General features: G+C 54.1%; 202 protein-coding genes, 4 tRNA genes and 1 other RNA gene (2 of these 207 only partly in view). 117 read left to right on the forward strand and 90 right to left on the reverse strand.

The features are described from left to right. The 5 genes from LVJ83_RS00250 to LVJ83_RS00270 all read right to left on the reverse strand — a co-directional run. On the reverse strand, window positions 1-16 hold the start of the coding sequence (locus LVJ83_RS00250) for a zinc ribbon domain-containing protein YjdM (protein WP_244785209.1). 314 nt of this gene lie to the left of the window's left edge; 16 of the gene's 330 nt are visible here — the first part of the coding sequence; its start codon is at window positions 14-16; the stop codon falls past the left edge of the window. 319 nt (window positions 17-335) lie between these two features. Then, window positions 336-1,421, reverse strand: a complete 1,086-nt coding sequence (locus tag LVJ83_RS00255) for an AOC03_06830 family ribosome hibernation factor (RefSeq protein WP_244785210.1) — start codon at window positions 1,419-1,421, stop codon at window positions 336-338. Between the two features lie 300 nt (window positions 1,422-1,721). Continuing rightward, a complete protein-coding gene (locus LVJ83_RS00260) occupies window positions 1,722-2,048 on the reverse strand; it encodes an FKBP-type peptidyl-prolyl cis-trans isomerase (protein ID WP_244785211.1) in 327 nt (108 codons plus the stop codon). A gap of 243 nt (window positions 2,049-2,291) precedes the next feature. After that, window positions 2,292-3,074 (reverse strand): 4,5-DOPA-extradiol-dioxygenase, encoded by a 783-nt coding sequence (gene ygiD / locus LVJ83_RS00265; protein WP_244785212.1) that lies wholly within the window; start codon window positions 3,072-3,074, stop codon window positions 2,292-2,294. Window positions 3,075-3,382: 308 nt separating this feature from the next. After that, window positions 3,383-3,616 carry a DUF2061 domain-containing protein gene (locus LVJ83_RS00270; protein ID WP_244785213.1) on the reverse strand — a complete coding sequence of 78 codons (234 nt, stop codon included), beginning with the start codon at window positions 3,614-3,616 and terminating at the stop codon, window positions 3,383-3,385. 238 nt (window positions 3,617-3,854) lie between these two features. On the opposite strand from LVJ83_RS00270, the gene LVJ83_RS00275 reads away from it, so the two are divergent. Continuing rightward, a complete protein-coding gene (locus LVJ83_RS00275; protein ID WP_244785214.1) occupies window positions 3,855-4,808 on the forward strand; it encodes a D-2-hydroxyacid dehydrogenase in 954 nt (317 codons plus the stop codon). A gap of 149 nt (window positions 4,809-4,957) precedes the next feature. On the opposite strand, the gene gnd is transcribed toward LVJ83_RS00275, so the two are convergent. Further along, window positions 4,958-6,406 carry a decarboxylating NADP(+)-dependent phosphogluconate dehydrogenase gene (gene gnd, locus LVJ83_RS00280; protein WP_244785215.1) on the reverse strand — a complete coding sequence of 483 codons (1,449 nt, stop codon included), beginning with the start codon at window positions 6,404-6,406 and terminating at the stop codon, window positions 4,958-4,960. 483 nt (window positions 6,407-6,889) lie between these two features. On the opposite strand from gnd, the gene ggt reads away from it, so the two are divergent. Continuing rightward, window positions 6,890-8,647: a gamma-glutamyltransferase gene (ggt, locus tag LVJ83_RS00285; protein WP_244785216.1), complete on the forward strand. Its 1,758-nt coding sequence runs from the start codon at window positions 6,890-6,892 to the stop codon at window positions 8,645-8,647. A 546-nt stretch (window positions 8,648-9,193) separates the two neighbouring features. Continuing rightward, the gene (locus LVJ83_RS00290; RefSeq protein ID WP_244785217.1) at window positions 9,194-9,466 is read left to right on the forward strand and encodes a PH domain-containing protein; all 273 of its coding nucleotides are present in this window, start codon (window positions 9,194-9,196) and stop codon (window positions 9,464-9,466) included. Between the two features lie 62 nt (window positions 9,467-9,528). Here the strand turns inward: LVJ83_RS00290 and LVJ83_RS00295 are convergent, their stop codons facing one another. Together LVJ83_RS00295 and lpxC are read right to left on the reverse strand one after the other, a co-directional pair. Continuing rightward, entirely contained in the window at window positions 9,529-9,774 is a 246-nt protein-coding gene (locus tag LVJ83_RS00295; protein WP_244785218.1) for a hypothetical protein, read from the reverse strand. A gap of 202 nt (window positions 9,775-9,976) precedes the next feature. Beyond that, window positions 9,977-10,894, reverse strand: a complete 918-nt coding sequence (lpxC, locus tag LVJ83_RS00300; RefSeq protein WP_244785219.1) for a UDP-3-O-acyl-N-acetylglucosamine deacetylase — start codon at window positions 10,892-10,894, stop codon at window positions 9,977-9,979. A gap of 579 nt (window positions 10,895-11,473) precedes the next feature. Here lpxC and gap point away from each other — a divergent pair. Continuing rightward, window positions 11,474-12,478, forward strand: coding sequence for a type I glyceraldehyde-3-phosphate dehydrogenase (gene gap, locus LVJ83_RS00305; protein ID WP_244785220.1), 1,005 nt, complete (start codon window positions 11,474-11,476; stop codon window positions 12,476-12,478). Between the two features lie 327 nt (window positions 12,479-12,805). Here the strand turns inward: gap and tsaA are convergent, their stop codons facing one another. After that, window positions 12,806-13,495, reverse strand: coding sequence for a tRNA (N6-threonylcarbamoyladenosine(37)-N6)-methyltransferase TrmO (gene tsaA, locus LVJ83_RS00310; protein ID WP_244785221.1), 690 nt, complete (start codon window positions 13,493-13,495; stop codon window positions 12,806-12,808). A gap of 118 nt (window positions 13,496-13,613) precedes the next feature. On the opposite strand from tsaA, the gene LVJ83_RS00315 reads away from it, so the two are divergent. From LVJ83_RS00315 to LVJ83_RS00340, 6 genes are all read left to right on the forward strand, one after another. Further along, window positions 13,614-14,255, forward strand: coding sequence for a nicotinamidase (locus tag LVJ83_RS00315; RefSeq protein ID WP_244785222.1), 642 nt, complete (start codon window positions 13,614-13,616; stop codon window positions 14,253-14,255). A 58-nt stretch (window positions 14,256-14,313) separates the two neighbouring features. Then, window positions 14,314-15,288 carry a lipopolysaccharide heptosyltransferase I gene (waaC, locus tag LVJ83_RS00320; protein ID WP_244785223.1) on the forward strand — a complete coding sequence of 325 codons (975 nt, stop codon included), beginning with the start codon at window positions 14,314-14,316 and terminating at the stop codon, window positions 15,286-15,288. 292 nt (window positions 15,289-15,580) lie between these two features. Beyond that, window positions 15,581-16,327 (forward strand): electron transfer flavoprotein subunit beta/FixA family protein, encoded by a 747-nt coding sequence (locus LVJ83_RS00325; RefSeq protein WP_244785224.1) that lies wholly within the window; start codon window positions 15,581-15,583, stop codon window positions 16,325-16,327. Between the two features lie 10 nt (window positions 16,328-16,337). Then, complete coding sequence (locus tag LVJ83_RS00330; RefSeq protein ID WP_244785225.1) at window positions 16,338-17,273, forward strand: electron transfer flavoprotein subunit alpha/FixB family protein; 936 nt, start codon at window positions 16,338-16,340, stop codon at window positions 17,271-17,273. A gap of 143 nt (window positions 17,274-17,416) precedes the next feature. Beyond that, the gene (locus tag LVJ83_RS00335; protein WP_244785226.1) at window positions 17,417-18,460 is read left to right on the forward strand and encodes a threonine aldolase family protein; all 1,044 of its coding nucleotides are present in this window, start codon (window positions 17,417-17,419) and stop codon (window positions 18,458-18,460) included. Then, window positions 18,457-19,080 carry an IMPACT family protein gene (locus LVJ83_RS00340; protein WP_244785227.1) on the forward strand — a complete coding sequence of 208 codons (624 nt, stop codon included), beginning with the start codon at window positions 18,457-18,459 and terminating at the stop codon, window positions 19,078-19,080. Before LVJ83_RS00335 ends, LVJ83_RS00340 begins: the two co-directional genes overlap by 4 nt. A gap of 422 nt (window positions 19,081-19,502) precedes the next feature. On the opposite strand, the gene LVJ83_RS00345 is transcribed toward LVJ83_RS00340, so the two are convergent. Beyond that, a complete protein-coding gene (locus tag LVJ83_RS00345; RefSeq protein ID WP_244785228.1) occupies window positions 19,503-21,902 on the reverse strand; it encodes a TonB-dependent receptor in 2,400 nt (799 codons plus the stop codon). Window positions 21,903-22,441: 539 nt separating this feature from the next. On the opposite strand from LVJ83_RS00345, the gene purD reads away from it, so the two are divergent. From purD to LVJ83_RS00360, 3 genes are all read left to right on the forward strand, one after another. Continuing rightward, window positions 22,442-23,713 (forward strand): phosphoribosylamine--glycine ligase, encoded by a 1,272-nt coding sequence (gene purD / locus LVJ83_RS00350; RefSeq protein ID WP_244785229.1) that lies wholly within the window; start codon window positions 22,442-22,444, stop codon window positions 23,711-23,713. Between the two features lie 322 nt (window positions 23,714-24,035). Continuing rightward, window positions 24,036-24,109, forward strand: a tRNA-Gly gene (locus LVJ83_RS00355). Window positions 24,110-24,150: 41 nt separating this feature from the next. Then, the gene (locus tag LVJ83_RS00360) at window positions 24,151-24,714 is read left to right on the forward strand and encodes an L-threonylcarbamoyladenylate synthase (protein ID WP_244787804.1); all 564 of its coding nucleotides are present in this window, start codon (window positions 24,151-24,153) and stop codon (window positions 24,712-24,714) included. Window positions 24,715-24,716: 2 nt separating this feature from the next. On the opposite strand, the gene LVJ83_RS00365 is transcribed toward LVJ83_RS00360, so the two are convergent. Continuing rightward, a complete protein-coding gene (locus LVJ83_RS00365) occupies window positions 24,717-24,905 on the reverse strand; it encodes a hypothetical protein (RefSeq protein ID WP_244785230.1) in 189 nt (62 codons plus the stop codon). A gap of 419 nt (window positions 24,906-25,324) precedes the next feature. Here LVJ83_RS00365 and LVJ83_RS00370 point away from each other — a divergent pair, with 419 nt between their 5' ends. The 4 genes from LVJ83_RS00370 to LVJ83_RS00385 all read left to right on the forward strand — a co-directional run bounded on the left by LVJ83_RS00370 (window position 25,325) and on the right by LVJ83_RS00385 (window position 28,313). Then, window positions 25,325-26,425, forward strand: coding sequence for an FAD-dependent oxidoreductase (locus LVJ83_RS00370; RefSeq protein ID WP_244785231.1), 1,101 nt, complete (start codon window positions 25,325-25,327; stop codon window positions 26,423-26,425). A gap of 60 nt (window positions 26,426-26,485) precedes the next feature. Further along, window positions 26,486-26,680 (forward strand): sulfur carrier protein ThiS, encoded by a 195-nt coding sequence (thiS, locus tag LVJ83_RS00375; RefSeq protein ID WP_244785232.1) that lies wholly within the window; start codon window positions 26,486-26,488, stop codon window positions 26,678-26,680. A gap of 23 nt (window positions 26,681-26,703) precedes the next feature. Further along, window positions 26,704-27,165: an acyl-CoA thioester hydrolase YciA gene (gene yciA / locus LVJ83_RS00380; protein WP_244785233.1), complete on the forward strand. Its 462-nt coding sequence runs from the start codon at window positions 26,704-26,706 to the stop codon at window positions 27,163-27,165. 353 nt (window positions 27,166-27,518) lie between these two features. Continuing rightward, window positions 27,519-28,313, forward strand: a complete 795-nt coding sequence (locus tag LVJ83_RS00385) for a thiazole synthase (protein WP_244785234.1) — start codon at window positions 27,519-27,521, stop codon at window positions 28,311-28,313. Between the two features lie 65 nt (window positions 28,314-28,378). Here LVJ83_RS00385 and trpC read toward each other — a convergent pair whose 3' ends face one another. Both trpC and LVJ83_RS00395 read right to left on the reverse strand, forming a co-directional pair. Further along, the gene (trpC, locus tag LVJ83_RS00390) at window positions 28,379-29,161 is read right to left on the reverse strand and encodes an indole-3-glycerol phosphate synthase TrpC (RefSeq protein WP_244785235.1); all 783 of its coding nucleotides are present in this window, start codon (window positions 29,159-29,161) and stop codon (window positions 28,379-28,381) included. Window positions 29,162-29,355: 194 nt separating this feature from the next. Next, window positions 29,356-29,964 carry a trimeric intracellular cation channel family protein gene (locus LVJ83_RS00395; protein ID WP_244785236.1) on the reverse strand — a complete coding sequence of 203 codons (609 nt, stop codon included), beginning with the start codon at window positions 29,962-29,964 and terminating at the stop codon, window positions 29,356-29,358. 440 nt (window positions 29,965-30,404) lie between these two features. Between LVJ83_RS00395 and LVJ83_RS00400 the strand changes: the two genes are divergently transcribed. Both LVJ83_RS00400 and rnpB read left to right on the forward strand, forming a co-directional pair. Next, window positions 30,405-32,687, forward strand: coding sequence for an FdhF/YdeP family oxidoreductase (locus LVJ83_RS00400; protein ID WP_244785237.1), 2,283 nt, complete (start codon window positions 30,405-30,407; stop codon window positions 32,685-32,687). Between the two features lie 343 nt (window positions 32,688-33,030). Beyond that, window positions 33,031-33,399: RNase P RNA component class A (rnpB, locus tag LVJ83_RS00405), an RNA gene on the forward strand. A gap of 538 nt (window positions 33,400-33,937) precedes the next feature. Here the strand turns inward: rnpB and LVJ83_RS00410 are convergent. After that, entirely contained in the window at window positions 33,938-34,201 is a 264-nt protein-coding gene (locus LVJ83_RS00410) for a hypothetical protein (protein WP_244785238.1), read from the reverse strand. Between LVJ83_RS00410 and LVJ83_RS00415 the strand changes: the two genes are divergently transcribed. From LVJ83_RS00415 to LVJ83_RS00430, 4 genes are all read left to right on the forward strand, one after another. Next, the gene (locus LVJ83_RS00415) at window positions 34,200-35,738 is read left to right on the forward strand and encodes an ABC transporter permease (RefSeq protein ID WP_244785239.1); all 1,539 of its coding nucleotides are present in this window, start codon (window positions 34,200-34,202) and stop codon (window positions 35,736-35,738) included. The genes LVJ83_RS00410 and LVJ83_RS00415 overlap by 2 nt on opposite strands. A gap of 93 nt (window positions 35,739-35,831) precedes the next feature. Further along, a complete protein-coding gene (locus LVJ83_RS00420) occupies window positions 35,832-36,776 on the forward strand; it encodes an ABC transporter ATP-binding protein (RefSeq protein ID WP_244785240.1) in 945 nt (314 codons plus the stop codon). A gap of 282 nt (window positions 36,777-37,058) precedes the next feature. Next, a complete protein-coding gene (locus LVJ83_RS00425) occupies window positions 37,059-37,631 on the forward strand; it encodes a TMEM165/GDT1 family protein (RefSeq protein ID WP_244785241.1) in 573 nt (190 codons plus the stop codon). Between the two features lie 10 nt (window positions 37,632-37,641). Beyond that, window positions 37,642-38,286: a TIGR01621 family pseudouridine synthase gene (locus tag LVJ83_RS00430; RefSeq protein ID WP_244785242.1), complete on the forward strand. Its 645-nt coding sequence runs from the start codon at window positions 37,642-37,644 to the stop codon at window positions 38,284-38,286. Between the two features lie 553 nt (window positions 38,287-38,839). Here LVJ83_RS00430 and LVJ83_RS00435 read toward each other — a convergent pair. The 3 genes from LVJ83_RS00435 to LVJ83_RS00445 all read right to left on the reverse strand — a co-directional run bounded on the left by LVJ83_RS00435 (window position 38,840) and on the right by LVJ83_RS00445 (window position 41,869). After that, window positions 38,840-39,433, reverse strand: a complete 594-nt coding sequence (locus tag LVJ83_RS00435) for a hypothetical protein (protein WP_244785243.1) — start codon at window positions 39,431-39,433, stop codon at window positions 38,840-38,842. Between the two features lie 427 nt (window positions 39,434-39,860). Next, a complete protein-coding gene (gene waaA, locus LVJ83_RS00440) occupies window positions 39,861-41,114 on the reverse strand; it encodes a lipid IV(A) 3-deoxy-D-manno-octulosonic acid transferase (RefSeq protein ID WP_244785244.1) in 1,254 nt (417 codons plus the stop codon). Between the two features lie 215 nt (window positions 41,115-41,329). Beyond that, complete coding sequence (locus tag LVJ83_RS00445; protein ID WP_244785245.1) at window positions 41,330-41,869, reverse strand: Spy/CpxP family protein refolding chaperone; 540 nt, start codon at window positions 41,867-41,869, stop codon at window positions 41,330-41,332. Between the two features lie 198 nt (window positions 41,870-42,067). Between LVJ83_RS00445 and LVJ83_RS00450 the strand changes: the two genes are divergently transcribed. Beyond that, a complete protein-coding gene (locus tag LVJ83_RS00450; protein ID WP_244785246.1) occupies window positions 42,068-43,912 on the forward strand; it encodes a glycine betaine ABC transporter substrate-binding protein in 1,845 nt (614 codons plus the stop codon). 170 nt (window positions 43,913-44,082) lie between these two features. Continuing rightward, window positions 44,083-44,913, forward strand: coding sequence for a betaine/proline/choline family ABC transporter ATP-binding protein (locus tag LVJ83_RS00455; protein WP_244785247.1), 831 nt, complete (start codon window positions 44,083-44,085; stop codon window positions 44,911-44,913). A 171-nt stretch (window positions 44,914-45,084) separates the two neighbouring features. On the opposite strand, the gene efeB is transcribed toward LVJ83_RS00455, so the two are convergent. The 5 genes from efeB to LVJ83_RS00480 form a co-directional block, all read right to left on the reverse strand. Beyond that, a complete protein-coding gene (gene efeB / locus LVJ83_RS00460) occupies window positions 45,085-46,347 on the reverse strand; it encodes an iron uptake transporter deferrochelatase/peroxidase subunit (RefSeq protein WP_244785248.1) in 1,263 nt (420 codons plus the stop codon). 364 nt (window positions 46,348-46,711) lie between these two features. Continuing rightward, complete coding sequence (gene efeO, locus LVJ83_RS00465) at window positions 46,712-47,875, reverse strand: iron uptake system protein EfeO (RefSeq protein WP_244785249.1); 1,164 nt, start codon at window positions 47,873-47,875, stop codon at window positions 46,712-46,714. Window positions 47,876-47,905: 30 nt separating this feature from the next. Continuing rightward, a complete protein-coding gene (efeU, locus tag LVJ83_RS00470; RefSeq protein ID WP_244785250.1) occupies window positions 47,906-48,724 on the reverse strand; it encodes an iron uptake transporter permease EfeU in 819 nt (272 codons plus the stop codon). A 490-nt stretch (window positions 48,725-49,214) separates the two neighbouring features. Next, on the reverse strand, window positions 49,215-50,216 hold the full coding sequence (locus LVJ83_RS00475) for an adenosine deaminase (RefSeq protein WP_244785251.1): 1,002 nt from the start codon (window positions 50,214-50,216) through the stop codon (window positions 49,215-49,217). Window positions 50,217-50,560: 344 nt separating this feature from the next. After that, window positions 50,561-51,292 (reverse strand): dienelactone hydrolase family protein, encoded by a 732-nt coding sequence (locus LVJ83_RS00480; RefSeq protein WP_244785252.1) that lies wholly within the window; start codon window positions 51,290-51,292, stop codon window positions 50,561-50,563. A 171-nt stretch (window positions 51,293-51,463) separates the two neighbouring features. On the opposite strand from LVJ83_RS00480, the gene LVJ83_RS00485 reads away from it, so the two are divergent. After that, window positions 51,464-51,763, forward strand: a complete 300-nt coding sequence (locus LVJ83_RS00485; RefSeq protein ID WP_244785253.1) for a hypothetical protein — start codon at window positions 51,464-51,466, stop codon at window positions 51,761-51,763. Between the two features lie 31 nt (window positions 51,764-51,794). On the opposite strand, the gene murA is transcribed toward LVJ83_RS00485, so the two are convergent. Both murA and LVJ83_RS00495 read right to left on the reverse strand, forming a co-directional pair. Beyond that, window positions 51,795-53,045, reverse strand: coding sequence for a UDP-N-acetylglucosamine 1-carboxyvinyltransferase (gene murA, locus LVJ83_RS00490; protein WP_244785254.1), 1,251 nt, complete (start codon window positions 53,043-53,045; stop codon window positions 51,795-51,797). Between the two features lie 213 nt (window positions 53,046-53,258). After that, window positions 53,259-53,507: a BolA family protein gene (locus LVJ83_RS00495; RefSeq protein ID WP_244785255.1), complete on the reverse strand. Its 249-nt coding sequence runs from the start codon at window positions 53,505-53,507 to the stop codon at window positions 53,259-53,261. A 326-nt stretch (window positions 53,508-53,833) separates the two neighbouring features. Here LVJ83_RS00495 and ftsE point away from each other — a divergent pair, with 326 nt between their 5' ends. From ftsE to metG, 4 genes are all read left to right on the forward strand, one after another. Further along, window positions 53,834-54,487 (forward strand): cell division ATP-binding protein FtsE, encoded by a 654-nt coding sequence (ftsE, locus tag LVJ83_RS00500; RefSeq protein WP_244787572.1) that lies wholly within the window; start codon window positions 53,834-53,836, stop codon window positions 54,485-54,487. After that, window positions 54,484-55,398, forward strand: a complete 915-nt coding sequence (gene ftsX, locus LVJ83_RS00505) for a permease-like cell division protein FtsX (protein WP_244785256.1) — start codon at window positions 54,484-54,486, stop codon at window positions 55,396-55,398. The genes ftsE and ftsX overlap by 4 nt, the downstream gene beginning before the upstream one ends. Window positions 55,399-55,692: 294 nt before the next feature. Then, window positions 55,693-56,166 carry a CinA family protein gene (locus LVJ83_RS00510; RefSeq protein ID WP_244785257.1) on the forward strand — a complete coding sequence of 158 codons (474 nt, stop codon included), beginning with the start codon at window positions 55,693-55,695 and terminating at the stop codon, window positions 56,164-56,166. A gap of 238 nt (window positions 56,167-56,404) precedes the next feature. Continuing rightward, window positions 56,405-58,483, forward strand: coding sequence for a methionine--tRNA ligase (gene metG, locus LVJ83_RS00515; protein ID WP_244785258.1), 2,079 nt, complete (start codon window positions 56,405-56,407; stop codon window positions 58,481-58,483). Window positions 58,484-58,532: 49 nt separating this feature from the next. Here metG and LVJ83_RS00520 read toward each other — a convergent pair whose 3' ends face one another. The 6 genes from LVJ83_RS00520 to mutS form a co-directional block, all read right to left on the reverse strand. Next, window positions 58,533-59,372: a type II restriction endonuclease gene (locus LVJ83_RS00520; RefSeq protein ID WP_244785259.1), complete on the reverse strand. Its 840-nt coding sequence runs from the start codon at window positions 59,370-59,372 to the stop codon at window positions 58,533-58,535. Window positions 59,373-59,387: 15 nt separating this feature from the next. Beyond that, window positions 59,388-59,936 carry a hypothetical protein gene (locus LVJ83_RS00525; protein ID WP_244785260.1) on the reverse strand — a complete coding sequence of 183 codons (549 nt, stop codon included), beginning with the start codon at window positions 59,934-59,936 and terminating at the stop codon, window positions 59,388-59,390. Beyond that, window positions 59,929-60,744, reverse strand: a complete 816-nt coding sequence (locus LVJ83_RS00530; RefSeq protein ID WP_244785261.1) for a DNA-methyltransferase — start codon at window positions 60,742-60,744, stop codon at window positions 59,929-59,931. The genes LVJ83_RS00525 and LVJ83_RS00530 overlap by 8 nt, the downstream gene beginning before the upstream one ends. Further along, complete coding sequence (locus LVJ83_RS00535) at window positions 60,734-61,546, reverse strand: Dam family site-specific DNA-(adenine-N6)-methyltransferase (protein WP_244785263.1); 813 nt, start codon at window positions 61,544-61,546, stop codon at window positions 60,734-60,736. The genes LVJ83_RS00530 and LVJ83_RS00535 overlap by 11 nt, the downstream gene beginning before the upstream one ends. Beyond that, window positions 61,546-61,821: a hypothetical protein gene (locus LVJ83_RS00540; RefSeq protein ID WP_244785265.1), complete on the reverse strand. Its 276-nt coding sequence runs from the start codon at window positions 61,819-61,821 to the stop codon at window positions 61,546-61,548. The genes LVJ83_RS00535 and LVJ83_RS00540 overlap by 1 nt, the downstream gene beginning before the upstream one ends. 71 nt (window positions 61,822-61,892) lie before the next feature. Then, window positions 61,893-64,475: a DNA mismatch repair protein MutS gene (gene mutS, locus LVJ83_RS00545; protein ID WP_244785267.1), complete on the reverse strand. Its 2,583-nt coding sequence runs from the start codon at window positions 64,473-64,475 to the stop codon at window positions 61,893-61,895. A 237-nt stretch (window positions 64,476-64,712) separates the two neighbouring features. On the opposite strand from mutS, the gene mltA reads away from it, so the two are divergent. From mltA to LVJ83_RS00560, 3 genes are all read left to right on the forward strand, one after another. Then, on the forward strand, window positions 64,713-66,044 hold the full coding sequence (gene mltA / locus LVJ83_RS00550) for a murein transglycosylase A (RefSeq protein WP_244787574.1): 1,332 nt from the start codon (window positions 64,713-64,715) through the stop codon (window positions 66,042-66,044). A gap of 205 nt (window positions 66,045-66,249) precedes the next feature. Next, on the forward strand, window positions 66,250-67,077 hold the full coding sequence (locus tag LVJ83_RS00555) for a YecA family protein (RefSeq protein ID WP_244785269.1): 828 nt from the start codon (window positions 66,250-66,252) through the stop codon (window positions 67,075-67,077). Window positions 67,078-67,217: 140 nt separating this feature from the next. After that, window positions 67,218-67,619 (forward strand): hypothetical protein, encoded by a 402-nt coding sequence (locus LVJ83_RS00560; protein ID WP_244785271.1) that lies wholly within the window; start codon window positions 67,218-67,220, stop codon window positions 67,617-67,619. Between the two features lie 146 nt (window positions 67,620-67,765). Here the strand turns inward: LVJ83_RS00560 and dinG are convergent, their stop codons facing one another. From dinG to LVJ83_RS00575, 3 genes are all read right to left on the reverse strand, one after another. Beyond that, window positions 67,766-69,895 carry an ATP-dependent DNA helicase DinG gene (gene dinG, locus LVJ83_RS00565; RefSeq protein WP_244785273.1) on the reverse strand — a complete coding sequence of 710 codons (2,130 nt, stop codon included), beginning with the start codon at window positions 69,893-69,895 and terminating at the stop codon, window positions 67,766-67,768. Window positions 69,896-70,005: 110 nt separating this feature from the next. Further along, entirely contained in the window at window positions 70,006-70,185 is a 180-nt protein-coding gene (locus tag LVJ83_RS00570) for a hypothetical protein (RefSeq protein ID WP_244785275.1), read from the reverse strand. A gap of 31 nt (window positions 70,186-70,216) precedes the next feature. Further along, window positions 70,217-70,645, reverse strand: coding sequence for an EamA family transporter (locus LVJ83_RS00575; RefSeq protein ID WP_244785277.1), 429 nt, complete (start codon window positions 70,643-70,645; stop codon window positions 70,217-70,219). A 140-nt stretch (window positions 70,646-70,785) separates the two neighbouring features. On the opposite strand from LVJ83_RS00575, the gene LVJ83_RS00580 reads away from it, so the two are divergent. The 8 genes from LVJ83_RS00580 to LVJ83_RS00615 all read left to right on the forward strand — a co-directional run bounded on the left by LVJ83_RS00580 (window position 70,786) and on the right by LVJ83_RS00615 (window position 79,518). After that, entirely contained in the window at window positions 70,786-72,462 is a 1,677-nt protein-coding gene (locus LVJ83_RS00580; protein WP_244785279.1) for a formate--tetrahydrofolate ligase, read from the forward strand. Window positions 72,463-72,925: 463 nt separating this feature from the next. Continuing rightward, window positions 72,926-74,356, forward strand: a complete 1,431-nt coding sequence (locus LVJ83_RS00585) for a circularly permuted type 2 ATP-grasp protein (protein WP_244785281.1) — start codon at window positions 72,926-72,928, stop codon at window positions 74,354-74,356. Next, window positions 74,353-74,958 carry an alpha-E domain-containing protein gene (locus tag LVJ83_RS00590; protein ID WP_244785283.1) on the forward strand — a complete coding sequence of 202 codons (606 nt, stop codon included), beginning with the start codon at window positions 74,353-74,355 and terminating at the stop codon, window positions 74,956-74,958. Before LVJ83_RS00585 ends, LVJ83_RS00590 begins: the two co-directional genes overlap by 4 nt. Further along, a complete protein-coding gene (locus LVJ83_RS00595; protein ID WP_244785285.1) occupies window positions 74,955-75,743 on the forward strand; it encodes a transglutaminase family protein in 789 nt (262 codons plus the stop codon). The genes LVJ83_RS00590 and LVJ83_RS00595 overlap by 4 nt, the downstream gene beginning before the upstream one ends. 228 nt (window positions 75,744-75,971) lie before the next feature. Continuing rightward, on the forward strand, window positions 75,972-76,706 hold the full coding sequence (locus LVJ83_RS00600; protein WP_244785287.1) for a proteasome-type protease: 735 nt from the start codon (window positions 75,972-75,974) through the stop codon (window positions 76,704-76,706). Between the two features lie 123 nt (window positions 76,707-76,829). Beyond that, window positions 76,830-77,378 carry an oligoribonuclease gene (gene orn, locus LVJ83_RS00605; RefSeq protein ID WP_244785290.1) on the forward strand — a complete coding sequence of 183 codons (549 nt, stop codon included), beginning with the start codon at window positions 76,830-76,832 and terminating at the stop codon, window positions 77,376-77,378. 207 nt (window positions 77,379-77,585) lie between these two features. Then, window positions 77,586-78,452 carry a ribosome small subunit-dependent GTPase A gene (gene rsgA, locus LVJ83_RS00610; RefSeq protein ID WP_244785292.1) on the forward strand — a complete coding sequence of 289 codons (867 nt, stop codon included), beginning with the start codon at window positions 77,586-77,588 and terminating at the stop codon, window positions 78,450-78,452. Between the two features lie 334 nt (window positions 78,453-78,786). After that, the gene (locus LVJ83_RS00615) at window positions 78,787-79,518 is read left to right on the forward strand and encodes a LytR/AlgR family response regulator transcription factor (protein WP_244785294.1); all 732 of its coding nucleotides are present in this window, start codon (window positions 78,787-78,789) and stop codon (window positions 79,516-79,518) included. Window positions 79,519-80,154: 636 nt separating this feature from the next. Here the strand turns inward: LVJ83_RS00615 and ftsY are convergent. Beyond that, on the reverse strand, window positions 80,155-81,495 hold the full coding sequence (ftsY, locus tag LVJ83_RS00620) for a signal recognition particle-docking protein FtsY (RefSeq protein WP_244785296.1): 1,341 nt from the start codon (window positions 81,493-81,495) through the stop codon (window positions 80,155-80,157). A gap of 168 nt (window positions 81,496-81,663) precedes the next feature. Here ftsY and LVJ83_RS00625 point away from each other — a divergent pair, with 168 nt between their 5' ends. Both LVJ83_RS00625 and LVJ83_RS00630 read left to right on the forward strand, forming a co-directional pair. Continuing rightward, entirely contained in the window at window positions 81,664-83,007 is a 1,344-nt protein-coding gene (locus tag LVJ83_RS00625) for a M16 family metallopeptidase (RefSeq protein ID WP_244785298.1), read from the forward strand. Between the two features lie 240 nt (window positions 83,008-83,247). Beyond that, entirely contained in the window at window positions 83,248-84,555 is a 1,308-nt protein-coding gene (locus tag LVJ83_RS00630) for a M16 family metallopeptidase (protein ID WP_244785300.1), read from the forward strand. A 343-nt stretch (window positions 84,556-84,898) separates the two neighbouring features. Here LVJ83_RS00630 and LVJ83_RS00635 read toward each other — a convergent pair whose 3' ends face one another. The 5 genes from LVJ83_RS00635 to hrpA all read right to left on the reverse strand — a co-directional run bounded on the left by LVJ83_RS00635 (window position 84,899) and on the right by hrpA (window position 93,986). Beyond that, on the reverse strand, window positions 84,899-85,654 hold the full coding sequence (locus tag LVJ83_RS00635) for an ABC transporter permease (protein WP_244785302.1): 756 nt from the start codon (window positions 85,652-85,654) through the stop codon (window positions 84,899-84,901). 330 nt (window positions 85,655-85,984) lie between these two features. Beyond that, a complete protein-coding gene (locus LVJ83_RS00640) occupies window positions 85,985-86,881 on the reverse strand; it encodes an ABC transporter ATP-binding protein (protein ID WP_244785304.1) in 897 nt (298 codons plus the stop codon). 40 nt (window positions 86,882-86,921) lie between these two features. Beyond that, on the reverse strand, window positions 86,922-89,081 hold the full coding sequence (gene yccS, locus LVJ83_RS00645) for a YccS family putative transporter (protein WP_244785306.1): 2,160 nt from the start codon (window positions 89,079-89,081) through the stop codon (window positions 86,922-86,924). Between the two features lie 416 nt (window positions 89,082-89,497). Continuing rightward, window positions 89,498-89,737: a hypothetical protein gene (locus tag LVJ83_RS00650; RefSeq protein WP_244785308.1), complete on the reverse strand. Its 240-nt coding sequence runs from the start codon at window positions 89,735-89,737 to the stop codon at window positions 89,498-89,500. 61 nt (window positions 89,738-89,798) lie between these two features. Then, window positions 89,799-93,986, reverse strand: a complete 4,188-nt coding sequence (gene hrpA / locus LVJ83_RS00655) for an ATP-dependent RNA helicase HrpA (RefSeq protein ID WP_244785310.1) — start codon at window positions 93,984-93,986, stop codon at window positions 89,799-89,801. A 409-nt stretch (window positions 93,987-94,395) separates the two neighbouring features. Here hrpA and LVJ83_RS00660 point away from each other — a divergent pair, with 409 nt between their 5' ends. Together LVJ83_RS00660 and LVJ83_RS00665 are read left to right on the forward strand one after the other, a co-directional pair. Beyond that, a complete protein-coding gene (locus LVJ83_RS00660; RefSeq protein ID WP_244785312.1) occupies window positions 94,396-95,589 on the forward strand; it encodes a calcium-binding protein in 1,194 nt (397 codons plus the stop codon). A gap of 122 nt (window positions 95,590-95,711) precedes the next feature. After that, a tRNA-Met gene (locus tag LVJ83_RS00665) sits at window positions 95,712-95,788 on the forward strand. Window positions 95,789-96,147: 359 nt separating this feature from the next. On the opposite strand, the gene LVJ83_RS00670 is transcribed toward LVJ83_RS00665, so the two are convergent. From LVJ83_RS00670 to LVJ83_RS00710, 9 genes are all read right to left on the reverse strand, one after another. Then, a complete protein-coding gene (locus tag LVJ83_RS00670; RefSeq protein WP_244785314.1) occupies window positions 96,148-96,615 on the reverse strand; it encodes a hypothetical protein in 468 nt (155 codons plus the stop codon). Between the two features lie 541 nt (window positions 96,616-97,156). Further along, window positions 97,157-98,716, reverse strand: coding sequence for a hypothetical protein (locus tag LVJ83_RS00675; RefSeq protein WP_244785316.1), 1,560 nt, complete (start codon window positions 98,714-98,716; stop codon window positions 97,157-97,159). A gap of 83 nt (window positions 98,717-98,799) precedes the next feature. Next, window positions 98,800-99,084, reverse strand: coding sequence for a hypothetical protein (locus tag LVJ83_RS00680; protein WP_244785318.1), 285 nt, complete (start codon window positions 99,082-99,084; stop codon window positions 98,800-98,802). 339 nt (window positions 99,085-99,423) lie between these two features. Then, the gene (locus LVJ83_RS00685) at window positions 99,424-100,158 is read right to left on the reverse strand and encodes a hypothetical protein (RefSeq protein ID WP_244785320.1); all 735 of its coding nucleotides are present in this window, start codon (window positions 100,156-100,158) and stop codon (window positions 99,424-99,426) included. A gap of 268 nt (window positions 100,159-100,426) precedes the next feature. After that, on the reverse strand, window positions 100,427-101,896 hold the full coding sequence (locus tag LVJ83_RS00690) for a DASS family sodium-coupled anion symporter (protein WP_244785322.1): 1,470 nt from the start codon (window positions 101,894-101,896) through the stop codon (window positions 100,427-100,429). A 191-nt stretch (window positions 101,897-102,087) separates the two neighbouring features. Then, window positions 102,088-102,711 (reverse strand): superoxide dismutase [Mn], encoded by a 624-nt coding sequence (sodA, locus tag LVJ83_RS00695; RefSeq protein ID WP_244785324.1) that lies wholly within the window; start codon window positions 102,709-102,711, stop codon window positions 102,088-102,090. 182 nt (window positions 102,712-102,893) lie between these two features. Beyond that, window positions 102,894-103,691 (reverse strand): sulfite exporter TauE/SafE family protein, encoded by a 798-nt coding sequence (locus tag LVJ83_RS00700; RefSeq protein WP_244785326.1) that lies wholly within the window; start codon window positions 103,689-103,691, stop codon window positions 102,894-102,896. A 27-nt stretch (window positions 103,692-103,718) separates the two neighbouring features. After that, window positions 103,719-104,147, reverse strand: coding sequence for a TauD/TfdA family dioxygenase (locus LVJ83_RS00705; RefSeq protein ID WP_244785328.1), 429 nt, complete (start codon window positions 104,145-104,147; stop codon window positions 103,719-103,721). Window positions 104,148-104,181: 34 nt separating this feature from the next. Then, window positions 104,182-104,634: a hypothetical protein gene (locus LVJ83_RS00710; RefSeq protein ID WP_244785330.1), complete on the reverse strand. Its 453-nt coding sequence runs from the start codon at window positions 104,632-104,634 to the stop codon at window positions 104,182-104,184. Window positions 104,635-104,905: 271 nt separating this feature from the next. Here LVJ83_RS00710 and LVJ83_RS00715 point away from each other — a divergent pair, with 271 nt between their 5' ends. The 6 genes from LVJ83_RS00715 (at window position 104,906) to lysS (ending at window position 113,157) form a co-directional block, all read left to right on the forward strand. Then, the gene (locus tag LVJ83_RS00715; RefSeq protein ID WP_244785332.1) at window positions 104,906-107,089 is read left to right on the forward strand and encodes a UvrD-helicase domain-containing protein; all 2,184 of its coding nucleotides are present in this window, start codon (window positions 104,906-104,908) and stop codon (window positions 107,087-107,089) included. A gap of 15 nt (window positions 107,090-107,104) precedes the next feature. Continuing rightward, window positions 107,105-108,001 (forward strand): DUF3800 domain-containing protein, encoded by an 897-nt coding sequence (locus LVJ83_RS00720; RefSeq protein ID WP_244785334.1) that lies wholly within the window; start codon window positions 107,105-107,107, stop codon window positions 107,999-108,001. Window positions 108,002-108,099: 98 nt separating this feature from the next. Beyond that, window positions 108,100-108,951 (forward strand): mechanosensitive ion channel family protein, encoded by an 852-nt coding sequence (locus LVJ83_RS00725; RefSeq protein WP_244785337.1) that lies wholly within the window; start codon window positions 108,100-108,102, stop codon window positions 108,949-108,951. A gap of 144 nt (window positions 108,952-109,095) precedes the next feature. Beyond that, window positions 109,096-111,141 (forward strand): M3 family metallopeptidase, encoded by a 2,046-nt coding sequence (locus tag LVJ83_RS00730; protein ID WP_244785339.1) that lies wholly within the window; start codon window positions 109,096-109,098, stop codon window positions 111,139-111,141. 103 nt (window positions 111,142-111,244) lie between these two features. Then, window positions 111,245-111,320 (forward strand) — tRNA-Lys (locus LVJ83_RS00735). Window positions 111,321-111,645: 325 nt separating this feature from the next. Beyond that, the gene (lysS, locus tag LVJ83_RS00740) at window positions 111,646-113,157 is read left to right on the forward strand and encodes a lysine--tRNA ligase (RefSeq protein WP_244785341.1); all 1,512 of its coding nucleotides are present in this window, start codon (window positions 111,646-111,648) and stop codon (window positions 113,155-113,157) included. A gap of 318 nt (window positions 113,158-113,475) precedes the next feature. Here lysS and LVJ83_RS00745 read toward each other — a convergent pair whose 3' ends face one another. Both LVJ83_RS00745 and LVJ83_RS00750 read right to left on the reverse strand, forming a co-directional pair. Beyond that, entirely contained in the window at window positions 113,476-114,894 is a 1,419-nt protein-coding gene (locus LVJ83_RS00745) for an alanine/glycine:cation symporter family protein (RefSeq protein WP_244785343.1), read from the reverse strand. Between the two features lie 364 nt (window positions 114,895-115,258). Further along, window positions 115,259-115,558, reverse strand: a complete 300-nt coding sequence (locus LVJ83_RS00750; RefSeq protein WP_244785345.1) for a hypothetical protein — start codon at window positions 115,556-115,558, stop codon at window positions 115,259-115,261. A gap of 169 nt (window positions 115,559-115,727) precedes the next feature. On the opposite strand from LVJ83_RS00750, the gene LVJ83_RS00755 reads away from it, so the two are divergent. After that, window positions 115,728-115,803: transfer RNA gene (locus LVJ83_RS00755), tRNA-Lys, on the forward strand. Window positions 115,804-115,984: 181 nt separating this feature from the next. On the opposite strand, the gene pgi is transcribed toward LVJ83_RS00755, so the two are convergent. Both pgi and sstT read right to left on the reverse strand, forming a co-directional pair. Beyond that, the gene (pgi, locus tag LVJ83_RS00760) at window positions 115,985-117,622 is read right to left on the reverse strand and encodes a glucose-6-phosphate isomerase (RefSeq protein ID WP_244785347.1); all 1,638 of its coding nucleotides are present in this window, start codon (window positions 117,620-117,622) and stop codon (window positions 115,985-115,987) included. A 295-nt stretch (window positions 117,623-117,917) separates the two neighbouring features. Beyond that, window positions 117,918-119,147, reverse strand: coding sequence for a serine/threonine transporter SstT (gene sstT, locus LVJ83_RS00765; RefSeq protein ID WP_244785349.1), 1,230 nt, complete (start codon window positions 119,145-119,147; stop codon window positions 117,918-117,920). A gap of 443 nt (window positions 119,148-119,590) precedes the next feature. Here sstT and LVJ83_RS00770 point away from each other — a divergent pair, with 443 nt between their 5' ends. Together LVJ83_RS00770 and LVJ83_RS00775 are read left to right on the forward strand one after the other, a co-directional pair. Further along, window positions 119,591-121,435, forward strand: a complete 1,845-nt coding sequence (locus tag LVJ83_RS00770; RefSeq protein WP_244785351.1) for an autotransporter assembly complex protein TamA — start codon at window positions 119,591-119,593, stop codon at window positions 121,433-121,435. Window positions 121,436-121,437: 2 nt separating this feature from the next. Beyond that, entirely contained in the window at window positions 121,438-125,325 is a 3,888-nt protein-coding gene (locus LVJ83_RS00775) for a translocation/assembly module TamB domain-containing protein (protein ID WP_425316024.1), read from the forward strand. A gap of 109 nt (window positions 125,326-125,434) precedes the next feature. Here LVJ83_RS00775 and LVJ83_RS00780 read toward each other — a convergent pair whose 3' ends face one another. The 9 genes from LVJ83_RS00780 to LVJ83_RS00820 form a co-directional block, all read right to left on the reverse strand. Then, window positions 125,435-125,974 carry an IS630 family transposase gene (locus LVJ83_RS00780; RefSeq protein ID WP_244785354.1) on the reverse strand — a complete coding sequence of 180 codons (540 nt, stop codon included), beginning with the start codon at window positions 125,972-125,974 and terminating at the stop codon, window positions 125,435-125,437. Continuing rightward, window positions 125,955-126,272, reverse strand: coding sequence for an IS630 transposase-related protein (locus tag LVJ83_RS00785; protein WP_244785356.1), 318 nt, complete (start codon window positions 126,270-126,272; stop codon window positions 125,955-125,957). Before LVJ83_RS00785 ends, LVJ83_RS00780 begins: the two co-directional genes overlap by 20 nt. A 201-nt stretch (window positions 126,273-126,473) precedes the next feature. After that, the gene (locus LVJ83_RS00790) at window positions 126,474-127,187 is read right to left on the reverse strand and encodes a lipoyl protein ligase domain-containing protein (protein ID WP_244785358.1); all 714 of its coding nucleotides are present in this window, start codon (window positions 127,185-127,187) and stop codon (window positions 126,474-126,476) included. Between the two features lie 199 nt (window positions 127,188-127,386). Then, window positions 127,387-127,704, reverse strand: coding sequence for a biotin/lipoyl-containing protein (locus LVJ83_RS00795; RefSeq protein ID WP_244785360.1), 318 nt, complete (start codon window positions 127,702-127,704; stop codon window positions 127,387-127,389). Window positions 127,705-127,728: 24 nt separating this feature from the next. Then, on the reverse strand, window positions 127,729-128,730 hold the full coding sequence (locus LVJ83_RS00800) for an alpha-ketoacid dehydrogenase subunit beta (protein ID WP_244785362.1): 1,002 nt from the start codon (window positions 128,728-128,730) through the stop codon (window positions 127,729-127,731). A gap of 39 nt (window positions 128,731-128,769) precedes the next feature. Next, window positions 128,770-129,747, reverse strand: coding sequence for a thiamine pyrophosphate-dependent dehydrogenase E1 component subunit alpha (locus tag LVJ83_RS00805; protein WP_244785365.1), 978 nt, complete (start codon window positions 129,745-129,747; stop codon window positions 128,770-128,772). Then, complete coding sequence (locus LVJ83_RS00810) at window positions 129,744-130,823, reverse strand: ATP-NAD kinase family protein (protein WP_244785367.1); 1,080 nt, start codon at window positions 130,821-130,823, stop codon at window positions 129,744-129,746. The genes LVJ83_RS00805 and LVJ83_RS00810 overlap by 4 nt, the downstream gene beginning before the upstream one ends. Window positions 130,824-131,226: 403 nt before the next feature. Beyond that, on the reverse strand, window positions 131,227-133,143 hold the full coding sequence (locus LVJ83_RS00815) for a sigma-54-dependent Fis family transcriptional regulator (RefSeq protein ID WP_244785370.1): 1,917 nt from the start codon (window positions 133,141-133,143) through the stop codon (window positions 131,227-131,229). A gap of 730 nt (window positions 133,144-133,873) precedes the next feature. Next, window positions 133,874-135,130 (reverse strand): BaiN/RdsA family NAD(P)/FAD-dependent oxidoreductase, encoded by a 1,257-nt coding sequence (locus LVJ83_RS00820; protein ID WP_244785372.1) that lies wholly within the window; start codon window positions 135,128-135,130, stop codon window positions 133,874-133,876. A 165-nt stretch (window positions 135,131-135,295) separates the two neighbouring features. On the opposite strand from LVJ83_RS00820, the gene LVJ83_RS00825 reads away from it, so the two are divergent. The 15 genes from LVJ83_RS00825 to LVJ83_RS00895 all read left to right on the forward strand — a co-directional run bounded on the left by LVJ83_RS00825 (window position 135,296) and on the right by LVJ83_RS00895 (window position 148,305). After that, window positions 135,296-136,156, forward strand: coding sequence for a ParB/RepB/Spo0J family partition protein (locus LVJ83_RS00825; RefSeq protein WP_244785374.1), 861 nt, complete (start codon window positions 135,296-135,298; stop codon window positions 136,154-136,156). Between the two features lie 369 nt (window positions 136,157-136,525). Further along, window positions 136,526-136,879, forward strand: a complete 354-nt coding sequence (locus LVJ83_RS00830; RefSeq protein WP_244785376.1) for an ATP synthase subunit I — start codon at window positions 136,526-136,528, stop codon at window positions 136,877-136,879. Further along, complete coding sequence (atpB, locus tag LVJ83_RS00835; protein WP_244785378.1) at window positions 136,869-137,735, forward strand: F0F1 ATP synthase subunit A; 867 nt, start codon at window positions 136,869-136,871, stop codon at window positions 137,733-137,735. The genes LVJ83_RS00830 and atpB overlap by 11 nt, the downstream gene beginning before the upstream one ends. A 73-nt stretch (window positions 137,736-137,808) precedes the next feature. After that, the gene (gene atpE, locus LVJ83_RS00840; protein ID WP_009175074.1) at window positions 137,809-138,045 is read left to right on the forward strand and encodes a F0F1 ATP synthase subunit C; all 237 of its coding nucleotides are present in this window, start codon (window positions 137,809-137,811) and stop codon (window positions 138,043-138,045) included. A 57-nt stretch (window positions 138,046-138,102) separates the two neighbouring features. After that, window positions 138,103-138,573 (forward strand): F0F1 ATP synthase subunit B, encoded by a 471-nt coding sequence (locus LVJ83_RS00845; RefSeq protein ID WP_244785380.1) that lies wholly within the window; start codon window positions 138,103-138,105, stop codon window positions 138,571-138,573. 4 nt (window positions 138,574-138,577) lie between these two features. Continuing rightward, a complete protein-coding gene (locus LVJ83_RS00850; protein WP_244785382.1) occupies window positions 138,578-139,111 on the forward strand; it encodes a F0F1 ATP synthase subunit delta in 534 nt (177 codons plus the stop codon). 10 nt (window positions 139,112-139,121) lie between these two features. Next, complete coding sequence (gene atpA / locus LVJ83_RS00855; RefSeq protein WP_244785384.1) at window positions 139,122-140,669, forward strand: F0F1 ATP synthase subunit alpha; 1,548 nt, start codon at window positions 139,122-139,124, stop codon at window positions 140,667-140,669. Between the two features lie 24 nt (window positions 140,670-140,693). Beyond that, window positions 140,694-141,569, forward strand: coding sequence for a F0F1 ATP synthase subunit gamma (atpG, locus tag LVJ83_RS00860; protein ID WP_244785386.1), 876 nt, complete (start codon window positions 140,694-140,696; stop codon window positions 141,567-141,569). 36 nt (window positions 141,570-141,605) lie between these two features. Next, window positions 141,606-143,003: a F0F1 ATP synthase subunit beta gene (gene atpD / locus LVJ83_RS00865; RefSeq protein WP_244785388.1), complete on the forward strand. Its 1,398-nt coding sequence runs from the start codon at window positions 141,606-141,608 to the stop codon at window positions 143,001-143,003. Window positions 143,004-143,013: 10 nt separating this feature from the next. Next, window positions 143,014-143,439, forward strand: a complete 426-nt coding sequence (locus tag LVJ83_RS00870; RefSeq protein WP_244785390.1) for a F0F1 ATP synthase subunit epsilon — start codon at window positions 143,014-143,016, stop codon at window positions 143,437-143,439. Between the two features lie 37 nt (window positions 143,440-143,476). Continuing rightward, window positions 143,477-144,340 (forward strand): hypothetical protein, encoded by an 864-nt coding sequence (locus tag LVJ83_RS00875; protein ID WP_244785392.1) that lies wholly within the window; start codon window positions 143,477-143,479, stop codon window positions 144,338-144,340. Window positions 144,341-144,415: 75 nt separating this feature from the next. Then, entirely contained in the window at window positions 144,416-145,762 is a 1,347-nt protein-coding gene (locus LVJ83_RS00880) for a Na+/H+ antiporter family protein (protein WP_244785394.1), read from the forward strand. A gap of 1 nt (window position 145,763) precedes the next feature. After that, entirely contained in the window at window positions 145,764-145,982 is a 219-nt protein-coding gene (locus LVJ83_RS00885) for a SlyX family protein (RefSeq protein WP_244785396.1), read from the forward strand. A 913-nt stretch (window positions 145,983-146,895) separates the two neighbouring features. Further along, window positions 146,896-147,990 (forward strand): acyltransferase family protein, encoded by a 1,095-nt coding sequence (locus LVJ83_RS00890; RefSeq protein ID WP_244785398.1) that lies wholly within the window; start codon window positions 146,896-146,898, stop codon window positions 147,988-147,990. A gap of 156 nt (window positions 147,991-148,146) precedes the next feature. After that, window positions 148,147-148,305 carry a DUF1328 domain-containing protein gene (locus tag LVJ83_RS00895; RefSeq protein ID WP_244785400.1) on the forward strand — a complete coding sequence of 53 codons (159 nt, stop codon included), beginning with the start codon at window positions 148,147-148,149 and terminating at the stop codon, window positions 148,303-148,305. A gap of 260 nt (window positions 148,306-148,565) precedes the next feature. Here the strand turns inward: LVJ83_RS00895 and lysA are convergent, their stop codons facing one another. Then, window positions 148,566-149,792, reverse strand: a complete 1,227-nt coding sequence (gene lysA, locus LVJ83_RS00900) for a diaminopimelate decarboxylase (protein ID WP_244785402.1) — start codon at window positions 149,790-149,792, stop codon at window positions 148,566-148,568. Then, window positions 149,792-149,956, reverse strand: a complete 165-nt coding sequence (gene lptM / locus LVJ83_RS00905; protein ID WP_244785404.1) for an LPS translocon maturation chaperone LptM — start codon at window positions 149,954-149,956, stop codon at window positions 149,792-149,794. Before lptM ends, lysA begins: the two co-directional genes overlap by 1 nt. Before the next feature lie 75 nt (window positions 149,957-150,031). Between lptM and cyaY the strand changes: the two genes are divergently transcribed. Further along, window positions 150,032-150,361: an iron donor protein CyaY gene (cyaY, locus tag LVJ83_RS00910; protein WP_244785406.1), complete on the forward strand. Its 330-nt coding sequence runs from the start codon at window positions 150,032-150,034 to the stop codon at window positions 150,359-150,361. Between the two features lie 238 nt (window positions 150,362-150,599). Here cyaY and LVJ83_RS00915 read toward each other — a convergent pair whose 3' ends face one another. From LVJ83_RS00915 to urtA, 16 genes are all read right to left on the reverse strand, one after another. Next, entirely contained in the window at window positions 150,600-150,863 is a 264-nt protein-coding gene (locus LVJ83_RS00915) for an acyl-CoA-binding protein (protein WP_244785408.1), read from the reverse strand. Between the two features lie 106 nt (window positions 150,864-150,969). Beyond that, window positions 150,970-151,767 (reverse strand): urease accessory protein UreD, encoded by a 798-nt coding sequence (locus LVJ83_RS00920; protein WP_244785410.1) that lies wholly within the window; start codon window positions 151,765-151,767, stop codon window positions 150,970-150,972. 54 nt (window positions 151,768-151,821) lie between these two features. Continuing rightward, a complete protein-coding gene (gene ureG / locus LVJ83_RS00925) occupies window positions 151,822-152,457 on the reverse strand; it encodes an urease accessory protein UreG (RefSeq protein ID WP_244785412.1) in 636 nt (211 codons plus the stop codon). Between the two features lie 9 nt (window positions 152,458-152,466). Further along, the gene (locus tag LVJ83_RS00930; RefSeq protein WP_244785414.1) at window positions 152,467-152,748 is read right to left on the reverse strand and encodes a chorismate mutase; all 282 of its coding nucleotides are present in this window, start codon (window positions 152,746-152,748) and stop codon (window positions 152,467-152,469) included. A 15-nt stretch (window positions 152,749-152,763) separates the two neighbouring features. Further along, on the reverse strand, window positions 152,764-153,324 hold the full coding sequence (locus LVJ83_RS00935) for a HupE/UreJ family protein (protein WP_244785416.1): 561 nt from the start codon (window positions 153,322-153,324) through the stop codon (window positions 152,764-152,766). A gap of 159 nt (window positions 153,325-153,483) precedes the next feature. Next, window positions 153,484-154,194 (reverse strand): urease accessory protein UreF, encoded by a 711-nt coding sequence (locus LVJ83_RS00940; protein ID WP_244785418.1) that lies wholly within the window; start codon window positions 154,192-154,194, stop codon window positions 153,484-153,486. Beyond that, window positions 154,175-154,693 (reverse strand): urease accessory protein UreE, encoded by a 519-nt coding sequence (ureE, locus tag LVJ83_RS00945; protein ID WP_244785420.1) that lies wholly within the window; start codon window positions 154,691-154,693, stop codon window positions 154,175-154,177. Before ureE ends, LVJ83_RS00940 begins: the two co-directional genes overlap by 20 nt. An 85-nt stretch (window positions 154,694-154,778) precedes the next feature. Next, the gene (locus LVJ83_RS00950) at window positions 154,779-156,050 is read right to left on the reverse strand and encodes a C4-dicarboxylate transporter DctA (RefSeq protein ID WP_244785422.1); all 1,272 of its coding nucleotides are present in this window, start codon (window positions 156,048-156,050) and stop codon (window positions 154,779-154,781) included. A 387-nt stretch (window positions 156,051-156,437) separates the two neighbouring features. After that, window positions 156,438-158,489: an urease subunit alpha gene (ureC, locus tag LVJ83_RS00955; protein ID WP_244785423.1), complete on the reverse strand. Its 2,052-nt coding sequence runs from the start codon at window positions 158,487-158,489 to the stop codon at window positions 156,438-156,440. Between the two features lie 114 nt (window positions 158,490-158,603). Next, on the reverse strand, window positions 158,604-159,299 hold the full coding sequence (locus tag LVJ83_RS00960; protein ID WP_244785425.1) for a glutamine amidotransferase: 696 nt from the start codon (window positions 159,297-159,299) through the stop codon (window positions 158,604-158,606). 149 nt (window positions 159,300-159,448) lie between these two features. Further along, a complete protein-coding gene (ureA, locus tag LVJ83_RS00965) occupies window positions 159,449-159,751 on the reverse strand; it encodes an urease subunit gamma (protein ID WP_244785428.1) in 303 nt (100 codons plus the stop codon). Between the two features lie 233 nt (window positions 159,752-159,984). Then, entirely contained in the window at window positions 159,985-160,692 is a 708-nt protein-coding gene (gene urtE, locus LVJ83_RS00970; protein ID WP_244785430.1) for an urea ABC transporter ATP-binding subunit UrtE, read from the reverse strand. Between the two features lie 248 nt (window positions 160,693-160,940). Then, window positions 160,941-161,738 carry an urea ABC transporter ATP-binding protein UrtD gene (urtD, locus tag LVJ83_RS00975; RefSeq protein WP_244785432.1) on the reverse strand — a complete coding sequence of 266 codons (798 nt, stop codon included), beginning with the start codon at window positions 161,736-161,738 and terminating at the stop codon, window positions 160,941-160,943. Next, window positions 161,735-162,892, reverse strand: a complete 1,158-nt coding sequence (gene urtC / locus LVJ83_RS00980) for an urea ABC transporter permease subunit UrtC (protein WP_244785434.1) — start codon at window positions 162,890-162,892, stop codon at window positions 161,735-161,737. Before urtC ends, urtD begins: the two co-directional genes overlap by 4 nt. Then, on the reverse strand, window positions 162,889-164,553 hold the full coding sequence (gene urtB, locus LVJ83_RS00985) for an urea ABC transporter permease subunit UrtB (protein WP_244785436.1): 1,665 nt from the start codon (window positions 164,551-164,553) through the stop codon (window positions 162,889-162,891). The genes urtC and urtB overlap by 4 nt, the downstream gene beginning before the upstream one ends. A 413-nt stretch (window positions 164,554-164,966) precedes the next feature. Next, window positions 164,967-166,307, reverse strand: a complete 1,341-nt coding sequence (urtA, locus tag LVJ83_RS00990; RefSeq protein ID WP_244785438.1) for an urea ABC transporter substrate-binding protein — start codon at window positions 166,305-166,307, stop codon at window positions 164,967-164,969. A gap of 362 nt (window positions 166,308-166,669) precedes the next feature. On the opposite strand from urtA, the gene LVJ83_RS00995 reads away from it, so the two are divergent. The 3 genes from LVJ83_RS00995 (at window position 166,670) to LVJ83_RS01005 (ending at window position 171,246) form a co-directional block, all read left to right on the forward strand. Then, complete coding sequence (locus tag LVJ83_RS00995; RefSeq protein WP_244785440.1) at window positions 166,670-167,713, forward strand: metallophosphoesterase; 1,044 nt, start codon at window positions 166,670-166,672, stop codon at window positions 167,711-167,713. A 528-nt stretch (window positions 167,714-168,241) separates the two neighbouring features. Further along, window positions 168,242-169,849 (forward strand): GMC oxidoreductase, encoded by a 1,608-nt coding sequence (locus LVJ83_RS01000; RefSeq protein WP_244785441.1) that lies wholly within the window; start codon window positions 168,242-168,244, stop codon window positions 169,847-169,849. Continuing rightward, window positions 169,846-171,246 carry a coniferyl aldehyde dehydrogenase gene (locus tag LVJ83_RS01005; protein WP_244785443.1) on the forward strand — a complete coding sequence of 467 codons (1,401 nt, stop codon included), beginning with the start codon at window positions 169,846-169,848 and terminating at the stop codon, window positions 171,244-171,246. The genes LVJ83_RS01000 and LVJ83_RS01005 overlap by 4 nt, the downstream gene beginning before the upstream one ends. 70 nt (window positions 171,247-171,316) lie before the next feature. On the opposite strand, the gene LVJ83_RS01010 is transcribed toward LVJ83_RS01005, so the two are convergent. Next, entirely contained in the window at window positions 171,317-172,564 is a 1,248-nt protein-coding gene (locus LVJ83_RS01010; RefSeq protein ID WP_244785445.1) for a M48 family metallopeptidase, read from the reverse strand. Window positions 172,565-172,929: 365 nt separating this feature from the next. Here LVJ83_RS01010 and truC point away from each other — a divergent pair, with 365 nt between their 5' ends. Further along, the gene (gene truC, locus LVJ83_RS01015; RefSeq protein WP_244787576.1) at window positions 172,930-173,655 is read left to right on the forward strand and encodes a tRNA pseudouridine(65) synthase TruC; all 726 of its coding nucleotides are present in this window, start codon (window positions 172,930-172,932) and stop codon (window positions 173,653-173,655) included. Between the two features lie 94 nt (window positions 173,656-173,749). On the opposite strand, the gene LVJ83_RS01020 is transcribed toward truC, so the two are convergent. Beyond that, entirely contained in the window at window positions 173,750-174,412 is a 663-nt protein-coding gene (locus tag LVJ83_RS01020; RefSeq protein WP_425316011.1) for an alpha-ketoglutarate-dependent dioxygenase AlkB family protein, read from the reverse strand. A 407-nt stretch (window positions 174,413-174,819) separates the two neighbouring features. On the opposite strand from LVJ83_RS01020, the gene LVJ83_RS01025 reads away from it, so the two are divergent. The 8 genes from LVJ83_RS01025 (at window position 174,820) to LVJ83_RS01060 (ending at window position 184,394) form a co-directional block, all read left to right on the forward strand. After that, window positions 174,820-176,697 carry a ribonuclease catalytic domain-containing protein gene (locus LVJ83_RS01025; protein ID WP_244785447.1) on the forward strand — a complete coding sequence of 626 codons (1,878 nt, stop codon included), beginning with the start codon at window positions 174,820-174,822 and terminating at the stop codon, window positions 176,695-176,697. 110 nt (window positions 176,698-176,807) lie between these two features. Next, a complete protein-coding gene (locus tag LVJ83_RS01030) occupies window positions 176,808-177,509 on the forward strand; it encodes a glutathione S-transferase (protein WP_244785448.1) in 702 nt (233 codons plus the stop codon). 183 nt (window positions 177,510-177,692) lie between these two features. Beyond that, a complete protein-coding gene (locus LVJ83_RS01035; protein ID WP_244785450.1) occupies window positions 177,693-178,481 on the forward strand; it encodes a class I SAM-dependent methyltransferase in 789 nt (262 codons plus the stop codon). 271 nt (window positions 178,482-178,752) lie between these two features. Further along, window positions 178,753-179,643, forward strand: coding sequence for a patatin-like phospholipase family protein (locus LVJ83_RS01040; protein WP_244787580.1), 891 nt, complete (start codon window positions 178,753-178,755; stop codon window positions 179,641-179,643). 120 nt (window positions 179,644-179,763) lie between these two features. Further along, a complete protein-coding gene (gene prfB, locus LVJ83_RS01045) occupies window positions 179,764-180,867 on the forward strand; it encodes a peptide chain release factor 2 (RefSeq protein ID WP_244785453.1) in 1,104 nt (367 codons plus the stop codon). Between the two features lie 98 nt (window positions 180,868-180,965). Further along, window positions 180,966-181,508 (forward strand): hypothetical protein, encoded by a 543-nt coding sequence (locus LVJ83_RS01050; RefSeq protein ID WP_244785455.1) that lies wholly within the window; start codon window positions 180,966-180,968, stop codon window positions 181,506-181,508. 147 nt (window positions 181,509-181,655) lie between these two features. Continuing rightward, window positions 181,656-183,026, forward strand: a complete 1,371-nt coding sequence (gene purB, locus LVJ83_RS01055) for an adenylosuccinate lyase (RefSeq protein ID WP_244785457.1) — start codon at window positions 181,656-181,658, stop codon at window positions 183,024-183,026. A 441-nt stretch (window positions 183,027-183,467) separates the two neighbouring features. Next, window positions 183,468-184,394, forward strand: a complete 927-nt coding sequence (locus LVJ83_RS01060; RefSeq protein WP_244785460.1) for a homocysteine S-methyltransferase family protein — start codon at window positions 183,468-183,470, stop codon at window positions 184,392-184,394. 1,049 nt (window positions 184,395-185,443) lie between these two features. Here LVJ83_RS01060 and bioH read toward each other — a convergent pair. Further along, on the reverse strand, window positions 185,444-186,187 hold the full coding sequence (gene bioH, locus LVJ83_RS01065) for a pimeloyl-ACP methyl ester esterase BioH (RefSeq protein WP_244785462.1): 744 nt from the start codon (window positions 186,185-186,187) through the stop codon (window positions 185,444-185,446). Between bioH and LVJ83_RS01070 the strand changes: the two genes are divergently transcribed. The 23 genes from LVJ83_RS01070 to phoR all read left to right on the forward strand — a co-directional run bounded on the left by LVJ83_RS01070 (window position 186,186) and on the right by phoR (window position 210,584). Then, window positions 186,186-186,905, forward strand: a complete 720-nt coding sequence (locus LVJ83_RS01070; RefSeq protein ID WP_244785465.1) for a ComF family protein — start codon at window positions 186,186-186,188, stop codon at window positions 186,903-186,905. The genes bioH and LVJ83_RS01070 overlap by 2 nt on opposite strands. Before the next feature lie 51 nt (window positions 186,906-186,956). Further along, a complete protein-coding gene (locus LVJ83_RS01075; RefSeq protein WP_244785467.1) occupies window positions 186,957-187,421 on the forward strand; it encodes a tRNA (cytidine(34)-2'-O)-methyltransferase in 465 nt (154 codons plus the stop codon). A 146-nt stretch (window positions 187,422-187,567) separates the two neighbouring features. Beyond that, window positions 187,568-188,287 (forward strand): septal ring lytic transglycosylase RlpA family protein, encoded by a 720-nt coding sequence (locus LVJ83_RS01080; protein WP_425316025.1) that lies wholly within the window; start codon window positions 187,568-187,570, stop codon window positions 188,285-188,287. A 181-nt stretch (window positions 188,288-188,468) separates the two neighbouring features. Continuing rightward, entirely contained in the window at window positions 188,469-189,050 is a 582-nt protein-coding gene (ruvA, locus tag LVJ83_RS01085; RefSeq protein WP_244785471.1) for a Holliday junction branch migration protein RuvA, read from the forward strand. A gap of 294 nt (window positions 189,051-189,344) precedes the next feature. Next, the gene (locus tag LVJ83_RS01090) at window positions 189,345-191,192 is read left to right on the forward strand and encodes an ABC transporter ATP-binding protein (RefSeq protein WP_244785473.1); all 1,848 of its coding nucleotides are present in this window, start codon (window positions 189,345-189,347) and stop codon (window positions 191,190-191,192) included. Between the two features lie 444 nt (window positions 191,193-191,636). Next, on the forward strand, window positions 191,637-191,993 hold the full coding sequence (locus tag LVJ83_RS01095; protein WP_244785476.1) for an NADH-quinone oxidoreductase subunit A: 357 nt from the start codon (window positions 191,637-191,639) through the stop codon (window positions 191,991-191,993). After that, window positions 191,984-192,463 carry a NuoB/complex I 20 kDa subunit family protein gene (locus LVJ83_RS01100; RefSeq protein ID WP_244785478.1) on the forward strand — a complete coding sequence of 160 codons (480 nt, stop codon included), beginning with the start codon at window positions 191,984-191,986 and terminating at the stop codon, window positions 192,461-192,463. Before LVJ83_RS01095 ends, LVJ83_RS01100 begins: the two co-directional genes overlap by 10 nt. A gap of 9 nt (window positions 192,464-192,472) precedes the next feature. Further along, entirely contained in the window at window positions 192,473-193,066 is a 594-nt protein-coding gene (locus LVJ83_RS01105) for an NADH-quinone oxidoreductase subunit C (protein WP_244785479.1), read from the forward strand. Then, on the forward strand, window positions 193,056-194,312 hold the full coding sequence (nuoD, locus tag LVJ83_RS01110; RefSeq protein WP_244785482.1) for an NADH dehydrogenase (quinone) subunit D: 1,257 nt from the start codon (window positions 193,056-193,058) through the stop codon (window positions 194,310-194,312). Before LVJ83_RS01105 ends, nuoD begins: the two co-directional genes overlap by 11 nt. Then, window positions 194,312-194,785: an NADH-quinone oxidoreductase subunit NuoE gene (gene nuoE, locus LVJ83_RS01115; RefSeq protein ID WP_244785484.1), complete on the forward strand. Its 474-nt coding sequence runs from the start codon at window positions 194,312-194,314 to the stop codon at window positions 194,783-194,785. The genes nuoD and nuoE overlap by 1 nt, the downstream gene beginning before the upstream one ends. Further along, window positions 194,785-196,080, forward strand: coding sequence for an NADH-quinone oxidoreductase subunit NuoF (nuoF, locus tag LVJ83_RS01120; protein ID WP_244785486.1), 1,296 nt, complete (start codon window positions 194,785-194,787; stop codon window positions 196,078-196,080). Before nuoE ends, nuoF begins: the two co-directional genes overlap by 1 nt. An 85-nt stretch (window positions 196,081-196,165) precedes the next feature. Beyond that, window positions 196,166-198,424 carry an NADH-quinone oxidoreductase subunit NuoG gene (gene nuoG, locus LVJ83_RS01125; protein ID WP_244785488.1) on the forward strand — a complete coding sequence of 753 codons (2,259 nt, stop codon included), beginning with the start codon at window positions 196,166-196,168 and terminating at the stop codon, window positions 198,422-198,424. A gap of 2 nt (window positions 198,425-198,426) precedes the next feature. After that, window positions 198,427-199,476 (forward strand): NADH-quinone oxidoreductase subunit NuoH, encoded by a 1,050-nt coding sequence (nuoH, locus tag LVJ83_RS01130; RefSeq protein ID WP_244785490.1) that lies wholly within the window; start codon window positions 198,427-198,429, stop codon window positions 199,474-199,476. Window positions 199,477-199,491: 15 nt separating this feature from the next. Then, a complete protein-coding gene (gene nuoI, locus LVJ83_RS01135) occupies window positions 199,492-199,971 on the forward strand; it encodes an NADH-quinone oxidoreductase subunit NuoI (protein ID WP_244785492.1) in 480 nt (159 codons plus the stop codon). 11 nt (window positions 199,972-199,982) lie between these two features. Next, complete coding sequence (locus LVJ83_RS01140) at window positions 199,983-200,645, forward strand: NADH-quinone oxidoreductase subunit J (RefSeq protein WP_244785494.1); 663 nt, start codon at window positions 199,983-199,985, stop codon at window positions 200,643-200,645. Then, window positions 200,642-200,947, forward strand: coding sequence for an NADH-quinone oxidoreductase subunit NuoK (gene nuoK, locus LVJ83_RS01145; protein ID WP_244785496.1), 306 nt, complete (start codon window positions 200,642-200,644; stop codon window positions 200,945-200,947). The genes LVJ83_RS01140 and nuoK overlap by 4 nt, the downstream gene beginning before the upstream one ends. Window positions 200,948-200,964: 17 nt before the next feature. Further along, window positions 200,965-202,992, forward strand: a complete 2,028-nt coding sequence (gene nuoL / locus LVJ83_RS01150) for an NADH-quinone oxidoreductase subunit L (protein ID WP_244785498.1) — start codon at window positions 200,965-200,967, stop codon at window positions 202,990-202,992. Between the two features lie 37 nt (window positions 202,993-203,029). Then, window positions 203,030-204,526 carry an NADH-quinone oxidoreductase subunit M gene (locus LVJ83_RS01155; protein WP_244785500.1) on the forward strand — a complete coding sequence of 499 codons (1,497 nt, stop codon included), beginning with the start codon at window positions 203,030-203,032 and terminating at the stop codon, window positions 204,524-204,526. A 9-nt stretch (window positions 204,527-204,535) separates the two neighbouring features. Further along, on the forward strand, window positions 204,536-205,978 hold the full coding sequence (gene nuoN / locus LVJ83_RS01160) for an NADH-quinone oxidoreductase subunit NuoN (protein ID WP_244785502.1): 1,443 nt from the start codon (window positions 204,536-204,538) through the stop codon (window positions 205,976-205,978). 262 nt (window positions 205,979-206,240) lie between these two features. After that, window positions 206,241-206,540, forward strand: a complete 300-nt coding sequence (locus LVJ83_RS01165; RefSeq protein ID WP_244785504.1) for a DUF2818 family protein — start codon at window positions 206,241-206,243, stop codon at window positions 206,538-206,540. A 111-nt stretch (window positions 206,541-206,651) separates the two neighbouring features. Continuing rightward, window positions 206,652-207,782: a glutamate 5-kinase gene (proB, locus tag LVJ83_RS01170; protein WP_244785506.1), complete on the forward strand. Its 1,131-nt coding sequence runs from the start codon at window positions 206,652-206,654 to the stop codon at window positions 207,780-207,782. 769 nt (window positions 207,783-208,551) lie between these two features. Next, complete coding sequence (gene phoB, locus LVJ83_RS01175; RefSeq protein WP_244785508.1) at window positions 208,552-209,250, forward strand: phosphate regulon transcriptional regulator PhoB; 699 nt, start codon at window positions 208,552-208,554, stop codon at window positions 209,248-209,250. A gap of 2 nt (window positions 209,251-209,252) precedes the next feature. Beyond that, window positions 209,253-210,584, forward strand: a complete 1,332-nt coding sequence (gene phoR, locus LVJ83_RS01180; protein ID WP_244785510.1) for a phosphate regulon sensor histidine kinase PhoR — start codon at window positions 209,253-209,255, stop codon at window positions 210,582-210,584. Between the two features lie 542 nt (window positions 210,585-211,126). On the opposite strand, the gene LVJ83_RS01185 is transcribed toward phoR, so the two are convergent. After that, complete coding sequence (locus LVJ83_RS01185) at window positions 211,127-211,330, reverse strand: glycine zipper 2TM domain-containing protein (RefSeq protein ID WP_244785512.1); 204 nt, start codon at window positions 211,328-211,330, stop codon at window positions 211,127-211,129. A gap of 125 nt (window positions 211,331-211,455) precedes the next feature. Here LVJ83_RS01185 and LVJ83_RS01190 point away from each other — a divergent pair, with 125 nt between their 5' ends. The 3 genes from LVJ83_RS01190 to LVJ83_RS01200 all read left to right on the forward strand — a co-directional run bounded on the left by LVJ83_RS01190 (window position 211,456) and on the right by LVJ83_RS01200 (window position 214,402). Continuing rightward, window positions 211,456-211,902: a CopD family copper resistance protein gene (locus LVJ83_RS01190; protein ID WP_244785514.1), complete on the forward strand. Its 447-nt coding sequence runs from the start codon at window positions 211,456-211,458 to the stop codon at window positions 211,900-211,902. 304 nt (window positions 211,903-212,206) lie between these two features. Further along, on the forward strand, window positions 212,207-213,049 hold the full coding sequence (locus tag LVJ83_RS01195) for a helix-turn-helix transcriptional regulator (RefSeq protein WP_244785516.1): 843 nt from the start codon (window positions 212,207-212,209) through the stop codon (window positions 213,047-213,049). A gap of 342 nt (window positions 213,050-213,391) precedes the next feature. Then, window positions 213,392-214,402, forward strand: coding sequence for a TerC family protein (locus tag LVJ83_RS01200; RefSeq protein ID WP_244785518.1), 1,011 nt, complete (start codon window positions 213,392-213,394; stop codon window positions 214,400-214,402). Window positions 214,403-214,542: 140 nt separating this feature from the next. Here LVJ83_RS01200 and LVJ83_RS01205 read toward each other — a convergent pair whose 3' ends face one another. Genes LVJ83_RS01205 through minC form a run of 4 tightly spaced genes read right to left on the reverse strand, consistent with a single transcriptional unit; the run spans window position 214,543 to window position 217,305 of the window. Continuing rightward, on the reverse strand, window positions 214,543-215,475 hold the full coding sequence (locus tag LVJ83_RS01205) for a hydrogen peroxide-inducible genes activator (protein WP_244785520.1): 933 nt from the start codon (window positions 215,473-215,475) through the stop codon (window positions 214,543-214,545). A 3-nt stretch (window positions 215,476-215,478) separates the two neighbouring features. Next, window positions 215,479-215,739: a cell division topological specificity factor MinE gene (gene minE, locus LVJ83_RS01210; RefSeq protein ID WP_244785522.1), complete on the reverse strand. Its 261-nt coding sequence runs from the start codon at window positions 215,737-215,739 to the stop codon at window positions 215,479-215,481. A gap of 3 nt (window positions 215,740-215,742) precedes the next feature. Further along, on the reverse strand, window positions 215,743-216,555 hold the full coding sequence (minD, locus tag LVJ83_RS01215; protein ID WP_244785524.1) for a septum site-determining protein MinD: 813 nt from the start codon (window positions 216,553-216,555) through the stop codon (window positions 215,743-215,745). 27 nt (window positions 216,556-216,582) lie between these two features. After that, window positions 216,583-217,305, reverse strand: coding sequence for a septum site-determining protein MinC (gene minC, locus LVJ83_RS01220; RefSeq protein WP_244785526.1), 723 nt, complete (start codon window positions 217,303-217,305; stop codon window positions 216,583-216,585). Between the two features lie 83 nt (window positions 217,306-217,388). Here minC and LVJ83_RS01225 point away from each other — a divergent pair, with 83 nt between their 5' ends. From LVJ83_RS01225 to LVJ83_RS01250, 6 genes are all read left to right on the forward strand, one after another. Continuing rightward, complete coding sequence (locus tag LVJ83_RS01225; RefSeq protein WP_244785528.1) at window positions 217,389-218,237, forward strand: Rossmann-like and DUF2520 domain-containing protein; 849 nt, start codon at window positions 217,389-217,391, stop codon at window positions 218,235-218,237. A 172-nt stretch (window positions 218,238-218,409) separates the two neighbouring features. Continuing rightward, complete coding sequence (locus tag LVJ83_RS01230; RefSeq protein WP_280515219.1) at window positions 218,410-219,885, forward strand: amino acid permease; 1,476 nt, start codon at window positions 218,410-218,412, stop codon at window positions 219,883-219,885. 475 nt (window positions 219,886-220,360) lie between these two features. Beyond that, window positions 220,361-221,281, forward strand: a complete 921-nt coding sequence (pyrB, locus tag LVJ83_RS01235; RefSeq protein ID WP_244785530.1) for an aspartate carbamoyltransferase — start codon at window positions 220,361-220,363, stop codon at window positions 221,279-221,281. 10 nt (window positions 221,282-221,291) lie between these two features. Beyond that, complete coding sequence (pyrI, locus tag LVJ83_RS01240; protein ID WP_244785532.1) at window positions 221,292-221,750, forward strand: aspartate carbamoyltransferase regulatory subunit; 459 nt, start codon at window positions 221,292-221,294, stop codon at window positions 221,748-221,750. Window positions 221,751-222,216: 466 nt separating this feature from the next. Continuing rightward, a complete protein-coding gene (locus LVJ83_RS01245; protein WP_244785534.1) occupies window positions 222,217-222,879 on the forward strand; it encodes a hypothetical protein in 663 nt (220 codons plus the stop codon). A 50-nt stretch (window positions 222,880-222,929) separates the two neighbouring features. Continuing rightward, window positions 222,930-223,355: a hypothetical protein gene (locus LVJ83_RS01250; protein WP_244785536.1), complete on the forward strand. Its 426-nt coding sequence runs from the start codon at window positions 222,930-222,932 to the stop codon at window positions 223,353-223,355. Window positions 223,356-223,442: 87 nt separating this feature from the next. Here the strand turns inward: LVJ83_RS01250 and LVJ83_RS01255 are convergent, their stop codons facing one another. From LVJ83_RS01255 to LVJ83_RS01265, 3 genes are all read right to left on the reverse strand, one after another. Continuing rightward, window positions 223,443-223,871, reverse strand: coding sequence for a hypothetical protein (locus tag LVJ83_RS01255; RefSeq protein ID WP_244785538.1), 429 nt, complete (start codon window positions 223,869-223,871; stop codon window positions 223,443-223,445). A gap of 78 nt (window positions 223,872-223,949) precedes the next feature. Beyond that, window positions 223,950-225,065 (reverse strand): 2Fe-2S iron-sulfur cluster-binding protein, encoded by a 1,116-nt coding sequence (locus LVJ83_RS13555; protein WP_280515230.1) that lies wholly within the window; start codon window positions 225,063-225,065, stop codon window positions 223,950-223,952. A 241-nt stretch (window positions 225,066-225,306) separates the two neighbouring features. Next, window positions 225,307-225,810, reverse strand: coding sequence for a hypothetical protein (locus LVJ83_RS01265; protein ID WP_244785540.1), 504 nt, complete (start codon window positions 225,808-225,810; stop codon window positions 225,307-225,309). 232 nt (window positions 225,811-226,042) lie between these two features. On the opposite strand from LVJ83_RS01265, the gene LVJ83_RS01270 reads away from it, so the two are divergent. The 3 genes from LVJ83_RS01270 to LVJ83_RS01280 form a co-directional block, all read left to right on the forward strand. Beyond that, window positions 226,043-226,684 (forward strand): TetR/AcrR family transcriptional regulator, encoded by a 642-nt coding sequence (locus LVJ83_RS01270; protein WP_244785542.1) that lies wholly within the window; start codon window positions 226,043-226,045, stop codon window positions 226,682-226,684. Window positions 226,685-226,835: 151 nt separating this feature from the next. Continuing rightward, the gene (locus tag LVJ83_RS01275) at window positions 226,836-229,271 is read left to right on the forward strand and encodes an acyl-CoA dehydrogenase (RefSeq protein WP_244785544.1); all 2,436 of its coding nucleotides are present in this window, start codon (window positions 226,836-226,838) and stop codon (window positions 229,269-229,271) included. Between the two features lie 278 nt (window positions 229,272-229,549). Next, window positions 229,550-230,686, forward strand: partial view of an OmpP1/FadL family transporter gene (locus tag LVJ83_RS01280; protein WP_244785547.1) — the 5' portion only. Its footprint extends 558 nt past the window's final position; 1,137 of the gene's 1,695 nt are visible here — the first part of the coding sequence; its start codon is at window positions 229,550-229,552; its stop codon lies beyond the right edge, outside the window.

Consider the following 230,686-nt stretch of genomic DNA (forward strand, 5'->3'; position numbering starts at 1 on the left):
AGGCGGGCAGGTTCATGGTGGTTATCCTTTTTTTGCATGGGTATTATTAGGTAGGAAGGCGGCGGATAAAGGTGTGCTAATGTATCGTTATATGAGGGGATTTTTGCTCCTGGAAATGCAGATGCCGGGCAAAAAACACAGCAAGAGGCATCTTGCGAGGCTTGTTAACGCAGCAGGTGTGCTTTTAGCGCAAAAAAGATGATGATATATGATACATCAGAAAACCCTAGGGTAATTTATCCGAAAGGGCTTATTATAACGGATAAACATGCAAATAGAGAGGCCGTCTGAAAACGCTTTCAGACGGCCTCTCTATCTCATATCATTAATCATGATTAATAGCGGGTAATCACGGCCATTCCGCGCATGGGGTTGATGGTTTTCAGGCTGCCGTTATCAACAAATTTCACTTGGCCGCCGGTGGCCAGGGTTTTTTCGATGATTTCGTCAACGATGTCTTGATAGCCGTTGCCGCCTGCCGATTCGGCCAGCAGCTCGGTAATTTCCCGGCCGTCGGTGCTCACTTCGGCGGGAATATGCAAATCTTCTTCCACCACCAACACTTCGGCACGGCCGTCGGTAACGGCTTGCCAGATTTCGTTGAGTCCGCCGACAAACAGATTATTGCTTTTGGCGTTTTCCAGCTCGGCAATCACTTTTTGACGCGCCTGAGCCAGTGCATCTTTGATTTGCGGCCAAATGCGTTGTGCCAGCTCGCGGGTGCCGTCGCTGTTGTGGCCGCTGTTGATATACAGCATCACTTGGCTGCTGTTGCGCGCGCCTTCTTTAAAATGGCCGATGTTGCGGTCGACGCCGACCACCACAATGGGGGCGGGAATCTGTTTTTGCGCTTCGGTCAGCGCTTCGCCGACTTCGCGCATCTGATCGGTAATCATTTGGTCGCGCACGTGGCTGATGTCTTGGTTAACAGCGGCTTCGGGTATTTCTTCTTCAAGGGTAAAGGGAAAACCGTAGGCTTCCACTTCATCAAGCGCGTCTTTATGGCCGACAAACAGGCGGGTGCCGTTTTCGCTCAACACGGTAAGCAGATAAAGCGGGCTGCGGTTGAGGGCATAAACCAAATCGCGGGTGAGAAAATGATCGGCAATGGTTACACGCTCGGGCAGGCAGAAAGGCAGATGGAAAAGCTCGGTATAATCGGCGCTGGCAAAAATGACCAAGCCGTCAAGATTATAGCGGTGGCTCACGCTGTCGGCCAGGCGGTTGATGCCGGCAGCAACGGCGGCGGCTTCGCGTTTGCCGTAATCCTGCTCCAAGCGGTTTACAGCTTCATTCACCAAATTTTTCAGGCGGATGGCATCTTTTTCATTGTCGGGATACGTGCGGTTGGTGGGTAGCGTGATGGTGACGCTGGGGGTGGCGTGCATGCTTTGAATATTTTTAATGATGGCTAAATTCATGTTTCTCCCTCTATGTGTATTTTAATCGGGTGCAACTGCCCAAAGCTGTCAAGCATTAACGTAAGGGCTTGTTGTTATTTAGATTTACATGCACAGCCGGCTTTCTTCAAGCCCTTTTAATCTTTTTAACAATAAAACAGGCCGTCTGAAAGCGGGGGCAAAGCCGGTTAACCGGTGCTTTGCCTGCTTTCAGACGGCCTGTGGACAACTATAGGGAAAAGTGTTTGAAAAGCTTGTGTATTAACCATTTAAACTTATGTTTTATCATAAGTTTTTACACACCTGCCCATAAGTGGATAATTATTCGTATACTTTCAGCAGCTCCACTTCGAAAATCAGTGTGGCATTGGGCGGAATCACGCCGCCGGCGCCGTGCGCGCCATAGCCCATTTCCGGCGGAATGGTCAGCTTGCGCTTGCCACCTTCTTTCATGCCGCCGAAGCCTTCGTCCCAGCCTTGAATCACTTGGCCGGCGCCCAATACGATGGTGAGCGGTTGGCGGCGGTCGAGGCTGGAATCGAATTTGCTGCCGTCTTGCAGCCAGCCGGTGTAGTGCACGGTGATTTCTTTGCCTTTCACAGCTTCTTTGCCGTGGCCGGTTTCGATATCTTCAATAATCAGGTTCATATTTTTACTCAAGCGTCGGGGTTTTTGCGGGCACCTGCTGCCGGGTATGTTTGCCGGCAGCAGGCAGATGGGGCGGCGCGCAGCCGCTAGGGTATCTTGACCATTCGGAATTATTTTGAATGGTTAGGACACCCTAGCGACATTTTATGTGCAAATTCAAATCAAGTGCAACGGTTTTGCTGCAATCCATTTACCTATTACCCGGTAAAACCAACGCAACCGGGTTATTTTGATGAATGGGTATTATCCGACTTGCACACAAGTCATATCCAATGAGCCGCCGACAAAGCCGGTATTGAAGATATCGAGCGCATCATCGTTTTCCTGCAAGGCCAAAATATACAGCAGCGGCAGATAATGCTCTGCGGTCGGGATGGCTTTTTGCACGTCGCCGCCCAACGCCCGATAGTTTGCCAGCGCATCTAAATCGCCCGACTTGACCAGCGCCAGCAAAATTTCCTGCGCCCGCACCGCCCAATCGTAAGCAAATGGTTCATCGGCGCGCTGCCTGTCCATCAAACGCAGATTGTGGATTAAATTGCCGCTGCCTAAAATCAAAATGCCTTGTTTGCGCAACGGTTTGAGCTGTTTGGCCAGCTCGATGTGCTGCTGCATGCTCAAATTTGCATCAAGGCTCAGCTGCACCACCGGGATATCGGCTTGCGGATACATATGCTTCAACACCGCCCAGGTGCCGTGATCCAAACCCCGTTTGTTGTCTGCCGCAACAGCCGGCTGGCTGATTTGTTGCTGCACTTGCTCTGCCAACTGCCTGCTGCCCTTGGCCGGGTAGCGTACTTGGTAAAGGGCTTTCGGAAAGCCGTAAAAATCATAAATCAGCTCATGTGCGTCTGCCGTTGTTTCTGTCACGCCGTCTGAAACCCAATGTGCGGAAACCACCAAAACTGCTTCCGGCTTCGGCATCTGCTGCGCCGCGCGCCGCCATTGCGGGGTAAACGGGTTGTCTTCAAGCGCCAGCATCGGCGAACCGTGCCCGATAAAAATCGCCGGCATTTTGTTGCTCATCATCATTCCTTATTGATTGCAATAATGTAGATGTCGGGCAGTATATAAATAAACCAATGAGAAATAAATAATGATTTTATTGATAGATACTTTCCTAAAAAGAAAACCTAACCGTGTGTACGATAAAGTTTTTCTTTTCACAGAGCTGGCGATTAGTGTTGCTGTAGCAGATTTTGCCTCGAAAGCATATTGGTAATCACAGCCGGAGCACGGCTGTTTTTGAAAACAGCCGTGCCGGTTTGCGCATCCGCCCTTTCCAAGCTGCTGAAAATGGGGCAAGATGGCTGCAATAGGCAGGTTAATCAGATTCAGTTGCCCACGCATTGATGCAGCGGAAATTTGCCTTTTTTACGGCGCGCCATAATGCCTTTTTTGCGCTCGTAGCGGTTCCAGGCTTTTTCATGAAAATAAAACACCACCGTGTTGGCCATCGGCTCAATCAATGCCACTGCACTGGAAATACCGATGCTGCCGGTTAACAGATAAGCCACGCTGAAGGCCACGCTGAAATGCAAAATGGCGAAAGTGATGGTTTTTAACATAATGTGCTTCCTTTTTGGTTTGGAGGCCGTCTGAAACCCTTCATTCAAAAAGTAACCTTACCGCACCGGCTCGCTGCCTTGTTTGCTTACTTTTTTGAATGGGTATGAAACGGCAAGACAAACTGCTGTTGTTTCGATAAGCAAATAATAATGATTATCATATGAAAAGTACAGTTGATTATTTTTATTTACATTTAAAATTTTTCTATCAGATATTTTATTTCAATAAGAAAGGATGATGATGAGCCTGAATATTGCTGTATTAGAGCGTGAAACCTTGGCAGATCGGCCGTTTGGCTTTGATTTTGAACATAAATTGCGCGAATTCAGCAGCACTGAATCGGCTAATACCGCTGCCTGTATTGCCGGTGCCGATGTGCTGATCAGCAACAAAGTTCCGATTACCGCCGAGCACATCGCCGCTAATCCTCAGCTCAAACTGATTGCCGTTGCCGCTACCGGAGTCAACAATATCGACCTTGAAGCCGCCCGCAGCGCCGGGGTAACCGTATGTAATATCCGCGCTTACGGCAACGAATCGGTAGCCGAACATGCTTTTATGCTGATGATTGCACTGATGCGCAACCTGCCCGCTTATCAGCGCGATGTTGCCGCCGGTTTGTGGGAGCAATCGCCGTTTTTCTGCCATTTCGGCGCGCCGATGCGTGATTTGAACCGCAAAACGCTGGCCATCTTCGGCCGCGGCGGCATCGGCAATACGCTGGCGGGTTACGCTCGGGCCTTTGGTATGAATGTGATTTTCGGCGAACACAAACATGCCGACCGCGTGCGCGAAGGTTATGTTGCTTTTGATGAAGCCATCCGCAACGCCGATGTGGTGTCGCTGCATTGCCCACTCAACGAACAAACCGCCGATATGATTGATGAAGCCGAATTGCAGCAGATGAAGCCCGGCGCCATTCTGATTAACTGCGGCCGCGGCGGCCTGGTCAATGAAACCGCGCTGGTGGCGGCTTTGAAATATGGCGGGCTCGGCGGCGCCGGCTTTGATGTGCTCACCGAAGAGCCGCCGCGCAACGGCAATCCGCTGCTCAAAGCGCGGTTGCCCAATCTGATTGTTACCCCGCACATGGCTTGGGGCAGCCAGGAAGCGCAAAACCGGCTGTTTGATATTTTGGTGGATAACATCAATTGCTTTGTTGCGGGTAAGCCGCAAAACGTAGTGGCATAATGCAGATAAAGGTAATCATCCGCTCAATCCGGCAAGCTCGGATTTGTGGATAATATTGTGGATAAGATAAGGCCGTCTGAAACAAAATATTTCAGACGGCCTTATCTTTAAAACCAAACCGATTAATCGATGCGGTTTGCCGACATTAATCAAACATCATAAGTGGTGGATGCGGTATCGCCGCCTTTGCCGGTCCAGTTGGTGTGGAAAAACTCGCCGCGCGGTTTGTCGGTGCGCTCATAAGTGTGGGCGCCGAAATAATCGCGCTGGGCTTGCAGCAGGTTGGCAGGCAGGCGTTCGGTGGTATAACCGTCGAGGAAGGTTAATGCCGAAGCCATGCAGGGCATGGGGATGCCGGCTTCGATGGATTTGGCCACCACTTTGCGCCAGGCGCTCATGCAGTTTTCTAAAATATTGCGGAAATAGTTGTCGGCACCGAGGAACACCAAATCGGGATCGGCTTCATAAGCATCGCGGATATTGCCTAAGAAAGCGCTGCGGATGATGCAGCCTTCGCGCCACAGCAAGGCGGTGTTGCCGTAATTGAGCGCCCAATCGTTCACTTCGCTGGCTTCGCGGATCAGCATAAAGCCTTGTGCGTAAGAAATGATTTTTGAGGCCAACAAGGCTTCGCGCAGGGCTTCCACCCATTCGGTTTTGCTGCCTTCAACCGGTGTGACGCGGCTTTCAAACAATTTGGCGGCGGCAACGCGCTGATCTTTAAATGCGGATACGCAACGGGCAAACACGGCTTCGGAAATCAGTGTCAGCGGAATGCCGAGGTCGAGCGCGTTGATGCCGGTCCATTTGCCGGTGCCTTTCTGACCGGCGGTATCGAGAATTTTTTCAACCAGCGGTGCGCCGTTTTCATCTTTAAAGCCCAGGATATCGGCGGTAATCTGAATCAGGTAACTGTCGAGCTCGGTGGTGTTCCAGAGTTTGAAAATTTCGTGCATTTCGTCATGGTTCAAGCCCAGGCCGTCTTTCATAAACTGGTAGGCTTCGCAAATCAGCTGCATATCGCCGTATTCGATGCCGTTGTGCACCATTTTCACAAAATGGCCGGCACCTTCGCGGCCGACCCAGTCGCAACACGGCTCGCCTTGCGGTGTTTTGGCGGCGATGGCCTGCAAAATCGGTTTCACATGCGGCCAGGCTTCTTCGTTGCCGCCGGGCATAATTGAGGGGCCGTGGCGGGCGCCTTCTTCACCGCCGGATACGCCTGCGCCGACAAAACGAATGCCTTTTTCGGCCAGCTCGCGGGTGCGGCGGGTGGAATCGGGATAATTGGCATTGCCGCCGTCGATGATGATGTCGCCTTTATCTAAAAGCGGCACCAGTTTTTCAATGAATTCGTCAACCACCGCACCGGCACGCACCATCAGCATGATTTTGCGCGGGCTTTCAAGTTTGCTGACCAATTCTTCTAAAGAATGGGCGCCGATAACATTGCTGCCTTTGGCCGGGCCGTTGAGAAAATCATCCACTTTTGAAGTGGTGCGGTTGAAAGCGACGACTTTGAAACCTTTGTCGTTCATGTTGAGAATCAGGTTCTGACCCATTACGGCCAAACCGATAACGCCGATGTCGCCTTTCATCAGGGTTCCTTCTGTTTGTGATGTTTATAGCCTTTTACTTTAACCGATTGATGGGCAATAAACAATGTTGGCTTTTCTTGTGTGTTGTTATTTAAAGAAAAATCTTTAGTGCCCAGATTTTGCTTTTCAAACCCGCGAAAATTTGGCCGTGTATGATTATTATGATTAATTTATTTAATTTAAAGATATAGATAATGAAAGCCGGTTTTTATTGTGGATAAATCAGATTCACTTTATTTTTCAAAAGAATAGGCCGTCTGAAAGTGTGGGGGAAACCATTGCTCCGATAGGTGGATAATTGTGGATAAACTTTCTGCTTTAGGAAAATCTGTGGATAAAGCTATGCCTATACACAGCTTTCAGACGGCCTTATGCCCATTCGGCAAAATTATCCGCCTGTTGCATTTTTAAACGGTATCGATGATGCTTGAAGCCGTCTGAAAAAATCACGTATAGTGTGGCATTGTTTAAAGGAGCATCATCATGCAGATCAAACCGGCTTTATATGCGGTGTTGGGCGCGTTGGCTTTGGCGGCTTGCGCATCAGCACCCCAGCAACCAACCACCGGCGGCGCGGGCGATTTGGCGCCTGAGCAAGGCAGCGGCCGTGTCGAGCAAAATCTGGTACACGCCAAAAACTTTATGGCCGCATCGGCCAACCCGCTGGCCACCGAAGCGGGCTATCAGATACTCAAACGCGGCGGCAGCGCCATTGATGCGATGATTGCGATGCAGACCACGTTGAGCCTGGTTGAGCCGCAGTCTTCCGGTTTGGGCGGCGGTGCATTTTTGGTGTATTGGGACAACTCAGCCAAAAAACTGACTACTTTTGATGCCCGCGAAACCGCGCCGCAAGGGGCAACGCCGCAGTTGTTTATGGGTACCGACGGTCAGCCCTTGAAATTTATGACGGCCGTGGTGGGCGGCCGCTCGGTGGGCACGCCGGGTGTGCCCAAACTGATGGAAGATGTGCACAAACGTTACGGTAAACTGGCGTGGAACAGTTTGTTTGATTACCCGGTCAAGCTGGCGGAAGACGGCTTTGAAGTGTCGCCGCGCATGGCTGCATCGATTGAACAAAACCGGCAATATTTAAGCCGCTATACTGCCACGGCGGCATATTTTCTGCCCGGCGGCGAGCCGTTGGCGGCAGGCACTTTGTTGAAAAATCCGGCATTTGCCCAAAGCGTGCGCCTGCTGGCCAAAGAAGGCAGCGCACCGTTTTACAGCGGCACACCGGCACGCAATATGGTAAGCGCTGTGGCGGCGGCGGCCGATAATCCGGGCAGCCTGAGCCTGGCCGATTTTCAAAAATACCGCGTGGTGGAGCGCGCCCCGGTGTGCAAACCTTACCGTGAATACGAAATCTGCGGCATGGGTGCGCCTTCTTCGGGCGGCATTGCGCTGGGGCAGATTTTCGGTATTCTGCAAAACCACGATATGAAAGCTTCCGGCGCCGATAAGCTGCAAAGCTGGCGCTGGCTGGGTGATGCTTCGCGGGTGGCTTTTGCCGACCGTGATTATTATGTCGGCGACCCCGATTTTGTAGACGTGCCCGTGCGCCCGATGCTGGATCCGGCTTATCTGAAACAACGTGCCGATGAAATCAATGCTGCCGATAAAGCGCTGGAAACTGTTAACCGCGGCGATTTCAACCGCCGCTACAGCCGTGGCACCCCCATCGAGCTGCCGTCGACCAGTCATTTGGTGATTGTGGATAAAGAGGGCAATGTGGTGTCGATGACCACATCTATCGAAAATGCTTTCGGTTCCACCCTGATGGCCAACGGCTACCTGCTCAACAACGAGCTTACCGATTTTGCTTTCAACCCGGCCGACAGCACCGGCAAAGTGGTGGCAAACAGCGTTGCACCCGGCAAACGCCCGCGCTCTTCTATGGCGCCGACCATTGTGTTGAAAGACGGTAAACCTTATCTGGCCGTGGGCTCGCCCGGCGGCAGCCGCATCATCGGCTATGTGGCTAAAACGCTGGTGGCGCATATCGATTGGGGCATGGATATTCAAGAGGCCATCGATTTGCCCAATATGCTCAACCGCGGCAGCGCTTATGAAGTGGAAGAACACACCGCCGCTGCCGATATGGCGCCGGGCTTGGGGCAGCTGGGCTATAAAGTGCAAATCCGCGATTTGAATTCGGGTGTGCAGGGGATTGTGATTCAGCAAAACGGTTTGCAGGGCGGCGCCGACCCGCGGCGGGAAGGGAAAGTGATGGGGGATTGAATTAAATCCTTCACTGCAATACAGATTAAGGCCGTCTGAAGAAAATTTTTCAGACGGCTTTTTTTATGCTTATCTGTATGCTTTTTTAGCCCATTCACAAAAGTAAGCCAACAAGGCGGCGAGCCGAAGACAGTACAGTGAGTATGGGGCTGGTTGACTTGGTGCTTCAGCACCTTAGCGAAAGCAGTCCTCTTCGAGCTCAGGCGAGCCACCGCCGTTAGGTTATTTTTGTGAATGGATTACATTGTTTCCGGGGTTTTCTGCCGGCTGTTGTGCTTCAACAATTGCTCAAATCTGCTTAAAAATATCATTTTTTGACGTTTATTTACCTACAGAGTATTATAATTTACAATTTGTTTGTATATTGATTGTTTTAAAGGTGATGCTGATGGCAAGCTATATTGAAAATAATTTGGGCAGAGATGAAGAGATTGTGTATAGAGCGCAGGTTTCATAGCTGTCGCAATATCGGAATTTTATTTTAGGTGTTTTTGCCTGATTTATTTTATCGGAATTATTTTCTTTATTGCGGCTGTTTTGAATGTAATGACCACGGAGCTTGCGCTGACCAATAAAAAAGTGATTGCCAAATTCGGCTTTATCCGCCGTTCTACGATAGAGCTGAATCTGGATAAAGTCGAGAGTATTTCTGTGGAACAGGGCTTTATCGGACGGATATTCAATTTCGGCTCAATTGTGGTTCGCGGCACCGGCGGCAGCCAGGCACCGATTCCTTATATTGCACAGCCTTTGGAATTTCGCCGGCAGGTTAACGCACTTTTGGATAAAAAAGCAGATTTTAAAAAAATAACAGCTTGATTTTCAATATAAAAGGCCGTCTGAAACGAATCGGTTTCAGACGGCCTTTTATTATGGGAGTATCAGCGCGATTCGCTGCGGCGCAACGGACGATAGCTGTTGTCTGCTTGAGCTTGATTGTTGACGGCGGCAAATTTCACGCTGTCGTCGCTTTTGGCATTGTGGCGGTGCGGTTGCGGCACTTCGCGCACGACATTGCTCAAATCGCCGTGGGGATGATAGCCGTAGGGATAATTTTCAGTTGGCGCACCGGCTAAAGCGGCGGTGGCGGTCAGGCTTAATACGGCAGTCAGAATAATGTTTTTCATGATGATTTCCTTTAAATTGATGGTTTCTTGTGGGATGACGTTGCTTTGTCAATCAATGAGCGTATTGTATTTATTTTATATTGGTTGATAAATATCAGTTTTATTGAAACACTATTTACTATTTGGAAATATTAAAATCCATAAATAAAGGCCGTCTGAAACCGATTTGTTTCAGACGGCCTTTTGCCAATCTTTGTTTTATTCACGCCGCATCAGGCAGGCCGTGAAATGCAGCGGGCAAGTCTTCATCATTCGGAAACTCCACCCATTCGTAAGCACTTGGGTCAGCCAACACCGCGCGCAATAAAGCATTGTTGACGGCGTGGCCGGATTTGTAGCCCTCAAATGCACCGATAATCGGATGGCCGACAATATACAAATCACCGATGGCATCGAGGATTTTATGGCGCACAAATTCATCGGGATAACGCAACCCTTCGGGATTGAGTACGTCGGTGTCGTCAATCACAATCGCATTGGAGAGGTTGCCGCCGAGACCGAGGTTGTGGGCGCGCATCAGCTCCACTTCCTGCATAAAGCCGAAAGTGCGGGCGCGGGCGATTTCGTCTACATAAGATTTACCGGCAAAGTCGATTTCAAATGTGGGGTTGCTGCGGTTGAATACGGGGTGGTCGAATTCGATGGTGAGGGTAACTTTGAAGCCGTTATAGGGGGTGAAACGCACCCATTTGCCGGTTTCTTGAATTTCCACCGGTTTCAAAATTTTCAGAAAACGTTTTTGCACTTTTTGATCGACAATGCCGGCATCTTGCAGCAGATAGATAAACGGCAGGCTGGAGCCGTCCATAATCGGGATTTCAGGCGCATTGAGCTCGATTAAGGCATTATCGATGCCGTAAGCCGCCAATGCCGACATAATATGCTCAATGGTGCCCACGCGCACACCGTGTTCGGTTACCACAGTAGACGAAAGGCGGGTGTCGTTGATCAGATACGGCGTGAGCGCAATCATTTCGCCTTGTTCGCCGGCTAAATCAGTGCGGCGGAATGAAATGCCGCTGTTTTCGGGGGCAGGATGTAGGGTAAGCGCCACCCGTTCGCCGGAGTGCAGGCCGACACCGGTCACGCTCACCGATTTGGCTAAGGTTCTTTGCAGCATGGGTTTATCCTTATTCGGTATTTTGCTTGATAATACGATAAAACTGAATGACCAACATAATATTTTTAATAGTATTTACTTATGCAAAGCATTGGTGCCTGCATTTTATCGGGTTTTCGCTGATGTATAACTTCAGGCTGCGCCGGTGGATAAGTTGAGATTATCCACAACACAGATGCGGATTTTGCTTTTTATACATTTTATCCTGGTTTGGAACGGGGTTTATCCCTAAACTTTCATCTAAAGTAGCTTTTTGTTTTTTCATGTAAAAACAGCTTTATCCACAAGACACTGCCGCCTTCATCTAATATCATCTTTTTAATATTTAAATCTATATTTATAAAAGCGCACTAAATCATACCGTTCAGACGGCCTGTAAAACAGTACTTCATTCATTTGAAAAAATCAGTCGGTAAAAGAAAATGACACGCTTCAAATCATTGTTTGAAAACCGGGACAGCTTAATTTAAATCAGATTTTGTATCATTACATTCAAGTAGTTCTAGGTAGTAATTTTATTTCATGGTAAAACGCATTTATAAATTTACCACCTTATTCAGATTTCTTTAGGAGCAAAATATGAGCATTAAAGTTGCGATTAACGGTTTCGGCCGCATCGGCCGCTTGGCATTGCGCCAAATCGTGAAAACAGAAGGCATCGAAGTGGTGGCGGTAAACGACCTCACACCGGCCGATATGCTGCTGCACCTGTTTAAATACGACACCACCCAAGGCCGTTTTCAAGGCACTGCCGAGCTGAAAGACGATGCGATTGTGGTTAACGGCAAAGAAATCAAAGTGTTTGCCAATGCCAACCCGGAAGAGCTGCCTTGGGGCGAGTTGGGCGTTGATGTGGTGTTGGAATGCACCGGCTTCTTTACGACGCAAGAAAAAGCTGAGAAACACATCAAAGCCGGTGCACGCAAAGTGGTGATTTCAGCACCGGGCGGCGATGTGAAAACCGTGGTATTCAACGTGAACCAAGATATTCTCGACGGCAGCGAAACCGTGATTTCCGCCGCATCCTGCACCACCAACTGCCTGGCGCCGATGGCTGCCGTATTGCAAAAAGAATTCGGTGTGGTAGAAGGCCTGATGACCACCATCCACGCCTACACCGGCGACCAAAACACGCTTGATGCGCCGCACCGCAAAGGCGATTTCCGCCGCGCTCGTGCCGCTGCGCAAAATATCGTGCCCAACAGCACCGGCGCCGCCAAAGCCATCGGCTTGGTGATTCCTGAATTGAACGGCAAACTCGACGGCTCTGCCCAACGCGTGCCCGTGGCGACCGGTTCTTTAACCGAATTGGTAACCGTGTTGGAAAAAACCGTCAGCAAAGAAGAAATCAATGCAGCCATGAAAGCCGCAGCCAACGAATCTTACGGCTATACCGAAGAGCCGCTGGTTTCTTCCGACATTATCGGCATGGAATTCGGCTCATTATTTGACGCCACCCAAACCCGCGTGATGACCGTTGGCGACAAACAGCTGGTGAAAACTGTGGCTTGGTACGACAATGAAATGTCTTATACCTGCCAATTGGTGCGCACCTTGCAATACTTCGCCACTTTAATTAAATAAATCAAAGATTTACGATTTACAAAACGCTTCATAAACACATAATATAATAAATAAGGCCGTCTGAAAGATTCTTTCAGACGGCCTTTTATTGCAAGCAGCTTAAACCGGTTGCACCAAGCTTTCATCATAAAAACCGGGTATTGTTATTGATGCTGTTCAAACTGGCAAGGCTGCCGTAGAAAGGCAGAAGTGTCAGCAAGATACTGTTTTTAGTATACTTTTTTTGAAGTTGAGAAAAAACCTTTGATGCCGTCTGAAAAAGTTCAGACGGCATCAAAGGTTTGCACTTATATCACTTCTTTCTTTATTTCACTATAGTGATGATTTTTATGAACAGATTCGAGTTTGCGGATAAACCGCCACCACTGTAGCGGTGTGGCCTGCAATCTGAAATTTGACTTCATAACCGGCCACACTCATCACATACACGCGTTCGGGAATGTCTTGATAAGCCGGGCGCGGGTCTTGGGCGATGGATTGGCCGATTAGCGCGCGGATGTCTGTGGATAATTGTTCTGCACCGCAATCGGCCTGCCATGCCACGTTTAATTCATCGGGTTTGCCGCTGACAAAACCGCTGGCGGCTTCGGGCTTGGCTTCGACAAATGGGATATACGGTTTGATGTCGACCACCGGTGTACCGTCGAGTAAATCAGCGCCGCTGCAAATCAGGCAGATGGTTTTGCCGGTTTCGATGCGTTCCAGTTTCAACAGCGATAAGCCCAAATGGTTGGGGCGATGCGGACTGCGGGTGGCGAACACGCCCATTTTTTGTTTGCCGCCCAAGCGCGGCGGGCGCACCAGCGGCGACCAGCCCTCATCGAGCACGCCGTGAAAGATAAAGCTGATCCACACGTAATCAAAAGCATCCAAGCCGCGCACGCTGTCGGCTGTGAATTCGTGGTTGAGCTCAATGCGCACTTCGGCTGCCGGCACCAGACCCGGTTGGCGGGCCACGCCGAATTTTTGCGGATAAGGGGAATGCACGGTGGCAATGGTTTCGATAAGGTGTTGCATAAGGCCGTCTGAAAGAAATAATCGGAATGAAAAACAAGGGTGAAATTGTAGCATTGAATGCCCCTGTTTCAGACGGCCTTTGTTATAATCAAAGGTTAGAAATATAGGAAACCCACGCATGATTGTGTCGATTGATGTAGATGCTCAAAAAACTTTTTCGCCGCTGTGTCCTGATGAATTGCCTGTTGAAGAAGGCGATACGATTGCCGCTGAATTAAATGCGCAGGCCGCATTGGCCGATTTGCGTGTGATGAGCAAAGATGCGCACAGCCCGGCGGCCAAGTGGTTGGTAGACAGCCCCGATAAGATGTTGCAGCCCACCGGGCTGGCGAATGCCGATGTGACATGGGTATCGCATGCGATGGTGGGCACTAAAGGCTTTGAGCTGCTTGATGGCCTGCCCGCTGCGTGGGAATATGATTATTGTATCTGGAAAGGTGTGGATCCTGAATTTCACCCGTATGGCGCATGTTTTCATGATATTGAAGAAAAATTGAGCACGGGTTTGCTGGAATGGTTGCACAGTAAAGATGCCAAAACCATTATTGTAGGCGGCTTGGCAACGGATTATTGTGTGAAAACCACGGTGTTGCAGCTTCTAAAAGGCGGCCGTTGGCAGGTGATTGTCAATGCCGCCGCTTGCCGCGGTATTGCGCCCGATACGGTAGAAACGGCCTGGAATGAAATGATGGATGGTGGTGCCGTGGTGCTGGAAAATGCAGAATCTATTGCTAATTATATTAAAATCAATAAGTTATGAATGTTTCACGTGAAACATCAGGCGCTTGTTTATCATTATCGGCAAACGGAAGCATGTGATGAAAATTTTGCTTGTACGCCTTTCTAGTATGGGTGATTTGATCCACACCTTGCCGGCAGTAGATGATTTGTCGCGCATGCGCCCGGACATCGAGCTGCATTGGCTTTGTGAGGCAGGGTTTGCCGATATTGCCCGTTTGCACCCGTTTGTGAAACGAGTGCATCTTATGCATGGCCGAAAATGGCGGAAGCAATTGACGCAAACGGCCACATGGCGTGAAATAGGCCGTCTGAAAAGCGATTTGCAACAACAGAATTTTGATAATGTGCTCGACAGCCAGGGGCTGATAAAAAGTGCATTGTTTGCCAAAGCAGCCAATGCACCGGTGCAGGGTTTGGATTTTTACAGCGCCCGCGAACGGTGGGCGGCGCTGCTGTATAACAAAGTTTACCCCGTGCCTAAAGGCAGAAATGCGGTTTGGCGTAACCGCGCATTGTTTGCACAGGCATTCACTTATCGGATGCCGTCTGAACAGCGCTTTGGTTTGTCGGTGCCGCCGGCCGGCCGGTTGGAAAATTTGCCGCCGCACTATTATGTTGCCTTGCATGCAACCAGCCGCGACAGCAAATTGTGGCCATTGGATTATTGGCTGGATTTGCTGCAAAAGTTGCATCAGCGCGAGCATGCGCCGGTGTATTTGCCATGGGGCAGTTTGCAGGAAAGAGAACGTGCTGAAAGCATAGCGGCCAAACTGCCGTTTGCACGGGTGTGTGAAAAAATGAATCTGCTCCAAGCGGCTTATTTGCTGGCTCATGCAACCGGTGTGGCCGGTGTCGATACCGGTTTGCTGCATTTGGCCAATGCGCTTGATGTGCCGGTGGTGGGTATTTATACCGATACCGATCCGGCCAAAACAGGCGTGCAGATTTCGGCATGGTCGCAAAATTTGGGCAATGCAGGTCAGATTCCGCTGCCTGAAAGGGTTTATGAAGCTTTATCGGATTGTATTGCTGCCAAAGATGAGGCCGTCTGAATAATTTCCACAAAAATCAGCTGACGGTGCCGGCTTGCCCGCCGTGAATGGTTTTTTTGCTTGCTGCTTTTTTGCTTGCTTTGATAAATAAGTATGAATCAAAATCCGTAAAGGTTTGAATAAGCTTTATTTTTATCGGGTATAATTTAAAGCTGATAGGGCTGGTGAATGTGATTTTATAAAACAGCTTGTGTTTTATATATGTTTTATTTATGCAGCAACAGCCGTCTTGTCAGATATTGAGTTAACAGGTCATTAATTGCCGGCATGGTTTCCGGCTCAAGGAGAACGCATGAAAGCACTGGTCGCCGTAAAACGCGTGGTGGATTACAATGTTAAAGTCCGGGTTAAAGCCGATGGTTCGGATGTGGATATCGGCAATGTTAAAATGTCGATGAATCCGTTTGACGAAATTGCTGTGGAAGAAGCCGTGCGCTTGAAAGAAGCGGGCAAAATCAGCGAGATTGTGGCGGTATCACTGGGCGAGAAAAAATGCGAGGAAACTTTGCGCACAGCACTCGCTATGGGTGCCGACCGGGCTATTCATGTAGAAACCGATGCCAAGCTGGAGCCGTTGGCGGTGGCCAAATTGCTGAAGGCAGTGGCCGATAAAGAACAGCCGCAGCTGCTTTTGTTGGGCAAACAGGCGATTGATGACGATGCCAATCAAACCGCACAAATGCTGGCTGCTTTGCTGAATGCAGCGCAAGGCACGTTTGCCGCCAAAGTGGTGTTGGCAGATAATGAAGTGTTGGTAACCCGTGAGATTGACGGCGGTTCGGAAACCGTGGCATTAACACTGCCTGCTGTGATCAGCGCCGATTTGCGCTTGAATGAGCCGCGGTTTGTCAAACTGCCCAATATTATGGCGGCCAAGAAAAAACCGTTGGAAAAAGTATCACCAACAGATTTGGGCGTGGATATTACGCCACGTGTCAAAGTATTGAAAATGGCCGAACCTAAAACGCGTCAGGCCGGTGTGAAAGTAGCCGGTGTGGCCGAATTGGTTGAGAAATTAAATCAGGCTCGAGTGATTTGAGGAATATGATATGAGCGTATTGATTATTGCAGAACATAACAATCAGCAATTGAATCCGGCTACATTACATGCGGTTGAAGCAGCATCCAAGCTGGGTGAAGTGCATCTGCTGGTGGCAGGTAGCGGTATTTCGGCGGTTGTGGAAGCCGCCGGGCAAGTGAGTGGCGTAGCGAAAGTATGGTCGGCCGATGCGGCTTATTATGGCGAAGGTTTGGCAGAAGAAATCGCACCGCTGGTGGTTAAGCTTGCCGAGCATTACACCCATATCGGGGCCACTGCTACCGCATTCGGCAAAAACCTGCTGCCGCGCGTGGCTGCATTGTTGGATGTGCCGCAAATCTCTGATTTAACAGAAATTATAGATGCACAAACTTTTGTGCGCCCGATTTATGCGGGCAATGCATTTGAAACTGTGCAAAGCGATTCGGCCAAATTGGTGCTAACATTCCGCTCAACTGCATTTACAGCCGCTGCTGCCGAAGGTGGCCATGCCACAGTAGAAAATGTTGAGGCTGCGCCGGCACAAAATTTAAGCCGTTTTGTCGGCCGAGAGCTGACCCAATCAGACCGGCCGGAGCTTACACAAGCCAAGGTTGTGGTAACAGGCGGGCGTGCTTTGGGCAGCGCCGAGCAATTTGATGCGCTGCTGACACCGCTGGCGGATGTATTGGGCGCAGCTATTGGCGCTTCTCGTGCTGCGGTAGATGCCGAATATGCGCCGAATGATATTCAGGTCGGGCAAACCGGTAAAGTGGTGGCGCCCGAGCTGTATATCGCCGTGGGCGTTTCCGGCGCCATCCAGCATATCGCCGGCATGCAAGACAGCAAAGTGATTGTTGCCATCAATAAAGATGCAGATGCACCTATTTTCAATATTGCCGATTATGGTTTGGTGGGCGATTTATTTGAAATCGTGCCGCAGTTGACCGCTGCATTGAAACAGTAAACAGGTTTCACGTGAAACATTAAATTGTGCTTCATTATTATTGAATAAAAACTTTATACGCAAGCATTACGTATAAAGTTTTTATTATTTTTATTTCAGACGGCCTGAACATGATAAAGGCCGTCTGAAAACAGGAGCAAACCATGAACTCTTTACATAACCCTGAAATCATCTCATTTGCTTCAGATAATTATGCCGGCGCCCATCCTGAAATATTGGCGGCATTAACCGCAGCCAACGGCGGGCATGTGGCTGCTTACGGATATGACCCATATACCGAGCGATTACAGCAAGTGATGCGTCATCACTTCGGCGATCAAGCTGAATGCTGGCCGGTGTTTAACGGCACCGGCGCGAATGTTTTGGGCCTTCAGGCAATGTTGCCGCGGTGGGGCGCAGTGATTTGTGCAAACAGTGCTCATCTGAACACCGATGAAAACGGTGCGCCACAAATAACCGGTGGTTTGAAACTGTGGCTGGTAGACACGCCCGATGGCAAACTCACGCCTGATTTGATTGCAGAACAGGCTTGGGGATTCGGCAGCGAGCACCGCGCCCAACCATTGGTGGTTAGCATCAGCCAAACCACCGAATACGGCACATGTTACAGTGTAGATGAAATCCGCGCGATTGCCGATTATGCGCACAGCCTGGGCATGAAACTGCATATGGATGGTGCACGGATTGCCAATGCCGCTGCTTATTTGAACCTGCCGTTGCGGAGCATGACCACCGATGCCGGGGTAGATTTGCTTTCGTTCGGCGGCACCAAAAACGGTTTGCTGTTTGGCGAATGTTTGGTTGCTTTATCTGCTGATGCCGTAACAGGCATGGCGCATTTAAGGAAAATCAACTTGCAACTGGCCTCTAAAATGCGTTTTATTTCCGCCCAATTTATTGCATTGCTGGAAAACGATTTATGGTTGCACAGCGCCTGCCACAGTAACCGGATGGCGCTCAGGCTGAAAGAAGGTCTTGAAGGTATTGATGGCGTATCGGTGTGTTATCCGGTGCAATCCAATGCCGTATTTGCCTGCTTACCGCCGCATATATTGGAGCAGGCACGCCGGCATTTTGCTTTTTATGATTGGGATAATCACGGCATGGTGCGTTTGATGTGCAGTTTTGATACCCGTGCCGAAGATGTGGATAAGTTGACGGGCATCATGCGGAATGCAATTTTATGAGTGCGGCCACATACCTGACGTTGGCTGTTGAATCAGCGGCTGAATTTAAAGATAAAGGCAGTCGCTTTATCGCTTTTGCTTATCCGATAAAGTGTGCTGAAGAAGTCAAAGCATTGGTGGAAGCATTACGCCAAAACCATCATAAAGCCCGGCATTGGTGTTATGCCTACCGTTTGGGCACAGACGGCCTGCAATTTCGTGCCAATGATGACGGCGAACCCTCCGGCAGTGCCGGACGGCCGATTTTAGGACAGATTGATTCGGCAGGGCTGACAGATGTATTGGTGGTGGTGGTGCGTTATTTCGGCGGCACTTTGTTGGGCGTGCCCGGATTGATTCATGCTTATAAAACGGCCACTGCTGCGGCTCTGCAACAGGCCGAAATAATTGAAAAAAATATTGAAAAAAGCGTGTGGCTGCGCTGTGAATACCCACATCTCAACGATGCCATCCGTATTGCCAAACAGCATCAGGCCATCATTATCCGGCAAGAATTGCAGCTTGATTGCCGCTTGCACATCCGAATTCCCTTGGCTTCATATGAGGCAGCAGTCAACGCTTGGCAACAGACACGTGTTATTGAGTTGTTAGCGGATGAAGCAATTATTGAGATGCAATAGCTTGATTTGTTGCTGTTAAAGGTTGTTTATATTTCCCGTGTTCAGTTTAAAGATAAGCCGGCAATGCCCATTTCTAAAAAATAATCTGACTGTTGGGATTTGCTTGGGCTCAAAGAAGATAGGCTTCATTGAGAAGCTGAAACGCTAAGCCAACCGGTTCTTGTATTATAGTGTTCAATTAAATCACCCTACTTTGTGTTTTGTTTTGCCTTTCGTGTGTACTGTCTTCGTCCCGTTGCCTCGTCAGATTATTTTTGTGAATGGATAGCACAACAGTCGCTCAATTTTAAACAGACATGTCAAAAGGCCGTCTGAAAATTTTTCAGACGGCCTTGATCATTATTTATTGCAGCTGTTGTTTTACATATGCTATCAGTTTTCGCTGCCCTTTCCTGCAACAAATACTGATTTGCTTCAATATTTTAAAAATCTACATTAATCCCGAAGCTGAAATTGCGCCCGATTTGCGGCACATAAGGCAGGAAAGAATTATGGATATAAACTTTTTGGTTGAGCAGGTTATTGGCATTCAGCGATAGTTGGTAGCCGCTTTTTCCCAGTTTGTTACGGTAGTTCAACCCCATGTCCAGCAAGTGATAACCTTTAGAAGCGCTTTCCAATTTGCCGGTTTTATTTTGCTTGAATATCCGGGTATAGGCCAGTGAGCCGTTCCATTTTTGATTAAAGGTGCTGTTGAAGCGTATGCCTAATCTTGCCGGCGGCATACGCGGGGCATTGCGGCCGGGTTGGGCGAGCATTTCTTTGCCGAGATAAGGGCGGACATCTTCTTGATAGTCTTCATCCCATACCGCTTCGCCATATAAATCTTTGCCAGGCAGTTTGGGCAGATCAAACAGTTTGCCGCGCACATAATCACCAAACAGGGTAGCCTGATGGTTGGGGGTGAAGCGATAGCTCAGCTGGCCTTCGATACCGTAAATTTTTGCCTGCGACTGTGTTTGGCGGCGCATAAACAAATTATTTTCGCGATACAGGTTTTCATTGTGGATATAGTTTTTGAAACGGCTGTAATAGGCGCTGATACCGTAATCCCAAGATTCGCTGCTGTGGCGCAAACCCAGCTCGATATTGTTTGATTGCTCTTTTTTCAGGTTTTTATTGCCGTATTCAAATGAATTGGTGGCCAAATGCTGACCGTGATAATACAACTCTGCCGGTGTGGGCAGGCGTTCGTTATGTGATGCGGTGAGCGACAAGCGGTAATCCGGATGAAAATCCCAATGCAATGCGCCTGAATAAGAAAACGCTTTTTGTTTGTTGGGCGCCAGATCAGGCAGCTCTTGCGAGGCAGATAAATCAGCATAGGTTTCGCGGTAGCTTTTTAAAAGCTCGGCATCGTAATCCATATAAACGCCTTGCTTTTCAGCGCGTGCGCCCGCTTCGAATAAGAAATTTTTCCAACGGTATTGCTCAAGGGCAAACAGGCTGAACTGTTTATTGGTGTTTTCCGCCAAAGGCCAGCGTACTTCGCGGTTGTCCGGGCTGTTGGCACTGCTTTTTTGCGTTTGATACTGCACGCCCCACACGCCCGACAAGCCGCCCAGCGGTTGATGATAAAGCTCCAATCTTGAATTGAAACCGCGGTTTTTAAAAATATTAACGGCTCTGCCGTAATTTTTGCGCGCTTTTTCCTGTTCGCGTTCGGGATTAATGGTATCAAAAGATTTGCCGGCATCTTTTTCATCATGATAATAATCGGCACGCGCCAAGCTGATGCGTATTTTCTCGATGCCGGGTAGGGGCTGTTTGATTTCGCTGCGCAAATCGAAGCGCTTCGATACCAAATCTACCCAAGGCCCCGGGTGGGAATGATCATGGTTGTGGCCGTAAGGGTGCTCGTGGCTGTGGCCGGGGTCGAAACCGTGATCGCTGCCGCAATGGAAGTGGGGGTTTTCGCTGATGTGATGCGCTTCCATCAAATGCGGATAGGGATAAGTGTAGCTGTAGTCAAACTGATTGCCATAAATATGTGCGGTGCAAGAATCAAATTTGTGGTTGTGGCCGGTGAGGCCGTATTTGTCTTTACGGTAGCTGTAAGATGCGCCCACATAGCCGCGTTCGCCAATCAAAGAAGCGCCGATGGTGCCCACTTTGGATTTATGATGCGTATCAGGCACAAATTTGACGGTTTCACCAAGATTGATGCCGGGCACCCGGTAATTATCAGCATGGCGTGAAAGCCCTTCCGCCCGAATGGCAATGTGTTCGCCAACACCCAAAGTGATGCCTGCCGTAGCCAGCTTTTCTTTGCTGTTGCTGTTATAGCGGGCGCCGAATTCGCCTTCATAGCCTTTTTCAGGCATCGCCGCTGGTATGCGCTTATCGGCTACGTTCAATACCCCGGCGGGTGAGGCCGATGCATACAACAGCGTGGCCGCGCCGCGTACCAGCTCGACCTGGCTGGCCAGCAATGTATCCGTTGCTACGGCATGATCGGGCGACAGTGCCGACATATCCACCACATCGGAGCCGTTTTGCAAAATTTTTACCCGCACGCCTTCCTGCCCGCGAATCACCGGCGCACTCGCACCGCCGCCGAAAGGGTTGCTGTGTATGCCCGGCTCACCGGCCAGCGCATTACCGAGGGTGGCGGAACGCTGTTTGAGGGTTTCGCCGCTGATTATTTTGTCGCTGGCTTTTCGTGCCTGCGTGAACGGCAGCGATTCAAAAGCCTGCGGGCGTTTACCGGTTACCGTAACCGCCTGCAATGTCTGACTGCCCGACACTTCATGATCGGCCGCCCAGGTATTGGCAACGGCAAGCGCCAGCACCGATACCATCATTTGTTTGGAAGAAAGCATCAATTAATCCGCCTGCCCGTTAGTCTCAAATAATATGTTATAGTATAACAATTGTAATAAAAAGTTAAGCAGGATTTACTCGTAATTATCAAAAATTAATGTGCAGTATGGTATTTCAATTAAAGTAACCGGATACAAAATGGGCTGTATGGAGATGAGCCAAACAGCGTGATGCCCATTTAAAAACTGCTTGATGGTATTATTTTGCCTGAGCGCAAAGCAGCCGGTTTCAGCAGGCATTAACGCAGCCCAGTATCTGCTATAGCCTTCAACCTGCCGCGGGATGAGTTTGCTTTTCAAATGGTTGGAATTGATTTTTCATATATTCTTGGCCGTCTGAAAAGTTTTCAGACGGCCAAGAATATATTCAGAAACAAAATCCCCTCATAAACGACACATCAGGACACCCTAAACCCGGTTGCGCTACACCCATAAGATTTGGCCAGATCAAAATCCAGATGTATCACAGGCTGCCCTGCCCGCTGAAATCCGCTATAATTCTAAGCCCTATCCTATCCGCACCCATAAGGAATTCCGTTATGAAATTACTCGTTATCGGCAGTGGCGGCCGCGAGCATGCGCTGGCCTGGAAGCTGGCACAGTCGCCCCGGGTGGCCACCGTATATGTTGCCCCCGGCAATGCGGGCACTGCAACCGAGCCCAAGTTGGAAAACGTGGCGCTTGACGGCCATAGCGAATTGATTGATTTCTGCCGCCGGAAAAATATCGCGTTTACCGTGGTCGGCCCGGAAGCGCCGCTGGCGGCCGGGGTGGTTGATGATTTCCGTGCTGCCGGTTTGCCGATTTTCGGCCCCGACCGTTATGCCGCACAGCTGGAAAGCTCGAAAGATTTTGCCAAAGCCTTTATGGCGAAATACCGGATTCCCACCGCACAATACCAAACCTTTGCTGATGCAGCGGCGGCGCATGCGTATATCGACCTTAAAGGCGCCCCGATTGTGATCAAGGCCGATGGTTTGGCAGCGGGCAAAGGCGTGATTGTGGCGGAAACCCCCGATGAAGCCCATGCCGCCGTTGATGACATGCTGTTGGGCAATAAAATGGGCGATGCCGGCGCGCGGGTGGTGATTGAAGATTTTCTGCAAGGCGAAGAGGCCAGCTTTATTGTGATGGTGGATGGTGAAAATGTGTTGCCGATGGCCACCAGCCAAGACCACAAACGCCTGCGCAACCAAGATCAAGGCCCCAACACCGGCGGTATGGGCGCATACAGCCCCGCACCGGTGGTCACGCCGGCCGTATATGAGCGCGCCATGAATGAAATCATCTTGCCCACCGTACGCGGCATGCAGGCCGAAGGCCACCCTTTTACCGGTTTTTTATATGCGGGTTTGATGATTGATGCCACAGGCGCGCCCTATACCATCGAATTCAACTGCCGCTTCGGCGACCCCGAAACCCAGCCGATTATGAGCCGCCTCAACAGCGATCTGGTTGAGTTGGTCGGCGCGGCTATTGAGGGCAAACTCGATAACGTGCATGCCGAATGGAATCCGCAAACCGCGGTCGGCGTGGTGTTGGCAGCCGAAAATTATCCCGACACCCCCCGCAAAGGCGATGTTATCAGCGGCTTGAATGAGGCAGACCGTATCGGCAAAGTGTTCCATGCCGGTACTTGCGCCGATCAAGAAAGCCGCATCACCACCGACGGCGGCCGCGTGTTATGCGTTGTGGGTTTGGGTGACGATGTGGCCGCAGCCAAAGCCAAGGCTTACGAGGCATTGGAAAAAATACATTTCGACGGCATGCAATACCGCACCGATATTGCCGACAAAGCCATACGGACATGACGGCACACAATGGAGGGAATACCCGCTCTTACCAATAGTCGGCCCGCCGCCTTGTCATATTTTGTGAATGGGTATAAAAGCATTTGCGCACTGGTCGGAACAGCGGCAACCGCGTATAATGGCAGACTTGCGTTTCAGGCCGTCTGAATACCCATTTACACAAACAACCTAACCGCGTTGTTTCGCCTCGGCTCGAAGAAAATCGGTTTTGCTAAGGGGCTGAAGCACCAAGCAACCGGCTCCATACGGGTTTACTGTTTCAGTTTGCCGCTTTGCCGGCCTGCCTACTTTTTTGAATTTTTGAATGGGTAATAAACGCCTTGCGGGTGTGATGTAGTGGTAGCATAACTGCTTCCCAAGCAGTTCGGACGGGTTCGAATCCCGCCACCCGCTCCAATTTTCGCTTGCTCCCTTCCCGTCTTTTATTGCCCGCCATCATGATCCGCCTGCCTGCCCACACAGCCGTTTACCGTTTGCGCGCCCATCTGCGCCGTGGCGGCGTGGTGGCTTATCCCACCGAATCCAGCTATGGTTTGGGCTGTCTGCCCGGCCATTCACGCGGCCTGCGCCGGCTTATCCGTTTGAAAAAAAGACCGCAAAGCAAAGGCCTGATCAGCATCGGCGGCGATTGGGCGCAGCTCTCGCCTTTATTGCGGCCACAAAATGCCGCAACCAAACAAATCCTGCTGCAACACTGGCCTGCTCCCAAAACCTATCTGCTTTGCGCCCGTGCCGGTATTCCGGCCGCCTTGCGCGGCAAAGGCCGCAGCAAACTGGCTGTGCGTATTCCCGATCATGCCGGTGCCCGCGCATTGTGCAAACGCATCGGCACTGCGCTGGTTTCCACCTCGTGCAACCGTGCCGGCAAACGGGCTTGTCGCAGCGAGCGTGAAGCCCGCCGTCAGTTTGGTCGCGATGTCTGGGTGATCGGCGGCCGCACCGGCTGCCGGCGCGCGCCGAGTACCATTATCGATTGGGAAAGCGGCCGGGTGTTGCGGTAGCATTAATGAAGTATTAAAGCCTTATATTGCAACAGGAAAATAGGATACCCTAGGGTGTCCGGACAATTTGATTTACGGGTGTATTTTGCCCCCGAAAACGCATCTGCTGCGTTAAAAAGCCTCGCAAGATGCCCAATCTTGCTGCGTTTTTTGCCTGGCATCTGCATTTTTAGGAACAAAAATCCCCTCATAAACAAATTGTCCGGACACCCTAGGCCGTCTGAAACTGATGTGGCGCAATAATGCCTTTTTCAGTTTATGTTTTAATCTGCCGCAGCACCATTAATACCCATTCACAAAAGTAAGCTGATAAGGCGGCGAACCGAAGACAATACACACATACGGAGCCGGTTAACTTGGTAGGGTATCCTGAGCATTCGATTGACGGGTGTATTTTGCCCCTGAAAACGCATCTGCTGCGTTAAAAAGCCTCGCAAGATATCCAATCTTGCTGTGTTTTTTGCCTGGCATCTGTACTTTTATCACAAAAAATCTGAATCATCCTGAATGGTCAGGACACCCTAGCAAAACCGGCTCTCTTCGGGCTCAGGCGAGCCAACACGGTTAGAATATTTTTGTGACCGGATAATCTGCATACAAAGGAATCTTTATGCCCCGCATAGCCATACTCGGAGGCGGTTTGTCCGGCCGGCTGACTGCTTTACAACTGGCCGGTCAAGGCTTTCAGACGGCCTTGTTCGACAGCGCTTCACGAGCGGGCGAGCAATCGGCCGCTTATGTGGCTGCCGCCATGCTGGCGCCCTTGGCCGAATCGGTGGAGGCTACGCCCGAAGTGATTGCGCTGGGCAGACAGAGCCTGCCTTTGTGGCGCACATTGTTAGGCCGTCTGAACACCCCTGTGTTTATGCAGCAACAAGGCAGCCTGATTGTTTGGCACGGACAAGACAAACCGTTGGCCGTGCAGTTTGAGCAACACCTGCACCGTGCCGCCGCGGCACCGGCTGCCGAGCATTGGCAGGCCGCCCAAATCGCCGCTGGCGAGCCGCAGCTGGCGGGGCGGTTTCAGGCCGCTTTATACCTGCCCGGCGAAGGCCAGCTCGACAACCGCCAAGTGCTCGATGCCTTAGCCGATGCGCTTGACCGGGCCGGTGTTGACTGCCATTGGCACAGCCCGGTAGAAACGGCCGATGTGCAGGCATCATTCGATTGGGTGGTCGATTGCCGCGGTTTTGGTGCAAAAGCTGCTTGGAACAGGCCGTCTGAAACGCCCGATGCGGCAAAATTGCGCGGCGTGCGCGGCGAGGTGGCCAGAGTATACGCCCCGGAAATCACGCTCAACCGCCCCGTCCGCCTGCTGCATCCACGCTACCCGCTCTATATCGCACCGAAACAAAACCATGTGTTTGTCATCGGCGCCACCCAAATCGAGAGCGAAAGCCAAGCCCCCGCCGGCGTGCGTTCGGGGCTGGAATTGCTGTCGGCGCTTTATGCCGTGCACCCTGCATTCGGTGAAGCGCAGATTCTGGAGCTGGCCGCCAATCTGCGCCCCACGCTCAACCACCACAACCCCGAAATCCGCTATTGCCGCACTCGCCGTTTGGTAGAAATCAACGGCCTGTTCCGCCACGGCTTTATGATTGCACCAGCTGTAACCGCCGCCGCCGTCAGGCTGGTGGCCGCCTTGTCGGATAACCGCGAACCGCCGCCCGCCGATCAGCAAAGCGGTCTGCCTTATTTAACGGCACCATAGCCGCCGGCCGTATTCGGCGCTATACTTTCAGACGGCCTTATTGAGATTCAGGAAGCTACCATGCAGATCAGCGTCAACGGCGAAACCATTGAGTTCGGCGGCCGGACTTTGGCCGAACTGATTGAGCGGCAAGCCCCGCAAACCCCGTTTGCAGCCGCCGTCAACACCCGTTTTATTCCCAAAGCCGATTACCACAGCCACATGCTGCAAAACGGCGATCAAATCGATATCGTCCGCCCTGTGGTAGGCGGTTGAACCGCAACAGCAAAGGAGCCACTATGCACCCGTCCGACAGCGATACGGCCGGCAGCCGCCCGCAAGGCGGCATGCTGCTGCGCACACTGGCCATGCCGGCCGACACCAACGCCAGCGGCGATATTTTCGGCGGCTGGATTATGTCGCAAATGGATATCGGCGGCGCCATTCTGGCACAAGAAATCGCCCACGGCCGCGTGGTCACTGTGGCGGTGGCGCAAATCACCTTTTTCCGCCCCGTCAGCGTGGGCGATGTGGTGTGCTGCTACGGGCGTTGTGTCAAAGTGGGCAACACTTCCGTGCAAATCAAAGTGGAAGTGTGGGTGAAAAAAGTGCTGCACGAGCCCGAAAGCGACCGCCAACGCGTTACCGAAGCCGTGTTTACTTTTGTGGCCGTTGATGCGCAAGGCCGCCCGCGCCCGATTCCAAAAAACAACAATCCCGAGCTGGATAAAGCCCTAGGATGTCCTGACCATTCAGAATGACTCAGATTTTTTGTGATAAAAGTACAGATGCCAGGCAAAAAACGCAGCAAGATTGAGCATTTTGCGAGGCTTTTTAACGCAGCAGATGTGCTTTTAGCGCAAAAAAGATAATGATATATGAATGGTCAGGACACCCTAGGGTATCCCGATGTGCCGATTTAAGGGTATATTTTGCCCCTGAAAGCGCATCTGCTGTGCTAAAAATCCCGGCATCTGCATTGGCAGAGACACAAAACCCCTCATAAACGATGCCGAGCGCTGTTTTACCCGAAAAGCCGTTTTGCGTATTGCATGAGGGCAGACTTCGAAAACATCAACATTTTTCCGCCGCACCAACCCATAAGGCAGAGCCCATGAATACACTCACGCTTTACCATCAAGATTTTTCCGGCCGCCTGCTGCTGGGTACGGCTGCCTACCCCACCGCCGATATTCTGCGCCAAAGTGTGGCCGCTGCCGAACCCGCCATGATTACCGTATCACTGCGCCGCGCCGGTGCCGGCGGTGAAGCGCACGGGCAAGGGTTTTGGGAATTGCTGCAAAACCTCAATATCCCCATCCTGCCCAATACCGCCGGCTGCCAAAGCGTGCAGGAAGCCGTGACCACCGCGCAGATGGCGCGCGAAGTGTTTGGCACCGACTGGATCAAGCTCGAATTGATCGGTGATGACGATACCCTGCAACCCGATGTGTTCCAACTGGTTGAAGCCGCCAAAATATTGATTGACGAGGGCTTCAAGGTGCTGCCGTATTGCACTGAAGACCTGATTGCCTGCCGCCGCCTGCTTGATGCCGGCTGTCGGGCGCTGATGCCTTGGGCGGCACCCATCGGCACCGGCCTAGGCGTGGTGCACGAATACGCCTTGCGCGTGTTGCGCGAACGCCTGCCCGACACGCCGCTGATTATCGATGCCGGATTGGGCGTGCCCTCACAAGCCGCACAAGTGATGGAATGGGGCTTTGATGCTGTATTGCTCAACACCGCCGTTTCCCGCAGCGGCGACCCCGTTAATATGGCGCGCGCCTTTGCCCTGGCTGCCCAAGCCGGACGGCTGGCTTATGAGGCCTGCCCGGTGCAGCCGCGCGAACAGGCGCAAGCCAGCACGCCTACCGTGGGGCAGCCGTTTTGGCACAGTGCCGAATATTAAATTTTATCTTGCGATCAGGACACCTTAGCTATTCTGAATAGTCAGGACAATCCGGCGGTGGTGCATTAAAACAGCGTTTTCACTGCCGCTTCGATATCGTCGGCACGCATAAAGGTTTCGCCGATCAGGAAGGTGTGCACGCCGTTTGCCTGCATAAAGTCGACATCTTCTTTATCGCGGATGCCGCTTTCGGTCACCACGGTTTTGCCTTTGAGGGCCGGCAGCAAATCAAGGGTTTGTTGCAGCGACACGTCGAATGTGCGCAGGTTGCGGTTGTTGACGCCGACCAGCGGGGTAGTCAGGGTGCGGCATTTTTCCAACTCGGCTTCATTGTGCAGCTCTAGTAAAACCGTCATGCCGAGCGAGTGGGCGGTGGCTTCGAATTGCGCCAGTTCGTCTGCTTCCAGCGCGGCGGCAATCAGCAATACGGCATCGGCACCCCAAGCGCGTGCCTGATAAATCTGATAATCGTCAATCATAAAATCTTTGCGCAACACCGGCAGATTAACCGCTGCTTTAACTTGTTTGAGGTATTCCGGCGAGCCTTGGAAGTAAGGCTTGTCGGTGAGCACTGATAAACAGGCGGCGCCTGCGCGCTCATAGGCCTGTGCAATGGCGGCAGGGTTGAAGTCGGCACGAATCAGCCCTTTGCTGGGGCTGGCTTTTTTCACTTCGGCGATAATGGCAGGCTTGCCGGCGGCATGTTTGGCGTGTATGGCTTGCAAAAACGGCCGTGCCGGTGCGGCGGCTGCGGCTTGGCGTTTGATTTCGTCGAGCGGTATGGCGGCTTTTTCGGCGGCTACTTCCTGTGCTTTGGTGGCAAGGATTTTATTCAGAATATCGGTCATGGTTGTTCTATCGTAAGGGGGATTTCAGACGGCCTGAATCATCATTCAGGCCGTCTGAAATCCATTCACAAAATAGCTTAACGGCGTTGGGCTTGCCTTATCGGCTGACTTTTGTGAATGGGTATGAAAATAAAATCGGGCAGGCTTTATGCTACCTGAAATCGGCGCGATGCGGTAGCGTTCAGACGGCCTGTTTAAAAGCGGGGTAATGCCCAGGCCACGCGGTGCGCCCACAATCTGAGCGCGTAGCCGCCCCAGAGCAGGATATTTAAGGTCAGCGCGTTGACCCAGCCGAAGCGGTCGATGCCGTAGAGCGCCAGGCCGATAATCACCGATACTGTGCCATAAAAATCTTTGCGCAAAATCATCGGAATATCATTCACCAGCGTATCGCGCACAATGCCGCCGCCCACTGCGGTTACAAAACCCAGCATCACCACGCCGAACAGGTTTAATTCATACATCAGCCCCACTTGTGCGCCGGTGATGGTAAAGGCGGCCAGCCCGAGCGAATCGGCGAGCAGAAACAAGGCGGCCAGCACTTTCTTTTGGCGGTGTTGCAGTTTGAACAGCCATGCCAGTATCAGGGTGATGCCGATGGTGATGATGGCGCTGTTTTGGGTAAACACCAAAGGCACGCGCCCCATCAATACATCGCGCATCATGCCGCCGCCGATAGCGGTGAGCAGCGCCACAATCAAGACGCCCAACATATCCAGCCGCTTGCGCACACCGACCAGATAGCCGGAAACGGCAAAAGCGGCGGTGCCGATGATGTGGATGATTTCTGTGGTGTGGTTCATGGCAAAACAGGCCGCGGTAAAAAGCCGATTATAACGCAGAGGCCGTCTGAAGGTGGGGGGTGTTGCCGGCGGGGTTGAAGTGTGGATAAGTGCCGATGTGTTTGAGAAACCGGCGATAGCCGTTCAACTTAATGCCCATTCATAAAAGTAAGCTGAATAAGGCGGGCTAACGCGTTAAATCATTGTTGTAAATAGGCATTAATCATCCGATTGCCTTGCCTGATTTTACTGCCCGTTATGTTTTTTTGTCTGCCGCTGCATATGATTATTCCATTAGATGGGGATATAATATCCGTTCATAAAAAGCATCCGGCTGTGTCGGCCGGCCGCCGCGTCGGCTTGCTTTTTATAAATCAGTATCATGCTCAAACCGCCGTTTTTTTTGCCGGAATGTTGACCGGTGGCGGAATCCCACCCTTGATTGAGAAAAGGAAGCAGCGATGGCACATTCTAAAATTCATCACGGTCATTATCCCGCCGGCGGCTGGTTGGCGGCTAAAGCCCTGGGCGATGCTTTTCACGAGCAGATGAATATGCGTGAAGAGATCAAAATCATGTTTGAAATGAATAAGCCCGGCGGTTTCGACTGCCCGGGATGCGCCTGGCCGGATGCCAATCCGCCGCACCCGGTGGAAATGTGTGAAAACGGCGGCAAAGCCATGTCGTGGGAAGCCACTTCCAAGCGCACCACGCCTGAATTTTTTGCCAAGCATACGGTGGGCGAGCTGTTGGGCTGGTGCGATTATGATTTGGAAAACGAAGGCCGTCTGACGCACCCGATGAAATACGATGCGGTCAGCGATACCTATCAGGCCGTGGAATGGGATACCGCTTTTGCCGAAGTGGGCGCGCTGCTGCAAAGTTATGCGCCTGAAACGGTGGAATTTTACACTTCGGGACGCACTTCCAACGAAGCAGCCTTTCTATACCAGCTGTTCGGCCGCGAATACGGCCACAATAATTTTCCCGACTGTTCCAATATGTGCCACGAGCCGACCAGTGTCGGCCTGCCGCCGGCCATCGGTGTGGGCAAGGCCACCATCACGCTGGATGATTTGGCCGAATGCGACTTGTTGATCAGCATCGGCCATAATCCCGGCACCAACCACCCGCGCATGCTCACTTATTTGCGGGAAATTTCCCGTCGCGGCGCCAAAATCGTAGCCATCAATCCCTTGAAAGAGCGGGGGCTGATTGATTTTATTCCGCCGCAAAGCCCGATGCAGATGGTGGATTTCCAACCGACCAAACTGGCCTCCGATTATTACACCGTGCGTGTCGGCGGTGATGCGGCGCTGCTCAAAGGCGTGATGCGCTGCGTGATTGAAGCGCATGAGGCAGCGTTGGCCGCCGGGCAGCCGGCAGTGCTGGACGAAGCCTTTATCGCCGAACATACCAGCGGCTATGAAGCATTGCGCGCCGACGTGTTGGCTGTGCCGTGGGACAAAATCGAGCAAGTGTCCGGCTTGGCGCGCAGTCAGATTGAAGCCATCGCCCGCCTTTATATAGAGGCGGAACGCACCATCATCTGCTACGGCATGGGCGCTACCCAGCACGAAAGCGGCACGCAAAACATCCAGCAAATGGTCAATCTGCTGCTGCTCAAAGGCAATATCGGCCGCCCCGGCACCGGCATTTCACCGGTACGCGGCCATTCCAATGTGCAGGGCGACCGCACCGTGGGCATTACCGAAAAACCCAATGCGGCCTTAATCGGCAACCTCGAAAAACGTTACGGTTTTGACGTGCCCAAAACATGGGGGCATGCCGCCGTGGCCAGTATGCAGGCGATTGCCGAAGGCCGCGCCAAAGCCTTAATTTGCATGGGCGGCAATCTGGTGATGGCCATGCCCGACCAGTCGCGCTGCATTCCCGGCGTAAAATCACTGGATTTGGCGGTGCATATCGGCACCAAACTCAACCGCTCGCATCTGACCATTTCAAAAAACACCTATCTGTTCCCCGTGCTCGGCCGCACCGAAATCGACCGCCAGGCCGGCGGCGAGCAGGCGGTTACCGTAGAAGATTCGATGTCGATGGTGCATGCCTCGTGGGGCAAGCTCGAGCCGGCCAGCCCACATCTGAAATCGGAATGCGCGGTAGTGGCCGGCATGGCCAAAGCCACGCTGCCCGACAGTAAAGTGGATTGGGATAAACTGATAGGCAACTATGATTTGATTCGCGACGATATCGAATTTGTGTTTCCCGAATTTGCCGGGTTTAATGAAAAAATCCGCCGGCCGGGCGGCTTCCATCTGCGTAACGCCGCTGCGGAGCGCGAGTGGAATACCCCCAACGGCAAAGCCAATTTTCTGGTGATGGACGGTATAAACGAAGATCCGCGCGCCGGTGACAGCAGCCGCTTCTCACTCACCACCCTGCGCAGTCACGACCAATACAACACCACGGTATACGGCCTCGACGACCGCTACCGCGGGGTATACGGCATGCGCAATGTCTTGTTTATCAATGCCGCTGAAGCCGCAGGTTTGGGCGTGGCTGAAGGAGATAAAGTGAATATTGAGGCGCTGGACAAAGCCGGCCGCCCGACCGGCCGCCGTTTGGACGGTTTGGTGGTGGTAGTGATCGAAATGGCCGACCGCGCCGCCGCCACTTATTTCCCTGAAGCCAATGATTTGGTGGATTTGGAAAATTTTGATAAGGCCAGCGGCATTCCGGCTTATAAAAATGTGCCCATCCGTATTGAAAAAGCTCCGGCATAACGGTGGTGTATCAACAACGATGAGGCCGTCTGAAATATTTCAGACGGCCTCATCGTTGTTTGTTGGCATCTGCTTTGTTTTTATATCTGTTTAAAATGTTTACTCAGAAAAATACCTTGATATCTGTTTGCCAAAGTAAGCTGGGGTGTCCTGATGTGTCGATTTACGGGTGTATTTTGCCCCTAAAAACGCATCGGCTGCGTTAAAAAGCCTCGCAAGATACCTCATCTTGCTGCGTTTTTTGCCTGGCATCTGTACTTTTATCACAAAAAATCTGAATCATTCTGAATGGTCAGGACACCTAGAACTGCTGCCGGCGGGCGTGTTATAATGGCCGCGTACACAGGCAGGCCAGACAGTCGCCGCGTATTGCATCAGGCATACGGGGAGGAAAGTCCGGGCTCCAAAGAGCAGAATGCCGGCTAACGGCCGGGCGCGGCAACGCGACGGAAAGTGGAACAGAAAGCAAAACCGCCGATGGCTGTTTGTGCAAACAAGCGGCACAGGTAAGGGTGAAAAGGTGCGGTAAGAGCGCACCGTGCACTTGGCAACAAGGCGCAGCAGGCTAAACCCCATTCGGAGCAAGACCAAACAGAACACGACGACGCTGCTCGCCGAGTGTTCGGGTAGGTTGCTGGAGCGTATCAGCAATGGTGCGCCTAGAGGAATGACTGTCCGACGACAGAACCCGGCTTACCGGCCCGCCTGTGTACAACTGATTTCGAAAGCTTGAGGCCGTCTGAAAAGTTTCAGACGGCCTCAAGCTTTTCATCATTTCAAAAACAAGCTGAAATCTTGCACAATATCATCAAATTCAAATAAATTGACGACAGGAAACTGATCGCAAATCATTTATGCGCACGGGCGCAGACGCTACAGCGCAGTATTTTGATATGAGCCAGATAATCATCGGGCGGCCGGGTTGACGGGCGTTACACCCGTTCACAAAAATAACCTAACAGCGTTGGCTTGCCTGAGCTCGAAGAGGACTGGTTTCGCTAAGACGCTGAAGTGCCAAGTCAACCAGCCCCGTACGTGTGTACTGTCTTCGGTTCGCCGCCTTGTTAGCTTACTTTTGTGAATGGGTATTAAGTTTTGTCCGACAGCATTCGCTTGGCGCTACAGCACACCGTTCCCTCCCGTCCCAACGGGTTGGGGAGGGGCAAAGCAGTGAAGGGCTTTTGACCCGTTCACAAAATAACCTCGCTGTTTGGCTCGCCGCTTCGTATGCTGACTCAGCTTGACGACGATCATAACAGAATGTTTTGAATCAGAAATTCCATAATTTGACGATGATTTATCATCACGATACCAAGGCCGTCTGAAAGATTGTAATAAGCCAAGCAATCTTTCAGACGGCCTGTATTGTGTGCGCCAGACAACTTAGGTTGGCATGGCGCATGGTATGCCGCAGCGGTAAAAATTTCAGGCGCAACAAGGTGATGTACGATATTCGCCGCCATATCGGCGCTTTGTTTTACAATAAAGCTCTTTTTTGCTACCGCCGCCGCCATGACCTTGCCCCGCCCGTTTGCCACTTTGCTGATTGCGCTGCTGCCGCTCGGTTTTCTTGCCGTGATGGTGGCTGCGCCGTTGTTGGCTCTGGCGGCTTATGATCAAAGCGGGCTGTTGTGGCAGATATTGGGCGACGGCTATATGCAGTGGCGCATGGTCTGGACGGTGATACAGGCGGTGCTGACTTGCGCGTTGGTGCTGCTGCTGGGCGTGCCGGCGGCTTGGGTGTTGGCACGGTTTGAATTTCGCGGCCGGCGGCTGATTTTGCGCTTGCTGATGCTGCCGTTTGTGATGCCCACGCTGGTGGCGGGTATGGGCGTGTTGGCGCTGTTCGGCGCCCGCGGCCTGCTGTGGCCGGGCTGGCAGGATACGCCTTATCTGCTGCTTTACGGCAATGTGTTTTTTAATTTGCCGGTGCTGGTGCGTGCCGCGTATCAAGGGTTTTTGCAGGTGCCGGCGGCGCGGTTGCGGGCGGCGCAGACTTTGGGCGCGGGCGCGTGGCGGCGGTTCTGGCATATCGAGCGGCCGGTATTGCAACCTTGGCTGGCCGGTGGTTTGTGCTTGGTATTTCTTTATTGTTTTTCCGGTTTCGGGTTGGCGCTGTTGCTGGGCGGAAGCCGCTATATCACGGTAGAAGTGGAAATCTACCGGCTGATTGCGTATGAGCTCGATATGGCGCAGGCCTCGGTGCTGGTGTGGCTGGTGTTGGCGGTAACGGCGGCTGCGGGTGGGGTTTATGCGCTGCTCAGCCGCCGCACCGCCGCCGGTAAAAACATCCGCCCGCTGCCGCCCGCCCCGCCGCAGGGTGTGGCGCAGAAAATGCTGCTGGCCGCCGTTTTGGTCGGGCTTTCACTCTGCTGCCTGCTGCCGCTGGTGGCGGTGGCGCTGCAAGCTTTGCAGGCGGGCGCTTCGTGGCAGGTGTTGCAGGAAGCGGCAACCTGGCAGGCAGCGTGGAACACTTTGCGCTTCACAGCCTTGGCAATGCTCGCGGCTGTGTTGCTGGGTGTGATGCATGCCTGGCTGGCGCGGCGGGCGGCGTGGGTGCGCAGCATCACTTTTCTGCCGTTTATGGTGTCGCCGGTGTGTGTGGCGTTTGGCGTGCTGCTGCTCTATCCCGAGTGGACGGCGTCGCTGCCGTTGTTGGTGGCGGCCTATGCGCTGCTGGCTTATCCCTTTATCACCAAAGATGTGCTGACCGCATGGGATTCGCTGCCTGCCAACTACAGCGCCGCCGCCCGCAGCATGGGTGCCACGCCTTTTCAGACGGCCTGTTATGTGACGGCGCCGCTGCTGCTGCCCTCATTGCGGCGCGGGTTGACGCTGGCCGCCGCCACTTGCATCGGCGAATTTGCAGCCACGCTGTTTTTATCGCGCCCCGAATGGCAGACGCTGACTACGCTGGTTTACCGCTATTTGGGCACGGCCGGGGCGGATAACCACGACCGTGCGATGGTGGTGGCACTGCTGTTGATGTTGCTGGCGTTGCTGGTGTTTTTATGGCTGGATGCGGCGGAAAAACACGATAATACGCATTGATAAAAATAAGCCGGTGGTCAGCTTGTTTGGCCGTATTACAGCCATACCCATCGATTTTTGCATGGGCATAGGCCGTCTGAAACAGGAAACGTGATGCTCGAACTCAAACATATCCACAAAACATTCGGCGCCAAAACCGTGGCCGACGATATCAGCCTGACGGTGGCCGACGGCAGTTTGACGGCCATCTTGGGGCCTTCCGGTTGCGGAAAATCTACCTTGCTCAATATTGCCGCCGGCCTGGTGCCGCCCGACAGCGGCGAAGTGTGGATCGGTGGTGAAAACCGCACCGATACGGCTGCTGAAAAACGGCAGGTGGCGCTGATGTTTCAGGATTATGCGCTGCTGCCGCATCTGAATGTGTGGCAAAACGTGGCTTTCGGCCTGAAAATGCGCGGCACGGGCGCTGCCGAAGCCCGCCGTCGTGCCGAAACCGCCTTGGCTGCGGTGGGGCTGGCGGCCGAAAGCGGGCGGCGGGTAGATGCCTTGTCGGGCGGCGAACAGCAGCGGGTGGCGCTGGCGCGCGCGTTGGTGGTGCAGCCGCAGCTGTTGTTGCTCGATGAGCCGTTTTCCAGCCTCGATACCGGCTTGCGCCAACAGTTGCGCGGGCAAACATTGGCGCAGGTGCGCGCCCAAAATATTCCGGCGGTGCTGGTCACGCACGACCCGGAAGAAGCTTTTGCGCTGGCCGATCATCTGATGCTGATGCAGGGTGGGCGCATGGTGCAATACGGTGCGCCCGATGCGCTGTTGCAACGCCCCGCCGATGCTTGGGCGGCCAGGCTGATGGGGGCGATTAATGTTGAAGATGCGCGCTATATTCCGCAACAGGCCTTGCAGTTCGCCCATCCGCAGGGGCAGGCTTCGAGGGTGGTGCAGAGCTTGGCGCTGCCCGATGCCTGCCGTTTGCGGGTGTTGCATCCGCAACACGGTGAAATCACGCTGAATTTGGGTTGGAACGAAGCCGCCGGACGCGATATCGGCGCAGGCAGCATTTGGCCGGTGCGGGTAGATGAAGCGCAGATTGTGTATTTTTGATAAGCGCAACGGGTGCATGGGCTTTCAGACGGCCATCACTTTACATTGTCTGAATCATCAAATAAATTTATAATGGCGTATATTTCCGCTCTTAGGGGAGTAGCCATCCGCGTGTTTCAGGCGCGCGGAGCCGTTGTCAACATAATTGCCCCGCATCAGTCGGCGCATGGCAGCGGCATCTTTGACCAAACAGAGACAGGCAAGACTTAAGGCACGCAAAGCCGCTGTGGGCAGCGCTTTGACGTGCTTTTTTGTTTGCCCACGGTTTGAGTGTCTTGATTTATGGAAGCTTTTCTTTCTTCTACCCTGGCCGTCGCCATTGCCGAAATCGGCGATAAAACCCAATTGCTGGCGCTTTTTCTGGCGGCGCGCTTTCATCAGAAAAGCGCGATTATTGCCGGTATTTTTGTAGCCACATTGTTCAATCATCTGTTTTCCGCCGTGCTCGGCGTGTGGCTGGCGCAATTTATTTCCCCCGAAATGATGAAATGGATTGTCGGCGTGAGCTTTATCGCCGTCGGTCTGTGGCTGCTGGTGCCCGATAAAGACGGCGGCACCGACAAGCGCTGGCTCAAATACGGGGCTTTCGGCGCCACTGCGGTGTTGTTTTTTCTGGCCGAAATCGGCGACAAAACCCAAATCGCCACGGTGTTGCTGGCGGCCAAATACCAGGCCATGTTTTGGGTGGTGGCCGGCAGCACGTTCGGGCTGATGCTGGCCAATGTGCCGGTGGTATTTTTAGGCCGGGCGATGATGAAAAAAATCCCCGCCAAAGCGGTGCGCACGGCTGCTTGTGTGCTGTTTTGCCTGCTCGGCATGGTTACGCTCGCCGGCGGCGGCATTGCGCTGCATTGAGGCCGTCTGAATGAAACTGGAAATCCTACAGCATCACGATGATTTTGTTGCCGTTTATAAGCCCGCCGGATTGGCGGTGCATCAGCAGGCGGAAGCTGCCGGGCTCACGCAGGTGCTGGCGCGGCAGCTCGGTGTGGCGCGGCTGTGGCTGGTGCACCGGCTCGACAAACCCACCAGCGGCGTGTTGCTGCTGGCTTTGAATCAAGCCGCGGCCTCGGCATTGGCGCAGCAGTTTGCCGCCAAAACCATGCGCAAAACTTATCTTGCCCTCAGCGACGGGCGCCCTGCCAAAAAGCAGGGCTGGGTGAAGGGCGATATGCACAAAGCCCGACGCGGGGCGTGGAAGCTGGCGCGCAGCATGGAAAACCCTGCCATTACCCGCTTTTACAGCCAAAGCACCGCCCCCGGCCTGCGCTTGTTTGTGTTGCAGCCGTTCGGCGGCAAAACCCATCAGCTGCGCGTAGCCATGAAAAGCTTGGGCAGCCCGATTTTGGGCGATACGCTCTACTGCGGCACGCCTGCCGCGCGGCTGTTTCTGCATGCCTGGAAGCTCGAATTCAGCCATGGCGGCCGTGATTTCTGCATTTGTGCCGAGCCGGACGGGGATTGGCCGGATAGGATTTCAGACGGCCTTAAATCAATGCCGCCGTTTTGATGCGGTTGTCAAACGCTGTATGGGTGTGAATCGGCATCACAAAAAGTGTGTCAAGGCTTTTAAATAAGGTGCGTTCGGAATAAGATAATTTAAGATCATTCATGAGATATCAATCCTTCGCGATTTTGCCCCCACCCTAACCCTCCCCCGTTGGAACGGGAAAGGGAACAGCGTGCAGCAACGCCAACCGAATGCTGCCGGATAAAATTTAATGTCCGGCAACCCGCTGCCCGGTGATGATTTGGCCTGTATAAAAATCCTGCGCCGTGATGTCTGCCCGTGCTATGAACTGTCTTTGCCCAACTTGCTGTCGTCAGTTGGTTTGAATTTAACGATAGCCTGCTTGTTTTTTTATTTTTATAGAAACAGCAGCTTGCCATCAATCAGCTGCTCTTTTTTGGCATTTTCTTATCTCGAACCCACGTTAAACATGATAATCAACAGATGAGGCCGTCTGAAACTTTTCAAGGTTTCAGACGGCCTTTTGCAGGATTTCAAATGGGTATGGCAGCCGCAGCATAAACGGCGGATAACGCGGGCAAACCGCTCCGGTTTATCTGCCCATTTCGCTTTTGATGGCGCGGATATTGGCTTCACGGTCGCGCACGGCCTGCTCCAGGCGGGTGATTTTGGCTTTGTCGCCTTTTTTGCGCGCCACGTTCAGTTGTGCCTGTGCGCGCACTAAGGCGCTTTGTTCGTTACGCACTTCATTTTGCAGAATCTGCCTGCGGGTGAGCTGGGGCTTGGGCGGCGGGGCAATCACCGGCGCGGCGGTGCGCGGGGCGGCTTTGCTTTTGGCATTGTTTTTGCGCGGCTGGTTGCGCAGGCGCACATTCATGGGCGGTGCGGCGGCTTCGGCGGTGTTGGTGACGCTGTTGTTGCGCACTGTGGGCAGGATTTTGATGTCGTCGTAGCTGCCGAATTGTTCTTTTTCCCAAATCCGGCTGATGTTGTCGTTGCCGGCGGGGGCGGATGCGCTGTCGGTGGGGGCATCGCTGATGCCGTTCATGCTTGAGAGCTGGCAATGGCGGCCTTGTTTTTCGGTGGTAAACACGGCCTTGCCGTCGATTTGGCAGATATAGGTGGCGGCGTGCAGGGGCTGCGCGAAACCGGCCAGCAGGCAGGCGCTCAGGCCGGGAAGGCTCATTCGCAAAAGTAAACCGGGCCGGCGGCGGCTTGGGAGAGGCAATGCCGCCGGCTTATTTTTTCGGATGGGTGTCAAGGTGTTTTTCATGGTTTGGGCGGGGTTCGACATAGGCCGATTATAACGATGGCGCTTGTAAAATTGGGTTTGGATGTTGAGGCCTATTTACAAAAATAACCTAACGGTGTTGAAGCGCTAGGGTGTCCTGACAATTCAGAATTATTCAGATTTTTTGCGATAAAAGTGCAGATGCCAGGCAAAAAACGCAGCAAGATTGGGCATCTTGCGAGGTTTTTTAACGCAGCAGATGTGCTTTTATCGCAAAAAAGATGATGATATATGAATTGTCAGGACACCCTAAGTTAACCGGCCGCGTACGTGTGCACCGTCTTCGGCCCGCCGTCTTGCCCGCTTATTTTGGTGAATGGGTTCAGACGGCCTCGGCGATTTTGGCGGCCATGCGGGCGCTGGCGCCGCGGTGGCGGGCAACAAAAGCTTCGGCGCGGCCGGCATATTGCGCCCGTTGTTCGGGGTGCGCCAGCCATTCGGTTACGGCATGGCGCCATTGTTCGGCGTCGGCTATTTGTTTGGCGGCGCCGGCTTGCAGTGCGCCTTGGCAGGCATCGGCAAAATTATAGGTGGAGGGGCCAAACAGGGTGGGAACGCCGCAGGCAATCGGTTCGATGATGTTTTGACAGCCGGTGTCGACCAGGCTGCCGCCGACAAAGGCGATGTCGGCGGCCAGATAATAGCCGAACAATTCGCCCATGCTGTCGCCTATCCACACTTGCGTATCGGCAGCAACCGGGGCGTTGTCGCTGCGTTTTTGAACTTTGAAGCCGTGTTGTGCGGCTAAATCAAAGGCCGTCTGAAAGCGTTCGGGGTGGCGCGGCACAATCACCAGCAAGGCATCGCTCTGATGCTGCCAGGCTTGCAACAGCAAGGCCGCTTCATCAGTGCCTTCGTGTTCGCGGGTGCTGGCGCAGACCACGACCGGGCGGCTGCCGATGCGTTGTTTGAAGGCGGCGGCGCAATCGTGCATGGCGGCGCTCGGGGTGATGTCGTATTTGCTGTTGCCGCACACGTGCACGTTGGATGCGCCGATAAAGTGCAGCCGTTCGGCATCGGCGGCGGTTTGGGCGTAGCAGCCGCACAGGCCGGCCAGCGCGGGCGCCACCAGCGGGCGTATTTTCAAATAGCCGTTTTGCGATTTTTCCGACAGGCGGGCGTTGGCCAGAAACAGCGGCACGCCGGCTTCGGTGCAGCCGTGCATCAGGTTGGGCCAGATTTCGGTTTCCATCAGAATGCCCAGCCGCGGCCGGTGTTCGTGCAGAAAACGGCGCACGTATTCGGGCTTGTCGTAAGGCAGATAGCGGCATTGTGCATCGGGATACAGCGCTTGGGCGGTGGCGCGGCCGGTTGGTGTCATTTGTGTGAGCAACAGCGGCGCGTCGGGAAAATATTTTTTCAGCTCGGCAATCAGCGGTTGGGCGGCGCGGGTTTCGCCTACCGACACGGCATGTATCCACAGCGGCTGCTGCACCGGGTCGGCCAGCGGTGTGCCGAAGCGCTCGCCCCAATGCTCGAGATAGGCGGGCGCTTTTCGGCCGCGGCGGCGCAGATAGCGGCGGATAAGCGCTGGTGCGATGCGCCATAATTGGGTGTATAGCCAGCGTGCATTCATAAGGTTTGAGGCCGTCTGAAAAGGTTGTTGGGAAAAATAAAGGCGTCGGCCAAATTTGCAACCAAGGCCGACGGATGCTGCCGGGGGTTGAGATATCAGACTGTATTGTAGCCGATTTGTGCCCGCAAATATGAAAAAGGCCGTCTGAAACAAGATTTTCAGACGGCCAAGGCTGCGCTTAAACAGCAGGGAATACAGCTTGATTTAATGTTGCATCAGCGTTGGGCGGGTTTGTCTTGCGGCGTGCGGCCGTTTTTACGGGCATCTTGGCGCTGCTGTTGTTTGGCCAGCCATTGTTGGCGCTGTTCGGGCGTAAGCACCTGCATAACGGCATGGCGGGTTTTCAGCTGTTGCAGCTCGGCTTCGTTGTGGCGCTGTTGGCGTTGGGCTTGGTATTGGTCGCCTTGGGCAATCAGGTTGCGGGCGGCAGCTTCATCGAAAGTGGGGTTGGTCAGCAGGCTGTTTTCAGCGGCGCGGCGGGCTTCCATCCGGCTGCGGAATTGCTCGCGCTCAGCCGCATCAGGCGCGGGGCGCTCGCCGCGTTGCGGGCGGTTTTGCTGCATGATTTGCTCGATTTGGGCTTTTTGCGCATCGGTGAGGTTTAAATCGCGCAAATCACGGGGCAGACCGCCGCGTTTGAAATCTTTGTGCATGCCTTGCTCGTGTTTGGAGCCGCGTTGCGGTTTGTCGGCGGAGCAGGCAGTGAGGGCGAGCCCCATCAATACGGCGGCAGAAATGGCTGCGGTTTTTTTCATTGTGTTTTCCTTACATTGGTGTTGGGAAGAGATGCGGCAATGATAGCCATTTAATATGTTAAGACGGGTATTTATTGCGTAAATCATGTTTTTGCTGGTGTTAAACATACATGCTTGTTTATAAGCAGTTTGTTTCAGACGGCCTGTTTGTGGTAAAACAGCAATATGCCGATTGCCACATTATTTCAAGGACATTTTATGACGCGTTTGCAACGCTGGCTGGTCGTTTGCCTGCTGCTGGTGTGCGCCCCCTTTGCAGCGGCCTGTGTGCCGGAGCGGCCGATAAAACTGGGTGCGCTCGATTGGGAAAGCGGCCAGTTTACCACGGCGGTGTTGCAAACCCTGTTGCAGCAAGGCTACGGCTGCACGGTGGAAACTGTGCCCGGCACCACCACGGCGCTGGAAACGGCGCTGGCGCAAGACGATATTCAAATCATTGCCGAACAATGGGTGGGTCGTTCGCCCGTCATGCAAAAAGCGATTGACGAAGGCCGCGCGGCGGTTATCGGCGACACCCTTCAGGGCGGTGCGCAGCAGGGCTGGTATGTGCCCGATTATGTGAAAAAAGCCCATCCCGATTTGCGTGATGTGTCTGATTTGGTGCGTTTTAAAGATTTGTTTCCCGACCCCGAGCAGCCGCAAAAAGCGCGTTTTCTCAACTGCCCCAGCGGCTGGACGTGTGAAACGTTTAACACCCGCCTGTTGGCCAATACCGGCCTGGATGCGGTGTTCAATAATGTGCACCCGGGCACCGGCGCGGCGCTGGATGCGGAAATTTCTTCTGCCTACGAGCAGCAAAAACCGATTCTTTTCTATTATTGGCAACCCACGGGGCTGATGGCGAAATACCGCTTCGAGCCGGTGGCGTTTCCGCCCTATCACGACGGCTGCTGGCAGACGCTGCTTCAGGCCGACAGCCGCAATAATTGTGTGTCGGGCTTTCCGGTATCCAAGCTGGCGATGTCGGTGTCGGCACCGTTTCAGACGGCCTATCCCGAGTTGGTGCAGCTTATCGGAAACATTCAGTTTGCCCCCGATATGCTCAACCGCGCCATTTTGGAGATGACGGAAAACCAGCGCAGCGGTGCGGCGCAGGCACGTTTGTTTTTGCAGCAGCATCCTGAAGTGTGGCGGCAGTGGGTCAGCGCCGAGGCGGCAGAGCGTTTGAATGCGGCGCTGGAAACCGGCGGGCGCGCCGAAGCCGGTATTTTCGCTTCGTGGTCGGTGGCCGAGGGCTTAAACCGCTCGCTGTCAAACACCGTGCAGCAACACGGTGCGCAATTTCGCCATGTCAGCCAAATCACCCTCGATTCGCTGCTGCTGCCGCTTGAGCGGGCTTTGCAGCGCCTGCCGGCGTGGTTGGTGCTGCTCTTGGTGGGCGGCATCGGCTGGCATGCCACCCGCAAGCTGTGGTTTGCTGCTTTGTGTGCCTTCGGGTTTTACGCCATCGGCTCGCTCGGCTTGTGGGCGGCGCTGATGCAGACTTTGGCGCTGCTGCTGGCTTCGGCGCTGTTTATCATCATCATCGGCATTCCCGCCGGCATTGTGATGGCCCGCAGCCCGCGCCTGCACAAGCTGTTCTCGCCGGTGCTCGATGTGATGCAGACCATGCCGAGTTTTGTGTATCTGATTCCGGTGCTGATGCTGTTCGGCATCGGTAAGGTGCCGGCGCTGTTTGCCACCGTGGTATACGCCATCGCGCCCCTGATCCGCCTCACTGCGCTGGGCATCCGCCAAGTGAACCCACAGATGATTGAAGCGGCCGAATCGTTCGGCAGCACGCGCCGGCAATTGTTGTTGTGGGTGCTGCTGCCGCAGGCCAAGCCCAGCATCATGGCGGGCATCAATCAGGCGGTGATGATGTCGCTGGGCATGGTGGTGCTGGCCAGCATGATCGGCGCCCGCGGCTTGGGCGAATATGTGTTGCAGGCGGTGCAAACGCTCAATATCGGCCAGGGGGTAGAAGCGGGGGCGGCGATTGTGATTCTGGCGATTATTAGCGACCGCATCACCCAAGCCTACGGGCGCGGGCGTAAAAAATAACTAGGTGAGCATGTGATTGATGAGCGCTTTTGCCCGGCATCTGCATGTTCAGGAGCAAAAATCCTTTTATCAACACATAGCCAGAAAGCCTGAACCATGCGGTTGGCGAGCAAAAAAGGCAACCGCGCCGACAGCAAAATCATTGCCATCCACCCATTACCGGAACCGTTATGACCATCCGATTCGACAACATCAGCAAAATCTACGGCCAAGATAAGGCGTGCACGCGTGCGCTGGCGATGCTGCGGCAAAATGCGCCGGGCGATGAAATTTTTCAGGCCACCGGCTGCCAGGTCGGCCTGCGCCATATCACGCTGGAGATTCCCGCCGGCGGCATTTTCTGCATTATGGGTTTGTCGGGCTCGGGCAAATCCACATTGGTGCGCCATATCAACCGCCTGATTGAGCCCAGTTGCGGCGAAATCTGGGTAGACGGCACCAACGTTACCGCGTTGGGCGCCAAAGCGCTGCGCGATTTCCGCCAGCAGCGCGTGAGCATGGTGTTTCAGCATTTCGGCCTGCTGCCGCATCTGACTGTGCTGCAAAACACCGAATACGCCCTGCGCGTGCGCGGTCTGCCGCCCAAAACGCAGCATGAAACTGCCCGCCATTGGTTAAATGAAGTGGGGTTGGCCGGATACGAAGCCAGCTATCCCGAAGCGCTTTCAGGCGGCATGCGGCAGCGTGTCGGCTTGGCACGGGCGCTGGCGTCAGATACGGACATTATTTTGATGGACGAAGCTTTTTCGGCACTTGATCCGCTGATCCGCACCAAGCTGCAAGACCAATTGCTCGATTTGCAGCAGCGGCTGCGCAAAACCATTGTGTTTATTACCCACGATATTGATGAGGCGCTGAAAATGGGGCATTGCATCGCCATTTTGAAAGACGGCGAATTGGTACAGTCGGGCACGCCGCAAACCTTGCTGCACCGGCCTGCCGATGATTATGTGGCCGAATTTATGCGGGCGGCCAAAGTGGCGCCTGTTCACAAGCAATAACCGATAAAGGCCAAAGCTTGAGGCCGTCTGAAAGTTTTCAGACGGCCTCAAGCTTTTTTCAACAAGCGGCCGCTGTGTGGTGTGGGTTTTGCCTGCGAATCATGCTGTGTTACCCACCTTGGGAAACCCTAACCCTCTCCCGCTGGAACAGGGGCGGGAAACCGGGTGCCGTTATGCGCGCAGCAGGCTTTGGCCGAAAAAGCCGCCTTCTTCCACGCCCGGCAGGGTGAAGAAATAGCCGCCGCCAAACGGGCTGATGTATTCTTCCAGCGGCTCGCCGTTGAGCAGGTTTTGCACGAAGATAAAGCCGTCGGCAAGATTGGCCTGATAGCAGATGAAAACCAGCCCGACATCGAGCTGACCCGATTTGGCCAGGCCGCGTGAATAGTCGAAAGGCCGTCTGAACAACAGATGCTTTTTCATAAATTCGGGGTCGCGCGGGTTGGCCAGGCGCATGTGGCTGTCTTTCGGAATCACTTTGCCGTCAGGGTCTTTGCCGTAATCGGGCGTTTCCATTTCGGTTTGGCCGCCGAGCGGGGCGCCGCTGTATTTTTCGCGCCCGAAAATGGTTTGCTGCTCTTGCAGCGGGGTGCGGTCCCAAAATTCGACAAAATGGCGGATGAGGCGCACGGCCTGATAGCTGCCGTTTTTCGCCCATTCGGGCTCATCGAGGCTGTTGGCGGCTATGCCTGTCCACAATACTTCATCGGCGGTTTGCGGGTTTTGCACATCGGGGTTGCCCGAGCCGTCGCGAAAGCCGAACAGGTTGCGTGCGGCGGCGCCCGGCTCGGTTTTGGGCAGAAAACCGTCGATGCTCCAGCGGATGATGGCGTATTGGGCGGTGTTTTTAATCAGGTCGCGCAGGGCGTTTTGGCAGGTTTCGGGGGTGAAGGCGCAGATTTGGATGCTCAAGTCGCCGTCACACCATTCGGCGGCGAGTTTGTCGTTGGGAAAGCGCGTCATTTCCACCAGATGTTTGGGCTTTTTGGCGGCCAGCCCGAAGCGTTGGTCAAACAGGCTGGCGCCCACCGACACGGTGATGGTCAGGCCGTCGGGCTTGATGGTTTTGCCGAGAATGCCGCTGCCGGCGGGCGGCAGTTTGGCGTCGCCGTCTTGCAGCTCGCCGCCGCGGGTCAGAAACTGGATGCGGGCGGTGAGCATGCGCAACAGGTTTTCCAGCTGCGACGGGGTTTGTGCGGAGACGTCAAATGCGGCCATGATGGCAAACGGCTGGTGCGGCGTGACAATGCCTTGCTGGTGGGAGCCGTAGCAGTTGTAGCTTTCGCTGCGGTGTTGCGCTTGTTCGGTTTTTTCTTCGGCGCGGCCTTTTTTTTCGCCATAGGCAAAACCGCCTGCCGCTGCGGCGATGCCGGCGGCGAGTGCGCCTTTGAGCAGGGTGCGTTTTTCGGGTTGGGTGGGGGAATCGGGGTTCATGGTTGTTGTCCTGATTTTATTTGTGGATTGTTGAGGCCGTCTGAAAAAGGCAGCGTGCGCGGTTTCAGACGGCCTGTGGTCAAACCGTGATGCTTCAATGGATAGATTCGGCAGTTTTACCTGAAAATATTTTATTAATTTCTCTTTTAAAACAATTAGATTGATTGAAAAAATGCCGTGATTCAATGGCCGCTTCTATCAGGAAACAGTGAAATATTTCTGCTTTAACAAAGGCCGTCTGAAAAACTGCCGGGTTACGGTTTGTTGATAACTGATCAGCCGGCCGGGCAGCGCCTGCATTTCAATCAATCGTTCAGACGGCCTTATCCATCAAGTTAAGGCCGTCTGAAAGCTGCTGATGCCATCAATTCAAGCCCAAAGTGCCGCGCAGTTGCGCCAAATCTTCGGCCAGCGCGTTAACCGGCGCCTGGAGTGCTTTGCGGTCGGCTTCGCTGAGTTTGTCGTAAGTTTCAAAGCCGCCGGCGGTTTTGTATTTGGCCAGAATGTCGTTTACGGTTTTGAAATTGGCATCGGTTTTATCGAGCAATGCTTGGTTTTTCTCGGCAATCAGCGGGCGGAACAGCGCCACAATTTTCTCGGCGCCTTCCACATTGGCTTGAAAGTCGCTCAAATCGGTGTGGCTGTAGCGGTCTTCTTCGCCGCTGATTTTGCTGCCGGCCACTTCTTCAATCAACACTGCCGCGCCGCCCACTACTTTATTGGGCGGGAACGACAAAACATCGATTTCCTGTTGCAGCGCTTTCACATCGGCCAGCAGTTTGTCGGCAGTTTCATTGACGCCGGCGGTGCTGTTTTCTACCCATAAAGCGTATTCGATGCGGTGGAAGCCGGTGAAGGCCGGGTCGGTCGGGCCTTGTTTGAAATCGTCTTCACGCGCATCGATGGCGGGATCAAGCTCGTTAAACAGCTCGGCAATCGGCTCGATACGCTCATAATGGTAGCGGGCGGATGCAAACTGTGCTTTGGCCGCGTCAATATTGCCGGCTTTGACGGCCGCCACAAAAGCTTCGGTTTTGGCCACCAATTCTTTGGCTTCGCCCTGCACATAAACTTTATAGTCGGCCAGCGGCTGCTCCAGCTTGGCCATATCGGCTTGCGATTCGGTGGGGGTAAAGCCGCTGTCGGTTACCGTGAGCTTGCCGCGCGGGTTGGTGAGCAGGCCGCAAGTCATCTCGTATTCGCCCGGCAGCAGGGTTACCGTCATCTTATCGGCAAGGCCGGGGGCGATGTTTTCGCGCTCGTCGACCACCATCACGCCCTGCAAAATCTCCCATTCGAGCTTGCGGCCGCTGTTGTTTTGAATATTGAACACGGTTTGGCCGCTCGGCACGCTCAGCGCCATCGGCTCGCAGGCGGCATCGTTTACCGCCACATTCACGCTGCCGTCGGTATTGGCCGCACCGGCAGATGCGCCCGAGGCCGCCGGTTTTTCTGCTTCGGGCGGCTGGCAGGCACCCAAGCCCAAAGCCAGCAACACAGATAAGGCGGTGATATTCAATGTTTTCATGTAAAACCCTTTATTTAAGCAAGATTAAAATCAACGGGCAGGCAGCGGTTTGCTGCTGCGTAAAAACCAAAACAGCATCGGTATCAGATACAGGAGCCAAGCGCCGACTTCGCCCCGGCTCGGGTGGTCGCTGTAGCCGAAAAATCCGCCCAGAATCACGCCCAGCGGGCTGTCTTCGTGCAGAATATGCGCCGCATGAAAGGCGGTATCCTGAAAATGGTTCCACACGCCTGCTTCATGCAGCGCCCGCAGCGATCCGGCGAGCAGGCCGGCTGCCACCACAATCAGAAACACCCCGGTCCAGCGGAAAAATTTTGCCAGATTGATGCGGATGCCGCCCTGATAAATCAGCGTGCCGATCAGCACCGCGGCAGCCAAACCCAACACGGCACCGGCGGGCATGCGCCAGGAAGGGCTTTGCTGGAATACCGCAATCAGAAAAAAGACACTCTCCAAGCCTTCGCGCGCCACCGCCAAAAAAGCCATGCCCACCAGCGCCCAGCCGTGGCCGTTGCCGCGGTTGAGCGCCGCCTGCACCGATTGCTGCACGTGTTGTTTCATCGAACGGGCGGCTTTCTGCATCCACAAAATCATGTAGCTGATCATGGCCACCGCCACCAGCCCGATAATGCCCACCACCAGCTCTTGTTGTTTTTGCGGAATTTCACCGGTTTCACGGTGGATGCCGTAGCCCAACGCCAAACACATCAAAGCCGCCAGCACTACGCCCAGCCACACTTTCGGCATCAGCCGGCTGTGGCCGGACTGTTTCAGAAAGCCGGCCACAATGCCCACAATCAGCGCAGCTTCAATGCCCTCGCGCAGCATAATCAGAAAAGCAATAAACATAATCAGTGTATCAATTGAGAAATATTTACTTATCTTTATATGCCTGTTGATATTCAAATGCAAATAGTTTTTATTACTTATATTCACGAGAGAGATTGAAGATATTCATTTATTTTCATTGGAAAATTTGATAGAGGCGTTTAACGGATACCCGTTTGTAAAAGTCAGCTCACCACATCATCAGCTGAAACCCGTTCGCAACAGTAAGCGAACAAGGCGGCGGGCCAGCGCCGTTGGCTTATTTTTATGAATGGTGATGAGTATCAGGCCGTCTGAAAACCATATTTTCAGACGGCCTTATATTTGTTGATAAAAGCAAAGCGGCAAATCAAAGGCAAAAACGCAGCAAGATTAGACATCTTGCGAGGCTTTTTAACGCAGCAGATGCGCTTTCAGGAACAAAAATCCCCTCATAAACAACACATCATGGCACCACGGGGCGCTGAAGTGCCAAGCCAACCTGTTCCGCCTATGCAGCCCGGAATGGGTTTCAGACGGCCTGACGAATATTCCGGCACCAGGCGGCTTTGGCGGTTTCGCTTAAAAACGATGCCTGAAATGAGTTTTCACACAGCTGTTTGATTTCGGCAGTGCTCAAATCGAGGGCTTGCACCAGCGCGTTGAAATTTTGGTTCATATAGCCGCCGAAATAAGCCGGATCGTCTGAATTCACGGTAACGCACACACCGCGTTGCAACAGGCGGCGCAGGTTGTGGGCGGCCAGATTATCAACCACTTTGAGCTTCAGGTTGCTCAAAGGGCAGACGGTGAGCGGCATTTGCTCGGCAATCAGGCGTGCGGTCAGGGTTTCGTCTTCTTCGGCGCGCACGCCGTGGTCGATGCGCGACACTTTGAGCAAATCCAGCGCCTGCCATATATATTCGGGCGGCCCTTCTTCACCGGCATGAGCCACGGTGAGGAAGCCGGCTTCGCGGGCGGCGGCAAACACGCGTTCGAATTTGGCGGGCGGGTGCCCCACTTCGCTCGAATCCAGCCCCACGCCGATAATGTGTTCCCGATGCGGCAATGCGGCTTCGAGTGTGGCGAATGCCGCATCTTCGGAGAGGTGGCGCAAAAAGCACATAATCAGCAGGCTGGTGATGCCCCATTGCTGTTCGGCTTCGAGGCAGGCGCGGCGGATGCCGCCTAACACGGTGGCAAAGGGCACACCGCGTTCAGTATGGGTTTGCGGGTCGAAAAAGATTTCGGTATGCACCACGTTGTCATCGCGGCAGCGCTGGAGATAGGCCAGCGTGAGCTCGTAAAAATCCTGCTCGTGCAGCAGCACTTCGGCACCGGCGTAATAAATATCCAAAAACGATTGCAGATTGTGGAAATCATAGGCGGCCTTGACTTCTTCTACGCTGGCATAGGGAATGCCGACGCCGTTGCGGCGGGCGATGGCAAACATCAGCTCGGGCTCGAAAGTGCCTTCGATGTGTACATGCAGCTCGGCTTTGGGCAGGGTTTGAATCAGGGTTTGGCGGTTCATAAACGGGCTCCGGTAAGGCGCGGGGCAGCGGCGGTGCAATCACTTGATTTTGAATAAGGTGCCGTTGCCGCCGTGCAAGATTGCCGGGATCAGGTGCCGGCCCGGCCATCAGCATGGCGGTTTGGCTGAAATATCCAATATTTCAGACCGCCGGTGGCCAAATTCGCGGGTTTGGCTTCGGCCATTATGGGTTCGGCAATTTTAACGCCAACAATCTTTTATTAATTTATTTTTTAAAACAATGAGATTAATTTAAGAGCATGCAGTGATTTAATTGCTGTTGCGATAAGTGTTTGAGCGATACAGGCCGTCTGAAACTTTTCAGACGGCCTGTTGCGGCGTGCTTATAAAGTGCGCCCGAGCAAATTGAGCATGTTTTGCCAGGCCGACGCGGCGGCTTCTTCGTTGTAGGCCAGATCCACACCGTTTTTCTCGCCGTTGCGGGTGGCTTGCGGGTTGGTGAAGCCGTGTTTGGCACCGGGGAAAATATCCACGCTGTAGCGCACTTTGGCGGCGTTCATTTCCTGCTCGAAGGCGGCGAGATCGTCGAGGGTGACCATGGTGTCTTTCTCGGCGTGTTCGATCAGCAGGCTGCCTTTGATAAAGCCTTCTTGTGCCGGTATGGCGGGGGTGAGGTTGCCGTGGAAGCTGGTAACGGCTTTTAAATCGGCACCGCGGCGGGCCATGTCGAGCACCACTTTGCCGCCGAAGCAAAAACCGATGGCGCCGATGCTGTGGGGATTGATTTGGCTTTGGGCGGTCAGCGCGTGAAAGGCCAAGTCGGTGCGTTCGACCAAAATGGCCGGGTCGGCCAGCACTGCCGTCATCCATTCGTTGGCTTGGGCGGCATCGTCGGTGAGGCATGCGTCGCCATACAAATCCATCGCCAGCGCGGCATAACCGGCTTCGGCCAGCCGCTCTGCCGCACGTTTGGCGTGCTCGCTCAGCCCCCACCACTCCGGTGCCACCAGCACGCCGGACAATTCGTCGGCAGCCTGTTCGGGCAGGCACAAATGGCTTTGCAGGGTTAAACCGTCGGCGGTTGTGTAGCTTAAGGTGCGGGTAATCACAGACATAGCAGGCTCCTGATAAAAAGTTTTGATACCCGTTCATAAAAATAATCTAACGGCATCTGCGCGCCGCCTTGCCGGCTGATTTTTGTGAATGGGTTTCAGACGGCCTAAGCTTAATGCAATCGTGTGCAATAAACAAGGCGCTGCGGTCTAGGGTGCCCTGACCATTAGTTTATGAGGGGATTTTTGTTCCTAGAAATGCAGATGCCAGGCAAAAAATGCAGCAAGATTGGACATCTTGCGAGGCTTTTTAACGCAGCAGATGCGTTTTCAGGGGCAAAATACACCCGTAAATCGAATGGTCAGGACACCCTAGGGCTTTTTGAAGGGCGGCTAAAATCGGGTTTGGATAAATATTTGTTAACAGGCGTGATGAAATCAAACAGGCCGTCTGAAATACGATTGGTTTCAGACGGCCTGTTTGAAGGACAGCGGCGGATTAAGGGGTTGGGACAATGCGTTTTTCAGAGGTAAAAGCACCTATAAATCGACACATCAGGACACCCTAAGCGATGCGCTCGATTTTCGCGCCCACTTTGCCGAGTTTTTCTTCGATATGTTCGTAGCCGCGGTCGAGATGGTAGATGCGCTCGACGATGGTTTCGCCCTCGGCAATCAGGCCGGCAATCACCAGGCTGGCGGAAGCGCGCAGGTCGGTGGCCATCACAGTGGCGCCGGAAAGTTTTGCCACGCCTTTCACGATGGCGGTGTTGCCCTCGGCGGCAATGTCGGCACCCATACGGTTGAGTTCGGGCACGTGCATGAAGCGGTTTTCAAAAATGGTTTCCACCACTTTGCCGCTGCCCTCGGCCACGGCGTTCATGGCCATAAACTGCGCCTGCATGTCGGTGGGGAAGCCGGGGTGCGGCATGGTGCGGATGTCGACTGCTTTGGGGCGTTGCGGCATGTCGATGGCGATCCAGTCGTCGCCGGCTTCGATCACGGCACCGGCTTCCACCAGCTTGTCGAGCACGGCTTCCATGGTTTTCGGGGCGGCGTTGCGCAACACCACTTTGCCGCCGGCCATGGCTACGGCGCAGAGGAAGGTGCCGGCTTCGATGCGGTCGGGCACCACGCTGTGTTCCGCGCCGTGCAGCGCTTCTACGCCTTCTACGGTCATGGTGGCGGTGCCGATGCCGCTGATTTTGGCGCCCATTTTTATCAGGCATTCGGCCAAATCGACCACTTCGGGCTCGATGGCGCAGTTTTCCAATACGGTGGTGCCTTCGGCCAGCGTGGCGGCCATCAGCAGGTTTTCGGTGCCGCCCACGGTAACCATGTCCATCACCACACGTGCGCCTTTCAGACGGCCTTTGGCTTTAACGTAACCATGCTCGATCACGATTTCGGCGCCCATGGCTTCGAGGCCTTTGAGGTGTTGGTCGACCGGGCGCGAGCCGATGGCGCAGCCGCCGGGCAGGCTCACTTGCGCTTCGCCGAAACGTGCCAGCGTGGGGCCGAGCACCAGAATCGAAGCGCGCATGGTTTTTACCAATTCATAAGGGGCAACGGTGTTGTTGACGGTGCCGCCGTTGATTTCAAATTCGGAAATGTTATCGGTCAGCACGCGCGCGCCCATGCCTTGCAGCAGTTTTTGGGTGGTTTTTACGTCGCGCAGCATGGGCACGTTTTTCAGGCGCAGCGTGCCTTCGGTTAAGAGGCCGGCACACATCAGCGGCAGCGCGGCATTTTTGGCGCCGGATACGGTGATTTCGCCGTTTAAAGGGCCGTTGCCGGTGATTTTGAGTTTGTCCATGGGTGGTTCTTTCGTTGCGGCACAGGCGATCGGGCGGCCTGTGGAATCAAGGGGAGGGAATCTGCAAATTGAGTTAAATTATAGTGGATTTTGCGCAGATTGCGTTTGTATGGCAGGTAAAATTTCAGACGGCCCCGATGCGTGTTGTCAAGGCCGTCTGAAAGCGGGAATGAAGGTGTATTTTGCCCTTCAAAAACCAATGGTCGGCATGCCTTAGGATTGTTTGGCCGCCCATTCGGCAGGGGTGGCGGCGGTGCTGATCGACAGGGCGTGCAATTCGTTGCTGGCGAGCTTTTCTTTCAGCCCGTCTTTAATCAGGCGGTGGCGGGCGAGGCGGGCTTTGCCTTCAAATGCAGCGGAAACGATGTGGGCGAAAAAATGGTGGCCGTCGCCTTCCACTTCGATGTGTTCGCAGGACGCAACGGCGGCAATCATTTCTTTAACTTGTTCGGGCGTGAGCATGGGGGTTCCTTTTCGGCAGTTTGTTCAGACCGCTTGGGCGGCTTGGCCTGTGGTTTTTGAGGGGTAGAGTACATCTGTAAACCAAATGGCCGGCGCGCTCCGGTGCGGCCGCGGTTGTCGAGTATTATAAAGGATTCTTGCAACAATATTCTGTATAATCGGTCATAATGTTTTTCAGACGGCCTGATGATTGATCATACCCATTCACACCCATTCACAAAAATAATCTCACGGCGTTGGCTTGCCTTCTCTACTCTTTGCGAGCTTACTTTTGCGAATGGGCATAACAGGCCGTCTGAAAGCCCTTTTTCATTTTGAGCACAATCATGATCCGTTTCGAGCAAGTTTCCAAAACCTATCCCGGCGGTTTTCACGCGCTGAAAAACGTCAGCTTCAATATCGATAAAGGCGAGATGATTTTCGTGGCCGGCCATTCCGGCGCGGGCAAATCCACCATGCTCAAGCTGATTGCCGGTATCACCAAGCCCACCACCGGTAAGGTGTGGATGAACCGGCAAGACATCGGCGGCCTCAACGACAACCAAATCGGCTTTCTGCGCCAGCACATCGGCATCGTGTTTCAAGACCACAAAATCTTGTTTGACCGCAACGTGCTGCAAAACGTGCTGCTGCCGCTGCGCATCATCGGCTACGACCGTGCGCAGGCCGAAAAGCGCGCGCGGGTGGCGATTGAAAAAGTGGGGCTGGGCGGGCGCGAGCATGCCGACCCGGTGACACTCTCGGGCGGCGAACAGCAGCGTTTGTGTATCGCCCGCGCCGTGGTGCACCAGCCCAGCCTGCTGATTGCCGACGAGCCTTCCGCCAACCTCGACCGCGCCTATGCACTCGATATTATGGAATTATTCAAAACCTTTCACGAAGCGGGCACCACCGTGATTGTGGCCGCACACGATGAAACCCTGATGGCCGACTACGGCCACCGTATTTTACGCTTGCAGGAAGGCAGATTCGCCTCATGAAACACTATCTCTCGCTCCACGCCGAATCTGCCCGCAATGCCGCCCGCCACTTTATCCGCCAGCCTTTGGCCACGCTTTTGATTCTGCTGATGCTCTCGATTGCCATGACACTGCCGCTGGCGCTGTATCTGGGCGTGCAAAGCGGGCAGGCGGTGCTCGGCAAACTCAACGAGGCGCCGCAGATTACCCTCTATATGGAATTGGGCGCCGATGAAGTCGACAACGAAGCGGTGAAAAACCTGCTGGCCGAAGATACGCGCATCGAAAACAGCGAATTCGTCGCCAAACAAGCCGGCCTCGAAGAATTGCAGCAAAGCATGGGCGGGCAGGATTTGGTGTCGATGCTCGATGAAAATCCGCTGCCCGATGTGTTTATCGTTACCCCCGATGCCGGCACCGCGCCCTCGGCGATACAGGCTTTGCAGCAGGATTTGGCCGATCTGCCGATGGTGGAAGCCGCCAAACTCGACACCGAATGGATGCAGACCCTCTACCAAATCAATGATTTCGTGCACAAAATTTTCTGGTTTCTCGCCATCACCCTGAGCGTGGCGTTTGTGCTGGTGGCGCACAACACCATCCGCCTGCAAATCTTGAGCCGCAAAGAAGAAATCGAAATCACCAAGCTGTTGGGCGCCCCCGCTTCGTTTATCCGCCGCCCGTTTTTATACCAAGCCGCTTGGCAGAGCGTATTGTCTGCCGCCATCAGCATCGGCCTGTGCGCCTGGCTGATGCGCGCCAGCCAGCCGCTGATCAGCCAGATTTTCCGCCCCTACGGCCTCAATATCGAATGGCGGTTTTTCCATGCCTGGGAAATTCTGACCGTGTTGGCGGTGGTAACCGCCTTAGGCATTGCCGGCGCCTGGCTGGCCACACAGCAGCATTTGCTGAGCTTTAAAGCCAGAAAATAAATAAGTACGCGCCATTCAAAAATACCTGACGGCCTTGCCCGCGTTGCCATACGCTGTCTGCACGATGCGGTTTTCAGACCGCCGCGTTATTGGCTTGTTTTTTTGAACAGACATCATGAGGCCGTCTGAAACCAAATCTGTGGCAGACGGTCTGTTGATGCAGGCAGCCGATTCTTTTTCAGCGGCTGTTTGAATAGCCGTTCACAAAAGCCAGCCGGCAAAGCGGCGGGTGAGCCAACGCAGTTGGTTGTTTTTGTGAATGGGTATGAAAAAACCTTTCGGAACCAACACATCATGAATACCCTGGAAGCCGTAACCACCCGCCTGCTCGAACAAAACCACACCGTAACCTGCGCCGAATCCTGCACCGGCGGCCTGCTGGCGGCCGAGCTTACCCGTTTGCCGGGCAGCTCGAATTGGTTTGACATGGGCTTTATTACCTACAGCAACGCCGCCAAAGAACAGCTGTTGGGCGTCAACACCGCCACGCTTGATTTTTACGGCGCGGTGAGCGAAGAAACCGTGCGCGAAATGGCATTGGGCGCGCTTTTGGCCGCCAAGGCCGATTTTGCCCTGAGCATCTCCGGCATCGCCGGCCCCGGCGGCGGCAGCGATGAAAAACCCGTGGGCACAGTATGGTTCGGCCTGGCCGGCAAACAGCATATCTGGGCAGAGAAAGCCTGTTTCGAAGGCGGCCGCGATGCCGTGCGCGCCCGGGCCGTGCAGTTTGCATTGGCGTTTTTGCTGGAAAAAATAAACCAGGCATAATACCCATTCACCAAAGTAAGCCGACAAGGCAGCGAGCCGACACAGCCAGGTTGCTTTGCGAATGGCATAATCTGCCTGCGCACCTTGTCATTAATATTGAGGCCGTCTGAAATGATTTATTTTCAGACGGCCTCAATATCATTCAAAAGGTATGCGTATTATGGCCGCAACAACCCACAAGGCCGTCTGAAAAAAAGCTATAATCCACAGCATTGGTTTTCTATGAAGAACACATCACATGACACAACGCAAAATCCTCGTTACCTCCGCGCTGCCTTATGCCAACGGCAGCATCCACCTCGGCCACATGGTCGAGCACATTCAAACCGATATTTGGGTGCGCTTTCAAAAGCTGCGCGGCCACGAATGCTATTACTGCTGCGCCGACGATACCCACGGCACCCCCGTGATGCTGGCCGCCCAAAAGCAGGGCATTTCGCCGGAAGACATGATTGCCAAAGTGCGCGAAGAGCATCTGGCCGACTTCAGCGGCTTCGGCATCGGCTACGACAACTACTACAGCACCCATTCGCCTGAAAACAAACAGTTTTCCGAACAGATTTACCGCGCCCTCAAAGCCAACGGCAAAATCGAAGCGCGCACCATCGAGCAGCTGTTCGACCCCGAAAAAAACATGTTTCTGCCCGACCGCTTCGTCAAAGGCGAATGCCCCAAATGCCACGCCCAAGACCAATACGGCGACAACTGCGAAGTGTGCGGCACCACCTATTCGCCCACCGAGCTGATTAAACCTTATTCCGCCATTTCCGGCGCCGCGCCGGTGCTCAAAGAGAGTGAACACTTCTTCTTCAAACTCGGCGAATGCGTCGAATATCTGCAAGCATGGACTTCGGGCAGCACCACCTTGGCCGACGGCCGCGTGCAGCCGCACCTACAGGCCGAAGCACTCAACAAAATGAAAGAATGGCTCGCCCCCGATGAAAACGGCGAAGGCGGCCTGAGCGATTGGGACATCTCCCGCGATGCGCCCTATTTCGGCTTTGAAATCCCCGACGCGCCCGGCAAATATTTCTACGTGTGGCTCGACGCCCCCGTGGGCTACATGGCCTCGTTTAAAAACCTGTGCGAGCGCATCGGCGTTGATTTCGACGAATTTTTCAAAGCCGGCAGCCCCACCGAGATGTATCACTTTATCGGCAAAGACATCCTCTATTTCCACGCCCTGTTTTGGCCGGCCATGCTCAAATACAGCGGTCACCGCGCCCCCACCGGCGTATTCGCCCACGGCTTTCTCACCGTTGACGGCCAAAAAATGTCGAAATCGCGCGGCACCTTCATTACTGCCAAATCCTATCTCGACCAAAAGCTCAACCCCGAGTGGATGCGCTACTACATCGCCGCCAAGCTTAACAGCCGCATCGAAGACATCGACCTCAACCTGCAAGACTTTATCGCCCGCGTCAACAGCGATTTGGTCGGCAAATACGTCAACATCGCCGCACGCGCCGCCGGCTTTATCGCCAAACGCTTTGAAGGCCGTCTGAAAAACGTTTCCGACAGCCCCCTGCTGCAACAGCTCGCCGCGCAAAGCGACACCATCGCCGCCGACTACGAAAACCGCGAATACGCCAAAGCCCTGCGCGACATCATGGCATTGGCCGATACCGTCAACGAATATGTCGATGCCAACAAACCGTGGGAGCTGGCCAAACAAGAAGGCCAAGAAGAACGCCTGCACCAAGTGTGCAGCGAGCTGATAAATGCCTTCAAAACCCTCAGCGTTTACCTGGCGCCCGTATTGCCGAACGTGGCCGCCCAAGCCGCCGGTTTTCTCAACCTGCCGCAACTGAGCTGGGCCGATGCCGTCCGCCACCTTTCAGACGGCCACAGCATCAACAAATACCAACATCTCATGCAACGTGTGGAGCAACAACAAGTGGACAACTTAATCGAAGCCAACAAACAAAGCATTCAAACGGCCGCCGAAACCCCTGCCGGCACCTCAAACTACGCCCCCGTGGCCGAACAGGCAAGTTTCGACGACTTTATGAAAATCGACATGCGCGTAGCCAAAGTATTGAACTGCGAAGCCGTCGAAGGCAGCACCAAGCTGTTGAAATTCTCACTCGATTTCGGCTTTGAGCAGCGCACCATTTTCTCCGGCATCGCCGCCTCCTACCCCAACCCGGCCGAACTCAACGGCCGCATGGTCATCGCCGTCGCCAACTTCGCCCCGCGCAAAATGGCCAAATTCGGCACCAGCGAAGGCATGATTTTGAGCGCCGCCACCGCAGAGGGCAAATTGAAATTGCTGGATGTCGACACAGGCGCACAGCCGGGCGATAAAGTCGGCTGATGCTGTGATGAGTCAAACAGGCCGTCTGAAATTTCAGACGGCCTGTTTATTAAAATTCAATATTGCCTTCGTTTTTGATTTGCTCAATAAATTTATCGATTGTCGATAAATTATATACGCTTGAAATAATACTAATCGCTGCTTCCAGTTTGTTTTTAGCTGAAAGCCAACCTTGACCATCGGTTATCCAAACAAATTCATAATTTGGATATTGGTTGATTTTCGGCGCAACATCCGAATAGGCTCTGGCTACCTCATTTAATTTTGAACCGCCGCTGTTATAGTAATTCGTTTCAATAAAGTAGGTTTTTAGGCGGGTTTTAATCACAAAATCAAAGCGTTTTACATCCACCCCCAGCGTGGTAATCTCGGGAAAAAGCGTGCTGGGTACTTCAGATTTAAACAGTAAATTTTCACTCCCAAACAGTAAGGCAACGGCATTGGCCATGTTATCGCCACCACGGTTTTTGCGGGCATTGGTATCCAGCCCGACTTCGATACCGAAAACATAATCCACCAGATTGGTGATGTCTTTATTTTGAAAAACTTCTGCCAAGCCGGTTTCTTGAATATATTCAAAGATTTTATCAGGTGAATGAAAATAGCTGTCTAAAACAACAATATCGCCTTGGCTGTTAAATGTTTTGGCTTTTTTGTTTTTGCGGATGGCAATTAAAATATCCAGTATTTCAAATACTTTAGGATTTTCCTGATACAAGTCTTCAATGGCTGATTTTAAATCTTCTTTGCCGATTAAATAATTAAGTTGATTGAGCTTGATGGCGATTTTGCCGACATTGGCTCTGATTTTGGGGAAATCAGTAAAATAGCCTAATGTGGCATTGGTTTCTGATAGCTGTGAAATAAATAATTGAAATGATGAAGACATTTTATTTCCATTTTATTATGGTTGGGAATTAACATCGGGCAAGCCCAGCCATTTTAGAGGGATGGCGTTAAATTGATAATGGCAATTCATACATAAAATATAATCTAATGTGTCACGATATTTCGGATGTTTGTACCAATCACTCAATACATAGACGTATTCAACCCGCCAGCCCAAAGCATGAACCAACTTGGTATATTGTTTACGTTTGAAATCGCAGGTTTGCAATTTTTCATCTACTGATCCAGATACATGTTGGAATTTGATTTCAATGATAAATAGCGTATCGCGGACAATTACAAACAGACCATTATCCGGCTCTAAGCGTTTGGATAAATGCTCTCTCCAGTTGACATTGTATCGTGCTAAAAATCGGTAAAACTCTTGCTTTTTAAAACAATGAGCCAGTAATTCCTCATTAAACCAGACTTCATAACCTGCATTGTCGGGTGTTGGCCTTAAATTGTAGCCAGGAATAGATTCAAATATTGTACGAATATCGGCCTTAGATTCAAAATGTAAACCTGTTTGTGTATTGCTGCCCCCTTTTCCATCTTTAATCATTATTTATCCTTTTCTTTGCTAATTCAAAATAGTTTGATTCTAATTCGCAACCGCAAAATTGCCGACTATGTTTTAAAGCCGCTACCGCCGTGGTGCCACTGCCCATAAAGGGGTCAAAAATTAAATCTCCTGGGTTGGATGCTGCCAAGATACATCGCTCCAATAAGGCCAATGGCTTTTGCGTAGGATGTTTGCCGAATGTTTTTTCTAACTTTCCTGGCGGCGTAAATTGCCAAACGCATTTCATCTGCTTGTCGCCGTTTTGCGCTTTCATCACATCATAATGAAATATGTGTTTGGCTTTTTTATCTTTTTTCGCCCATAGTAATGTTTCGGTTGAATGGGTGAAAAAGCGGCAGGATAAATTGGGTGGCGGATTGGGTTTTTCCCAAGTGATATTGTTTAAAATATGATAGCCGATGAGCTGCATCATATAGCCCACCATATAAACATTATGGTAAGTGCCGCATACCCAAATTGTGCCGTTTGGTTTGAGCAATGCGTAACACAGCCGCAACCACTTTTCATAAAATTCCAAATCAGCGGCCATGCCTTTGGATTTATCCCATTCTCCTTTATTCACCGACACCATTTGTCCGTTTTGACAGCTAAAACCGTCATTGGATAAAAAATAAGGCGGGTCGGCAAAAATCATATCAAAACAACCGTTGGGATGCTTATCTAAAATTCGCCGCATGACATTCAACGAATTTTCATTGTAAATAATCAGGCCGTCTGAAACCGATTTTTTCAGACGGCTGTGGTAAATGGCGGCCTCTTCAGCCAACTTATTAAATTCATTCGCCATAAACTGCCAATAGTTCTCCCACTTTTTGACGGCTGCTTCCTTTGGCTGCGATATTTCTTTGCACGTCAATTAATGCTAAGCGGGCATCTTTATAAATTTCACGGGTAAAGGCGGTATCATGATTGGAAATCAACACGCCTTGCGATTGTTCTGCTGCTTCTTTCGCCGCCAGTGCCAAGCGGTTTTGGTCATCCATATTAAAGCCACCCTTGGCATACGCGGTAAAGGAAGCCGTTTCACTCAGGGGAACATAAGGTGGATCACAATACACAACATCATCATCTGTAGCCAAAGCCAAGGCCGTCTGAAAATCACTACACAGTATTTCAATGCGGTTGGATTTTTGAATAAAGCCCTGCATTTCAGCCTCAGGGAAATAAGGTGATCTATAGCGCCCAAACGGCACATTAAACCTGCCTTTGCTGTTGTAACGGCATAAGCCATTAAACGCATGGCGATTGAGATAAACAAACAAGGCTGACCGTTCGGTTAGATCGGCACTCTGATTAAACTGCTCTCGCAGCTCGTAAAAGCGGGCTTCTTGATTATTTTCAGATGTAAAAAACTGGCGTGTAAAATCAATAAAATATTGTTTTTCCTGCTTTAAAATTTGATACAGGCCGATTAGGTCGGGGTTGGTGTCATTCAACAGATAAGCATCAAATTCCAGCGACAACGACAAGGCAGCTGAGCCGGCAAACGGCTCAATCAAGCGTTTGCGCGGTTCAGTGGGTAAGTTAAACTGAATGAAAGGAACAAGCTTGCTTTTGCCGCCTGCCCATTTGAGGAAAGGCTTAGACATTAGTGTTTAGATGCTTCATTAAAACGCTTCATTTCAGCAGCAATGACATCTTCTGTTGTCATGTAATTATAGTGCATTCGATATTCTAGGCCGCCTTCCATTGCTTCTTCATAGGTGTCGCATTCAAAAGTTTCTACAAAAGCGGCTGCATTATCTTCAATGTCAGGGTCAAAAATCGTTAAGATATAGGCTCCCTCATTGTATTCATCCGGAACAATGGCAAATTCCGCACTTTTATCTATACTTATTCCATAAAATTCTTTCATTGTTTGCATTTTTGTCTCTCAATCATTATGGCGGTTTGAATTAGAATTATACGGGAATTTTATCTTTCAGACGGCCTGATTTATTCCAATGCCAATCCTTTCAACCGATACAACGCTTCCAGCGCTTCCCGTGGCGATAATTCATCCGGCTGTATCTCTGCCAAGGCTTCGGCCAGCGGGTTTGGCGTGTTTTCCACAATCTGTTCTTCCTCCGCCATCATTGCGCGGCTTTCAGACGGCCATTCGCTGAAAATATCCATCTGCGGCCGGTTGGCGGCGGCTTGCTGTTCCAATGCATTTAAATGTTTGTGGGCGGCTTTGAGGGCGCGGGCGGGCAGGCCGGCGAGTTTGGCGACGGCGATGCCGTAGCTTTTGCTGGCGGGGCCGGGCTCGATGTGGTGCAGAAAGACGATGTCTTGCCCTTCTTCCAGTGCGGAGAGGTGCATGTTGACGGCGGCGGGGTGGGCTTCGGGCAGGCGGGTGAGCTCGAAGTAGTGGGTGGCAAACAGGCTGAATGATTGGTTTTTTTGCACCAAATGTTCGGCGATGGCTTGGGCGAGGGCGAGGCCGTCGAAGGTGGAGGTGCCGCGGCCGACTTCGTCCATCAGCACCAGAGATTGTTCGGTGGCGTGGTGCAGGATGTAGGCGGTTTCGCTCATTTCGACCATAAAGGTGGAGCGGTTGCCGGCCAGGTCGTCAGAGGCGCCGATGCGGGTGAAAATTTGGTCGATGGGGCCAATCAGGGCGCGTTCGGCGGGCACGGCGCTGCCGGTGTGGGCGAGCAGGGTGATGAGGGCGACTTGGCGCATGTAGGTGGATTTGCCGCCCATATTGGGGCCGGTGAGCAGCATCAGCCGGTGTTTGTGGTCGAGGGCGGTGTGGTTGGGGGTGAAGTGGCGCACTTGCTGCTCGACCACGGGATGGCGGCCGTTGTCGATGTCGAGCACGGGGTAGTCGGCGAATTCGGGCATGTGGTAAGCGCGGGTTTCGGCGTGGCGGGCAAAGGTGGCGAGCACATCGAGTGTGGCGGCGGCTTTGGCGGCTTGTTGCAGTTGCGGCAAGGCCGTCTGAAGGTTTTTCAGCAGGGTGTCGTAAAGCTGTTTTTCTAAGGCCAATGCGGTGTCTTGTGCGGCCAATACTTTTTCTTCAAAGGTTTTGAGCTCGGGGGTGATGAAGCGCTCGGCGTTTTTGAGGGTTTGGCGGCGGGTGTAGTCGGCGGGGGCTTGTTCTGCCTGCACTTTGGAGAGCTCGATATAAAAGCCGTGCACGCGGTTGAATTCGACTTTGAGGGTGGAAAGGCCGGTGCGTTCGCGTTCGCGCGCTTCGAGGGCCAGCAGGAATTCGTCGCCGTGGTTTTGAATGTGGCGCAGTTCGTCCAACTCGGCATGATAGCCGTGGTTGATGACGCCGCCGTCGCGCAGCCACACGGCCGGTTCGGGCAGGATGGCGGCGGCAAGTTGTTCGGCGATGGGTCGGGTGGCGGGGAACACGGCTTGCAGGGTGTGCAGCAGCGCGGAGGGGCTCTCGGGCAGCCCGATGTCGTCGACCAACACCAACAGGCTGTCGCGCAGGGCGGCCAAGTCGCGCGGGCGGGCGTTGCCCACGGCGATGCGGGCGGCGATGCGCTCGATGTCGGCGATGTTTTTCAGGCGGCCTTGGATGTCGGCGTAATGGTTGTGCAATTCGGTAACGGCCTGCTGGCGGGCGCGGATGTGTTCGCGGCGGCGCAGCGGGTGGTGCAGCCATTGGGCGAGCAGGCGGCTGCCCATGTGGGTGGCGCAGTTGTCGAGTGCGGAAAACAGGGTGGGTGCTTTTTTGCCGCTGAGGGTTTGGGTGATTTCGAGGTTGCGGCGGGTGGCGGCGTCCATGCCGATGTATTGGTTTTCGGTTTCGAGGCTGAGGCCGTCGAGGTGTTGCGGCAGTTGGTTTTGTGTAAGGCCGATGTAGTTGAGCAGCGCGCCGGCGGAGCCGATGGCGGCGGCATGCTCTTCGAGGTTGAGGCCGAAGCCGCGCAAATCTTGGCTGCCGAAATAGTCGGTGAGCAGTTTGGCGGCGCTGTCGGCGGCAAATTGCCAGGCATTGAGGCGGGTGATGTTGGCGGCCTGTACCTGCGGGGCGTTGGCGGTATCGGGCAGCAGGATTTCTGCTGCCTGTAGGCGTGCGAGCTCGTCGGTGAGGCGCTCGGGCGTGGTCAGTTTGGTTTTGAATTCGCCGCTTTGCAGTGAAGCCCAGGCCAGGCCGATGTGTTTTTTATCGCTTTTTACCGTGCAGACGGCCACAATGCGGTTAGTTTCTTTGTCTTCGAGAAAAGCCGAATCGGTGAGGGTGCCGGGGGTAACGATGCGCACCACTTTGCGCTCCACCGGCCCTTTTGTTGCGCCCACTTCGCCCACCTGTTCGCAAATGGCCACGCTCTCGCCCATTTTGACCAGCCGCGCCAGATATTGCTCGGCGGCATGAAACGGCACGCCGGCCATTTTAATCGGTTCGCCGTCAAGCTGACCGCGGGTGGTGAGGGTGATGTCGAGCAGCTTGGCCGCTTTGACCGCATCATCGAAAAACAGCTCGTAAAAATCGCCCATGCGGTAAAACACCAGTTTGTCGGCGTGGTCGGCCTTGATGCCGAGGTATTGCTGCATCATCGGGGAAACGGGTTTGCTCATGGGGCGGCCTTGCAGAAAGCTGAAACAAAGCGCTATTGTAGCAAAACCGTTAAAACAGGTGGCGGCGCATTTAATCTTTTGATTCTATGCTAGAATGTGCCGATGCGTTTCAGACGGCATAAAATCAGCGCAAAAGGCCGTCTGAATAAGGAACCAATATTGCGCCAAACAGTCTTCAGGTTTACCGTTTTAACCTATGCCGTGATGTTTTTCAGACGGCCTCAATATACAGCGATTATGAATTCAGCCAATATTTTCCGTTTTGCCCTAATGGGCCTGACCGCCGCCATTTTGGCAGCTTGCGGCACCAAACGCACCCCGACTCCTCCGCCGGGCCAACCCCCCTTGCCCGTTACCCCCGGAGCCCCCTTGCCTGCGGGTACCCCCCTGCCGCCGGGGCATACGCTCAGCCCCGGCGGAGGCGCGGGCTATAAAGTAGTGGCACATAGTGCGCTGCCGCAATGGAATGAGCAGAATTTCGCCAACAGCCTGCGTTCGTTCCGCCTTGGCTGTGAGAAGCTGCAAGCCCGCCCCGGCTGGCAAAACGTGTGTGCGCAAGCGGCGCAGACGCCGGGCAGCAATGCCGCGGCCAAAGCCTTTTTCGAGCAATATTTCACCCCCTGGCAGGTCAGCGGCGACGGCAAACTCGGCGGCACGGTAACGGGCTATTACGAGCCAGTGCTGCATGGTGATGTGAAGCAGACCGCTCAAGCGCGCTTCCCGATTTACGGCATCCCCAATGATTTTGTATCGGTCGAGCTGCCCGCCAACCTGCGCTCAAGCAAAGGCACGGTGCGCATCCAACCCAGCGGGCAGAATAAAGGCATGATCAGCGCATCCGGCCAATACAGCGCCAATCTGGCACAGTTTCCCATCAGCGAACGCACCCGCGCACTCAAAGGCCGTTTTGAAGGCAGTCGTTTCGTGCCTTATTACACCCGCAGCCAGATTAACGGCGGCGCGCTCAACGGCAAAGCGCCGGTGTTGGGCTATGCCGACGACCCGGTAGAATTGTTTTTTCTGCACATTCAAGGTTCAGGCCGTCTGAAAACCCCAAGCGGCCAATATGTGCGCCTGGGTTTTGCCGATAAAAACGAATACCCTTATGTTTCCATCGGCCGCTATATGGCCAATAAAGGCTATCTGCCGCTGGCGCAAACCACTATGCAGGGCATCAAAGCCTATATGCAGCAAAACCCGCAGCGGCTGGCCGAAGTGCTGGGCCAAAACCCCAGCTATATTTTCTTCCGCCAGCTGCCGGGCAATGACGACGGCCCCATCGGCGCATTGGGCACGCCGCTGATGGGTGAATATGCCGGTGCGGTCGACCGCCACTACATTACCTTGGGCGCGCCGATATTTGTCGCCACCACCCACCCCATCAGCAACCATGCCCACAACCGCCTGATTATGGCGCAAGATACCGGCAGCGCGATTAAAGGCGCGGTGCGGGTTGATTATTTCTGGGGCTACGGTGATGAAGCCGGCAATGTTGCCGGCAAACAGAAACACACCGGTTATGTGTGGCAGCTGCTGCCCAACGGCGTGTTGCCGGAATACCGCCCGTAAGCTTGCGAATATCAAAACAAGGCCGTCTGAAACGTTTACAACTTTTCAGACGGCCTAAATTTTAAAGCGCGCATGTTCCTTACGGAACACATCCTACAGAGTATCTCACAGCGTGGATTTTGCTCACGAAAACCCTGTGCATGCAAAGGCCGTCTGAAATTATGTTACCATTCTGCTTTATTTATTTTCATGAAAAGCCCTTACCATGCCGATGCCTGCCGACTTTACCGCCGAACAGCAACAACGTTACCAAGCCTTGTTTGAGCAGATGCGCAAGTTTCCGACTCCGTTTGACCGAAAAACAACGGATTATCATGCCAAGCTGGGGCTGACGACGGCGGATTTGCCTTTGTTGCTGGCGTTAACGCGTGATGAGGATTATTTGGAAGCAGAGGAGCCGGACGATTTTTTTGCCACACTGCATGCGGCTTATGCTTTAGGGGAATATCGTGATGAGGCGGCCAGCCGTGCAATGATTGAATGGGTGTTGCAAGATATTGCTTACGGCTGCGATGAGTCGATATACGAATACTTAGATATGTTTGCACCCGAAGGGGTGTTTCATCTGCCGTTTTTGCTGGAGGCAGCTCAACAGCAGCATGATGACGATGCGCGTGATGTGCTGATAAGTGCAGCCTCTTCCGTGGCGCAGCAGCATAAAGAAGTGCGTGATGAGGTTGTCGGAGTGTTGTTGGATATGCTCAAGCCTTATGCCACGCAAGAGCGTTTTTACAATGCCTTGCTGCTGATGTCGCTGTTGCCTTTGAAACCGGTGGAACACGTTGATTTTATCCGCAAGCTGTATGCGGAAAAGGCGGTGGATATGACGGCCTGCGGCGATATTGAAGATGTAGAAATTTACTTAGGCTTGCGCAATAAGCGAACAACGCCGAAACCGGATTATATGTTGATGGATATGGCACATGAGCATGGCGGCGTGGCGGAGCTGGTTGCGGGTGGCGTGAAAATCGGCCGCAACGACCCTTGCCCGTGCGGCAGTGGTAAAAAATATAAAAAGTGTTGCATGCCGTAAGCACAGCCGAACATTGCGATACCTTATATATTTCACCCCAATAAAAGAGGTCTTGACAGAATCAAATTAAACTTAACGCCCCTTAATAAAAAGGGGCGTTTCTTATGTACTTAAATAATAGGTATCGCAAGAATAGGAATATGATGATTGATGTTTATGATTTTTTTCAAATTGTTTATGATGTGCTTCAAATTATTTTGAGACCGTTTGTTAGCGAAGTACCGGCAGTAACACTCACAGCATGGGCCTTGCTGATTTATTTCTTACGGATATCTGTGTCTGCTGACAATACTGTATTAAAAACCATTCGTTGTATCGCATTATTTTTGTTATCGGTATTTGGTGTTGTAATATCTGCTATATGGACGATACTAGTGGTGCAGATAATCTTTGGTATGGTTATCTTGGGCGTGTGGCCGGAGCTTGGAAACATCATAAAGTTCTTCGGATTACTGCGATTGCTAAGTACTCCTACCGGTATTATATTGGGTTGGGTGGCTGCGGGATTGACTTTGAAAATCCGATTATTGATTAAACATTAACATCATTTCTAAATGTTATCGGCCGTCTGAATATTCAGACGGCCATTTTTTATCAAAACGAAAGGAAACATCATGGCAAAAACAATTGCATTAAACATCGTCTTTGAAGCCCCCATCGACGGCTTACCGATGGTGCGGCATGTGCTTCAGCCGATGCGTTTAAACGGCGGCAGGCAGGCGAGCAATTGTTTGCCGTAGCGTTGGGTTTTAACGCGGTTGTCGAGGATGGTAACACGGCCGTAATCTTGCTCGGTGCGGATCAGCCGCCCCACGGCCTGCACCAGCTTCAGGCTGGCTTCGGGCACGGTGATTTCGATAAAGGGGTTGCCGCCGCGCTGCTCGATCCAACGGTTTTGGGTTTTTTCGATGGGGTTGTCGGGCATGGAAAACGGCAGTTTGGCGATAATCACCTGTACGCAGGCTTCACCCGGCAAATCGAGGCCTTCGGCGAAGCTGTCGAGCCCGAAAATGATGCTGGCACGGCCGTCGGCAATGGCTTCGGCATGTTTTTTCAGCAGCGTGGCTTTGGGGATGTCGCCCTGCACCAGCAACAGCGGCAGGTAGTCGGCACTCAGGCGCAGGGCAACGTTTTGCATTTGTTTGCGCGAGCTGAACAAGACCAGCGTGCCGATGGCTTCTTCGGTGTGAATCAGCTTGGGCAGCCATTCGACGATGGCATCGGTGTGGGCATCGGGGGTTTTGGGGCTGGCCTGAATCGGCGGCAGGTAAAGTTCGCCCTGCTCGGCAAAGTTAAACGGGCTTTGCAGCGCCAATGTGGTGGTGGCAGGCAGCCATTGCAGGCCGGTTTGGCGCAACAGCAAATCAAAGCTGCCCATCGATTGCAGGGTGGCAGAGGTGAGCACGGCACCGGCCGCGCGCCGCCACAGGCCGTTGGCCAGATGGCCGGCGCTGCTGATGGGGCTGGCGTTGAAGATATAGTCGTTTTTATCGCCGATACGGCGCACCACCCATTTGGCCAGCGGTGCTTCGCCTTCGGGCGGCACGGTGGAAAGCAAATCCCACACGGCGCTGATTTGCTCGCAACGGGCCACAAACAGGCCGAATTCGCCGCTTAAGCGGTCAATCAGGGCGCTGTCTTGTTCTTTGTCGCGGCGGGCGGCGGCCAGCGCATCGTTGAGTGTGTAAACATGCTTGAGCAGGCTGCGGGCGGCAACGGCGGTGTTGGACACCAGCAGCTCGAGCGCTTCGGGTATTTTGCCGTCTTGCCACAGCCAAACCGATTCGCTGCTTTCGGAAGGCGCCAGATCTTGTTCGCCGGCCAACTGAAACGACCATTCATTGAAGCTTTCCAGCAGTGAAGCGGCGGCTTCGTCGGCCAGGTTGGCGGCTTCGGCCTTATCGGCAACAGCGGCGATTTTATCGCTGATTTGCGGCAGTTTTTCCAACGTCCATACCGCCAGATTCCATGAATGCTCGGCAGCAAACTGGCTCAGTGCTTTTTTGGGCAGGTGGTGGGCTTCGTCGATGCAGTAAAAGCTGTTTTCGGGGGCGGGCAGAATCACACCGCCGCCCATACTGATATCGGCCAGCAGCAAATCGTGATTGGCCACCACCACATCAACGCTTTCCAGCGTTTCACGCGCCAGGTAAAACGGGCATTCGGCGCGGTTGGGGCAGGCGGCTTTGAGGCAGCCGTGGCGGTCGTTGGTGACTTTAAACCAAACGGCATCATCGATTTTCTGCGGCCAGGTGTCGCGGTCGCCGTTGAAGCGGCGGGCGGAGAATTCGTCGGCCAAGTCGCGCAACAATTGCAGCTCTTCGGGCTTGGGTTTGCTGTCCCACAACACAGTGGGCGCTTCAAAGCCGAGCAGGTTTTGTTGGGCGTTGCTTTGGGTGAGCTGGTAGAGTTTGTAGGGGCAGAGATAGCGGCCGCGGCCTTTGGCAAGCGCAAAGCTCAATTCCAGACCGCTTTGTTCGACCAGAAACGGCAAATCGCGGTTAACCAGCTGCTCTTGCAGGGCAACGGTGGCGCTGCTCACCAGCAGCCGTTTGCCCCGTGTTTGCGCCATGATGCCGCCGGCCAGCAGATAAGCCAGGCTTTTGCCCACGCCGGTCGGGCCTTCGATAACGGCAATGCTTTCGCCCTCGCGTTTGGGCGCTTCTTCGCCCTCGGCACGGCTTTGGCTGCGGGAAAAGGCGTTGGCGATGGCGGCAATCATCTGCCGTTGCGCCGGGCGCGCCCGAAAGCCGGGCAGGTTTCTGCCGATGTTTTGGTAGTGGTCGCGGATGGCGTTTTTTTCGAGATCGGTGAGCATGGGAAAAATATTGGCAGCCGTTGGAAAACGGTGTGAAAAAACAAGCGGCTATTTTAGCATTTTATCCGTCAGGCCGTCTGAAAAATGCAAGCGCTCAAGCAATTGCCGTCTCAGTTGCCTGCAATGCAGAAGCAACTGGCTTCAACAGCTAGGGTGTCCTGACCATTCGATTTACGGGTGTATTCTGCCCCTGAAAACGCATCTGCTGCACTAAAACGCCTCGCAAGATGCGCAGTCTTGCTGCGTTTTTTGCCTGGCATCTGCATTTTCAGGAACAAAAATCCCCTCATCAACGAATGGCCAGAACACCCTAGCCCTCTGTCAGCGTTTCAATGCCAGCGTGAGCACGCCGGCAGCCACCAGGCCGATGCCCAGCCATTCCTGCACGCTCGGGCGCTCGTCGAGAAACACCACCGCCAGCAGCGCCACCAGTACCAGGCTGAATTTGTCTACCGGCGCCACTTGCGAGGCATTGCCCAATTGCAGCGCCTTGAAATAGGCCAGCCACGAAGCGCCCGTTGCCAGCCCGGATAAAATCAGAAATGTCCAATTTTTGCCGCTGAAACTGCCCACGCCCTGCCATTTGCCGGTGTAGCTGAGAAACAGTGCCAAGGCGGCGATAATCACCAATGTGCGGATAAAAGTGGCAAAATCCGAATCAATGCCCTGCAAACCCACTTTGGCGAAAACCGCCGTCAGCGCGGCAAAAAAGGCCGAAGCCAGCGCCCAGTAAAACCATGTTGCAGCCATAATCTATTCCTTGTTTCAGACGGCCTGAAAGCTGAACGCATAAATTGATATAGTCCAAACCGCTGCCGTTTTCGCATGTGTTTGTCACGCGCTTGCCGTTATAATAGCCTTTTTGAGCACAACGGAAAACGGATATTCCCATGAGCCATAAAACCGATGCCGAAATCGCCCACGAATCCCCGATGCGCTCGATTGGCGAAATCGCGGCCAAACTCGGGCTGCCCGAAGGCAAATACGAGCCTTACGGGCGCTATAAAGCCAAAATCAACCCGCTGAATATTTTTTCACAGCCCGGAAAACAGGGCAAATTGATTCTGGTTACCGCCATCAACCCCACCCCCGCGGGCGAGGGCAAAACCACGGTCACCATCGGCTTGGCCGATGCGCTCAACCGCTTGGGCAAAAATGCGGTGATTGCCATGCGCGAGCCGTCGCTCGGCCCGGTGTTCGGCATCAAAGGCGGCGCAGCGGGGGGCGGCTATGCGCAAGTGTTGCCGATGGAAGACATCAATCTGCACTTTACCGGCGATTTTCACGCCATCGGTGCGGCCAACAACCTGCTGGCAGCCATGCTCGACAACCACATTTATCAGGGCAATGCATTAAACATCGACCCCAAGCGCGTATTGTGGCGCCGCGCTGTCGACATGAACGACCGCCAGTTGCGCAACATCATCAGCGGGCTGGGTAAGCCCACAGACGGCGTGATGCGCCCCGACGGCTTCGATATTACCGTGGCTTCGGAAGTGATGGCTGTATTCTGCCTCGCCCGCGATTTGGCTGATTTGAAAACCCGCCTCGGCAACATGCTGGTGGCCTACACTCAAACCGGCACCCCCGTGTACGCCCGCGATTTGAAGGCACACGGCGCCATGGCCGCGCTGTTGAAAGATGCCGTCAAGCCCAATCTGGTGCAAACCATCGAAGGCACCCCCGCATTCGTGCACGGCGGCCCGTTTGCCAACATCGCCCACGGCTGCAACTCGGTGATTGCCACCCGCGCCGCGCTGCATTTGGCTGATTATGCGGTAACCGAAGCCGGCTTCGGTGCCGACTTGGGCGCGGAAAAATTCTGCGACATCAAGTGCCGTTTGGCAGATTTGCAGCCCGATGCCGCCGTGATCGTGGCCACCGTGCGCGCGCTGAAATACAACGGCGGTGTGGCGCGTGCCGATTTGGGCGCGGAAAATCTCGAAGCCCTGCAACGCGGCCTGCCCAATTTGTTGAAACACATCGACAACATGAAAAATGTGTTCGGCCTGCCGGTGGTGGTGGCGCTCAACCGCTTTGTGTCCGACAGCGATGCCGAGCTTGATTTGATTCAGACGGCCTGTGCAGAATACGGTGTCAAAGTAGCGCTCACCGAAGTGTGGGGCAGGGGCGGTGCAGGCGGCGAAGCATTGGCACGCGAAGTGTTGGAGGTCATTGAGCAGCAGCCCAACCGCTTTGGCTTTGCCTACGAAACCGACAGCGGTGTGCGTGACAAAATCCGTGCCGTCGCGCAAAAAGTGTATGGTGCGGCCGATGTGGCGTTCAGCGCCGAAGCCGAAGCCGAAATCGCCGCGTTGGAAAAAAACGGCCTCGACAAACTGCCGGTATGCATGGCCAAAACCCAATATTCGCTCAGCGACGATGCCAAGCTTTTGGGCTGCCCCTCAGGCTTTACCATCACCGTGCGCGGCATCACCGTATCGGCGGGTGCGGGCTTTATCGTGGCATTGTGCGGCAATATGATGAAAATGCCGGGGCTGCCGAAAGTGCCCGCTGCCGAGCATATCGATGTGGATGAAAAAGGCGTGATTCACGGATTGTTTTAGTAAAGCTTACATACCCATTCACAAAAGTAAGCCGGCAAGGCGGCAAGCCGACACCATTAGGTTATTTTGGTAAATGGGTAATCAGCAGCCCATCAGGCCGTCTGAAAACTGATTTTCAGACGGCCTGATATCGTGTATCGCCGTTAAATTCAATAGACTGCTGAAGCGCATACAAACAGCATGGCAACCGCAAAACAATCAACCATGCCATGATAAAAACAGCAATATTTCTAACGATTACAAACAAATACAAGAAACCTTCTCAAATATTTTCCGCTGCTTATCTGTATTTTTCCGCCATTTTCAGCGTAAAAAACAGCCTGATATGCAATTTAATTTTCCTGAAAACAAAGTTTTTATTCAAATCTTTTTTTGTTACCAACTTCGGTAAATAAAATTGTCAACAATTTATTCTTAATATATGATGGTTCCAATAATAAAAACAAATAATAAGGAGCGCTTCATGCCGACAAACATTGAATTTTATAATGAAATGATGCTGCCCGAGGGCACGCCGCGCCCGGGTTATGAGGCTGTGGCAGAATGGCTGGCCCGCAGCAAGCCCGGTGATGTCGAATCACTCAACCAGCAGGCTTTGGCCATGTTTTACCGCAAAGGCGTTACCTTTACGGTATACAGCGAAGCCAGCAATATCGAACGCGTGATTCCGTTCGACATCATTCCGCGCATCATCCCCGCCGGCGAATGGCAAACGCTCGAAGCCGGCTGCACCCAGCGCATCCGCGCGCTGAACATGTTTATCCACGACATCTACCACCATCAGCACATCATCAAGGCCGGCATCGTGCCTGCCGAAGAAGTGCTGGTCAACAGCTGCTACCAGCCCTGGATGAACAACATCAACCTGCCCGAGCCGATTTATGCCCACATCAGCGGCATCGACTTAATCCGCCACAACGACGGCAGCTATTATGTGCTGGAAGACAATCTGCGCACCCCCTCAGGCGTGTCTTATATGCTCGAAGGGCGTAACATCAGCGAAACGCTGCTGCCCGAAGTGTTTGCCCGCCAGAATATTTTGCCGGTGGCGCATTACCCACAGCTTTTACACGAAAACTTAGTGGCGTGCAGCGGCAGAGAGCAGCCCAGCATTGTGGTGCTCACACCCGGCCGTTACAACAGCGCTTATTACGAACATGCGTTTCTGGCGCGGGAAATGGGCGTGCCCTTGGTGCACGGCTATGATTTGTTTGTGGAAGACAATTTTGTCTACATCAAAACCGTGGCCGGCCGCCAGCGAGTGGATGTGATTTACCGCCGCCTCGACGACCCCTTCCTCGATCCGCTGGCGTTTCGCACCGATTCGATTTTGGGCGTGCCCGGCCTGATGGCGGCTTATCGTGCCGGCAATGTGTTGATTTGCAATGCGCCCGGCACCGGTGTGGCCGACGACAAATCGATTTACCCTTACGTGGGCGACATGATCCGCTTTTACCTCAGCGAAGAGCCGATTTTGCACAATGTGCCCACCTGGCAATGCCGCAAGCCGGAAGATTTGCGCTATGTACTGGATCATCTGGGTGAATTGGTGGTCAAAGAAACACAAGGCTCGGGCGGCTACGGCATGCTGGTCGGTCCCAAAGCCACACAGGAAGAAATCGAAGCCTACCGCCTGCGCATTCTGGAACACCCCGCCGGTTTCATCGCCCAGCCCACACTGGCGCTTTCCACCTGCCCCACTTACATAGACGAAGGCATCGCGCCGCGCCACATCGATTTGCGTCCGTTTGTGCTTTCCGGCCCCGACAAAGTACGCATCGTGCCGGGCGGCCTTACCCGCGTGGCCTTGCGTGAAGGATCGCTGGTGGTGAATTCATCACAAGGCGGCGGCGTGAAAGATACCTGGGTGGTCGAAATGGGAGGTGCCTCATGAGCTTACTGCTTTCTACCGCATACAACCTTTATTGGCTCGGCCGCTATATGCGCCGCACGCAAGAATTGGTCGACACGCTCACACTCAGCCCCGAAGCGCGCGCGCCGAAGCTGCGCTATCTGGGCTGGCCGGAAACACTGGCCGGCGACACCGAAGCAGTGCGCCAATACCTGGCACAAACGGCGCTGCCGCAGCATTTCGAACAGCTTAACGACAACGTGCAAGTGGTGCGCGGCGTGATCGACGGTGATGCGGCCGAGCTGTTTAACCAGCTCAAGCGCCTGCAACAGGCCGCCAACATCCGCGCCGCCTGTTTTCAGGTATATGCGTGCAGCGCGGTGATGCTGGATCAAAAAACACCTTATGTGACCCTTTTCTGGCAATTGGGCGATTATGTGGAAATGCTCGACAACCGCATCCGCAGCGGCAAAGCCGAAAGCCGCCATTACCGCTATCTGGCCGATGTGGTCACGCGCCTGCCCGACGGCACCGCCTGGGATCCGATCAAGCAGCCGCTGCAAGCCATGGTTTATACCACCAATCCCAGCCAGTTTTACCGCTGGAACAACACCTTGGCACAATTGTTTGAGGATGGCGTATGAAAATCCAAATCCACCATACCACCAACTACCATTATGAAGAGCCGGTGAAAAAAAGCATTCAGGTGTTGCGCATCACCCCGCAAACGCTGGCACACCAGCGGGTGTTGTCATGGCAGCTCACCCTGCCGCGCATCAGCGCCGAAATGTTTGACGGCTTCGGCAATTACTGCACCGTGCTCAACCTCAACCAGCCGCACCAGTCGCTGCACGTACAGGCGCAAGGCTGGGTAGAAATCGATGACGACAGCGATTACAACACCGATGCCTACATGCCGCCGACCGTATTTCTCAACCGCACCTGGCTGACCCGCAGCGATGAAGCTTTGGCCGATTTTGCCGAAATCCAAACCGGCGGTCGCGCCGACCGGCAAGGGCTGACCAGCCTGAGCCGCGCCATTCTCGACCACATGCCGTATATTCCCGGCACCACCGGCGTCAGCACCACCGCCCGGCAGGCATTTGCATTGGGCAGCGGTGTGTGCCAAGACCATACCCACGTATTTCTGGCCTGCGCCCGCTCGCTCGGCATTCCCGCGCGCTACGTATCAGGCTATCTGGTCAGCGACGACAGCGACCACCTCGCCAGCCATGCCTGGGCCGAAGCCTGGCTCGACGGGCACTGGTATGTATTCGACATTACCAATCAATTGTTCCGCCCCAGCCACCACGTGCAGCTCGCCGTCGGCCGCGATTACAACGACACCGCCCCCATCCGCGGCATGCGCCAGGGCGGCGGAATGGAACGGATGGATTTTCTGGTGCAGGTGCGGGAAGCGCAGCAATAAGATGGGTTGGCACTTGATTCGCCAACAATGCCCGTATCCGAAAAATCATCTGCCGGCGCCGCGCCGACAAGGCTGCGTATGCTTTGCCGGCCAAACGGCGGCACGTGTATGTATTTCAGGCCGGATGCTGTATGATGGTTTAAGGTTTACCGCCCTTTCATCGGCGCCGGCTCCGTCTGCCGCCGCCCGAAACCGCCCAAACCTTGAAATTTCCGTTCGGAGCCCACCATGACTTATTGCGTTGCCCTGTGTTTGCAAGACGGTATCGTATTCGCCGGCGACACCCGCACCAATGCCGGTATCGACCACGTGTCTACCTTCCGCAAAATGTATAAATTCGGCGTTGAAGGCGAGCGCAGCATGGTGTTGCTGACGGCCGGCAATCTGGCCACTTCACAAGCCGTGATTAATATGCTGTTTCGGGGTATACAGCAAGACAGCGAACGCAATCTGCACAATGTCGCCACCCTGTTTGATGCCGCCATGCTGGTGGGCGAACACGTCAGCAGCATCGCCCAAAGCGCGCAAACCCGCGCGCACACGCAGGAAGGCTTCGGCAGCAGCTTTCTGATCGGCGGCCAAATCCGCGGCCAGGTGCCCGAGCTTTATCAGGTTTATCAAGAAGGCAACTGCATCCGCGCCACCCGCGACACGCCGTATTTTCAAATCGGCGAGAGCAAATACGGCAAACCGATTCTCGACCGCGCCATCAACTACCACAGCAGCTTGGATGAAGCAGTACGCGCCGTGCTGGTGTCGTTTGATTCCACCATCCGCTCCAACCTTTCCGTGGGCTTTCCGATTGATTTGCTGGCATACCGCAACAACAGCTTCAACATGCCCGCAGGCATGCGCATCGATGAGAGCGACCCCTATCTGCACAATATCCGCGAGCAATGGTCCGACGGTTTGAAAAGCATCTTGCAATCGTTTGCCGAACCGCCCGAATATTATTTCAAATAAACACCGGTGAGCATATTGAGGCCGTCTGAAAACATTTTTTCAGACGGCCTCAAAGCAATGTGTGCAAGCAGCGGGATAACGTTATAATAGCCATTATTTTTATCTACTAGGCCGTCTGAAAACATGACTCCAAACGCAAACAACCTCTGCTGGCTCGATATGGAAATGACCGGGCTCGATCCCGAGCGCGACCGCATCATCGAAGTGGCGATGATTATCACCGATGCCGATTTAAACGTATTGGCGCAATCCGAAGTGTATGCCATCCACCAAAGCGACGAAATATTAAACGGCATGGACGAATGGAACACCGCCACCCACGGCCGCACCGGACTCACCGAGCGCGTGCGCCAATCGCAGCACAGCGAAGCCGAAGTCGAACAAAAACTGCTCGATTTTATGGCCGCCTGGATTCCCGAAAAAACCAGCCCCATGTGCGGCAACACCATCCATCAAGACCGCCGCTTTATGGTGCGCTACATGCCGCGTTTGGAAGCTTATTTCCACTACCGAAATCTCGATGTTTCCACCCTCAAAGAGCTCGCCCGCCGCTGGCATCCCGCCGTGGCCAAAGGCGTGGTTAAACGCGGTTCGCATCAGGCGCTCGACGATATCATGGAAAGTATCGAAGAAATGCGCTATTACCGCGCACACTTTATCAGACTGCCCTAGGGTATCCTGATGTGTTGTTTATGAGGGGATTTTTGCCCCTGAAAACGCATCTGCTGCGTTAAAAAGCCTCGCAAGATGTCCAATCTTGCTGCGTTTTTTGCCTTGCATCTGTACTTTTATCACAAAAAATCCGAATCATTCTGAATGGCCAGAACACCCTGAACAATTCGGGTACAATGCCTTTTTCAGACGGCCTCTATCCCCGCCATGACCGATACCGCCCAAATCATCACCAGCTACGGCCGCCGCTATATCGTGCGCACGCCCGACGGTCAAACCTTTGACGCCACCACCCGTAAAAAGCGGGTAGACTTTGCCTGCGGCGATCAGGTGCACATCACCCCGATCAACCGCGAACAAGTGGTTATCGAAGATTACCTGCCGCGCCAAAGCCTGCTTTACCGGCAAGACAGCTGGAAAACCAAACTGATTGCCGCCAACGTCAGCCAATTGCTGATTGTGCTGGCTGCCGTGCCCTCGCCCAGCGAAATGCTGCTGCAACGGGCATTGCTGGCGGCCGAAGCCGGTGATATCCGGGCGGTTATCGTATTAAACAAAGCCGATTTGCCCGAAACCGCCTCATGGCGCGGCAAACTGGCCTTTTACGAAGCTTTGGGCTATCCCGTGCTGGAAGTGAGCGCGCTGCAAAATGCCGAGTCGCTCAAGCCCGTTTTGCAGGGGCACACCAATATTTTTCTCGGCCAAAGCGGCATGGGCAAATCCACCCTGACCAACGCCTTGCTCGGCAACCAAACCGCACGGGTCGGTGAAATTTCCGCTGCCCTCGATTCCGGCCGCCACACCACCACCCACGCGCAGCTATACGATTTAAACGAAACCACCCGCCTGATCGATTCCCCCGGCCTGCAAGAATTCGGCCTGCACCACCTCAAAGCCGCCGATTTGCTGAATTATTTTCCCGACCTGCGCCATCTTGCCGGCCAATGCCGTTTTCACAATTGCAGCCACCGCGCCGAGCCCGGCTGCGCCGTCAAAGCCGCTGCCGCAACAGGAGAAGCCGCCGCTTCGCGGGTTGAATTTTTACAGCGCATCACCGATGAGCTGCTGCGCTGACGGATGGCTGCGCATCACCGCTTCCCGCCTGACCAAGCCATTCACAAACAAGCCGAATGCCTTGCTCCCGCCTGCCGGCGTTGCACAATAATGACACCTTATTAAATATACACCTGCCGCCGCTGCACCATTCTTCAAGCATAAAATGCACACTTGTTGACATAATATGCCGGCAAATGTTTTTTATTGCCATTAACGTCCAAATAAATTCCGCATGCTATGTGATTAAGGTGATGATATTGGAAAGCTGATGATATTTTTACGCGGATTAACATTGATATAAACAATTGTTCGGGATACGATACGGCTAATAACAAACAAAGATTGTCCGACTATGCTGAGTGCGATTATTGTTGAAGACGAAGTGTTGGCCGCCGAACGCCTGCGGGTGTTGCTGGAAGAATGCAATGTGGTGTTGCTCAAAACCTTCCACCACGCCCAGCCGGCGCTTGATTGGCTGAGCATGCACGAAACCGATATCGTGTTTGCCGATATCGGCCTGCCCGAAATCACCGGCCTGGAATTGGTAGAACGCATCAAACGGGTTGCCAAAAAACAGCCCGAAGTGATTTTTACCACCGCCTATGAAGAGCACGCGCTGCGCGCTTTCGAGCTGGCCGCTGCCGACTACCTGCTCAAACCAATTAAAATCTCACGCCTGCAAACCGCGCTGGCGCGGGTGAGAGAAAAAACCCGCGAAGATCTCGACGATTTCACCCATTTCAAAGTATTCAACCGCGACCGCATGGTAGAAGTGCCGTGGCAGCAGGCGCGCTATCTGTTGGCCGAACACAAAACCGTGTTTCTGTTTACCGGCGACGGCCAAAGCTACGAGCTGCCCAAAACGCTGGTGCACTGGGAAGAAATTCTGGGCGATAAAATCATCCGCGTCCACCGCAACTCGCTGGTGTTCCGCCACACGCTCGACTGCCTGATCCGCCTCGACAGCGGCGATGAAGACGAGGGCAACGCCACATGGGGTGCACGCGTGCTCGATGTAGACGACCCGCTGCCGGTCAGCCGGCGGCAGCTTTCTACTATCCGCAAAATTTTGCGCGACGGCTGAACGGGTTGCCGGATGATATGTTCCGACTCAAAACCCCTTAATGCCCTCACAAAAATAAGCTGACGGCGTTGCCAGCCTAAGTTCGAAGAGGGCTGATTTTGCTTACTTTTATGAATGGGCATAAGCTGAGGCCGTCTGAAACACCGGTTTCAGACGGCCTGAAATTTTGCAAAACAATCTCCCCAAACACCTCATCCCGCTTGGTGTATTTTTCCGACAACGTATTTGTATGATGCGCCGGCTTTCATAATAATCAGCACCCAATCTTTTGGCTTTGCCTGCCTCATCGAAGGGTGGCCATGAAGGCTTTAATCAATATGTTAACCAACATAATTGTTTCTGCATTTGGCTTCGCCTTTCTTTGTCATGCTGTTCGGTTTTATTCTTTTCTCCGCCTTATAAACAATCATTGCAGCAAGCGCAGCAACTGTATTTTTAACCCCGTCGCCAAAATACCCAAAACTTGTATCCGACAAATGGTTCGATATTCTTGTATGCCAATGATTGTGGCCGTCTGAAAAATGTCGGATTCAAGCATCTGACCGACAGGGTGTATAGTGCTGCCCACAAAAAACCTGTGTATACAAAGGCCGTCTGAAATCGTTGTTTCAGACGGCCTGAGTTGATTCAGCCTGCTCAATCAAACAAAGCATCCACAAACGCACGGGCGTCAAACGGGCGCAGGTCGTCGATTTTTTCGCCCACACCGATATAGCGCACGGGAATCGGGCGGCTGCTGGCCAGCGCGGCCAACACGCCGCCTTTAGCGGTGCCGTCGAGTTTGGTAACAATCAGGCCGGTGAGGCCGAGGGCGTCATCAAAGGCCACCACTTGATTGACGGCGTTTTGGCCGATATTGGCATCCAGCACCACAATAATTTCGTGCGGCGCGGCGCTCATTGATTTTTGCAGCACCCGCTTCACTTTTTTGATTTCTTCCATCAGATGCAGCTGGGTGGGCAGGCGGCCGGCGGTGTCGGCCAGCACGATATCGATACCGCGGGCTTTGGCGGCTTCCACCGCATCAAAACACACGGCGGCAGAATCGCCCGATGCCTGCGAAATCACGGTCACGCCGTTGCGGGCGCCCCATTCCTGCAACTGCTCGCGGGCGGCGGCGCGAAAGGTGTCGCCCGCAGCCAAAAGCACCGACTTGCCTTGCGACTGGAAATATTTGGCCAGCTTGCCGATAGAGGTGGTTTTGCCCGCGCCGTTGATGCCGGCCAGCATAATCACAAACGGCTCGCTGCTGTCGGGAACCACTAATGGCTGTTCCAACGGCTTAATCAGGTCGTAAATGGCATCTTTCAAGGCGCCGCGCAGCTCGTTGCCGTCTTGCAGGCCTTTGAGCGACACGCGTTTGCGCACGTCTTTCATCAGATAATCGGTGGCTTCGATGCCCATATCGCTGGTAATCAGCACGGTTTCGAGCTCTTCATACAAATCTTCATCGATTTTGCCGCCGCCGAATACGCCGGCCAGCGATTTGGCCATTTGATCGCGCGATTTGGTCAGGCCTTGCTTCAGGCGTGCCGCCCAACCCGGTTTGGCCGGCTCTTCGGCAACGGTTTCGGCAGCCGGCACCGGCGCGGCCACAGTGGCGATGCTGTCGGCCTGTTTGAAGCTGTCGGCCAAGGTGCCGGCGTGCAGGCCTTCCGCTTCTGGCACCACCGTGGTTTCCGGCTCAGACAACGGCACATGCACTTTTGCCACCGGTGCTTCGGGGTCGAGTTGTTCGGGCAGCTCGGCCGGCGGGGCCACCACATCAGCCACCAGCCGGCTGACCGGATGGGTATCGGCATCGGCGGCCACGGCTTCGCGCTCGGCTTCGTTTAATGCCGGCAGCGGGTTGTCCCCAACCGGTGCAGGGGGTGTTTGCGCGGATGGCGCCGCTTCGGGGGCAGCTTCGGTTTCAGCGGGCTGTTCGTGTCCGGCTTCGGGGGCGGGCTGTTTTTTGCGTTTGAAAAAGCTGAACATGCGGTTCCTTCAATACGGTGATGGGTTGGCTGTATTGTAGCTTATTTTATAAGGCTTGAGGCCGTCTGAAAGGCAGCATGTTTTCAGACGGCCAGGCAGATTGAAAGCTTGTTTATTCTATTGATAAGGCTTATCATTTGATATTTGTTTCATTTGCAAGGATCCGCCATGCTGCGCCGTTGTGCCCTGATGTTGTGTTTTGCCGCCCTGCCTGCGTGGGCGCAAACGCTTTCGCAAACCCTGCCCAACGGCATGAAGGTGATTATTCAAGAAGACCGCCGCGCGCCGGTGGCGGTGTCGCAGCTTTGGTATCAAGTGGGCAGCGTAGACGAGCAGCCGGGTAAAACCGGGCTGAGCCATGCGCTCGAACACATGATGTTCAAAGGCACGCCTGCGGTGCCGGCGGGCGAATTCAGCCGCCGTGTGGCCGCGCTGGGCGGGCAGTTTAATGCCTATACCAACCGCAATGAAACGGTGTATTTTGAAAACGTGGCGGCGGCCAACTTGCCCGAAGTGCTGAAAATGGAAGCCGACCGCATGGTCAACCTCAATTTCAGTGACCGCGATTTCAATAATGAGATGAGTGTGATTCGCGAAGAGCGCCGCCAGCGCACCGACGACAGCGCCGGCGGCAAACTTTGGGAACATGTGTTTCTCAACAGCTATCAAACCCCGTCGTTGCGCGCGCCGGTGATCGGCTATATGAATGATTTACACACGCTTAAGGGCGACGATCTGCGCCGGTGGTACCGCCAATGGTATGCGCCGAACAACGCTACGCTGGTGATTGTGGGCGATGTCGATGCCGACGCCACGCTGCAAACCGTCAACAACCTGTTCGGCACCATTGCAGCCAAACCGCTGCCCGAGCGCAATCTTTTAAATGAACCGGCAGCGCGCCAAGCGGTCAGTGCGCAAACCACATCGGCCGTTACCCGCCAGCCGCTGCTCTCGCTCAGCTACCGTGTGCCCAAGCTGGAAAAACTCAGCGACCGCATGCCGTATGCGCTGGATATTTTGTCGGACGTGCTCAGCGGCAACTCTTCCAGCCGCTTGGACGCCCGTTTGGTGCGCGGCAAACAGGTGGCGCTGGATATCGGTGCGAGCTACGATATGTTGAGCCGCGAGCTGCCGCTTTTCAACATTACCGCCATGCCTGCGGAAGGCGTGGATGTCGGCAGCCTGCAAACCGCCATTCAAACGGAAATCGCCGATATCGCCCGCAACGGCATCAGCCGGCAGGAGCTGGTGCGTGTGCGCAACCGCGCCGCCGCCGCTGAAATTTATGCCCGCGATTCGATTACTTCACGCGCTTCGCTGATGGGGCGGCTGGAAACCCGCGGCTACCGCCACACCGATGAAGCCGAATTGCGCCGCCGTCTGCAACAGGTCAGCGCCGCCGATGTGCAGGCTGCCGCCCGCCTGCTCACGCCCGAGCGCGAAACCGTGGTAACGGTTTACCCCGAACGCAGCCCCGGCAGCACCCCGGCCGTTACCGCCCCGTCGCACTAGGGTATCCTGATGTGTCGATTTACGGGTGTATTTTGCCCCTGAAAACGCATCTGCTGCGTTAAAAAGCCTCGCAAGATGCCCAATCTTGCTGCGTTTTTTGCCCGGCATCTGCATTTCCAGAAGCAAAAATCCCCTCATAAACAAATTGTCCGGACACCCTAGGGTGTTCTGACCATTATCCGAGGCCGTCTGAAACCGTGCCGACTGTTTCAGACGGCCTGATCAAGAAAGTTTGACAATATGCATTCATTTATCCGCAACTTCATCCTGCTCGCCGCCTGCTGTTTGCCGGCCGCCGCCCAAGCCATCGACATCCAGCGTTGGACCACCGCAGAAGGCACACAGGTTTTACTGGTCGAGCGCCCCGAAATCCCGATTGTCGACATGCGCATCAGCTTTAAAGGCGCAGGCAGTGCGTTTAACCCCGCCGGCAAAGGCGAAGTTTCTGATTTTACTGCCGCACTGTTAACCGACGGCACCGAAAAGCTTGATGAAGAAGCCTTTAATGCCCGCGCCAACGATATCGCCGCCAACATCGGCAGCAGCGGCAACGACGAAGGCGCATCCGCCGGCCTGCGCAGCCTCAGCAAAGCGGCCAATCTCAACGCCGCCGTCGGTTTGCTCAACCAATCGCTCACCCGGCCGCGCTTCGACCCCGCCGTGTTTGCCCGCCGCAAACAGCAAAGCATCACCGCGCTGCAACAAAACGAAACCGACCCCGGCTTTATCGCCGCGCGCGCACTCGCCCGCCTCAACTACCCCGACCACCCCTACGGCAGCGAAGCCCGCACCAGCATAGACAGCATTCGCGCCGTCACACTTGACGACATCCGCACCTTCCACCGCAATCATTATGCTAAAAGCAATGCCGTGGTATCGGTGGTAGGCGCTCTCAACAAACGCCAAACCGAAGCGCTGGTAAAAAAAGCGCTCGCCGGCCTGCCCGAGCAAAGCAGCGGGCGCGGCACCATCCCTGCCGTGCCTGCCCCGGTTGCGCAACAGCAAAACATGCCTTTTGCCGGGGAACAAGCGCAAATCCTGCTCGGCATGCCGCTGATTAAACGTAACGATCCCGATTATTACGCCCTCGTGGCCGGCAATTATATTCTCGGCGGCGGCGGCTTCGACAGCCGCCTGATGAAAACCCTGCGCGATACGCACGGCTACACTTACGGCGCATCCAGCAGCCTGGTGCCCTACACCGAAGCCGGCCCGCTGACTATTGCCTTTTCTACTCAAAAAACCAACAGCAAAGCCGCCCTGACCGCCGCGCAGCAAGTGTTGGCCGACTTTATCGCCCAAGGCCCCACCGAGGCCGAATTGCAGCAGGCCAAAGACAACATCATCGGCGCCTTTCCGCTGCGTTTCGACAGCAACGCCAAGCTGTTGGCCTGTTTGAATTTAATCGGTTTCTACAACCTGCCCGACGATTATCTCGAAGCCTACCCGAAAGCCATCGCCGCGCTCACAACCGAACAGGTCAAATCGACCTGGCAGCGGCGCGTCAACCCCCAAGCCATGAATATTGTGGTGGTGGGCGCAGAATAAGCCGCTCCGGCATCACAGGCCGTCTGAACGCAGCAGCATTTCAGACGGCCTGAATATTTTTAAAACAATCACATGATTATTGCACCATCAGCATTCGACTGATGCCATTCACACAAGCAAGCTGACAAAGTAAACCCTGCGCGTGCAAAGGCCGTCTGAAAAATATTTCAGACGGCCTTTGCGATTTATTTGAACCAAATTGAATCATATCGATAAAAAAGCGAATGTTTTTTCTGCAAGCGGCTAGGTGATGTGTCGTTTATGGAGGTTTTTTTGTTCCTGAAAATGCAGATGCAAGGCAAAAAATCTGAATAATTCTGAATGGTCAGGACACCTTAGAGTTTCAGGTGCGCAGTTTCCAACCTGATTTCAACACCGCCAATACCCCTGTGATCAAAACCACGGTAAAGCCGCCGGCCACGGTCAGGGAAAGCCACGGCGAGGTGTCGCTCACGCCGAAAAAGCCGTAGCGGAAGCCGTCTATCATGTAAAACACCGGGTTCAGATGGCTTAAGCCGCGCCAGAATTCGGGCAGGCTGTTAATCGAGTAAAACACCCCCGATAAAAACGTGAGCGGCATAATCAAAAAGTTTTGAAAGGCGGCGAGCTGGTCGAATTTTTCTGCCACGATGCCCGCCAGCAGCCCTAATGTGGCCATGATGGTGCAGCCGAGCAGGGCGAAAGCGGCAATCCACAAAACATTGTGCGGCAGCGGCAGGCCGAACCAGGCCGTGGCGGCCAGCACCCCCGCGCCTACCAGCAGCCCGCGCACCACGGCCGCGGCTACATAGGCGGAGAAAAAGGCGCTTACCGATAAGGGCGGCAGCAGAATAAACACCAGATTGCCGGTAATGCGCGACTGAATCAGGCTGGAAGAGGTGTTGGCAAAAGCATTTTGGGTCATGCTCATCATTGCCAGGCCGGGAATCAGAAAGGCGTTATAAGGCACATCGGGCAGGGCTTCCACCGATTTGCCCACGGCATGTGAAAAAATCAGCTGATACAGCAGCGCGGTAATCATCGGTGCGGCCAGCGTTTGAAAGCCGACCTTCCAAAAACGCAGGATTTCTTTTTTAAATAAGGTGTAAAAACCTGTCATGGCGGGTTCCTTTGGTGCGGTGTGCGGCCGCTTTGTTTAGGGTATGGTTTGCAGTAATACCCCCTTCATAAAAGTCATCGAAGCCGTATTCGTTGTTTGTATTGTCTTCGGCTCGCCGCCTGGTTTGCTGACTTTGATGAATGGGTATGAATGATTATTTCAGACGGCCTTATGCGACTGATTATGTGTTTATAAGAGACTTTTTTGCCCCTGAAAACGCATCTGCTGCGTTAAAAAGCCTCACAAGATGTCCAATCTTGCTGCGTTTTTTGCCTTGCATCTGCACTTTTATCACAAAAAATCTGAGTCATTCTGAATGGTCAGGATACCCTAGCGGTGCATCATCTGCACAAATACGTCTTCCAAATCGGTTTCCGGCAGCGACAAATGTTTGACTTTCACGCCGGCATATTTCAGGGTTTGCAACACAAAAGCCAGCTGTTCGTAATCGTCCAGCCTGAGCAGCACATTGCCGTCATCGGCGGCTTGCTGCCATTGACGCAGATTTTCGGGCAGTGCGCCGTCGAGCAGCAGCTCCACGCGCAAACCGGCTTCGGCATGCAGCAGGTGTTCGGTGGTATCCAGCGCCACCAGAGCGCCCTGCTTCATCATGGCGATGCGGCTGCACAGGCTTTGTGCTTCTTCCAGATAATGGGTGGTCAGCACGATGGTGTGGCCTTGGCGGTTGAGCGTTTCCACAAATGCCCACAGGCTTTGGCGCAGCTCCACATCCACGCCGGCAGTGGGCTCGTCGAGCACAATTACCGGCGGCCGGTGCACCAGCGCCTGCGCCACCATCACCCGCCGTTTCATGCCGCCGGAAAGGTTACGGGTGTTGGTGCCGGCTTTGTCGGCCAGGCCGAGGCTGACGATGATTTCGTCTATCCAGTCATCATTATTTTTGAGGCCGAAATAGCCCGATTGAAACTGCAAAGCTTCGCGCACGCTGAAAAAGGGGTCGAACACCAGCTCTTGCGGCACCACGCCCAGGCTCATGCGGGCGGCGTAGGCATCGTGCACCACATCGTGCCCCATCACTTGAATGTTGCCGGAAGTGAGGCGGCTCAAGCCGGCCATGGCGGAAATCAGCGTGGTTTTGCCGGCGCCGTTGGGGCCCAAAAGTGCAAAAAATTCACCTTGCTGCACATCAAAGCTCACGCCTTTGAGGGCGGTGAAGCCGTTGGCATAGGTTTTAACGGCATTTTGAATACGGAGGGCGGGGGTCATAAAGGGGTTCCTGTGGTTTCAGACGGCCTCGTTCAAAGCATCAAACGGCCGCCGATGCTTGCCAAGCGGCATCATGGTTCTGATTGTGCAGCGCGGTGTAACAAGGCTCCAGCTGGCGGGCAATCAGGCTGATTTGCTGCCACAATACGCTGCTTTGCCGGTCGTCGCCGATGTGCGCGCGCAAATCTTCCAATTCGCCCTGCACTTGCGCCAGCGCGCTTTGAAAGGCTTCGGCATCGGGCATGGCGATGTTGTCGAGCATATCGGCCAAACGGTAGGCGGTGCGGTAAAAGCCGGCATTGAATGCGCTGTTGCCGCTGTGCGCCATCTGGCTGCGGTAGGCGCCCAAGGCGGAAATATAGCCGATAAGGGCATAATTGATTTTGAGCAGGTTGAAGCCGTCTTGCAGCATATGGCCGTATTTTTTCGGCTCGCCGCTCATGTCGGAAAGGGTGCTGCTGAGTGCGGCGGCGCGCTCGTGGGTTTGACGGCGCACGCTGCGGTAGGCCACATCATCCACGCTGCCCTGTTGCAGCTGGCCGAGGATATGGCGCAGGTAAACGCCGTTATTGCCGATGGCCTGGCCGGCGGTGCGGCTGAGGGTGAGGTAGCGCCAATCCGGCCACAGATAGCTCACCGCCACCCACGCCAAGGCCGCGCCGATAACGGTGTCGAGAATGCGCAGCGGCATGGCGGCATACACATCCAACCCGGCTAGTGAGAAGCTGGTCAGCGCCTGAATGGTGATGAAAAAGGTGGAGAAGCTGTATTTGTTGGTGCGGAAAAAGAAAAACAGCGTGGTCGAAGCAATCACAATCCACAATTTGGTTTCCACCGAGGGCGTGAAATACGGCACCAGCGAGCCGACCACCACCCCAAGCACGGTGCCGATGATGCGCTGGTTGACGCGGCTTTTGGTGGCGGAATAGTTGGGCTGGCACACAAACAGCGCCGTGAGCAGAATCCAGTAGCCCAAATTAAGGTTGAGCGCCTCCACCGCCACGCAGATTACAAACACCAAAATGGCCAGGCGCACCGCATGGCGAAACACCGCCGATTCGAAGTTCAACTGGCTTTTCATACTGCGCCAGATGTTTTTCAGGCCGCCGGTTTCCTGCGCGGCAATACGGGTTTTGTCGGAATGCTCTTCCAAGCCGCGGCTTTCATCGTTTTCGAGATGGCGCAGCTGGTAATCGACGCTGTAGAGGTTTTCCAGCAGCCGCTGCAAAGCATATACCTCGCTGTCGCCCTGCCGTGCGGTGTAGAGCTTTAACGATTGGCGCCCGCCCTCGATGGCGCGCTGCAGCCGCTCGCTGTATGCATAAGGGCGGCTGTTGCGCAGGCTTTCGGCCACATCGCGGCAGGCCTGCCCCTGCAATTCAAGCAGGCGCTGGATGCGGAAAATCAAATCGGTGTTTTTTAATTTTTCCGCCAGCTCGCGGTAATCGACGTGTGCCGAGCTGATGCGTTCGTGAATATCCTGCGCGGTAAAATAATAGCGCAACATGCGGGTGGTGCGCGGGTGCCGGTGCTGGCCGCGCATGCGGTAAAACAAGGCGCTGCGGCATTGGTTGAACGCGGCAATCACGCCGGTGTTTTTCATGGCCAGATTGATTTGCTGCTTCTCGAGCCAATCGGCTTCGTCGGGGTCGAAAAAAGCGGCTTTGGCATCAAAATAAGCACCCAGCGCCGCATAAGCACCGGCCATGTTTTCCTGCACCGGCCGGTGCGGAAACACGATGTGCATCAGCAAAGTCATGCTGCTGTAAAGCAAAGTGCCCAGCAGAATCATCAGCGGGTTCACAAACCAAGCGGTTTCAGGCGTGTAGGTGAGCGTGGTGTAGGTGGCCACCGCCAGCGTGCCGAATGCAATGGTGCGGTAGCGCAGGCCGACGGCGCCGAGCAGGGTAAAGAAAAACGTGAGCGCCGTCATCGCCACCACAAACCACATGCCTTTGTCTAACGTCATCTGTGCCGTCAGCGAGGCAACGGCAAACGCGCACACGGTAAACACAATATTTTTCAGACGGCCTGTGAGGCGGTTGTCCAAATCTACCAGGCCGCCGGCGATAATGCCGAGCACAAAAGGCATCGACAGCGTGGGCACATTAAAATGCCACACCAGCGTGGCGGCAGTAAACACGCTGGCAAACACCGGCAGCGTGGCGATGATTTTGGGGTTGATCGGCGGCGTTCTCATGAGGGGAGTGTGTGTTGGGTGTTTGGAATGTTTGATTGCAGACAAATTGTAGCAGGATTCCGCAACAACGGCCTTTGCTTTCATATTTTCATATTGATGAACATCTGGAAAGCGCGCGTGCGTTTCTTATGGAACACACCCTACGCACGCAGACCGCATTTGCTGCTGTTGTCATTAGGCTTTAATCATTACTTATTTATATATACATGAATTTCATCAATAGCTATTTGGATGTACATAGAATTAATTTGCCATTAAAATTTTTTGGCTCAACATGATACAAATACCCTTGTTCACAGCGTTAGCAAGCGTAGCAACGGTATTTTTGCCCGAGGGGGTTAAAAATACAGTTGCTGCGCTTGCTTGATTTTGTTGCAGGTCTTCATGGTATCTACGCTTGTCGAGCAGACATAAATTTATTGAGTAAATGTCAGTTTGATTCTCGACTTTCTTGATTGGTTATCATCTATGGATGAACCTATGGGTAATAAATCCTCTTTGGAAAGATATAAACATTGCTCCGCCATATTTTTCTCCAAAGGGAGAGCTGCGGGGCATAATAGGCGGATATCGCCCATTGCAAGAGCCAGATAGCCCCAACGGTATTCTTGCTCCAAGCCTGTTTGATAACCATCTGTCCAGTTATGTGCATTCATTTTGGTGCTCAAGCACCTCAGTTTTTATCCTAAAATCATATTGCTAATAAAATTTTACTACTTATTTGTATCTTTCCCATTCCTTCAACAGCCGTTTCACCGACACTGGATACGGCGTCTTCAACTCTTGCGCAAACAGCGATACGCGCAATTCTTCAATCTGCCACCTAAACCCTATCAGGCCGTCTGAAAGGGGTTGGTTTTGTTTTTGCAAGCTGTCCACTTTTTCCTGCCACATCGCCAGTAATTCCTGCACATCGGCTTCGCGGGCTTGGTCGCGGGCGGGGTTGCCGCTGTATTTTTCCATCCGTTTCTGCATGGCTTGCAGATACACGGGCAGGCGCGGCCATTGGGGCCAGGGGGTGGCGTGGGCGAAGCCGGGGTAAATCAGGGCTTCGAGCTGGGTGCGCAGGGTGTGGGCGAGGGGGTGGCGGCCGATTTTGTTGTTGAGCGCCGCGTAGGCTTGGGCGGTGTCAAGCATATAGCGGTTGACGGCTTCTTTGACGGCGGGCAGGCGGCTGCGGGCGCGTTTGATTTGTTCTTTAAAGGCTTTTTCGTCGCGCGGGGCGTTGTCTTCGCCCATCAGGGCGCGGTCGAGCACGGCCGCGGCGATGTCTTCACGCAGGTTGTCTACGCCCAAATGTTTGAGCAGCATGGCGGTTTGGGTGAAGTCGGGCAGGCCTTTGCCCAGGTCTTTGACTTGTTCTTTTAATTGCAAGGCCATCAGGGCGATGCTGCCTTGGCGGTGGGCTTGCGCGGCGGCGGCGGGGGTGTCGAACAGGCGCAGGGCGATGCGGCCGTTTTTCTGCTGTTGCAGGCCGAGATAGCCGGTGAGCTGTTGTTTGCCGCGGGCGAACTGGATTTTTTCAGGCAGTTTGCCGATGTCCCAAGTGGTGACGTTGTCGCGCTCGAAGTCGCTGCTGTTGTCGCGAAAGGTCACGGCGGCGGCTTGGCCGAGCTGGTTTTGCAGGGCGATTAAATCGCGCCCCATGGCCAGCTCTTGGCCGCCGTCGTCAATCACACGGATATTGAAATAGTTGTGTTCGGGCAGCTTGAACGCCTGCCATTCGGCCATATCGATTTGTTCGAGCAGGCGCATATCGCCGGCGCTTTTGGCAATGGCTTGCGCCAGCTGTGGCTGAATGGGTGCGTTTGGGTCGGGGTTGCCGTCAAGAAAGCGGGTGATGAAATCGGGCACGGGCACACAGATGCGGCGGATTTGTTTGGGCAGCGCTTTAATCAGGAGCTGCAATTTTTCGCGGATCATGCCGGGCACCAGCCATTCGAGTGCGGCGGGGTTGAGGCGGTTGAGCACGGGCAGCGGAATGGTGAGGGTCACGCCGTCGAGCGGGTGGTGCGGCTCAAAGCGGTAGCTGAGCTTGAATTTGCCGTCTGCGTTTTTCCAGTGGGTGGGGAATTGTGCTTCGGTGACGTGGCTGGCGGCGTGTTGCATCAGGTCGTCGCGGCTGAGGAACAACAGGCGCGGTTCAGCGGCCTCGGCTTGTTTGAGCCAGGCTTGGAAGGTGCGGATGTCGGCCAGCGGTTGGGGAGCGTGTTTTTTTGGGCGGCGTTGGTTAGGCAAGCCTGCGGCCTGCGGCCCTCTCCCCAACCCTCCCCCACGGGGGGAGGGAGCGGATGGTTGAGGCTCGGCCGTTTCAGACGGCATATAGCATTCGGGCAGCCGTTGGTTGTAAAAATCAAACAGGGCTTCTTCATCCACCAGCACGTCTTGTTTGCGTGATTTGTGTTCCAGCGCGGCGATGTCTTTAATCAGCTTTTTGTTGTGGGTAAAGAAATCGGCTTTAAGCTCGGTTTCCTGCGCCACCAGTGCGCCGCGGATAAAGAGCTCGCGGGCTTCTTCGGGGGCGACTTTGCCATAGGCCACGGGGCGGCGCGGTAATACGGTCAGGCCGTAAAAAGTCACGCGCTCGCTGGCCACCACTTCGCCGCGCTTTTGCGACCAATGCGGTTCGAAATAATGGTATTTCACTAGATGACGGGCTTCTTGCTCTATCCATTCCGGCTCGATTTTGGCCACATCGCGGGCGTAGAGGCGGGTGGTTTCGGTGAGCTCGGCCGCCATCACCCATTTCGGTTTGCTTTTAAACAAGGCTGAAGCAGGGAAAAGATGGAAATGGCTGCCGCGCGCGCCGAGATAATCGTGGCCTTCGGGCGATTTGAGGCCGACATTGGCAATCAGCCCGGTGAGGAGCGCGCGGTGGATTTGCTCGTATCCGGCTTCTTTGGCAGCGCGGATGTGGGCGCGGTGTTGTTTTTTATCTAATTGTTTTTGCTTTAATTTGGCTGATAAATCTTGATCGTTGGTGTGTTCAGACGGCCTGAGTTGTTCGACAGCTTGAGGCCGTCTGAAGGCATTTTTTTTGTCGGCCAAACCCATTTCGATGGCGATTTGCGCCAATTGCTGATGCAGCTCACGCCATTCGCGCATGCGCAGGTGTGAGAGGAAATATTGATGACACCACTGCACCAATTGTTTGTTGCTCAAGCCTTTTTCACGTTCGCGCTGAAACGAATCCCAAATATTCAGATAGGCGAGAAAATCCGATTGCTTGTCGGTAAAACGCTCGTGCGCTTTGTTGGCGGCTTCACGTGCTTCCAGCGGCCGTTCGCGCGGGTCTTGAATCGACAGTGCAGCCACAATGACCAGCATTTCCTGCACGCAATCGTGTTTTTTTGCCGCCAGCAGCATGCGCGAGATTTTTGGGTCGACAGGCAGTCGCGCCATTTGTTCGCCCATTTTGGTCAGCCCGTTGCGCTCGTCTACCGCGCCCAGCTCCAGCAGCACTTGGAAACCGTCGTTGATATAACGCTGGTCGGGCGCCTCGAGAAACGGAAATGCCGCTACATCGCCGAGTTTCAGCGCGGCCATGCGCAAAATCACTGCGGCCAGATTGCTGCGGATGATTTCAGGGTCGGTAAAGGCGGGGCGGCTGTTGAAATCATCTTCACCATAAAGGCGGATGCACACGCCTGCCGACACGCGGCCGCAACGCCCCGCCCGTTGCCGTGCTGCCGCTTGTGAGATTTTTTCTACATGCAGCTGCTCCACTTTGGCGCGTGCGGAATAGCGTTTCACCCGCGCCAAGCCGGTATCAATCACATATTTGATGCCGGGCACGGTGAGCGAGGTTTCGGCAACATTGGTGGCCAACACAATGCGGCGTTTATTGCCGTCGGGGCGGAAAATTTTGTGCTGCTCGGCGTTGGAAAGCCGTGCAAACAGCGGCAGGATTTCATCATGGCGGCGCAGCGGCGATTTGCGCAGGGCTTCGGCGGCTTCGCGAATTTCACGCTCGCCGGGTAAAAACACCAGAATATCGCCTTTGCCCAGCGCAGCCAATTCGTCTGCCGCATCGGCAATGGCATCGGGAAGGTCGATTTCGGCTTCGTCTTCATCGGTTTCGTTTAAGGGGCGGTAGCGGATTTCCACCGGATAAGTGCGGCCGGATACTTCCAATACCGGCGCGCCTTGAGGTTTTTCAGACAGGCTTTCAGACGGCCCTGTTGCTTGATTAAGGCCGTCTGAAAGGCCGTCTGAAACCACAGCTGCTTGTGCAAAATGGCGGCTGAAGCGTTCGGCATCAATGGTGGCTGATGTGATGATGACTTTCAAATCGGGGCGGCGCGGCAGCAATTGCTTCAAATAGCCGAGCAGGAAATCAATATTTAGGCTGCGCTCGTGCGCTTCATCAATAATAATTGTGTCGTAAGCGGTGAGAAAACGGTCGGTTTGCGTTTCGGCCAGCAAAATGCCGTCGGTCATCAATTTGATATAGGCATCGCGCGAAGTATTGTCGTTGAAGCGCACTTTGTAGCCCACCGCGCTGCCGATGTCGCTGCCTAATTCTTCCGCTATCCGCTCTGCCACCGAGCGCGCGGCCAGGCGGCGCGGCTGCGTGTGGCCGATCAGGCCGGCGGCACCGCGCCCCAGCTCCAAGCAGATTTTGGGCAACTGTGTGGTTTTGCCCGAGCCGGTTTCGCCGCAGATAATCACCACTTGGTTGTCGGCAATCGCCTGTTTGATGTCTTCACGCCGCTCGTGCACCGGCAAGGTGTTGTCATAGTGCGGCTGCGGCAGCTTTTCCAAGCGCTTCAGATAGGCCGCGTGCGATTTTTGATATTTTTGCTGCACGGCTTCGATGCCGCCGAAACGTTGCGGATTTTTAAAAGCAGATTGGAGAAAATGGCGGTCGCGCGCAAGGGTTTGGCGGAAATCGGGTTGGAGCATGGCGGCTGGATAATCTGTTTGGATGCGAAAACTGCATTATATAGCCGTTCAGCTGAATAATCCTACTTCGTTATCTCGCCTTGCCAGACTGCTTATGCTGTTTTCGACCCACTGCCCTTTATGATGACTAAGTTGAACAGCTAGCGCAAAACTTGCCTCGGTTAGCACTTGGCCGCAAAGGCAGTCGTGTTTTCGGTAATCGGAAATGCATCATTTGATAATCTTTATTATTAATATCATCGACATATTAACAATCTTTATAAATCAATAGATTACCGCTGGTCTGTCTGGCAGACCGAATAAGCGGCTGTCTTAAAAAGTTCATACAGGCGCTGTATTATGCCAATGGTGTTGTGCGGCTTGCAGTACCGGCGTTTCTTTTTTCAGATTTTTTATCCGGAGGTTGAATATGTCTTATCATTTGTGGAGCGGTATCAATGTGCCTTTTTGGGGCGCATGGGGTGGCAGCAAAGGGTATAATGTGTGTGTTACCCGCAGCAAAAACGCCGAATGCGGCGTGGATGCAGTCGGCACCAATGACCGCGACAGCATCACCGGCACATGGTTTAACGACAAACTGTTTGGCGGCGACGGCAACGATACCCTCAAAGGCTTGGCAGGCCATGATTATCTGGACGGCGGCAAAGGTGCAGATATTATGATTGGCGGCATCGGCAACGATGTTTATGTGGTGGATGACGAATGTGATGTGGTGAGCGAATGCTTGTGGCAGGGCAACGACACCGTGATTTCCTATATCGACTACACGCTGGGCAACCACGTGGAAAATCTGGTGGCCGCCGGCGACGGCGCGCTGACGCTCAGCGGCAACAAGCTCGATAATGTCATCAGCGGCAATGCTGCCGACAATACCATTAACGGCGGTGGCGGCAACGACAAGCTCTATGGCGGCGACGGCTGCGACACCTTAGACGGCGGCGAGGGCTGTGATGTATTGTATGGCGAAGCCGGCGACGACAAACTCAGCAGCGGCGCCGGTGCCGACAAGCTTTATGGCGGCGAAGGCAACGATTGGCTCGACGGCGGCAGCGGCAACGATGTGCTGTATGGCGGTGCGGGCGACGATATTCTGATCGGCGGCGGCGGGCGCGACACTTTGTATGGCGAAGAGGGCAACGACAATCTTTACGGCAGTAACGATGCCGACTGCCTTGACGGCGGCAACGGCTGTGATGTGCTTGACGGCGGCTACGGCAACGACCGGCTCAACGGCGGCGCCGGCGGCGACACTTATATTTTCGGCAAAGGCTACGGGCATGACACGGTTGTGGATTGCGGCGACCCTTGTGATGCCGATAATATCGAATTCAAGAGCGACATCAGCCTTTCTGACTTGTGCTTTACCGCTTATTGCGGCAATTTGATTATCGATGCCGGCAAGGGCGACAGCATCACCGTGAAAAACTGGTTTGGCGGCGAGCAAAACCAGATTGAAGCGCTGTGTTTTAATGACGGCACTTCATTAAATAACAGCCAAATCAACGCGGCTTTCGAACAATGCGGCTACGGCGCATCGTTTAGCGGTGCATCACTGGCCGCGATGGTGCAGGAGCAGGCCGCACAGGCGCCCGCACCTATCTGATTTTTTGGAATGTGAACGAACAATCAACGGGCGCTGCGGTGCCCGTTTTATGTTTGCTGCTGAAAATTTTGCGAATGGTGTTGACACAGTTTCGGATTGTTGTTATAGTTTCATTCTTCTGACGCGGGGTGGAGCAGCATGGTAGCTCGTCGGGCTCATAACCCGAAGGTCGTAGGTTCGAATCCTGCCCCCGCAACCAAACAACATAATTAAGCCCTTGATGTTCAAGGGCTTTTTCTTTGGCCTTCTAAAAAAGGTACCTTTTTTGGTACCTTTTGGGCGTGACTGTAAAAGATTTTAAATGCGCTGCGGTGCTTCTTTCTGTACTTTTACCTGTGTAAAAACACCCCTCCACAATAGAAGTGTAGGGGTTGTGTTTTTAGCGGTGTACTTCCTGATACAACAATTTTACTTAGCTTGCTGACGTATACACTTTTTTGCGTGATTGCGTGCCTAGCTCCGCCTGAGGTCTCTCACAAAAAATTTCGGATTTTTAAAAAAAAAATCTTACTTTCATAGTTGAGGAGGCTAGGTATATGCCCTAACCCCCTCAATCATTTACAAGGTTTCATCAAAACAACCATCTGCCGTTGTCGTGGCTCGCCTGAGTATCCGCCCTTGTACTCTGGAATCATTCCGCCCCAGCTCGCTATCTTTTGTCACGGTGTGTTTAACTCTGTACGCCCATGCGGCGGATTGTTTCATCTGATGCATCAGCTTGCTGTGTAAGTTGCCCAGTTTGGTAAACTCTGTCACACCATGCGGGGTAGGGCGCTTGTTTATTTTGTGGGCGTGACTAAGGATTAATTCATAAACAACTGCGGATAATGCCGCAGCTTGCTCCAGTCCAACCCCCGCAGCATCTCCAGCCTCCACCTGTTCTATAGTCCTTTGCGCCCGCGCTACAATCTCGCACATATCTGTTGCCATCAGTTCCTCTATAACGTTCGCCACTTCCCCTGCCTGTAGCGCTCCTATGCCCCCATCCGCGTTAACACGAATCACATCCTGTAACTTTTTGCCCATTTATTGGCCTCCTACTTTTTTACACGTCTAGCGAGTGCTTAAAAATTAAGCAATGCACATAGCATATTGAATATAATGAACTATTTATCAACTAGCGAGTAGCGAGTGCTATTACTGCCACTCAGCCCTATGTAAACACCCCCGTCCCCACCACCATACTACTAACACAATGAAGGTTCATTTTTTTCCTATATCACTCGCTAGCCCCTCGCAAAGCCTTGCTACATAAGGCTTTCAGCCTAGCGAGTGGTATAGAAACCACTCGCTAAAACCACGCGCTAGGCGGCTGCACAACCTAAACCCCCAACGATTGCGCCACGCTCTCGCGCTTCCTCCTCTGAGAGTGGTCTAAGCCAAACGAGCTTAGAACCTCTAAGGCCGCTTGGCCTGTCTGCCATAATTGTTTGCTTACGAAACCCCAGATACTCGAGCGCCTTGCCGATATCCCCCCTCACTGTAGCGGCGTTCAATCGCTCCCGACCTTTGGCATCCAACCCCAGCATGTGCCCCTCATATGCAGGTTTGCTCAGCATCGCTTTGCTCAGTTCGTCTGTGGAATCAGGTACTCCGCATCAAATCTATCGATTCCGTCCCATACCTCCGTTGCTGTCGTCATCCGCTCTTTGAGGGGGTTAAACATCCTATCTCGTGCGACCAACTCAACCCCCTGCCGCACCACCCCCTGTGTCAGTGGTCTGATGCCCGACCGCTCCAGCATCCGCTGCACTGTCGAGAGATGGATATTTTCAATCACACCTAAGGGAAAGCGTTCGGCGGGGACTCCTTCAGGCTGGCTTAAAGCCACCGTCAATAACCGCAGCTCGTCCGTCCCAAATACACCAGCCAAGCGCGCATCATGTTCCAAAGCCGTTACTACATTCGCCAAACATGGCTCTGGAACCAGCACCGCATTTCCGCCGCGTCCGACTTTTCGCACAAGCAGCTTATCCGCGTAATCTGCCGTCCCTGCCGCCACTGCCCCAGCCAGTGTTGCCTTCCCGCCCTTACGGTTCTGATATGTCTGGCCGTTTGCTTGTCGTTGCCTGATAGCCATATCAATCGTGCGATTTACGTAGTCATCCCGCTGCCACTTGCTGCGTTTTGTGCTGTCAGGGTGTTGAAGCCTTTTGGTTAACCCGCAGGCACTCGCAACATCTAAAATCGTGTCGAAGTCCCGTGTAAAATACGAAATTTGAAAGCAAAGTTTTCCATCTGCCGCGCTCCAATCGCCAGCGCAAAATTGCTCGACTGCCTCAATGTCTCCATCCATCAGACGAATCAGGCCGCCTTGTACCGTTTTTCCTTCGGGGTCTTTCAGGCTGTTGTTCTGTCGCATCAATCGCATAATTTCGTCTGCGTCCGTCAGTCCGATATCCTCATCCCCCCGACTGATGACCTCTGTTGTTCGTCCTGCAACCTCTGTCATCCTTCCTTCGCCAAACAACCCCAGCTCTGCCAGCAGGGCTTCAAACGCTTGTTTGTTTTTCGGCTTGCCGTTTAGCGTCTCCCAATTTGCGCCATCGGGGTAAACTGCCCCCGTAACGCCCATCCAAGCCGTCCGAGTGTCCCGAAAATCCACATCGACCCCAAACCCACGAAAGTGGCACTTAAGTCGTCCGTTCCCGCGCCCCGCAGCTATCCTCTCTCCTGTGTCAGTATCGACTTTCGCCCAAACATGCCACCCTTTGCCGCTGCGGCTCCGCTCAATAAAACAGCCTTCACAAGCCGCTGCGACATCAGGCCACATCTTCGCGCCTAGAGCACCCGGCTTATCATCAAAATCGAGCACCAGAATATCAGCCGGCAAAGTCCAAGCTGCAACCAATAAATGCTGGTGTCGTGTGTTATCCAACAGCTCAGACGCTTTTTTAATATCATAAATCTGTGATATATAGGTTTCACGCTTAGCCTCCGTTCGAATGGATATTGTTTGCCCATTTGCTGAAAGCGGCCGCATTGCGCCTTTACTTTGCCCGCCTTGTGCAAATGCAAACAGCGCGCCATCCGCACAACCTAGCTTGTGGAACATCGTCCGCACACGTTCGATACTGCCGTCTTGACGAACATTGAACGCATCACGGTGTAAATCCTGTTGCCTCATTTTGGGAAACCCCTTATGCTGGAATCCCCCGCTGCAACGGGGGACTTGAGTGATAAAAATTCTTTATTTAAGGCAACCGCTTGTTAGCGGTTGTTTTCTTTTGATTTGAGGGCTTGCACACTTGCGACCAATCTCCGCGCATGCGCCTCAATCTGTGCCTGCAAATCTTCCACATCCTTGCGGCTCCCCTTCGTGTGATTTGCAATTCCGTGTTCGTTGCTGACTGCTGCGACTGCCGCAAAGATTACACATCGCACCGTATCAAACGGCTCTCGAATCGTTGCAATGCCCTCCAGCATTGGCGAAAATTTATACTGTCGGTCTAGATTCTCGATATCCCCTACGTTCGTATAATCCCGCCGTTTCATTGCTGTTCCTCCAAAATTCGGTTTAAGGTTGACGCACGATAGCCCGTTAAGCGGCCAACCCCGCCCACGCGCTCCAGCGGGGGCAATGCTCCGCATCTAATCCGCCGCTGTAGCGTGCTATCACTCACACCAAGCAGTTCACGAACTCGCCTACGTGAGTTAAACGGCATAATTGTGTTTGGGATTTGCTCTGACATTTGCTGATTCCTTCTGATTTGTACTGAAAACATTGTCAGATTAATATATTTTCCGCTTTCGATAAATAAAATTAATCGAAAAGATTTTTCAAAAAAATCTTTCCGACTAATCTGCTTGACAAGGCGCTACCAAACTTCCTTCTTACATGCTTTTGTGCTGTTTGAACCCGTCAATGATTGCCTGATGGTACGCCCGCCGGCATTCCACACCGTGCAGATTAAACCAAGCGTGCCTTTTCAAGTCCTCTCCGTGTTCGCCATTCAGCCGTTCCGCCTGCTCCAACATATCCCTATAAATTGCCTCCTCGTTCGCCAAGTTCCCCAGCTCCCAGCTGCTTCGAACCTCCTCGAACATTATCCCCACCCCGCTTGCCCAATTAACCCCCCAGCCGAGCATTTTAGCGTGTAACTCTTCTCCGACGAGGCTCTTCAAACTAACGTCGTTTCGGAGATTTTCCCATCCAGTCAGATACTCTCGACCCTTGTAGACTTTCTCGTGAGGTAGCGACAAGGTTAGCACGGTCAGTTCTCGAATCGTTTCATATATATTCTTTATCCGCCGAGCCTTGGCGGCCTCGCTGAGTTTCCGCTCCCTTTTTGTGTCAGGTGTTCCTGCGGCGAGTTTTACGGCATCTCTTATCGGTGTCGCACTGCCTCCGTTCAAATGCTCTGCCAGCAAGTATCCGAGCACAACTTCCTGGTCATTCTCTGAGAACATCATTTCAGCCGCCGCTCTCTCTAAGCCGTTGACCGCCCCATTGTCTTTTATCGCTTGCAGCGCTTCATCAAACGTTGTCATCTTCCACCTCCGAAAACAAAAAATCTTCCCAGTCTTGAACCAATCTCCGCCGTATGTCCAGTTGGTCACTCCTTTCATAAGATGCTCGAACCTTATTTTTAACGACGTGCTGCAATTGCCGCTCTGCGGCGTTATCGCTAAAACCGTTGTCAATGCACCAATCAAGAAAACTTGCCCGCCAGCCATGCACCACTGCGAAGCGTTAAGCCGGTGTGGTAAAACCGATGTGATTCGGTTATGTTGGCGAATAGAGATAATATCCCGTATCCGAAAAGTATCCGAAAAAATGCCGTCTGAAAACAATTCAGACGGCATTTCGATATCGGTTGTTTCTGTTCAGACGGCCTTACCAATAGCCCAAAACCTTCCACCAAATACCGCCGATAAAGATAAAAATCAGCAGGTTGACTATGCTCATGATAAAGCCCGCTTTCCACCATTCGCCCAGCGTGGTATAGCCGGAGCCGAAAATCACGGGGGAGGTGCCGGTGGCGTAGTGGGTGAGTGTCATCATGATGCTGGAGGCGGCGGCCATCATCAGTGCAAACAGCATCGGCGGTGCGCCCAGTGAAATCCCCGCTGCATAAAACGCGCCGAACATGGCGGTGATGTGGGCGGTGGTGCTGGCAAACATATAGTGTGCATACATATAGGCCAGCAGCAGCAATGCCGAAGCGCCCATCCAGCCTAAGCCCAAATGTGCCACGCCGTTTTCCAATACGCCGGAAAACCATGTAATCAAGCCCAATTTATTCAAAAATGAAGCCATCATTACCAACGCGGCAAACCAGGTAATGGTGTCCCACGCGCTTTTTTCTTTCAGAATGTCTTCCCAAGTCAGCACGCCGGTAAGCAGCAGCAGCGAGAGGCCGATAAAGGCGGTGGTGGTGGCGTCTACTTTCCAGGCATCGCCCAGCAGCATGGCCGGAATGCCTGCCCACAGCAGCAGCAGTAAGGCGAAGATGGCCATCATAATCCATTCGCCCCGGGTCATCGGGCCTTGTTCGGCCAGCCGCTCTTTGGCAAAGGCCACGGCATTGGGGGTGGATTTGATTTCAGGCGGATACAGGAAATACAGCACCAGCGGCATCACAATCATCGCCACCAAGCCCGGCAACAGCATTGCTACCGCCCAAGTGCCCCAGCTTAAATGAATATCGCTGTTGGTGGCTTTGGCTACAATGTCGACCACCAGCGGGTTGGGCGCGGTGGCGGTGATAAACATCGCCGAGGTAATCGGATTGCCGTGGTAGTTGACCAGTGCCAAATATTTGCCCATGCGGTTTTGCGTGCCTTTTTCCGGGTCGGAATCGTAGCTGGTGGCAATCGCTTTCATCACCGGGTGGATGATGCCGCCGCCGCGGGCGGTATTGCTTGGCGTGACCGGTGCCAGCATCAGCTCGGAAATGGCCAGGCTGTAGCCGATGCCGAGCGTTTTTTTGCCCCACACCGCAATAAACCAATAGCCGAAACGCGCACCCAAGCCGGTTTTCAACAGGCCGCGCGAAATCATGATGGCCACACCGATCAGCCAGATCAGCGGGCTGGAAAAGCTTGAAAGTGCATCACGCATGGCGCCGGCGGGGGTGTCGTTGGTTACGCCGGTCAGCGCCACCAGCATGATGGCAATGATGGAAAGGGCGCCGATGGGCATGGCCTTGCCGATAATCGCCGCGATCACGCCGACAAACATCGCCAGCAAATGCCATGCCTGCGGGGTAACCCCGTCGGGTATGGGGATGATAAACCAGATAATCAGTGCCAGCACCACGGCAATCGCCGTCGGCACCGGCTTGAAGCCTATTTTGCTTTCCATGTCCAACTCCTTGATTGGTTTGTGTATGATAGGTTTAATACTGAAATTATCAAAAGAAACTGGCTATAATTTAGCACTTTTTAACAGCCGCGGGTATGACTTAAAGCAACAAACAGGCCGTCTGAAACATGCATTCAGACGGCCTTGATCAGCTTGAGGGCGTTCATGATGCCCTATCTGTCGCCGGCTTGTTACACCGCAGCGGCTTCAAAACGCCGTGCGGCCTCATCCCAGTTTACCACCTGCCAAAATGCCTTGATGTAGTCGGGGCGGCGGTTTTGATATTGCAGATAATAAGCATGTTCCCACACATCCAGCCCGATGATGGGATAACCTTTGCAGCCGGCCACCGCTTCGCCCATCAACGGCGTATCCTGATTGGCAGTGGATACCACCCGCAAGCGCCCTTCATCCCACACCAGCCATGCCCAGCCTGAGCCGAAGCGCGAAGCCGCAGCCTGCTCGAAGGCCGTCTGAAACGCTTCTACTGAGCCGAAATCGCGTTCGATTGCCTCTTTCAGACGGCCTTGTAAGTGCGTGCCCGTTTTCAGGTTTTTCCAGAAAAACGAATGGTTGGCATGGCCGCCCGCATTGTTGCGCAACACCGTTTGCCTGTCTTGCGGCAGTTCATTTAAGCGCGCCACCAATTCTTCGGCAGACAAGGCGGCAAATTCAGGCAGCGACTCGAGCGCGGCATTGGCATTGTTAACATAAGCCTGATGGTGCTTGCTGTGGTGGATATTCATGGTCATCTCGTCGAAATGCGGCTCCAACGCATCATAAGCATAGCCAAGCTCGGGCAGGGTATAAGCCATCTGATTCTCCTTGTGTGTGATTTTATGAAAAAGATATAAACGATAATAGTTTTTATTATTTGATATGGCAAGCAGAAAAAGCCCTGATATTGATAAGGGTTTTCAGACGGCCACATGGGCTGTCTGTGAAAATGCCGTCTGAAAGCCATTCAGACGGCATTTTGCATTATATTTGGCAGAGATTAACCAAAAATCACTTTATAGCCCATTGTGAACATAATCAGCAATACTGTTGCAACCAACACCTTTTTAATAATGGCACCATCAGTATGGATGGCATGCAGGCTGCCGAAATGATTGCCGGCCAAATTGGCGATAATCATCGGAATGCCAATTAAAAAAGCCATTTTACCTGCAATTAAAAAAGCCACAAATGCACCGATATTGGAAGCGAAATTAAAAATTTTAGAGGTAGCAGAAGCTTGCAGCAGCGTTAAGCGGTTAATTAAATGCAACGCGATGATAAAAATACTGCCTGTGCCCGGTCCGAAAAAACCATCATAAAAACCCACTACCAAACATGTGATAAAAACAGCCAAAGCAGATTCTTTAATTTCATTATCTTGATGACCCCGGATGAGTTTGCCTTTAAACAGTGTTGCTAGCAAACCGATAGGGAGAAATCCTAAAATAATATAGTTGATGATATGTGTCGGCAGCATCAAAATCACTTTGGCACCGATAAATGCGCCAACAATGGCGGAAATAATGCCTATGGGTATTATTTTCCAAATGATAGCGTTGTTTTTCATAAAGTTTTTAATTGCAGCAATCGTGCCGATAGTACTGACCAGCTTTTCTTGTGCCAATGCCACTTGGGGTGGCAACCCCACCATCAGAAAGGCCGGGATCAAAATCAGCCCGGCACCCCCGGCAATCGCATCAATATAGCCTGCTACAAGCGATGCAATAATCAGCAAACCCAAGCCGATATAAAAATATTCAGCAATAATACTGCCATCAACGAATAATGCTTCCATGATATTAGATTCCTTTTGATGTGTGGATTAAATGGTTTTTAGAGGGTGATTGCATACCGGGGAAAGCAAATATTGTTGCTGTGGCCGTTCATACAATCCAAATACCCGCAGTAACCATCTGTCTTGCCCATCAAATTTAGGCCGAAAGCCATTTCTTGTATGTAATGTTGTCTGATTATTAAATGTTACGGCCTGCCCGGGTTTTAAATACAAATCTTTCCATTTATCTTTGTTTAATGCTTGTTTTCTGAAGTGCATCAATGCGGCTTCATGGCGGGGGCTGAAAGATGAAACATGATGATAATCAAATCGTGAATGATAAGAACCGTTTGATTGGCGTACTAAAAGTGGAAGCCTGTTTAAAGATTGGCTCTCTTGAAAAGAGGCCGGTCTCGTAATGGTATAGTATGGTTCTTGCAATAACTGCAAATCTTCTGCTGTTAAATCGGATAACACATCATCCAGCAGTAAAATGCTGGTGGCAACTTTGTCATGCTGGCGTAAGCATAATAATGTTAATGTATCTGGCACTGGTGTAGATAGAAATAGGGGGGTAGCTATTTTCCCCACGTAATTTTAAATCGGGATTGTCTACATGTGGATAAAATGTTTTGCTTGATCCGTATGAGCTAATTTCATTTTCGAGCCCTTTTTTGGGTACAACATGTCTGATAAGGCGCCCTTCATTTTCTCCTTGATACACAACAGGGTATAAGCCTAATGCTGTAATATAAGCCAGTAGATTAATTGATGCAGTAGGTATCAGCTCCGTAGGTAAAAAGCCTATGTCTACAAGGGTTTTCGGTAAAGCTGAGTCAATTTCAATATCTGAAACCACAAAAGCGTTGTTTTTCAGAGTTAAGGCATCTGTTTGATATCTGTCGCCATACCTATGCAGGTTGGCATGCTCTTGCGCTGCTTGATATAAAATATTATTTTCCATGAAATCCTGTCATTTCCAAATATCAAAAAGGAAAATATTTATATAATATCGTTAAAGTTAAATCAAGTTAGGTTTAATTAAAAATAATTAAATAACCTATAAATGTTATTATCTCTTTGGCATGTTCGGAAATATGCTGATTTTTTATAAATTATTGGCATAATAATTCGTCATGTATGGGTAAATGTAGGGCTTCTCAATTTTTGAAAGTATTTCAGGCGGTGCCTGATGTGAATAACGCAGTATGTCAAAAAACGCTACAATAGCGCCCATGAATACATCACTCTTACAAGGCCTCAACCCCGAACAACTTGCCGCCGTAACTTGGCCGCCGCAATCTGCGCTGGTGCTGGCCGGTGCGGGCAGCGGCAAAACCCGTGTGCTCACCACCCGCATCGCCTGGCTGCTGCAAAGCGGCCAAGCCGGCGTGCACAGCATCATGGCGGTTACCTTTACCAACAAGGCCGCCAAAGAAATGCAAACGCGGCTTGCGGCGATGATACCGGTGAATGTGCGCAGCATGTGGTTGGGCACGTTTCACGGCCTCTGCCACCGCTTTTTGCGCATGCATCATCAAGATGCCGGCCTGCCGTCTGCCTTTCAGATTCTCGACAGCGGCGATCAGCTCGCGCTGATCAAGCGTATGCTCAAAGCGCTCAATATCGCCGAGGAAATCATCGCGCCGCGCAGCCTGCAAGGCTTTATCAACGCCCAAAAAGAAAGCGGCTTGCGCGCCGAAGCCCTGCATGCCCCCGACCCGCATACCACCAAAATGGTCGAATGCTATGCTGAATACGACAAAATCTGCCAGCGCGAAGGCGTGGTGGATTTTGCCGAACTGATGTTGCGCAGCTATGAATTGCTGCAACGCAACGAAATTTTGCGCCGTCATTATCAAAACCGCTTCAACCACATTCTGGTGGACGAATTTCAAGACACCAACAAGCTGCAATATGCTTGGCTGAAGCTGATGGCCGGCGACAATGCCGCGGTGTTTGCCGTCGGCGACGACGACCAATCGATTTACCGCTTCCGCGGCGCACACGTGGGCAATATGAGCGCCTTGATGCATGAATTCGACATCGAAGCCCCGATTAAGTTGGAGCAGAATTACCGCTCGGTCGGCAATATCCTGATGGCCGCCAACGCCGTCATCGAGCACAACGCCGAGCGCTTGGGCAAAAATCTGCGCACCGATGCGGCAGACGGCGACAAAATCCGCTTTATCGCCGCCCCCACCGATTTTGAAGAAGCGCAGTTTGTGATAGACGAAGCCAAATCGCTGCAACGCGAAGGCCGCACCTTCAGCCAGATGGCCGTGCTTTACCGCAGCAATGCCCAGTCGCGCGTGCTCGAACAAGCCCTATTCCGCGCCGGCGTGCCCTATAAAATCTATGGCGGTCTGCGCTTTTACGAGCGCCAGGAAATCAAACACGCGCTCGCCTATCTGCGCCTGGCCGTCAACCCCGACGACGACAATGCCCTTTTGCGCGTGATCAACGTGCCCGCCCGCGGCATCGGTGCACGCACCATCGAAAACATTCAGACGGCCGCCGCCGAACAAGGTATCTCATTGTGGCAGGCCGCCTGCGGCATGGGCGCAAAAGCTGCCAAAGTCGCCGCTTTCGTGCGCCTGATTGAAGGCTTGGGCACCCAGGCCGCCGTTTCTTCGCTGCAAGAAATGATGCTCGCCGTCACCCGCGATAGTGGGCTGGTCGAATACTACCAAACCCAAAAAGGCGACCATCAAGACCGTTTGGACAACTTGGATGAATTGGTCAACGCTGCCGTTGCCTTCAAACCCGAAGAGAGTGTGTTTGAAGTGTTGCCCGAAGGCGCACAGGCAAACCCGCTGTTTCCCATTCTCGCTTTTCTCAGCAGCGCCGCACTCGAATCCGGCGAAAACCAGGCCGGCGAAGGCGAAGAAGCCCTGCAATTGATGACCGTGCACGCCGCCAAAGGCTTGGAATTTGATGCCGTATTCCTCACCGGCATGGAAGAAGGGCTGTTCCCCAGCGAATACAGCCTGGCCGAACGCGGCGGCCTCGAAGAAGAACGCCGCCTGATGTATGTGGCCATCACCCGCGCCCGCCAACGCCTGTATATCAGCATGGCGCAACAACGCTTGCTGCACGGCCAAACCCATTTCGGCATCGTGTCGCGCTTTGTCGACGAAATTCCCGAAGTCGTATTGCATCGCTTATCGGCCAAAACCAAGCCGTTCAACAGCTTTACCGACGCTCCGAAAATCAAAACCCGCGTGGCGGAAAACTATGATTTGCCGCAAGACTATGCCGGCTTTCGCATCGGCCAAAACGTGCGCCACGCCAAATTCGGCACCGGCGTGATTATCGAAGCGGTCAATAAAGGCGAATCGGCGCGGCTGACGATAAACTTCGGCCAACACGGCGTGAAAGAATTGGATACGGCGTATGCGAAATTAGAGGCCGTCTGAAAAAGGAAAATATTAATGAATACAGACAATCCGTTTTCATTTGATGTGTCGGAATCAGAGCGGCTCAATCAGCTTTCCTTAGATTTTTCCAAACCTGCTGAAGCTTTTTCTGCTCAAACAGCCGCATCTACCTTCAGCCCCTACATCGTTTATGTAGATGAAAGCGGCGACACACATCTTGAAGGGAATGATAAAAGTTACCCTGTATTTGTATTGGCATTTTGTATTTTCCATAAAAAATACTATGCGGATGTGCTTGTTCCGGAAATGCAAAGCCTGAAATTTAATTATTTCGGCCACGATGCCATCATTTTTCATGAGCGGGAAATCCGCAAAAAACTACCGCCTTTCACCTTTCAAAGCCGTGATATTGAAAACGCATTTATGGGCTCATTAAGCGGGATTATCGAGAGCAGTAAATTTGTATTGATTGCCGGTGCAATTATGAAACAACGACTGGCTGCCAAGCCCGCCAGAAATGCCTATCACATTGCCTTAACCTCCTGCTTGGAAAATTTATATCGGTTTCTCATCGAAAAAAACCACTACAAAAGCAAGACATTTATCGTGGTAGAAGCGCGGGGCGACAAAGAAGATAGAGAGCTTGAATTGGAATTTCGCCGTATTTGCGCAGGAGACAATCAGCTGAAAACAAAATTTCCGTTTGAAATTATCATTAAATCCAAACAGATTAATTCGACAGGGATGCAATTTGCTGATTTATTTGCCCGTCCGATAGGCCGTCATTTGATTGATGGTGAAGCCAAGCCGAACCGTGCGTTTGATATTTTGAAAGAAAAATTTTTCTGCCAGAATCCCCAACGTTTGGGAGAGCATTATTGGGATTACGGGTTAACGGTTTTCCCGCCGGTCATACAAGCGAAAGGCCCCGACATGACGTCAGAGCCGTAACGCCGACCGGGGAACCCCCCAATCCACTTAAAGCTATTATAAAGCCGAATATAAAAGATTTCAAACCCCACTTCCCACCCCAATCCAACGGAAACCCCATGTGGCAAACCATTACTGAATTTATCAACCACGGCCCGATACGCGCAGAGCTGGTACAGTCGGTGCTGATGATTATCGGCATTTTGCTGGTGCGCGGTGTGATTTTGCAGGCGCATTTCCGCCGCCATCCGCTGCTGGAAATCGAAGACAAGCGTCGCTGGGTGGTGGTGACCCGCAACGTTACCCTGATTGTGGTGATTTTCGGGCTGCTGGCGATTTGGGCGGCGCAAATCCAAACGCTGGCCTTGTCGATGTTTGCCGTGGCTGCGGCGATTGTGCTGGCCACCAAAGAGCTGATTATGTGCCTTTCCGGCAGCGTGTTGCGCGCCACCACCAAACAGTATTCGGTGGGCGACTATATCGAAGTGGGCGGACTGCGCGGGCGCGTGGTCGACATCAATCTGCTCAACACGCTGATGATGCAGCTCGGCCCCAATCCGCTGGTGGGGCAGCTTTCCGGCAAAACAGTGTCGTTTCCCAACAGCCTGCTGCTCGGCCAATCGGTGCAGCGCGACAATGTGCTTGGCATGTTTGTTATCCACACTTTTGAAATACCGGTGCCGATTGCGCTGGATTCCGATGCCATCGTACCCGGCTTGCAGATGTTGGTCGATAAGCTGTGCGCACCTTATGTGGACGACATCACGCTTTATCTGGAGCGGGTGCAGACGCAAAAACTGTTTATCACCCCCGCCGCCCAGCCGCGCATCACCCGTGTGCCGCACGATGATAAGGTGTATAACATCGTGGTGCGCTTTGCCGCGCCGGTGCCGAAACGCTTGGAAATCCAGCAGGCCGTTTTAGACGAATTTATCCGCATCCAATACCGTTTGTTGAATGCAAACCGCTGAAATATTAAGCCTCGGCAGATATTTTTAAGCAGGCTTTCTTTAGATTGCCGATTTTGCCACTATATGATTTTCATTCTTTTTTTCAGACGGCCTCAGCCACCCGGTAAAGGCCGCCGGATACCGATTTATCACAAGGAAGCTTTCATGAGCAATGTATTATTAAACCTGGCCGACGAGCCGCGTTACCACGAAATCCAAACCGCCGACATCCGCCCGGCCATGCAAACCGCGATGGCTGAAGCGCGCGCCGCCATTGCCGATGTGAAAAGCCACGCCGAGGCCACTTGGGGTAATACCGTTGAGCGCCTGACCGACATCACTGAGCGGGTAGGCCGCATCTGGGGTGTGGTGGCGCACTTGAATTCTGTGGTCGACACGCCCGAGCTGCGCGCGGTTTACAATGAGCTGATGCCCGAAGTTACCGTATTTTTTACCGAAATCGGCCAAGATATCGAGCTTTACGAGCGCTTCAAAGCCATCAAGGCCGGTGCCGGATTTGCCCGTTTGGATGATGCACAGCAAACCAAGCTCAACCACGATTTGCGCGATTTTGTATTGAGCGGTGCCGAGCTGCCGCCCGCAGAGCAGGCGCGTTTTGCCGAACTGCAAACCGAAGGCGCGCAATTGGCGGCCAAATTCAGCCAAAACGTGCTCGATGCCACTGACGCGTTTGCTCTTTATCTGGCAGACGATGGCCGTCTGAAAGGCCTGAGCAGCGATGAAAAAGCGATGTTTGCCGCTGCCGCCGAAGCAGAAGGCAAAATCGGCTACAAAATCGGCCTGCAAATGCCGCACTATCTGGCGGTGATGAAACATGCCGACGACCGTGCGCTGCGTGCCGAAAGCTACCGCGCCTATGCCACCCGCGCCAGCGAATTGGGGCAGGCCGAATTCGACAACACCGCCAACATTACCCGCCGCCTCGAAATCGCGCACGCAGAAGCCGCGCTGCTGGGCTACAACAACTACGCCGAACTTTCACTGGCCACCAAAATGGCCGATTCGCCCGCACAAGTGCTCGATTTTATGCGCGACCTCGCCCGCCGTGCCAAGCCGTTTGCCGAACAGGATTTGGCCGAGCTGGAAACGTTTGCCCGTGAAGAATTGGGCATTGCCGACCCACAGGTGCACGACCTCACCTATGCCGCCGAAAAGCTGCGCGAAGCCAAGTATGCATTTTCAGAAGCCGAAGTGAAACAATACTTTCCCGCCGACAAGGTGTTGGCCGGCCTGTTTGCCCAGATTAACCGCCTCTACGGCGTCAACCTCGCCGAAAAAACAGTGCCCGTATGGCATCCCGATGTGCGCTATTACGAATTAGAAAAAGGCGGCGCGATTATCGGCGGCGTGTATATGGATTTATACGCCCGCGAAGGCAAACGCAGCGGCGCCTGGATGAACGACTACCGCGGCCGCCGCCGTTTTGGTGCGGGCGACAAAGCAGGGCAGATTCAAACCCCGATTGCCTATCTGGTGTGCAACTTTACCCCACCCGTGGGCGGCAAACCCGCCCGCCTCACCCATGATGAAATTGTGACCCTGTTTCACGAAACCGGCCACGGCCTGCACCATCTGCTCACCCGTGTCGATGAATTGGGCGTGAGCGGCATCAACGGTGTGGAATGGGATGCGGTGGAGCTGCCGAGCCAGTTTATGGAAAACTTCACCTGGGAATACGAAGTGCTGGCCGGCATGTCGGCACATGAAACCACAGGCGAGCCGCTGCCGCGCGAATTATTCGATAAAATGCTGGCCGCCAAAAACTTCCAAGTCGGCATGTTTCTCGCCCGCCAGATGGAATTCGGTCTTTTCGATATGCTGATTTACAGTGAGGGCGATAAGGCCAAGCTCGGCAACTGGGCGCAAACCCTACAAGATGTGCGCGCTGAAGTAGCGGTGGTGCAACAGCCGGATTTCAACCGTTTTGCCAACAGCTTCGGCCATATTTTTGCCGGCGGCTATGCGGCCGGCTATTACAGCTATGCGTGGGCGGAAGTGTTGAGTGCCGATGCCTATGCTGCCTTTGAAGAGAGCGGCGATGTCAAAGCCACCGGCGCCAAATTCTGGAACGAAATCCTTGCTGTAGGCGGATCGCGCAGTGCGATGGCATCGTTTAAAGCCTTCCGCGGCCGTGAACCGAAAGTGGATGCGCTGCTCAACCATTTGGGGCTGACCGGTAAAGCCGCTTAAGTTTCGGGGTTTGAAACGTTTCAGACGGCCTGTTATATTTTTGTAATATCTGCCGCAAAAACAGTTGACAAAGAAAAGCTGTTTCTATATTATGCACGTCTTCGGGTCGTTAGCTCAGCTGGTAGAGCAGCGGACTTTTAATCCGTTGGTCGAAGGTTCGAATCCTTCACGACCCACCAGATATTCAAACCTGCTTGTGCTGCAAGCAGGTTTTTTTATATCCGCAGCTGCTTTCATGCCCATTTACAAAAATAATCTAGCGGCATTGGCTTGCCAGAGCTCGAAGAGAATCGGTTTCGCCAAGGCGCTGAAGCGGCAGCCAACCGGCCCCGTACGGGTGTATTGTCTTCGGCTCGCCGCCTTTTGTTAGCTGACTTTTGTGAATGGGTTATTCAGACGGCCTCAAGCATAGAAAAAAAACGCGAATGCGCGTAAAATGCCTACCAAAATATCGAATCAAATCAGGCTGCAACATCCGGCGGCCTGAACTTTTTTGGAAAAAACATGAGCGAACAGAATAACCCGCAAACCGAGCCGCAACTCGATGAAAACCAGATTATCACGTTGCGCCGCGAAAAACTGAATGAAATCCGCCAACAAGGCATCGCCTTTCCCAACCAGTTCAAACGCGATGCCTTTGCCGGCGATTTGCAGAAAGAATGCGGCGCGCTTGAAAAAGCCGAGCTCGATCCGCAGGCCATCCCCGTTAAAGTGGCCGGCCGCATGATGCTCAAACGCGCGATGGGCAAGGCCAGCTTTGCCACTCTGCAAGATGTGAGCGGCCAAATACAGCTCTATATCAACAACCAGGGCGTGGGTGAAGACGTACACGAAGCATTCAAACATTGGGATATGGGCGATATCCTCGGCGCCGAGGGCACACTTTTCAAAACCAATCACGGCGAGCTGACCGTGCGCGTGAGCAAGCTGCACCTGCTCTCCAAATCGCTGCGCCCGCTGCCCGACAAGCACAAAGGTCTGGCCGATCAGGAAATGAAATACCGCCAGCGCTATGTCGACTTGATTACCAACCAAGAATCGCGCGACACTTTTATCAAACGCAGCCAGATTATTCAGGCTGTGCGCAACTATATGGTCGGCGAGCGCTATCTGGAAGTGGAAACACCGATGATGCACCCGATTCCCGGCGGTGCCACGGCCAAACCGTTTGTAACCCATCACAACGCGCTGGATATGCCGCTTTATCTGCGCATTGCGCCCGAGCTGTATTTGAAACGGCTGGTGGTGGGCGGGCTGGAGCGCGTGTTTGAAATCAACCGCAGCTTCCGCAATGAGGGCATGAGCACCCGCCACAACCCCGAATTTACCATGATGGAATTCTACGAAGCCTTCTGCAATTACGAGCGCATGATGGAAATGACCGAAGGCGTTATCCGCGCCGCCGCCATTACCGCCTGCGGCAGCGCCAAAATCAGCTACAACGGCAAAGAAGTGGATTTGGAAAGCCCGTTTGAGCGCCTCACCATTCTCGAAGCGATTAAAAAATACAATCCGCACTACACCGACGAACAATTGTTTGACGAAGCCTGGCTGAAACAGGAAATCGTCAAACACGGCGAAAGCCTGCCGCCCTCGCCGGGCATCGGCAGCCTGCAACTGGCCTTGTTTGAAGGTTGCGCCGAGAGCAAGTTGTGGAACCCCACGTTTATTATCGATTACCCGATTGAAGTATCGCCGTTGGCGCGTGCATCCGATACCAAGCCCGGCCTTACCGACCGCTTCGAATTATTCGTGGTCGGCCGCGAGCTGGCCAACGGCTATTCAGAATTGAACGACCCCGAAGACCAAGCCGCCCGCTTCAAAGCGCAAGTGGCGCAGAAAGATGCCGGTGACGACGAAGCCATGCACTACGATGCCGACTATATCCGCGCCATGGAATACGGCCTGCCGCCCACCGGTGGCAGCGGCATCGGCCTCGACCGCCTGGTGATGCTGCTCACCGACGCCCCGAGCATCCGCGATGTGATTCTGTTTCCGCAGATGCGCCCGGAATAAAATATCGATAGATCAAAGCCGTCTGAAACTGGTTTTTCAGACGGCCTTTTTTTATCAGCCAAGGTCGTTCACAATACTTTTCCAGCGCAGAAGTGCCATCATGCTGCCATTCCGGAGCAGGCCTGAATCTGTGTTGAGTCGAAAAGGTGGTATTGACCGGCCTTGTATTGATTGTACAGTTTCAGTTCGCTGTCGTGTTGGCTGCTTTGATCAATGGCTATGCCGTTGGGTATTGCATAAAAAACCCGCTTTCAACAGCGGGTTTCTTGATGAGTACCAATCGGTTGGAACCGGGCATATTTTGTGCAAGCGCGGCGATTACCAAATATCCGATTTGATGCGGCGCTTGAGGCCGGGGTGTTCGGAAAGCTTGAATTCAGGCGTTTTGCCGAGCTTGAGTTTGGTGTTGTAATCTTTGAGCAGTAAAAACACCAACGGCGACAAGGCCAGAATGGCAACCAAGTTGATCAAGGCCATAATGCCCATAGAAAGATCGGCCATGTCCCATACCAGCGGCACGCTGTTGACCGAGCCGAAATACACCATAAACAGCACCATCATGCGGAACACGGTTAAAATCATCCAATGGCTTTTGATAAACTGCACATTAGATTCGGCATAGGCGTAGTTACCGATAACCGATGAAAAAGCAAACATAAACAGCACCACCGCCAGAAAATCTGCCCCCCAGGCGCCCACATGGCTCACAATCGCAGCTTGGGTAAGCTGCACGCCGCTCAAATCGGTGGTGGCGTGAACATTGGAGAGCAGCAGGATAAAGGCGGTGCACGAACACACGATGATGGTGTCGACAAACACGCCCAGCATCTGAATCATGCCCTGGCTCACCGGGTGCTTCACCTCAGCCGCTGCCGCCGCATTTGGTGCGGAGCCCTGACCGGCTTCATTGGAGTACAGGCCGCGTTTGATGCCGACCATCATTGCCTGTGAAATCATCGCGCCCAACAAACCGCCGCCGGCCGCTTCAAATTTGAAGGCATTGTCGAAAATCAGGCCGAACACATGCGGCACGGCGCTCAAATTGGTGGCAATCACAAACAGCGCCATCAACATATACAGTATTGCCATAAACGGCACCACCGCCTCGGCCACTTTTGATACCCGTCTGATGCCGCCGAAAATAATCGGTGCGGTCAGAATCACCAGGCCGACGCCGACCAGATGTTTGTTCCAGCCCCAAGCGGCTTCGGTGGCCGCCACAATCGAATTGGCCTGCACCGCGTTGTAAACCAGGCCGAAGCAGAAAATCAGGCTCAATGCAAACACCACGCCCAGCCAGCGCTGTTTCAGGCCTTGGGTAATATAATAAGCCGGGCCGCCGCGGAAATGGCCGTTTTGATGGTCGCGGATTTTAAATAACTGCGCCAGCGAAGATTCGGCAAATGCCGAGCTCATGCCGATTAACGCCGTCATCCACATCCAAAACACCGCACCGGGGCCGCCGATGGCAATGGCAATGGCCACGCCGGCAATATTGCCCACGCCCACGCGGCTGGCCAGCCCGGTCACAAAGGCCTGAAAAGGCGTAATGCCGTGAGGGTCGGTACCGGCTGCACGGCCGCCGAGCATTTCTTTGATGCTGCGGCCGAACAGGCGTACTTGTACAAACCCGGTGGCGAGTGTGAAAAACAAGCCGGTGCCCAGCAGCAGATAAACCAATCCGTCCCACAAGGGGCCGCTGAGGGCATTAACCCATTGATGAAGTTGTTCGGTCATAGTGTATTCTCCATAAATCGCTGTCGGATAAGGCCGCGGCAGCTTGTGAGCGGCATTTTAATCTATTCGTCACAAAAATTGTAATTTTTTTACAATGTTGAAATGTATGTTTTTAAAGGATAAGGGCGGGAGGTTTTAATTTAAATTGTTAACAATAAAGCAAATCCGTGCCGTTGCAGCAAAAGCATGAGGCCGTCTGAAAAGGTTTCAGACGGCCTCATGCCAGCCGTTTATACCCATTCATAATAAGTAAGCGAACAAGACGGCAAACCGAACACAGTACAGGTAGTGTGAAACCGGTTCTTTTTGGGCTCAGGCAAGCCGGTGCCGTTAGGTTATTTGGGTGAATGGGTATTATTGGGGCTTATTTTACGCTTTCTTTGGCTTTTTCAGCCGCTTCTTTGGCTGCCGCTACGGCATCGGCTGCCGCATCTTTGGTGGCATCGGCTGCGGTTGAGGCCGCTTCTTTGGTGGCGTCGGCGGCTTTGGCGCCGGTTTCTTTGGCAGCTTCGGCAGCGGCACCTACGGCGGAAGCCGCTTCATTTTTGGCATCGCGCACATCAGAAGCCACGGCTTGGGCGGCTTCTTTGGTTTCCTGTTTGGTTTCTTGCGAGCAAGCGGCCAGGGCGGCAATCATCAATGCAGCGGTCAGAAATTTTTTCATTCTCTTCATCCTTAAAGTAACAATATCAATGGTCGCAAAATCATAGCACAAGCCTTTTCCACTTGTATATTTTTATTGCGGCTTGCGCGATTCAGACATGCGCCCGGTTGTGCGGCGGTAAAAAATGCTTGACAGCCAAAAACAGCATTTTTATAATACGCAGCTTGTCGGGTCGTTAGCTCAGCTGGTAGAGCAGCGGACTTTTAATCCGTTGGTCGAAGGTTCGAATCCTTCACGACCCACCAAATCATTAAAGCCTGCTTGGTTATTGCCAAGCAGGCTTTTTGATTTTCAGGCCGTCTGAAAGCCATGCAAATATGCTTTTCAGACGGCCTTAGCTTTATATGCGCAATCTGTATAACAACCTGGCTGCGCGGCTTTGCATGCAGGCGCGAAAACGCGGCCGGACTGTTTGGATCGGATGATTTATTCCGTTGCGTTGCAGCGGCGGTAATAGGCAATCAGGCCGCAGGTGGAGCTGTCGTGTGCCGAGATGTCGCTGCGGTTCAACTCCGGCTCGATGGTTTTGGCCAGCACTTTGCCGTATTCCACGCCCCATTGGTCGAAAGGATTGATGCCCCAAACCACGCCTTGTACAAAGATTTTGTGTTCGTACATGGCCATCAGCATGCCCAAATTAAACGGGTTGAGTTCGTCCAGCAAAATGGTGTTGCTGGGCTGGTTGCCGGGAAAGGTTTTTTGCGGTGCCAACGCTTCACGTTCGGCTTCGGGCAGGCCGGCCAATTCGGCACGGGCTTCGGCCAGCGTTTTGCCGCGCATAAAGGCTTCGGTTTGGGCGAAGGCGTTGGCCACTACAAAGCGGTGTTGGCGGCCGACCCGGTAAGGGGTGCGCATGGGCACGATAAAATCGCTGGGAATCAGGCGGGTGCCTTGATGTAAAAGTTGGAAGAAGGCATGCTGGCAGTTGACGCCTTCTTCGCCGAATACGATGGTGCCGGTGTCGCAGCCGACGGTTTGGCCGTGCAGGGTGCGGTTTTTGCCGCTGCTTTCCATGTCGAGCTGTTGCAGATAGCCGGGCAGGCGGCGCAGATTGTGGCTGTAGGGCACCACGGCCTGGCCGGGCGCTTGGTGGAAGTTGTTGTACCAGATGCCGAGCAGTGCCAGAAGTACGGGAATATTATGGCGGTAAGGTGTGTTGAAAAAATGGTTGTCCATGGCATGGGCGCCGGCCAGAAAGTGGCGGAACTTGCTTTCGCCCACGGCCACCATCACCGGCAGGCCGATGGCCGACCAAACCGAATAACGGCCGCCCACCCAGTCGAACATGGCAAAAACGTTGTCAGCGGCAATGCCGAAATTGCGGGCGGCGGCGACATCGCTGGAAATGGCCACGAAATGGCGGGCGATGTCGGCTTCGTGCAGCCCCTGCTCGCGAAACCAGCTGCGCGCGGCGTGGGCGTTGAGCAGGGTTTCGGGGGTGCCGAACGATTTGCTGGCCACACAGAATACGGTGGTTTCGGCGCACAGACCGGCGAGCACCGGGGCGATATCGGCATCGTCGGCGTTAGAAACGAAATGCACGCGCACGTTTTTATGATAGGGCCGCAGGGCTTGCACGGCGAGCTGCGGGCCGATATCCGAGCCGCCGATGCCGATATGCACGAAATCGGTGATGCGCTTGCCGGTGGCGCCGCTGTGGCTGCCGTTAATCAGGCTTTCGGCAAAGGCCAGTGCGCGGTCGAGTTCGTGGTGGATTTTGGGCAGCACGTTTTCGCCGTCTACCCTCACCGGAGCGGCATCGGCCGGCAGCCGCAGGGCGGTATGCAAGACGGCGCGGCCTTCGCTGATGTTGATTTTATCGCCCCGGCGCATGGCTGCGGCTTCTTCGGCCAAGCCTGCCGTTTCGGCAAGCTGGCAGAGCAGATGCAGGGTTTCTTCGCTGGCGCGGTTTTTGCTGTAGTCGAACAACAGGCCGGGCAGGGTTTCGTGCATGCGCTCGAAACGTTGCGGGTCTTGTTCGAATTGTGTGCGCATATGCACGTCGGCATGTTGTTGCCGGTGTTGTTGCAGGGTTTGCCAAATCGGGCTTGCAGTTATTTTCATAAGTCGGGTTCCGGTGGGCGCTCAGCCGGGGCTGATGCACAAAGTTATCAAGAATAACAGGTGTATGCCATTTGGTTCAGACGGCCTTGATTATAATCGGCATCGCGGCCTCGGGCGGAATAAATGTGATGTTGTTTGATGTAGTATAGCAACTTTGCTGCGAAAGTTTGATGTCAGCCGCCCGGCGGCGCTAAAAATACCGGCAGCGGTCAAAGCCGTTATCGGGCAGAGAAAAGGCCGTCTGAAAATAGGGCGGGCATATTTTCAGACGGCCTTTTATGATGAAAAGTTTTGATTAAAGCCCGGTTTGCCCGCGTTGGCGGCCCAAATCGGCAGCGGCGGTAAACAGCACGTCGGTGGAGGAGTTGAGCGCTGTTTCGCAAGAATCTTGCACCACGCCGATGATAAAGCCCACGGCCACAACCTGCATGGCCACATCGTTGGAAATACCAAACAGGCTGCACGCCAGCGGAATCAGCAGCAGCGAGCCGCCGGCCACGCCCGACGCGCCGCAGGCGCTGATGGTGGCCACCAGGCTGAGCAGCAGCGCCGTGGCGAAGTCTACCGAAATGCCCTCGGTGTAGGCGGCGGCCATGGCCAGCACGGTAATGGTGATGGCTGCGCCGGCCATGTTGATGGTGGCGCCGAGCGGAATCGAGATGGAATAGGTGTCTTCATGCAGGTTCAGCTTTTTCGCCAGCGCCATGTTTACCGGAATATTGGCGGCGGAACTGCGGGTGAAGAATGCGGTCATACCGCTTTCACGCAGGCAGGTGAAAACCAGCGGGTAGGGGTTGCGGCGGATTTTCCACCACACGATGGCGGGGTTGACCACCAAGGCGATAAACAGCATGCAGCCCACCAACACCATCAGCAGCCGGGCATAGCCGGCCAGCGCACCGAAGCCGGTTTCGGCAATGGTGGAGGCCACTAAGCCGAAAATACCCAGCGGTGCAAAGCGGATCACCCAAGTCACCACTTTGGAGATGGCGGCGGCCAAGTCGGCAATCATGGTGCGGGTGCCTTCAGAAGCATGGCGCAAGGCGAAACCGATCACCAGCGCCCAAGCCAAAATGCCGATATAGTTGGCATTGGCAAGGGCGTTGACGGGGTTGGCCACCAAGTTCATCAGCAGCGTTTTCAGCACTTCGGTAATGCCGGAGGGCGGCGCCACATTGACATCACCGGCATGCACCAAGGCAATCTCAGTGGGAAACAAAAAGCTGGCGGCCACGGCAGAGGCTGCGGCCAGAAAGGTGCCGATCATATACAGCACCACAATCGGCTTGATGTAGGCTTCGTTGCCTTTTTGGTGTTGGGCGATGGCCGCCATCACCAACACAAAAATCAGCACCGGCGCCACGGCTTTGAGTGCGCCGACAAACAAATTGCCGAACAGCCCCGCCGCAATGCCGGCCGAAGGCGACAGCCAGGCCACTAAAATACCCAAAATCAAGCCGATGACAATTTGTTTGACCAAGCTGACTCGGTTGATTGCATTCAGTATCGGATTTCCGCTCGCCATCACGATTCCTTTTTAAGATTAAATCATGTTAAGAAAAGATAACATTGTAGAATAAAATATCATACATGGGCGATGTGTTGTTGAAAATAGCAGAAAAGATTAAATAAGAAATATTTTATGCAATAAATTTTTATTTATCAGAAAAATTAAGTCATAATGATATTAAATAGCAATGATTGTGGGCATAAATTATTATGGCAATCGGCCGGCAAGCTAAGATTGTTAACAATTTTGAGTCGGTAATTTTGAAACAGGCCGTCTGAAACCCAAGCAGCGTTTTGTAAAAAACGAATGATTATTCTGATAAAACTGTTTCAGACGGCCTCAAACAGACAAATTTTAATGTTAGAATCAGGCCTTTCGTTTGACTCTTTATTGAATGCCGCTAGGGCATCCTGATTATTTTGCATAGTGAGGATACCTTGGCGTCGGTGCATGATTTCATGAAAAAACAGACTTCCGTTTTATTGCTGACCACACTTTCCCTCGCATGCGCCCGCGCTTTTGCGGCAGATTCTGCGCCCGTGGCTGAAGATTATGTGCCCGCCGGCAGCGTGCAGGCTGCCAAAGAAAAAGAAAGCGATGCCGATGAGTCGAAAGTTTTGGTGCCTAAATATCCGGTGGATATCCAAACCGATAATGCCGAAATCAAAGCCATGCTCGAAGAGCATCTGCCGCTGATTACCCAGCAGCAGCAAGAAGTGCTCGACCGCGAGCAAGTGGGCTTTTTGGCAGAAGATGCGCCCGAGCATGTGCAAACCATGCTCAAAACCAGAGGGTATTTCAACGGCCGCGTCAACGTGTCGCCCGCGGGTGAAGGCTATGTGGTGCAGGTCAGCCCGGGGCCGCAAACCACGATCGACAATGTCGGCGTGGCCATTGTCGGCGATGTGCTGCAAGACAACGATTTGTCGTTGTATTATAAAAATGCCATGGGCAATTGGTCGCTGCCGGTGGGGGATGCGTTCAGCCAAAACGAGTGGAGCAGCAGCAAAACCTCGGTATTGTCGGCGGTAACGCGCAAAAAATACCCGCTGGCCCAAATGACCCACTCGCAGGCCACCATCGATCCCAACACCAATAAAGCCGATTTGAATGTGGTGGTCGACAGCAAACAGCCGGTATTTTTCGGCGAATTCGAAATCACCGGCACCCGGCGCTATCCCGAAAGCGTGGTGCGCGGGCTGGCACGTTTCGAACCCGGCGCCCCTTATGATTTAGACCAATTGCTCGACTACCAGCAGGCGCTGGAGCAAGACGGCCATTATTCGGGCGCTTCGGTGCAGGCCGACTTCGATAATATGCAAAACGACCGTGTGCCGGTTAAAGTGGCGGTGTCGGAAGTCAAACGGCAAAAGCTCGAAGTGGGCATACGCTACGATTCCGAATACGGCCCCGGCGGCCGCGTGGGTTACGACCATTACAATCTGTTTAACCGCGGCTATATCGGCTCGGTGGTGGTGGATGCCGACAAATACGAAACCACGGTAGCCGCCGGTATCAGCCAGCCGCGCAACAGCAACGGCCATTACTGGACCACCAACGTATCCTACACCCGCTCCACCACCCAAAACCTTGAAAAAAACGCCCTGACCAGCGGCATCTGGCGGGTGCGCGACCGCAACAACATCGAATCGCGCCTCGGCCTCGAATACATTACCGAAAGCCGCCGGGTGCCTTATACCAATTATGATTTGGGGCGCAGCCACGCCACCATGCTGACGGCCTCATGGAAGCGCCAGAATATCGAAACCGATTTGCGTCCCGAAAACGGCTATTACCTCGACGGCAAAATCGGCGCCACTTTGGGCACGCTGCTCTCATCCACCACCGTGGCGCGCGGTACCGCCCGTGCCGGTTATTACTACACGCCCGAAAACAAAAAAATCGGCACCTTTATCGTGCGCGGCCAAACCGGTTATGTGTATGCCAAAGAAAGCGATGATGTGCCCTCAACATTGCAGTTCCGCACCGGCGGCGCCACTTCTGTGCGCGGCTATGAGCTCGACAGCATCGGCCTGGCCGGGCCCAACGGCTCGGTGCTGCCCGAACGGGCATTGGCCGTGGCCAGCTTCGAATACCAATATCCGGTCACCAAAAGCTTTTCTGCCGCCGTCTTCCACGATATGGGCGATGCGGCGCTGAATTTCAAACAAATGGAAATGAAACACGGCACCGGCGTGGGGGTGCGGTGGTTCAGCCCGGTTGCACCGTTTTCTTTCGACGTGGCTTACGGGCATAATGACAAAAAACTTCGCTGGCACATCAGCCTGGGAACCCGGTTTTAATGATGACGCAACCTAACGATACCCTTCCGATGCCGTCTGAAAGCCCTGAAGCGGACGACGGCAACCGCAAACCCGACCCGAAACATGCGGGCAAAAAGCGCCGGCTGAAAAACATTTTGGCAGCGGTGGTGGTGCTGTTGCTGCTGCTGGCCGGTTTTGCCGCCTGGCTGGTTTCGACAGAATCAGGCCTGCGTTTCGGCCTGTATAAACTGCCGGCATGGTTCGGTGTCAACATCAGCTCGAAAACCTTGCAAGGCACGCTGCTGAAAGGCTTTAACGGCGATGAATGGCGCATCGAAACCGAAGGTGCCGACCTTGATATCAGTAGTTTCGTGTTTACCTGGCAGCCGCAGGAATTGTGGCAGCAAACGCTGCACATCCAGCGCATTGCCGCCGGCGACATTCATATTGTCGGCAAAGACACGCCGCCGAAAGAAACACAACCGGCCTCAGGCCTGCCCGACAGCGTTGATTTGCCGGTGCAGGTATTGATCGACAGCATCGAAGTGGGGCAGATCAGCAGCGGCAGCAAAGAAAACGTGCTCGCCAAGCTGGCGCGCGCCCGCTATGTTTACAATCAACAGCAAGGCCACCGCCTGACGCTGGCTTCTTTGCAAACGCCCTGGAGCCAGTCGGGCGGCGATATCACGCTGGCCACCGCATCCCCCTTCGCTCTGGCCGGTCAAATCGACACGGCCGGCATACTCGATGAAGTGGCGGTGGAAAACCAAATTATCCTCAACGGCAGCCTGCAAGACATCGGCCTACATCTGGGCTTGGCCGGCGAAGGCATCAGCCTGACCGCTTCCTCACAGTTACATCCGTTTGCCGCCGCGCTCAACGATAAAATCGACCATATCGAAATGAAAGGCGTGGGCATTAATCCGCAGGCATTTGTGAAGAGCATGCCCAAAGCCGATTTAGACTTTGATGCCACCGTGGTGCCGGCATTTGCACAAGGCGTGGCGCTGGAAGGCTCTATCGACCTGGCCAACCGCGCCCCCGCGCCGGCCGATGCCGGCGGCCTGCCCGTGCGTACATTGCTCGGCAACTTTACGGTAGGCGATAACGGGGTATTAACCATTCAAGATACCGTTGCCACTTTGCTGCAACGCGGCACGGTGGAGCTGGCCGGCAGCGTGGATACCGGTGCGCAGCAATTGGATTTGGCCGTATTGCTGAAAAATATTGCCGCCGCCGATGCGCTGAAAGAGCCTTTGGCGGGCAGCCTCAACGGCGACATCACTGTCAAAGGCGGCTACAACGCCCCCGAAACTGCGTGGACGTTCGATATCGGCCATGCTCTCAGCACCGGGGTGATGCAGATGCAGACCGACACCGCTTTAGGCCAGCAAACGCTGTTGCTGAAAAAAGTGCAGGTTCTGCCCAAAGAAGGCGGCGAGCTGAATGCCGAAGGCTTTCTCGAGCTGTTTCAAAACCGGCGTCTGAAGTTGGCGCTCAACAGCAAAAATTTCAATCCGGCCAAACTCAACGCCGCGTTTCCGAGCGGTAATGTTAACGGCGAAATCGATGTAGACGGCGAATTGGCCAGCACTAAATTCAGCGGCAAGATGCAATTCGGCCAAAGCGTGCTCTCCGGCGTGCCGCTGCGCGGCAGCGCTGATGTGGTGTATGAAGAGCAGCACCTCAGCCGCGCATTGGCCGATGTTTTGCTCGGCCGCAACAGCATTAAGGCCGACGGCAGCTTTGGTAAGGCGGGCGACCGTCTCAATCTCGATATCAACGCCCCCGATTTGGAAAAATTCGGTTTCGGCCTCAGCGGTTTGGTGACGGCCAAAGGCTATATGGCGGGTGAACTGAAAAAAATTGAGGCCAACCTGAGCGGGCGGGCGCGCAATTTGCGCTTGAATAATCTGGTGCAGGTCAACGATTTGGATTTCAAACTGCAAGGTTCGCCCGATTACAGCCGTCCGCTGGATATCGAGTTGAAAGGCAACCGTATCATCGTGCCCGGCCAGGGCGGGTCCACCGTGATTGATGCGGTCAACCTGTTTGCCAAAGGCACCGGCCGCAACCACACCATCCGCGGCGGCGGCAGCATGGCGCTGGCGGACAAGCATTACAAATTGGAAATCGATGCCAACGGCGGCCTGAACGATCAAAACCAATGGAAGGGCAACGTGAATGTGCTGGATATCAGCGGCGCCTTCAATCTCAAGCTGCAAAACCGCATGGCGCTGGAAGCGGGTGCCGAGCGCGTAACCATGAGCGCGGCCCGCTGGGCGGCCATGGGCGGCACGCTGAATCTGGAAAATTTCGTGTGGGATAAAACCAACGGCATTACCACCAAAGGCAATGCCGCCAATCTGGCCGTGTCGCAGCTGCATAATTTTTACACACCACCGGTCGAACACAATCTGGTGCTCAGCGGCGATTGGGATATGTCGTACAGCCAAAATGCCCGCGGCTATCTGAATATCCGCCGCCAAAGCGGCGATATCGTGCTGCCGCACCGCAATCAGGTATTGGGTCTGGGCGCGCTTTCGTTAAATACCCGTTTTCAAAACGGGCGCATCGACAGCACGCTCGACGGCGTAACCGCCTACGGCAATGTCAACGGCAATCTGATTGTCAGCCAGCAGTTCGGCAATGACATCATGCAGGCGCCGATTAGCGGCAACCTGCGCATCAGCGCCCCCAATCTGGAAAGCTTCCGCAATTTTCTGCCCATCGGCCAAAGCCTGCGCGGCAGCCTGATGGGCGCGGCCACCATCGGCGGGCGTGTGGGCGAGCCGCAGTTTAACGGCACGCTCAACGGCGACAACCTCTATTACCGCAACCGTGATCTCGGCCTGATTCTCGACAACGGCAGCCTGCGCTCACGTCTGCAAGGCCAACGCTGGTATATCGACAGCCTGCGTTTCCAACGCGGCGGCACAGTAACCCTCAACGGCAGCATCGGCATGGTCGGCTCGTCGCCCGATGTCGACGTAACCGCCTTGTTCGACCGTTACAGCACCCTCGACCAGCCTAACCGCCGCCTCACCCTCAGCGGCGATGCCAAAATGCTCTACACAGAAGCCAACGGCGTTACCCTCACCGGCACGCTGCGCGCCGATTCCGGCCATTTCGGCTTTCAGAAAAGCGGCATGCCCACGCTGGGCGATGATGTGGTGGTGCTGGGCGAGCCGGAAAAAGAAGCCGCCTCGCCCACCTTAATCAGCATGAATCTGATTCTGGATTTGAACAATGCCGTGCGCTTCAGCGGCGAAGGGCTGGATGTCACCCTTGGCGGCCAGCTCAATCTGATTGCCCAACCGGGCCAAGACGTACAGGCCATCGGCACCGTGAACGTGGTGAAAGGGCGCTATAAAGCCTATGGGCAGGATTTGGACATTAGCAAAGGCAATATTTCATTCGTGGGGCCGCTCTCCAACCCCAATCTGAATATCCGCGCCGAGCGCAGGCTCTCGCCGGTGGGCGCCGGTGTGGAAGTGTTGGGCAACCTCAACAACCCGCGCATCACGCTGGTGGCCGACGAGCCGATGAGCGAAAAAGACAAGCTTTCCTGGCTGATTCTCAACCGTGCCAGCAGCGGCAGCGACGGCGATGAGGCCGCACTGGCCGCCGCAGCCGGCGCATTGCTGGTCGGCGGCATCAACGACCGCATCGGCTTGGTAGACGATTTCGGCTTCACCAGCCGCCGCAGCCGCAACGCCCAAACCGGCGAGCTCAACCCTGCCGAACAAGTGCTGACCGTGGGCAAGCAGATTTCCAACGAGCTCTACCTCGGCTATGAATACGGCATGGAAAGCGCCGAGCAATCGGTGAAGCTGGTGTATCAGCTCACCCGCGCCGTTCAGGCCATTGCCCGTGTCGGCAACGAATCGTGGGGCGGCGAATTGAAATACACCATCCGTTTCGATTGATCGCCATAAACATCAACAGGCCGTCTGAAATAATGGTTTCAGACGGCCTGTTGATGTTTATGGCGGTTGTGCAAAAAATAAATGGCACGGCTTTATATAGTCGAAGAAATTAAAAACTGTCACAAATCCACAAGAAATAGAAAAACAGCGTATCAAGACAATCTATCCTCCAATCTTTCCGTTTCCGCTTAATCCAAGCCCAAGTTTGCTCAATCGGATTTAGGTCGGGGCTGTAGGGAGGCAGCCAAAGAATCGTATGCCCCGCTTTTTCAATCAAGTCTTGAATATCCAGTCTTTTATGAAATGTGGCATTATCCATCACGATCACGCTGCGTGGGGGCAGTTCTGGCAGCAGTAGCATTTCAACCCAGTGATGGAAAACGGTACTGTCAATGCTGCAATTATAAAGACCTACCGAAAATAACCGGTTATCGTGAATCGCGCCAATAGCATTGGTGGTGTTTTTCAATTGCCGGTTGTCAGTGCCGTAACACTTTTCGCCTTTCGTTGCGTATCCATAGGGACGGTAATCGTTGGATTTGAAGCCACTTTCGTCAAGATAGATAATCGGTCTGCCATCTTGTTCGTAACGTGCGAGTTGCTTACTGAAACAACGGCGTTTTGCTTCATCAGCCCGAGGATGTTTCAAGGTCTTTTTTTTGAGTAATCTTCAACCGTTTCAATGCAATGCCGATTGCCCGTTGCGTGCAGTTAAAGCGGACGGCTCTCTCTCTTTGATAATGGTCGGGATACTGCTCTACATCTTGGCGTAACTTTTCCATATCGATTTTGGAGTGACGGGTGGTTACTATTTTTCGCTCCGGCTGCTTCTTCCAGTTTTGTATGGTGCTTTTACTGATGTTGAATTCAGCGGCTAAAGCTCGATAGGTTTCACCTGATTCGAGCTTTGCTAATATCATTTGTCGGTAATCTTTTGAGTATGCCATGGTTTTTCTATTGTACTAGTTTTGTTTTTCTTTGATTATATTTTAAGAAATATGCCGCAAATTCAGGTGCCGCCGCTTGGTGTATTGTTTGAATCCGTATGGCTTTTCCAAAGGGTTTTCAGACGGCCGGATGGTTATTTGAGGCCGTCTGAACGGATTGCGCTTGCGGGATACACTGATTTCAGACGGCCTTGCAAGATTTTATCTTTCGGCCAACAGCTGTTGCAGCGTTTGGATAACATCGTTGCCGCCGGCACCGGCCAGCTCCGACAAGGAAGTGGTTTTGTCGGCACGATAGCGGACACCGCTGCCGAGTGCGGCTTCGAAGCGGTTGGCGCGCGCGGTCAGCATCTGCGGGTCGGCGGCGAGGATGACGGCGTGAGACAGCACCCGATAGCGGTTTTCGGCGCTTTTGTCGCGCTGCCAATGTTGGGCGGTGCCGGCAATTTTTTTACCGTCCGCCGCCAGATTGTAGCGGCCGTCGCAAAACGAACCCTGCACGGTTTGGGCGGCGGTGCGGATGCCGAAATGCTCAAACAGCCGGGTCAATAAGGCGCATAAAGCCTGATAATGCGCTTCGGCCACCAGCAGCGGGTTGGGGGTGTCGATAAGATAACCCAAATGCAGGTTGACCACGCCTGCGGCCTGCGGCACCACACCGCCGCCGGAGAGGCGCACGTGTACGTTTAATCCTTCGGCGGCCAATGTGTTGCAGGCCGTCTGAAACGCGGGTTTGCCCTGTGGGTAGCTGCGCGGCACCACAACGCCTTCGCCGCCTTCATGTATCAGCGCAAGGCCGTACCCTGCGGCGGGGATGTCTGCCAGAAAAGCGCGCTCATTGTCTGCCCAATTGCGTTCGGCAAGATTAAAGCGGTTTTCGGGCATCGGGGTAAAGGGCGGTAAAATAGTGGGCATTATCGGCTTTCGGTCGGGTGTTTTCAGACGGCCTCGCGGTCGGGATAAACGGCGGCAGGTTGCGCTGATTAACGGGATTCCCCCCGCAAACCGCTTTGTCTAACCCGAATAAGCATCATACCCTTAGCCGCTTTTCTCAACCATATTGGTAACGGATACCACCGCGCCCGCAAGTTGGCAGGCTTGCGGGCGCATGGTTTTAATCATCTAATTCGTCGGCAGAGGGCGGCACCCAATCGGCGATAAATTGCTCGATTTCGGCATCGCTCACGCTTTCATCGGCCATGATGCCCAGCAGTGATTTCACCGGCAGGGTTTCGCCGGCTTGGGCAAACTGGCGGCGCAAAAGGCCGGCATCGGTGGCTTCAACGGCATTGGTGAGTTTTTCGGTTTCCACATCCAGAATCGGCATGCCGACTTCGATTTGGGTGCCGACTTCCACCAGCCAGGCGCCGACGGTGCCCTCTTCCATGGTCAGGCCCCATTTGGGCATGATAATCGGGGTAATTTTGCTCATGTTGTGCTCCTTTTGTTGATTCGATCAAAGTGTTTGGCGCACCGTTTCGGCGATGCCCTTGCCCGTGGGCAGGTAGGCTTTTTCCAGTGGTGCCGAGAAAGGCACGGGCGTGTGCGGCGGGGAAACCATGCGGATGCCGGATTTGAGCGTGCCAAACAGCGCTTGGCACACTTGTGCGGAAATATCGGTGGCGATGTTGCAGCGCGGGCTGGCTTCATCCACCACCACCAGACGGCCGGTTTTTTCCACCGATCGGAACACGGTGTCGATATCCAGCGGCGAGAGTGTGCGCAAGTCGATCACTTCCACATCCACCCCTTCTTTTTCCAGCAGCTTGGCCGCTTCGAGGCTGCGGTGTACCATCATGCCGTAGGTTACAATGGTGGCGTCTTTGCCTTCGCGCACAATGTTGGCTTTGCCGAACTCAATCACATATTCGCCTTCGGGCACTTCGCCTTTCATGCTGTAAAGCGCTTTGTGTTCGCAGAAAATCACCGGATCGTTGTCGCGCACGGCTTGGGCGAGCAGGCCTTTGGCATCGGCCGGGGTGGAAGGGCACACCACTTTCAGGCCGGGAATATGGGTAAACATCGGTGTGAGCATCTGGCTGTGTTGGGCGGCGGCGCTGAAGCCCGCACCCACCAGCGCCCGAATCACCACCGGCGTTTCGGCCTTGCCGCCGAACATATAGCGGAACTTGGCGGCCTGATTCAAAATCTGGTCGAAACACACGCCGACAAAATCAATAAACATCAATTCGGCAATCGGGCGCATACCGCAAGTGGCCGCGCCGATGGCCGCGCCCACATAAGCGGCTTCAGAAAGCGGCGCATCGAGCAGGCGGTCGCCATATTTGCCATACAGGCCTTTGGTGGCGCCGAGCACGCCGCCCCAGGCATCTTTTTCGCCGTCGGCACCGAAACCGCCGACAATGTCTTCGCCGATCATAATCACGGTTTCATCGCGCGCCATTTCCAAATCGATGGCCTCATTGATGGCCTGTTTCAAGGTGATTCTTCGTTCCATGATATTGCTCCTTTGTTGGTTTTTTCAGACGGCCTGTAATCAATAAGACACATACACATCGGTGAGCAGCTCTTCTACAGCCGGCTGCGGTGCGGCTTTGGCTTCCTGCACCGAACGCTCGATTAATTCGGCCACCTCCTTATCGACATCATCCAGCTGGGCGCCGTCGAGCATGCCCGCTTCGGTGACCCGTTGGCGGAAGATTTTCAGGCAGTCGTGGTGTTCGCGCAGATTGTTCACTTCGCCCTCGGGGCGGTAGGTTTGCGCGTCGCCCTCAAAGTGGCCGTAAAAGCGGTTGGTTTTGCATTCGATTAAGGCCGGGCCGCCGCCGTTGCGGGCGCGGCGGATGATTTCGCCGGCAGCTTCGTATACGGCGAAAAAATCGTTGCCGTCAACGGTAACGCCGGGCACGCCGAAGCCGATGCCGCGGTCGACATAGCTGCTGGAAGCGGTGGCGTAATCGCGGCCGGTAGATTCGGCATAGCCGTTGTTTTCAATCACAAAAATCACTGGCAGATTCCATACTGCCGCCAGATTGAGGCTTTCCAAAACCGTGCCTTGGTTGGCACCGCCGTCGCCGCAGAAGGTTACCGCCACATCGCCGTTGCCGCGGTATTTGGCCGCCAGCGCCGCCCCGCAGACCAGCGGTGCGCCGGCGCCCAAAATACCGTTGGCGCCCATCATGCCTTTCGACAAATCGGCAATGTGCATCGAGCCGCCTTTGCCGTGGCACACGCCGTCGTAGCGGCCGTAAATCTCTTTCATCATGCCGACAACGTAGACACCTTTGGCAATACAATGGCCGTGGCCGCGGTGGGTGCTGGCGATGCGGTCGTTGTCGGTGAGGTTCTGCATCACGCCCACAGCGGTGGCTTCTTCGCCGGCGTAAAGATGCACAAAGCCGGGAATATCGCCGCGTGAAAAGTCGATGTGCAGCCGTTCTTCAAATTCGCGGATGGTTTTCATCTTGCGGTATACCTCGAGCAGCTCGTTGTTGTTTAATGCGGTTTGGCTCATGATGTTTCTCCTTGTGAAACGGGGTGGGCGGTGAGGCGGTGCCGGGCGGCATAGTGCAGCGCGGCTGCCGTGTCTACCGTGTAGAAAGCGTTTTCCTGCAAACTGATTTCGATGCGCTCGTGTGTGCGAAAAGCGATTTCACGTTCGCCGTCGAGTGCAATCAGGCCGTTTTGGCCGCTTAAGGTATAAAGGCCGTCTGAAAACAAACGTGTGCAGGCTGCCACGGTAATGGTTTTGACCGTGCCCGGCGCCATTACCGCCTGCAATGCCACGGCGGCTTGGGCAGCGGCATGTTCGCCGGCGGGCGGGATCAGTTCGAGCACCAGGCCGCCCGCTTCATGGCGGTCGAGCGGGTGCAGCATAGCGGCAATGGCAGACAGGCCGACGGCTTCCACTGAAGCTTGGGTAACGACGATGGTGCGCAAGGTATCGGCATCGCCGATGGCTTTGGCACCGAGCATGCGTTCGTTGAGAATGGCGGCATCAATCAGCGCCAAATCGTGTTGCAACAAAGTGTTGTCGGCACCGAAGCGGCGGATATGCAGGCATTTGTTGCGGCGGACGGCAGCTTCAGCAGGGATTTTGCCGGCGGCATAGAGGCCGGCGGCAAATGCGGTGACGGTGGCTTCGCGCATCGGCGGAAAAGCATTATTGGTGCCGGTGGAAATGCCGGCAATCGGTGTCTTGCCGCAGCCTTTGACCACCGCACGGTGGGTGCCGTCGCCGCCGAGCACCAGAATGGCAGACAGCCCGGCCTGATGCATGATTTCGGCAGCACGGGTGGAATCGGCGGTGTGCCCGCTCACCGGCATTTCTACCCACACGATTGCGGGCAGCGGGTCGGCACAATCGGCCGCCAATGCCGGCAGCATCCGCTCGAAATGGGCGCGCAAGCCTTCGCCTTCGGGCATCAGCCACACTTCATCGGTTCCGCAGGCTGCCAGCGCCGCCACAATACGCAGCAGCATATTGGCGCGCTCGCCCAGCGGCAGGCCGGCGGCATGGGAAATCACGCGGCGGATATCGCGGGCGGAAACAGGGTTGGCAATAATGCCGACACGGACGGGGGCTGGCATGAGGCTTCCTTTTCGGATGGCAGGCTTTCCGAAAGACGAAGCAATGCCCGTGCCAAACAGGGTGTTTTAATTTTATTGATTGAAAACAAAGAAAAATATTTTCAGACGGCCAGATGGGCGCAGCAGATGTCACACGCTGTTACGATACATTGTGACAGTTGGCATGTGACAGTTGTGACAGGTATTATCCCCATTTAAAAAAGCAAGCCGGCGGTGTGGGCATTACGGACAAAGAAATCGGGCCGTCTGAAAACTTTTCAGACGGCCCGGCAACGGCTTCAATCCAAACACTCCGGTGTGAATATTTTCATGCGCGATGGGCAAAACTGTGTCGGAGGCAGAAGCGGAACTTGGCAAATATCATATTTCCCGTTGAGTGAAAGCAAACGTTTCAGCCCGATATTCAGACGGCCAAACCGTATTTTTTCAAATAACGGTAGACCGTCATGCGGCTGACGCCGAGGGCTTTGGCCAATGCCGATACGTTGCCCCGATAATTATCCAGCGCCGCTGTCAGCGTATCTGCGCCGGCCAATGCCGATTTATCCGGCACGGCTGCGGGCGTGTCTGCCGGGTCGTGGAAAAACGGCCGGGCGCCGGTTTTAATGTAATCGGGCAGATCGTCGCTTTCGATGCGCACGCCGGCGGCGGTGAGCAGTGCCACTTCGAGCACGCTGGCCAGTTGGCGCAGGTTGCCCGGCCAGTGGTAGGCGCGCAAGGTGTCGAGGGCGCGGGCGGAAAGGGCTTTGAGCGGGCAGCCGGTTTTTTCGGCGGCACGTTGCAAAATGATGCGCATGATGTAGTCGAAATCATCGCGTTCGCGCACCGGCGGCAGCGTGAGCTGCATACCGTTGAGGCGGTAATACAAATCTTCGCGAAATTTGCCCGCGCCGATGCGGGCCTGCAAATCGGCATGGGTGGCGGAAATGATGCGCACGTCGACTTTCACGGCGCGGGTGCTGCCCACCGGCATCACTTCACGTTCGGACAATACGCGCAGCAGCCGCGATTGCAGATAAAGCGGCATATCGCCGATTTCGTCGAGAAACAGCGTACCGCCGTCGGCCGCCTGAATCAGGCCGGTTTTGCCGTTGCGGTCGGCGCCGGAAAAGCTGCCCGGTGCATAACCGTAGAGCTCGCTTTCAATCAGGTTTTCGGGAATGGCGGCACAGTTGACGGCGATAAACGGTTGGCCGGCGCGGCTGCCGGCCAGGTGGATGGCGCGGGCGAGAAATTCTTTGCCCGAACCGGTTTCGCCGTTAATCAATACCGGCACTTGGGTGTCGGCCAGCACGGCAATGCGTTGCAGGGTGCGGCGGTGGCGGCTTTGCGGGCCGTAGAGTTGCGAGAGCGCCGCGGGCAGCTCCGGCTCGTGCGCGGCGGCGGTGCGTTGGTCAGCCGGCGGCGACACACTGGCAAATAGGGCGGTATTGCCGAGGGTGAGGGTGGTGCGCTCGCCGGCGGTGCTGTAGACGGCAAGCAGGCTTTTGTCGGCCAGCCGGTCGAAAGGGCTGCCGATCAGGCTTTCAGACGGCATCGCCAGATGTTCGGCAGCCCAGCGGAAAAAAGCGTGGTTGGCGCCGCTGATTTGGCCGGCATCGTTGACGGCAATCAGAAATTCGGGCGCCACGTTGAGAAATTCAGCAGCATAACCGAGACGCACTATCCAGTCGCGCCGGTGGGTTTGGATCAGCGCGGCAATTTCGACCAATGCGGTAAAATGGCGCACCAGTTGCAACACCCAATATTGGCTCTGTTTGGCAGGCGGCGGCGTGAGCGCGGAAACATCAAGCACGGCGCGCAGGCGGTTTTGCGAATCGAATACCGGCGCGGCGGTGCAGGAAAGGCCGATATGGGTGGCATCGAAGTGGTCGGCACGGTGCACAATGGCTGCATTGCCGGTGGCCAGCACCATGGCCACGGCGCTGGTGCCGTTGGTGTTTTCACGCCAAAGCGCGCCTAAGTGCAGGCCTGCGCGGGTCAGCTCGCGCTGCTGCTGTTCGCAGCCGAACGATTCCACCACCACGCCTTGCGCATCGGCCAGCAGCACCACATAGCCCATGTCGCGGATTTGTTTCCACAATGCTTGCAGGCCGTGGCGGGCAACGGCGGTGAGGCTGTCCATGGCATCTTGGTGTTCGACCAGATGGTGGTGCGGCAGAATCATGGCCTCGCGCAGGGTTTCGGGGTTGAGGCCGTGCTGGTGTACGCAGCGCTGCCATGAGGCGGCGATTTTCGGGTCGATGCTGCGGGTGTGGCGGGTATCGCCGTAGACCAGCGCCATTACGTCGCGGATGTGTCGGGTTTGTTTGGCCAACATATGGTATGCGCTCCTTAATGTCGGGTATGCCCGTTCACAAAAATAATCTAACCGCGCGGGCGTACTCAAGCTGTATTGTCTCCGGCTCGCCGCCTTATTGGCTGACTTTTGTGAATGGGCATCAGGGTATCGTAACTATTTGATTGGCGGGTGCTTGTTGCCCCTGAAAACGCATCTGCTGCGTTAACAATCCTTGCAAGATGCCCCGCGTGCTGCGTTTTTTGTCTGGAATCTGCACTTTTATCATAAAAAATCTGAATCATTCTAAAATGGTCAGGATACCCTAAAGCAGTCCTCTTCAAGCTCGGGCAAGCCAACGCGGTTAGGCTGTTTGTGTGAATGGGTATCACATGCGGCCGGTTGTGTTGCCGCAAATTGCGTGTGTGGGAAGGTGTTGTGGTGTTTATCTTAGAGGCAAAAGCCGGCAAGGTCTAGAGTATTAACTTGAAACCTATGCAAAGAATCAAGGCCGTCTGAAATATTTTCAGACGGCCTAAGGATGTTTTGATGTCGATTTAAGGGTGTATTTTGCCCCTGAAAACGCATCTGCTGCGTTAAAAAGCCTCGCAAGATGTCCAATCGTGCTGCGTTTTCTGCCTGGCATCTGCACTTTTATCACAAAAAATCTGAATAATTCTGAATTGTTATGACACCCTAGATTTAACGTTTAAAACATTTCGGTTTTTTTATCGGGCAAAATGGCGTTAATTTGCAGCTGTTGTGCAAGCGTTCAGCAACCGTCTGCCGCAACCGCTGCTGCCGCACACACGGCCGATGACCATGCCCATTGGAAGTTGTAGCCGCCCAGCCAGCCGGTAATGTCCATCACTTCGCCGATAAAATACAGCCCGCTCTGCTGCTTGCTTTGCATGGTTTTCGGGTTGATTTCTTTAACATTCACACCGCCGCGGGTGGCTTCGGCTTTTTTGTGGCCGTCTGAACCGCTGGGCAGCAGGGTCCAGCTGTTGAGGCTGTGGCCCAAATTCTGCAACACCGCATCAGGTATGTCGGCCCATTTTTGCGTGGCCGATGCTGTAAATTGCGGCTGGGCCAGCCAAAAATCCAGCAGCCGCTCGGGCAGCTGCGGGCATAATTGTTTCAGAGCGGTGTTGAGTTGGATTTTCTGGTTGCGCTTGCCGCCGCATAGCGCCGCCGCCACATCGGCAGCGGGGGCGAGGTTGATGTGTATCGGCGCGCCCGGCTGCCAATAGCTGGAAATCTGCAAAATCGCCGGGCCGCTCAAGCCTTTGTGGCGGAACAATAAATCTTCGTCAAACGAAACGGCCTGCTTGCCGCTGCCGCTGCTGATGCGCACGGGCATGGCGATGCCGGCCAGCGTGTCGTAGCCGTGTTGTGCCCAATGCTCGAAACGCAGCGGCACCAGCGCGGCGGCGGGGGAAATGATGCTGTGGCCGAACTGCTTGGCCAATTCGTAGCCGAACGGGGTGGCGCCGACAGCGGGCACGGCCAGACCGCCGGTAGCGATAACCAGATGGCGGCAGCGGAACGTGGCTTGGTTGGTGTGTAATTCAAAACGCAGTGCAGAGGCCGTCTGAAACGGTGCGGCCGATTCAATCAGGCATTCGGTATGCCACACCACGCCGCCTTTGGCGCATTCGCGTTGCAATACATCGATAACATCTTGTGCGCTGTGGTCGCAAAAAAGCTGGCCTTTGTGCTTTTCATGATAGGGCACGCCGTAGCCGTCGAGCAGGGCGGTGAAATCGGCGCTGTGGTAGCGCGACAGGGCATGGCGCACGAAACGCGGTTGTTGCGACACGAAATATTGCGAACCGTCGTGGCCGTTGAGGTTGCGGTTGGTAAAGTTGCAGCGGCCGCCGCCGGAAATGCGGATTTTTTCGCCGATTTTGGCGCTATGGTCGAGCAGCGCCACGCTTTTACCGGCTTGGCCGATGCGGGCGGCGCACATCATGCCGGCGGCGCCGGCGCCGATAATCACGGTATCGAAAGTGTGGGCGGAATTCATGGTCGGTATGTTCAGACGGCCTAAAACGGCTATTGTAATCGATTAGGCCCTCTGAAAGTGCGGCTTTGTCGGCAACATGAATTTTGTCTGCACAGCGTATTTCACGAGTATGATGTTATTGGTTAGAATAGCGGCCATCGATATGCCGTCTGAAAAGGAACAAACATGGCAAAACCCAAAGGCGGCTTAGGTCGCGGTTTAGACTCTCTGATTTCCAACAGCATTGCCGGCGGTGAGAGCGATCGCCTGACCAGTGTGGCTGTCGGCGACATCCAGCCCGGCCGCTACCAGCCGCGTGTGCAGATAGACGACGAAGCCTTGCAGGAATTGGCCGAATCGATTAAAGCGCAAGGTGTGATTCAGCCGGTGATTGTGCGCGAGCGCGGGTTGTCGCAATACGAGCTGATTGCCGGCGAGCGCCGTTGGCGTGCCAGCCAGCTGGCCGGTTTGACCGAAATTCCGGTAGTGATTAAAAGCATCAACGATGAAGCCGCGCTGGCGATGGGTTTGATTGAAAACCTGCAACGCGAAAACCTCAACCCCATCGAAGAAGCCCGCGGCCTCAAGCGCTTGGCCGATGAATTCAGCCTCACCCACGAAACCATCGCCAAAGCGGTGGGCAAAAGCCGCAGCGCCATTTCCAACAGCCTGCGCCTGCTCGCCCTGCCCGAGCCTGTGCAAGATATGCTCTATCAGCGCCGTTTGGAAATGGGCCATGCCCGTGCGCTGCTCACGCTGCCGGTGGTGGCGCAACTGACTTTGGCGCAAAAAGCAGTGAAAAACGGTTGGTCGGTGCGCGAAGTGGAACGGCGCAGCCAGATGGCGCAGCAAGGCAAAAGCGACAGTGTGCCCAAACCGGTGTCGCCCGATATCCGCCGACTGAATGAGGCGCTCACGGAAAAACTGGGCGTGAATGCCGAAATCCAAACCGGCAATCAGAAAAAAGGCAGAATCGTGCTGCATTTCGACAGTCCGGAAACGTTGGAAAACCTGCTGAAGCAGTTGGGCGTTGCAGGCGAATATTGAAGCCCGCCTGCTTTCGCAGCAAAGGCCGCCTGAAACGGCTGTTTTCAGACGGCCCGGGTTTTTGATATAAATCATGCAAATTTATACAAAACGGAGCAGAATATAAACTTATCAGGCCATAATCTGCTGTTTAATTTTTTAAATTGTGTAGTAGTATGTAGTCCCAAAATAGCAAGACGGAATATGCGGCCGGCCGGGTGCTTAGCAGCTTTTTCGCTGCCGGTACAGGCGCCGGCAGATACAGCCAGTCTAAACCAGGCTCGGCGCAGGCACATTTCAGCATTCACAAAGATTAACAAATTGGCTTGACGTGTAAAAGCTTCTTCATTATAGTAGCCCCGCCTATATTGCCTTGTAGCTGCGTGTTGTATGAAAAAAATTTTGTTATTACAGTCGGTAGCGTTGGCAGTGGCCGCCCTCATCGGTGCTTTATTGAGCGGCATCAACGGATTGTGGTCGGCTCTGGCCGGCGGGTTGTGTTATTTGCTGCCCTCGGCTGCGGCGGTATTGCTTTTAAGGCTTTTCAAGCCCCACCCTGCTATGGCGGGTAAAGGCTTCTTGATTGGAGAAGGTTTAAAAGTAGCACTGTCGTTGCTGCTGATGCTGGCGGTATTTTTGATTTGGCATCAGTCGCTGGCATTTATCCCCTTTTTGCTGGGGTTGTTTGCAGTCAGTCATCTGGTTTTTTTAGCATTTTTGAGAGTTCAACATTATGGCAAGTGAAGCAATGACCGCTGCCGACTACATCAAGCACCACTTACAAAGCTTGACCAGTCTGTCGGACGTAACCCAGGGCCAAGGCCTGAAAAACATCGCTGATTTTTCCTATATCAACCTCGATGCGGTTTTCTTTGCCGTATTGTTGGGCGCATTAGGCAGCTTTCTGCTGTGGCGCGCAGCCCGCAAAGCAACTGCGGGTGTGCCCGGCCGTTTTCAGGCGGCAGTCGAATTATTGTTTGAATTTGTGGACGATATGTGTAAAGGCATCGTACACAACGAGCAGTCGCGCAAGGCGGTAGCCCCGTTGGGTCTGACCGTGTTTGTGTGGATTTTTCTGATGAATGCGATGGATTTGCTGCCGGTTGACCTGCTGCCGATGACTTGGCAGGCGGTGACCGGCGATCACCACGCTTTGCTGCGGGTGGTGCCGACTGCCGACTTGAATACCTCGCTGGCGCTGGCCATCGGCGTATTGCTGATCTGCTTGTATTACAGCGTTAAAATCAAAGGCCTGGGCGGGTGGATGCATGAAATGTTCAGCGCCCCCTTCGGGCCGATTATGGCACCGTTCAACTTTATCATGAATATCCTTGAATTTCTGTCGAAAACCGTTTCGCACGGTATGCGGTTATTCGGTAATATGTATGCCGGTGAGCTGGTGTTTCTGCTGATTGCCCTTTTGGGCGGCGCATGGGCGGCCTCGGGCAGCATCGGTGTGATGGATCCGATTTTGTTTGTCCTGCATATTCTGGCAGGTGTGGCGTGGGCGATTTTCCATATTCTGATTATTACCCTGCAAGCCTTTATTTTCATGGCGCTAGCGTTCGTATACATCGGCCAGGCGCATGATCATCACTAAGTTTTATGTAGTTTGGTAGTTTGTTTTTAACTGTAGTTCTTTAACCTTTGTTTTTAATTTAAGGAGTTTTGAAATGGGTGGTTTAATTGCTATCGCTTGTGGTTTGATCGTCGCTTTTGGTGCGATGGGTGCTGCCATCGGTATCGGTATGGTCGGTTCCAAATATCTGGAATCTTCAGCCCGTCAACCTGAGCTGATCGGCCCGCTGCAAACCAAACTGTTCCTGATTGCCGGCCTGATCGATGCGGCTTTCCTGATTGGTGTGGCCATTGCCCTGCTGTTCGCTTTCGTTAACCCGTTTGCAGGCTAAGTCTAACCAAACGAAAAGTCGTTTGTTTGATTAACCCTAATACGAAGGTTAAGTAAAGTGAATTTAAATGCAACCCTATTTGCGCAGTTAATCGTCTTTTTCATTTTGGTGTGGTTCACCATGAAGTTTGTGTGGCCCCCGATTGCAAAAGCGCTTGACGAGCGCGCCGACAAAATCGCCGAAGGCTTGGCTGCGGCCGAGCGCGGTAAAAACGATTTTGAGCAGGCAGAAAAGCGTGTTGCAGAACTCTTAGCCGAAGGACGTAATCAGGTTACTGAAATGGTAGCCAATGCAGAGAAACGTGCAGCCCAAATCGTTGAAGATGCCAAAACACAGGCCTCCAGCGAAGCTGCCCGTATTACGGCGCAAGCCAAAGCCGACGTAGAACAAGAAGCCAATCGCGCCCGCGAAGCTTTGCGTGAACAAGTGGCTGCTTTGGCGGTAAAAGGTGCAGAGTCTATTTTGCGCAGCGAAGTCAATGCTGATAAACACGCACAAATGCTCAGCGCCCTGAAACAGGAGCTGTAATCTTATGGCTGAGTTCGCAACCATTGCCAGACCTTATGCAAAAGCATTGTTCGGTCTGGCGCAAGAGAAAAACCAAATTGAGTCTTGGTTGGGCGGACTGAAACAACTGGCAGCAGCAGTGCAGCAACCGAAAGTGGCTACGCTGATCGAACAGCCTGAAACCACTTCTGCCCAAAAAGCCGGCTTATTGACTGAAATAGTCGGTGTGAGCGATGCAGAATTGCAAAATTTCGTATCGGTGTTGGCAGAGCAGAAGCGTTTGCAGGTTTTGCCTGAAATTTATGCACAATACCAAGACTTGACCCTGGCATTGAATCATACCCAGCGAGCCGTTATCCATAGCGCTTACGCGCTTACAGAAGCGCAGCTGGCCGATTTGACGGCCGAGCTGCAACAGCGCTTCGGTACCAGCCTGGAGGTAACCACCCGTGTGGACTCTGAGCTGATAGGCGGTGTGAAAGTGGAGATTGGTGATCAGGTATTGGACTTGTCGTTGCAAGGCAAATTAAACGCCCTGTATGCGGCTATGACAAATTAGGAGAGTTTTCATGCAGCTTAATCCTGCTGAAATTAGCGATTTGATTAAAGCCAAAATCGAGAACCTGTCGGTAGATGCCGAAGTCCGTACCCGTGGTACCGTGATTTCTGTAACCGATGGCATTGTTCGCGTGCACGGCTTGTCAGACGTAATGCAAGGTGAAATGCTCGAATTCCCCGGCAACACATTCGGTTTGGCCATGAACTTGGAGCGAGACTCCGTTGGCGCCGTTGTGTTGGGTGAATACGAACACATTAAAGAAGGCGATACCGTTACATGTACCGGCCGCATTTTGGAAGTGCCGATCGGCCGTGAGCTGGTCGGCCGCGTGGTGGATGCGCTGGGGCGCCCGATTGACGGCAAAGGCCCGGTGAATACCGCGCTGACTGCGCCGATTGAAAAAATCGCTCCCGGTGTGATTGCGCGTCAATCAGTAGACCAGCCGATGCAAACCGGTTTGAAAGCCATTGATTCGATGGTGCCGATCGGCCGCGGTCAGCGTGAGCTGATCATCGGTGACCGCCAAACCGGTAAAACAGCAGTAGCATTGGATGCTATTGTGAATCAAAAAGACACCGGTGTGATTTGTATCTATGTGGCAGTGGGTCAGAAAGCGTCTTCTATCGCCAACGTAGTACGCAAGTTGGAAGAACACGGCGCAATGGCGCATACCATTGTGGTAGCCGCTACCGCCTCTGAAGCGGCGGCGCTGCAATTTATCGCACCGTATGCAGGCTGCACCATGGGCGAATTCTTCCGCGACCGCGGCGAAGATGCCCTGATTGTCTATGACGATTTGTCTAAACAAGCCGTAGCCTACCGTCAGATTTCCCTGTTGCTGCGCCGCCCGCCCGGTCGCGAAGCTTACCCCGGCGATGTGTTTTACCTGCACAGCCGCTTGCTGGAACGTGCTGCCCGCATCAATACCGATGAAGTGGAAAAACTGACCAACGGCGAAGTAAAAGGCAAAACCGGCTCATTAACCGCTTTGCCGATTATCGAAACCCAAGCAGGTGACGTTTCCGCATTCGTGCCGACCAACGTGATTTCGATTACCGACGGCCAAATCTTCTTGGAAACCGACCTGTTCAACTCCGGTATCCGCCCCGCAATCAACGCCGGTATTTCCGTATCGCGCGTAGGTGGTGCGGCGCAAACCAAAGTGATTAAAAAGCTCGGCGGCGGTATCCGTTTGGCATTGGCTCAATATCGCGAATTGGCGGCGTTCTCACAATTTGCCTCCGATTTGGACGAAGCTACCCGCAAGCAGTTGCAACACGGTGAAGTGGTTACCGAATTGATGAAACAAAAACAATTCAGCACCCTCAACACCGCAGAAATGGCATTGACCCTGTGGGCCATCAATAATGGTTCTTACGAAGATGTGCCGGTTTCGAAAGCGCTGGCCTTTGAAGCTGAGTTTCTGAGCCATGTCCGCACCCAGCAGCCCGCTGTTTTGGATGCGATTAACGCCTCAGGTGCGATGTCTGACGAGAATGAGCAAGCGTTGGCCGAAGCCATGAAATCCTTTAAATCTTCTTACAGCTACCAAGCGTAAGTATCTGGATAAAAGGAGTCTGAAATGGCAGTAGGAAAAGAGATTCTCACCAAAATCCGCAGTGTTCAGAATACCCAAAAGATCACTAAAGCGATGCAGATGGTGTCAACCTCTAAGATGCGGAAGACTCAAGAGCGGATGCGCCTTGCGCGTCCGTATGCTGAAAAAGTGCGTTTGGTTATGAGCCATCTGGCTCAGACCCACTCCGACCACGGCATAAAACTGTTGGAGCCGCACCGCGGCATCCGACGCGCCGGCTTCATTCTGATTACCACCGATAAAGGTTTGTGCGGTGGCCTGAATGCCAATGTTTTGAAAAAATTCTTGGCGCAGGTTCAGGAATATCAAGATCAGGGTATTGAAGTGGAAGTGGTGTGTTTGGGCAGCAAAGGTTTGGCTGCCTGCCAGCGCATCGGTTTGAATGTGATTGCCAGTGTAACCAATTTGGGCGATACGCCCAGAATGGAATTGCTGCTGGGCGCATTGACCGAGATTTTCCAACGTTATGAAAAACACCAGTTGGATGCCATTCATATGGTTTACTCCGGCTTCGTCAATACCATGCGCCAAGAGCCGCGCTTGGAAACTTTATTGCCGATTGGTGAAAATGCGTTGGAAGGCGTCAGCGAAAGCAGCGACTACAGTTGGGATTATCAATATGAGCCCAGCCCCGCCGCTGTACTGGAATACTTAGTCCGCCGTTATTTAGAGTCTGTGGTTTATCAGGCCTTGAGCGACAATATGGCATCCGAACAAGCCGCGCGTATGGTAGCAATGAAAGCCGCTACCGATAACGCCGGCAATGCCATCAAAGAATTGCGCCTGGTCTACAACAAATCGCGTCAAGCCGCGATTACCACAGAGTTGTCAGAAATTGTGGCAGGTGCGGCAGCCGTTTAAGGCTGCGGTTTCTGCACGTTAAAATAGGATACGATAATGAGCCAAGGCAAAATCGTACAAATCATTGGTGCGGTTGTTGACGTGGAATTTCCCCGCGACACCTTGCCGCACGTGTATGACGCCCTGAAATTGGTCGACAACGATCTGACCCTGGAAGTGCAACAGCTTTTGGGTGACGGCGTGGTGCGTACCATTGCAATGGGCAGTTCAGACGGCCTCAAGCGCGGTATGGCGGTAACCAACACCGGTGCACCGATTACCGTGCCGGTAGGTCAAGAAACACTCGGCCGTATTATGGACGTATTGGGCAACCCGGTTGACGAAGCCGGCCCGGTCGGTGCGGCAAACAGCCGTGCCATCCACCAAACTGCGCCGAAATTCGACGAACTGTCTGCTGCTACCGAGCTGTTGGAAACCGGCATCAAAGTTATCGACTTGCTGTGTCCGTTTGCAAAAGGCGGTAAAGTAGGCCTGTTCGGCGGTGCCGGCGTAGGCAAAACCGTTAACATGATGGAATTGATCAACAACATCGCCAAAGCGCACAGCGGTTTGTCTGTGTTTGCCGGTGTGGGCGAGCGTACCCGCGAAGGTAACGACTTTTACCACGAGATGAAAGATTCCAACGTGTTGGACAAAGTGGCGATGGTATACGGCCAGATGAACGAACCGCCGGGCAACCGTTTGCGTGTTGCACTGACCGGTTTGACCATGGCCGAATACTTCCGTGATGAAAAAGACGAAAACGGCAAAGGCCGCGATGTGTTGTTCTTTGTAGACAACATCTACCGCTACACCCTGGCCGGTACCGAAGTATCCGCACTGTTGGGCCGTATGCCTTCAGCCGTGGGCTACCAACCGACTTTGGCCGAAGAAATGGGTCGCTTGCAAGAGCGTATTACCTCCACCCAAACCGGTTCGATTACGTCTATTCAAGCCGTATACGTGCCTGCGGATGACTTGACCGACCCCTCGCCCGCCACCACCTTCGCCCACTTGGATGCAACCGTGGTATTGAGCCGCGATATTGCCTCATTGGGTATCTATCCGGCTGTGGATCCGCTGGATTCGACTTCACGTCAGCTTGATCCGCTGGTATTGGGTCAAGAGCATTACGACGTGGCGCGCGGCGTGCAGTCTACCCTGCAAAAATACAAAGAATTGCGTGATATTATCGCCATTCTGGGTATGGACGAATTGTCTGATGAAGACAAACTGACTGTGATGCGCGCACGTAAAATCCAACGCTTCCTGTCACAACCGTTCCACGTGGCCGAAGTATTTACCGGCTCGCCGGGCAAATACGTTTCACTGCGCGATACCATCGCCGGTTTTAAAGCGATTTTGAGCGGTGAATACGACCACTTGCCGGAGCAGGCGTTCTATATGGTTGGCGGTATCGAAGAAGCCGTAGAGAAAGCCAAAACCGTAAACTAAGGAGGCCGGCATGAGTGTCATGCAAGTTGAAGTGGTGAGTAACGAGCAAAACATCTATTCGGGTGAAGCCAGCTTTGTCGTGGTGCCGACCCAAAGCGGTGAGCTCGGTATTTACCCGCGACATGAGCCGATTATGAGTTTGGTGCGCCCGGGTGCATTGCGTTTGACCGTGCCGGGCGAAGCTGAAGAAATACTGGTAGCCGTTTCAGGCGGCCTCTTGGAAGTACAGCCCGACAAGTTGACCGTGCTGGCCGATGTGGCCGTGCGCAGCAGCGAGATGGATGAGGCGCGTGCCGAAGAAGCCAAGAAAGCTGCCGAAGCCCGTATTTCCCAAGCGCAAGACGACGAATCGCTGGCAAAAGCGCATGCCGCTTTGGCCGCAGCGATTGCCCAACTCAAAACGCTGGATTATATTCGCGGACAAAAAAACAAATAAGGTATTTGCCTTACGATACGAAAGCACGGCGCAGGCCGTGCTTTTTTTGAATAGGCCGTCTGAAAACAAGCATCGCGCGTTTTCAGACGGCCAAACCTTCAGACGGCCAAACCTTCAGACGGCCAAACCTTCAGACGGCCAAACCTTCAGACGGCCAAACCTTCAGACGGCCAAACCTTCAGACGGCCAAACCTTCAGACGGCCAAACCTTCAGACGGCCAAACCTTCAGACGGCCAAACCTTCAGACGGCCAAACCTTCAGACGGCCAAACCTTCAGACGGCCAAACCTTCAGACGGCCAAACCTTCAGACGGCCAAACCTTCAGACGGCCAAACCTTCAGACGGCCAAACCTTCAGACGGCCAAACCTTCAGACGGCCAAACCTTCAGACGGCCAAACCTTCAGACGGCCAAACCTTCAGACGGCCAAACCTTCAGACGGCCAAACCTTCAGACGGCCAAACCTTCAGACGGCCAAACCTTCAGACGGCCAAACCTTCAGACGGCCAAACCTTCAGACGGCCAAACCTTCAGACGGCCAAACCTTCAGACGGCCAAACCTTCAGACGGCCAAACCTTCAGACGGCCAAACCTTCAGACGGCCAAACCTTCAGACGGCCAAACCTTCAGACGGCCAAACCTTCAGACGGCCAAACCTTCAGACGGCCAAACCTTCAGACGGCCAAACCTTCAGACGGCCAAACCTTCAGACGGCCAAACCTTCAGACGGCCAAACCTTCAGACGGCCAAACCTTCAGACGGCCAAACCTTCAGACGGCCAAACCTTCAGACGGCCAAACCTTCAGACGGCCAAACCTTCAGACGGCCAAACCTTCAGAAATCGACAAATAAACTGGCATGTAAAATCATGTTAGGTTATGATATTTATTTTGTCGGCTAACAAAGTATGCTGCCGGGTTGGTGTGCCGGGTTGCCGGCGGCCGGAAACGGCAGCTGTTCAATTTTTGGAGACATTATGAATGCAGTAGTCATCGCCGTGGTTGTGATGTTGGGTTTGTCGCTGGCGCGGGTGCATGTGGTGCTCAGTTTGCTGCTCGGCGCTTTGGCCGGCGGCCTGATGGGCGGTTTGGGTTTGGGTAAAACCATGGAAGTGTTTCAAACCGGTTTGGCCAACGGCGCACAAATCGCCTTGTCTTATGCCATGCTGGGCGCGTTTGCCGTGGCCATCGCCCATTCGGGCCTGCCGCAAACGCTGGCCAATGCGGTTATCCGCAAACTCGACAACCGCCATGTGCGCGATCAGGTGCCGGGCGGCGTTAATTGGGTGCGCTGGGGGCTGTTGCTGGCTTTGCTGGCCATGAGCATCATGAGCCAAAACCTGATTCCGATTCACATTGCTTTTATCCCGCTGATTATTCCGCCGCTGCTGCTGGTATTCAACCGCATGCAGATCGACCGCCGCCTGCTTGCCTGTGTGATGACTTTCGGTTTGGTGACCACTTATATGTGGCTGCCTTATGGTTTCGGCGAAATTTTTCTGAAGCAGATTTTGATCGGCAATATCAATAAATCCGGGCTCAATGTGGAAAACATCAATGTGATGAGCGCCATGACCATTCCGGCGCTGGGCATGGTGGCCGGGCTGCTGATTGCGGTATTTGTCAGCTACCGCGCCCCGCGGCTGTATCAAAATACCGCGGCAGACGAAGCGGCAAACCTGCATGCGGTCAAGCAGCCGAAAATCTCGGCCTACCGCAGCACGGTGGCGCTGTTGGCCATTGTGGTTTCATTTGCCGTGCAGCTGTGGGCCGATTCGCTGCTGTTGGGCGCGATGGTGGGGTTTGCCGTATTTATGGCGCTGGGCGTCGTGCGTTGGGGCGAAGCCGATGCCGTGTTTAACAATGGTGTCAAAATGATGGCGATGATCGGCTTTATCATGATTACCGCGCAGGGTTTTGCCGAAGTGATGAAAGCCACCGGCCAGATTGAGCCCTTGGTTACCGCGTCTGCCGAAATGTTTGCCGGCAGCAAAGGCATGGCGGCTTTGGTGATGTTGCTGGTGGGTTTGCTGGTCACAATGGGCATCGGTAGCTCTTTTTCAACCTTGCCGATTATTGCCGCGATTTATGTGCCGCTGTGTATCGGTATGGGGTTTTCACCCATGGCCACAGTAGCGATTATCGGCACGGCCGGGGCTTTGGGCGATGCCGGTTCGCCGGCCTCAGATTCTACTCTGGGCCCCACGGCCGGTTTGAATATCGACGGCCAGCACGATCATATGCGCGACACGGTGGTGCCGACGTTTCTGCATTACAATCTGCCGCTGATGGTGTCCGGCTGGATTGCGGCGATGGTGCTTTGATATGGACGGCTTGGAAGCGCGTATTGTCGAGCTGGAAATTCAGACGGCCTTGCAGGAAGATTTAATCGGCAGTCTGAACGATACCGTCGCCAAAATGCAGCAAACACTTGATTTGCAGCAGGCGCAGCTGCGCTTGCTGTATCAGCGGATACAGGACCGCAGCCCGGGCGCGGAAGCCGGCGCTCATCAGCCGGCCGATGATGTGCCGCCGCATTATTAGTTTTAGGGTGGATGAACAGCCCGAAAATCCGTTTGCACCGCCGACAGGTGCAGCATGATTTGTTTAATACCCATTCACAAAAGTAAGCTAACAAGGCGGCGAGCCGAAGACAGTACAAATAGTACGGCAAGGCGAGCCAACGCTGTTAGGTTATTTTTGTGAATGGGTATAAGCAGCCTTTCAGGCTGCTTTTTTGTTGCTTTATCCTTTTCCGGCAGAGGTTTACGGCGAACGGGTGTTAAATAAACGCTTGGCTGTCGAACGAAAAGGGCAAAGGGCACTCAAAACCGATATTGTGCGGGATTGGGGCGAGCTCTAGGGTGTCCTGATGTGTCGATTTACGGGTGTATTTTGCCTCTGAAAATACATCGGTTGCGTTAAAAAACCTCGCAAGATGGCTCGATCTTGCTGCGTTTTTTGCCCGGCATGTGCTTTCATCACAAAAAATCTGAAGAATGCTGAATGGTTAGGATGAGCCAGGTTGCTGAAGCGGTGAGATTGGCAATAAAAACAAACGCCGGCCAAAATTCGCAACGGCAAGAACAACGGCAACCGACTTGCCTCTTCTGTGGGAGAAAGTTAGGGAGGGGCGCAAGCTGCGAGGCTTGAATAACGGTCAGGCCGTCTGAAACCTAAAAGTGATTTTTTGATGAGCGCCGGCTGTCTGAGCGGTGTGCGCACAGCGAAGATTGCCCGGCTTTGCATTTTCGGGAGCAAAAATCTCCCCGTTAACAACGTCAGAACACCCTAGAAAACCACAGCGGAATGGATGTTGCCATCTATAAACACAGCAAACACGAAGCCATAAGCTGTTTTTTTTAAAATGGCAATACCGCCGGATGATTTTTTCAACATGGGGAGAGGTGGTGCCGCGATGCATCAGATAACCGATTGATAAGGATGAAGTGATCAAGTGAATACCGATAACAACCGTACTTATTATTATGGCCTCGACCAGCTCCGTTCGGTGTTGATGCTGATCGGGGTGCTGATTCACAGCGTGGCCGTTATCGGCCCTTACCCGTGGGCATACAACAGCAAGCTGTATCAAAACGACGGGCTGTTTCAAGTGATTTATGTCACCCATTTTTTCCGCATGGAAGCCTTCTTTCTGATTGCCGGTTTTTTTTCCTGTCTGGTGCTTTACCGCAAAGACCGGTCATATTTTATGCAAGGGCGCATCAGACGGGTGTTGGTGCCGCTGCTGGCTTCGGTTGCGCTGATCAATACGTTTGAAGTGTATTTTGTGGTCTCGCACGGCATCACGCCGTGGGCGGATATCGGCTTGGGCAATTTTATTGTGCATTCATGGTTTTTGCTGACCTTGATGCTGATTTCGCTGATGTGCCTGCTGCCCATCGATAAAATGATGGCTCGTTTTCTGGCTTGGAAATGGCCGCTGAAACTGGCTTTTTTTGTATTTTACGCGCTGCTGCCCTTTGGTTTGAAGTTTGTATTAAATCGCATCATCCCGATGGACGGCTACCCGCTGTTTTATGAGGTGTATGGCTATGTGGTTGAAAAAACGCTCTATTACAGCATTTATTTCTTTATCGGCTATTGGCTTTATGCCGATGAAAACGCGCGTGCGCGTGTGCAAAGCAAGCCTGTGATGATGGCAGCGGGGCTGGCTGCTGCTGCCGGTCTGGCTTATCTGACCGCGCGCATCGGCGTTGACCGGGAAAGCGCTTCGATGCTGGCGCGTGTCGGCAATGTGATGATTCAGCATATCACCGCCATTGCCGTGTCGTGTTTGTTGTTTGCTTTTTTTGTGAAAGCGCATTTCCGCTTTTCCAAAACCACGGCATTTCTGGTTAATTCGGCGATTGTGATTTACCTGTTCCACCATCCGCTGGTGATTGTATTGGCCTATTATCTGGACGTGCCGGGGTTGAACAGCACGGTCTACTTTTTGCTGGTCAGCAGCATCACCTATATTTTGTCGTTCGGCATTTATCTGTTGGTGCGCAGCAATCGTGTGACCGCAAGAATGTTTGGATTGAAATAATCATTTCAACGGCGTAAAGCAAGGTTGGGCGGGCAGGGGCGGGGGAGTTTGTTAAGACCGTCGGGTTGTGTTATATTCAAAACCGTCTGCATCACGAGCTTCAGAATGCAGTGCAGAAATGAACTGTCCCATTAACCACAAGAAGGAGAAGGACTTATGTTACATTATGCAGTGGTATTTTTTGTTATAGCCATTATTGCCGCTATTTTCGGCTTTGGCGGTATTGCCGGCAGCGCTGCGGGCATTGCCAAAATCCTGTTTATCGGCTTTTTGATTTTGGCTGTGGTATCGATGATTTTCGGCCGCCGCCGTTAAGGGATCGGAATAGGATAAAAAAACCACCTGTCAGGGTGGTTTTATTGTTGCTGTCAGACGGCCTGTGGCTTTTGCAAACCCGTTGCTTACCCTAGGGTGTCCGGACAATTTGTTTATGAGGGGATTTTTGTTCCTGAAAATGTAGATGCCAGGCAAAAAACGCAGCAAGATTGGACATCTTGCGAGGCTTTTTAACGCAGCAGATGCGTTTTCAGGGGTAAAAAGCACCCATAAATCGAATTGTCCGGACACCCTAGCACCTACAGACAGGCCGATTCGTTGGCGAGTTGCTGCTCAATGGTTTCGCGCCGGCGTATCTGCTGCACGCTGCTGCCGTTTACCAACACTTCGGCGGCGCGGTTGCGGGTGTTGTAGTTGCTGGCCATGCTGGCTGCGTAGGCGCCGGCGCTGCGGATGGCGAGCAGGTCGCCCGCTTCGCAGGTGAGAGTGCGGGCTTTGCCGAGAAAATCGCCGGTTTCGCAAATCGGGCCGACAATATCGGCGGTGAACGGGGGAATGGCTTTCGGCACCACGGCTTCGATATGATGATAGGCATCATATAAAGCCGGGCGCATCAAATCGTTCATGGCCGCATCGACAATCACAAAATTTTTCTCTTCGCCGTGTTTCACAAATTCGACTTTGGTGAGCAAGGTGCCGGCATTGCCCACCAGGCTGCGGCCGGGCTCCAGTATCAGTGTTTGCGGGCGGCCGGCAAATAGGCGCTGCACCGCTGCCGCGTAGCCGGCCAGATCGGGCTGGTTTTCGTTTTGATAAATAATGCCGACGCCGCCGCCCAGATCGATGTGTTGCAACACAATGCCTTCTGCCGCCAGCTGATCAACCAGCAGCAAAATGCGTTCGCAGGCTTCTTGCAGCGGGCTTAAATCAATCAGCTGCGAACCGATATGGCAATCAATGCCGACAATGTTCAGACGGCCTAACGAAGCGGCATAGCGGTAGGCATCAAGCGCATCGGCATAAGCAATGCCGAATTTGTTGGCCTTAAGGCCGGTGGAAATATAGGGATGGGTTTTGGCGTCGACATCGGGGTTGATGCGCAGCGAAACGGGTGCGGTTTTGCCCAGCCGCGCAGCCACAGCGTTGATGCGGTCGAGCTCCGGCAGCGATTCGACGTTGAAACACAACACGCCCGCCTCCAGCGCAAATTCGATTTCGGCTTCGCTCTTGCCCACGCCCGAAAAAATGGTTTTGCCGGCATCGCCACCCGCCGCCAGCACCCGTGCCAGCTCGCCGCCGGAAACAATGTCGAAGCCGCTGCCCAGCGCGGCAAAATGCTTGAGTATGCTCAGATTGCCGTTGGCTTTCACGGCGTAGCAGACCAGCGGCTGCTGCGCGGCAAAAGCGTCGGTGTAGGCGCTAAATGCTTTGGTGAGCGCATTTTGGCTGTAAACGTATAAAGGCGTGCCGAATTGCTCGGCCAAATCGGTCAGGGGCAGATTTTCGCAATGCAGGGGTCGGGTCATTATTGTTCCGTTTGGTTGGTCGGTTCTTTCGGTTCGAATTGCAGGCCGGTTTGGATGACGCCGAAACGGGCCTTGTCGTCTTCTTTGGGCAGATAAAGGTCGCCCTTGTAGCCGCAGCCGCTCAAAACCAGGGCGGCGGCCAGTAAAAATACAGTGGTTTTCATGCTGATTCTTTCTTCAAGCGCAGGAATGTGGCAAGATTCGGTATCTTAAACAAAAATGCCCGGATACACAAAGCCATGATGACCGAAAGCGAATTTTTACAACATTCCGATGCGCTGTTTGCCCATATTGAAGACCAAATCGACGAAGGCGGTTGGGATTTGGACTGCCAGCTTGCCGGCAACGTGCTCACCATCGAAGCGGATGACGGCACCCAGATTATCGTCAACCGCCACACCCCCAATCAGGAATTGTGGATTGCGGCCAAAAGCGGCGGCTATCATTTTGCCGAGCAAAACGGCCGCTGGCTGGCCACGCGCGACGGCAGCGAATTTTTTGCGGTGTTGAACGAGGCGCTGAGCGCGGCTTGCGGTGAAAAGGTGACCGTCGCCGGGTTTCCCGCCTGATGCCGAACGCCGGTTGATTGCCATGCAAACACAAACACCGGTCGGGCTGGTTGAAGCCGCCGGTGTTTGTTTTTTTAGGGATACAAAGTATTCAGGCCGTCTGAAACCCATTCACAAAAGTAAGCTAACCGAGCGGCGAGCTAAAGACCGTACATACGTACGGCAAGGTGAGCCAACGCCGTTGGGTTACTTTTGTGCATGGGCATGAAAATTGTTTTTCAGACGGCCTTTATTAGGTTTATTCTTCGTTTAACAAACGCTCGACTTCATCTACATAGCCCTGCATCGCTTCTTCGGCAGCCATGCCTTTTAAGCCGCTCCAAGCTTCGTATTTTTTCTTGGCCACAAGGTCGAACATGCCGGGTTTGTCGCCGCCGGCATCGCCATCGGTGGCTTGTTTGTAAAAAGCATACAGCTTCAGCAAGGTGGCGTTATCGGGGCGTTCGGCCAGGCTGACCACATCTTCTTGCGCCTGTGCGAAGCGTTGTTTCAAATCGCTCATTGGTTTCTCCTGCGGGTTATGGTTATTGGAGCTTATTTGTACCATGATTTCAGACGGCCTGCAAAGGCAGTATTGGAGTGATTGTTCGAAAGGCCGGAACAGGCGTTCAGACGGCCTGTGTCTGCAAACTGGCAGCAGCCTGTTGTAAAAGCTGTTGCAACAGCTCGGCGCGGCAGGCTAATGCACGCAGGCAGATGATGTTGTCGGCGGCCAGGCTGGCGCCCCAGAGCAGGCCGTCTGAAAACTGTTCGGACAAGCTGTGGTAAAGCCGGTCGAGCAGCGCTTTCAAAGGCCGGTCGGGGTTGGTGTCGGCATAAAACAAGGTGGCTTGGTGGGTGTAGCCTTCCATCTGCCCCAATACGGCCGGATGATGGAGCTCGGGCTGCCAGCAGATATTGTCGTGTACCAACAGGCGGCCGTGATGACGGATGTGCAACTGCGAGGAAAATCGTGCAAAAGCAAAGGTTTCGCCATTGAGCACGCGCCCGGCGGCAGTGATTTCGCCGTAAATCAAACGGCAGCGGTCGGCCAAATCAATGCGGGTGGTTTGCACCAGCGTGCTGCCGCCGTGCAGCACCAACGGGTGCGGCAGGTAGGTGAGGCAGCTGCCTTCGGCCTGGCTGATGATGTGGTGCTGCTCGGCCTGCTGCCCGGCGTGCATACTCAATACACGCGTAAATGCCTGAGTGGAAAGATGCAGCGCACTGTCGGCGGCCAGCGTGATGCCGATATCGATGCGGTCGCCCGCCAGCAAGCCGGGTGAAGAAGACATTTGCATCGCGTGCAACACGCCGTCGCCGTGATGCGGCAGCGTGAGCAGCTTCAGCGGCGGGGTGGCGAAATAGTCGCCCAACACGGTGTTGCCGTCGCGTTTGTGGGTGGAAAGGGTGAGCCTGGATTGCATAAAAGCCTTATTGGAGAGGCCGTCTGAATCGTTTTCAGACGGCCTTTATCACGATTAACGCACTAATGCCGCCGGCTCTGCCGTATTTTCCAGCAGCGCGTATTTTTGAATCCAGCCGATAACCGCATCGAGGTTTTCGTCTTTCATCAGGTTGGTGAACACAAACGGCTGGCCGCCGCGCATACGCCGGGCGTCGTGCTCCATCACTTCGAGGCTGGCGCCCACATGCGGGGCGAGGTCGGTTTTGTTAATCACCAAAAGGTCGGAACGGGTGATGCCGGGGCCGCCTTTACGCGGGATTTTCTCGCCTTGCGCCACATCGATCACAAAAATGGTGACATCGGCCAAGTCGGGGCTGAAGGTGGCCGATAAATTGTCGCCGCCCGATTCGATAAACACGATTTCCACATCGGGAAAACGTGCCGCCATTTCGTCTACCGCTTCCAGATTCATGCTGGCATCTTCACGAATCGCCGTATGCGGGCAGCCGCCGGTTTCCACGCCCATGATTCTTTCAGACGGCAACAGGCTGTTTTTAGTGAGAAATTCGGCATCTTCCTGAGTGTAAATATCGTTGGTAATCACCGCCACGCTGTATTGTGCGGCGATTTGGCGGGTGAGGCGTTCGATCAGGGCGGTTTTGCCCGAACCGACCGGGCCCGCCACGCCGATTTTGATGTAGTTGCGCATGAGGGTTCCTTATTGTTGTTGGTTGACTTCGGTTTCAAAGCGGATAAACGCATCTGTTATGGCTTGCCATACAGCTTGGGCAACATCGGGCGACAACCCGACAGCCTCAGCCTGTTGGCGGCGGGCGGCGATGATTTGGGCGACACGTTCGGGCGCAGCAACCGCCCCTGCGTCGTTTTGCGGTTTCAGACGGCCGGCAGCTTCCACCAACTGCTGCCGTTTGGCCAACAGCTCAAGCAGCCGGCGGTCAAGCGTATCAATTGCAGCCCGCACTTCAGTTAGGGTTTCCATTCAGACGGCCTTTCGTTAAGCAAACAGCAAACCCAAGCCCACCATGCCGATGGCGCTGCCGACGGCGCGGTTGAGCCACACGTTTTTACCCAAAGCCGTACCGGCAAAAAAGCCGGCCGCATGCAGCAATGCGGTGGTGAGGATAAAGCCTGCGGCATAGGCTGCGGCGGAAGTGCCGTGCATTTCTGCGCCGTGTGCCACGCCGTGAAACAGGGCAAACGCACCGACTACGGCGGCGGCAGCCGCAGCGGGAATGCGCCCCGCCCAAGCGGCGGCCAAACCGATGACCAACACCGAAGCGGCAATGCCGGCTTCCAGCAGCGGCAGTTCAAAGCCTTGTGCGCCCAGTGCAAAGCCCAAAGTCATCACGGCCACGAAACTGGCGGGAATCGCCCAACGTGCTTTACCCGCAAACGAAGCCGCCCATAAGCCCACCGCCAGCATGGCGAGGATGTGGTCGAGGCCGCCGACGGGGTGCAGCGCACCGCTTAAAAAGCCGCTGTCGGCATGGCCGGGGTGGGCAAGTGCCAGTGCAGGGGCGGCGGCAAGGGCGATAGAGGTAAGCAGTTTTTTCATCAGGATTTCCTTTTAGGGTTTAGGGTTGAGGGTGGATTGGGTTTCAGACGGCCTGTTTGATAGTAGCAGCCAATATCTCAAGCTGCGGTTTTATCGGTGATGTCAGGCCGTCTGAAACGGTTTATCCGGCCGGTGGGTCTTGCCGGCAGCTTAAATGGTCTAACTCATATACAGCCGTGTATACAGCCGCTCATGCTGCATGGCGCGGATGTCGGCGGCCAGGGTGGCGGCGCCTATCCATTCGGGGTCGGGTGTGAGGCTTGCGGCTACGGCATCGGCAATCGCTGTGCGCAGCTCGAACAATATATCCTGCCCGGCCATTTGGCTCAAGGGTATCAGCTTCACGCCGTTGGTTACGGCACCGACGGCGGCATTATAGTAAAACGCATACAGTGTCTGCGCCTTATCCAGCCCCATGCAGGCGGCCGTCAAGCCGAAAGCCAGCGGAAAATAACCTTTGGCCTGTTGCGCGGTTAAGGCCGTCTGAAAGCAGTGCAGAATGTCGGCGCGCTCGTGGCGGGCAAAAATTTTCAACAGCCGCACGCCGAGTTTGAAGCTGCCTTCGCGGATTTCACGCGCTGATTTGGCGGCGCCGATTTTTTCGTCGAGCGCCAATAATGCGGCCAAATCACGGTGTGCGGCGGCATCAAACGCCAGCGATACATAGGCGCCGTCGTTATATACCCAGTTTTGCGTGAGCTGAACCTGCACATATTCTTTCAGACGGCCTGCATCTGCGATAACGCCTTGCTGCACAAAGGTTTCCAGCCCGCCCGAATGGTTGAAACCGCCGATGGGCAGCGTGGGGTCGACCAAATGCAGCAGCGCGCCCAAGCGCATCAGTGCGGCGTTATCCGTGATGGTGTTCATGGTGGTGGCCGTGGCTGTGGGGATGATGATGGTCGTGGCTGTGGCCGCCCGCGCCTTGGGCGGAATTGGCGCGCAATTGCTCGCTCAGGCGGCGGCGGTCGCGGCGGGGCGAAAAACCGGCGGCATCGAGCCAGGCAAACATCGGCGGCTCGTAAGGCATGATCAATTCATCGCCGTCGAGAAACAGCGGCGCATGTTTGTTGCCGATTTCGTAGCAGGCGCGCGCCATGTCGGGCAGGGTTTGCGGCGACAACACGGTTACTTCGCTCGGCTCGATTTCGATGCGGATAAGCAGTTTGCTGTCGGCATAAACCACATCGCCGTGGCGCAGGCGCTGGCCTTCTTTCAATAAACGGAAGGCGATATCGCGCCCGCCGGTGCTGGTTTTGCGCAAAATGCGGCGGTCGGCTTCAAACCATTGCAGGCGCACGGTATCGCATTCGGCCTGCGGGCCGGCCGGGGTGTTGTGGTCAAGGATGTGTTGGATGATTAAATTCATAAGCTTTCCTGAGGCCGTCTGAAAAAAGGTTCAGACGGCCTGGTTGAGGTTGTTTCAGCGGCATGTTTATCACAAAAAATCCGCGTTATTCAGCATGGCTGGAATGCCCGAGCACTTTGCGTGCCTGTTCTTTATCAATATTGCCCTCCCAAGAGGCAATGGCCACGGCAGCCACACAGTTGCCGATCAGGTTGCCGAGTGCGCGGGCGATGCCCATAAACCAGTCGATCGACAAAATCAAAATCAGCCCCACCGCCGGAATGGCCGGAATCGCATGCAGGGTGGCGGCCAAAATCACAATGGCCGAGCCGGGTACGCCGTGTGCGCCTTTTGAGGTAATCAGCGCCACCAGCAAAATAGTCAGCAAATCGGCCATCGAAACCGGGGTGTTGGTGGCTTGCGCGATAAATACCGCCGCCAAGGTAATGTAAATCGAAAAAGCATCGAGGTTAAACGAATAACCGGTGGGCACCACCAGCCCCACGGTGGAATCTTTAATACCCATATTTTTCAGCTTGGCCATGATTTGCGGCAATACGCTGTCGGATGATGTGGTGGCAAACACCACGGCCAGCTCTTCTTTCAGGTAGCGCAACAGCTTCCACAGGCTCAAACCCGACAGGCGCATGATGATGCCGAGCACGCCGAACACAAACACAGCCACGCAGCCGTAAAACAGCAACACCAACAGGCCGAGCTGTTTGAACGAATCGAGCCCGTATTTGCCCACGGTAAAGGCAATCGCACCGAGCACGCCCAAAGGTGCCAGCCGGATGATAAAGCCCATGATTTTAAACAATACGGCGGCAAGCTGGCCGATAAAATCGGTAACCGCTTTCACCTTGTCGCCCATGGCGGAAAGTGCGCAGCCGAACAATACCGCAATCAGCAATACCTGCAACACGTTGCCCTCGGCAAAGGCCGAGGTAACGGTTTTCGGAATCAAGGCCATCAAAAAGGCCGTAAAACCGCCCTGCATCAGCTTGTCGGCATTGCTGCTGTAGGTGTTGAGCGTTTCTTCATTCAAGGTGCCCACGTCAACATTCATGCCGACACCGGGTTCAAACAGATAGGCCGCCGCCAAGCCCATCACCAACGCAATGCCGGTCACCACTTCAAAATAAACCAGTGCCTTAATGCCCACACGGCCGACACTTTTCAAATCGCCCGCATCGGCAATGCCGTGTACCACCACGCAAAACACGATATACGGAATCAGCATTTTAATCAGCTGGATAAAGCCGTCGCCCAGCGGTTTGAGCTGTTGGCCGAATTCGGGCGCAGCCAAACCGATAAACACGCCGAGTATCAGCGCCATTACCACTTGCCCGAAAATCGAGCGGCAAAATGTCCACATATAAAACTCCTTTATTTTAGGGTGTTCTGATGTCGATTTACGGGTGTATTTTGCCCCTGAAAACGTAGCTGCTGCGTGAAAAAGCCTCGCAAGATGTCGAATCTTGCTGCATTTTTTGCCTGGCATCTGTATTTCCAGGAATAAAAATCCCCTCATCAATCGACACATCAAGACACGCTAGGGTGGCTTTCAGACGGCCTGAAAGATGAAAGCGGCCGTCTGAAAAAGCTTGTGTTGAGGGCCGGAGCTGTGGGTTGATGAATGACGAAAATTCAGCTGTTCGGCGCTGTTGGGCCTTGCCGCTCGATTTTTGCCCCCACCCTAACCCGTTCCAACGGGGAGGGTGGGGGTAAAGCCGTTGGGCGCTGTTTGTTGCCTTTGAATCAGTTAAAACAAAAAATACCTTTGTGCCAACGGCAGCTGGTGTGCCGGTTCGCAGGTGATGTGTTCGCCGTTAACGCGTACTTCGTAGCGCTCGGGGTCGACTGTCATCTCGGGTGTGCCGTTGTTGTGGATTAAGTCTTTTTTGCCGATGTTGCGGCAGTTTTTCACCGCCAGCGTTTGCTTGGCAAGGCCGTAGCGGCTGCGGATGCCGGCATCGACGGCGGCTTGTGAAACAAACAACACGGCAGTTTCGGCAACGGCTTTGCCGTGGGCGCCGAACATGGGGCGGTATACCACCGGCTGCGGGGTGGGGATGCTGGCGTTGGGGTCGCCCATGCGTGCGTAGCTGATGCTGCCGTTTTTAATGATGATTTCGGGTTTCACGCCGAAAAAGGCCGGTTTCCACAACACGATATCGGCCATTCTGCCCGGTTCGATAGAGCCGACATATTCGCTGATGCCGTGGGCAATGGCGGGGTTGACGGTGTATTTGGCGATGTAGCGCTTGATGCGGAAATTGTCGAGGCCGTCTGAATCTTCGGGCAGGCTGCCGCGCTGCTGTTTCATTTTGTCGGCGGTCTGCCAGGTGCGGATAATCACTTCGCCCACGCGCCCCATGGCTTGCGAGTCGGAGCTCATGATGGAAAACACGCCCATGTCGTGCAGAATGTCTTCGGCAGCGATGGTTTCGGGGCGGATGCGCGAATCGGCAAAGGCCACGTCTTCGGGCACGCGTTTGTCGAGGTGGTGGCACACCATCAGCATATCGAGATGCTCGTCGATGGTGTTGACGGTAAACGGGCGCGTGGGGTTGGTGGAGGCGGGCAATACGTTGGGATACATGGCCGCTTTGATGATGTCGGGGGCATGGCCGCCGCCCGCGCCTTCGGTGTGGAAGGTGTGGATAACGCGCCCGGCAATCGCCTGCATGGTGTCTTCGAGAAAACCGCTTTCGTTGAGGGTGTCGGTGTGGATGGCAACTTGCACGTCCATCTCGTCGGCGATGCGCAAGGAGGCATCAATCACGGCCGGGGTGGCGCCCCAGTCTTCATGGATTTTCAAACCCAGTGCGCCGGCTTCGATTTGTTCGCGCAATGGCTCGACACTGGCGCAATTGCCTTTGCCGAAAAAGCCGAGGTTGACCGGATAGGCTTCGGCGGCCTGCAACATGCGCCGGATGTTCCACGCGCCGGGGGTAACGGTGGTGGCGTTGGTGCCGTCTGCGGGGCCGGTGCCGCCGCCGATCATGGTGGTGATGCCGCTCTCAATCGCGTGTTCGATTTGCTGCGGGCAGATGTAGTGGATGTGGGTGTCGATGCCGCCGGCGGTGGCAATCAGATGGGCGCCGTTGTGCACTTCGGTGGCCGCGCCAATCACCATGTTGGGGGTTACGCCGCTCATGGTGTCGGGGTTGCCTGCCTGGCCGATGCCGACGATTTTGCCGTCGCGGATGCCGATGTCGGCTTTGATGATGCCGCTGTGGTCGATGATGACGACGTTGGTGATGGCGAAATCGAGCACGTTTTCATCGCTGCGGCAGGCGGATGCCGATTGCGCCATGCCGTCGCGCACCGATTTGCCGCCGCCGAATTTGCATTCATCGCCATGGGTCAGTAAATCGCGCTCGATGGTGGCAAAGAGGTTGGTGTCGCCCAAGCGGATTTTGTCGCCCACGGTGGGGCCGTAAGTGGCGAGGTATTGCGCGCGCGGAATGGTGAGTGCGGCTTGCTCGGGCGCTTGCGGCTCAATGCTGACCGGGCCGTCGGTTTCATTGCGGAAGCCTTGCAGGATTTGGGCGCCGCCGAACGCCACCAACTCCACGGTTTTGCGCTCGCCCGGCTCGAAGCGCACGGCGTTGCCGCTGGGAATGTTGAGGCGGAAACCGCGCGCGGCTTCGCGGTCGAATTCGAGTGCGGGGTTGGTTTCGCAGAAATGATAGTGCGAACCTACCTGAATCGGGCGGTCGCCACGGTTGGCAACGGTGAGTGTGCGCGTTTCACGGCCGAGGTTGGCGGCGATATCGCCACCGGCAGACCGGTATTCTCCGGGGTTCATAGACAGGTTCCTTATGTGGTTTGGGGTTTCAGACGGCCTGGTCTTGATACTCAGGCAGCCGTCTGAAAACAGCAGTATGGTCGGAATGAAATATCATAGGCCGCCTGAAAGGGTTTACCGTGCTTGATCCAGCCATTCGCTTATGGTTTTTTCAGCGGCCTGTTGCAGGGCTTGGCCGTGGCGGGCGGCATCGTCGCGCAGTTGCTGCAAATCTATACCGGCCGCGGCCAATTCGCAGGCATGGCCCACCAGCCAGTATTCGATTTTGGCCGGATCGGCTTCGAGGTGGAATTGTAAAGCCAAAATATGCGTGCCGACTGAAAATGCTTGATGGGGGCAGGCGGCGCTGGCGGCAAGGTGTGCCGCTTGGGGCGGAATTTCGAATTGGTCGCCGTGCCAGTGCAGCACGGGGGTGCCGGCCAAATGGCGCAACGGCGAGGCGGTGCCGGCTTCGGTGAGGGCAAGTGGGGAAAAGCCGATTTCTTTATTGCCCATCGGCGCTACGGCGGCGCCGAGAATACGGGCGATCAGTTGGGCGCCGAGGCAAATGCCGAGCGTGGGTTTTCCGGCTTCGATACGGGTGCGGATGCAGGCGGTTTCGGCGTTGAGAAAGGGGTAGCGGGCTTCGTCGAATGCGCCGATGGGGGCGCCTAATATCACCAGTAAATCGGCGCTTTGCAGACGTGGGTCGGTAAAATCGGCAGCGGGGGCTTCAATATAGAAAAAGGTGTCGCCACGGCGGGTAAACAGGTTTTCGAGTATACCGAGGTTTTCGAAGGCGAGATGGCGGATAACGGCGATGGCGGCCATTTTTGATTTCCTTTTTTCAATTGTGATAGAGGCCGTCTGAAAACGGAAGGGCTTCATATCAAGATAAAAGTCAGTTGTAGCCATCTTGATTGCGTTGCATCTGCATTTTCAGGAGCAAAAGCACCCATAAATCGAATGGTCATGACACCCTAGCGGATGGGCTGGTGCACGGTAACGAGTTTGGTGCCGTCGGGAAAGGTGGCTTCGATCTGCACTTCGTGAATCATGTCGGCCACGCCTTCCATCACATCTTCATGGGTGAGCAGGGTGGCGCCGTATTGCATCAGCCCGGCCACGCTCATGCCGTCGCGGGCGGCTTCTTGCAGATGGCTGGAAATATAGGCCACGGCTTCGGGGTAATTCAGCTTGAGGCCGCGCGCGCGGCGTTTGGCGGCCAATTCGCCGGCGAGAAACAGCATCAGTTTTTCTTGTTCGCGTGAGGTCAGGTGCATGGTGTTCGGCTTTCGGAAACGGGGGCGTTTTTCAATCATTCAGACGGCATGGCCGGATGGCGGCGGGCATGGGCGCCATTCAAAATAATCAGCGGATGATGGTTGAAACGGTTTCAGACGGCCTGAACAGGCTTGAGGCCGTCTGAAAATATTGTTAACAATTTAAATGCAAGCATACCGCAAAAGAAAAGGCTTGTGAATGCTTGGCGGCTTGTTTCTGCCGTGTTAAAGGGTTATACGCTCAAATAGGTTTGAATCAGCTCGGGCGTCAGCTCATCGCCGCGCCCTTGCGCCACGCAGCGGCCGCGTTCGAGCAAGACGAAATGGTCGGCCAGGGTTTTGATGAGGTGCAGTTTCTGCTCCACTACCAATACGGTCAGGCCCCATTCCTGATTGAGGCGGCGGATGACTTTGGTGATGTCGTCGACGATGTTGGGCTGGATGCCTTCGGTGGGCTCGTCGAGTATCAGCAGGCTGGGGTTGGTGACCAGGGCGCGGCCGATGGCGAGCTGCTGCTGCTGGCCGCCGGAAAGGTCGCCGCCGCGGCGCTGCTTCATGTCGAACAGCACGGGAAACAGCTCGTAAATCAGTTCGGGCACTTGGCGGGTGGTTTCTTTGCTGCGTTTGTTGTGCACGGGCAGGCCGATTTTGAGGTTGTCTTCAACGCTGAGCAGCGGAAAAATCTGCCGCCCCTGCGGCACGTAGGCGATGCCGGCATAAGCGCGCTTTTCGGGCTTGATTTTCAGTAAGTCGGTGTCTTGGTAGTGTAGTTTGTCGGCTTTGGCGGCCACTTCGCCCATGATGGATTTGAGCAGGGTGGTTTTGCCGACGCCGTTGCGGCCGATGATGCAGGTGCACTCTTTTTCGGGCGCGGTAAAGCTGATGTCGTGCAGAATATGGCTTTGGCCGTAATATTGGTTGAGGTTTTCGATGCTGAGCATGGTTTTTCCTTTGGGTGGCCGTCTGAAAGGGATGGGTTTCAGGCGGGTGTTTGTTTGGGGCGGTGTTTGAACTCCGGCGGCTTGCTGCTGCCGTTATCGGTTTCGGCACGCTATAGAAACGGCCATTAAATCGCTGAATTTTTAAATCAATCTGATTGTTTTAAAAAGAAGTTAATAAAATATTTTTAGCATTAAAATGGCCGCATCTACAGGCCGTCTGAATGGTTTTCAGACGGCCTCAACTTAATTTAATGGCCGCCGCCGAGATACACCTCGATCACTTGCCGGTCGGCCTGCACTTGCGCCAGCGTACCTTCGGCCAACACGCTGCCTTGGTGCAGCACGGTGACTTGGCGGGCGATTTTGCGCACGAATTCCATATCGTGCTCCACCACCACCACGGCCTGTTGCCCGGCCAGGCCGGTGAGCAGCTCGGCGGTGCGTTCGATTTCGCCGTGGGTCATGCCGGCTACCGGTTCGTCTACCAGCAAAAGCTGCGGTTTCTGCATCAGCAGCATGCCGATTTCCAGCCATTGTTTTTGGCCGTGCGACAAAAATCCGGCCATGCGTGCGCGGGTGTGGGTGAGGCCGATGGTGTCGAGCACGCTGTCGAGAAAGTCGTCTTGCTCGCCCGTCAGCTTGCGCCATTTGCCGAAATAGGCGCCGAACACGCTTTTGCTGCCGGCAATCGCCAGCGAAAGGTTGTCATACACGCTGAGTGATTCAAACACGGTCGGTTTTTGGAATTTGCGGCCGATGCCGGCGCGGGCGATTTCGGCTTCGCTCATTTGCAGCAGGTTGTGGTCGCGCCCCAAAAATACCGTGCCTTCGTCGGGGCGGGTTTTGCCGGTGATGATGTCCATCATGGTCGATTTGCCCGCGCCGTTGGGGCCGATGATGCAGCGTAATTCGCCGCGGTCGATGTAGAGGTTGAGCTTGTTGATGGCTTTGAAGCCGTCGAAGCTCACCGATACGTCTTCCATATAAAGGATGATGTTGTTGTCGATGTGCAGGTTGTCGAAACGGGTTTGTGCGGCAGTGTTCATGCGGCGGCCTCCTGCTGTTTGGCGGAATCGGTTTCAGACGGCGTGTCGTCATCGTTGCGCGGTGCCCGGCGTGATTTAACCAGCCCGGCAATGCCTTCTTTCAAAAAGATGGTCACCAGCACAAACAGCGCACCGAGGAAAAACAGCCAGGCATCGGGAAAGGCGGCGGTGAGCCAGGTTTTGGCATAGTTCACCACAAAGGCGCCGATAATCGCGCCATAGAGCGTGGCGCGGCCGCCGAGCGCCACCCAGATGATGATTTCAATCGAGGCCAGCGGGGCGAATTCGCTCGGGTTGATAATGCCCACCTGCGGCACATACAGCGCGCCGGCCAGCCCGGCAATCATGGCGGAGAGCACGAAAACCAGCAGCTTGATGTGCTCCACGCGAAAGCCCACAAAACGGGTGCGCATTTCGGCATCGCGCACGGCAACGATCAGCTTGCCCAAGCGCGAATGCATGATGCTGCGCAAAAAGGCATACACGGCCAGCACGGTGATGCCCGACACCGCAAACAAGGCCACGCGGGTGTGGTCGGATTGCAGTGAAAAGCCGAGGATGTCTTTAAAGTCGGTGAGGCCGTTGTTGCCGCCGAAGCCCATTTCATTGCGGTAAAACGCCAGCATCAGTGCATAAGTCATGGCTTGGGTGATGATGGAAAGATACACGCCCGACACGCGCGAGCGGAAACACAGCCAGCCGAGAATGAAAGCCAGTAAACCGGGCACAAACAGCATCATCAAGAGCGCCCATGCAAAGTATTCGCTGCCCGCCCAAAACCAGGGCAGCTCGGTCCAGCCTAAAAACACCATAAAGTCAGGCAGATTGGCGTTGGCATAAGCGCCGCGGTCGCCGATTTCGCGCATCAGATACATGCCCATCGCGTAGCCGCCGAGGGCGAAAAATGCACCGTGGCCGAGGCTCAAAATACCCAGATAGCCCCAGGCCAAATCCAGCGCCAGCGCCAGCAGCGCATAGGTGAGGTATTTGCCCAGCAGGGTAACGGTGTAGGTGGAAATGTGCAGCGCGCTGCCTGCGGGAATCAAAAGGTTGCCCACCGGCACGACAACCAGCAGCGCCAACAGCAGCGCCACGGTGATTTTGCCCAGCAGCGGCTCGCGTTGTAATAAAGTGAATAAAGGTGAACGGCTCATTCGACGGCCCGTCCTTTCTGCGGAAACAGCCCGCGCGGGAATTTTTGGATAAACAGAATAATCAGCACCAGCACAATGGCTTTGGCGAGCACCGCGCCCAGCCAAGGTTCCATAAATTTATTCAGCAGGCCGAGGCCGAGGCCGGAAACCAGCGTGCCCCACAAATTGCCGACCCCGCCGACCACCACCACCATAAACGAATCAACAATGTATTGCTGGCCGAGGTTGGGGCCGACATTGGTAAGTTGCGACAAGGCCACGCCCGCCACACCGGCCACGCCGGAGCCCAGGCCGAAGGTCATCATGTCGACTTTGCGGTCGTTGATGCCCATGGCGCGCGCCATATGGCGGTTTTGCGACACCGCGCGCACTTCCAGCCCCAGACGGGTGCGCTTCATCACCGCCAAGAGCGCAAAGAAGCAGAGCAGGCAGAAAATGAAGATGTATACGCGGTTCCAGGTAACCGACAAGCCCGGCATAATCTGCCAGGCACCGCTCATCCATTCGGGCGTTTGCACCATGCGGTTGAGCGGGGAAAACACGCTGCGCACCAATTGCTGCAAAATCAGGCTGATGCCGAAGGTGGCCAGCAGCGTTTCCAGCGGGCGGCCATACAGGTAGCGCACCACAAACCGCTCGATCAACACCCCCACGAAGCCGCTGACGGCAAACGCCACCGGAATCGCCACGGCAATCGACCAGCCGATGTGGTTCGGCATCAAAAGCTGCACCACATAGGCGCAATACGCGCCGATCATCATCAGTTCGCCGTGCGCCATATTAATCACGCCCATCACGCCGAAAGTAATCGCCAAACCGATGGCGGTCAGCACCAGAATCGAGCCGAGGCTCAGGCCGAAACTCACGTTTTCTGCGCCTTTCATCAGTGTTTGTTTGGTTTCGATAGAGGAAATAGCTTTTTCGGCCTGCGCTTTCAATTCGGGTGTTGAGGCCGTCTGAACATAGTTTTGCAGCAGGCTGAGGTTTTCCGGCAGCGCGTTTTTACCCAATACGGCAATCGCCGCCGCATGACGGCTGTGGTCGCCACCCTGCAAATCGGCGCGGGCGATATAGGTTTGCATCAGCTCGCGCACGCTTTGGTTGTTTTCTTTGGGCAAGGCGGCCTGCACTTGCGCCAGCGCCGAGGCATCGTTTTTTTGCAGCATCTGCGTCATGGCGGCTTTGCGGGCTTCGGCATCGTTGCTCAGCAGCGCGTTTTCGGCCACATACGTGCGGATCCACAAGCGGATTTTGTTGTTGGTGGTGATGCGTTTGGCGGCGGCCGGTTTGTCGGCGGCGGCATCGGGCGCATCAATGGGCGCGAATTGCTCGCTGTCGGCGGCTTTGATGTAAAACGTTGGACCCTCGGCAAACAGCCGCCCGTCGGCCAGCGCGGCGAGGGTATCCAGCGCTTGCGCATGGCCGGATGCGGCAATGGCTTCTACTGCGGCTTGCTTGGTGTTGAAGTTGTTGGATGCCAAACCTTGCAAGGCCGTCTGAAAACCAACAGGGGCGGCGCTTGCGGTGTCGGCGGCGGAAGCAGCGGCCACAGGCGCGGATGCGGTTTCGTCGGCCAGCGCCGGCGGCGACAGCGATAAGGCCAGCGCCAGCGCTAAAGCGCCGAGGCCGGGCAGCTTGTTGAGGCGGAACAGGGACTTCATATGCGGTCCTTTGTGTGGGTTGGGAGGCAGCCTTGATAGGTTGACGGCAATGCCGATGCTCAAAATTTCTGATGAATGGCTTGGTTGAAACCATCGGATCGGTTGAAAAAATGCCATGGTTCGATTGCGGTTTCTATCGGGCGGCAGCGGTCGGATTTGAGTTTCTTAAGTTAGGCGGATAACAGCACAGGCCGTCTGATACCCATTCACAAAAATAACCTAACGGCGTTGGCTCGCCTGAGCTCGAAGAGGACTGGTTTCGCTAAGGCGCTGAAGCGCCAAGTCAACCAAACCAGCCCCGTACTATCTGTACTGTCTTCAGCTCGCCGCCTTGTTAGCTTACTTTTTTGAATGGGTATGAAACTATGCGGCAATATTCTGCCCGGCGTGTTTCAGACGGCCTGTTTCCGCTTTTACTGCGTACCTGCGGTGCATTTTTGAGTGGTTTTGTCGTATGCGCCGCAATTCACGCCGGCGCTCCAGTCGGCAATCAGATTGGCCGATTCGGGCAGCAGCGGCGACCAAGCCTGACCGTCGACTTCGCCTTCGGTGCGCCATACCACGTCAAACTGGCCGTTGTCTTGAATCTCGCCGATGAATACCGGTTTGGTAATCATGTGGTTGGCCAGCATTTTGGCGGTGCCGCCGGTGAGGTTGGGTACTTCCACGCCGATCAGCGCCTGCTGTACGGCATCCGAATCGGTGGTGCCGGCTTTTTCTACCGCTTTCACCCACATATTGAAGCCGATATAAGTGGCTTCCATCGGGTCGTTGGTAACGGCGTTGTTGTCTTTCTTGAAGTCTTTCCAAGATTTGATAAAGGCTTCGTTGGCGGGGGTGTCGATGCTTTCAAAATAGTTCCACGCCGCCAGATGGCCGACCAGCGGCTTGGTGTCGATGCCCGAAAGCTCTTGTTCGCCCACCGAGAAGGCAATCACCGGAATCTGCTCGGGCGACACGCTCTGGTTGGCCAGCTCTTTGTAGAAAGGCACGTTGGCATCGCCGTTGATGGTAGAGACCACCGCCGCATTGCCGCCGGCACCGAATTTTTTCACATCGGCCACAATCGACTGCCAGTCGGAATGACCGAAGGGGGTGTAGTTGACCATGATGTCGCTCTCGGGAATGCCTTTCGATTTCAGATAGGCTTCGAGAATTTTGTTGGTGGTGCGCGGATACACATAATCGGTGCCGAGCAGGGCAAAGCGGGTAACGCCTTGGTCAAGCAGATAATCTACGGCGGGGATGGCCTGCTGGTTGGGCGTGGCGCCGGTGTAGAAAATATTTTTGCTGCTTTCCTGGCCTTCCCACTGCACCGGGTAAAACAAAATGCCGTTGAGCTCTTCAAATACCGGCAACACCGATTTGCGCGACACCGACGTCCAGTTGCCGAAGGTGGCGACTACTTTGTCTTTGGCCAGCAGCTCGCGGGCTTTTTCGGCAAACAGCGGCCAGTTGGAAGCAGGGTCGACCACCACCGGCTCGATTTTGCGGCCCAACACGCCGCCTTTGGCGTTTTGCTCGTCAATCAGCATCAGCACCGTGTCTTTCAACGCCGATTCAGAAATCGCCATGGTGCCGCTCAAAGAATGTAATACACCTACTTTAATCGGGTTGGAATCATCGGCAACGGCAGCGGCAGATGCGCCCGATGCAGTGCTTTGAGCGGCTTGTTCGCCCGATTTCTGGCCGCAGCCGAACAAGAGCAGCGTCGAGCATACGGCTGTGAGCAGGAATTTTCGTTTGGTCATCATGGTGGTGTCTCCGAGGCTGGTAAGGTGTTGAATCACTAATGAAGCATGGAAAATCAAGCAATCTTGATGTCAGGATTGTTGAAATTGTTAACAATCTTTCGTAAAGATTAGCAAAGCACCGAATAAATTGTCAACAATATTTTTAATTAAAAGCAGAATATTGTTAACAATGCGAGTTTGGCGGCAGTATTCGGGCGGTTTGAAAGAAAATATCGGAATGATGTTTTATTGATGGGCTTATTTGTATCAAAACTACAGATAAGGCCGTCTGAAACACCGCCGCCGCAAAAAACGCCGGCTGCTGATTTACGTGCCGGCGCAAACCGATTATGCTTTCAGCGTGATACTTTCAGAGAGCCCCTATGTCTTACCGCTACCGCCAAACCCTGCCCGCAACCGCCCTCGACATCATCGGCGATGTGCACGGCGAATTTGCCGCCCTGCAAGCCTTGCTGCATCATTTGGGCTACCGCGACAACGGCAGCCACCCGCAGGGGCGGCGGCTGGTGTTTGTGGGCGATTTGTGCGACCGCGGCCCCGACAGCCCTGCCGTGCTGGCCTGGTTTAAAGCCGCGCACGATGCCGGTTATGCCTTTACTGTGCTTGGCAACCACGAATTAAACGCCTTGATGGGTGAGCCGAAAGACGGCTCCGGCTGGTATTTTCGCTGCCGCGCCGAAAAAGACGGCCAATACGCGCCGTGGAACATTCTGCCCGAAGCTGCCAAACCGGCGCTGAATGCCTGGCTGGCCGAGCAGCCGCTGGTGTTGGTGCGCGACGATATCCGCATTGTGCACGCAGCCTGGCTGCCCGAGAGCCTGGCCGTCATCGAAGCGGCGGCGGGCGAGCCGTTGGCAGCGCAATACCGCCGCTATGATGAAGCCCTAACCCGGCAGCTTCAGACGGCCGCCTGGTATGAGGATTACCTGCGCGAACAGCAGGTGTATGCCGAAGCGATGGAAAACCCCGCCGCGCCGCCGCCGATGCCCGCCACCGCCGCATATGAGCTGGCACGCAGCCGTTTGCACCCCATCCGCGCCCTCACCAGCGGCGCCGAAACCACCGCCGCCGCGCCTTTTTACGCCGGCGGACGTTGGCGCTACACCGCCCGCAGCGCCTGGTGGAACGATTACACCGAAGCCGTGCCGGTGGTTATCGGTCATTATTGGCGCCACTGGTATCCGCGCGAAGCCGACCCGCACCGCGAAAACCTGATGCCGCCGCAAAACAACGCCTGGCACGGTGCTGCGCATAATGTTTACTGCATCGATTATTCCGTCGGTGCCCGCTGGCGCGACCGCCGCGACCAGATATTGCCGGCCCGTTCGACTTTCCGCCTGGCCGCCATGCGCTGGCCGGAGCAGGTGTTGGTGTTTGATGACGGCGAAACCGTGGCTACGGTGTAAGAAAAAGATGAATAAAAACTTAGGGAATGCTGGCCATTCGATTGACGGGTGCGTTTACTCCTAAAACGCAACAAGATTGGGCATCTTGCGAGGCTTTTTAACGCAGCAGATGCGTTTTCAGAAACAAAAATCTTCTCATAAACGACACATCAGAACCCCAGGCCGTCTGAAAGGCAAATGCTTTCAGACGGCCTTTTGTCAATCTGACAACGCATGGGTATTTATTCAGGCGGCTGAGTCTGCCGAAGCCCGTGCCGTCATTGCAGCGAGCGTTCTGCCCATAAAAACACACACGCAGACCAAGCGGTGTTCGCGGGCTGAAGCCACGCCAACCCGGCCATCTAAACCAGGCCGTCTGAAACAGGGTAAGCCTTTCAGACGGCCTTGCCGTGCAGCGTATTCCTGCAAGCTTCAAGAATGTGATATAAAGCGGACAGCGGCGCACTGTAAAGGCCGTCTGAAACTGATCAAACCAACCGCCGCCGCAGCGTTGCGGCGGTTGCAAAACAACAAGAAAAAGAGGAAAACATGCCGGCTTTCGACACCGATTATCTGATTGTCGGTTCCGGGTTTGGCGGCAGCGTGTCGGCTTTGCGTTTGGCGGAAAAAGGCTACCGGGTCACGGTGGTCGAGCAAGGCCGGCGGTTCACGCCGCAAAACATGCCCGAAACCACTTGGAATCTGCGCCGCTTTCTGTGGCTGCCCGCATTGGCCTGCCGCGGTTTTTTTTCGCTGCGGCTGTTCCGGCATATGCTGGTGTTGCACGGCAATGCTGTCGGCGGCGGCTCGATTACCTATGCCAACACGCTGTTGGTGCCGCCCGATGAAGTGTGGCGTAACGGCACTTGGGCGGGGCTGTGTGACTGGGAAAAGCTGATGCCCGCCCACTACCGCACCGCCGAGCGTATGCTGGGCGTGACCACCAACCCACTATTGGCCGATGCCGATTACCGTTTGCAAAGCCTGGCGGCCGAAGCCGGCGTGGGCGGTAGTTTTTACCGCACCCGTGTGGGCATTTATTTCGGCCATGATGACGAACAGGTGCAAACGCCGGTAAACGGCGATCCTTATTTTCAGGGCAAAGGCCCGACACGTTCGCCCTGCATCGGCTGCGGCGGTTGCATGGTCGGCTGCCGTTACCGCGCCAAAAATTCACTCGATTACAACTATCTTTATCTGGCTGAAAAAGCCGGTGCCGAGCTGTTGCCCGAAAGCCGCGTTACCCGCATCGAGCCTTTGGGCGAAGCGGGCGACGGCAGCGAGGGCTATCGGGTAACGGTGAAGCCTTTCAGACGGCCTGAACAGCACTACACCGCGCAAAATGTGATTGTGTCGGCCGGCAGCCTCGGCACGCAGAAGCTCTTGTTTGCTATGCGCGAACAAGGCCTGCTGCCGCGCATTTCGCCGGCGTTGGGGCGCAATGTGTTTACCAATGCCGAATCGCTGATCGGCATCCGTTTTCCCGGCGGCCATGAAGATTTTTCACGCGGCATTGCCATCGGCTCGGGCATCCATCTGGCCGACGGCACCCACATCGAAGCCACCCGTTTCCCCGCCGGCTCCGATATCGTCAGCCTGTTGGGCACGCTGATGAACCACAGCCGTTCGGGCCGTTTGAATCTGCGCCAATGGTTGGCCGCTTTTCTGAAAGGCTGGTTCACCCGCCCTAAAAGCATGTGGCAGGCGCTGCGGCCGAAAAACATGGCGCGCGAATCGCTGATTTTTTTATGTATGCAAACCGCGCCGCAGCCTTTAAATATGGTTTGGCGCAACACTTGGTGGCGGCCGTGGCGGCGGCAGCTGGCCACCGAGGGCGCCGCCATTCCCGCTTATATTCCCGCCGCCAGCGATTTTGCTTTTCAGGCCGCGCAAACGCATGGAGCCAGCGCGTTTACCTGTGTGGCCGATGTGTTTTTAAACATTCCCGCCACTGCGCATTGCATGGGCGGGGCGGCTTTGGCGGCTTCGCCTGAAGAGGGGGTGTGTGATGTGCAACACCGCGTATTCGGCTATCACAATCTGTATGTGATTGACGGTGCCAATATTTCTGCCAATCTGGGTGTCAACCCCAGCCTCACCATTACCGCATTGGCCGAAGCCGCCATCAGCCGGATTGCCCCCAAGGAGCCGTTATGAATCCGACCGTTTTGCCCGACCACTTCCGCCGGCTGCACGATGCCTCGCGACAACACACCGAAGTGCCGTGGCCGCAGCGGCAGCAACGTTTGCAGCAATTGGCACGCATGGTACGCGAACACCGTTCTGCAATTCAGACGGCCATCAGTGCAGATTTCGGCAACCGCAGCGGCCATGAAACCGATTTGCTGGAAATTTTCCCCACGGTAGCCGGTATCCGCCATGCGCTCAAACACGGCAAAAAGTGGATGCGGCCGCGCAAAGTCGCCACCGACTGGTGGTTTTGGCCGGCCAAAAGCCGTATCGTGCCGCAGCCTTTAGGCGTGGTGGGCATTGTGGCACCGTGGAATTACCCGCTTTTTCTCACCACCGGCCCGCTTATCGGCGCTTTTGCCGCCGGCAATAGGGCGATGGTCAAAACTTCGGAGCATGCACCTGCATTCAGCCGCTGGCTGGCCGACACCGTGCCGCAGTATTTTGATGATGACGAATTGGCGGTGATAGAAGGCGGTGCCGACATCGCCGCTGCGTTTACCGCATTGCCGTTCGACCATCTGCTGTTTACCGGCTCCACCGCGGTAGGGCGCAAGGTGATGCAGGCCGCCACCGCCAATCTGACCCCGGTAACGTTGGAATTAGGCGGCAAATCGCCGACGCTGATTTTGGAAGATGCCGACTTGGATCGTGCTGTTGCACGGGTGATGGGCGGCAAACTGCTCAATGCCGGGCAAACCTGTATTGCCCCTGATTATGTGTTGCTGCCCGAAGCTTTTCAGACGGCCTTTATCGAAAAAGCCCGTGCCTGGGTAAACACACATTATCCTGATACGGCCGACAACCCCGACTACAGCCACATCATCAATTCCCGCCAGCACCGGCGTTTGCAGGATTATCTGCAAACAGCACAAGAAAACGGCGCCACTGTGTGGCCATTAGACAGCGGGCAACAGCGCCCGAACGGCACCTGGCTGGCCCCGCACCTGATTATCGGTGCACCCGACGATACGCCGCTGATGCAGGAAGAAATCTTCGGCCCGCTGCTGCCGCTGGTGCCTTACCGCACGTTGGAAGAGGCCATCGCCTATATCCGCGGGCGGGAGCGGCCGCTGGCACTTTATGTGTTCGGTAAATCGCCTGCGCAGATTGATGCTGTGTTGCAGCGCACGGTATCCGGCGGCGTGAGCGTAAACGAAACCCTGCTGCATGTGGCACAGGAAAACCTGCCGTTCGGCGGCATCGGTGCCTCGGGCATGGGCGCCTACCACGGCCAAACCGGCTTCGATACTTTTTCGCACCTCAAGCCGGTGTTTGTTCAGAGCCGCCTCAACAGCATGGGGTTGCTGGCACCGCCTTACGGCAAGGTGTTTGAATGGATGTTGAAAGTGTTGCTGAGATAGGCTTCGAGCCATGGCCGTTCGGCAAGCAAGCCATTGCCGGTTGCTTGCCGAGCGGGCATGCAACCGCTTTTCAGACGGCCTTTTTCAAGGCGGCAATCCGTGCGCGGGCGCCGGGGTGCGAGGCGTAAAAGCGTTCGTACCATTTATCGGCCACCAGGCTGGCGGCGTTGCTGCGGTAAAGCTTAGTGAGTGCGGTGATCAGATTTTGCGCCGAAGCGGTTTGAGCGGCGAAACGGTCGGCTTCAAATTCATTTTTGCGCGACATCAGGCCGGAGAGCGGCGAAAACGGGAAAGTAAACAGCGGCAACACCAGCAAAAACAGCAGCAAAGCCATGGCGTGGCTGGGATAGGCCACGCCCAAACCCTGATAAAACGCCGCCTGCGGCATCAGCCGGCCGAGGATAAACAACACCAGCAGCGCCAAGATAAAGGTAATTATCATCTGCTTGATGATGTGTTTGTGTTTGAAATGCCCCAATTCGTGCGCCAAGACCGCTTCCACTTCTTCCGGCTGCATGTCTTTGAGCAGGGTGTCGTAAAACACGATGCGTTTGTTGGCGCCCATTCCGGTGAAATAAGCATTGCCGTGGCCGGAGCGCTTGCTGCCGTCCATCACAAAAATACCGTTGCTTTTAAAGCCGGTGCGCGCCAGCAGATTTTCGATTTGGGTTTTCAGACGGCCTTCAGGCAACGGCTCGAAGGTGTTGAACAGCGGCGCAATCCATTTCGGAAACGCCCACAGCATCAGCAGCGAAAAAACCAGCCACAACACCCAAACCCACAGCCACCACAACGCGCCGCTCGCCCCCATCAGATAAATCACCGCATACAGCAGCGGAATGCCGATGAGCGCGCCCAACAGCAAACCTTTGCCGCGGTCGGCGATAAAAGTGGCCGGGGTGCTGCGGTTGAAACCGAAACGGCCCTCGAGCCTGAAGGTGGCATACACGTCAAATGGCAGGCTCAGCAACGTGCTTGCCAGCACAAACAAAGCAATCAGCCATACTCCCTGTGTGATGGGGCCGTCTGAAAACTTGGCGCCTAAAGCGGCCAGGGCATTCAAGCCGCCGCCGAGGGTAAACACCAGCAGCAACAGCGCATCCCACAGAATACGCCAACGCGCCAGCCGCTGCTTGGCCAGCGTGTAATCGGCAGCCTTCTGATGCTCGGCCAGCGTAACCGTGGCGCTGAAATCATGGGGTACGGCGCTGCGGTGGCGCAACACGGCACGGCTTTGGCGCACCGACAGATAAAGCTGTAAAGCGGTGGAAGCGGCGAAGAAAAACAGAAAAATTTTATAAACAGAATCAGCAGTCATCACAACAAATCAAAGGGAAATCACAGAAGCGGCCATTGTAGCGTAATCCCCACAAACCCGCCCGAATTTGCGCCCGCCGCTGGTATTTGCCCGCACAAGCGGCTACAATAGCTTTCAGCAACTTTTCATTGTTTTTCCTAACAAATAGGAAGTGATGAACTTCTGCCCTTGTTAAAGCAAGGGCTTTTTTTTTTGGCCGTCTGAAACCCATTCACAAAAGTCACCTAACAGCGTTGGCTCGCCTGAGCTCAAAGAGGACACCCTAAGGCGCTGAAGCGCCAAGCCAACCAGCCCCGTAGGTGTGTATTGTATTCGGCTTGCCGCCTGGTTCGCTTACTTTTGTGAATGGATATGAAACCTACTTGATGCTCGAAATCCTCTATCACGATGCCGACTGCACCGCCGTCAACAAGCCGGCGGGCATGCTGGTGCACCGCAGCTGGCTCGACCGGCGCGAAACACTTTTTGTGATGCAGACGCTGCGCGATCAGCTCGGACAGCATGTCTACCCCGTGCACCGGCTCGACCGCCCGACTTCCGGGGTGTTGCTGTTTGCCTTAAGCAGCGAAGCGGCGCATGCGCTCTCGCAGCAGTTTGCGCAAAAAAGCGTGGAAAAAAATTATTGGGCGGTGGTGCGCGGCCATTTGCACGGCGCCGGCTGTATAGATTACGCCTTGAAAGAAGTGCACGATAAAATCGCCGATGCTTTTGCCGATGCCGACAAACCCGCGCAGAGCGCCGTAACCGGGTGGCGCTGCCTGGCGCAAACCGAACAGCCGTTTGCCTCGGCCGCCCGTTATGCCACCTCGCGCTATTCCTGGCTCGAGCTCACGCCGCGCACCGGCCGCAAACACCAATTGCGCCGCCACATGAAGCATATTTTCCACCCGATTGTCGGCGACACCACGTATGGCGACAATGCCCAAAACCGCGCCGTTGCCGCCCATACCGGCAGCACACGGCTGATGCTGCATGCCCGCAGCCTCAGCTTCAACCGCCTTTCAGACGGCCTGCGGATTAATGTGGCGGCCGGCGCGGATGAGGCCTGGCAGGGTGTAGCGCAAGCGTTTGGTTGGGCAGAGGCCGTTTGAAATACCCGCTCACAAACATCATCAACAGCATTGCCCCGCCGCCTTTTGTGAATGGGTAAAGACTGCCCGTTTGCTTTTCGGTATCGCATCGGATTTACCCGGGCGCGATGAACGTGCGGAAGGTCAGATTGATGCGCGGTTCGCTGATGCGGCTGCTTTTCATCAGGGCATGCAGCCAGTATTGCTGGGTGTCGCCGCGCATGACCAGCAGTTGGCCGTGTTGCAACATGATTTCCCGCTTGTCGCCGCGTGTTTTGTGTTTGAACGCGAATTTGCGTGCGGCACCGAAGCTGAGCGAAGCAATCACGGTTTGGCGGCCGAGTGCGGCTTCGTTGTCGCTGTGCCAGGCCATGCCTTCGCGGCCGTTGCGGTAGAGGTTGAGCAGGCAGGAATTAAATGCGGTATCGCCGATTTGCGCTTCTACCAATGCTTTGAGCCGCAACAATAACGGTTGCTGCTGCCAGGGCAAGGCTTCATGCACCACGCCCGAGTAGGCATAACGAAAGCCGGCCTGCCCATACCACGCCACCTGCCGGGCAGTGGTGATGCGCCGGCCCGCCACCACCACTTCATCATGCTGCCATGCAATATCGTGCAACAGGCTGTGCAGGCAGGCATCGGCTTCGGCGGACGGCATTAATAGACCATAATCGTTTACCGTGCCGTCAAACGGCAGCAGGTTTTCGTCAGGCTGTCTGAATAAATCAAATCCGTTCATCATCCGCTCCCAATTGGCGCGCCGGTCATACCCATTCATAAAAGTAAGCTAACCAGGCGGCGCGCCGAAGACAATACACACCTACGGGGCTGGTTGACTTGGCGCTTCAGCACCCTAGCGAAACCAGTCCTCTTCGAGCTCAGGCGGGCCAATGCTGTTAGCCTATTTTGTGAATGGGTATAAGGCCATTTTGCGGCCGCGTTGCCGGCGGTAGCCGCCGATGATGGCGGCCGCAGCGATAGGTGCAAATTGGCGGTTGCCGGCAGGGTTCATCACAGTGGCTCGCCCATCAATCGTAAACAGCCACAGTATAGCGGCAGCAGTGGCGGCGCGGCGACCCGATTCTTGTGTTGTTGCCGGATATTTTTCAGACGGCCTGAGCATCCTGACGTTATCCGCTTGCGGAATCTGTTAAAATCAAGTTCGAGCTTATTTATTGAAATTTTATGAACATTTTTTACGAAGAATCCGGCCAGTTCAAAGTGGCCGCCATCGTTCAGAAAAACGATGCCACCTATCAAGTCGACACCCAGCACGGCAAGCGCACCAAAGTGAAAGCCAACAATGTATTTGTTGAATTTTCACAGCCGATGGCCGAATTTTTGCAGCAGGCGCAAGACGAAGCCGCCGAAATCGACACCGACTTGCTGTGGGAGGTGTGTGGGGAAGCCGAATTTTCGGCCGCCGCCATCGCCGAAGAATATTTCGGCCACGCGCCCGGCCAAATCGAGCTGGCGGCCACGCTGATAGCACTGTATGCCGCGCCGATGTATTTTTATAAAAAAGCCAAAGGCATTTTCAAGGCAGCGCCCGAAGAAACCCTCAAGCAGGCTCTGGCCGCCATCGAGCGCAAAAAACAGCAGGATGCGCAAATCGAAGCGTGGGCGGACGAGCTGCAACAGGGCGGTTTGCCGTCTGAAATCGCCGCCGACCTGAAAACCATTCTGCACGCGCCCGACAAACAAGCACTTACCTACAAAGCCTTTATCAAAGCCGCCGATGCCATGAAGCTCTCGCCGTTGGCCTTGGCGCAGCAAAGCGGCGGCGTGGCTTCGATTCCGCAATACTTGCGCGACGGCTTCGAGATGAAATATTTTCCGCAGGGCATTGCTTTTGCCGATTTGCCCGTGCCCGCCGCCGATGGGATGGATTTGCCGCGCGCCGCTGTGCAAGCGTTTTCGATTGACGATGAAACCACCACCGAAGTAGACGATGCCCTCAGCCTCACCGATTTGGGCAACGGCAGCAAGCGGGTGGGCATTCATATTGCCGCGCCTTCATTGGCGGTGGCGCCCGGCAGCGAGATTGAAAAAACCATTGCCGCACGCCAAAGCACGGTATATTTTCCCGGCGACAAAATCACCATGCTGCCCGACAACTGGATTGCCGCTTTCAGCCTCGATGCCGGTGATTACCGCCCCGCCGTCAGCATCTATTTTGATGTCGACAGCGAATTCAATGTGGGTGCGCCCGAGTGTAAAATCGAAGCCGTGCATATCGTTGAAAACCTGCGCATTCAGGCCATCGAGCCGCATTTCAACGCCGAAAGCGGGCTGGATGCGGCGGGTGAAGCCCTGTTTGCCCACCATCACGATTTGATTTGGCTTTATCAGTTTGCGGTTGCCCGCCAAAAAGCGCGCGGCAAATACGACCCCGAGCGCGCACCGCAATACGATTACAGCATCGAGCTGGCCGACGACGGCACGGTGACCGTTGCCCGCCGCGAGCGCGGTTCGCCGATTGATACGCTGGTGAGCGAAATGATGATTCTGGCCAACAGCAGCTGGGCGCAAATGCTTGATGAAGCCGGCCTGCCCGGGCTGTTTCGTGTGCAGCCCGCCGGCAAAGTGCGCATGAGCACCCAATCCGAACCGCACATCGGCATGGGCGTGCAGCATTACGGCTGGTTTACCTCGCCCCTGCGCCGCGCCGCCGACTACATCAATCAAAAGCAGCTCATCAGCCTGATGGATGCCGAAGCCGCGCCGCTGTATCAGAAAAACGATGCCGATCTGTTTGCCGCGCTGCGTGATTTCGACACCGCCTATTCGGCTTATGCCGATTTTCAGCGCCAGATGGAGGCCTATTGGAGCCTGGTGTATCTGCAACAGCAAAATATTAAAGAGCTGACCGCCACCTTGTTGAAAGAAGACTTGGTGCGCATCGACGGCCTGCCCATGGTCGCCCGCGCCACCGGTATTCCGTTTGACGCATTACCGCGCTCGCAAATGAAAGTGGCCGTGGCCGAAGTGGATGCCGACAAACAGTTTATCGCTTTGAATTATCTGAAAGCAGTGGCGCCGCTTGCGTTTGCGGCATCTTAACGATCGGGCAAGTGGCGTTGGTTGGGCAGTTTGCTTCATTGAATTCAAGTGATTGAAAAGGGAACAGGCCGTCTGAAACTTGATTTGAACCCGCTTAAAAGGAGGCAGGTATGGCTTACGATTTTTGGTATTGGGACGGTATCCCCGGCCGCGGCGAGTTTGTCCGGCTGGCGTTGGAAGCCGGTGCGGTTCCCTATCGCGAATGCGCGCGCAGCAGCGCCAATGCACTGCCCGACGACATGCAGTCGGCGCGCAAACACCCGCCGTTCGCACCGCCCTATCTGATCAGCGGCGAAATGGTGATTGCCCAAACCGCCAATATTTTAATGTTTCTGGGCGAAAAACACGGCCTGGCGCCCGCTTCATACGAAGGCCGCTTGTGGGTGAACCAATTGCAACTGACCATTGCCGATATGGTGGCCGAAGTGCACGACACCCACCATCCGGTTTCCGCTGATGCCTATTATGAAGACCAGCAAGCCGAAGCCGTTGTTAAAGCACACAGTTTCCGCAAAACGCGTCTGCCCAAATATCTGGCTTATTTTGAAAGCCTGCTTGCCATGCCCGACAGCTGGCTGGCCGACGGGCAATGGAGTTATGCCGATCTTTCGCTGTTCCAACTGATCGACGGCCTGCTGTATGCCTTCCCCCGCCGCATGCACACACTGACGCCCGACTACCCCAATATCATGAGCCTGCACCGCCGCGTGGCCGCCCTGCCGCAGCTGCAAGCCTATTTTCAAAGCAGCCGCCGTCTGCCTTATAATGAAAACGGCATTTTCCGCCACTACCCCCAGCTGGACGGCGAATAATACCCATCTATAAAAGTAAACTAACCGGGCGGCGAGCCGAAGCGAATATAAGGAATAGGGAGCCGGTTGACTTGGCGCTTCAGTGCTTTAGCGAAACCGGCCTGCTTCGAGTTCAGGCGCGCCAGCCGTTCGGTTGTTTTTGTAAATGATATAAACCACCGCCACACTGCCCAAGCACACACCATGACCACATCCGACCGCTGGCAAATCCACCGCCACCTTGCAACCGACAGCAACGAGCGCCTCACCATTGTGCGCCACATACCGCAGCACATCAGCCTGATCGGTGCCGATGCCGATATCAGCCGCAGCCTGCTGGCCGCGCGTTACCCCAAGGCTGCTTTTACCGAATACGACCCGCGCGCCGACTTTCTCGATGCGGCCGCGGCGGTGCGCCAAAGCGGCTTTTGGCAGAAGCTTACCGGTAAAAATGTACCGCAGCACCGGCAAGCGCTCATCGAGCCCCTGCCTGAAGCCGCCGCCGATATGCTGTGGGCCAACCTGAGCCTGATTACCGCTGCCGACCTGCCCGCAGTGTTCGACAACTGGGCCCGCCATCTCAAAACTGACAGTTTGCTGTTTTTCACCCATTTCGGCATCGACAGCCTGCAAGAAATATCAGGCCGTCTGAACGCATGCGGCATCAGCTGTGCCATGCCCACTTTAATCGACATGCACGACCTCGGCGATATGCTGTTCCACCACGGCTTTTACGACCCGGTGATGGACACCGCCAAGCTCACGCTCAGCTACCGCCGCGCCGACACCTTTTGGCAGGATATGGACACATTGGGCATTTGGCAGGCATTGCAGTTTGACAACGAAACCGCCGCCCGCGCCGCCGTTGATGCTATGTGGCAAAGCGGCGAACCTGTCGACATCACGCTGGAAACGGTTTACGGCCATGCGGTGAAAAAGCTGCTGCTGCCCGAAGGCGAAAGCGCGGTGCAGTTTTTTCCCAAGCGAAAATAAGCTGATACCGGGGTATGGTGACTATGCAGAATGATGCCGATTTTGGTGATGAAACATAGGTGCAAGGCAAAAATTCAGCACACTCAGGCATGGATACAAAGGCATTTCAAATACCGCAGATTCGTTTTCAGGGGCAAAATATCTCTGTAAATTGAATGGGCAGAACACCCAAGGCCGTCTGAACACTTTTTCAGACGGCCTTGATGTTTCTTAAAAGGCAGGCACGTTATAATTGCGCTTTAAAATCAACATGCCGTCTGAAAGCCTGTTTATGAACACCCGCCACACCCGCCGCGCCGCGCTGTTTACCGCTGCCGCGCTGCTGCTCAGCGCCTGCGGCGCCACCCGAGCCCCCGCCCCGCCGCCTGCCGCCCCGCCCAAAGCCGTGGTCGGCCTGGCGCTCGGCGGCGGCGCATCTAAAGGGTTTGCCCACATCGGCGTGATAAAAGTTTTGCGCCAAAACAACATCCCCGTCGACATCGTTACCGGCACCAGCGCCGGCGCAGTGGTCGGCAGCCTCTACGCCTCGGGCATGAGCCCCGACCGGCTGGAGCTGGAAGCGGAAATTCTCGAAAAAGCCGATGTGGTAGATTTAACCCTTTCCACCACCGGCTTCATCAAAGGCCAAAAACTGCAAGACTACATCAACCGCAAAGTGGGCAACCGCCCGATTCAAAGCCTGCCGAAAAAATTTGCCGCCGTGGCCACCGACTTTGCCAACGGCCGCATGGTTGCCTTCAACCGCGGCAACACCGGCCAGGCTGTGCGCGCTTCGGTGAGTATTCCCAACGTTTTTCAACCTACCGTTATCGGCGGGCGCAAATACGTTGACGGCGGCCTCTCCGCCCCTGTGCCGGTAACCGCCGCCCGCAATTTGGGCGCCAACGTGGTGATTGCCGTCGACATTTCCGCCCGCCCGGCCAAGCTTTCCGATGCAGGCTTTTTTTCCTATCTCGACCAAAGCCTCAACATCATGAGCGTGTCGGCGCTGAATCAAGAATTGAGCAAGGCCACGGTGGTGATCAAGCCCAAAGTGCAGCAGCTCGGCGCAGTCGGCGGCTTCGACCAAAAACAGCAGGCCATCAAGCTGGGCGAACAGGCCGCACGCGAAGCCCTGCCGCAAATCAAAGCCGCATTGGCACGCTACCGGTTGCAACAGTAAAGCGCCTTGCAAACAATACATCAGAACACCCCAGGCCGTCTGAAACAGACCGACTGCACGCCCCAAAGCAGCAAAAATCCAGTACAATACACGGCTAAAATCGATAGCGAAAAGAACATTATGGAAGCAGAAATCATCAACCAGCTCAACAACACCCTTGCCGATCTCGAGCAGCGCAGCGCCGACATCCGCGGGTATCTCGACTACGACGGCAAAAAAGAGCGCCTCGAAGAAGTAGTCGGCCTGAGCGAAGACCCCGAATTGTGGAGCGACCCCAAAAAAGCCCAAGAAATCGGCAAAGAGCGTAAAGTGCTCGAAGGCATCGTGCTCACGCTCGACAACATCGCCGGCGGCATCGAAGACAACCGCATGTTGATTGAAATGGCCGTCGAAGAAGGCGACGAAGCCGGCTTTGCCGCCGTGCAGGCCGATATCGGCGCCTTGGAAGCGCAAATGGCCGATTTGGAATTCAAACGCATGTTCGACCAGCCCGCCGACGTCAACAACTGCTTTATCGACATTACCGCCGGCGCCGGCGGCACCGAAGCCGAAGACTGGGCGGGCATGCTCTACCGCATGTATCTGCGCTATGCCGAACGCAAAGGCTTCAAAGTGGAAGTGCTCGAAGAAGACGAAGGCGAAATTGCCGGCGTTAACCGCGCCACCATCAAGCTCGACGGCGAATACGCCTACGGCCTGCTGCGCACCGAAACCGGCATCCACCGCCTGGTGCGCTATTCGCCGTTTGATTCCAACAACAAACGCCATACCTCGTTTGCCTCGGTATTCGTTTACCCCGAGGTGGACGACAGCTTTGAAGTGGAAATCAACCCCGCCGACCTGCGTGTCGACACCTACCGCGCCAGCGGCGCCGGCGGCCAGCACATCAACAAAACCGATTCGGCCGTGCGCATCACCCACAACCCCACCGGCATCGTGGTGCAATGCCAAAACGACCGCTCGCAACACCGCAACCGCGAAGAAGCCATGAATATGCTCAAAGCCAAACTGTTTGAGCTGGAAATGCGCAAACGCAACGAAGAAAAACAATCGCTGGAAGACAGCAAGGCCGATGTCGGCTGGGGGCACCAAATCCGCTCGTATGTGCTTGATTCTTCACGAATCAAAGACTTGCGCACCGGCTACGAAATGGGCAACACCAAAGCCGTGCTCGACGGTGATCTCGACGGCTTTATCGAAGCCAGCCTGAAACAGGGCGTGTAAACCATCAAGGCCGTCTGAAAAAAATACAGGCCGTTTGAAACTTTTCAAGTTTCAGACGGCCTTTTTATTATCTTTTAAATATGACATTCGAGGCAAAAATGGCAGATTTAGGTACAGCAGGCGAATGGGTAAACGCCGTGATTGCGGCTGCGGCTTTATTTTTCGCTTGGGCGGCCGGCAGACAGGCCAAACAGCTCTATCAAGACGGTAGAGAAAAAGAACAAAAGCTGGAACAACTGCGGCGGCGCAGCGAACCGGCCAAACTATCAGTATGGTTTGCCGCCGACAAACAGAATACGGCCGCTTGGGGCTTGGTGTTGAACAACGTGGGCGAACGCCCTTTCTACAATTTACACATTCGCGGCCGATACCGCACCCAAGTATCCGATACCGAATTTACCTACCAATATGCCGTTGTTGTTCCGCCCGGCAAATTTTTCGTGCCGTATCAAACCATCCCAAACTCACCTTATCCCTTCCAACACCCCAGAGAATACGATGAAGCCGCACTCACACCGCTGCTCACCACCAAAAAGCACATCATCGGTAAAATAAGCTTTACCGACAGCGATAATTTTCAGTGGGAAAGCGACGGCTTGGGCAATTTGCAGGAAGCAACCAACCCCGCAATACCATCCTGAATACCCATACATCAGGCCGTCTGAACCATTTTGCAAGCTTCAGACGGCCTGCCTTATCTTGTGCGTTTTTTCAAAAAAACACGGCGCCCTATACCGGCTGCTTGCTGTATAATCGGCAGCGATAAACAGCCCCACAGGAAACCGAACATGATCAATTCAATTGCCGCCCTGTCGCCGCTCGACGGTCGTTATGCCAAATCCGTTGAAGCCCTGCGCCCGATTTTTTCCGAATACGGCCTGATGAGGGCGCGTGTGAAAGTGGAATTAAGCTGGCTCAAAGCCTTGGCCGCCGAACCGAAAATCATTGAAGTGCCTGCGTTCAGCGATTTCACCATCAAAGAAATCGACGATGTGATTACCGAATTTTCACTCGACGATGCCGCCGCCGTCAAAGCCATCGAAGCCACCACCAACCATGATGTGAAAGCCATCGAATACTGGCTTAAAGAGCGCTTTTCCGGTGTGCCCGAAGTGGCCGCCGCCAGCGAATTCATCCACTTTGCCTGCACCAGCGAAGACATCAACAACCTTTCTCACGCGCTGATGCTGCAAGAAGCGCGCGAAACCGTGCTGCTGCCGCAATTGGCAGAAATCACCGCCAAGCTGCAAAATATGGCGCACGAATTTGCTGCCGTGCCGATGATGAGCCGCACCCACGGCCAGCCCGCCACGCCGACCACGCTGGGCAAAGAAATTGCCAACGTGCTCTACCGCCTGCAACGCCAAATCAAGCAAATTGAAGCACAAGAATTTTTGGGCAAAATCAACGGTGCCGTCGGCAATTATAACGCCCACATGATCGCCTACCCCGATGTGGATTGGGAAGCACATTGCCGTCGCTTTGTCGAAGAAGCGCTGGAGCTGACCTTCAACCCCTATACCATCCAAATCGAGCCGCACGACTACATGGCCGAATATTTCCAAGCCATCGCACGCATCAACACCATTCTGATTGATTTCAACCGCGATGTGTGGGGCTATATTTCGCTCGGTTATTTCAAGCAAAAAGTGAAAGCGGGCGAAGTCGGCTCCTCTACCATGCCGCACAAAGTCAACCCGATTGATTTTGAAAACTCCGAAGGCAACCTCGGCATGGCCAACGCCGTGCTGGCCTTTTTGGCTGAAAAACTGCCGGTTTCCCGCTGGCAGCGCGACCTCACCGACAGCACCGTACTGCGCAACATGGGCGTGGGCATCGGCTACACCATCCTCGGCCTGGTCGCACACCTGCGCGGGCTGAACAAGCTCGAAGCCAACCCCGCCGCGCTGGCCGCTGATTTGGATGCCACTTGGGAGCTATTGGCCGAGCCGATTCAAACCGTGATGCGCCGCTACGGTGTAGAAAACCCGTATGAAAAGCTGAAAGACCTCACCCGCGGCAAAGGCGGCATCACCCCCGAAGTGCTGAAAGTGTTTGTCGAATCGCTCGATATTCCCGCCAACGCCAAAACCCAACTGCTCGCACTCACGCCCGCGCTGTATGTGGGCAAAGCCGAAGCACTGGCCAAACGCATTTAAGTTATATTGGCAAACAAAGGCCGTCTGAACGTTCAGACGGCCTTTTGATAATAGCTATTCACAAAAGTGAGCAAACCGGGCGGCGAGCTGAAAACAGTGCACACGCACAGGCTGGTTGACTTGGTGCTTCGCACCTTAGGGTGTCCTGATGTGTCGATTTACGGGTGTATTTTGCCCCTGAAAACGCATCTGCTGCGTTAAAAAGCCTCGCAAGATGTCCAATCTTGCTGCGTTTTTTGCCTTGCCTTGCATCTGCATTTTCAGGAACAAAAATCCCTCTATAAACGAATGGTCATGACACCCTAGCGAAACCAGTCCTCTTCAAGCCCAGGCGAACCAAAACTTTTCTTTTCCGCCCTACATATAAGCGTTTACAATAACACTTTCATTCCTGAGGCCGTCTGAAACCCAGCCGACAAACACCGACAGTTTATTGCTTGCATGGGCATCAGCACCAACCCGACAACCACCATGAACCACATTACCATTATCGACGGCGGCATGGGCCGCGAACTGCACCGCCGCGGCGCACCTTTCCGGCAACCGGAATGGTCGGCGCTGGCATTAACCGAAGCCCCCGCCGTGGTGCGCGAAACGCATTTGGATTTTATCCGCGCCGGTGCCGAAGTCATCATCACCAACAGCTATGCCGTGGTGCCTTTCCACATCGGCGCACGCTTTGCTGCCGAAGGCGAAGCTCTTGCGGCGACAGCAGGCCGGCTGGCGCACGAAGCCGTGGCAGAAAGCGGCCAAGCCGTGCGGGTGGCCGCCTCGATTCCGCCGCTGTTCGGCTCTTACCGCCCCGATTTGTTTGATGCTGCCCGCGCCGCCGAAATCGCCTTGCCGCTGATTCACAGCCAAGCGCCGTATGCCGATATCTGGCTGGCGGAAACCCAAAGCAGCATCGCCGAGCCGGCCACCGTCAAAAAACTGCTGCCGCACGACGGCAAGCCTTATTGGACGGCGTTTACGCTGGAAGACCAAATGCCGCACCGCGAGCCGCTGCTGCGCTCCGGCGAACGGGTGGCCGATGCCGTGGCCGCCATGCTGGATTTGGGCGTGGATGCGGTGTTGTTCAACTGTAGCCAGCCCGAAGTGATGGAAGCCGCCGTTACCACCGCGCGCAAAGTATTAGATGATAGCCGCAGCCGCGCACATCTGGGCGTGTATGCCAACGCCTTCGAACCGCATGCCGGCGAAGCGCTGGCCGCCAACGACGGCCTCGATACCATCCGCCGAGATACCACCCCGCCGCACTATCTGGCTTGGGCGCAGCGCTGGTGCAATGCAGGCGCCGATATGGTCGGCGGCTGCTGCGGCATCGGGCCGGAGCATATTGATGTTTTGGCCAAAGGGTTGAATCCGTAATAGCCATTCACACAGACCACCTAACGGCGTTGGTTTGTGTGAGCTCGAAGAGGAATGGTCAGGACACCCTAGAGTGTCCTGACCCTTTGATTGGTAAGATTGGCGATAAAAACAAAACGTCGGTTAAAACGCGTAACGGCAAAAAAAAAGCAACCGAGTTCCCTCTCCCGTGGGAGAGGGTTAGGGAGAGGGCGCAAAGCGGTGGGGCTTGAATAAAGGTCAGGCCGTGGTGCTAGAGTGTCCTAACCATTTATTGGTAAGATTGGCGATAAAAACAAACGTCGGTTAAAACGCGTAACGGCAAAAACAACAGCAACCGAGTTCCCTCTCCCGTGGGAGAGGGTTAGGGAGAGGGCGCAAGCGGTGGGGCTTGAATAAAGGTTAGGCCGTCTGAAATCCAAAAATGATTTTTTGATGAGTACCGGCTATCTGAGCGATGAGCACAGCAAAGATTACCCGGTGTATGCCGAGATGCTAGGGTGTCCTGACAATTCGATTTACGGGTGTATTTTGTCCCTGAAAACGCATCTGCTGCGTTAAAAAGCCTCGCAGGATGTCCAATCTTGCTGCGTTTTTTGCCCGGCATCTGCATTTTCAGGAACAAAAATCCCCTCATAAACGAATTGTCAGGACACCCTAGAGTGTCCTAACCATTTATTGGTAAGATTGGCGATAAAAACAAAACGTCGGTTAAAACGCGTAACGGCAAAACAACAGCAACCGAGTTCCCTCTCCCGTGGGAGAGGGTTAGGGAGAGGGCGCAAGCGGTGGGGCTTGAATAAAGGTCAGGCCGTCTGAAATCCAAAAATGATTTTTTGATGAGTACCGGCTATCTGATACCCATTCACAAAAGTAAGCTAACAAGGCGGCGAGCAGGAGACAGTACAGTGAGTATGAGGCTGGTACTGGGTGCTTAGCGCCTTAGCGAAACCAGCCCTCTTCGAGCTCAGGCGAGCCAACGCTGTCAGCTTGTTTTTTTGAATGGGTATTACGCCTGATGCGGCAACACCGACACCAGAAGTCTTGAACCCACTCCGAATGTGTATCGATCAACAACGGTTAAAAAAACTGCCCAGCTGCTCTGCAAACTGCGCGGCGTGGGTGAGGAAGGGGGCGTGTGCGGCTTTATCGATGATGCAGAGCTCGCTGTGCGGCAGGTGCCGGTGCAGGTATTCGCCCATGCGCGGCGGGGTGATGCTGTCTTTGCCGCCGAAAACCAGCAGCACAGGCGCGTTGATGTGAGGCAGAAAGCTGCGTGCATCGGCGGCGGCCACGGCATCGAGTGCGGCTTGCAGAGCCGAGGGCGCACCGTGTTTCACAATGTCGGGCAGGATTTTTTCTAAAATCGGCTGCTGCTCTTTGGCATAGAGAAATTGCAGTTGCAGAAACTGTTTCATGTATTTATGGTAATCTTGGCCGAACAAAGCCACCATTTTGGCCAGCGCGGGGTTGCTCAGGCCTTCGGGGTAATCCGGGGCGGCCTGAAATTTGGCAAAGCTGGCGGTGAGGCAGAGCGCACGCACTTTTTCGGGATGGCGGGCGGCCAGATAGAGCGCCACTTGGCCGCCCAGCGACCAGCCGAGAATACAGGCCGGTTCGTGAATTCGGGCGGCAAGGGCATCGGCGGTGGCGGCGACATCAAAGCGGCCGTCAAATGCGGCGGCACCATGGCCGGGCAAATCGGGGGTGCAGATTTGCCAATGGGCGGGCAGGCGCGGCACCAAATCGTCGAAAATATGGTGGTTGGCCGCCCAACCGTGGATTAGGTAAACGTTTTTGGCAGGATTTTGCATGGGGATGCTTTCTTGGTGGCAACAATTCGCCGGCGCTAAACGGTGTGTATTATGCCACGGTTTGGCCGGGGCAGGCGGCATGTGCAGCCGTTGTGCAGCCGATTTGCGGGGGCTGTATACCGATGCGGCCCACCTCTGCCCCTTGTGCGCACAGACCAGCACCGGCGCGGCAGTCTGCGGGCGCTGCCAGCAGAAACCGCCGCCGTTTGAGCGCTTATGGGCTTCGGTGTATTATGAGCCGCCCGTGAGCAGCATGATTCATGCGTTGAAGCACACAGCTGATTTGAGTATGGTGCCGCCGTTGGCGCAAGTGATGATGACACATGCGCCGCCCTGGCTGGAGGGCACGGAGATTGATGCGGTTTTGGCGATGCCGTTGAGCAAGGCGCGGCGGCTGTATCGGGGTTTTAACCAGGGAGACGAGCTGGTGCGGCGGCTGGCGCGGCATTACGGTTGGGCGGTGTTGCCGCGCGATACGGTGTTCAGACGGCATCATGCGCCGCAAAGCACGCTCACGGGCGAGCAGCGCCGGAAAAATGTAAAAAATGCTTTTTCCGTATCGGAAGCGGTGCGGGTTAAAAACCGTAAGTTGTTGTTAATCGATGATGTTGTGACCACCGGCGCAACATTGGCGGAATTGGCGCGAACGCTAAAAAGGGCGGGCGCTGCCGATGTGTTTTGTTGGGCGCTGGCGCGTTCGCAAATGAAAAAATTTTGACGCACCCGCCCGCTTCGGGCATAGTGCCGTTTGATTAAGTGACTGATTTATATGTTTACTGTGGTTTTGTATCAGCCGGAAATTCCGCCGAACACGGGCAATATCATCCGACTCTGCGCCAATACCGGCGCCGATTTGCATTTGGTGAAGCCGCTCGGTTTCCCGCTCGATTCGAGTAAAATGAAACGGGCGGGGTTGGATTACCATGAGTTTGCCAAACTCACGGTGCACGAAAATTTCAACGATTGTATGGCTGCGCTGGCGGGCAGGCGCATCTTTGCGCTGACCACCAAAGGCCGCACCCGCCCCGACAAGGCGGCGTTTTTGCCGGACGATGTGTTTTTGTTCGGCCCGGAAACACGCGGGCTGCCGGCTGAAATTCTCGACACGCTGCCCGAGACGCACAAATTGCGCCTGCCGATGAAAGCCGGCAGCAGAAGTATGAATCTGTCGAACACTGTGGCTGTGATGCTGTTTGAAGCATGGCGGCAACATGATTTTTCAGACGGCCTGTAAACGGGCTGTCTGTTGTGTTTCGAACAAGAATAACAACATCCGAAACCAATGCGTTATTAATTCAAGAATCGGAACCTGTTTTGAGTAAAGCCAAAAATACTTTCTTTATCGGTGCATTCACCGCCATTGCCTTGGGCTCTGCCCTGATGGGCACCGCCTCTGCCGAATCGGGCAGCGGCCTCACGTCTGCCGTCGGCCACAGCCGGCAGAAAGCCGATATTGCGATGCTGCCCGATGCCGCTGTGAAAGCGGAAAAGCTGCACCGTTCGGCCAATATGAGCTATAAAGTGGCAGGCAAGCGTTATTATCCGATCAGAAAGGTGGCCGAATTCAGCCAAACCGGCAAAGCCTCGTGGTATGGCAGCCAGTTTCACGGGCGTAAGACATCAAGCGGCGAGCGTTATGATATGAATATGATGACTGCCGCCCACAAAACCCTGCCGATCCCCAGCTACGCCCGGGTGACCAATCTGTCTAACGGCAAAAGTGTGGTGGTGCGCATCAACGACCGCGGCCCTTTCCACAGCAGCCGTGTGCTGGATGTGTCTAAAGCGGCGGCACAAAAGTTGGGCTTTATCCGCCAGGGCACCGCTAATGTGCGGGTTGAGCAGATTGTGCCGGGTGCCGGCGGTTTGGCTGCTGCGCCCAAAAGCGGCAACAATATTTATGTGAACCTGCAAAGCTTTGCCAGCGAAGCCGAGGCTAAAAGCTATCTGGCACGCACCAGCGGCCATCTGAAAGCGGCGGCCGGCAGCCAAAAAGTGATTATGGTCAAACAAAACAACCAATATGTTGTGCGCATGGGGCCGTTTGCCCGGCAAGAGCATGCCGAAAATATGAAGCGCCAAGTGCAAACCGCGATTTAAACACGCGTGTTTTTTCAGACGGCCTGTGTGATACGCAGGCCGTCTGAATGTTTTATAGCTATTTATCAAGGCCATCTAAATGTGTTCCGCTTCGGCCCGCCGCCCGGCATGATATTAAGTTTGACAGCTGGAGCGGCAGGCTGCGTTATAATAGCGTTTTCCAAAGAGACGGATACCAACCATGATCAGCAAACTCACCGGCAGGCTGGTGGAAAAACAGCCGCCGCAAATCGTGATCGATGTGGCCGGTGTCGGCTATGAAGTTGATGTGTCGATGCAAACTTTTTATAATCTGCCGCCGCTGAATGAAAGCGTGCAGCTCTACACTCAATTGGTGGTGCGCGAAGATGCGCATCTGCTGTTCGGTTTCGGCAGCCAAAGCGAGCGTGCGACTTTCCGTCAGTTGGTCAAAGTAAGCGGCATCGGTGCCAAAACGGCGTTGGGCATTTTGAGTGTGATGAATGCCGACGAGCTGGCACAGGCGGTGGCGCAGGAAGACATCAAACGTTTGTCGTCGGTGCCCGGCATCGGTAAAAAAACTGCCGAACGCATGGTGTTGGAATTGCGCGGCAAACTGGTGGCGGAGCAAAGCAGCGGTTTGTTTGCGCCGGCGCCGGTGGTGGATGAAACCGACGATATCGTCAGCACACTGCTGGCTTTGGGTTATAACGAGCGTGAAGCGCGGGCGGCGGTTAAAGGGCTGCCGGCCGGCACCGATGTCAGCGAAGGGGTGCGGCTGGCATTGAAAAACCTGCTCAAATAGTGTCGCGGCAGATTCGGTTGAGCCGTTGCGTTTCAGACGGCCTGATACAGCTTTATCAGGCCGTCTGAAACGCGGCAAAGTTAAGTAACATCCATTCACAAAAATAACCTAACAGCGTTGGCTCGGCTGAGCTCGAAGAGGACTGCTTTCGCTAGGGTGCTGAAGCGCCAAGTCAACCAGCCCCATAGGCGTGTACTGTCTTCGGCTCGCCGCCTGGTTAGCTTACTTTTGTGAATGGGTATAACAAGCATCCTATTTCAGACGGCCTCTGCCGTTTTGCAAACGAAAGCCTGTATGTTTAAAAAGATTTTTGATTGGTTTGAATCACGCATTGATCCTTATCCAGATGATGTGCCGCAAACCCCCGCCGGCAAAAATGTGGTGTCGTTTATCTGGTCCAACCTCAACGGCCTTTACGGCTGGCTGCTGGGACTGACCATTTTGTCGACCGGTTTGGGCATTTTATCGGCGGTGCTGTTTCAATTTATGGGCAAGCTGGTGGATTGGTTGGGCATGTATACGCCGTCTGAATTGTGGGCGGAAAAAGGCGGCATGCTCACATTGATGGCGGCAGTGATGCTGTTGAGCATCTTTTGGGCGTTTGCAGCCTCTAATGTGCGCCTGCAAACGCTGCAAGGCGTGTTTCCGATGCGCCTGCGCTGGAATTTCCACCGGTTGATGCTCAATCAGAGCCTGGGTTTTTACCAAGACGAATTTGCCGGCCGGGTGTCGGCCAAAGTGATGCAGACGGCCTTGGCGGTGCGCGATACCGTGATGACTTGCGCCGATATGCTGGTGTATGTGTTGGTGTATCTGATTACTTCCGGTGTGATTCTGGCCGCGCTTGACGGCTGGCTGCTGCTGCCGTTTGCCTTGTGGATAGTGCTGTTTGTGGCGATGATGTGGGCGATGATTCCGCGTTTGGCCAAAACCGCACAGCGCCAGGCCGATGCACGCAGTTTGATGACCGGCCGCATCACCGATGCGTATTCCAACATTACCACCGTCAAGCTGTTTTCGCACGGCTCGCGCGAAGCCGCCTATGCCAAAGCCTCGATGCACGAATTTATGCAGACCGTGCATGCGCAAATGCGTTTGGCCACCGGGCTGGATTCTATCAGCTATATTTTGAATGTGTCGCTCACCGTCGGCACTGCTGCGCTGGGCTTGTGGTTGTGGCAGCAGGGCGCGGTCGGCGTGGGTGCGGTGGCCACCGCAACGGCCATGGCGTTGCGGCTCAACAGCATGTCGCAATGGATTATGTGGGAATCGGCGCGTTTGTTTGAAAACCTCGGCACGGTGCAAGACGGCATGAATACCTTGTCCAAGCCGCATACGATTGTCGATCTGCCTGCCGCCAAGCCGCTGCTGGTCAATCATGGCGAAATCCGTTTTGATCACGTTGATTTTTCATATGAGCCGGGCAAGCCGCTGCTTAACGGTTTTAACCTCACCATTAAAGCCGGCGAAAAAGTCGGCCTGATCGGGCGCTCGGGTGCCGGCAAATCCACCATCGTCAACCTGTTGCTGCGCTTTTATGAAACCAACAGCGGCAGTATCTGCATCGACGGCCAAAACATACGTGGCGTTACCCAAGAAAGCCTGCGCAGCCAAATCGGCCTGGTTACGCAAGACACTTCGCTGCTGCACCGTTCCGTGCGCGACAATATTCTCTATGGCCGCCCCGATGCGGGAGATGAAGATATGTATCGCGCGGCAGAGCAGGCGGAAGCGGCTGATTTTATTCCGCACTTGAGCGATGCCAAAGGCCGCCGCGGCTATGATGCCCATGTGGGCGAACGCGGTGTGAAACTCTCCGGCGGCCAGCGGCAGCGTATCGCCATTGCCCGCGTGATGCTGAAAGATGCCCCGATTCTGCTGTTGGACGAAGCCACCAGCGCACTTGATTCGGAAGTGGAAGCGGCCATTCAGGAAAGCCTAGATAAGCTGATGGAAAACAAAACCGTGATTGCCATTGCCCACCGCCTGTCGACCATCGCCGCCATGGACCGGCTGATTGTGTTGGATAAGGGTCGGATTGTGGAGCAGGGAAGCCATAGCGAATTGCTGGCGAAAAACGGCCTTTATGCCAAATTATGGGCGCATCAGAGCGGCGGTTTTTTAAACGGGCATTCCGACTGAGGCTGTGCACAATATAAAGGCCGTCTGAAAACCGAGTGTTTCAGACGGCCTTTATATTGCGCCACGCGGTTATCCGCCGATAAAACGGTAGCGAGATGGCGGCAGTAACGGTTTTTAGGCCAGAAAAGACTACTTTTGATTACATTGCCATTAAATGCCGAAAAACGCGAAATTTGCAGCAGAAATACCAAAAGATTAAGAATGGTTAATTATTTTTAATTAGATTAAAAACTATCGAAAAAATAAAAGCGATTAATAAACCATAAAGTACAAGGTGTGGCGGATAATAAAATCAAACTAATGATAATCGTTATCACAAAATGATTGAAATTATTGGGCTTTTCAGCAAATTTTTGGTGCTTTAACTTTTAAACAACCTTGAAATTAGCTACAATAACAAAGCATTTCAGCGGCATTTTTGCGTTAACACTTTAGGTACAAACCATGTTGGCTAATTATTTTCCCGTATTGGTCTTTATCCTCATCGGCCTGATTGCCGGTGTGGCGTTTATCGCGCTGGGTACGATACTCGGCCCGAAAAGGCATACCGCCGCCAAAGACACCCCGTTCGAATGCGGTTTTGAGGCATTTGAAAACGCGCGCATGAAATTCGACGTGCGTTATTATTTGGTGGCGATTTTGTTTATTTTGTTTGATTTGGAAGTGGCGTTTATGTTTCCGTGGGCCGTGGTGTTCAAGGATTTGGGCGCATTCGGCTTCTGGTCGATGTTTGTGTTTATCGTCATCCTGACGGTAGGCTTTGTTTATGAATGGAAGAAAGGCGCTTTGGAATGGGAATAGAAGGCGTTTTGAATAAAGGGTTCGTGACCGCCAGCGCGGATACGGTTTTGAACTATGTACGTACCGGCTCATTGTGGCCGGTTACGTTCGGTTTGGCCTGTTGCGCGGTAGAAATGATGCATGCCGGTATGGCACGCTACGACCTTGACCGCTTCGGCATTATTTTCCGCCCGTCGCCGCGTCAGTCAGATCTGATGATTGTGGCCGGCACCCTGTGCAATAAAATGGCGCCGGCTTTGCGCCGAGTATATGATCAAATGGCGGAGCCGCGTTGGGTGTTGTCGATGGGTTCGTGCGCCAACGGCGGTGGCTATTATCACTATTCTTATTCGGTAGTGCGCGGTTGCGACCGCATTGTGCCGGTGGATGTGTATGTGCCCGGCTGCCCGCCGACCGCCGAAGCGCTGCTTTACGGCCTGATCCAGCTTCAGGGCAAAATCAAGCGTACTTATACCATTGCCCGCAACTAGGAGCGCATCATGGCACATGTAAAAGATTTACACGCCGCCGCCCAACGTATTTTGGGCGAAAAGGCCGGCAAAGTGATTTTGGCGTTTGAGGAAGTAACTGTAGAATGCGCTGCTGCTGATTATTCCGAAATCATGACCACCTTGCGCGACCATCCGGAGCTGCATTTCGAATTGCTGACGGATTTGTGCGGCGTGGATTACAGTGAATATAAAAACGAGCCGTGGCAGGGCAAGCGCTTTGCCGCCGTCAGCCAATTGCTGTCACTGAAAAATAATCAACGCATCCGTGTGCGCGTGTGGGCGGATGACGATGATTTTCCGGTGGTGGATTCGGTGACCGGCATCTACAACAGCGCCGACTGGTATGAGCGCGAGGCGTTCGACCTCTACGGCATCATGTTCAACGGCCACCCCGACTTGCGCCGCATTTTGACCGATTATGGTTTTATCGGTCATCCGTTCCGCAAAGATTTTCCGATTTCCGGCCATGTGGAAATGCGTTACGACGAAGCCGAAGGCCGTGTGATTTACCAACCTGTAACCATCGAACCGCGCGAAATTACGCCGCGTATCGTCCGCGAGGAGCACTACGGTGGCCAATAAATTAAGAAACTACACCATCAACTTCGGCCCGCAGCATCCGGCGGCGCACGGCGTATTGCGCATGGTTTTGGAGCTTGACGGCGAAACCATCGTCCGCGCCGACCCGCATATCGGCCTGCTGCACCGGGGCACTGAAAAGCTGGCCGAAACGCGCACTTATTTGCAGGCTCTGCCTTATATGGATCGTTTGGACTATGTGTCTATGATGGTCAACGAGCAGGCTTACTGCTTGGCAGTGGAAAAGCTGGCCGGTATCGAAGTGCCGGTTCGCGCCCAATATATCCGCGTGATGTTTGCCGAAGTGACCCGCATCTTGAACCATTTGATGAGCGTGGGTTCGCATGCACTTGACATTGGTGCGATGACGGCGATTCTGTATGCGTTCCGCGACCGTGAAGAGCTGATGGATTTGTATGAAGCCGTATCCGGCGCACGCATGCATGCCGCTTATTTCAGACCGGGCGGCGTGTATCGCGATTTGCCCGACTTTATGCCGAAGTATGAAAGCAGCAAATTCCGCAATGCCAAAGTGCTCAAACAGCTTAACGAAGCGCGTGAAGGCACCATGCTTGATTTTATCGACACATTCTGCGCGCGTTTCCCTTCCCGTATCGATGAATTGGAAACACTGCTGACCGACAACCGCATTTGGAAGCAGCGTACCGTGGGTATCGGTGTGGTCAGCCCTGAGCGAGCCATGCAAAAAGGCTTTACCGGTGTCATGCTGCGTGGTTCGGGCATCGAGTGGGATATGCGCAAAACGCAGCCTTACGATGCTTATGCCCAAGTGGATTTCGATATTCCCGTCGGCGTAAACGGCGATTGTTATGACCGTTACCTCTGCCGTGTAAACGAAATGCGCCAATCCACCGAAATCATCAAGCAGTGTGTGCAATGGCTCAGAGCCAATCCTGGCCCGGTAATTGTGGAAAACCACAAAGTCGCACCGCCCAAGCGCACCGAGATGAAGATGGGCATGGAAGATTTAATCCATCATTTCAAATTGTTTACCGAAGGCATGCATGTGCCGGAAGGCGAAACCTATACCGCAGTCGAACACCCGAAAGGTGAGTTTGGCATTTACATGATTTCAGACGGCGCCAACAAGCCTTACCGTCTGAAAATCCGTGCACCGGGCTTTGCTCATCTGCAAGGTATGGATGAAATGGCACGCGGCCACATGCTGGCCGACGTAGTAGCCATCATCGGTACGCAAGACATCGTATTCGGAGAGGTAGACCGATAATGTTATCCACTGAATCTTTACAAAAAATCGACGTCGAGCTGGCAAAATATCCGGCCGACCAACGCCGCTCCGCCATCATGGCCGCATTGCGCATTGCGCAAGTGGAAAAAGGCTGGCTGGCGCCGGAAACCATCGAATATGTGGCCGAATATGTCGGTATCGCACCGGCAGCTGCGTATGAAGTGGCCACTTTTTACAATATGTATGACCTGCACCCTGTGGGTAAATACAAACTCACCGTCTGCACCAATCTGCCCTGCGCCCTGCGCGGCGGTGTGAGTGCGGCCGAATACCTGAAGAAAAAACTCGGTATCGGATTTGGTGAAACCACTTCAGACGGCCTCTACACTTTAGTTGAAGGTGAATGTATGGGGGCTTGCGGCGATGCGCCGGTGATGCTGGTCAATAACCATAAAATGTGCAGCTTCATGACTGAAGACGCGATTGAGCAGAAATTAGCGGAGTTGAACTGATGGCGATTTTTCAATCCGGTGTCATTTTTGACCAAGTAGACACGCACAATCCCGATTGCTGGCATCTTGATGCTTATCAGGCGCGCGGCGGTTATCAGGCATTGCGTAAAATTTTAACGGAAAAATTGTCGCAAGATGATGTGATTGCCGAGGTCAAAGCCTCGGGTTTGCGCGGGCGCGGCGGTGCGGGCTTTCCCACCGGCTTGAAGTGGAGCTTTATGCCCCGCTCGTTTCCCGGTGCGAAATATGTGGTGTGCAACACCGATGAGGGCGAACCGGGCACATTCAAAGACCGCGACATCATCGATTTTAATCCGCATTCGCTGATTGAAGGCATGATTATCGCCGGTTATGCTATGGGCGCAGAAGCAGGCTATAACTATATCCACGGCGAGATTTTCGAAGGCTACGAGCGTTTCGAAGCCGCTTTGGCCGAAGCCCGTGAGGCGGGCTTTCTGGGTAAAAATATTATGGGCAGCGAGTTCTCGTTTGAGCTGTTTGCCGCCCACGGTTACGGCGCCTACATCTGCGGTGAAGAAACCGCGCTGTTGGAATCGCTGGAAGGCAAAAAAGGCCAGCCGCGCTTCAAACCGCCGTTCCCCGCCTCATACGGCCTCTATGGCAAACCCACCACCATCAACAACACCGAAACCTTCGCTTCGGTGCCGTTTATCATTCGCGACAGCGGCAAGGCTTTTGCCGATCAAGGCATTGAAAATGCCGGCGGCACCAAACTGTTTTCGATTTCCGGCCATGTTGAGCGCCCGGGCAATTATGAAGTGCCGTTGGGCACACCGTTTGCCAAATTGCTGGAAATGGCCGGCGGCATGAAAGATGGCAAAAAGCTCAAAGCGGTGATTCCGGGCGGCTCTTCTGCGCCGGTATTGCCTGCCGATGTCATGATGTCACTGAACATGGATTACGACTCCATTGCCAAAGCGGGCTCCATGCTCGGTTCGGGCGCGATTATCGTGATGGATGAAGATGTGTGCATGGTTAAAGCGCTGGAGCGTTTGTCTTATTTCTATTTTGAAGAGTCTTGCGGCCAATGTACGCCCTGCCGTGAGGGCACCGGCTGGCTTTACCGCGTGGTGCACCGCATCGCAGAAGGCAAAGGCCGGCCGGAAGATTTAGACTTGCTCGATTCGGTCGGCAATAATATGGCCGGGCGCACGATTTGCGCATTGGCCGATGCCGCCGTTTTCCCGGTGCGCAGCTTTACCAAGCATTTCCGCCATGAGTTTGAACATTATATCGAGCACGGCAAGCCGGCTAAGGCGCACAAGTGGTGCTGAAAGTTGGCGGATAGCCTGGCTATCCCGCGTTCAGGCCGTCTGAAATAGAGACGGTTGGAAAAATCCCTAAATCTGGAACATAACCATGTTACAAATTGAAATTGACGGTAAACAGTTATCCGTGGAGCAGGGTGCGACAGTGATGGAGGCCGCCCATCAGGTCGGCACCTATATCCCGCATTTCTGCTATCACAAAAAATTGTCCATCGCCGCAAACTGCCGGATGTGTTTGGTGGAAGTGGAAAAAGCTCCCAAACCGCTGCCGGCTTGTGCAACGCCGGTTACAGACGGCATGGTGGTGCATACCCATTCGCCCAAAGCCAAGCAGGCGCAACAGGGCGTGATGGAATTTTTACTCATCAACCATCCGCTGGATTGCCCGATTTGCGACCAAGGCGGCGAATGCCAGCTGCAAGATTTGGCTGTGGGTTACGGCAACAGCGCCAGCCGCTATCAGGAAGAAAAACGTTCGGTAACCGGTAAAGACATGGGGCCGCTGGTATCGGCAGCCGAAATGAGCCGCTGTATCCACTGCACCCGCTGTGTGCGCTTTACCGAAGAAATTGCCGGCGTGCAGGAAATCGCCATGGCCAACCGCGGTGAGTTTTCTGAAATTATGCCGTTTATCGGTAAAGCGGTAGAAACCGAGCTGTCGGGCAATGTGATTGATTTATGCCCAGTCGGTGCGCTCACCAGCAAGCCGTTCCGTTATGATGCCCGCTCGTGGGAATTGAGCCGCCGTAAAACCATTTCGGCACATGATGCGCTGGGTGCCAACCTGATTGTGCAAACCAAAGACCATACCGTGCGCCGCGTGTTGCCGTTGGAAAATGAAAGCATTAATGAATGCTGGATTGCCGACCGCGACCGCTTTGCCTATGAGGGGCTGTATCATGAAAGCCGTCTGAAAACACCGAAAATCAAACACGGCGGCGAATGGCGGGATGTCGATTGGCAAACGGCGATCGAATATGTGCGCCATACGCTCGAATGTATCGGCAAAGAAGACGGCAAAGAGCAAATCGGTGTGTGGGCCAACCCGATGAATACCGTAGAAGAGCTGTATCTGGCGAAAAAACTGGCCGACGGTTTGGGCATCAAACATTTTGCCACCCGCCTGCAACAACAGGACAAACGCCTTTCAGACGGCCTTAAAGGTGCGCAATGGCTGGGGCAGAGCATAGAAGATTTCGGCAACAATGATGCTGTATTAGTGGTCGGTGCCAATTTGCGTAAAGAGCAGCCGCTGCTGACCGCCCGCCTGCGCCGTGCCGCCAAAAGCGGTACCGCCCTGAGCATTGTGGCCAGCAGTAAAGAAACACTGCATATGCCGCTGTTTGAGCGGGAAGTGCTGCATCCGAACGATTGGGCGGCTTTCTTGAACGGCTGGGCGCAAGATACACAAAGCGCTGTGGCCGACAGCTTGAAACAGGCTGAAAAGGCTGCGGTTGTGTTGGGGGCGGAAGCGCAAAACCACCCGGAATATGCAGCCATTTATGCGGCGGCACAGGCGTTGGCAGCAGCTACCGGCGCGGTATTGGGCATTCTGCCGCAGGCGGCCAACAGTGTTGGTGCGGATGTGTTGGCGGTCGATTCGGGCGACAGCATACCGGAAATGCTGGCGGCACCGAAAAAAGCCGTCTTGTTGTTTAATGTCGAGCCGGATATCGATGTGGCTGATGGCGCCCGGGCGGTGGCCGCACTCAAGCAGGCGCAAAGTGTGATGGCATTCACGCCGTTTGTGAGCGAGACGTTGTTGGACGTATGCGATGTTTTGCTGCCGGTGGCGCCATTCACGGAAACTTCGGGCAGCCTGATTAATATGGAAGGCCGTCTGCAATCGTTCCACGGGGTGGTTAAAGGCTTGGGTGATTCCCGCCCCTTATGGAAAGTATTGCGCGTGTTGGGCAATGTGTTTTCACTGGCCGGCTTTGAATATGAAAGCAGCGAGCAAGTGTTGAAAGATGCTGTCCACACGGAAACTTTACCGGCCAAGCTGAATAATGCTGCCGATTGGCAAGGACAAAGCGTTCAGACGGCCTCGACATTATGGCGAGTGGGCGGTGTCGGTATTTATCACAGCGATGCCATTGCCCGCCGTTCTGCACCGTTGCAGGCAACCGGCCACGCCGCCGTGCCTGCGGCACGTGTGCACCCGCAGACATTGGCTGCGTTGGGTTTGGCTGATGGTGATGTTGCGCGTGCCAAACAGGGCGGTAGTGCCGTTAATGTGAACGTGGTTGCCGATGAGCATCTGCCTGAAAACGTGGTGTATCTGCCGCTGCATACTGAAAATGCCGCGTTGGGTGCGTTGATGAACACTATTGAGCTGGTGCGGGGTTAATCATGCAAGAATGGTTCCAAGCCTTACTGGGTAATGAAATCGGCCTGATTGTTTCAATTGTGCTGAAAATCGTGCTGATTTTGGCGCCGCTGATTATTACAGTGGCCTACCTGACTTATTTCGAACGTAAGGTAATCGGTTTTATGCAGCTGCGCGTCGGCCCCAATGTAACCGGCCCGTTCGGCCTGATTCAGCCGTTTGCCGACGTGTTGAAGCTGCTGTTTAAAGAGGTTACCCGCCCGTCTGCTTCCAACAAAGCATTGTTTTATATCGGCCCGATGTTGTCGCTGGCACCGGCTTTTGCCGCTTGGGCGGTGATTCCGTTTAGTGAAAACTGGTTGCTGACCAATGTGAATGCGGGGTTGCTGTATATTTTGATGATTACTTCATTGTCGGTATACGGTGTGATTATTGCCGGCTGGGCATCTAACTCGAAGTATGCGTTTTTAGGTGCGATGCGTTCTTCTGCACAAACCATTTCTTACGAAATCGCCATGGGCGCAGCTTTGGTCGGGGTGGTGATGGTGTCGGGCAGCATGAATTTTCACGATATTGTGGCGGCGCAAAGTGTCGGCATTGCCGGCGGATCGGTTTTTTCATGGAACTGGCTGCCGTTGTTCCCATTGTTTATCGTGTATCTGATTTCTGCTGTGGCAGAAACCAACCGTGCCCCGTTTGACGTGGCCGAAGGTGAATCTGAGATTGTTGCCGGCTTCCATGTGGAATACTCCGGCTTTGCTTTCGCGCTGTTTTTCCTGGCCGAATATATTTTCATGATTTTGATTGCCGCGCTGACCGCACTGATGTTTTTGGGCGGCTGGCTGTCGCCGTTCCCCCAAAGCTGGGGATTTATCGGTGCACCGAGTGCGGTTTGGATGTTTATCAAAATGGCCATGGTGCTCTACGGTTATCTGTGGATTCGCGCCACTTTCCCGCGCTACCGCTATGACCAAATCATGCGTTTGGGCTGGAAAATCTTGATTCCGGTAGGCTTCGCCTGCATCGTATTGCTCGGCTTATGGATGATTTCACCCTTGTCCCTGTGGCAATAAGGGAGGAGAAACAAAATGACAAATTTAGTAAAAACCTTTTTGCTGGGTGAGTTGGTGAAGGGCATGGGTGTTACGCTCAAAAACTTTTTTGCCCGCAAAGAAACCATTTATTTTCCCGAAGAAAAAACCCCGCAATCCGTGCGTTTCCGCGGTTTGCATGCGCAGCGCCGCTATCCTAACGGTGAAGAGCGCTGCATCGCCTGCAAGCTTTGTGAAGCGGTATGCCCCGCGTTGGCCATCAATATCGAATCGGAACAGCGTGAAGACGGCACCCGCCGGACCACCCGTTACGATATTGACCTGACCAAGTGTATTTTCTGCGGTTTTTGTGAGGAAGCCTGCCCGGTAGATGCCATTGTGGAAACGCATATTCTGGAATACCACGGCGAAAAACGCGGTGATCTGTATTACACCAAACCGATGCTGCTGGCCATCGGCGATCGCTATGAAAGCGAAATCGCCAAGCGCAAAGCGGCAGATGCACCGTACCGGTAAGGAGCGGAATAATGACGTTTTCTTTGATTTTATTTTATATATTGGCGGCCATTGTGTTGTTTGGTGCGCTGAAAACCGTAACGGCTAAAAACCCGGTTCATGCGGCCTTGTATCTGGTGCTGACATTCTGTATCAGCGCCATGATTTGGATGCTGATGCAGGCTGAATTTCTCGGCATTGTGTTGGTGGTGGTGTATGTGGGCGCGGTGATGGTGTTGTTCCTGTTTGTGGTGATGATGCTCAATATCGACGTGGAAGAAATGCGTGCCGGTTTTTGGCGCCATGCACCGGTGGCCGGTGTGGTAGGCGTGTTGATGGCGGTGGCGCTGATTTTGATTTTGGTAAACCCGAAAACCAATCTGGCAGCTTTCGGCCCGATGCAGGATATTCCTGCCGATTACAGCAATATCCGCGATTTGGGTAGCCAGATTTATACCACTTATCTGCTGCCGTTTGAATTGGCGGCTGTGCTGTTGTTGCTGGGTATGGTAGCGGCCATTGCGCTGGTGCACCGTAAAACTTATAACCCGCGCCGCATCAATCCGGCTGATCAAGTTAAAGTGAACCCCAACGAAGGCCGTTTGCGTATGGTGAAAATGAAAGCTGTGGTACAGCAGCCGTCTGAAAACGAAACCTCTTCAGACGGCCAACAGGAAGGAGAGGGCAAAGCATGATTACCATAACGCATTATTTGGTGTTGGCTGCGCTTTTATTCGGTATCAGTGCGATGGGGATTTTCATGAATCGCAAAAACGTGCTGATTTTATTGATGTCGATTGAATTGATGCTGTTGGCGGTTAACTTCAACTTCATCGCTTTTTCTCAATATTTGAGCGATACTGCCGGTCAGATTTTCGTCTTTTTCGTATTGACGGTGGCTGCCGCGGAATCTGCGATTGGTTTGGCGATTATGGTATTGGTGTTCCGCAACCGCAGCACCATCAATGTGGCCGACTTGGACAGCCTTAAAGGTTAATCGGGAGAATAAGAATAATGGATAATATGAGCTTATATCTGACCATTGCCTTGGCGCCTTTGGCCGGCTCGCTGCTGGCAGGCCTGTTCGGCAAACAGATCGGCAGGGCCGGTGCACATAACGTAACGATTTTAAGCGTGGCCGTGTCGGCCGTCTTGTCGGCGTGGGTGTTGTATGGCTTTATTAACGGCACCCGCAGCCGCTATGATGAAAACGTATACACTTGGCTGACCATGGGCGGGCTGGATTTTTCTGTAGGCTTTTTGGTTGACAGCCTGACTGCCATGATGATGGTGGTGGTAACCAGCGTATCGTTGATGGTGCACATTTACACCATCGGCTATATGCATGGTGAGAGCGGTTACCAGCGCTTTTTCAGCTATATTTCACTGTTTACCTTTTCTATGCTGATGTTGGTGATGAGCAATAACTTCATCCAACTCTTTTTCGGTTGGGAAGCGGTGGGCTTGGTGTCTTATCTGTTGATCGGTTTCTATTACCAGCGCCCGACTGCCACTTTTGCCAATCTGAAGGCGTTTTTGGTTAACCGTGTCGGTGATTTCGGCTTTTTGCTCGGTATCGGTTTGGTTTTGGCATATTTCGGCGGCAGTCTGCATTATGCAGATGTGTTTGCGTATCTGCCAAATGTGCAAAATGCGACCATCGCGCTTTTCCCGGGCGTGGAATGGTCGTTGTTGACGGTAACCTGCTTGTTGCTGTTTGTTGGCGCGATGGGTAAATCGGCACAATTTCCGTTGCACGTATGGCTGCCCGATTCCATGGAAGGCCCGACACCGATTTCAGCGTTGATTCACGCGGCTACAATGGTTACTGCCGGCTTGTTTATGGTGTCGCGTATGTCGCCGATGTATGAGCTGAGCACGACTGCATTGAGCGTAATTATGGTAATCGGTGCCATTACGGCGCTGTTTATGGGCTTTTTGGGCACCATCCAAAACGATATTAAACGGGTGGTGGCGTATTCGACTTTGTCGCAATTAGGCTATATGACCGTGGCGTTGGGTGCTTCCGCTTATTCAATCGCTATGTTTCATGTGATGACACACGCCTTCTTTAAAGCGCTGCTGTTTTTGGCTGCCGGCAGTGCCATTATGGGTATGCACCATGATCAAGACATGCGCCATATGGGTAATCTGAAAAAATATATGCCGATTACCTGGATAACCATGTTGCTCGGCAGCCTGTCGTTGATCGGTACGCCGTTTTTTGCCGGCTTCTATTCTAAAGATTCGATTATCGAGGCCGCGCACGCCAGCACTTTACCGGGCAGCGGGTTTGCTTATTTTGCCGTGTTGGCCAGCGTGTTTGTTACCGCGTTTTATGCTTTCCGCCAATATTTTATGGTATTCCACGGCAAGGAAAAATGGCGCGAACTGCCCGAACATCATGATGAACATCACGATACCGAGCATCATCACGGTTTGGGCAAAAACGACAATCCGCATGAAAGCCCGTGGGTGGTAACTTTGCCATTGATTCTGCTGGCTATTCCGTCTGTGATTATCGGCTATATCGCGATTGAACCGATGTTATACGGCGATTTCTTTAAAGATGTGATTTTTGTCGATGCTCAAGCACATCCGACCATGGCGCTGCTGCAAGAAGAATTTCACGGCCCGATGGCGATGGTGATGCACAGCCTGCATACGCCGGTATTATATTTGGCTATTGCCGGGGTGCTGTGTGCCTGGGTGCTGTATGTAAAAGCCCCGCATCTGCCTGCAAAAATTGCCGCTACGTTCAGCCCGATCTACAAGCTGCTGGATAATAAATATTACCTCGATACCCTTTATTACAATGTTTTTGCCAAAGGTTCGCGGGCATTAGGCACCTTCTTTTGGAAGGCAATTGATACGGCGATTATCGATAACGGTATCGTTAATGGTGTGGCCAAATTGGTCGGCATGATTGCTGCGCAAGTGCGCAAGATGCAAACCGGCTTTATTTATACCTATGCCGCAGCCATGGTGTTCGGTGTGCTGGTGCTGGTGGGTATGACGTTCTGGCGCCTGTTTGCCGGGTAATGTGGGAATTCAATCTTAAGAATATCAGGTTATGAATATGTTAGATAACTTACTCAGTTTGGCCGTTTGGGTGCCGATAGTCGCCGGCGTGCTGGTGCTCGCCACCGGCTCGGACAACCGCGCGGGTATTGCCCGGGTATTGGCCTTTATCGGTGCCTTGGCGGCTTTTTTGGTCACGTTGCCTTTATTTACAGGGTTTGACCGTTTGAACGGCGGCTATCAATTTACCGAGTTTCACAGCTGGATTCCCGCGCTCAATATCAACTACGCGTTGGGTGTTGACGGGATTTCGGTGCTGTTTGTGATTCTGAACAGCTTTATCACCCTGATGGTGGTGATGGCCGGCTGGCAGGTGATTCAGAAGCGCCCGGCACAATATATGGCTGCATTCCTGATTATGTCGGGTTTGATTAACGGCGCATTCTCAGCCATGGATTCGATTCTGTTTTATGTGTTTTTTGAGGGCATGCTGATTCCGCTGTATCTGATTATCGGTATGTGGGGCGGCCCCCGCCGGGTATATGCTTCGGTCAAGCTGTTTCTCTATACGCTGCTCGGCTCGTTGTTGATGTTGGTGGCGCTGATTTACCTGTCTTACCAAAGCGGTGGCAGCTTTTCGATTGTGGATTTTCAAAATATCAAACAGATTCCGTTGGGTGTACAGCAATTGCTGTTTGTTGCCTTTTTCTTGTCGTTTGCGGTCAAGGTACCGATGTGGCCGGTGCATACCTGGCTGCCTGATGCCCACGTTGAAGCACCCACAGGCGGTTCGATGGTATTGGCGGCGATTACGCTTAAGGTCGGTGCTTACGGTTTTCTGCGCTTCATTCTGCCGATTTTGCCCGATGCCTCACGTTATTTTGCGCCGGCCATTATTGTGTTGAGCCTGATTGCGGTCATTTATATCGGCATGGTGGCCTTGGTGCAGACCGATATGAAAAAACTGGTGGCATATTCTTCAATCAGCCATATGGGTTTTGTTACATTGGGCATGTTTTTGTTTAGTGGCGGCTACTTGAATGATTGGGCGCTGAAAGGTGCCATTATCCAAATGATTTCCCATGGCTTTGTGTCGGCCGCGATGTTTATGTGCATCGGCGTGATGTATGACCGTTTGCACAGCCGTAATATTGCCGATTATGGCGGCGTGGTTAATGTGATGCCGAAGTTTGCGGCGTTTATGATGCTTTTCGGTATGGCCAATGCAGGTCTGCCAGCCACCTCGGGCTTCGTCGGCGAATTTATGGTGATTATGGGGGCGGTGGAAGTGAATTTCTGGATAGGTGCATTGGCTGCGCTGACTTTGATTTATGGCGCTTCCTACACCTTGTGGATGTATAAACGGGTGATTTTCGGTGCGATTACCAACCCCGAAGTTGAAAAAATGCAAGACATCAATTGTCGCGAATTTGCCATTTTGGCGATTTTGGCGGTGGCAGTGTTGGGCATGGGTTTGTATCCGCAAGCCTTTATCGGTGTGGTACATCAAGCCGCTAATGACTTGATTGCCCAAGTGGCACAAAGCAAAATTTGAGGTGTGTGAATGAACTGGACAGATTTGAACTTAATCCCCGCCATGCCTGAAATCGTTTTGCTTTCGGCGCTCGGCATCATTTTGCTGGTGGATTTATGGACCAGCGATGAAAAGCGTTATCTTACCCATGTGCTGACTTTACTGGCATTGGTGGCTACCGCCGCAACCCAATGGGCGGTATGGTCGCCCAACAGCGTGGCCACGTTTAGCGGCATGTATATTGCAGACGGTATGTCGCAGTTGTCAAAAATGGTGATGTATGCCGGCTTGTTTGCCCTGTTGGTTTACAGTAAACCTTATAACCAAGCGCGCAATATTTTCAAGGGTGAGTTTTATACCTTGTCGCTGTTTGCCTTAAGCGGCATGAGTGTGATGGTGAGTGCGGGTCACTTTCTGACGGCTTATATCGGGTTGGAGCTGCTGTCGCTGTCGCTGTATGCCATGATTGCCTTACGGCGCGACTCTGCTTATGCGGCCGAAGCGGCATTGAAATATTTCGTGCTCGGTGCCTTGGCTTCCGGCCTCTTGCTGTATGGTATTTCCATGATCTACGGTGCTACCGGGTCATTGGAATTCGCTTCTGTGCTGGCCAGTGCTTATGATGGTCAGGCCAACGAATGGCTGTTGAAGCTGGGCTTGGTGTTTATTGTGGTGGCGGTGGCCTTTAAATTGGGTGCAGTACCGTTTCATATGTGGGTACCCGATGTTTATCAGGGTGCGCCTACCTCGGTAGCGGCCTTTGTGGGCACTTTGCCGAAAATTGCCGCCGTGGTGTTTGCCTTCCGTATTTTGGTGACCGGCTTGGGCACGACTGCCGCCGATTGGGCGCCGATGCTGGCTATTTTGGCCGTTGTGTCGTTGTTGGTCGGTAATCTGGCAGCGATTATGCAGACCAATATCAAGCGGATGCTGGCTTACTCCACCATTTCCCATATGGGCTTTATTCTGCTTGCCTTTATGGCCGGCGCCATCGGCTTTACCGCCGGTTTGTATTACGCCATTGCTTATGTGGTTATGGGCTTGGCAGGCTTCGGCGTGTTGATGCTGCTCTCGAATGAAGCTTATGAGTGCGAGGAAATCAGCGATTTGGCCGGTTTAAACCAGCGCCATGCTTGGTATGCGTTTCTGATGCTGCTGGTGATGTTTTCAATGGCGGGCATTCCGCCGCTGATGGGCTTTTATGCTAAGTTTGCCGTGATTAAGGCCTTATTGTCGCAAGGCTATGTGTGGCTTTCTGTGTTTGCGGTGGTGATGTCGCTTGTTGGTGCATTTTATTACCTGCGCGTGGTTAAAGTAATGTATTTCGATCAAGCGCTCAGCGACCACCGCATCGGCAGCAGCATGGCGGCGAAAGTGTTTTTATCGGTAAATGCACTGTTGCTACTGGTATGGGGCGTGATGCCGCAAACCGTGATGGACTGGTGCTTGAAAGCGTTGCAACATACTTTGTAAGCATACAGAAACAAAAATAGCAGCCCTAAGGCTGCTATTTTTGTTAAGATAACGTGCCGATATTTTTCAGACGGCCTGGCTTCGGCAGAAGCAGAGAAGCTCTATCGGACGGTTTTATCCTGCTTGATGTTTGCTTGCCCATGCATAAAAATAATCCAACGGCGTTGGCTTGCCAGCTCTCTTCGAGCACAGGGAACCCACGCAGTCAGGTTGTTTTCGCATATGCATCCGAGGCCGTCTGAAAATAACCGAAAGTTTATTTATGACCACACCTATGTATATTTTGTTGCTGTTGGCGCTGATATTTGCCAATGCCCCGTTTCTGACCAACCGCCTGCTCGGTATATTCCGGCTGGCGCATAAACATTTCGGCCATCATTTGCTTGAACTGTTTGTCGGTTTCGGCATCATGGCGGGGCTGGCCTATTTACTTGAATCACGGGCGGGCAGTGTGCATCATCAAGACTGGGAATTTTATGTGACCGTGGCCTGCCTGTATCTGATTTTTGCCTTTCCCGCCTTTGTATGGCGTTATTTCTGGCGCAGCAAACACCATCAGTAAAGGCCGTCTGAAAGCGGTTTAAAAAATCAATGCAGCAGGGTTGTTTTTGAATGAGCAGAAAACCATTTGGATGAAAGCGGCCGTAGAGGCCGTCTGAAACGGATCAATGCGATGCAAAAAATAATTGAAAATCTGGCTCGGGCAGGGTTGTTGGTGGTAAAAGTCGGTTCCAGCCTGGTTACCGCCGAGGGGCAGGGCATAGATCAGGCCGCGCTCGGGCGCTGGGCGGCACAAATTGCCGCTTTAAAAGCGCAGGGCACACAAGTGATTTTTGTGTCCAGCGGCGCGATTGCCGAAGGCATCAAGCGTTTGGGCTGGCTCCGGCGCCCGAGGGCACTCAATGAATTGCAGGCCGCCGCCGCAGTGGGGCAGATGGGCATTGCGCAAGCTTATGAAAATGCATTTGCGCCGCACAACATCCACACCGCCCAAATTTTGCTGACACACGAAGATTTGAGCAACCGCACCCGCTATCTCAATGCCCGCAGCACCTTGCGCACCCTGCTTGAGAAAGGCATCGTGCCGATTATCAATGAAAACGACACGGTAACCACCGATGAAATCAAATTGGGCGACAACGACACCTTGGGCGCGTTGGTAACCAATCTGGTCGAAGCCGATGCCCTGATTATCCTGACCGACCAGCAAGGCCTGTATGACAGCGATCCGCGCAAAAACCCGCAGGCGCAGCTGATCGCCCGGATTTCTGCCGAGCACCCCGATTTGGAAAGCATGGCCGGCGGCGCAGGCAGCAGCGTGGGCACCGGCGGCATGTATACCAAAGTATTGGCGGCCAAGCGTGCAGCCTTGAGCGGCGCCGCCACCGTGGTTGCCAGCGGCCGCGAACCGGATGTGCTGGTGCGGCTGAAGCAGGGCGAGTCTGTCGGCACATTGTTTACTTCGGCACACAGCCGCATCAATGCCCGCAAGCAATGGTTGCTCGGCCATGTGCAGCTGTGCGGCAGTCTGATGGTAGACGAGGGTGCCGCCCAGGCCATTGTTGACAAGCATGCCAGCCTGCTGCCGGTGGGTTGTGTGCGCGTCAACGGCCATTTCCACCGGGGCGAGCTGGTGGCGGTGCTCAACAGTGAAGGGCGCGAAATCGCCCGCGGCCTGATTAACTACAGCAGCAGCGATGTCGGCAAAATCCTTCAAACCCCTTCCGCCGGCATTGCCGCCAAACTCGGCTATGTAATTGAAAAAGAACTGATTCACCGCGACAATATGGCACTGCATTGGTAGGCAGCCTGAAAATCGGTTCAGGCCGTCTGAAACCGATGGTGAAATCACTGGGTGTTCTGACCATTTGATTTACGGGTGTATTTTGCCCCTGAAAACACATCTGCTGTGTTAAAAAAGCCTCGCAAGATACCCAATCTTGCTGCGCTTTTTACCCGGCATCTGCATTCCCAGAGACAAAAATTCCTCATCAACCACGTCGGGACACCCTAAAATACCCATTCACAAAAATAACCTAGCTGCGTTGGCTCTAACCCTACTGCCCTCGGCCAGCCTTGTGCGCTTACTTTTTTGAATGGGTATAAGGCATCATTTGTCAAACTGTCATCCGCATTCAAAACCGTTAATTCGTTGATTTATCAATGTTTCAGACGGCCTTTGCGACCGTCTGACTGATAAGGATGACCACTGAAGCCTTTGCCGCATTCCTGCTGAAGCAGTGGAAAACATTCGACTAACATCATGACGGTGCAGGCCGGAATCGATACCAAATATTCAGACATTTGATTTAAAAAAAATTTCGGACAAATACAGATTTCGATTTGTGCGCCAACGACATTAACCGATTGCTGTTACATTGAAAAAGCATTTGGCAAAATGCCATTGATGCTCATCGGGGCAAACGGCTATGGCAGCGGCATGCTGCAATAAAACATTCAACAAACCGTCACAAAAGCCCGGTTTTGTCATATTCACGTCACACGGGCACGCTATGCTTGTCACGCTGATGCAGACACAGTAAAGTTTGAAAAAACACATGGAGAAACAGAATATGGCAAAAGTGCGTGTGCTGGTTGTCGAAGATGAAGAATCGATTCAGGCGCTGATCCGTTTCACGCTGGAGCAGGCCGGTTTTGACGTGGTCTCGGCACTCAGCGTGGAAGAAGCAAAACCGCAGTTGGCAGCAGCGCTGCCCGATGTGGTGCTGCTCGACTGGATGTTGCCCGGCCAGTCCGGCGTGCAGCTGGCCAAACAGCTTCGGCAAGACGAGCGCAGTAAAGAATTGCCGATTATCCTCTTAACCGCCCGCAGTGAAGATGCCGACAAAGAAACCGGCCTGAATCAAGGCGCCGACGATTATCTGACCAAGCCTTTTTCGCCGCGCGAACTGGTGGCCCGCATCAACGCCCTGTTGCGCCGCCGTGCGCCGCAAAAAACCAGCGAAACCATCGATATCAAAGGCCTGGTGCTCAATCCTGCCGAACAGCGGGTATACGGCAACGGGCAGGCAGTCAATTTCGGCCCTACCGAATTCAAACTGCTGCATTTCTTCATGACCCATCCCGAGCGGGTATACAGCCGCCGCCAACTGCTGGATTTGGTGTGGGGCGATCACGTGTTTGTAGAAGAGCGCACGGTTGATGTGCACATTCGCCGTTTGCGCCGCGCCCTCGAACCGACCGGATTCGACCGCTTTATTCAAACCGTGCGTGGTGCCGGATACCGTTTCTCGCATCAAGAGGCCGCCTGAACATGAGCTTTGTGTGGCGGCATATATTGGCAGGCATGTTTCTCAGCGCCGTGATGGCGCTGTTTGGTTATGCTGCGCGCGGCATCACCGGTGCATTGGCGGTGTTGGTGCTGTGCCTGGCTGTTTGGCTGATTTGGCAGTTTCGCTACATTATCAAGCTGGCCGGCTGGCTGGAGTCGCCGAAAATCAGCGCCATGCCGCAAGTTAAAGGCATGTGGGCCAATATTTTCGATACCTTGTTGTTGCAGGCCAAAAGCCGCAAAAAGCGCAAACAAAAATTAGGCGCTGCCTTACAGCGTTTTTACCGTGCCGCGGAAGTGATACCTAACGGCATTTTGGTGTTGGATAAAAACGGCCGTATCAGCTGGATGAACGGTTTGGCTGTCGAACACCTCAACCTTGATCCGCACAACGATTGGGAAAGCATTTTACGCAATGTGGTGCGCCGCCCTGAATTTCTCGATTTTCTCAACCGCCCGCTGGAAGGCACGTTGGAAATCCGCTTCAACATACCGAAAAACGGCGGCATTACCGAGCGCGCTTTGTTGGTCACACGGGCGCCTTTTCAAACTGATGAAGAGCTTTTGATTACCCACGATATCACCGAAGCAGAAAGGCTCAACAGCACGCGCACGGCTTTTGTGGCCAATGTGTCGCACGAATTGCGCACGCCGCTCACGGTGATCAGCGGTTTTCTGGAAACACTGGCCGACACTCCCAATCTGCCGCCGGAGCAAACCCGGCAGTTTATCGGCATGATGCAGAAAGAAAGCGCCCGTATGCAGACGCTGCTGGCCGATTTGCTGACCCTGTCGCGGCTGGAATCGGGGCGCAGTAGCGAGCACACGCCGGTGGATTTGTCGGCGCTGGCCCAATTGCTGGCGGAAGACGGTGAAACTTTGTCTGCGGGCAAGCACACCATCCGCACTGACATTGCCTCCGATTTATGGATTAACGGCATCTATACCGATTTATACAACGGCTTGAGCAACCTGGTGTTTAATGCCGTTCGCTATACCCCCGCGGGCGGCATCATCGAAATCAGCCTGAAAGCCTTGCCGGCCGATAATTTGTTTATGCTGCTGCCGCTGCGTTTTGCCGTGAAAGACAACGGCCCCGGCATCGCAGCCGAGCATATCCCCCGGCTGACCGAACGGTTTTACCGGGTCGATAAAGGCCGCAGCCGCCAAAGCGGCGGCACCGGCTTGGGGCTGGCGATTGTCAAACATGCGCTGGCCGAGCACGATACGGCATTGGAAATCAGCAGTGAAGTGGGAAAAGGCAGTGAATTTGCCGCCGTGTTCCGGCAGATCGCACCGCCTGCCGGCATTTGAGCGTACGTTTTGAACCTGCTGACTTTGATGAATAAATATCACACCGCTTGAAAATCGTTTTGTTTGATTGGAAAGGCAAAGGCCGTCTGAAACGTGTGGTTTCAGACGGCCTTTGCATGTGTAGGATTTCCATGAGCAGAACCCACGCTATACACCCTATAGGTCAGTTTTTGAATCCGACATTTTTCAGATGGCTGAAATCATTGGGAATCACAAGTTGCGTAGCGCGGGCTTGGTTCACGAATCAGCTATACATTGATCGGCATGAAAATACGCTTGAATGTTTTGAAATGCAGTTTGGTCAATTTCGTGGCAAAGCCCACGAGATCAAGAGGTTTGAGGCCGTCTGAAAGATTGTTTGGGTTAAAATCTTCGCGCTTGCTTGAATCATACTGCTCCGCCGAACCGCTTTGTCGGCTTGCTTGTGTAAATAGTTGTAAGCTGTTGTTATGTATGTATATAACATAAAAAAGGCCGTCTGAAACACCTGTTTTAGGTTTCAGACGGCCTTTGATATCTTTCTTGACGCAATTAAAGCATCATTAGCGTACTTGGCTGCCGATAACGCCGCCCAAAGCCGCGCCGCCCAGAGTTGAGCCGGTGTCGCCGCCGATCAGGTTGCCGGCCACGCCGCCGACTACGGCGCCGGTAGCGGTGTTGCGTTGGGACGTGCTCATGCTTTCACATGCGCTCAGTGAGCCGGCAACGGCAAGCAGGGCGAGGGTTTTGACAATCATTGATTTCATATCTGGTCTCCGGATAGTGGTTGGAACAAGAATGCGCTTTCAGTATGGCATAAATCGCACATCATGCGTATATTGATGCGGGTAAAGACTGTTAAAACTGAGAAAAAGTTCCGGAAGGCCTGATTATGACTGCTTATGCCGTTGCCCATATCGTGCATTTGTTTTGTGCCGTTGCTTTTGTCGGCGGCGTGTTTTTTGAAACCCTGGTGCTGTCGGTTATCCATACCAAACGGGTATCGCGTGAGGCGCGCCGTGAAGTGGAAAAAGCGCTTTCCTACCGCGCCACCCGTGTAATGCCGTGGATTGTCGGCGGCTTGTTTTTATCCGGCTTGACGATGGCGCACCGCTATGCGGCCGCTTTTGCCCATCCGTTTGCCAATGCGTTTAACACCCAGCTTTGCCTGAAAGTGCTGCTGGCGGTGAGCGTGTTGGGGCATTTTATGATTGCGGTAACGAAAATGCGCCGCGGCACCTTGACGGCGGGCTGGTCGAAATACATCCACCTGGCCGTGTTGCTGCATATGATTTTGATTGTATTGTTGGCAAAAACCATGTTTTATGTGGGCTGGTAAATGCAACGATTTGGTTTTTTTAACGCAGCAGATGTGCTTTTAGCGCAAAAAAGATGATGATATATGAATGGTCAGGACGCCCTAGTGTCATGAATGTAAAACAAAATCCATACTCGGTTGATTTATCAGCGCTAATTTTGATTAATGATTTTGCTGTGTTTGCCCGATGCTGTAAATATGCTTTAATTGTGGCCGAATTGTGACGAAAAATCGGCAATTCAAGCCAAAATACATAAAATACCAAACAGCAGGAAACAGATTATTCATGTCGGAAGCCTTGAATTTAAAATCATTGGGAGAGGCCGTGAAACGACAACGGTTGTCGTTACAGGCAGCCGATGTGGGTTTGCCCGAAGTCGGCAGCCGCCGTGGCGGCTTGAGCCAGCAGGAAGTGGCTGTGCTCAGCGGTGTCAGCACACGTTGGCTGGCGCGTTTGGAGCAGGGTTTGTTTAAAGAGGATGATGTCGAGCTTTTGCGCCGGGTGTTGAACACGCTTTGTTTTAATGCCGAAGAGCAAGATGCGTTATTACGCCAGGCCGGCTGGCAGCCGCAATCGTGGGGTGAAGTGCCGCAGCAGCAGTTGCAAAAATATCTGCAAAAATTGCTCGACGGCATCGATCATCCGGCTTATGTGGTCGATCATTTGTGGAACCGGGTATGCTGGAACAAAAGCGCTGCCCGCCTGTTTACCCATTGGCTCGGCAAGCAGGTGCAGCACACCAGTTTTATTGATTATCTGCTGCTCGATCCGCACAGCCGCTTGTTTATCCAAAATTGGGAAAAACATGTGGTGCTGTGGTTGGGGCGGTTTTTCAACAATATTCGCCCTTATCAGGATCATGAAAGCGTGGTGCAGTTTGTTGATGAACACTGCCGCATCAGCCCCGTGTTTGAGCGTTTGTGCAATAAACGCCGCCATAAGCGCACCAGCAAAATCGGCTTGCGTTATGTTTTTCATACGGCCAAAGGCGACCGCGCATTCGGCCGCATGTCGTTTCCCGTGCCGGATACGCCTGGTTGGGAAATGGTGGTGTGGCTGCCGGCCGCCGATAAAAAAACAGCGCCGGCACCGGCGCCGGAAAAATATGCCGATGCACCGCAGGGTGGGCAGGAGCCCCCCTCCATTGCCGGTGACGGGTTGCCGTAAACCGGATAATTTTGCCGGGTGTGCCGCTATGGTTTCCAAAGCATTCTGAATGGTCAGGGCACCCTAGGGTGTCCTGACCATTCGATTTACGGGTGCTTTTTGTCCCTGAAAACGCATCTGCTGCGTTAAAAAGCCTCGCAAGATGTCCAATCTTGCTGCGTTTTTTGCCTGGCATCTGCATTTCCAGGAACAAAAATCCCCTCATAAACGAATGGTCAGGACACCCTAGGCCGTCTGAAAGCCGTGCCGGGTGTTTTGCTAAAACCATGGCGCTCGGGTAGAATAAACCGCTTGTCTGTTACCGGCCGCTGTTGCCGCATCTTAATTAATAGGAATTTCTTCATGCCAGCTCATCCTTCTGTTGGGTCGCCGTTATTTTACGGCGTCTTTTTTATTGCCGTGCTGGTGATGATCGGCATTGATATGTGGGCGCTGAAAAAAAACGGCGCGCACAAGGTGAGCGTGAAAGAAGCGCTGGCCTGGACCTGTATCTGGGTAGCGGTATCGTGCGCGTTTGCAGGCTGGCTGTATTGGGAATTGGGGCACAACCAGGCTTACGGTCATGCGGTGGCTTCGCAAAAAGTGTTGGAATTTTTTACCGGCTATGTTTTGGAAAAATCGCTGGCAGTGGATAATATCTTTGTGTTTTTAATGATATTTTCCTATTTTAAAGTGCCGCCGCAATATCAGCACCGGGTGTTGCTGTATGGGGTGTTGGGTGCGATTGCGCTGCGTACGCTGATGATTTTTGTGGGTGCGGTGCTGGTGCGCGAATTTGAGTGGATTTTGTATGTTTTCGGCGCTTTCCTGCTCTATACCGGTGTGAAAATGATTAAATCGCACGATGAGGAAGCCGCCGAAGATTTGTCGCAAAACAAGATGTTGGTGTGGCTGAAAAAGCGCATTCCCGTCAGCAGCGGTTTCAACGGCGAAAAGTTTTTTACCATAGAAAACGGCAAACGCATCGCCACACCGCTGTTGTTGGTGTTGGTGATGATTGAGTTGAGCGATGTGGTGTTTGCGGTAGACAGCATTCCCGCTGTGTTTGCGGTAACTACCGACCCCTTTATCGTGCTCACTTCCAATATATTCGCCATTCTCGGCCTGAGGGCGATGTATTTTCTGCTGGCCGATATTGCCGACCGGTTTGTGTTTCTGAAATTCGGCTTGGCATTTGTATTGAGCTTTATCGGCTTGAAAATGCTGGTGATGAAATGGGTGCATGTGCCTGTTGGTATTTCGCTGTCGGTGGTGTTTGGGGCGCTGGGGGTGTCGGTGCTGATTTCGCTGATGTACAACCGGCGGATGCGGAACGGCCATGATGGCGGGAATAGCGGTGATTGGTCGGTTTAACGGTGATAAATATTGACTAAGGCCGTCCGAAAACAGGTTTCAGACGGCCTTAGTCAATATTTGCCGAATAATACCCATTCATAAAAGCAAGCTGGCAAGTTAGATTGCTGTTGTAAATGGGTATCTCAATCCGGTATCAGTCAGACGGCCTCTGCGGCTTCCACAAAGCTTACGCCGTTCAGTTGCGACGCCAGCACGGCTTTGCGCATGGCCGACAAGGCTTTGGGGCGGACAAAATTGCGGCGGTAGGCCAACACAACACGGCGGTGGGGCACGGAGCCTTCAAACGGAATGATGCTGAACAGCATATGGTCGTTTTCGGTAAGCGCGGTAGCCGGCAGTACGCTGATGGCCAAGCCGCTGGCCACCATATGGCGGATGGTGTTGATGGAGCTGCCCTGCAAGGTGTTGGTAAGGCCGAGGATTTTCTGCTTCGATGCCAACTCGGAGCAGCTGTCGAGCACTTGGTCGCGCATGCAGTTGCCCTCGGTGAGCAGCAACACCTGTTCTTCGGCCAGACATTGCGGCGTGACCGCATCCAGCTCTTCAAAATGATGGCCTTTGGGCACAATCACGAAAAACGGCTCGTCATAAAGCGGCTCGGTTACCACGCCCGGCTCGTGGTAAGGCTCTGCCACCACTACGGCATCCAAATCGCCGCGTTTGAGTGATTCGGTCAGCACGTGGGTGTAGTTTTCTTCCAGCATCAGCGGCATTTTCGGCGCAATATCACGCAGCGATACAATCAGCTTGGGCAGCAGATAGGGGGCAACGGTGAAAATCAGGCCGAGTTTGAACGCGCCTTCAAGCTCGTTTTGCTCTTCATTGGCCAAATGCTTGATTAAGTCGGCTTCTTCCAGCACCCGCCGCGCCTGCGCCACAATGCGCTCGCCGGCATCGGTGGTAATCACTTCGTTGCTGCTGCGGTCAAACAGCGATACCGACAATTCTTCTTCCAGCTTTTTGATGGCGATGGAAAGGGTCGGCTGGCTGACAAAACAACGTTGCGCGGCGCGGCCGAAATGGCGCTCCTGTGCCACGGCAACGATGTAACGCAATTCGGTCAGGGTCATGATTCAAACCTTTTTCTGTTCGGGCAGGGTAATGTTGAGCTCCAGCATATCCACGCCGTCTTGCCTTTCTTGCGAAATGCGGATGTCGTCCATAGAAACGTGCACATATTTGGACAGCACTTCCAGCAATTCTTTTTGCAGGGTCGGCAGATAATCGGGGCCTTGGGCTTTCACGCGCTCTTGGGCAATGATGATTTGCAGGCGGTCGCGGGCCACTTCGGCGGTTTTGGTTTTTTTACCAAACAATAAATCAATCAGCGACATGGCTCAACCTCCGAACAAACGTTTTAAAAAGCCTTTTTTCTCGGCTTCAAGGAAACGCATTTCGCGGTTTTCGCCCAACAGGCGCGCGATAACGTCTTTATAGGCTTCGGCAGCCACCGCATCGTTTTGGTGGATAACCGGCGAGCCTGAGTTGGATGCCTGCAACACGTTTTGCGATTCGGGAATCACGCCGATGAGGGGAATGCGCAAAATATCGCAGATATCCTGCACCGACAGCATTTCGCCTTTTTCCACCCGTTCGGGCGAGTAGCGGGTAATCAGCAGATGCTCTTTCACACTTTCGCCTTGCTCGGCCTTGCGGCTTTTGCTTTGCAAAATGCCCAAGATGCGGTCGGAATCGCGTACGCTGGAAACTTCGGGGTTGGTGGTAACGATGGCTTCGTCGGCAAAATAAAGCGCCATCAGCGCACCTTGCTCAATGCCGGCCGGCGAATCGCAAATCACGTATTCGAAGCCCATTTCTTCGGTGAGCGTTTTCAGGATTTTTTCCACACCCTCGCGCGAAAGTGCATCTTTATCGCGGGTTTGCGAAGCGGGCAGAATAAAGAGCTGGTCGCAGTGTTTGTCTTTAATCAGCGCCTGGTTGAGGGTGGCTTCGCCCTGAATCACATTAATCAGGTCGTATACCACGCGGCGTTCGCAGCCCATAATCAGGTCGAGGTTGCGCAGACCCACGTCGAAATCAATAACGGCGGTTTTGTGGCCGCGCAGCGCGAGGCCTGAAGCGATGCTGGCGCTGGTGGTGGTTTTGCCCACGCCGCCTTTGCCTGAGGTGATTACAATGATTTTTGCCACGTTGTTTCCTTTTCTCTGTAAAACGAATTACTCGGCATCGATTGCACTGATGACCAAACGGTCTTCCTGCAAAGAGACCTGCACCGGTTTTTTATGCAGATGAGCCGGCAGGTCTTGCTCGAAGTTGCGGTAAATGCCGGCCACAGATACCAGCTCGGCCTGCATCGAATGAATAAAAATACGCGCTTTGCGGTTGCCTTCTGCGCCGGCCAGCGCCCGCCCGCGCATGGGGCCGTAAACATGAATGTTGCCGTCGGCAATGATTTCCGCGCCTTCGCTTACCATGCCGGTAACGATTAAATCGGCGTTTTCGGCATAGACTTGCTGACCGGTGCGGATGGGGGTGTTCACAAACACCGTCGGCCCGCTGATAACGGTGGCCTGCACTGCTTCGGCACGGGGCGGCTCCGGCTCCGGTAATGACGGAGCGGGCGCATCGGCCGTGTTTTTGTCGCGGGGGCTGAACGCAAGATTGTGGGCTGCGGCAGAGGCGGCCCAGGCTTCATTGCTGTGGCGCAGGCCGATGATTTTCAGGCCGTGGCGGGCAAACAGAGCGGTAATGGCGCCGATGTCGAGCGCTTCGGGGTGCTCGAAAGCTTGCACATCCAGCAGAAACGGCATACAGGCAAATGCTTGATATTGGTTGATGCGCTGCTGCAAAAGGCTTTCCAGTGCCGGCAGCTCCGAGGTGTGCAGGTGCACCGCCAAGGCATCGAGCCGCGCAGATTTCACATCAAAAGCAGGTTTCATACCGTGTTCGTACCATAAAAAAATTCAATAAGCGAAGTTTACCGTGTTAATCTAACCTATTCAATCCATTGAGGCCGTCTGAAATGAAAAAAACCTTTCATATCGTGGGCGCGGGCAAGGTAGGGCAAACGCTGGCGCAGCTGCTGCACCGGCAGGGCGCCCGCTTGGTTGCGGTCAGCGGCGGGCGGGATGCTGCTGTATTGGCAGACCGCTGCGGCGGGGTATTCGTTCCCCATATTGCAGCTTTACCGCCGGCCGAGATGATTTTGATTACCCCGCCCGATAATGTGATTGCTGAGGTTGCGGCTGAACTTGCGGTTTTGCCGTGGCTGAGCGGCGAGACGCTGGCGGTGCATTGCAGCGGTGCCAAAAGTGTGGCGGTGCTGGCCTCTTTGGCTGCGCGGGGCGTGCGCACGGGCAGCCTGCATCCGGTGTTTGCTTTTGCTGATGTGCAGGCGGCGGTGGCGGCTTTGCCGGGGCAGTTGTGCGCATTGGAGGCGGAGCCGGCGGCGATGGATGATTTGCGCGAAATCGCCGCCGCTTTGGGTTTGCGTGCGTTTACGCTGCCGTCGGCCAGCAAGGCGCGTTATCATGCGGCTTTGTCGGCAGCGTCTAATTTTTCGGTAGTGCTGGCTGCGTTTGCGCAACAATTGCTGCAACCGTTGGCGTTGCCGGAGGCGTTGTCGCGCGAGCTGGTGTCGGCGCTGATGCGGCAGAGTGTCGACAATCTGGCCGCGCTGACTCCGGCGCAGGCGTTGACTGGCCCGATTGTGCGCGGCGACGACAGCACGGTAGCGGCACATTTGGCGGCTTTGGATGCCGCTGAACGGGCGCAATACTGCACATGGGCTTTGGCGGCGCTGGCGCTGGCGGCGGGGCGTGTGGATGAAGCGGCAGCGGAGCGGCTGGCGGCATTACTTGAGGCCGTCTGAAAGATTTGAGCATGGGTTTCAGACGGCCTCGGATTGGTCAATGGCAAGGCCGGGCACCCCGGCATGAGGCATGTGTGGGCGGTTGTTGAATCTAAACGCACAAACCGACACGGTTTTTGTTAAAATACACCCTTTTGGCTTCGGGTAACGCGCTTGAGGCCTGTTTTGGATTATGTCAAATACACAACAATACAACACGCAGGTCAAACGCCATCTGAAAACCCGCCATCTTTCCATGATTGCCATCGGCGGCTGTATCGGCACCGGCCTGTTTATGGCTAGCGGCACGGCAATCAGCGATGCCGGCCCCGGCGGGGCGCTGCTGGCTTATGCGGCTATCGGGCTGATGGTTTATTTTTTGATGACCTCGCTCGGTGAAATGGCGACTTATCTGCCCACTTCAGGCTCGTTCAGCACGTATGCCGCCCGTTTTGTCGACCCTTCGCTGGGTTTCGCGCTGGGCTGGAATTATTGGTTTAACTGGGTGATTACGGTGGCTGCCGATATTTCGATTGCCGCGTTGGTGATTACTTATTGGGAGCCGATGCGCTTTATGCCGCCCTGGGCGTGGAGTTTGTTGTTTTTCGGGATGATTTTTCTGCTCAACACCTTGTCGGTTAAGGCCTACGGCGAATCGGAATATTGGTTTGCACTGGTTAAGGTGATTACCGTGATTGTGTTTCTCGGCGTGGGGGTGCTGACGATTTTCGGCATTCTCGGCGGCGAATACATCGGCATGAGCAATATGACCTTGGGCGAAGCGCCGTTTTTGGGCGAAGGCTGGTCGGGCAGGTTTCTCACCATTTTAGGGGTGTTTTTGATTGCGGGTTTCTCGTTTCAGGGCACCGAGCTTATCGGGATTACTGCCGGCGAATCGGCCAACCCGCAAGAGAGTATTCCGCGCGCCATCAAGCAGGTGTTTTGGCGGATTTTGATTTTCTATATTTTGGCGATTTTGGTGATCGGCCTGCTGATTCCTTATAACAGCCCGCAGCTTTTGGGCGCGGATGTGAGCGAAATTGCCAAATCGCCGTTTACGCTGGTGTTTGAAAAAGCCGGGCTGGCTTTTGCGGCAGCGGTGATGAACGCGGTGATTCTGACCTCGATTTTATCGGCGGGCAATTCGGGTATGTATGCTTCTACCCGCATGCTCTACGCCATGGGCAAAGACGGCCTGGCTTATCAAAGCTTTGCCCGTACCAGCATCAGCGGCGTGCCGGTGTATGCGTTGCTGGCAACCGCTGCGGTGGTGGTGGCGATTTTTCTGTTGCAGCTGACCAGCGAGGGCACTTACGAATACATCGTGGCCGCCTCCGGCCTGACCGGCTTTATTGCTTGGCTGGGCATTGCGGTCAGCCATTACCGCTTCCGCCGCGCTTATCTGGCGCAGGGTAAAGATTTAAACGATTTGGTTTACCGCGCCAAATGGTTTCCTTTCGGCCCCTTGCTGGCGTTGGCGCTGTGTATTCTGGTGATTATCGGGCAGGATACCGAATTGGTGCTCAAAGGCGATTTAGACTGGAACCGCTTGGTGATTACCTATATGGGTTTGCCGGTGTTTGTTGGTTTTTATCTTTACCACAAGCTGCGCTACCGCACCCGCAAAGTGCCGTTGCAGCAGGTAGATTTGAGCCGGGATCATGATTGACCGCCGTTGGGTTAGGCCCCAAGCCGGTCGGCCGCATGTGTGTGTATTGCCCTTGGTTTGCCCGGCATGATGATGAAATATAGGTTGTCAGGCCGTCTGAAACAGTAATGCTTTCAGATGGCCTTAGGGTGTCCTGAACATTCGATTTACGGGTGCTTTTGGGCCCTGAAAACGCATCTACTTACGTTAAAAATACTCGCAAGATATCTAATCTTGCTGCGTTTTTTGCCTGGCATCTGCATTTTCAGGAACAAAAATCCCGCCATAAACGAATTGTCAGGACACCCTAGGTTTGTGCGATAATGGCAGCCATCCATTTAACCGGCCAAGCCGTCATGATTTCCAATTGCCTGATGCGTGTGATTGTGTGGAGTGTGATTGCCCGCGCTGCCTGTCGCGGCGGCTTTGCTGTTTTCCGAAATATTGAAAACCCGTTGCGATACGGGTTTTTTTACGGATATTGAAAGGAGGCGCCATGCCCAATCCGCTCTATCGACAAAACGTGATTTCTGTGGCCGATTTATCCACCGGGCAGCTTGAGCTGTTGCTGCACACCGCACTCAAGCTCAAGGCTGCGCCGCGTGATGATCTGCTGAAGGGCAAGCTGATCGGCTCGTGTTTTTTCGAGCCCTCCACACGGACACGCCTGTCGTTTGAAACCGCTGTGCAGCGTTTGGGCGGCAAGGTTATCGGTTTTGCCGACGGCGCCAACACCAGTGCCAAAAAAGGCGAAACGCTGGCCGACACCGCACGCATCATTTCCAGCTACACCGATGCCATCATTCAGCGCCACCCCAAAGACGGCGCCGCGCGGGTGTTGGCCGAATTTTCGGATGTGCCGGTGATTAACGCCGGCGACGGCACCAACCAGCACCCGAGCCAAACCCTGCTTGATTTGGTAACCATTTACGAAACCCAAGGCACCTTGAATCGATTGAAAATCGCCATGTGCGGTGACTTGAAATACGGCCGCACCGTGCATTCGCTGGCGCAGGCGCTCAAACGTTGGGGCTGCGAATTTGCCTTTGTGTCGCCGCCGAGCCTGGCGATGCCCGACTACATCACCGAAGAGCTGGACGAAGCCGGCTGCGCCTATCAGGTGCTGCCCACGCTTGAAGCGGCGGTAGAATGGGCTGATATCCTCTATATGACCCGCGTGCAGCGCGAGCGCTTTGACGAGCAGGAGTTCGCCAAAATCCAAGGCCGTTTCAACCTTGATGCCGCCATGCTGGCTCATGCCAAAAACAACCTGCGCATTCTGCACCCGCTGCCGCGTGTAGACGAAATCCACCCCGATGTCGATGCCACACCTTATGCCTATTATTTCCAGCAGGCCACCAACGGCGTGTATGCGCGGCAGGCGATTTTGTCTTTGATTTTAAACGAAGAAGTATGAGGAGCGCGTGATGGCACAAAAACAATACAGTGTAGAAGCGATTCAAAACGGCACCGTCATCGACCATATCCCCGCCGGCAAAGGCCTGGCGATTTTGCGCCAATTTAAGCTGCTGCATTACGGCAATGCCGTAACCGTCGGTTTCAACCTGCCCAGCAAAACCCAGGGCAGTAAGGATATTGTGAAAATTTCCGGTGTGCATCTCGATGAAAAAGCCGCCAACCGCCTGGCCTTATTTGCGCCCGAAGCCACCGTGAATGTGATTGAAGACTTTCGGGTGGTGCAGAAAATGCAGCTCAAACTGCCCGACACCATCAGCGAAGTATTGCGCTGCCCCAACAGCAATTGCGCCAGCCACGGCGAGCCGGTGAAAAGCCGCTTTTACGTGCGCGGGCAGGGCAGCCAAACCAAGCTCAAATGCCATTATTGCGAAAAAACCTTTCCGCGCGATTTTGTGGCCGAGGCATAATCAGTCGATGAGCGATGGCAGCAGGGGGCGAAATCTGGGTTGATCCAGCGCAAAGGCCGTCTGAACAGGGGGCGAAACCTGGGTTGATCCAGCGGCAAAGGCCGTCTGAACAGGGTTTATGCCCATTCGCCAAAACAAGCTCACGGCGCTGACCCGCCTGAGCCCGAAGATAAGGGGGTGCTGGGGCGTCCTGACCATTCATATATCAGCATCTTTTTGGCGCTAAAAGCACATCTGCTACGTTTTTTGCCTTGCATCTGTACTTTTATCACAAAAAATCTGAGTCATTATGAATGGTCAGGACACCCTAAGGCGCTGAAGTGGCTAAGTCAACAGCTCCGCAAGTGTTTACCGTCTTCGATTCGCCGCCTGATCAGCTTAGCTTGTGTGAATCGGTTTCAGACGGCACCGGCTTGGCTTTCGGCAGGTATTGCCGCACACTGAACCTCATATCAACGGAAAAACCATGTCCGATTCATTGCAACGCCTGTTCACCCCGGTTTTATACATCCTGATTTTCTTTGCCGGTTTTATCACTGCCGCCATCTGGCTGGCGCCCGGCTATTATCTGGAAAACCTGCCGGCCACCGTGGGCGCCCTTGCCGCTGTGGCGCTGGTGTGGCTGGCTTATGTGTTTGCCGGGCTTTCATTGCGGCACCGCCGCCGCGAAAGCGCACGCTTGGCTGCCTTGCAGCAGGAAAACGTGCGCCCGGTGCTGCACGCCGTGTTGCGCCCCGCCGCCGATGCGCCGCACTTGGTCGAGCTGGCGGTGTCGAACCACGGCAAAGGCAGCGCCCGGCAGGTGCGCTTGAGTATTGAGGCCGTGGCCGCCACACCCGCCACCGCGGCGGTGCTTGCCTGCTTGCAGCCCTTGAGTGCGGTTTCAGACGGCCTCGATGTATTGGCAGCCGGCGAAAGCTATGGCGGCGTGTTTGCCGATTTTGAAACCCTGGCCGCGCATGCCGCCCCCGCCCCGTTTAACGGCATCATTAAAGTGGTGGCCGAATATAGCGATATTTTCGACAACCCCTGCGCCACCGAGAGCGTGCTGGATATGGCCGCCTTGGCCGCCTTGCAGCCGGCGGCTCATGCAGCTGCACGCAAGCCGCGCAAAAAATTATTGTATTGATGCGGTGGCACAGCAGGCCGTCTGCAACCCGATTAACGAAAGGATAAACCATGATTTCCCTTACCACCATCATCATGGCCGCGGTGTTTACCGTGATTTTGCTGCTGGTTAGCCTGTTTGTGCCCAACCCGATTACCTGGGTAATGACGCTGATATTGGGCGCGCTGCTGTACTTCGTTTTGTGGCCGCAATACCAAGGCCAGCAGCAAGCCGTGCGCCAAGGCGTGGAAATACAGGCGGCGGTGCAGGAAGTGCGGCATTGGAACCGCAAGCAGAGCGACACCACCGTCGACCGCTACGAAATCATCGCCGTCGCACCCAACCCGAATACCGGCAATATCCAGCAGTTCGTCAGCCCGCCGATGGCCGAAGACCCCGCGCCGTATGTGGGCGACAGCGTCAAAGTAACGGTAGATTGGTCAAACCCGAAAGCATATGTGATGGACGTATCGTTTTTGCCGTTTAAGGTGGAATAGATATTGAGATATCCAAGGCCGTCTGAAAGCATTTAAACTTTCAGACGGCCTTGGTTATGAATGTGCTTTATCGGCAGATACTGCTTGCTATCGGTTTTTCAGTTTCATGGGGTGAAAAGGGTGGAAAATGGTAATGAGCCTATTTTTATAGCGGATGCTGTCCATATATTCAGCAATATCATAAGGCAGATAATCGGCATTGCCGAGATTGCGGCGGTTTTCTGCCACAGCTTCGCGCAACAACATGAGGTGCTCATCAAGTTTGCTGTCGCAATCTCCACCTTCTGCAGGCACGATAATGAGGCGGAATACAGTGCCCTGAGGGTAGGCCGGATTATTTTTTGCTATTTCCTGCGCCTGCAACAACAACCATTCTTTCGCAGTTTTTCCGGTTTTTAGATATTCGCCGGTGCATATCTGCATCAGCCCCCCCATGGAGCCGAAATAAATATCGGCACGCGCACTCAGCGGTACATATAATATAAATGAAACCACGGCTATTTTGATAAGATTCATGGGCTGTTTTTCAGTTAAAGATGCTCAATGTGGTGAGCGGGTTTTAAAGTGTCAACTTATCTGCTCAAGCATTAATGATTAACATTTTTGCGGTTTTGGCGTGGGCGGGTTTCCATCGAATACATCCAGATTAACACTGTCGTCCATATAGTGAAATGTGACTGCTGCATCTGCTTTTCGAGTAGTTACTTCCCCATTGCTATTGATGGAGGTAGATTGTTGTATTGTGGCTAACGGGTGAGTGGTATTTATTCCTGCTAAGCGCCATTCGAAAGGAATGGCTAGATGGATGATGCTATTGACGATTTTTTTGGCGCAGTATCGATCCTGCATGCCATAAACAAAATCATGAGTATCCATCCATGTACCCAATCCATTTTGATAAGACTTTGCTGAAACCCAATCGCTTCGGCCATGTGGGTAACGGCCATGTGGCCTACCATTTCCTTCTGCTAATAAACCTGTTCCTCCGTAGCTAAAACTTTCGAGTTCGCTAATTTGTACTTTTTGAAAGTTGACACTGGCTGGAAGCAAATAGAAATAAGCTAAAAATCCAGCATCCAGTATTTTATTTACATGGAAATCTTTAATCTTTTCTATTTTTAAACCATCCGGTTGAATAATAGAAAACTTCATGCTGCTTCTCTTATTGTTATTATGGGCCGTCACTGTGACAGTGCCCGCCTTGTCGGTGGCAATTAAATGAATCGCGTATTCATCCTGGTTGCCTACCGTCACTAAGCTGGAAGACACCGTCCAGCGGACAGGTATATCAGATTCGACCGTAAAGCCTTCTCCTACGCCGATGGTCGTACGGGAAGGATTAGGCTGCTCGTCGGTAGTAGATGTCAATATTGGTTTTTGGGGTGGTTCGTCTATTGCCTCTTCTTGATGAGTTTGTATCACGCAATCGGACGTGGGGTAAGCGATGCAGGTCAGAATAAAGCCCTGGAGAATTTGTTCTTCATCTAAAAATGAGCCATCATTCTGTGATACCGTACCGGAAATCAATCGTCCGGTACAGGAACTGCATGATCCTGCTCGGCAAGAGTAAGGTAACTCAATACCTTCAGCCTCTGCGGCATCTAAAATGTAAGTGTCAGATGGGCAATCAATATGATGGGTTCCAAATGGTGTCAGTAAGGTAACCTTGTACTTTTCTCCTGCTGATGGCTGGCTAGGTCTTTCTCCAATAACGACTACGGGGGTAAGGTAACTTCATTAGCCATGCTGAATCCTTAAGTTTATAAGTTTAGTAGTCAGTAAGTAATATTGAAATGCAACTGGGTAGAAGAGGTTGTTTTGGATATTTAAAGTAATAAACATTATTTTTTTTAATATTATCTCTTTTTTTGATTGTGGGCAATGGGTGGTTAAATTTAGAGCCGTCTGAAAGCCCCAAGCCTTTCAGACGGCCTCTGCCGTTGCTGCACCACTACTGCACCACGTCTTCCCCATCAGATACCGCCGCCGTTTGATGCAGCCGATACCAGCCGAGCAGCCGCCACACGCACAACAGAGCCACTAAGGGCTGACACAATGCCACGATAAAATAACGCAGGTTGCCGAAAGCCAAGGTGTTGCTGCCGCCGGCAAAGCGGGCAAGTGCCCAGCCCCATTCCCATACGGCGGGCAGGCTGAAGGCCAGCACCGCCAGCAAGCCCAGCGAGCGGAACACGCCGATGGGCAGAATCTGCTGCTGCAATACTGTGCGGTTCAGTTGCAGCAGCACCCAAAGGCCGAAGCCGATGATCAGCATCATGCCGCCGCCGGCGAGCACCTGCAAGCCGCTGAAAGCGATGTCGGGCGACACCGGCAGGCCGTCTTGGGGCGGGGGTGCATAATCGGTGTGGAAGCGTCGGATGATGTTGAGGGCAAAGCCATACACCATGTCGGCCAACACAATCCATACCGGCAGGGAAGTGATGATTCGTTTCATAAAGGTTTGCCGGGAAACCCCGGCGTTGAAAAAAGCATAGTGTAATCATTCGCCGCCGGTTTGAACAGCACTGCTTTCAGACGGCCTCAAAAGGCGCGCGGTGTGGTTTCCAATCGAGGCCGTCTGAACACGAACTCTAAAATAGTTGCCATTAAAGTGTTGACAGTAAAGCGGTTAAAACGTATGTTTGAATCAAACAACTGTTTTAATCATTTTTCGAATAGCCGAGCATATGAGCACAGCCAACCACGACAGCCAAACCATCGCGCGCATTTTGAGCGCTGCCGAAGCCCATTTTGCGCTGCATGGCTTTTTTGCCTCGTCGCTGCGGCAGATTATGCGTGAGGCGCAGGTGAACGTGGCGGCCGCGCATTACCATTTCGGCTCGAAAGAGGCCTTGTTTTTGGCCGTTATCCACCGCCGCATCGCGCCTTTTTTGGAAGATGTGCTGACAATGCTGCAAACGGCGGAGGCGCAGCAGCAAACGCTCACGCCCGAGCATCTGACCGACAGCTTTATCGCTTCGTGTCTGAATCTGGTTAACGCCACCGACGGCAAGGCCGGCACCACTGCCAAGCTGGTGTCGCGACTGATGCTCGACGAATACAAGATTTTCCGCGAGGCGCTGGCACAGGAATTTTCCGAGCTGGCCGACCGCCTGTATGCCGCGTTTGCCCGCGCTTTGCCCGATTTGCCGCCCGAAGCCTGCCGCTGGCGTATGCACTTGGCGCTGAGCACCTTGTTTAACGCCTTTGCCGGCAACGATGTTTTGAAAGCGTTGGCACCCGCCAGCGTGGTAACAGCCAAAAACGCCGAGCAGGTGGCGCGTTATGTGCGGCCGTTTGTGGTGGCGGGGCTGAAAATGCCGCAATAGCGGCGGTGTCCGGCTGCATTCCCGCAGCAGATGCCCGATTTTAGAAGTGATGCAGCGCTTTGCCTGCGTGCAAACCATCAGATTGCGGCTTGCGGCAACCTCAAGTTGCAGGCCATCTGAAACACAAGAAAAACCAACAGGAGAACCAAAAATGTTAAGTCTTATTTTGCTGCTTGTTTTGGTCGGCGTTGCCGCCTATTTCCGCAGCCCCGCCTGGCTGTTGTCGCTGGCTGCCGTTGTCGGCCTCGCGCTCGGCGGTGCGGCTTGGTGGGCGTATATCCCCGTGCTGATTGTGGCGGCGGCCTGCTGCATTCCGCCGCTGCGCGATTTTATTCTCGGCCGCATTTTCGGCCTTTATAAAAAGATTACCCCGGCAATGTCGGAAACCGAAGCCGCCGCCATCGATGCCGGCACGGTGTGGTGGGACGGCGAGCTGTTTTCGGGCAAACCCGATTTCAGCAAGCTGCAAAACTTTACCACGCCCACACTGAGCGCCGAAGAGCAGGCCTTTATCGACGGGCCGGTGGAAGAGCTCTGTAAAATGCTCGACGATTGGGAAATGCAGCACAAAACCAAAGATTTGCCGCCTGAAGCCTGGCAGTTTATTAAAGACAGCGGCATCTTGGGCATGATTATCAAAAAACAATACGGCGGTTTGGAATTCTCCAACTATGCCCATGCCAAAGTGGTGATGAAAGTCGCCACCCGCGCCGGCAGCGCCGCTGTAACCGTGATGGTGCCCAATTCACTCGGCCCGGGCGAATTGCTGCAACACTACGGCACCGAAGCGCAAAAAGATTACTATCTGCCGCGCCTGGCCAAAGGCCTGGAAATCCCCTGTTTCGCACTTACCAGCCCGCATGCCGGCTCTGATGCGGGCGGCATTCCCGATTTCGGCGTGGTCTGCAAAGGCAGCTACACCGACCCCACCACCGGCGAGCAGCACGATGATGTTTTGGGTATCCGCATTTCATGGGAAAAACGCTGGATTACCCTGGCGCCCGTGGCCACCGTGCTGGGCATGGCGTTTAAAATGTACGACCCCGACGGTTTGCTGGGCGACAAAAAAGACATCGGCATTACCTGCGCGCTGATTCCCACCAGCCATGAAGGCGTAGAAATCGGCCGTCGCCATTACCCCGGCGGCAGCGTGTTTATGAACGGCCCGACTTGGGGCAAAGATGTGTTTATCCCGCTCGACTGGATTATCGGCGGCGTGGAATATGCCGGTAAAGGCTGGCAGATGCTGGTGGAATGCCTCTCAGTGGGCCGCTGCATTTCGCTGCCCGCCAACTCGGTGGCCGCAGGCAAAATGGCCGGTTACACCACCGCGCTGTATGCCCGCATCCGCGACCAGTTCGGCTTGCCCATCGGCAAATTCGAAGGTGTCGACGAAGCCCTTTCGCGCATCGGCATGTATACCTACCAAATGGAAGCCTCGCAGGATTTGGCGCTTACCGCGCTCGACAACGGCGAGAAGCCCAGCGTGATTTCGGCGATTTTGAAATACCACAACACCGAACGCATGCGCAAAACGCTTAACGATGCGATGGACATCCACGGCGGCCGTGCCGTGGTATTGGGGCCGCGTAACTACCTGGCCGCCGCTTATCAGGCGATTCCGGTGGCGATTACCGTAGAAGGCGCGAATATCCTCACCCGCAGCATGATGATCTTCGGGCAGGGCGCGATTCGTTGTCATCCTTTCGTGTTAAAAGAAATGCGTGCCGCGGCGGATAACGATGCCAAAGCGTTTAAACAAGCATTTGGCGGCCATCTGCACTTCGCCTTTACCAATGCCTTCCGCAGTTTCTGGCTCTCGCTCACCAACGGCGTGTTTGCCGGCGCACCCAAAAACAGCAAAGCCACCGCCCGCTATTACCGCCAAATGACGCGTCTGGCCGCCAACTTTGCGCTGGTTGCCGACATGAGCATGTTCAGCCTCGGCGGCAGCCTCAAGTTTAAAGAAAAACTGTCGGCGCGCTTGGGCGACATCTTGTCGAACCTGTTTATCGCCAGCGCCGTGCTGAAACGCTTTGAAAGCCAAGGCAGCCAGAAAGAAGACGAAGCCGTGATGCGCTATGCCGCCGAACAAGCCCTGTTTGATGCACAAACCGCACTCGACGGCCTGTTGCGCAACCTGCCGATGCGCCCGCTGGCGTGGCTGCTGCGCGTGCTTACTATGCCGCTGGGTCACAACATCAACGCACCTGCCGACAAACTGGCGAGCAAAGTGGCCGACGATATGATGAAAAACGAAGGCATGTTGGCGCGCCTCTCCAAAGGTATGTTTGTGCCCGATAACGAAGACGAAGCCATCGGTCTGCTGCCCGTTGCCCACGCCGCCGTGATTGCCGCCGAGCCGGCCGAGAAAAAACTGCGCAACCTCACCCGCAAAGGCAAGCTGGTGCAGCCCTCACCCGCCCTGCGCCTGCAAGAAGCGCTGGATAACGGCGACATCACCCAGCAAGAGTTCGACCTGGTTACCCGTGGTCGCCAACTCAAGCGCAATGTGATTATGGTCGACGATTTCGACATGCAGCTTGAGCAGCATGATGAAAAACTGCTCGAACGCCACGTGTTTTAATCATTATCAGGCAGCAAATGTTTCAGACGGCCTCCATCTTATTTAAGAGGCCGTCTGAAACACCCAGCAGAAAATAAAGACCAAGCAGCTTGCTTATGCAGGAAAATCAGCAGCTAAGCGGAAGTCGGGCAGCATTGCAGAGAAATACATTCAAAAACAAATAAAAATTAAAGTAATGATTCCATAAACGGAGAAATTGTTTTATAACGTTACTTCACGGCTTTTAACGCAACAAGGCCGTCTGAAAACGTCATAAAACAACTTTAGGAGAAAAGAGAATGAAACCGATCCACACCCGCCGCATCAAGCAAAGCGCCCTGATTATCAGCACCGCGCTGCTGGCACAATCCGCCTGGGCTTCCGGCTACCACTTCGGCACCCAATCAGTGAGCAGCCAATCCACGGCCAACTCATCGTCTGCCGAAGCCGCCGACCCCTCTACCATTTTCTACAACCCCGCCGGCCTCACCAAGCTGGAAGGCACGCAAGCCACGATTAACCTGAATATCGTGGCGCCGAATGTGAAATACAGCGACGGCGAAGCCAAATATCCGCCCGGCGGCGGCACTGATCCGCAAGAAAATGTGCAAGGCAGCACCAGCGGCAAAATCACCGATGATGTGGTGTTTGCCCCGCATATTTACGCCTCGCACCAGTTGAACGACAAAATCACCGTCGGCTTGGGCACCTATGTGCCGTTTGGCTCGGGCACCGAATACGACCATGACTCGGTGTTGCGCTACAACCTGAACGAGCTCGGCTTACAAACGCTGGCCATCCAGCCCACCGTGGCCTATAAACTGAACGAGCGCCATTCATTTGCCGTGGGCTTTGTGGCACAACACACCACCGCCGAATTGCGCCAATATGCCAACTTCGGCCCGGCGGTAGTGAGCTCATTAGGCAGTAGTGCTGCGCAAATTGGGGCAGGGTTGACGCAAATCGATACTGGTCTGACACAGCTCAATGCCGGTATCAGCCAGCTTGAGGCCGGTATTGCCGCTACCGAAGCCGCCGGCGGTGATGCTTCTGCCCTGCAAACCCAATTGGCCGGTTTGCAAACCCAGCAAGCCGCATTGACTCAGCAGCAGGCCACGCTCACTGCACAACAGGCAGCTGTCGACGACGCTCTGGCTAGTGCCACTGCCGCCAGCCCCGTGGGCAACGGCGCCGCCGACGGCTACGCCAAAGTCAAAGGCGACGACTGGGGCTTCGGCTACAACCTCGCCTGGTTGTGGGACATCAACGACCGCGCCCGTGTCGGTGTCAACTACCGCTCTAAAATCAAACACACCCTTAAAGGCGACGGCGAGTGGCATTTGGTGGGCAACGCCTTTAACGACCCGGTATTGGGCAGCACCATCCAGCAGGGCATCCGTGATCGCGGCTATGTCGAGAAAGAAGACGCATCGGTA

Origin of the sequence: Uruburuella testudinis (genome assembly GCF_022870865.1) — a bacterium.
Lineage (GTDB): Bacteria > Pseudomonadota > Gammaproteobacteria > Burkholderiales > Neisseriaceae > Neisseria > Neisseria testudinis.

Coding starts and splice junctions, on each gene's coding strand:
- LVJ83_RS00255 (WP_244785210.1), bottom strand. CDS start 1,421: ATGAATTTAGCCATCATTAAAAATATTCAAAGCATGCACGCCACCCCC.
- LVJ83_RS00260 (WP_244785211.1), bottom strand. CDS start 2,048: ATGAACCTGATTATTGAAGATATCGAAACCGGCCACGGCAAAGAAGCT.
- ygiD (WP_244785212.1), bottom strand. CDS start 3,074: ATGAGCAACAAAATGCCGGCGATTTTTATCGGGCACGGTTCGCCGATG.
- LVJ83_RS00270 (WP_244785213.1), bottom strand. CDS start 3,616: ATGTTAAAAACCATCACTTTCGCCATTTTGCATTTCAGCGTGGCCTTC.
- LVJ83_RS00275 (WP_244785214.1), top strand. CDS start 3,855: ATGATGAGCCTGAATATTGCTGTATTAGAGCGTGAAACCTTGGCAGAT.
- gnd (WP_244785215.1), bottom strand. CDS start 6,406: ATGAAAGGCGACATCGGCGTTATCGGTTTGGCCGTAATGGGTCAGAAC.
- ggt (WP_244785216.1), top strand. CDS start 6,890: ATGCAGATCAAACCGGCTTTATATGCGGTGTTGGGCGCGTTGGCTTTG.
- LVJ83_RS00290 (WP_244785217.1), top strand. CDS start 9,194: ATGACCACGGAGCTTGCGCTGACCAATAAAAAAGTGATTGCCAAATTC.
- LVJ83_RS00295 (WP_244785218.1), bottom strand. CDS start 9,774: ATGAAAAACATTATTCTGACTGCCGTATTAAGCCTGACCGCCACCGCC.
- lpxC (WP_244785219.1), bottom strand. CDS start 10,894: ATGCTGCAAAGAACCTTAGCCAAATCGGTGAGCGTGACCGGTGTCGGC.
- gap (WP_244785220.1), top strand. CDS start 11,474: ATGAGCATTAAAGTTGCGATTAACGGTTTCGGCCGCATCGGCCGCTTG.
- tsaA (WP_244785221.1), bottom strand. CDS start 13,495: ATGCAACACCTTATCGAAACCATTGCCACCGTGCATTCCCCTTATCCG.
- LVJ83_RS00315 (WP_244785222.1), top strand. CDS start 13,614: ATGATTGTGTCGATTGATGTAGATGCTCAAAAAACTTTTTCGCCGCTG.
- waaC (WP_244785223.1), top strand. CDS start 14,314: ATGAAAATTTTGCTTGTACGCCTTTCTAGTATGGGTGATTTGATCCAC.
- LVJ83_RS00325 (WP_244785224.1), top strand. CDS start 15,581: ATGAAAGCACTGGTCGCCGTAAAACGCGTGGTGGATTACAATGTTAAA.
- LVJ83_RS00330 (WP_244785225.1), top strand. CDS start 16,338: ATGAGCGTATTGATTATTGCAGAACATAACAATCAGCAATTGAATCCG.
- LVJ83_RS00335 (WP_244785226.1), top strand. CDS start 17,417: ATGAACTCTTTACATAACCCTGAAATCATCTCATTTGCTTCAGATAAT.
- LVJ83_RS00340 (WP_244785227.1), top strand. CDS start 18,457: ATGAGTGCGGCCACATACCTGACGTTGGCTGTTGAATCAGCGGCTGAA.
- LVJ83_RS00345 (WP_244785228.1), bottom strand. CDS start 21,902: ATGCTTTCTTCCAAACAAATGATGGTATCGGTGCTGGCGCTTGCCGTT.
- purD (WP_244785229.1), top strand. CDS start 22,442: ATGAAATTACTCGTTATCGGCAGTGGCGGCCGCGAGCATGCGCTGGCC.
- LVJ83_RS00360 (WP_244787804.1), top strand. CDS start 24,151: ATGATCCGCCTGCCTGCCCACACAGCCGTTTACCGTTTGCGCGCCCAT.
- LVJ83_RS00365 (WP_244785230.1), bottom strand. CDS start 24,905: ATGAGGGGATTTTTGTTCCTAAAAATGCAGATGCCAGGCAAAAAACGC.
- LVJ83_RS00370 (WP_244785231.1), top strand. CDS start 25,325: ATGCCCCGCATAGCCATACTCGGAGGCGGTTTGTCCGGCCGGCTGACT.
- thiS (WP_244785232.1), top strand. CDS start 26,486: ATGCAGATCAGCGTCAACGGCGAAACCATTGAGTTCGGCGGCCGGACT.
- yciA (WP_244785233.1), top strand. CDS start 26,704: ATGCACCCGTCCGACAGCGATACGGCCGGCAGCCGCCCGCAAGGCGGC.
- LVJ83_RS00385 (WP_244785234.1), top strand. CDS start 27,519: ATGAATACACTCACGCTTTACCATCAAGATTTTTCCGGCCGCCTGCTG.
- trpC (WP_244785235.1), bottom strand. CDS start 29,161: ATGACCGATATTCTGAATAAAATCCTTGCCACCAAAGCACAGGAAGTA.
- LVJ83_RS00395 (WP_244785236.1), bottom strand. CDS start 29,964: ATGAACCACACCACAGAAATCATCCACATCATCGGCACCGCCGCTTTT.
- LVJ83_RS00400 (WP_244785237.1), top strand. CDS start 30,405: ATGGCACATTCTAAAATTCATCACGGTCATTATCCCGCCGGCGGCTGG.
- LVJ83_RS00415 (WP_244785239.1), top strand. CDS start 34,200: ATGACCTTGCCCCGCCCGTTTGCCACTTTGCTGATTGCGCTGCTGCCG.
- LVJ83_RS00410 (WP_244785238.1), bottom strand. CDS start 34,201: ATGGCGGCGGCGGTAGCAAAAAAGAGCTTTATTGTAAAACAAAGCGCC.
- LVJ83_RS00420 (WP_244785240.1), top strand. CDS start 35,832: ATGCTCGAACTCAAACATATCCACAAAACATTCGGCGCCAAAACCGTG.
- LVJ83_RS00425 (WP_244785241.1), top strand. CDS start 37,059: ATGGAAGCTTTTCTTTCTTCTACCCTGGCCGTCGCCATTGCCGAAATC.
- LVJ83_RS00430 (WP_244785242.1), top strand. CDS start 37,642: ATGAAACTGGAAATCCTACAGCATCACGATGATTTTGTTGCCGTTTAT.
- LVJ83_RS00435 (WP_244785243.1), bottom strand. CDS start 39,433: ATGAGCCTTCCCGGCCTGAGCGCCTGCCTGCTGGCCGGTTTCGCGCAG.
- waaA (WP_244785244.1), bottom strand. CDS start 41,114: ATGAATGCACGCTGGCTATACACCCAATTATGGCGCATCGCACCAGCG.
- LVJ83_RS00445 (WP_244785245.1), bottom strand. CDS start 41,869: ATGAAAAAAACCGCAGCCATTTCTGCCGCCGTATTGATGGGGCTCGCC.
- LVJ83_RS00450 (WP_244785246.1), top strand. CDS start 42,068: ATGACGCGTTTGCAACGCTGGCTGGTCGTTTGCCTGCTGCTGGTGTGC.
- LVJ83_RS00455 (WP_244785247.1), top strand. CDS start 44,083: ATGACCATCCGATTCGACAACATCAGCAAAATCTACGGCCAAGATAAG.
- efeB (WP_244785248.1), bottom strand. CDS start 46,347: ATGAACCCCGATTCCCCCACCCAACCCGAAAAACGCACCCTGCTCAAA.
- efeO (WP_244785249.1), bottom strand. CDS start 47,875: ATGAAAACATTGAATATCACCGCCTTATCTGTGTTGCTGGCTTTGGGC.
- efeU (WP_244785250.1), bottom strand. CDS start 48,724: ATGTTTATTGCTTTTCTGATTATGCTGCGCGAGGGCATTGAAGCTGCG.
- LVJ83_RS00475 (WP_244785251.1), bottom strand. CDS start 50,216: ATGAACCGCCAAACCCTGATTCAAACCCTGCCCAAAGCCGAGCTGCAT.
- LVJ83_RS00480 (WP_244785252.1), bottom strand. CDS start 51,292: ATGTCTGTGATTACCCGCACCTTAAGCTACACAACCGCCGACGGTTTA.
- LVJ83_RS00485 (WP_244785253.1), top strand. CDS start 51,464: ATGAGGGGATTTTTGTTCCTAGAAATGCAGATGCCAGGCAAAAAATGC.
- murA (WP_244785254.1), bottom strand. CDS start 53,045: ATGGACAAACTCAAAATCACCGGCAACGGCCCTTTAAACGGCGAAATC.
- LVJ83_RS00495 (WP_244785255.1), bottom strand. CDS start 53,507: ATGCTCACGCCCGAACAAGTTAAAGAAATGATTGCCGCCGTTGCGTCC.
- ftsE (WP_244787572.1), top strand. CDS start 53,834: ATGATCCGTTTCGAGCAAGTTTCCAAAACCTATCCCGGCGGTTTTCAC.
- ftsX (WP_244785256.1), top strand. CDS start 54,484: ATGAAACACTATCTCTCGCTCCACGCCGAATCTGCCCGCAATGCCGCC.
- LVJ83_RS00510 (WP_244785257.1), top strand. CDS start 55,693: ATGAATACCCTGGAAGCCGTAACCACCCGCCTGCTCGAACAAAACCAC.
- metG (WP_244785258.1), top strand. CDS start 56,405: ATGACACAACGCAAAATCCTCGTTACCTCCGCGCTGCCTTATGCCAAC.
- LVJ83_RS00520 (WP_244785259.1), bottom strand. CDS start 59,372: ATGTCTTCATCATTTCAATTATTTATTTCACAGCTATCAGAAACCAAT.
- LVJ83_RS00525 (WP_244785260.1), bottom strand. CDS start 59,936: ATGATTAAAGATGGAAAAGGGGGCAGCAATACACAAACAGGTTTACAT.
- LVJ83_RS00530 (WP_244785261.1), bottom strand. CDS start 60,744: ATGGCGAATGAATTTAATAAGTTGGCTGAAGAGGCCGCCATTTACCAC.
- LVJ83_RS00535 (WP_244785263.1), bottom strand. CDS start 61,546: ATGTCTAAGCCTTTCCTCAAATGGGCAGGCGGCAAAAGCAAGCTTGTT.
- LVJ83_RS00540 (WP_244785265.1), bottom strand. CDS start 61,821: ATGCAAACAATGAAAGAATTTTATGGAATAAGTATAGATAAAAGTGCG.
- mutS (WP_244785267.1), bottom strand. CDS start 64,475: ATGAGCAAACCCGTTTCCCCGATGATGCAGCAATACCTCGGCATCAAG.
- mltA (WP_244787574.1), top strand. CDS start 64,713: ATGAATTCAGCCAATATTTTCCGTTTTGCCCTAATGGGCCTGACCGCC.
- LVJ83_RS00555 (WP_244785269.1), top strand. CDS start 66,250: ATGCCGATGCCTGCCGACTTTACCGCCGAACAGCAACAACGTTACCAA.
- LVJ83_RS00560 (WP_244785271.1), top strand. CDS start 67,218: ATGATGATTGATGTTTATGATTTTTTTCAAATTGTTTATGATGTGCTT.
- dinG (WP_244785273.1), bottom strand. CDS start 69,895: ATGCTCACCGATCTCGAAAAAAACGCCATCCGCGACCACTACCAAAAC.
- LVJ83_RS00570 (WP_244785275.1), bottom strand. CDS start 70,185: ATGAGGGGATTTTTGTTCCTGAAAATGCAGATGCCAGGCAAAAAACGC.
- LVJ83_RS00575 (WP_244785277.1), bottom strand. CDS start 70,645: ATGGCTGCAACATGGTTTTACTGGGCGCTGGCTTCGGCCTTTTTTGCC.
- LVJ83_RS00580 (WP_244785279.1), top strand. CDS start 70,786: ATGAGCCATAAAACCGATGCCGAAATCGCCCACGAATCCCCGATGCGC.
- LVJ83_RS00585 (WP_244785281.1), top strand. CDS start 72,926: ATGCCGACAAACATTGAATTTTATAATGAAATGATGCTGCCCGAGGGC.
- LVJ83_RS00590 (WP_244785283.1), top strand. CDS start 74,353: ATGAGCTTACTGCTTTCTACCGCATACAACCTTTATTGGCTCGGCCGC.
- LVJ83_RS00595 (WP_244785285.1), top strand. CDS start 74,955: ATGAAAATCCAAATCCACCATACCACCAACTACCATTATGAAGAGCCG.
- LVJ83_RS00600 (WP_244785287.1), top strand. CDS start 75,972: ATGACTTATTGCGTTGCCCTGTGTTTGCAAGACGGTATCGTATTCGCC.
- orn (WP_244785290.1), top strand. CDS start 76,830: ATGACTCCAAACGCAAACAACCTCTGCTGGCTCGATATGGAAATGACC.
- rsgA (WP_244785292.1), top strand. CDS start 77,586: ATGACCGATACCGCCCAAATCATCACCAGCTACGGCCGCCGCTATATC.
- LVJ83_RS00615 (WP_244785294.1), top strand. CDS start 78,787: ATGCTGAGTGCGATTATTGTTGAAGACGAAGTGTTGGCCGCCGAACGC.
- ftsY (WP_244785296.1), bottom strand. CDS start 81,495: ATGTTCAGCTTTTTCAAACGCAAAAAACAGCCCGCCCCCGAAGCCGGA.
- LVJ83_RS00625 (WP_244785298.1), top strand. CDS start 81,664: ATGCTGCGCCGTTGTGCCCTGATGTTGTGTTTTGCCGCCCTGCCTGCG.
- LVJ83_RS00630 (WP_244785300.1), top strand. CDS start 83,248: ATGCATTCATTTATCCGCAACTTCATCCTGCTCGCCGCCTGCTGTTTG.
- LVJ83_RS00635 (WP_244785302.1), bottom strand. CDS start 85,654: ATGACAGGTTTTTACACCTTATTTAAAAAAGAAATCCTGCGTTTTTGG.
- LVJ83_RS00640 (WP_244785304.1), bottom strand. CDS start 86,881: ATGACCCCCGCCCTCCGTATTCAAAATGCCGTTAAAACCTATGCCAAC.
- yccS (WP_244785306.1), bottom strand. CDS start 89,081: ATGAGAACGCCGCCGATCAACCCCAAAATCATCGCCACGCTGCCGGTG.
- LVJ83_RS00650 (WP_244785308.1), bottom strand. CDS start 89,737: ATGAATGCACATAACTGGACAGATGGTTATCAAACAGGCTTGGAGCAA.
- hrpA (WP_244785310.1), bottom strand. CDS start 93,986: ATGCTCCAACCCGATTTCCGCCAAACCCTTGCGCGCGACCGCCATTTT.
- LVJ83_RS00660 (WP_244785312.1), top strand. CDS start 94,396: ATGTCTTATCATTTGTGGAGCGGTATCAATGTGCCTTTTTGGGGCGCA.
- LVJ83_RS00670 (WP_244785314.1), bottom strand. CDS start 96,615: ATGGGCAAAAAGTTACAGGATGTGATTCGTGTTAACGCGGATGGGGGC.
- LVJ83_RS00675 (WP_244785316.1), bottom strand. CDS start 98,716: ATGAGGCAACAGGATTTACACCGTGATGCGTTCAATGTTCGTCAAGAC.
- LVJ83_RS00680 (WP_244785318.1), bottom strand. CDS start 99,084: ATGAAACGGCGGGATTATACGAACGTAGGGGATATCGAGAATCTAGAC.
- LVJ83_RS00685 (WP_244785320.1), bottom strand. CDS start 100,158: ATGAAAGGAGTGACCAACTGGACATACGGCGGAGATTGGTTCAAGACT.
- LVJ83_RS00690 (WP_244785322.1), bottom strand. CDS start 101,896: ATGGAAAGCAAAATAGGCTTCAAGCCGGTGCCGACGGCGATTGCCGTG.
- sodA (WP_244785324.1), bottom strand. CDS start 102,711: ATGGCTTATACCCTGCCCGAGCTTGGCTATGCTTATGATGCGTTGGAG.
- LVJ83_RS00700 (WP_244785326.1), bottom strand. CDS start 103,691: ATGGAAGCATTATTCGTTGATGGCAGTATTATTGCTGAATATTTTTAT.
- LVJ83_RS00710 (WP_244785330.1), bottom strand. CDS start 104,634: ATGGAAAATAATATTTTATATCAAGCAGCGCAAGAGCATGCCAACCTG.
- LVJ83_RS00715 (WP_244785332.1), top strand. CDS start 104,906: ATGAATACATCACTCTTACAAGGCCTCAACCCCGAACAACTTGCCGCC.
- LVJ83_RS00720 (WP_244785334.1), top strand. CDS start 107,105: ATGAATACAGACAATCCGTTTTCATTTGATGTGTCGGAATCAGAGCGG.
- LVJ83_RS00725 (WP_244785337.1), top strand. CDS start 108,100: ATGTGGCAAACCATTACTGAATTTATCAACCACGGCCCGATACGCGCA.
- LVJ83_RS00730 (WP_244785339.1), top strand. CDS start 109,096: ATGAGCAATGTATTATTAAACCTGGCCGACGAGCCGCGTTACCACGAA.
- lysS (WP_244785341.1), top strand. CDS start 111,646: ATGAGCGAACAGAATAACCCGCAAACCGAGCCGCAACTCGATGAAAAC.
- LVJ83_RS00745 (WP_244785343.1), bottom strand. CDS start 114,894: ATGACCGAACAACTTCATCAATGGGTTAATGCCCTCAGCGGCCCCTTG.
- LVJ83_RS00750 (WP_244785345.1), bottom strand. CDS start 115,558: ATGAAAAAATTTCTGACCGCTGCATTGATGATTGCCGCCCTGGCCGCT.
- pgi (WP_244785347.1), bottom strand. CDS start 117,622: ATGAAAATAACTGCAAGCCCGATTTGGCAAACCCTGCAACAACACCGG.
- sstT (WP_244785349.1), bottom strand. CDS start 119,147: ATGGCGAGCGGAAATCCGATACTGAATGCAATCAACCGAGTCAGCTTG.
- LVJ83_RS00770 (WP_244785351.1), top strand. CDS start 119,591: ATGAAAAAACAGACTTCCGTTTTATTGCTGACCACACTTTCCCTCGCA.
- LVJ83_RS00775 (WP_425316024.1), top strand. CDS start 121,438: ATGACGCAACCTAACGATACCCTTCCGATGCCGTCTGAAAGCCCTGAA.
- LVJ83_RS00785 (WP_244785356.1), bottom strand. CDS start 126,272: ATGGCATACTCAAAAGATTACCGACAAATGATATTAGCAAAGCTCGAA.
- LVJ83_RS00790 (WP_244785358.1), bottom strand. CDS start 127,187: ATGCCCACTATTTTACCGCCCTTTACCCCGATGCCCGAAAACCGCTTT.
- LVJ83_RS00795 (WP_244785360.1), bottom strand. CDS start 127,704: ATGAGCAAAATTACCCCGATTATCATGCCCAAATGGGGCCTGACCATG.
- LVJ83_RS00800 (WP_244785362.1), bottom strand. CDS start 128,730: ATGGAACGAAGAATCACCTTGAAACAGGCCATCAATGAGGCCATCGAT.
- LVJ83_RS00805 (WP_244785365.1), bottom strand. CDS start 129,747: ATGAGCCAAACCGCATTAAACAACAACGAGCTGCTCGAGGTATACCGC.
- LVJ83_RS00810 (WP_244785367.1), bottom strand. CDS start 130,823: ATGCCAGCCCCCGTCCGTGTCGGCATTATTGCCAACCCTGTTTCCGCC.
- LVJ83_RS00815 (WP_244785370.1), bottom strand. CDS start 133,143: ATGTTGGCCAAACAAACCCGACACATCCGCGACGTAATGGCGCTGGTC.
- LVJ83_RS00820 (WP_244785372.1), bottom strand. CDS start 135,130: ATGAATTCCGCCCACACTTTCGATACCGTGATTATCGGCGCCGGCGCC.
- LVJ83_RS00825 (WP_244785374.1), top strand. CDS start 135,296: ATGGCAAAACCCAAAGGCGGCTTAGGTCGCGGTTTAGACTCTCTGATT.
- LVJ83_RS00830 (WP_244785376.1), top strand. CDS start 136,526: ATGAAAAAAATTTTGTTATTACAGTCGGTAGCGTTGGCAGTGGCCGCC.
- atpB (WP_244785378.1), top strand. CDS start 136,869: ATGGCAAGTGAAGCAATGACCGCTGCCGACTACATCAAGCACCACTTA.
- atpE (WP_009175074.1), top strand. CDS start 137,809: ATGGGTGGTTTAATTGCTATCGCTTGTGGTTTGATCGTCGCTTTTGGT.
- LVJ83_RS00850 (WP_244785382.1), top strand. CDS start 138,578: ATGGCTGAGTTCGCAACCATTGCCAGACCTTATGCAAAAGCATTGTTC.
- atpA (WP_244785384.1), top strand. CDS start 139,122: ATGCAGCTTAATCCTGCTGAAATTAGCGATTTGATTAAAGCCAAAATC.
- atpG (WP_244785386.1), top strand. CDS start 140,694: ATGGCAGTAGGAAAAGAGATTCTCACCAAAATCCGCAGTGTTCAGAAT.
- atpD (WP_244785388.1), top strand. CDS start 141,606: ATGAGCCAAGGCAAAATCGTACAAATCATTGGTGCGGTTGTTGACGTG.
- LVJ83_RS00870 (WP_244785390.1), top strand. CDS start 143,014: ATGAGTGTCATGCAAGTTGAAGTGGTGAGTAACGAGCAAAACATCTAT.
- LVJ83_RS00880 (WP_244785394.1), top strand. CDS start 144,416: ATGAATGCAGTAGTCATCGCCGTGGTTGTGATGTTGGGTTTGTCGCTG.
- LVJ83_RS00885 (WP_244785396.1), top strand. CDS start 145,764: ATGGACGGCTTGGAAGCGCGTATTGTCGAGCTGGAAATTCAGACGGCC.
- LVJ83_RS00895 (WP_244785400.1), top strand. CDS start 148,147: ATGTTACATTATGCAGTGGTATTTTTTGTTATAGCCATTATTGCCGCT.
- lysA (WP_244785402.1), bottom strand. CDS start 149,792: ATGACCCGACCCCTGCATTGCGAAAATCTGCCCCTGACCGATTTGGCC.
- lptM (WP_244785404.1), bottom strand. CDS start 149,956: ATGAAAACCACTGTATTTTTACTGGCCGCCGCCCTGGTTTTGAGCGGC.
- cyaY (WP_244785406.1), top strand. CDS start 150,032: ATGATGACCGAAAGCGAATTTTTACAACATTCCGATGCGCTGTTTGCC.
- LVJ83_RS00915 (WP_244785408.1), bottom strand. CDS start 150,863: ATGAGCGATTTGAAACAACGCTTCGCACAGGCGCAAGAAGATGTGGTC.
- LVJ83_RS00920 (WP_244785410.1), bottom strand. CDS start 151,767: ATGCAATCCAGGCTCACCCTTTCCACCCACAAACGCGACGGCAACACC.
- ureG (WP_244785412.1), bottom strand. CDS start 152,457: ATGCGCAACTACATCAAAATCGGCGTGGCGGGCCCGGTCGGTTCGGGC.
- LVJ83_RS00930 (WP_244785414.1), bottom strand. CDS start 152,748: ATGGAAACCCTAACTGAAGTGCGGGCTGCAATTGATACGCTTGACCGC.
- LVJ83_RS00935 (WP_244785416.1), bottom strand. CDS start 153,324: ATGAAAAAACTGCTTACCTCTATCGCCCTTGCCGCCGCCCCTGCACTG.
- LVJ83_RS00940 (WP_244785418.1), bottom strand. CDS start 154,194: ATGAACACCATCACGGATAACGCCGCACTGATGCGCTTGGGCGCGCTG.
- ureE (WP_244785420.1), bottom strand. CDS start 154,693: ATGAATTTAATCATCCAACACATCCTTGACCACAACACCCCGGCCGGC.
- LVJ83_RS00950 (WP_244785422.1), bottom strand. CDS start 156,050: ATGTGGACATTTTGCCGCTCGATTTTCGGGCAAGTGGTAATGGCGCTG.
- ureC (WP_244785423.1), bottom strand. CDS start 158,489: ATGAACCCCGGAGAATACCGGTCTGCCGGTGGCGATATCGCCGCCAAC.
- LVJ83_RS00960 (WP_244785425.1), bottom strand. CDS start 159,299: ATGGCCGCCATCGCCGTTATCCGCCATCTCGCCTTCGAAAACCTCGGT.
- ureA (WP_244785428.1), bottom strand. CDS start 159,751: ATGCACCTGACCTCACGCGAACAAGAAAAACTGATGCTGTTTCTCGCC.
- urtE (WP_244785430.1), bottom strand. CDS start 160,692: ATGCTCAGCATCGAAAACCTCAACCAATATTACGGCCAAAGCCATATT.
- urtD (WP_244785432.1), bottom strand. CDS start 161,738: ATGAACACTGCCGCACAAACCCGTTTCGACAACCTGCACATCGACAAC.
- urtC (WP_244785434.1), bottom strand. CDS start 162,892: ATGAGCCGTTCACCTTTATTCACTTTATTACAACGCGAGCCGCTGCTG.
- urtB (WP_244785436.1), bottom strand. CDS start 164,553: ATGAAGTCCCTGTTCCGCCTCAACAAGCTGCCCGGCCTCGGCGCTTTA.
- urtA (WP_244785438.1), bottom strand. CDS start 166,307: ATGATGACCAAACGAAAATTCCTGCTCACAGCCGTATGCTCGACGCTG.
- LVJ83_RS00995 (WP_244785440.1), top strand. CDS start 166,670: ATGTCTTACCGCTACCGCCAAACCCTGCCCGCAACCGCCCTCGACATC.
- LVJ83_RS01000 (WP_244785441.1), top strand. CDS start 168,242: ATGCCGGCTTTCGACACCGATTATCTGATTGTCGGTTCCGGGTTTGGC.
- LVJ83_RS01005 (WP_244785443.1), top strand. CDS start 169,846: ATGAATCCGACCGTTTTGCCCGACCACTTCCGCCGGCTGCACGATGCC.
- LVJ83_RS01010 (WP_244785445.1), bottom strand. CDS start 172,564: ATGACTGCTGATTCTGTTTATAAAATTTTTCTGTTTTTCTTCGCCGCT.
- truC (WP_244787576.1), top strand. CDS start 172,930: ATGCTCGAAATCCTCTATCACGATGCCGACTGCACCGCCGTCAACAAG.
- LVJ83_RS01020 (WP_425316011.1), bottom strand. CDS start 174,412: ATGAATGGGTATGACCGGCGCGCCAATTGGGAGCGGATGATGAACGGA.
- LVJ83_RS01025 (WP_244785447.1), top strand. CDS start 174,820: ATGAACATTTTTTACGAAGAATCCGGCCAGTTCAAAGTGGCCGCCATC.
- LVJ83_RS01030 (WP_244785448.1), top strand. CDS start 176,808: ATGGCTTACGATTTTTGGTATTGGGACGGTATCCCCGGCCGCGGCGAG.
- LVJ83_RS01035 (WP_244785450.1), top strand. CDS start 177,693: ATGACCACATCCGACCGCTGGCAAATCCACCGCCACCTTGCAACCGAC.
- LVJ83_RS01040 (WP_244787580.1), top strand. CDS start 178,753: ATGAACACCCGCCACACCCGCCGCGCCGCGCTGTTTACCGCTGCCGCG.
- prfB (WP_244785453.1), top strand. CDS start 179,764: ATGGAAGCAGAAATCATCAACCAGCTCAACAACACCCTTGCCGATCTC.
- LVJ83_RS01050 (WP_244785455.1), top strand. CDS start 180,966: ATGGCAGATTTAGGTACAGCAGGCGAATGGGTAAACGCCGTGATTGCG.
- purB (WP_244785457.1), top strand. CDS start 181,656: ATGATCAATTCAATTGCCGCCCTGTCGCCGCTCGACGGTCGTTATGCC.
- LVJ83_RS01060 (WP_244785460.1), top strand. CDS start 183,468: ATGGGCATCAGCACCAACCCGACAACCACCATGAACCACATTACCATT.
- LVJ83_RS01070 (WP_244785465.1), top strand. CDS start 186,186: ATGGGGATGCTTTCTTGGTGGCAACAATTCGCCGGCGCTAAACGGTGT.
- bioH (WP_244785462.1), bottom strand. CDS start 186,187: ATGCAAAATCCTGCCAAAAACGTTTACCTAATCCACGGTTGGGCGGCC.
- LVJ83_RS01075 (WP_244785467.1), top strand. CDS start 186,957: ATGTTTACTGTGGTTTTGTATCAGCCGGAAATTCCGCCGAACACGGGC.
- LVJ83_RS01080 (WP_425316025.1), top strand. CDS start 187,568: ATGGGCACCGCCTCTGCCGAATCGGGCAGCGGCCTCACGTCTGCCGTC.
- ruvA (WP_244785471.1), top strand. CDS start 188,469: ATGATCAGCAAACTCACCGGCAGGCTGGTGGAAAAACAGCCGCCGCAA.
- LVJ83_RS01090 (WP_244785473.1), top strand. CDS start 189,345: ATGTTTAAAAAGATTTTTGATTGGTTTGAATCACGCATTGATCCTTAT.
- LVJ83_RS01095 (WP_244785476.1), top strand. CDS start 191,637: ATGTTGGCTAATTATTTTCCCGTATTGGTCTTTATCCTCATCGGCCTG.
- LVJ83_RS01100 (WP_244785478.1), top strand. CDS start 191,984: ATGGGAATAGAAGGCGTTTTGAATAAAGGGTTCGTGACCGCCAGCGCG.
- LVJ83_RS01105 (WP_244785479.1), top strand. CDS start 192,473: ATGGCACATGTAAAAGATTTACACGCCGCCGCCCAACGTATTTTGGGC.
- nuoE (WP_244785484.1), top strand. CDS start 194,312: ATGTTATCCACTGAATCTTTACAAAAAATCGACGTCGAGCTGGCAAAA.
- nuoF (WP_244785486.1), top strand. CDS start 194,785: ATGGCGATTTTTCAATCCGGTGTCATTTTTGACCAAGTAGACACGCAC.
- nuoG (WP_244785488.1), top strand. CDS start 196,166: ATGTTACAAATTGAAATTGACGGTAAACAGTTATCCGTGGAGCAGGGT.
- nuoH (WP_244785490.1), top strand. CDS start 198,427: ATGCAAGAATGGTTCCAAGCCTTACTGGGTAATGAAATCGGCCTGATT.
- nuoI (WP_244785492.1), top strand. CDS start 199,492: ATGACAAATTTAGTAAAAACCTTTTTGCTGGGTGAGTTGGTGAAGGGC.
- LVJ83_RS01140 (WP_244785494.1), top strand. CDS start 199,983: ATGACGTTTTCTTTGATTTTATTTTATATATTGGCGGCCATTGTGTTG.
- nuoK (WP_244785496.1), top strand. CDS start 200,642: ATGATTACCATAACGCATTATTTGGTGTTGGCTGCGCTTTTATTCGGT.
- nuoL (WP_244785498.1), top strand. CDS start 200,965: ATGGATAATATGAGCTTATATCTGACCATTGCCTTGGCGCCTTTGGCC.
- LVJ83_RS01155 (WP_244785500.1), top strand. CDS start 203,030: ATGTTAGATAACTTACTCAGTTTGGCCGTTTGGGTGCCGATAGTCGCC.
- nuoN (WP_244785502.1), top strand. CDS start 204,536: ATGAACTGGACAGATTTGAACTTAATCCCCGCCATGCCTGAAATCGTT.
- LVJ83_RS01165 (WP_244785504.1), top strand. CDS start 206,241: ATGACCACACCTATGTATATTTTGTTGCTGTTGGCGCTGATATTTGCC.
- proB (WP_244785506.1), top strand. CDS start 206,652: ATGCAAAAAATAATTGAAAATCTGGCTCGGGCAGGGTTGTTGGTGGTA.
- phoB (WP_244785508.1), top strand. CDS start 208,552: ATGGCAAAAGTGCGTGTGCTGGTTGTCGAAGATGAAGAATCGATTCAG.
- phoR (WP_244785510.1), top strand. CDS start 209,253: ATGAGCTTTGTGTGGCGGCATATATTGGCAGGCATGTTTCTCAGCGCC.
- LVJ83_RS01185 (WP_244785512.1), bottom strand. CDS start 211,330: ATGAAATCAATGATTGTCAAAACCCTCGCCCTGCTTGCCGTTGCCGGC.
- LVJ83_RS01190 (WP_244785514.1), top strand. CDS start 211,456: ATGACTGCTTATGCCGTTGCCCATATCGTGCATTTGTTTTGTGCCGTT.
- LVJ83_RS01200 (WP_244785518.1), top strand. CDS start 213,392: ATGCCAGCTCATCCTTCTGTTGGGTCGCCGTTATTTTACGGCGTCTTT.
- LVJ83_RS01205 (WP_244785520.1), bottom strand. CDS start 215,475: ATGACCCTGACCGAATTGCGTTACATCGTTGCCGTGGCACAGGAGCGC.
- minE (WP_244785522.1), bottom strand. CDS start 215,739: ATGTCGCTGATTGATTTATTGTTTGGTAAAAAAACCAAAACCGCCGAA.
- minC (WP_244785526.1), bottom strand. CDS start 217,305: ATGAAACCTGCTTTTGATGTGAAATCTGCGCGGCTCGATGCCTTGGCG.
- LVJ83_RS01225 (WP_244785528.1), top strand. CDS start 217,389: ATGAAAAAAACCTTTCATATCGTGGGCGCGGGCAAGGTAGGGCAAACG.
- LVJ83_RS01230 (WP_280515219.1), top strand. CDS start 218,410: ATGTCAAATACACAACAATACAACACGCAGGTCAAACGCCATCTGAAA.
- pyrB (WP_244785530.1), top strand. CDS start 220,361: ATGCCCAATCCGCTCTATCGACAAAACGTGATTTCTGTGGCCGATTTA.
- pyrI (WP_244785532.1), top strand. CDS start 221,292: ATGGCACAAAAACAATACAGTGTAGAAGCGATTCAAAACGGCACCGTC.
- LVJ83_RS01245 (WP_244785534.1), top strand. CDS start 222,217: ATGTCCGATTCATTGCAACGCCTGTTCACCCCGGTTTTATACATCCTG.
- LVJ83_RS01250 (WP_244785536.1), top strand. CDS start 222,930: ATGATTTCCCTTACCACCATCATCATGGCCGCGGTGTTTACCGTGATT.
- LVJ83_RS01255 (WP_244785538.1), bottom strand. CDS start 223,871: ATGAATCTTATCAAAATAGCCGTGGTTTCATTTATATTATATGTACCG.
- LVJ83_RS01265 (WP_244785540.1), bottom strand. CDS start 225,810: ATGAAACGAATCATCACTTCCCTGCCGGTATGGATTGTGTTGGCCGAC.
- LVJ83_RS01270 (WP_244785542.1), top strand. CDS start 226,043: ATGAGCACAGCCAACCACGACAGCCAAACCATCGCGCGCATTTTGAGC.
- LVJ83_RS01275 (WP_244785544.1), top strand. CDS start 226,836: ATGTTAAGTCTTATTTTGCTGCTTGTTTTGGTCGGCGTTGCCGCCTAT.